This is a genomic window from Bacillus sp. FH (genome assembly GCF_052216825.1).
Taxonomy (GTDB): Bacteria; Bacillota; Bacilli; order Bacillales; family Bacillaceae_G; genus Bacillus_A; species Bacillus_A paranthracis.
Window position 1 is genome coordinate 1,210,403 of sequence record NZ_JBQOUU010000001.1, and the last position, 230,686, is coordinate 1,441,088.

A 230,686-nucleotide genomic window follows, 5' to 3' on the forward strand; every position below is an offset into this window, starting at 1 on the left:
CCAATATTCGTCTGCCCTCGGACTAGAATTAATTCAATTTTCTGATTTTTTGTTTTATACTATACTATGTTGGATAAATCATCTATGCAACAAAATTATATTTTTTTATTTAAATTTTTTTGTGCTGTTTTTTTTATGAATAGTACAAGCTATGCTAAAATAAAAGCAAAATAGGAGTTGGAGGAACAATCATGACACTACAAACATTCAAATCAACTGATTTTGAGGTCTTTACAGTTGATGGTCTCGAAGAACGAATGAGTGCAATTAAAACGAACATTCATCCTAAGCTAGAAGCTTTAGGGGAACAGTTTGCAGCGTATTTATCCAAACAAACTGATGAGAACTTTTTTTATCATGTAGCAAAACACGCACGTCGCAAAGTCAATCCACCAAAAGATACTTGGGTTGCTTTTTCAACAAATAAACGCGGATATAAAATGCTACCACATTTCCAAATTGGATTATGGGGTACTCATGCCTTCATATACTTTGGTTTAATCTATGAGTGTCCACAAAAAGTGGAGACGGCTCACGCCTTCTTAGAACATATAAATGATTTAAAAACAAATATTCCAAATGACTTCGTTTGGTCCATTGACCATACTAAACCAAGTGTAAAATTACATAAAACACTTGAAACAAATGATTTACAAAAGATGATTGAACGTCTAGCTACTGTAAAAAAAGCAGAATTATTAGTTGGTATTCATATATCACCAGAGGAGTTTTCAGCAATGACCAACGAACAATTCCTTGCTAAGATTGAATCTACGATGCAATCACTCCTTCCTTTATATGCACTTTGTAATCGATAGTAGAAAACGGACAATTTATATTGTCCGTTTTTAGTTGTTATCACATTATATCACTTCAGTTTTTATTTTTCAAAATATTTTTTACATTTTCACAAGCTTTTCTTCTTCAATTTCTTTAGCCTTCTGAATCGCACGGTATATAGAATATCCACTTACTTCTTGAAACTCTTTATCAATTTTCTTTTCTTCTGCTTTCGATGGAACAATCTCTTTAAAACGACGATATAAACCCATTAATTCTTCTCTTACAATTCCTTTTTCATATGCTTTCTCAATCGCTTCATAAAACTTCACAATTGTAACCATTTCCTCATTTGACCAATCATAATCTAACGGATATTGATATTCCATTTCGCACCTCATTTATCATTTCTTCTTATTTCAATACGCTATCTTAAAGTGATTTTTTCTACTTCACTATAGTCACTTTGCATTATACACTATTTATTCATTTTAATGGAATTGCCTTCCACTAGAATTTAGTAGGCAGCTACTATTTAACATACTCACCGTAAAAATATTTTTTGCTATACATCTATAATTATTGGTGATATAATGCTTTTGTTTTATAGGAAATAAAGTGAAGCTCCCATCTCAAAAAAGCTTTTGTGAATGGCAGAAAAACAAGTCTCATTCTAAAAAAGAACTTAACTTTTTTAGAACAAGATTATATAAAACAAACTCTAATAAATATAAAAAAAAGAAGGGGTGTATAGATTGTCCCAATACGAAACACCATTGTTTACCGCTTTAGTTGAGCACAGTAAGCGAAATCCAATTCAATTCCATATTCCAGGTCATAAAAAAGGGCAAGGCATGGATCCTGAATTTCGCGAATTTATTGGGCATAATGCATTAGCAATTGATTTAATTAACATTGCGCCGCTCGATGATTTACATCATCCAAAAGGTATGATTAAAGAAGCACAAGATTTAGCAGCCGCTGCATTTGGTGCGGATCATACTTTCTTTTCTATTCAAGGTACAAGTGGCGCAATAATGACAATGGTGATGAGCGTTTGCGGTCCTGGTGACAAAATACTAGTGCCACGAAACGTGCATAAATCAGTAATGTCAGCTATTATTTTCTCAGGTGCAAAACCTATTTTCATGCATCCTGAAATTGATCCAAAACTTGGTATTTCACATGGAATCACAATCCAATCTGTCAAAAAAGCACTTGAAGAGCACTCAGATGCGAAAGGCTTACTTGTTATTAATCCAACATACTTTGGCTTTGCTGCGGACTTAGAACAGATTGTACAATTAGCACATTCTTACGATATCCCTGTACTCGTTGATGAGGCTCATGGTGTTCATATTCATTTTCACGATGAACTGCCGATGTCAGCGATGCAAGCCGGTGCAGATATGGCAGCAACGAGTGTTCACAAATTAGGTGGATCTTTAACGCAAAGTTCTATTCTTAATGTAAAAGAAGGCCTTGTGAACGTAAAACATGTTCAATCTATTATTAGCATGCTTACGACTACATCAACGTCTTACATCTTGTTAGCCTCCCTAGATGTTGCTAGAAAACGTCTTGCTACAGAAGGAAAGGCGCTCATAGAACAAACAATACAATTAGCGGAACAAGTTCGTAATGCTATAAATGATATTGAACATCTTTACTGTCCAGGGAAAGAAATGCTAGGTACGGATGCTACTTTTAACTATGATCCTACAAAGATAATTGTATCTGTAAAAGATTTAGGTATTACAGGCCATCAGGCTGAAGTATGGCTTAGAGAGCAATATAACATTGAAGTAGAACTCTCAGATTTATACAACATACTATGTCTTGTCACTTTTGGGGATACAGAAAGTGAAACGAATACACTTATTGCGGCATTACAAGATTTATCAGCAACATTTAAAAATAAAGCTGATAAAGGTGTTCAAGTGCAAGTAGAAATTCCAGAAATACCTGTGTTAGCACTTTCTCCTCGAGATGCTTTTTATTCGGAAACAGAAGTCATCCCATTTGAAAATGCAGCAGGTCGTATTATAGCTGATTTCGTTATGGTTTATCCGCCAGGGATTCCAATCTTTACTCCGGGGGAAATTATTACACAAGACAACTTAGAGTATATTCGTAAAAACTTAGAAGCAGGTTTACCTGTACAAGGTCCTGAAGATATGACATTACAAACATTACGCGTGATCAAAGAGTACAAGCCTATCAGTTGATAGGCTTTTTTTCACCCTTTTTCCCTTTTCTCATACGATATTATGTAATGTAACGTATAGGTGGGGATACTACTATGATTGTAATAGGCCGTTCTATTGTACATCCTTATATCACAAATGAATATGAGCCATTTGCAAATGAGAAACAACAAATTTTATCTATAATGGCAGGAAATCAAGAAATCTATTCCTTTCGAACATCCGATGAACTCAGCTTTGATCTAAATTTGCGCGTTCATATTATTACTTCTGCATTAGAACTTTTTCAAAGTGGTTTTCAGTTTCGCACATTTCAACAATCTTTTTGCAACCCTCAATATTGGAAAAGAACGTCTCTTGGAGGATTCGAGCTCCTTCCAAACATACCCCCTTCCATTGCCATACAAGATATTTTCAAAAACGGAAAACTATATGGAACTGAATGTGCCACCGCTATGATCATTATTTTTTACAAAGCTTTACTAGCATTATATGAGGAAGAAACTTTCAACCGTCTCTTTGCAAACCTTTTACTTTATACGTGGGACTACGATCAAGATTTAAAGCTCATAACAAAGACAGGTGGCGATCTTGTCCCAGGTGATCTCGTTTACTTTAAAAATCCACAAGTGAATCCAGCTACAATCGAGTGGCAAGGAGAAAATACTATCTATCTAGGAAATTTCTTTTTTTATGGGCATGGCGTAGGTGTAAAAACAAAAGAAGAAATTATATACGCATTAAATGAGCGACGAGTCCCTTACGCTTTCATTTCCGCTTTCTTAACCGATACTATTACCCGTATTGATAGCCGTCTCATGAGCTACCATGCTTCTCCTAGCACACCACAGACATCCATAGGATTTATTCCGATTAGAGATGATGCAATTGTTGCAACAGTTGGCAACACAACTACAGTTTATTAAAAAAGCACCTACATATGTAGGCGCTTTTTTTATTTAAGCTTTTGAATGTTCTTTATGGTCACAGTCGCAATGAGATCCACATTTCCCGTATAGTACTGTTGATTTTTCATCTTCAAAATGTCCGATTGTTCCTTCACATACTTGGCATACGATTGTTCCCATTTTTCATTTCCCCCTGAGTTTTAATAGTAATCTATTTATTTATTTATCATTAAGCTTTCGCATTATCTCTACTAGCACAGTCACAATTTGTTCCGCATTTTCCGTAAAGCACTGTCGTTTTTTCATCTTCAAAATGTCCGATTGTTCCTTCACATACTTGGCATACGATTGTTCCCATTTTTCATTTCCCCCTAAGTTTATGGTCCTAAAAACTTTCAGCTGTCCATTTCCTATCAATTATTGGGCTTTTGTATGCTCTGTGTGATCACATCCGCAAGATCCACATTTCCCGTAAAGTACTGTTACTTTCTCATCCTCGAAGTGTGCAATTGTACCTTCACAATCTTGACATACGATTGTTCCCATTTTTCATTTCCCCCTAAGTTTATAATCCCAAAAACTTTTTTGTAACCGCTTAACTTTCTGTCTTTATTTTAATATGTTATACTTTTTACGTCAATAGGTTTTTAGTATAACACATTAAATATTTTAAATTTAAATTAGTATGCGATATTCAAATAAAAAAACAGCCATATTTATACGTACGACTGTTTTACATTATTTATTCTTCGTATTCCGCATGCAAAGATGTAGATGGAACTAGAAATGAGAAAAACTGAGATAACTCAGCTGCTTCCTCTTCTGAGCCTAATTTGAACACTTCCTGTAAATGTTGAACATTCTCTACATCATCTCGTCCAAGTAAAGTAGACCTTCCTGTTTGCATGCAAACAATAAGTGGCTTTCCAAAGAACATATTTGTATAAATAACACCAAAATCATAACGATTATCATGTGTCATAAACCCCAAAAATCGTACCTTCACACTTTCATGCTCATCATACAATTTTTCAAACATCGGTTTCCACCTTTCTACATCACCTTTCATTAGTATATTAAACAAAAAAAGGAATACTCCTTTTAATTGTCAAAAAATTCAGTAGGATGTAGAATGAGAGTATTCTACTAAGTTAGGGGGAACTTATATGCAACATGCCTTTATTACGCTTGTACCTAAATCCAATCAACAATCTGTTTCAATAGATGATATAAAACAACTTTTTCATTATTATAAAACAGTTACTTCCAAAACCGGTGTTCAAATTAATTACGCTTATACAAATACCGCTTTTCCGTATGAAATTTTAGATACATCAGCAACAACATTCAAACTACAATCTACTCACGATCGATATGACTCCATTTATGTTGGTGTCGGTATAGAAAAGGAACAAACTTATATTCAAGTTTCTTTACCACCTAATGCAACATTTGGTGATAAAGGAAAAGCAAATGAATTTTGCCGTTTTCTAGCGAAGAAATTAGAAGGAGAGTTAAAATTATTTAATGGAAGAACAATGTATTTCTATAAACGTTAATTTAAAAAATAGAAAATATAATTAAGAAAAGTATGCAATTTGAACACGTAAGGAATAATGCCTGCTTTCTAATTTGCAATACAAAATATGCGATCACATATGCTAAATAAAGAAATACAAAAAATAGAATAACTTTATAATGCAACTTATCACCATTTGACAATGATAATACAACGGAAAAACCACTCCATAATAAAAAATGATAAAATATAACATGTAATATTCTCATGGAACCTTCTCCTTTGACATGCTCTATTTTATTAATATATGGTATTAAGTTTGAATCAATTACATATTACACGAAAGCATATATATGGCTTTTGGATTTATATATGTTTTAACAATTCAATTAAATTATTATATATTCATTCGACAAGTACGTATAAAGACCTTGCAAGCCACTTTTATTATAAAATAAAAAATAGCCCATCTCTTTAAATAAGAGATGGGCTATTTTCATTACTTAAATTATTTTACAATGTGAATTGGCATTCCAAGAGCAACTTCAGCTGCTTCCATTGTGATTTCACCTAATGTTGGGTGAGCGTGGATTGTTTGAGCGATATCTTCTGCTGTCATTCCAGCTTCGATAGCTAAACCAATCTCAGAAATAATATCAGAAGCGCCTGCACCTGCAACTTGAGCACCTACAAGAAGACCATCTTCTTTACGTGTTACAAGTTGTAAGAAACCGTCAGTGCTGTTTAATGATAATGCACGACCGTTAGCAGCGAATGGGAACTTAGATACAGTTACAGTCATTCCAGCTTCTTCAGCTTGTTTCTTAGTGTAACCAACAGATGCTAATTCTGGATCAGTGAAGCATACTGCAGGAATTCCGATGTAATCGATAGCTGACGCATGGCCACTAATTGCTTCTACAGCTACTTTACCTTCGTAAGAAGCTTTGTGAGCTAATGGTGGTCCAGGAACGATATCACCGATTGCATAGATGTTTGGTACATTTGTACGACATTGCTCATCGATTTCGATGATGCCGCGGTCAGTCATTTTAACTCCAACTTGCTCAAGACCGATTTCTTGAGTGTTTGGACGACGACCTACAGTTACTAATACGTAATCTGCTTCTACAGTTTGGATTTCACCTTTAACTTCGAAGCTAACTTTTACGCCAGTTTCTGTTTCTTCAACGCCTTTAGCCATAGCTTTTGTATGGATTGTTACGTTACCTTTTTTCTGTAGAGCACGTTTAACAACAGAGCTCATAGCTTTTTCGAAACCAGCTAAGATTTCGTCGCCAGCTTCTACTACAGTAACTTCTGTACCGAAGTTAGCATATGCAGTACCTAATTCCATACCGATGTAACCGCCGCCGATTACAACAAGTTTTTTAGGAATTTCAGGTAAGCTTAAAGCACCTGTAGAGTTGATAACACGTTTAGAGTATTTGAATCCTGGAATTTCGATTGGTGTAGAACCAGTTGCAAGAACAGCATTTTTAAACGTATAAGTTTGAGCTGCATCTTCAGTCATTACGCGTAATGTGTTAGCATCTACGAAGTAAGCTTCACCGCGAATGATTTCAACTTTGTTACCTTTAAGAAGGCCTTCAACACCGCCAGTTAATTTCTTAACTACGCCGTTTTTCCATTCTTGAACTTTTGTAAAGTCAACTTTTACGTTCTCTGCAGTGATACCCATGTCATCAGAATGCATTGCATTCTCATAACGATGACCTGCATTGATTAACGCTTTTGAAGGAATACATCCAACGTTTAAGCATACGCCACCAAGGTTAGCTTTTTCAATAATCGCTACCTTTTGACCTAATTGTGCTGCACGAATTGCCGCAACGTATCCACCAGGACCTGCACCAACAACGACTGTATCTAATTCAATTGGGAAATCTCCTACTACCATTGTTATTACGCCTCCATTACTAATAATTGTGGGTCATTCAATAGACGTTTAATTTGGTTTAATGCTTTTTGAGCAGTTGCGCCGTCAATTAAACGATGGTCAAAGCTTAGAGATAATGCTAATACTGGAGCTGCAACGATCTCACCGTTTTTCACAACTGGTTTCTCAGCGATACGGCCGATACCAAGGATTGCTACTTCTGGGTGGTTGATAACTGGAGTGAACCATTGTCCACCTGCAGAACCAATGTTTGTAATTGTGCAAGAAGCGCCTTTCATTTCAGCAGGAGCTAAACGACCTTCACGTGCTTTACCAGCAAGATCATTGATCTCGTTAGAAATTGTGAAGATAGACTTGCGATCTGTATCTTTAACAACTGGTACTAATAGACCTTTGTCTGTATCAGCTGCGATACCGATGTTGAAGTAATGTTTATGAACTACTTCTTGAGAAGCATCATCTAAAGAAGTGTTTAACATTGGGTATTCACGTAATGCAGATGTTAAAGCTTTAACAACGTATGGAAGGTAAGTTAATTTAATACCTTTGTCAGCTGCCACAGCTTTGAACTTCTTACGATGAGCAACAAGTTCAGTTACATCTACTTCATCCATTAATGTTACGTGAGGAGCTGTATGTTTAGAGTTAACCATTGCTTTCGCAATTGCTTTACGGATACCACTCATTTTCTCACGAGTTTCTGGATATTCACCAGCTGGGATTGGTTGTGCTTTTGGTGCTTCTTCTTTCGCTGCTGCTGGAGTAGCTTCTACTGCTGCTGGAGCCTCAGTTGCTGCTACTGCTTGTCCACCATTTGCAAATGCATCGATGTCAGCTTTTACGATACGACCGTTCTTACCAGAACCAGCTACTTTATGAATGTCTACGCCGTTTTCACGAGCATATTTACGAACAGATGGCATAGCGATTACGCGCTCATTTACTACTTCTGCAGTTGCTGCTGGAGTAGCTTCAGCTTTAGGAGCTTCTTCTTTTGCTTCTTCAGCTTTAGGAGCTTCGTCATGATCGTCGCCTTTAAATTTAAGGTTTTCGTATCCAGGAGCATCAAATTTAATTAATGTATCTCCAACTACTGCAACCGTACCTTCTTCTACAAGTACTTCAAGTACTTTACCTTTAACAGGAGAAGGAATTTCTACTACTGCTTTATCATTTTGTACTTCAAGAAGTACGTCGTCTTCGTTTACTTCGTCGCCTGGTTTAATAAACCATTTTACGATTTCACCTTCGTGGATACCTTCACCGATATCTGGTAGTTTAAATTCAAATGCCACGGAATTCAGCCCCCTGATTCATTTCTTTATTATGGAATATGGCAAAAGAAATCAGCATGTGCTGATTTCTTTTGCACATGAATAAGTAAAAATTAGAAGTTCATTACTTTGTTAACAGCTTCAACAATATCTTTATGGTTTGGTAACCATACGCTCTCAGCTTGAGAGAATGGGAATACTGTATCAGCAGCTGCAACACGTACAACTGGAGCTTCTAAGTTTAAAATTGCACGGTCGTTAATTTCCGCTACAACGTTAGCTGCAATACCAGCTTGTTTTTGAGCTTCTTGAACTACAACTACGCGGCCTGTTTTTTCAACAGAAGCGATGATTGTTTCGATATCTAATGGTTGAACTGTACGTAAGTCAACAACTTCTAAAGAGATACCTTCTTTTTCAAGTTCTTCAGCAGCTTTTAATGCAGCGTGAACCATAGCACCGTAAGCGATAACAGATACATCTGTACCTTCACGTTTGATGTCAGCTTTGCCTAAATCAATTGTGTATTCACCTTCTGGTACATCTTGACGGAATGAACGGTACAATTTCATATGCTCTAAGTAGATAACTGGATCGTTGTCACGAATCGCAGAGATTAAAAGACCTTTTGCATCGTATGGAGTAGATGGAATAACAACTTTTAGACCAGGTTGTTGAGCCACTAAACCTTCTAAGCTATCAGCATGTAGTTCAGGAGTATGAACACCACCACCGAATGGAGAACGAACTGTTACTGGAGCAGTCCAACGTCCACCAGAACGGTAACGCATACGAGCTAATTGACCAGAAATTGAATCCATTACTTCATAAACGAAACCGAAGAATTGGATTTCTGGAACTGGACGGAATCCTTCAAGTGCAAGTCCAACTGCAAGTCCACCAATACCAGACTCTGCAAGTGGAGTATCCATTACACGGTCTTCACCGAATTCAGCTTGTAAACCTTCAGTAGCACGGAATACACCGCCGTTTACACCAACGTCTTCACCAAACACAAGTACGTTAGGGTCATTTTTCATTTCAACGCGTAAAGCATCAGTGATTGCTTGAATCATTGTCATTTGAGCCATGGCTTACTTCGACTCCTTTTCTTTGTAAATTTCATATTGTTCAGCTAAGTTGTAAGGCATTTTTTCGTACATGATTTCCATTAAATCAGTAACTTTTTGTTTTGGAGCTTGGTCAGCCTTAGCAATTGCTTGTTTGATATCTTCTTTTGCTTCTTCGATTACTTTCTCTTCAACTTCTTGAGACCATAGGCCTTTGTTTTCTAAGAATGCACGGAAGCGTACGATTGGATCTTTTTGTTCCCATTCGTTCTCGATATCTTTTGTACGGTAACGAGTTGGGTCATCACCAGCCATTGTATGTGGACCGTAACGGAATGTTAAAGTCTCGATTAAAGTAGGACCTTCACCATTTACTGCACGCTCACGAGCGAAAGCAGTTGCTGCGTATACAGCTAATGGATCCATACCGTCTACTTGAATTCCGTAAATACCTGCTGCTACTGCTTTTTGTGCTACAGTTTTAGCTGCAGATTGCTTTTCTACTGGAGTAGAGATTGCATAACGGTTGTTTTGTACAACGAAGATTGCTGGAGCTTTGAATGCACCCGCAAAGTTCATACCTTCGTAGAAGTCACCTTGTGAAGCACCACCGTCACCAGTGTAAGTAATTGCAACAGATTTTTTACCACGTAATTTCATACCTAACGCAACACCAGCAGTTTGGATGATTTGCGCACCGATGATGATTTGTGGAGCAAGTGCATTTACGTTCTCAGGCATTTGGTTACCCATGAAATGTCCACGAGAGAATAAGAATGCTTGGTATAATGGTAAACCGTGCCATACTAATTGTGGCACATCACGATATCCTGGTAAGATGAAATCTTCTGCTTCAAGTGCGAAATGACTTGCTAATTGAGAAGCCTCTTGTCCAGCTGTTGGTGCGTAGAAACCTAAACGTCCTTGACGGTTTAAAGAAATAGAACGTTGATCTAGTACGCGAGTATACACCATACGGCGCATTAATTCTTTTAATTGATCATCAGATAATTCAGGCATAGCTGCTTCATTCACAACTTCGCCTTTTTCATTTAAAATTTGTAATGTTTCAAATTGAGCTGCGATAGCTTTCATTTGCTCATCAACATTAAATAGGGTCTTTTTTGTTTTAGTACCCATTCCGTTCACCTCTTCCTCTCTTGAACCATATTCTGAAACGCTTTCACTATCTATTAGCTAGATGGAAACCGCAACAATGTAAACCAACAAATTTATTTGTCGGTTGAGAATAATTTTGTGTACCTAACAATCTGTACTAATGTTTTTTCAGAAACATATTAATACAATCTTGATCACGTTTTTTAGTTTACAACTATTCTAATTACGATGTCAATTACTTTGAATACGTTTTTTTATAAATAATCTGCAGGTTTCTCCTACACAAACGTGTTTTTATTTTTCACATCTGTATTAGTAAGCATTAACCTACTGTTATATTATTCCCTTTTTAACTTGTTTTTTCTCTTAGAATAATATGTAAACGATTTAATTCCCTTTAGTTTTTCTCTCTTCTTAGCAAAAATATACAAACTCTTCTTCCTTTTATAGGTAATTACCCATACATTTCTACTCTTCCCTCCATACATTATAGTAACCGCAGTATTAGCGGGAAATGATAAAGGAGGTCATCTCATGTACGGATATTCATATTGCTATCCAACTTGTTCATATCCTTCCTACGGTTATGGCGGTTCTTGTGGTGGGTCTGGACGCGGCTTCGCCTTAATCGTTGTGTTGTTTATTCTTTTAATTATCGTTGGTGCTGCTTGCATTCGCTAATGTAAAATGAAACAACTATGGAAAGAAAGAGACGGCTCTGCCGTCTCTTTCTTTTTATTCCTACATAACCGATCTATCTTCCCCTTACTTGCCGATGACTTTTTCCATCTCCTTTGGTAGACTAAAAAGGAAAGGAGAGATTACATATGCTTACAATGAAAGATGTAATTCGCGAAGGAGATCCTATTTTGCGAAACGTTGCAGAAGAGGTAGTACTACCAGCGAGCGAAGAAGATACAAATACTCTTAAGGAAATGATTGAATTTGTAATAAATAGCCAAGATCCTGAAATGGCTGAAAAATATAGTTTACGCCCTGGAATCGGATTAGCGGCTCCGCAAATCGGTATTTCAAAAAGAATGATTGCGGTTCATGTAACAGATACGGACGGTACGTTATATAGTCATGCATTATTTAATCCAAAAATCATTAGCCATTCTGTTGAACGTACATATTTACAAAGTGGTGAAGGCTGTCTATCAGTAGACCGTGAAGTACCTGGTTATGTCCCTCGTTATACAAGAATTACAGTGAAAGCAACTTCTATTAACGGCGAAGAAGTAAAGTTACGTTTAAAAGGGTTACCAGCAATTGTATTTCAACATGAAATTGACCATTTAAATGGTGTTATGTTCTATGATCACATTAATAAAGAAAATCCATTTGCCGCTCCTGACGATTCAAAACCTCTAGAGCGATAGTAAAAAAGGCGGAATATACTCTTCCGCCTTTTTACTATATGAAATAGATTCCATATTCACTTATAGCAATCCAGCCCATTTTAAACCATGATATATACCGTCTTCACTAACATCCTTTGTCACATGATTTGCAAGTTTTTTCAAGTCTTCATGACCATTCCCCATCACAATACCTGTCCCAACTGCTTCAATCATTTCTAAATCATTTAAGCCATCCCCAAATGCATACACTTGTTCACGGTTAAATCCTAATTTTTCAATGAATTTCTCAATCCCTTTTGCCTTAGAACCACCATTTGGAATAATATCCATTGAATACGCATGCCAGCGAATAAAATGAAAGTCTGGGTACTGATTTATAAACTTTTCTTCTTCATTTACTTCACAGAAAAGAAGTGTTTGATAAATATTACGCTTCTCATAAAAATCAGGTTCATATGCTGGATGCTCAAAATGTAAACTGCCAAACCCTTCTTTCACATAATCATGATATTCCACTGATGCTCTCATTTCTTGATGATCAAGATATACAAGTGGATATCCTTCTTGTTTTGCAAACTGAGTAAACTTATGTAGAGCAGCTGGATGTAATGGGTTATTAAATACTACCTCATCTTCAAATACAACGTACTGTCCATTAAAGCTAACATAATTGTGGATATTAAGTTCCTTACGAATATCTTCGAACATAAATGGCGCACGTCCTGTCGCAATTGCTACATGCACGCCTTTTTCTTGTAACTGCCTTACTGCGTCACGCGTAGGTTGCGGAATCTTCTTATCATGATCTAATAATGTTCCATCAATATCAAAAAAGACAATTTTATCATTCATTTGTCAAAATCCTTTCTGTTACTCTATATTCCTATTTTGATTATCGCTTTTCAAATGCTAAAAAAAAGTATAACATATTAAACATCTGTGAAGAAAGCGTTCACTTTCTGACCTTATTTATGAAACCTGCATATATATATTAGTAAAAAATGTGGATACTTGTTCGTATGAATTTTCTTTTCTATTCTTTCTCATACTATAGCTATAACTAACGGCTACTAATCGTTACTATAGAATAACTTTCTCTGTATGAGAAAAGACAAGATTCAACATTCACTTTTGTCCTCTTTCTTATATCAGAGACGGCGTTTTCACTAGTAATATGCATGTTTAAAATAAGGAAAGGAAGGAGTAATCATGCTGAAGAAGCTGAAGAAAAAGCTGAAGCGTTATTTAAAAGATCTAGTCCGTAAAAAGACGATCGCTTAAATTGTGCCCATTTCGGGCTTTTTCTTCATTCTCATTCGAAAAAACATGAAAATCGTGACTGTTTGCTTTATAATAAGTAACAGATAATGCAAAACATAGACAAGGAGAGGTTTTCCAAATGATTTTTAAAGTATTTTATCAAGAAAAAATGACTGAGGTTCCAGTACGTGAAAATACAAAAGTTTTATATTTAGAGGCTACGTCTGAGAAGGATGTTCGTACAAAATTAAATAAGTTCGCATATAATATCGAATTCGTTCAGTCTGTGACTGGCAATCATCTTGAATATGAAAAAGAAAACGCTGATTTAACATTAGCGGAAATCGTATAGTCATATGAAATTTCTAAAGAATGATCAAGCAGCCGTTTTTGCTTTAGGTGGCCTTGGTGAAATCGGTAAAAATACATATGCTGTTCAATTTCAAGATGAAATTATTATAATTGACGTCTGGAATTAAATTTCCAGAAGACGAACTCCTCGGAATCGATTATGTAATACCAGATTACACTTATTTTGTGCGAAACGAAGATAAAATTAAAGGATTATTCATTACACATGGTCACGAAGATCATATCGGTGGAATTCCTTACTTATTACGTCAAGTGAACATTCCGATTTATGGCGGAAAATTAGCAATTGCACTAATCAAAAACAAATTAGAAGAGCACGGATTACTTCGTAAAGCAAAACTTTATGAAATTCAAGAAGATGATGTTATTAAATTTAAAAAGACATCTGTTTCCTTCTTCCGTACAACTCACAGTATCCCAGATTCATACGGAGTTGTTGTGAAAACACCTCAAGGACAAGTGGTTCATACTGGAGATTTCAAATTTGACTTCACACCAGTTGGTGAACCAGCGGACTTAACAAAAATGGCTGAAATCGGAAAAGACGGTGTACTTTGTCTCTTATCTGACAGTACAAACAGTGAAGTTCCAAACTTTACAATGTCTGAGCGCCGTGTTGGTGATAGTATTCAAGATATTTTCCGCAAAGTAGAAGGTCGTATTATCTTCGCAACCTTTGCATCAAATATCCATCGCTTGCAACAAGTCGTTGAAGCGGCTGTTGAAAACAATCGTAAAGTGGCTGTATTTGGCCGAAGTATGGAGGCAGCGATTGAAATCGGACAAAACCTCGGTTATATTCGCTGTCCGAAAGATACATTCATAGATGCATCTCAATTAAATCGTCTACCGGCTAATAAAGTTGTTATTTTATGTACAGGTAGTCAAGGGGAGCCAATGGCAGCACTTTCACGTATTGCTAATGGTACCCATCGTCAAATTCAAATTATTCCTGGCGACACAGTTGTGTTCTCTTCTTCACCAATCCCTGGTAATACAATTAGTGTAAGCCGTACAATTAATATGTTGTACCGTGCTGGTGCTGATGTAATCCACGGAAAACTGTCAAACATTCATACGAGTGGACACGGTGGACAAGAAGAACAAAAACTAATGCTTCGTCTAATTAAACCGAAGTATTTCATGCCAATTCATGGTGAATATCGTATGCAACGTATGCATATGAAATTAGCAAATGATTGTGGTATTCCAGAAGAAAACTGTTTCATTATGGATAATGGTGATGTTCTTGCCTTACGTTCAGATGAAGCAAGTGTAGCTGGTAAAATACCATCTGGATCTGTTTATATTGACGGAAATGGTATTGGAGATATCGGTAATATCGTATTACGCGATCGTCGTATCCTTTCTGAAGAAGGACTTGTTATTGTCGTTGTAAGCATTGATATGAAAGAATTTAAAGTTGCAGCAGGGCCTGATATTATCTCACGTGGTTTCGTTTATATGCGCGAAAGTAGTGATTTAATTAATGATGCTCAAACATTAATTACAACTCATTTAGAAAAAGTAATGGAACGTAAAACAACGCAATGGTCTGAAATTAAAAATGAAATTACAGATACATTAGCACCATTCCTATATGAGAAAACGAAACGTCGCCCAATGATTTTACCAATCATTATGGAGATATAAGAAAAAGGACAATACCTTTATGGTATTGTCCTTTTCTCTTATCTTAAAAAGTGCTTGAAACGATCTACTTCATCGTCATGACCAATTACAATTAATATATCTCCCGCTTGAATGTTTTCCGTAGCTCGAGGAGATACAATAACTTCTTTACCACGTTTAATCGCTACAATATTCAATCCAAACTTCGCACGAATATCTAATTCGATTAAAGAATGACCATCGATTTTTTTATTTGCAATAATCTCTACAATGCTATGCTCATCTGAAAGCTCAAGATAGTCTAATACATTACTTGATGCAATATTATTAGCAATCCTTTTTCCCATATCACGCTCTGGGTGCACAATGTGATCTGCTCCTATTTTACTTAATACTTTTTCATGGTAATCATTTTGAGCTTTTACAGTAATATTTTTTACACCTAACTCTTTCAGAATTAACGTTGTTAAAATACTTGAATTCAAATTGTCCCCAATCGCAACGACTACATGATCAAAATTACGAATACCAAGACTTTTTAATACCATCTCATCTGTTGAATCTGCAATTACAGCATGTGAAGCTATATTTGCAAACTCATTAATTTTATCCTCATCTGAGTCAATTGCCATTACTTCCATACCTAATTGAGCAAGTTCTCGACAAATACTTCCACCAAAACGCCCAAGCCCAATGACAGCAAATTCTTTCTCTTTTTCACCCACAGGAATTCCTCCAATAACATCGAATACTATGTATTTTTATTGTAACATACTTTAGATTTGCTACAAAAACCTGTATATCATTCTTTATTTTTGTTTTTGCATATAAAAATACTGTTGTAAATAAAATGCGATACTGAAAATTAACATACCAAATACAAATATGTTTCCAAATGAACTAAACGTTTCAAAAACGAATAATAACGTTTCTTGTCCGAAGAAAGCAAATAATAGTTGTGTGAATGCGAATAGCAATGCCAATATATAATGGTGTTGATGAAATAAATAATGCGTTGCACCTAAAAAAGCGATAAACGAAAGAATGAAAATCCACCAATTTTCTAAAAACAGTTGCCAATTCGTAAATTGATACCCATTTACTAATATCGCAATAATTGCTATAACCGCCATCGTTGGCACACTCCATAACAATGCACGCCCTCTAAAGAAATGCGTACCTTTTACATCTCCCTTTTCATTTGCAATGTATGTTAGCACGACAGTACTTATATACAACACAGAGAGAATTGTTAAAACAATTATGAGCCAAAAATGCAACTGATAATATTCATGTTCTATATTCGTCACGATAGCAGCTAGCATACACGGTATTAGCATTCCCGTCCAACCATCTACTTTTCTCTCATTCCAAAATACCGTATTACCAATACGAATTCCTAATAGCATAAAAATAATGATACCTAGTACAAATAATGTAGTCTTATTTCCTACTAAGCTCGTTGAAAAAGCAATTAATCCAATAAATAAAAAAAGAACAAACCCATTCATAATTTCTAGTACAGGTGATAAATACCTTTTCACCCAGTTGTATGTCTCTTCATATTCATTATTATTCGCTAAACGGTAGGCATAAAAACTTATCCCAAAATAAACCGCCGCAATAATAACATATGTATATAAAACAAAACATAAAATCGCACTGCTAATCTGCACGTAATTCCCCACCCTTTTTTCTACGTTTCACCTTGATTTTACACACTTTCCACACGAATTGTAAACATATATAAGCTAGTTAACTAATCATCTTCTCAATAAGCGATAATGAATAATGAGCAGCGGCTCAAAACCACTGCTCATTATTTTATCCATTTGTATGCCGATGTGTATTCAAAACAAATATGAAAAATGTTTTCACCTTGGAACTAACGAATACCCACCAAGTTGGCGAGCAAATTTACTTTCTAGTTCCCTTCCATTTTACATATTGATCTAAAAATACGATAGCTTTCTCAATAGCCTCTTCATCTGGCTTTAATTTTGCATGATGTAAACCATATTCTGAATTTACCCCAAGCCAAAACATAAATCCAGGAATCTCTTGAAGCATATAACCAAAATCTTCACCTGTCATTGCCTCAGTACATGTAATTACTTTCATATCAGTTTGTTCACTTACAAATTGCATAAACTCTCTCGTTAATGCTTCATGATTGTATACTTGATGATACATCGCTCCGTAGTCAATAACGGCTTCACATTGGAAGGAAGCTTCTATACCTGCAACAATTGCCTCAATCCTACTTTTAACACGGCTCATCGATTCCACTGATAACGTTCGGATCGTTCCCTCTAATCGAGACTTTTCTGCTATGATATTTTGAACTGTACCGCCTGTTATTTTTCCGATTGTAATTACTGCACTATCAAGTGGGTTTACATTACGACTAATAACAGACTGAAGCTGTGTAACAAGGTGACTAGCTGCGACAATCATATCATTTGCAGTATGAGGATAAGCTGCATGTCCACCTTTCCCCTTTAAATCAACATATAACTCTGATGTATTTGCAAATAATAGCCCCTCTTTTGTAGCAATTGTCCCTACAGGGTATTCAGGTGCAATATGAAGGCCGAGAATAATATTTGGCTTCCATTCTTTTAACTCTTCACTCTCTAACATAGGAAGAGCCCCTCCAGGCCCTTCTTCAGCTGGTTGGAATAGAAATACAAGGTCATCATCTATTCTTTCTGTTACAGCTGCTGTTAGGAGGCCTAAACCGATTGTCGTATGTAAGTCATGTCCACATGCATGCATCATTCCTTCATGAACAGAAGCGAACTCATATCCAGTTTCCTCTGTAATTGGTAAACCGTCTATATCTGCGCGATAACCTATAACTTTTTCTGGATTCCTTCCCTTTACTTTAACAATAACACCTGTTCTCCACACTTTCACTTCCACATGTTCATTCGAAAGCGTTCCTATGTAATCTAAAATATACTGTTGTGTTTTCCACTCTTTAAATCCAATTTCCGGTATTTTATGTAAGTCTCTACGAATTTGAACGAATTTGCTTACTACCATTTTTGCACCTCTATCTATAAAAAGCGTAAGAGCCTGTTTATGCTCTTACGCTTTTTTGTTTTTATTTCTCTGGGTTTAATTGACGAAGTTCTTGTTTAATTTCAGTTTTTGCTTTTGTCTTCTCATCAATCTCTTTAATTACACGTGCTGGAGTACCTGCTACAACTGTATATGGAGGTACATCTTCTGTTACAACAGCTCCTGCTGCTACAACTGCACCTTTACCTACTGTAACTCCCTCTAACACAACTACGTTAGCACCAATAACAACATCGTCTTCAACGATAACTGGTTTTGCTGAAGGTGGCTCAATAACACCTGCAAGTACTGCGCCTGCACCTACGTGACAGTTCTTACCAACAGTTGCACGTCCACCAAGTACCGCGTTCATGTCGATCATAGACCCTTCACCAATTACAGCACCGATATTAATTGTTGCATTCATCATAATAACAGCGTTGTCGCCGATTTCAACGTGGTCACGAATAATCGCACCTGGCTCAATACGAGCTTTAATACCTTTTAAATCAAGCATTGGAATTGCAGAATTACGACGGTCATTTTCAACAACGTAATCAACAATGTACTTGCTATTTTCATCTAGAATTGTCTTAATTTCAGACCATTCTCCAAATAATACACCAGACTTTTTATTTACAAATGCTTGTACCGTTTCAGGGAATGTTACTTCTTTTAAATCCCCTTTTATGTATACCTTTACAGGAGTTTTCTTTTCACTTTTTTGAATAAACGAAATAATTTCGTTAGCGTCCATCATTTTCATTCTTGTTGCCTCCTAAATCCATTTATAATGTTACTCTACCAAACGATAGGGCGAGTAGCAAGATAATAATCCTATTTTTCCATTTGAATTTCTTCTATAATTTCTAAAAATGCTTGTACTTGCTTCAATTGTCTAGCTGATTCACTCGTCAATAACCATGTTTCTCTCGTTAATTGGACAGATGTTTTATACATATTTTCCTGTACTTCTTTTAGAACAGTAGAAGGTAAAAGAGCATAACCTATACCATTTAAAACGAGTTGTTTGCAAGTCTCAATTTGATCAACGACAATCGTTCTCTTAGGTGGATTAGAAAATAAACCATACCACCAATTTTGTATTTGTCCATAATAAGTCGAATCACTTTTAAATTGAATAAATGGTCTATTTGTTTCTTTTAACATCGAAATATCTTTTATTTCTTTATCCACTAAATAAAGTTCATCTTCAAATAATTGTTGCTTCTGGCCTTTATATTCTTGTGTTCCTCTCAATATAGCAACATGCACGTCTCCTTCATAAAATTGCTTTTGCACCTCACTACTCCAGCCAGTAAACAGCGATATTTTTACAGAAGGATATTTATGTACAAACTTCTTCAAAACAGGAGGAAGCCAATATTGACCAATAACTGATGCGACAGCTATTTTTAACGTCCCGTGAGTTTCTGTTCTAAAAACAGCTAGTTCACTTTTAATATCCTCTTCTCTTTGTAGCATTTCTTTTGCGTAATTTGCAACTTTTTCCCCTTCAGGTGTAATTGTCAATCCTTTTTGCGAGCGAATAAAAAACTTCATTCCCCATTGTTTCTCCATAGATTGTAATCGTTGACTAAGCGCAGGTTGTGAAACAAATAAACGTTCCGCCGCTTTTCTCATATTTGATTCCTGTGCTAACACAACCATCATTTGAAAATCATCAATTTGCAACTTTCTCCCTCTTTCCTTAGCTTCCATACACCTTATCTCAATAAGCTTTTCATCCGTAATTTAACTACATACGCTTATATTTTTTATCTTTTTAAATATAATACATACACAACTGATATGCACGAAAAAAAGTGACTTCTTCGGTTCTATGAAGTCACTTTTCTCACATTATCGATTATGTTGCCTTACTTTTTTATTCAACAATTTTAAAATCGCTCGACGTGTTAAAATCCCCTCAAAATACCCATCTTCATTGACAGCGCAAATAAATGGATGATCAATAGTCATTTCTAATGCTTTTGCAAACGAATCTTCTAACTTAAGAACCGGAATATCTTTCTTCATTACTTGCTCTACTTTCATCTCTTCAAGTCTTTCAAACTCAATGCGTTCTAGCCCTAACATACCGTCTAAAATCATAGCAGTACTAATTAACCCGTGCAATTTGTACATCGGGTCCAAAACAGGTATCGCCGAATATCCAGATTTCACAAGTACGAGTAAAGCATGCTCTAAACCATTCCCTATTTGAACGTGTGCTACTTTTTCTGATGAAATCATTAAATCTTTTACAAAAATTTGTTGAAACTCGTCTTTTGGAATACTAATCATATTACATCCCCCATTTTCCCTTTTTCCTGCTTATAATCACCGGCTCTATTCACATTTTATGACAGCGTTTTCATATTATTATTTTGTCCTTACATTCTTTCAGTAAAAAACAAAATTACACAGCTATTTTAGCATATAACACAAAAAAAAGACTACCATTCCGGTAGCGCTTAATACCCTTTATTTTTTAATCTGTAAAATAACCTTGTGATTTTTTTATATTGCATCACGTCTGTCTTTTTTAAACCATTCTCGATATCTGTAAGTTCCACAGCTAAAATTTCACTCGCATAATTTTGCTGAAATAAAATATCTAGTAACAAACTTTCCTCTTCTTCCGTTAAAACAAAATCCCTTTTCATATACCCCTCTCCTTATACTCACATCGTTACCATTATTATATAAAATTTTCAGCCTATTTAATAGATGTAATATTCAGTTTTTAGTGGAAGAAATATATAAATTGTTTTTATTTCGTATATCGATTCGCATAACTAAACGCCGCATAAGCATCTGGCTTAATTTTTGCAGTTAATCCCATCGCTTGAATTTTCGCTGTCATATCTAGAATAAATTCTTTTGTTAAACCATCATTTCCGATATCTAAGTGAATCTCCATTATAAAACCAGCCCCATCTTGAGCATATGGATGCAATAAATCCCATATTGTTTGTATATGATTTGGAGTAAATAGGCATGCGATTTCTTGACTAAACTGCGTCTCTAAATATATTTTCTCACGTAAAGTTGCTGGCTTATCTTTTACTGATTGATGGTGTAAACACCCCCAGGCTCCTTTTCCAACGCGATGAATATGAATTGCTGTAATAAACCTCGTATCCTTTTGATGTGCTTGTGAGTCTGTCCCAATGGATAAACGATATAAATTTCGCGGATCCTTTTCAATGAAGTTACAAATACGGGTAAAGACCATATCAAAATTTAAATGCCTCTCTGAAACATTATAAAATTTATGTTCACCGGCCACATAGTCACGTCCTTTCAATTAGACAGACTTTTCGTATTCTCATTGTATGGGACAAAAACAAAAATTATAACTCCCTACCCTTTATTCGTTTCAATATTCCGAATTACATAATGGCAAACTTGGCACGTATAAATTACGTTTTGATTCGATTGAGCCGTTAGTACATGAATAATCTCAGCAGAATTGTGACAATTAGGACAAATCACAACTGGTAAACGTTCCATATAACACACCTCCTCACTATTTTCATCCCGCTATTTACTATCCGTCCTCAATTGGTGATGGATAATAAGCTGTATAGGACGAAGAAACCCTACTAATTACACTTTCACTTTATTACCATTGTAGGAAAAATGAAAAATCCTTATACATATATACTAAAAGTAATAGAACTAAAAAAGGTGTTGCCCTATGGCAACACCTTTTTTATATGTATCAAGAAATGATATCGTAAATCTCAATTGCAACCATGTCGATATTATCGAATTGATACACTTGAGGTTTTTCACCTTGTTGATACACTTCTAACTCATACATTTCACTTTTATCGAAAAATTTCACGCTACATTTGCGCTCACCGTTCACTTCAAAATAGCGTTGTGCTACTTCACCGCTTTCAGCTTGTTCTTGTAGACTAACAAGTCGAGTTAAAATTCCTTGGAGTAGAGACATGAAATCTCTCCTTTCTCTAATCTTCCTACCAATAGGTTTTACAGCTATACTCATTCTATCCGTCATAACAGAAAAAATGTTCCACACTCTAGGATAAAGGTTATTGGCCAGAAACTCAACTAAAAATTTGTCGAAATACGAAGGAAAAAACAGAAAGAACATCTTTTCCCTTCTTTATTGCGATTTTTATACTGGAAGAATATAATAAAAAACAGTAAAAAGGAGGAATTGCAATGAAAAAAATTGAGGTTTACACACAACCTGATTGTCCGCCATGTGTTATTGTGAAAGAATTTTTAAAGCATAATAACGTTGTATACGAAGAGTTTGACGTAAAAAAAGACGCCGCTGCTCGCAATCGTCTTTTATATGACTATGATTCTTATTCAACTCCGACGGTTGTAATTGATGGAGAAGTTGTTGCTGGTTTTCAAATTGAAAAATTACAACAACTTCTTAATATAGAATAGGAATAGGTAAAGACCTATTCCTATTTTTATCCCGATATATTTTGGAAGTATGCATCTGATTGTGGCAAGTTCATATTAAACGGGATATGCCCCTGATTAAAGTTTCACTTTATAATTGTTGTAACCTTTTTATTTCAGTTAAAAGTTCTTGACTTTCATGATATCCAGCCAATTTCCACTTCCCTTGATCTCTTTGCAATGTTAAAATTTGATATTGTCCACTTTTCGCCCGCTCATAAACATATAAAATTTTATGCTCTTCATCATATGACATTTTCGTTTCTGAATTAAAAGAAAATGGCGCTTCTTTTGCTGGAAGTAAATATTCACCACTTTGTTTATCACTTCTACTATTTTCATCTGTAAATACTTGAAGGAAATTCTCTGTAAAATATGGTGATAACGTTTCTATCATCTTATTCATCGGCAAACGCTTCCCACGAATTGAAAATTGGCTTTCATAGCCTTTTTGTATCGTTACAAACACTTCTTTCCGATCGACTTTCACTTCCTCTTTTCCTAAAACAGTTGTAACACTATAACCAACTAGAAAGGCAACGCATACAAATAGAACTAACCATATTCCATATTTTCTCATTTTTTCACCTTCCTTTTAAGAAAACTTGTCTTTGTAGTATTCATTGTAACAATGATTATGCAAAGAAAGGGCTGGTTTCGTTCGTAAAATCTTTACAACGATAGACAGCATTTTCGGCACCATTTTCACTATTACCAATTTATGATAAAAACAAACAAAAAATGCACGAATCTCTTCGTGCATTAAAATAAAACATCTTCTTCATATAAATATTCATACGATAAATCTATAAATAAAAAGTTTTCATCATCAATCGGGAAAGAAAATGTTCGTACCATCTCACCGGTTTCAATATCAGCATATAAATCTGAAAGTCTTGCCTTATTCTCAAAACGCATTTTCATAATATTCTCTAGAAAATACGGGCGCCAACTCCAGTTCTTCATATAATACTCAGGCATCACAATCCATTCCCCATCTTTTTTCATAACGTTTCCTGATTGTTGGAAACCATCTTCGTTACAAATAAATATACGAAAACTACATTGTGATACACTTTGGCTAAATTGTAATAACCAATCATTTATATCTTCATTCTTTTTCTGTTTGGCTAAAACATCGCCAATTCGATCACGTAACATTTCTGTTAAATTATAAATCTTTTGTAGTTTTTTCTTCTCATGTTGAATAAATTGATGACACTCATTACCAAGTCGTTCTTTCAAAACGTTCGTTTCAATAAAATCAGGTAAGCATTCTTTCAAATAATTCCCTTGATAGTACCTACCACCGTTTTTCCATGCATATTGTAATTGATAAAAAGCATCTATTTCTTCATATAACAATGTCGCACCAATTCTTCTAGCAAGTAATGATAAAGAATATAAAATATCTTGATAAGATTGTAAAAGTGCAGTTTGCCTTAAATTTGTTAAATCTACTTTTAAAATATCAGGTGCTAACACGCTAATACGTTCTAAATTACTTGTACCTGTTCCGACTTTATTAATCGAAATTTGAATACCGTATGTACGATAATACATAAGCAAATGATTAAATTGCTCTATATCTTCTTTACATTCATGTTCTGTAATCTCTAAAACAATGTTTTTCAAATTTAAACCTTGTTTTTCATACATCAATAAAAGTTGAAGCAAACTTTCATCATCATCGTTCATTAATACGTTAGCATTCCGATGTATAAATAATAATAGTTTTTGATCACTTTCTAAATAACGATTTAAAGCTTTTTCTACTATAATGTTATCCGCTTCTAGTTGAAACTCACTTGGAATAGAGTCATCATGAAAGAAAGAAGCTAAACTTTGTATGCCCTCTTCTGTTTGAATACGCCCTACTACTTCATATCCAATTACAGTATGTTCATCAGCACTAAAAATTGCTTGATAATAAGGAAGGACTTTATCCAAGTTACTCATTACATCTAATGCATCTATCAACGTGCTTCCCTCCCTTTACTTTTCAAAAATTATAACATGATATTTACGGAAAAATAATAAAAAATCCCTTCAGTTTTCCTGAAGGGATTAGAGGGGTAAAATGCTAAGGGGAATTAGCAATTCTACTATGAAGAAAAAAGAGGTCTTAAATATAACGTATATATGACCTCTTGTAAACACTTTTCTTTCATATGTCACAATTCCGTCACATTTTTCTTATCCCTTTTAAAATGGATATTGATGTAAATGTTGTCCTCCATCCATTGTCATGCACGTTCCATTTATGTACGCAGCTTCATCTGAACATAAATAATAAGCTAGACCTGCAATTTCTTCTGGCGTACCCAGTCTTCCAAGCGGAACACTTTGTATCGTACGCTTAGCCATTTCTTCTGAAATCCATAATTTATCAGCACCGCCCGTACGTTCAATTGGTCCTGGCGCAATAGCGTTAACTCGGATTCCATATTTACGTCCCCACTCAACAGCGAGTGTTTTCGTCATTGCTAATACTCCAGCCTTCGCTGCAGCCGAATGAATAACTCCCGGACCTGCATCCCACGCATATGTTGCTACCATGTTAATGATATTTCCTTTTATACCTTTTTCAATCCAATATTTTCCGACAGCCTGGCTACAGTAAAATGTACCGTTTAACACAATATTAATAACCGAATTCCAGCCGTTCACGGATAAATCTTCTGCTGGACAAATAAAGTTTCCAGCTGCATTATTTATTAAAATATCAATTCGTCCAAACTTCTCATCAATCTGTTCAATCATTTTCTGAATATCATCCGTATTTCTTACATCCATTTGTACCGGTAATATTTGTCCTGGAAATTGTTCAATTTCCAATTTTGTTTCCTCTAGTTTTTCCTTTGTACGTCCTGTAATAACAACTCGTGCCCCTTCTTTTGCAAAACGAGTCGCCATTCCTTTTCCCATTCCACTCGATCCACCTGTTATAATAACTACTTTTTCTTTCATATATATCCCCTCCAAAAAATGAATACACATTCATTTTATCATTTTATTTAATAGAAATCTTTATATTTTTAAACTTTTCTGATATTTTAACGTAAAGAGATTTCTTTTCATTCGTTTTTTCGTAATCAATACTACTTTTTTATTATTTAAAATATATTTCAAATAAACTGAAAAGGAGGTTTGAGTAACCTGTAAATAGAGCGAACATATATGATATAAGTCAAATAGGTATACTCATATTTTTATGAAGAAAATTACAAGAAGAGATTTTTTAAAAACTGGAATGCGAACTTGTCTATATTCATTTATAACGACTAGCATCGGATACTATTACGCTAAATATATTGAGCCTCATCTACTCTCTTTTACAGAACATACACTGAAATCACAACTCATACCAAAAAGTTTTCATGGTATGAAGATTCTTCAATTCAGCGATTTACATCTCGGATACTATTTCTCTCTCCACCATTTATCTAAAATCGTTTCTAAAATTAATGCTGTAAAACCCGACATTGTTCTTTTTACTGGCGATCTCATTGATAATTATCAAACATATACTGACACTCCTTTCGTTGCATCCATTTTAAAAAATATACAAGCTCCCTTCGGTAAATTTTCTATTTATGGTAACCATGATCACGGCGGATATGGAACGGAGTACTACGAACACATCATGCGTGAATCTGGATTTGAACTATTACTAAATAGCGAAAAGAAAATCCGTCTGCTGGATAATAGTGAGATTTCCATTTTCGGTCTTGATGATATACTATTAGGCAAACCAAAAATAAAGGAGACACTACAGCGCGCTCGGAAAAACACTTATAACATTGTTCTTGTTCACGAACCAGATATTGCACCGCAAATCGCTAACTATCCAGTTAACTTACAGCTTTCTGGTCATAGTCATGGCGGACAAGTACAAATTCCTTTTTTGGGCGCTATTATTACCCCAGCACTTGCTAAAAACTATGTAGAAGGTTTCTATACGATCCAAGATTTAGCTCTCTATGTCAACCGAGGCCTTGGAAGAACTCGTGTCCCCTTCCGATTTATGTCAAAACCTGAAATTACGATTTTCACGCTCCAACATTCGTAATCATTCGCCTATTTTCTTACATATCCTTTCTTGTACGCGCTCATCCACGTTTCATTTACCATATGATAAAAGTGAGTCCAATAAAGGAGGTTTGTTCATGTATCCATATTATCAACCAATCCCAGTCCGTTCAGCACCTATTGGTCCAGTAGGCGACTCACGCTTCTTTCCATTTTTTGGAGTTCCATTTCTAGCTGGTATTGCTGGTGGACTGCTTGGCGGGGCATTAGCTTTCGGTCCTAGACCATATTACCCACCATATCCACCACCTTTTCCACCGCCAGCACCTTACCCTTGTTATGGTGGACCTTGTCAACAGCCATACTATTATTAATGTACCGCAACAATTCTACCAATGTTATTCCCTCTCTTAACCGATTCATAATCCATTAACATGCTTACAATAAAAACTATTCTCTCTACGCATGCTTCTATTTTGAGAACATACAATAAGTAGAGAACAAAGTAAAAACCTCTTTTTAAAAAGAGGTTTTTACTTTGTTCTCATTATTCGGCATCTGTGTTTTGATACGCCATCTTAAATAACTTCACTTGGCTATCAATCTCTTCTGCCCCATTATTAATAACATAATAATAGTCACCGTCTTTATTTTGTTCACGTGTTTTCACATTATCAGCTAAAGTAAGCTGTAAAATCGCCTTAATTCGTGCCTTCATTTCAATATCTAATATCGGGAAAGATATTTCTACACGTTTCTCCATATTTCTTGTCATCCAGTCAGCTGAAGATAAATATATTTTCTCTTCTCCATTATGATGGAAATAATAAATACGGCTATGTTCTAAATATCTCCCGACAACACTAACTACCCGAATATTTTCACTTACATTTGGAATACCAGGTCGTAGGCAGCATGTTCCTCGCACGATGAGCTCTACCTTTACTCCAGCTTGTGATGCTTCATACATTTTTTTAATGAGTGGTTTATCAGTTAACGAATTCATTTTAGCAATGATATATCCATTTCCATATTGCCTATGATAACGAATTTCTTCATCTATTAAATCGATAAATTGCTCTCTTATATCAAATGGCGCAACCGATAAATGATGAAAATGCGGTTTTGTTGTATAACCACTCAAATAATTAAAGAAATTTGTTGCATCGACCCCAAAGTCTTTTCGCGATGTAATATAGCCAAAATCGGTATATAGCTTTGCGGTTGCATCATTATAATTTCCAGTCCCAAGATGTACGAACCTTTCGATTTTTCCGTTTTTTCTTCTTACAACTAGTGTAATTTTACTATGTGTTTTCAAATGACTTACACCGTAAATAACATGACATCCCGCCTGTTCTAATTCTTTAGCCCAATGCACATTATTTTCTTCATCAAATCTTGCCTTTAATTCAACTAATACTGTCACTTGCTTCCCTTTTTCAGCCGCTACCTTTAGCGCCTGAATAATCGGCGAATCCCCACTTACTCGATATAATGTTTGTTTAATTGCAAGTACATTCGGATCGTCTGCCGCATCACGAACAAAATCAACTACTGGCTGAAACGATTCAAAGGGATGATGTAATAAAATATCATGCTCAATCGCTTTTTCAAATACATCTTCTGCATCCCCTAAGTCTTGAGGCCGTTGCGGAATAAGAGCCGGATATACTAGATGCTCATATAAAGGAGCTAGTTTTTTATATAAAGAAAATAGACATGTTAAATCTAACGGTCCATCCATTATATACACATCTTCATCCTTTACTTCCAACACCTCATATAATAATGCTAATACTCTTTCATCAATATGCTCTTTGCCAACTTCTAAACGTACAGCAGCTCCCCACTTACGCTTTTTTAATTCTTTTTCAATTACCTTTAATAAATCTCTCGCACCTTCTTCGTGAATTGTTAAATCCGCATTGCGTGTAATACGGAAACGAGTAACAGATGATACTTTATATCCTGTAAATAATTTATGAGTAAAACTACTAATTACGTCTTCTAATAAAATAAATTTATGCTTTTGTCCTTCACTCGGTAAAAATATGAAACGTTCCAGTAGTGAAGGAACTTGTACAATTCCTAACTTCGTGCGGTTTTCTTCTTCCACTTGTTTCTCATCATATAAAAGAGTAGCTAAATTTAAACTTTTATTTAATAACATCGGAAATGGACGATATGCATCGATAGCAACAGGTGTTAAGACTGGGAAAATTTGTTCATCAAAATACTCTTCTATAAATTCTCTCTGTTCTTTCGTCAAATCATGGAATGTTAAACGCTCAATCCCCTCTAACTCCAGCGCTGGCAACACATAATTTTTAAACGTACCATACTGTACGGTCATTAATTCATGTGCTTTTATCGCAATTTTATTTAGTTGCTTTTTTGGTGTTAAGCCGGCCTTATTTTCTGGTTGGTTAAAACCGGCACTCACTTGATCCTTCAATCCTGCCACGCGTACCATAAAGAATTCATCTAAATTTGAGCTAAAAATGCTAATAAACTTTAATCTTTCTAAGAGTGGATTCGTTTCATCTTGTGCTTCTTGTAGTACACGTTCATTAAATGCTAACCAACTTAACTCTCGATTGTTGTAATAAGCTGTATCATTTAAATTTACTATATTCCCCTTCGATAATTCCATTCTCTTCACACTTCCCCTTGAAACTTTTTTACTATAATTTAGTTACTTTCATTTTAGCAAATTACAATATTATAAAGTGTAAATTTTTTGTAAAGACATCCGTACAACTCAATGCTTTAATTTAAATAATAAGTTAATATTTGTTTTCAATACTCTTTCTAGCTGTTTCTTCTGCTTTTCAGCTTGCACTTTTTCCGCTAACGCCGATTGTTCACATACAATTTCAAATGTTAATCCTTCTTTACTTTCTGTTATAGATATTGATTCAACAAGCGATCTTTGTCTTATATTTAAAGCTGCTGAAAATTGTAAAACAGCCCCTAAAAGGCGAATTTTCTTTTGTTCATTTTTATCAAACCATCCTTCAAATGGTGACAAATGTTGTTTGAATAACATTTTTGATTTATAAGACGCAATAAGCGCTAATCTTACTCGCTCTTTGTGCATCATACCATCAATTGTTTTATTCGCTAATAAATAAAACGTATGTAAGCGGCTCGCTTCTTCGTCTATATATTTGCCTATATTAAATACTTTCGCTGCTTGATGGAATACTTCCCAGTCTTTTACTGACATAGAAATCAGCCCTGTTTGTTCAAGTTGTTGACAAATCAATCTTCCATGTTTAATAAGCTGCATTACAAATTCCATATCCATTTCATATTCATGTGATAATAAATACAAACTTTCTTCGACCACGTTCGGATAATATGAAATCCCCAAATCTTTTGTCAACTCTTCATAGAAAACACCTTCTCGTAATCCTTTTCTACTTAATACAAATGATGGCGCCTCTATAACATTAACAAGCGTATGAAATACTTCGACTGCTGGAACAATTGTATCTGCTCGATCTTTTGCCAATCCTTCCAATTTTTGAAGTTCTATGAACGACAATGCTTCTAATTCTTCTTTCACATTTTTAATATCTTCTTCTTTCATCTTATATAAATGTACCCCTGCTATAGGATAACAAATTAAATTTTGATGAATTTTCACTAAGTTCCTCGCACTACCACCAATTGCAATAAGAGGCAACTTCTTATCAATTAACCATGGTAATGTTCGAAATTGATATTCTAAGTACGTTCGAATCTTTTCCAACTCTTCTTCAGTAGGTATGTCCTCTTTAATAAACTGCTTTAAAGAAAGTGCTCCAAAAGGAAAGCTATGATACTCTAAAATCTCTCTATTTCGAAAGTATGTAACTTCCGTACTTCCTCCACCAATATCTACTGTAATTCCTTCAGAGAACGAAGTTGAATTCATAACTGCTAAATAGCCGTAACGTGCTTCTTCATATTCTGATAATACTCTAAGAGTAAAGTCTGTTTGTCCTTCAACAAGTTTTTTAATTTCCTCTTGATTCTCAGCCTGCCTAATTGTTGCTGTTGCAACACAAAGTACATGGCGCAACTGATGGAATCGTGTACTTTCTTGAAATTGAAATAATGTTTGTAACAATACCTCTATTCCTTCTTCAATCAACACACCATCGACTAAGTAATTCCTTAACCTTGCAACCACTTTCGTATTTTCAATCTCTTTATAAAAACCTCCGTTTTGCTTTTCATAAATAACTAAACGCATTGTATTAGATCCAATATCTATAATGGCATATTGCTGTTTTAATATTTCTTTCAAACTTCTCACTCTTTCATTATCAAATTTCTAAAACACATTCTATTACTATTATACAAAATAGTTGTTTTTTGTAACAATATTGCTTTAATATTGAAAATATATACAATCACTTTTTGCATATAATAAAAATCGCTTTTACTTATGGTATAATAATGAAAAATTGAAAGGAGATTTAATATGAAACCTTCACAACCACAATCTCAATTACAAAACCAACATTCTATTAATCGACTAGCTCAATCTATTTTCGTTGTGAATCGTCATGCTAAAGCTGCAACTAATCCGAAGTATTTATACTGGTTAAAAAAGACAGCTTTAGAACGCCTAATTACTGAAAAAAAAGCTATTAAAGAAGGATTACATTTCTCTAGAAATCCACGTTTTAGCCAACAACAATCTGATGTTCTTATACGTTTAGGTGATTACTTTTTCCATATTCCTCCTACAAAAGAAGATTTTCGAATCCTACCACATCTCGGTCATCTTGAATCCTCCTATCGAAATCCGAAAACAACCTTATCTTTAACAGTAGCAAAAAAAACACTTCAAGATTATATTGGTCCTGAAGCGCTAAAACAAGAAAAAAAATTAAGTGAACCTGTCCCATGGTATAGTCGTACCTATACAAAAAAATAAAACAGTTTGGCCAATTGTAGGCCAAACTGTTTTATTTTTTCTCTTCTTTAATTTTAATATTTGCTTGTTTATAAAAAGCAATTTTTTCTGTATTATAAGACTTCGTAAATTCATTAAACTTGTCTTTTTCTGATTCAATATCTTTATAAGACTGATTTACTACTTTTACTTTTTCACTAATATCTTTTAATTTCGTACCTTTATCTTGTAACATTGTATATAATTCTTTTTCTTGTTTTAACGATTTATTATAGCTATCATACATTTTGTTAAATGAATCATGTCGTTTCTCATATGTGCTTTTCACTTTATCCGCTTGATCTTTCAATTTCTTATCTTCAATTTTCTTCACATATTTATCTGCCGATTTCACTTCTTCTTGTGCCTTATTTAAAGATTCTTTTTCTTTTTTAAGCACTTTTTCTCGTTCATCTGTATTTTTCACTGCTTGGTTTAGTTTTTCCTTAACAGTTTGATTATTATCTTTTCCTTCTTGAACAATCTGGTTATATAATTCTTGTCCCTCTTTCTCTAAAGTTTCAAGTTTTTTTGCATCTTCAAACATTGTTTTTTCTTGCTTTGCAGCATTTTCAAATGCAACATATAATTCCTCTTCTGGTTTCGGTCCGAAACAACCCGCTAGTAAAGTCATTGATAATGCAGTTACAATTGCTAATTTACTATATTTCAACATCTTTTTCCTCCTACTTATATACGATCATCGTGTAAAAAGCTATGAAATTATATAACCTTCTATAAACTCCACACTCGCACCTTTTTCACGAAAATCATTCATATTGTTTATAATGCTTGTACAAATTGTATTACTTGAAATTACATTTTCCGTTTTTGAACTAAATAGTAGTTCCATATCCATCTTTTACTTGGCACTTTTTAAAACCTATTGATATTATGTATTACACAAAAGTACAACGGAATTCATCACAACCATAATAATTTGAAGAACAACAGTAATCATTCACCTGATAAAAGATGTTCGTTGTTCTCACACGTCTATCATTCTATCATTCCCTTTCCCGCTTTCTATCAAATAATCTCTTCGTTCATTTTACACAGTATAAATGCTATCTTGCAACAACTTACAATTATTCTTGCCATTCCCTAAAAAGGAAAAGTGTAGAGTATACTTTCCTCTACACTTTTAAAATGAAACACATTGTGCAAAATGCATTGACACATCCATCATAATTATATGCCTATTTCATATATTTTTAAAGACTTTTATTACAAAAAAAGTTCTTTTTGTAATAAAAGTCAAAAAAATGTTACAATAAAAACTTCTTCATATCATATTTCTTCAAATCAAAATTTCACTTATTTTTTTACAAATTTCTATGCTGGTACAATTGATTTTGTGCCTTTCTTAACAATTCTTCAAACGTTTTTCCTTCTATAGGATAACTAGCAGCCCCAAATAATAGAGTCATACTTACCAAACCATTTTCTATTTCACTTTCAATATTTTTCATTAATCGGTTTGTTATTGTCGACTTTTCATGTCCGTTATCAATCGCCACAATCACATACTTATTTTCATCCCACTTCGTAACGACATCACCTTTACGAATTGTCTTTACAATCGTGCTCTCCAATTTTTGTACTAACACCTCCAATTTTTTTTCTTGCACTGTTTCTTTTAGTCCTTTCCATTCTTTCACAGAAAGAATGTACACTGTAATATTATGAGAATCTCGTTCTGATAAAGCAGCTACTTTCTCAAAAAAATCAACTACAAAATCATTACTTGCCATTCCTCCTACTTCCGTATCCATACGCCCACTCGCTTTTTTATCATACCAATGTCCAAAATAATAGCTGAGTATCATTTGCAATATATAAATAATAAAGACGGTATAAAATGATCGCGAATCCAGTTTTGTAATTACATCCTGAAGCGCAATCCATTCTGTAACTGCCACTGTATTCCCAAGTAATAATCCACTAATTTTCCCTTTATGTTTCATACTTCACCTCCCTTCTATACCAATATATGTTTCTATAACAATTATGTTTTTCTACAAAATAAAAAATGTACATATTGAGTGTACATTTCCGCTTAAGCTTGTCTACCATTTCTATTCTATTTCATATATATGCCATGCATCATTTTAGAAATATGGTGACCTACATGCTACAAAAGAAAAATCTATCAGATATTATACGTTTACTATCGGGGTTTCTGTAGTCGCTAAAATTACTATTTAATTCTTTCGGAGTAAACTTCATTACATACAATCAAATCGACGCTATTGTAAATATGGATCGAACAAAAAAGGGAATCAAAAAGGGAATCAAAAAGGAACCTTTCATACAGGTTCCTTTTTATCATTGCCGTACAACAACTTCATTTGTTTGCAACGGACCATATGATACTCCGTTATATTGAAATGTATATGTAGCCTGAAATAGTGTGTTTTTGAGTTCTTTATCTTTATTTGCTTTTATTTTACAAATTAATTCTACCTTCTCATTTGGTAATAAATTATCAATTCTCCACCTTACAAGCTGGAACAGAAACTCGCTCATCCCCTTATCAACCTTTAATGAATTTGGAATATAGGCAAAATAATCTCGAATCATATGACTTACTACAACTCGTGAAATCATTTCCATTCCTTTATTTTCAACTTCAATTCGAATAATAAGTATGTCGTTTACATCATAGGTCAGTTCATATGAAAATTTTTCTTTATACATACTACGGATTTGTAATGTAACTGCTACGTTAGGACATTCATTTTCCTTTTTTGAGCCATCAATCCATAATACCGGTTGTAGCGGTATTGAACGCCTTCCTTGATCCGGAATTCGTTTCCATATTTTCATAATAATATTCACCCCATTTCAGATGCATCATATCCATACGACCTTATTCTGCCTCTCTACACAATATTAATAAAGCTCGTTACAAACGATATATAGTTATTACTCTTCCTTTTATCCTATTCGACAAAGTAAAGAAAAAACCATTTTTCATCTGTTAACAGCAGGTATTCTTACTGAAATATTTTTTTACAATTTCCTTCATTGACTTTTACCAATACTAAGTATTACTCACTCTTTCGCTGTCCATACAACAGAATATTTTGACGGAAGAAAAAGTTTGCCTTTTAGTCAAACTTGACTATAATATTCTTTATGGCTTTGTCAGTGCACTTGTGTAAATTGATTTTTAAAAATATATTTATAATTTTTATGCGCTGCACTCAAAACTTAATATAGTTTACTTATTATTAAAGGAGGGTTATCTTTGGAATCTCAATTATCAAAAAAAGACTCCAGCAAGACAAAATTTGTTGTTGCGGGTTTACTACTTGGTATTTTAATGGCGGCAATGGATAATACAATCGTTGCAACAGCAATGGCAACAATCGTTGGAGACCTAGGAGGATTTGACAAGTTCGTTTGGGTCACGTCTGCATATATGGTAGCAACAATGGCAGGAATGCCTATCTTCGGAAAACTTTCTGATATGTACGGACGGAAACGCTTTTATATTGGTGGCCTTATTCTTTTCTTGTTCGGTTCTGCACTTTGTGGAACAGCATCTAGTATTGAGCAATTAAGTATTTATAGAGCAATTCAAGGAATTGGTGGCGGAGCTCTTATGCCTATCGCCTTCACTATTATGTACGACATATTCCCACCAGAAAAGCGCGGAAAAATGACAGGGCTATTCGGTGCTGTTTTCGGAACATCTAGTGTATTCGGCCCTTTATTAGGTGCTTATATTACAGACTATATAAGTTGGCACTGGGTCTTCTATATTAATATTCCATTAGGACTTATCTCCTTCTTCTTCATTACGAAATATTATAGTGAATCTCTAGAATTTAGAAAACAAAAAATTGATTGGGCTGGCGCTATTACACTTGTTATTAGTATCGTTTGCTTAATGTTCGCATTAGAACTTGGTGGTAAAGAATACGCATGGGATTCCACTGTAATTATCGGCTTATTTACAACAGTTGTTATTATGCTTATTATTTTCTTCTTCGTAGAACGAAAAGCAACCGAGCCTATCATTTCTTTCCATCTATTTAAAAAACCTTTATTCGCAGCTAGCCAAGGTGTTGCCTTTTTCTATGGTGCCGCTTTTATCATCTGTACAGTTTATATCCCAATCTTCGTTCAAGGTGTTCTCGGTGGTTCAGCCTCAAATGCTGGATTAATTTTAACACCTATGATGATTGGCTCTGTAATTGGAAGTCAAACGGGTGGACAGTTAGCTTCTCGAACAAGTTATCGTAACATTATGATGGCATCTGGAGTTTTCTTCGTTCTTGGCATTTATTTACTAAGCACTTTAACAATGGACACACCTCGCCTACTCGTAACACTATTTATGGTTCTCGCTGGACTTGGTGTTGGTTTCTCATTCTCAGTTTTAAGTATGTCTTCGATTCACAAATTAGAAATGAGAGACCGTGGTTCTGCTACATCAACAAACTCATTTTTCCGTTCACTCGGTATGACTCTTGGTGTAACGATTTTCGGTACAATTCAAAATCATATTTTTACAGATAAACTAAACACTCTCTTCCCACCTGAACTAGCAAAATTAGCTCCAAAGGGTGGAGACACAAGTTTCTTATTATCACCAAGTGCTACCGATAAAATACCAACTGAAATATTAACTGGTATTAAAGAAGCTCTAGCTACATCTATTGCCAGTACATTCTTCTGGGCACTGATCCCGGCTGTACTAAGTATTATTTGCATTTTACTTATGGGAAATGAGCGTCTTTTTACAGGACCAAAAACGAAACAAAAACAAAAGCAGGTAAGTTAGTATAGAAAAAGAAACGGCATACCCTTTATGAAAAAGGGTATGCCGTTTATAATATATAAAGTAAATCTTTGATCAGTAAGGAACCATTCCTACTGGTTATTATCCCTCACCAATCGGGATCAAGTTTCTATATACAGGAGAAAGAAACAGTAAACAAAAACATAGACAAAAGTGTGCATATATAGCAAAAAAGTAATTATGAAACAATATAAACCAAAAGAATTTTCAGAAATGCTTAATGTCTCTGTTAAGACATTGCAAAGGTGGGACAATCAAGGTGTTTTAACTGCTTACCGAAACCCAAAAGGAAGATATTTTGTATCTGTACTTTGCGAATTGGAAGAAATGGCAACAAAGTTAGCACTCAATAAAATAGGTTTAGGGATTGATTTAGGAGTGAAGGATTTTGCTACACGTAGCGATGGTATCGTTCATGAAAACATCAACAAAACAATAAAAGTAAAAAAGATAGAAAAACGGTTAAAACGTGAACAACGCTCTTTAGCACGTAAATTTGAAAATCTAAAAAAAAGAGGTGAAAAATCTGTTACTAATAAAAGAGTGAATATAGATAAAAATGTTCTTAGAGTGCAAAAGTTGCATGCTCGATTAGCGAATATTCGAATAGAATATGTAAAGTCTATTGTAACGAATGTGGTGAAAACCAAACCAACGTTTATTACAGTGGAAGATTTGAATGTGAAAGGTATGATGAAGAATAAACATTTATCTAAAACAATTGCCAAGCAGTCTTTTTTTACTTTTAAAACGTGGCTTTTGACGAAATGTGAGGAATATGGAATTGAATTACGTCAAGTAGACCGGTTTTATCCATCGTCAAAGTTATGCTCATGTTGCAGTCAAAAGAAAGCGGATTTAAAGCTATCTGACCGAGTATATACATGTGAATGTGGCAATGTAATGGATAGAGATTTGAACGCAGCGATCAACCTTTTACAAGCAAAAGAATATACAATACTAACGTAAATAGTTTGTATATATGTACGGTGGGCTACATCGGAATTTACGCCTGTGGAGTGTCACAGCAAACTGTAGTAGCAAGTGATTAGCAAGGCAGGGCACGTAGAAGCAGGAATACTCTAAGAATATACATTTGTCTATATTTTTAGTAGCAGTTGAGACAGCATGAGCATGAAATTAGTCATTCTCGGCTTACTACTCGAAGGAGATAAACATCCATATGAAGTGCAGCACATCATGAAAGAACGACAAATGGACTGTTACATTAAATATGCAAAAGGATCACTTTACTATGCCTTTGAGCAATTAGAAAAACAAGGGGCAATTCGTGTTACAACTATTGTTCGAGATACAAATAGACCAGATAAAACAATTTTTCATATAACAGACGAAGGTAAGCGGTTATTTCACACATTACTATTAAAACAATTCGAGGCAAAAAATCAAATATATAAACCAATTTATTCGGCACTCTCTTTCGCTCATTTTGGTAATGATGAAGAGTTAGTTCCTATTTTAGAAAAAAAGAAAAATGACACCATTCAATATTTACATAATATGCAAACTATATATGATAGTAGCAAAGGACACATCCCACGTGCACAGCGATATATTTTGCAAAGCGTTATTGAACATATTACAGTCGAATTGCAATGGTTAAACACCCTTCTTGCAGATGCTGTTGCCGGGCGACTTTCAGAAATTGATATAGATACGGATTAAACTTTTAAAATAGAAACTGTAAAATGACAATATAGTTATTTTATTTCAAAGTCTAAAACAAGCATAACCCCATTCTAATTTAGGTTGGGGTTATGCTTGTTTAATTTTCTATATAAGATAAACCAATTATTTAATAACATAACTGGCATCTTATGTATGTATAGGTACCCATTTCTTTATAAATTTAATTGCACTTTATTTCAATACTCCTCATGTTTCTTCACTCTAAAAAATCAGAAAAATACAAATAATTAAAATAAAAAACTTTAGAATTTTCTTATTTCAAAACAGTAGACAAAATTCCAAAAATTGTGTTAGAATTTGTTTCAATATCATATCGCTTGTTAAATTCCTTTCAAAAGGAAAATGGGTACACGAACAGTTTGTTTCGTGTTTAAAAGGGAAGCTTGGTGAAACTCCAACACGGTCCCGCCACTGTAAATGCTGAGATTTCTTTTTAATGCCACTGTGAAAACGGGAAGGTGAAAGAAATCATATGAAGCATAAGTCAGGAGACCTGCCTGTTTTAACAACACTGATAGATTCACGGATGATGATGAGGTGTTAAAACAAAAAGGAAGGCTTATTTTCTATGCCTATATGCTTTTTGTTATAGTTATTTCCTAGTAAACGGAAATGCTTACTTTCAATTAGGGAGGAATTTGAAATGGCAATTCAAACAAGTAACTTAGGTTATCCACGTATCGGACTACAACGAGAGTGGAAAAAAACATTGGAAGCTTTTTGGTCTAATAAAATTGATGAAGAACAATTTTTAACAACAATGAAAGAAATTCGTCTTCAACACGTTAAAGCACAGCAAGAAAAAGGGATTGAACTTATTCCAATTGGCGACTTTACATATTACGATCACGTTTTGGATACTGCTTATATGCTAGGATTTATCCCATCACGTTTTTCTCAGTTTACATCTTACCTTGATGTATATTTCGCAATGGCGCGTGGCTCTAAAGATCACGTAGCTTCCGAAATGACAAAATGGTTTAACACAAACTATCATTATATCGTTCCAGAATATGAAGAGGGATTACAAATCTCTTTAAAAGATAATCGTCCACTTCGCTTATACGAAGAGGCAAAACAAGAATTAGGAGTAGATGGAAAACCTGTTATTTTAGGACCATATACTTTCTTGAAATTAGCTAAAGGCTATACACAAGAGCAATTTGCTACTATTTTAAAACAGTTAGTTGCACCTTACGTACAACTGCTTTCAGAACTACATGCAGCTGGTGCACAAATCATTCAAGTTGATGAACCGATTTTCGCTTCTTTAACGAAAGAAGAAGTTCAACAAGCAAAAGAAATTTATGAAGCTATTCGTAAAGAAGTTCCAAATGCGAATCTTCTTTTACAAACATATTTTGATAGTGTAGAAGAAAACTATGAAGAAATCATTACATTCCCAGTATCAAATATTGGATTAGATTTCATTCATGGTAAAGAAGGTAATCTACATGCTATTTCAAAATATGGATTCCCAGCTGATAAAACTTTAGCTGTTGGTTGTATAGATGGCCGTAACATTTGGAGAGCCGATCTTGATGAAGTTCTTACGTTATTTACAACGTTACAAAAACAAGTCCAAACGAAAAACTTCATCGTTCAGCCTTCTTGTAGCTTATTGCATACGCCAATCGATAAAACAGAAGAAACTCACTTATCGACTGAGCTATTTGACGCGTTGGCATTTGCAAATCAAAAATTAGAAGAGTTAGTTCTTATTCATTCCGCTCTAACTCAAGGTACAGAAAGCATTCGTAATGAGCTGGAAACATATCGAAATGTACATCATACAATTCGTTCATCTGCTGCACGTAACCGCGAAGATGTCAAAGTAGCACGAACAGCACTAAAAGAAGAAGATTTTTCACGACCTCTTCCATTTGAAAAACGATATGAATTGCAACAAGTTGCTTTGAAGTTACCGTTGTTACCAACAACAACTATCGGTAGCTTCCCGCAAACAACTGAAGTTCGCCAAACGCGAAAAGAATGGCGTAACGGTGTTATTTCAAATGAACAATATGAACAATTTATTGAAAAAGAGACAGAAAAATGGATTCGTTACCAAGAAGAAATTGGTCTTGATGTTCTTGTACATGGTGAGTTTGAAAGAACTGACATGGTCGAATATTTTGGTGAACGCCTTGCTGGTTTCTCATTCACTAAAAACGGTTGGGTGCAATCATACGGTTCCCGCTGCGTAAAACCACCTGTTATTTATGGTGATGTAGCCTTTATTAACGGAATGACTATTAAGGAAACTGTTTATGCACAAAGCTTAACAGAGAAAGTTGTAAAAGGCATGTTAACTGGACCTGTTACGATTTTAAATTGGTCCTTCGTTCGAAATGACATTCCAAGAAAAGAAGTTTCATATCAAATTGCATTAGCTCTTCGTCATGAAATTGAACTACTTGAATCTTCCGGAATTCGAGTAATTCAAGTCGATGAGCCAGCACTTCGTGAAGGAATGCCACTAAAAGAAAAAGATTGGGACGCTTATATTACATGGGCAGTACAATCCTTCCTTTTAGCCACTTCATCTGTAGCAAATGAAACACAAATTCATACTCATATGTGTTACAGTAACTTCGAAGATATCGTTGATGCGATTCGCGCATTAGATGCAGATGTGATTTCTATCGAAACATCAAGAAGTCACGGTGAATTTATTGATACATTAAAACATACAACATATGAAAAAGGCATCGGTCTAGGTGTATATGATATTCATAGCCCACGTGTACCAAGTAAAGATGAAATGTATAAAATCGTAGAACAATCTTTAAAAGTATGCGATCCTAAATATTTCTGGATTAATCCTGATTGTGGTTTAAAAACGAGAAGAACAGAAGAAGTTATTCCAGCTTTAGAGCACATGGTGCAAGCGGCAAAAGACGCTCGTTCCTTGCTAAAAACAAACGCATAATAAAAATGGGGTATCCTTTTTGAGGATACCCCATTCTTTATTCTTTACTTTCAAAAAAGAATTCATATTGTATTTTATATAATTCATCATCCGTTGGTTCTTCAAGGGGTGTTGCCTGTAATACAACCGTATACTCACCATTTGGAATAGGAATTTGAAATTTATTTGAAAGAATACTTGTTACAACGATACATTCATTTTCAACTGTAAAAGGAACTGTAACCGTTCTAATTACTTCTTCTTTCTCAATATGTTTCCCTGGGGTCACTTTTACTTCACAAGTATAATCAGAAAGTGCTTCAAAAATAACAGTTCCATCCGTCTTCGCATAACCTCTCTCAAAATCTTCATCCGTCCAGTCAACGTAAGGCTGATCACCGTCATAGTTCATCAACATTAATTGCGAATACGAAATTGTTAACTCCATCGTTTCCCTCCTCCTTCATTATGAAATATACAACTACTACTTTACGTCAAATTTTACACGCGTACCATCTGGGTATTTATCTAACTTATTTCCTACCCAAGAGCCTGCTCCGCGATTATCTGCTGGACTTATATATTCGATGTGCGCTCCTTTTCCGCCTTCTTTACACATCGCCATTGGCCATTCATCACGATCATACCCTTTTTTTGATGGGTATGGAGCTAACGATAATTTTCTTCTATCCGCAGCGCCACCACGGTCGATTGTACACACTTCTGAATGCCCTTCTTTTATAGCATCCGTAATATGTTTCCCTGTCTCTGGGTATCGATCTTTCGGAAATTCTAGAACTTGATCATACGCATTTGTTTTTTTAATACTTGTTTCCTCTGGAACAAGCACTTCATACACCGCTACTACAATAGAAAGAATTGCAATAATTGAAATGATAATACCTTTTAATTGCTTCATGTATACCTCCATGATTCTACCAGTTTCTTTTCCTCAGTTATTATAACAAACTTCTCCTGTATATGTTTTCAGACATTATTTTAGCTCTTCTTCGCCATTCCGCCAAAAACTCTCATTTTTCTTCATCTTTTCACTAATGCTGTAGAAAACTAATAACCTTCCGACATTCTTTTTCAAAGGAAGTCCTCATAAAAGATTGAAATGATATATACGATACTTTTTGGGGAGGAAATATTATGGAAGCTACCTATAAAACGAAAGATGTGACGAATAAAACAGGCATCCCAAAACATATAGTCCGCAAATATAGTCAACTGTTAGAAGAACATGGTTATATAATTTCCAAAACAGCTGATGCTCGTATTTATAAACTTGATGATTTAAAACTATTGAAATCTATACATGAAAGAGCTGCTACATTGCAGGAAGATATTTCAGAAACGATACCAATTATTTTAAAAGAAAAAGAGGCCCCACCTGTACCAGTTATACAAAATACGCAAGAAATACAACCGAAAGAAAAAGAAGATGGGCGCAACTTCGAGGAATTCATGTTAAAACTTGAAATGCTCGCTCAACTAAATGAAGCCATTATTCATCAAAATTCTACCCTTATTACCCAAAATCGTTTAAAAGATGAAAAGCTAGATGAGTTGATGCAACAAGTTTATGTAAAAGAAGGATCTCAGGAAAAAATGCTACAAGAGTTAGTGGATCATGCCGCTCAAACAGATGCTCTGCAAAAAGAAAAGATGGACTTATTAATGAATCATATGTATAAACGAGAATCTAAACAAGAAGAAAAAATGAATAAACTCGTAAATCAAATTTATAATAAAGATAGCAACCGTGATGCACAACTTATGCAAGTCATTCGCGAAATTCAAGAAACAAAAAGATTAGTTGCTGCTTCAAAAGAACAAAGTTTTTTCCAATCATTTAGAAGTTTATTTAGCCGAACAAAACAAGAAAAAACAACTGAATAGCATATATTTTTTCTAATATAAAATAAAAAGTTACCTTCTATCGGTAACTTTTATTCCTTATTTCTTACAGCTGGCAATATAATAATCGCTTCAGTTCCTTTCCCACTTTCACTTTTATATTCCAGCGTACCATTATGCGCTTGTAAAATACTAAATGTTACCATTAGTCCTAATCCTGTCCCTTTTTCTTTTAAAGAATAATACGGTTGTCCGAGCCTTGCTAATTGTTCTTTCGTCATCCCAACACCACTATCTTTAACTCTTATTACAATCGTTTCATCTTTTTGTATAGCCGTTACTTTTAAATATCCTTTATTTCCTTGAATTGCTTCAATACCATTTTTAACAACATTCATAATAGCTTGCTTCAATTTCGTTTTATCACCGATCGTATAAAGACTTTCAGAAATCTCAACTTGCAAATATACACCTTGCATCGCTGCAAATGATGACATAAGAGTTGTCATTTCTATTAATTGAGCTGATAAGCAAATATGTTCTTTTTTCTCAATTTGTGGCCTTGCTAAATTTAAATAATCTGAAATAATTTGTTCTGCCCGGTCCAATTCAGCTAATACGAGACGCATATAATCCTTGTTCTTCACATCTTCCGTACTTTCTAGCAATTGAATAAAACCACGAACAACAGTGAGCGGATTTCGAACCTCATGTGCAACACTTGCTGCTAACTCACTTACAATATTAAGTTTCTCTGACTTTTGCATCTCTGTACGTAGTATTGCATTTTCATTTAAATATTCTGTTAAGTACACCTGAAATACCATTGTCATAACCATAATAAGCGAAGCAAATATATATCCGCTATATAAGTGCGAAACATATGGTGTAAACCCCGTCTCTAACAGAACGTTAATCATACCAATCACTAAAGAAACAAGTACGTACAATGATGAAATCATAAATGCTAAAATTAGCTTCTTATCCCTTGAAAATAGAGACCATTTCTTTGATAAAAATAATGGAACTATCAATAGAAATATTACTTCTATGACTGGAAGAAGGTTTATGCCCTTTAGCGCCCATTCATAGACAACAAAAATAACGGCCGGGATTAAACCAACAATCCCACCATATAAAAAACCACTAACAATTGGGATTGGGTGAAAGTTATACCCGCAAACGTCCCCAAAACAAATAGAATATGTCATAGAGAGAACGAGTGTAATGCTAGATAAAAACATAATAAAGTAGCGGTTCGGCTTCGGAGGCATTTCTTGATAACGATTTAAACGAATCGCTTCGTATAAAAATAGTGGCAAAATAATGATGGCAATTTGGATCATTAAATCACGGATAAGCTCCATAGCCTCTCATCCCCTATATGTATTTTGATATGATTATATCATTTTACAGGTTTGTTTGTTTTAAAATTTTGATTTTTCTTAACATATTTGTTAATTCTTTGTTAACAACACATAATAATTGTTACAGATTTTCGAAATGAATGTAAACCCTGTACCAAATTTCTGCCCGACAGTATACAATGAATACGGATTACAAAGAAAATAAAAAATACTTCATAAGGCGGACAACTATAGCAAAATACAGCATATAATCCATACTATCTATGTTTACAAATAAGTGATCATTATTTTAGTAGGAGGAAGATAAATATGGCGGGTACTACGCTTGTTTTAAAAGAAGAAAATTTGGTCGTTCTAGAAAACGTTGAAAAATCAGTGTATGAAGAGTTACAGCATAAAACAGGAGAAGAAAATTGCACATGCGCTGTGAATGAATCAGTTGTTCACCTTGGCAAAGTATCCTCTGTACTTTGGAATGAAGATGAAATAGATTGGGAATACGGATATTAAAAAGTCGCTTACAGCGGCTTTTTTTCTATTATCCCTCTCTTTCTACATACCATATACGCAAGCGAAATGATAGAAAATATGTTAAAATGAACTTAATTTTCAAACGGAAGAAAGGGAGATACAATGGAACAATTCATTAACCCTAGAGTAAAGGACATCCAAATTTCTGGAATCCGTCAATTCTCTAACATGATTCAAAACTATGATAATCTTATCTCTTTAACAATTGGACAACCTGATTTTCCTACACCTTCTCTCGTAAAAGAAGCGGCAAAACGGGCTATTACAGAAAATTATACAAGCTATACACATAACGCTGGTTTACTAGAGTTACGCAAGGCAGCTCGTAACTTTGTAAAAGATAACTACGATTTACATTATTCACCTGAAAACGAAACCATCGTTACAATCGGTGCTAGTGAAGCAATTGATGTTGCATTTCGAACGATTTTAGAGCCAGGAACAGAAGTCATTTTACCTGCCCCTATTTATCCAGGGTACGAGCCGATTATTCGATTATGCGGTGCAACCCCTGTATTTATAGATGTTCGTGAAACTGGCTTCCGTTTAACAGCCGATGCACTAAAAAATGCCATTACAGAAAAAACAAGATGCGTCGTACTGCCGTATCCTTCTAATCCAACTGGTGTAACTTTATCAAAAGAAGAACTACAGGATATTGTAAATGTTTTAAAAGATAAAAATATTTTCGTCCTTTCTGATGAAATTTATAGCGAACTTGTATATGAACAAACACATACATCGATCGCTCATTTCCCAGAAATGCGCGAAAAGACTATCGTCATTAACGGTTTATCAAAATCGCATTCTATGACTGGCTGGCGTATCGGTCTATTATTCGCACCAAACTATTTAGCTGGGCATATATTAAAAGTTCATCAATACAACGTAACGTGCGCTACTTCAATCGCTCAATATGCTGCAATTGAAGCATTAACAGCTGCTAAAGATGCACCAAAAATGATGCGTCATCAATACAAAAAACGCCGTGATTACGTATATAATAGACTTATTCAAATGGGCTTAACAGTTGAAAAGCCAACAGGTGCATTTTACTTATTCCCATATGTTGGTCATTTAACATCTTCATCATTTGATTTTGCACTTGATCTTGTGAAAGAAGCTGGACTTGCCGTCGTTCCTGGAACAGCATTCTCTGAATATGGTGAAGGCTACCTTCGCTTATCCTATGCATATAGTATTGAAACTTTAAAAGAAGGCTGTGACCGTTTAGAAGCCTTTCTACAACAAAAAAGCTAAGAGTTAAACTCTTAGCTTTTTTTATGCATAATGATCGCAAGTTTGACGCTTCAGTAATTTATGCGGAATAATGATACACTTTGCAGTAGACTCCGCATTCTCTACTTTATCAACTAAAGCTTTTGCTGCCTCATATCCTAGCTGATATATATTCACGTCAACTGTTGAAAGCGGAGGACTCGCAATTTCTGATAATAAAGCATTATTAAAGCTTACAATTGAAACATCCTTCGGTACAACGAATCCTTTTTTAGAAAGTGCACTTAGCACACCAAGTCCAATCAAGTCATCCGTTGCCATAATTGCTGTCGGTGGTTGCTTTAGCCCCATTAATTCCTCCACGGCTTGTTGACCACTTTCTCTTGAAAAATCAAAATGTAAAATATACTCTTTCGGCAATACAATGTCTGCTAATTTTAAAGCATCACTCATACCAGCCAAACGATCTCTCGTCACAAGTAAATCTGATCCACCGCCGATGAACGCGATTTGTTTATGACCTAATGAAATCAAATATTCTGCTACTTCTCTTGCAGCTGTATAATTGTCATTATCTACATATGTAATTTCTTCTTTACGATCATATGGTTTCCCGATTAATACGAACGGGAAATTTTGTTTATGTAAATATTGAATAATCCGATCATTCTCTCTTGAATATAAAAGAATAATGCCACCAATTTGGCGCCCCTGCACCATCTTTACAACACCATTAAAAATTTCATCTTCCGTTTCACCTGTCGACATATAAAGCGCATACCCTTCCACATGTGCAAACGAACTAATCCCTCTTATAACTTCTGGGAAAAACGGATTTTGAAAAGCTTTACTTGCAGAACTTGGCATAACAAGGCCAAGTGTTTTTGTTGTTTGGTTAGCTAGGTTTCTTGCGTTTAAATTAGGATGATACCCTAGTTCACTCATTACTTTCCGAACACGACGCTTTGTTTTTTCACTTATACTTGGATTATCAGCAATTACACGAGAAACGGTAGATGGTGCTACATTCGCCTTCTTCGCCACATCTTTAATTGTAACTGTCATAAAAATCCCCCTCCTTTCACTTCTCTGCCATTTTATATATTTTCATCTTGCACCCGTTGCAAGTAATAGGGGAAGTCATAAACTTTCATTGATTCTATCTTGTAAAACCTATCATATTCTCCCTCTCCATGTATTGTAAGGGATAGAGCTCTTTTTTCCTATACTATAATATACTATTTATTTCACTTCTTTTCATATGGGATGTCAAATCTCTTTTCATCTCCCTATAAAATGTTTTATAGGAAGATGAAAAGAAAAATGGGACATAATGTCCCATTTTTCATCCTTTCGTACCTCCAGCAGTTAAACCAGAGATAAAGTATTTTTGTAGTGATAGGAATAAAATTGAAATTGGGATTGCAATCAATACGGAACCCGCTGCGAACGTTGTAAATTCATTCCCAAATTTCTTCGCCACCATTTCATATAATCCAACTGCTAACGTATAATTTTCTGGTGTGCGCAAAATAATACTCGCTAAAATAAAATCTGTAAATGGGCCGATGAAAGTAAATAACGCTACAACCGCTACGATTGGCTTTGCAAGTGGCATAATGATTTGCCAAAAAATACGAAAATGCCCTGCTCCATCCATACGAGCTGACTCATCCAATTCTTTCGGAATCGTATCAAAATACCCTTTCATAAGCCATGTGTTCATTGGAATTGCCCCGCCTACATAAATTAAAATTAATGCAAGGTGCGTATCAATTAATCCTGTTAACTGTGCTAATACGTATAAAGCGATTAACGCTGCAAAGTTTGGAATCATTTGCAAAATTAAAAATGTTAATAAACCATTTTTTCTTCCAACAAAACGGTATCTCGAAAATGCATAAGCAGTAAAACTAATTGCTAACACTGAAAAAATCATCGTTAAAACACTTACTTTTAATGTGTTTTTATACCATAGTAAATAATTACTATTCTCTAAATCTAATAACTTACGATAATGATCTAGTGTTGCATTTTGCGGAATAATACTTGATCCAGATAAACTATCACCCGGATTAAACGATGAGCCAATAATCCATAATAATGGATAGAAAATGATGGCACACATTACGAAAATAACGAGATAACTTAATGAGAGACGTAACATCTTTTGTCTTTTAATATTCATTTACATCATATCCTCTTCTTGGAATGATTTTGTTCTCTTAAATTGCCATAACGCAACTGTAATAACGATTAACGATAAGATCATTGTAAGAGCTGCTGCTTTTCCGTACTGCGCGGAAGTCATCGTTAACTTATAAATCCATGAAATTAAAATATCTGTTCCACCTGCGTCTTGTCCAGCTACAGCAGGACCTCCGCCGTTAAATAGATAGATGATACTAAAGTTATTAAAGTTAAACGTATATTGCGTAATTAATATTGGTGCTGTTGCATATAGAACAAGTGGCAATGTAATTTTACGAAACTGTTGCCAAGCTGTAGCTCCATCTACTGTAGCCGCTTCGTATAATTCTCCTGGAATCGATTGCAGTATACCTGTTGTCATTGCAAAGACGAACGGGAATCCAAGCCACGTTTGAATCATAATTAAAGCAATCTTCGCCCAAAATGGATCTGTCATCCAAGCAATCTTTTCAATTCCGAATAAAGCTAATACTTGATTGTTAATCGCTCCAAATGTTTCATTAAACATACCAGAGAAAACAAGAATAGATACGAATGCTGGGACCGCCCACGGTAAAATGAAGATTGTTCGAATAATCGCCTTCCCTTTAATACCAGGCTGATTTACGATAATCGCTAAGAAAATACCAAGTGCAACTTGTAATGTCGTTGCAACGAATGTCCAGATGACAGTCCAAGAAAATACACTTAAAAACGTTTCTCTCCACATCGGTAATGTAAAGATATCAATAAAGTTTTTAAATCCTACCCAATCTACTAATTTAGCTGGAGGAGAATGATATAAATCATAGTTCGTAAATCCAATTAAAATTACGAAAATGATTGGAAATACAACGACAAAGATAAGTAATAAAAACCCTGGTGAAACCATTAAATACGGAAAACCTTGGTCTAGTAAATTACGGTATTGCTCTTTTACAGAGTTTAACGGTGTTCCTATATCCCGTTTCTTTCCGTTTTGGTATGCATCATATAAATTAAATGCATATATTCCGAGTCCAAACACGATGACAATGAGTGCCAAGATTCCTTCTACTAATAGAAAGACAGAATGGTCACGTGGAACTTCTGTACCAAGCGTTACAATTCCCCATAATCCCATATTTAATAAATCAGCAAAGGCTACAATAAATGAACCTGTTAATACTAGAAAAATAAGACCTTTTACAAATTGTTTATTATACATTTGGCCCACGCCTGGAATGATTGATAACATGGTTGCCATTTTCCTATGTTTTGAACCGTTTAAGCCGTTTGCTGGTTCCATAGATGTTTGCATGTTCCTTCCCCCTTTTTCTTGGGAGAGAATTCGTGCCCCTCATATTAGAGGCACGAATTTCACCTTATTTTTTCTTACTATGATTTGCCTCAATATTACCTTTAATTTGCTTCACTGCATTATCAAGTGCTGCTTTTGGTGCCTCTTTATCCGTAACAACTAATTGAAGCGCATCTCCAGCTTGGTTTCCATACTTCTTGCATTTCTGGAATGTTTGGCATTGGAATTCCATTTTCAGATTGTGTTGCGACTGCTTTTGCAGCTTCGTTATCTTTAATAATTGGATCTTCCATTACTGCTTTTACTGGAGGAATTTCTTTCGTCTTCTCAAATCGAATTTTTGCGTTTTCTTCATTCGTTACCCATTCAGTGAACTTTGTAGCTAAATCATTTTGTTTAGAGAAACTTGTTACATGCCATCCTTTAACCCCAACAAACGTTTTCATTGGTTGACCATTTGGTAATTTCGGCATTGGAGCAACGCCATAATCAATTCCGTTCTTTTCCATTGCTTGGAACGCCCAAGGGCCGTTCATGATAGATGCTGCTTTTCCTTCATTAAATAGCCCATCAGCAGCAGGTCCACCAGATTCACCGATAATACCTTTCGGGAATAACTTTTCTTTGTACCATTTTTGAAGATACTCAGCACCTTGTACTGCTCCGCTATTATTTAATCCAACATCACTTGCATTTGGCTTTCCATCTTTTTCACCAAACACATAACCACCCATACCTGCCATGAATGCATTAGCAAAGTAGAAGTTATCTCCTAATGCTAAAAATCCGTACTTGCCATCTTTCGTAAATTCTTTTGAGAAGTTAAACAGCTCGTCCATCGTTTCTGGCGCTTTTGGCATTAGTTTTTTATTGTAAATAAAGACTGGTGTCTCAATTGCTTTTGGTAAACCATATAATTTTCCGTTATATGTCTGTGCTTCTATTGATGAATCAGTAAATTTACTCTTTACAGCATCATCAGCTTTCACTTCAGAAAGTAAACCTTCTGTTACTGCATTTCCGATTTGATCATGTGGCAATGTTACAACATCTGGTCCCGTCCCCGCTGGTCCATCAAGGCGTAACTTCTTCACTTGATCTGTCATTTGCATTTCAACAACTTTTACTTTTACTTTATATTTTTCCTCAAAGCTTTTCACTGCTGGTTCTAAACCAACACCTTTTTTATCATCTTCCCAAACGAGTAGATCGTAATCTTTCTTTGCTTTACTTTCTTCTTTTTTCCCTGAATCTTTCGGTCCACATGCAGATAACATACCAATTGATAATGCTGAAACCGTTAATAATGATAATGCTTTCTTCATCCCAAAAACCTCCCTGAATTGTATATGTACCTTACCAATTGAAAACGTTTGCATTGAATAGTTTAATAGAAGCGCAAACGATATCTCAATTTATGAAAACGTTTGCGCTATTTGTCTATCATTATACATTCTTTTATTCATTTTGCAAATATTAATTTTTAAAATATTATTACTACACTCTTTATAGATTGACTTTATATGAAATGAATACTACTCTTATAAGCAATATTAAAGCTATGCAAAAAGCAATCGTTTGCAACATATGCTTTATTATTATACTTAAGGGAACAATATGCATAGAGATAGTAAAGGGGGATTTTTTATATGCTTAAAGACGCCATCTATCATAGGCCAAAAGATAATTACGCATACGCTTACGATGAAAAAACGATTCATATCCGAATACGTACGAAAAGAGACGATGTTCAAAGCACCAATCTTATTTATGGTGATCCTTATGAATGGACAGACGGGAAGTGGATTTCTTCAAGTGCACCGATGAAAAAAACTGGTTCTACTGCATTATTTGATTATTGGTCCATTTCCATCGAGCCAAAATTTAAGCGCTTACGTTATGGATTTGAATTAAAAGCAGAGACAGAAACGCTTATTTATGCAGAACGCGGATTTTTTTCTAGCATTCCAAATGATGACGTTGGTAACTTTTTCTGTTTTCCATTTATTCATGCAAATGATGTATTCAAAGCACCTTCCTGGATTAAAGATACTGTTTGGTATCAAATTTTCCCAGAACGGTTCGCTAATGGAGATCATACGTTGAATCCAGAAAACACCCTTCCTTGGGGAAGCGCTGAACCAACTCCAACTAATTTTTTCGGCGGAGATTTTGCTGGTATTATGCAAAACCTCGATTACCTTGTTAAGCTTGGAATTTCGGGAATATATTTCACACCTATTTTCAAAGCACATTCAAACCATAAATATGACACAATTGACTACATGGAAATCGATCCGCAATTTGGCACAAAAGAAACATTCAAAGAACTCGTTGAGGCATGTCATACACACGGTATAAAAGTAATGCTCGATGCGGTATTCAATCACAGTGGATACTTTTTCGATAAATTTCAAGACGTACTAGAAAATGGTGAACAGTCAGCATATAAAGAATGGTTTCATATTCATGAGTTCCCAATTAGAACTGAGCCACTTCCGAATTATGATACTTTCGCGTTTACACCGTATATGCCGAAATTAAACACTGCACACCCGGATGTAAAAGAATACTTACTTGAAGTAGGGCGTTATTGGGTAAAAGAATTCAATATAGACGGTTGGCGCCTTGATGTAGCAAATGAAGTCGACCATAAATTTTGGAGAGAGTTCCGAAGTGAGATAAAAGCATTAAATTCTGAAGTATATATTTTAGGAGAAATTTGGCACGATGCACTTCCTTGGCTACAAGGAGATCAATTTGATGCTGTAATGAGCTACCCTGTTACAAACGCTCTACTGTCTTACTTTGCTAACAGTTCCATTAAGGCAAATGAATTTATGAAACAAATTATAGAATCTCTACATTCCTACTCTATGAATGTAAATGAAGCAGCATTTCATTTATTAGACAGCCATGATACACCAAGAATATTGACAACATGTAACGGAGATAAAAATAAGTTAAAGTTACTTTATGTATTCCACCTTTCTTTCATCGGCTCTCCTTGTATTTATTATGGAGACGAAATTGGTATGGATGGCGGTATGGACCCTGATTGCCGCAAATGTATGGTTTGGGATACGAAAGAACAAGATCATCTATTATTTACACATGTACAAACATTAATTTCGTTACGAAAGCAATATAAAGCATTTGGAGGACATGGTACTTTCCAATTCATTGAAGCAAATGATGAACATAATTATATTTCTTATACAAAAACATATGAAGATGAAACTATCTTTTTCGTTTTAAATCCGACTAATAGTGATATTACAGCTTCACTGCCTCTCCATGTTACTGGAAAGAAAATCATTAATATTTATACAAACGAAGAATTTTCAGCGGAAGCAAGTGTATTACAAGTTACACTTCCTCCATATGGATTCTCCATATTAAAATGGTAACCAAAAAAATCCTTATACCAAAGTGGTATAAGGATTTTTCTTATTTCAATTTGAACACGATTGCTTCATACGGACGTAATGTCATGTTATCTATCGGTCCATTCTCTACGTCGTAATTGTGTATAAATAACTCTGCTTCACTATAACTAATGTCCTCAGGCAATTCAAATACACATTCTTCCGCAGTAAAGTTTGCAATAACAAGAAGTTTTTCTTCTCCATACGTTCTTACATATGCAAAAATAGATGGATTATTCTCCAATATTAAATCATATGATCCATACACAACTATTTCGTTATTTTTGCGTAACTCAATTAGTTTTTTATAATAATAAAAAATTGAATCTTTATTTTGGATCGCTTGTTTCACATTGATTTCTTTATAGTTAGGGTTTACCGTAATCCAGGGCTCACCTGTTGTGAATCCAGCATGATCTTTATCATCCCACTGCATCGGTGTTCTAGCATTATCTCTGCCTTTTATATAAATAGACTGCATCACTTTATCTATATTTTCACCGCGCTCTATCACTTTTTCCTTATACATATTTAATGTTTCAATATCTCGATATTCATCAATCGATTCAAATCGAACATTTGTCATTCCGATTTCTTCGCCTTGATAAATATAAGGCGTTCCTTTCATCATATGAAGCACCGTCGCTAACATTTTCGCAGATTCAATGCGATACATTCCATCATTACCAAAACGAGATACAACACGAGGCTGATCATGGTTATTCCAATACAGACTATTCCAGCCTGTATGTTCTAATGCTTTTTGCCACTTCGTTAAATTCTCTTTTAAAGTAAGAAGTGAACATGGTTTTACATCCCATTTTCCGCCTTCTCCTGAGTCTAAATCCATATGTTCAAATTGGAATACCATCTGCAGTTCTTTTCGTTCTTCCCCGGTATACAATTTCGCTTCTTCTGTCGTTACACCAGGCATTTCACCAACCGTCATAATATCATAATGAGACAATACTTCTTCATTCATTTCATGTAAATATTTATGAATGTTTGGACCGTTCATAAAATACTTATGACCTGAAACATACCCCTCTTCTTCTGTTTCAACAGCTGGTAATCCCTCTTCTTTAGAAATAAAATTAATAACATCCATACGGAAGCCATCAATTCCTTTTTCTAACCAAAACTTCATCATTTCATAAACATCTTGTCTTACCTTTTCATTATCCCAATTTAAATCTGGCTGTTTTTTAGAAAACAGATGTAAATAATATTCATCTGTCATTTCATCATACTGCCATGCAGATCCGCTAAACGCTGCTCCCCAGTTATTCGGCTCTTTTCCTTCTTTTCCAGGGCGCCATATATAGTAATCTCTATATTTATTATCTTTTGATTTACGTGATTCAATAAACCAATTATGTTCATCAGAAGTATGATTAACAACTAAGTCCATCATAAGTTTCATATTACGTTCATGCATTTCATGTAATAGCTCATCCCAATCTTCCATTGTTCCGAACTCATTCATAATTTTACAATAATCACTTATATCATAACCATTATCATCATTTGGAGATTCATAGACTGGTGATAACCAAATTACATCAATCCCTAATTCTTTTAAGTAATCTAACTTTGAAATAATACCGCGAAGATCCCCGATGCCATCACCGTTGCTATCCATAAAGCTACGAGGATAAATTTGATATACTACACTTTCTTTCCACCACTGTTTTTCCATTATGCTACCCCATTTCATTCATAATTCGATTTTCTCTTTTTAAGGCGCAAACGTTTTCATTAATGAATGATAACAGATTCTATCTTAATTTAAAATAGCGCTTACAACTTTTATTCTTATTTTTCTAAGAAAACATATGAAAATCACTAATAACTATCCAATATATGAAAACGTTTTATTTTTTTGTTTATTTTTTGAATCTATTCGTTTATAATGAACTCAAAGAAAACGTTTGCATAATTATTTCTAGGGGGAAATACCATGGCAGAACTGAAATTAGAAAACATTTATAAAATATATGATAATAATGTAACAGCTGTAACAGACTTCAATTTACACATTCAAGATAAAGAATTTATCGTATTTGTCGGTCCTTCTGGATGCGGAAAATCTACAACATTACGAATGGTTGCTGGACTAGAAGATATTTCAAAAGGAGAGTTTTCAATTGATGGTAAGCTAATGAATGATGTCCCTCCAAAAGATCGCGATATCGCAATGGTCTTCCAAAACTATGCCCTATATCCACATATGAGTGTATATGATAATATGGCATTTGGATTAAAACTTAGAAAAATACCAAAAGATGAAATTGATCGTCGTGTAAAAGATGCAGCAAAAATTTTAGGACTGGAACAATATTTAGATAGAAAACCGAAAGCATTATCTGGTGGACAACGTCAACGTGTTGCGTTAGGGAGAGCAATCGTTCGAGACGCGAAAGTGTTCTTAATGGATGAGCCATTGTCTAACTTAGACGCTAAATTACGTGTTGCAATGCGCTCAGAAATTTCTAAGTTACACCACCGCCTTGGTACGACAACAATTTATGTAACGCATGATCAAACTGAAGCGATGACAATGGCTTCTCGTCTTGTTGTTATGAAAGACGGAAAAATTCAACAAATCGGTACTCCAAAAGAAGTATATGAAACACCTGAAAACATTTTTGTTGGTGGATTTATCGGCTCTCCAGCGATGAATTTCTTCCGTGGTAAATTAACTGAAACCGATTTCGTTATAGACAATGCTGCAAAAATTAAAGTAACTGAAGGAAAAATGAAGATATTACGTGAACAAGGCTATGTAAATAAAGACATTGTTTTAGGTATTCGTCCTGAGGACATTCATGATGAACTATTATTTTTAGAAGCTTCACAATCTACTGCCTTCACAACAAAAATTGAAGTTGCTGAGTTATTAGGTGCTGAATCTATTTTATATATGAAACTTGGAAATCAAGATTTTGCAGCACGTGTTGATGCAAGACATACATTTTCACCTGGTGACCAAATTAAACTAGCATTTGATATGAATAAAGCGCATTTCTTTGATAGTCAAAACGAACAACGCATTCGTTAAAAAATAATTTTCATACAAAAAAACCGTCCACATATATTGAGGGCGGTTTTCACTATTATACGAGGGCTTCTACTGTATGAAATGATTGTCCTTTCGTGCTAATAATACCGAAAATCGGTAAGTCACTTAGCACCACTTCTTCTTGCTGTTTCATAAAAGATGACGTTAATTGTTTTATCTCTATCCATACGTCATTAATACAAAGTACATTGGAATCGTTCTCTTGTTGGCGTGAAAATATAGAATCTATTTTATATAAACCAGCATTTTGAAAAAGCATATCAATGCGACTGAATGCATTCAAAGTAATGCTGATTACGCGTTGCCAATCTCCTTGTTTTTCCATATTATAGGATACAAAAAGTGCTTCTCCGCCTAGATTCGTAATTTCCTCCACTGTTGCTTGTCCACTTTCTTGATCAATGTCCGTCACAATTACTTTTGCGCCTTGTTTAGCCAACAAAAGAGCTGTATTACGTCCAATACCGATGCCACCGCCAGTTACGATAGCAACTTTTCCTGCAAGCTTCATTTTCATTACCCCTTCTATAAGTCTTACCGTCATTCAGTATACTCCTTTATGAGATTAGTCTGCAAGCAAGAAAAGTTGCTTATTCATTTGTAAACGGTTACTTTTTTACTCCTTCTTTTTTCTTACTATTACGCTGATCGAAAACTAAACCGATGAAAATTAAAATCCCCCAAAAGATTACGCTACCTCCAGTCACTTCAATTTCCCCCTTATTATATAAACATATTATTTTAATCATTATAACATTTTCTTAATTTTCAATCTATTAAATTCGAAAATGATATAGATTAACTTTTTCCCTATTATATATCCATTAAAATATATTTGTATAACAAAAAGAGACCTTTTTACATAAAAAGGTCTCTTTTTGTTATACAAGACTTATCACTTTCGTTTTTGTAATTAAGTCCTGAAAACCACAATTATCTTTGCGGAATAACATCATATATACGTTACATAATACCGGAATTCCAAGCAGTAATATGTTCGGTAATAACAATACAAAAAATCGAATCGTTAATGTTTGTAATGTTAACTTTTCACTCTTCAATGAAATTAATTTTATTCTCGTTACCTTTTTACCAAGTGTTACACCGTTCCAAATAAAGGGTAGCAAAATAAAATATATCGCCATTAATATAAAAACTACTGCAAGATCATATCTATAATCGCCAAAACTAATATTAAAGCGATTAAAAATAGCACTATAATTTCCAGTCATAACAGCTACTACTGCACCATACATAACCGAGATTAAAAACATGTCAATTAGGGAAGCACCTATGCGGTTCATTACAAGCGCTGGACGATGCATCTTTAACTTCATTTTTATGTCGACTCCTTCATATCCTTCTTTACCCGTCTCATCGTACCACTTCTAAAAAACATTGTAAACTAGCGTTTCTCTTACTTTTCTTGTACAATGTGTTACAACAGCATTGTAAAGGAGGTTCCCATATTGAAAAAATGGATAATCCTATTCGTCGCATTCCTATTAGCCGGTTGTGCTGGAAATACAAATCATATAACATATACGATTAACGATGAATACGAACTCATACGTACTTCTGGAAATGCATTTGAACTTTTCCCCACGCAAGATGCTGTATATGCCACACAATACATTCCTGCAAAAATTACAGACATAGCCTGGGATGATAAATACATTATTGCAAAACAAACTGAGGAAAAGTCAGATCCTAATAATCCTGACGCAGCAATTGCAAATAAAAAAAGCGAGCATTATTGGATTATTGACGTAAAGCATAATAAACGTTTTGGCCCCTATAATGAAAAACAATTTCATGAACAAAAAGATGCGTTTAAAATTAAGGTACCTTTTCAAAGTGTAGATTCATACATAGAAGAACAGAAAAAACAGTCAGCATAATAGTTTGAGCGCTGACTGTTTTTTCTTGCATATATTTAAAAACAACTTACTCAGAAAGTGAGATGTTAAAAGTTTGTGGCTCTTTTACAACATCTTGCGTTTCTGTATTTGCTGCGATTACATTATCTGTTGTAAATTTAATATCCTTTACCTTTTCTTTTCCATCATCAAGTATTAGGCCGATAATACCATCTCTTGTTTCACCAGGCTTATAGTCTTCCCTTGATACATTTTTTGTACCAACGAGCGTATCTTCATCATATAAAAAGTTTTGCGTTGCTACTTTAAAATGTTGTTTATCATTAATCGCAACATCATTCATAGAGAAAAATTGTATATTTTTATTCCCGCTATTTTCCACCTTATATGTAATTTCAACGTAACGAATCGTATCACTAATCTCTGTACCACTTAGCGATGCATATAACTCCGCATCTTCTTGACTGACTTTATCTCCTAATCTACGCTTTACTTCTTCAGGAGTTAATGCCGTATATACTTTTAATGTATTTTTTGCATCTTTACTCATCTGCGATAAAGAGATTACTTTCACATCTTGTACGTGAATTTTCATTGGTGCTACTTCAAATGTTTGATTCACAGAATGAATTTGTTCTAATTTAAAAGTACCCCATCCTGTTTCTTTCACTTTTTGTCCTACTTTTTTCAGCTCACGCCCACCATATTCTTTTGTTTCAGGAATAGATTCTTTCTTCTTCGGTTCAGCTTTCTTTTCTTCTTGATGGAAGCAACCACTTAACATAAGAAGAAAACTACATAAAACAAAAATACTTTTCCATGCTTTCATCATATAATTTCTCCTAACACTATCATTCATTAATATTAATTAGTCCTTTGCTTTGTAAACTATAGAAACAATGAGAAGTCCACAAAACGAACTTGTCAGTCCAGATACTATTATACCCCCTATTTGGAAAATATGAAAATAGGGATCTACGAACGCGTGCACGATAAATATAATAGCTGCCACAACAATTATCGAAATCCAATATTTTATTTTTTCCGAAGCTAAAATAAGGTCTTTACCCATTTCATTTCTACACTTCCATAAAACGTATACTAATAACAGAAAACCAATACATGTACTTCCATGTTGCATATATTTATAAACAGAGATACCGTACCATTCTCTTTGCAATAATGGTATTTTCATAACAAAATAGCCTGTCTTATGAGTGAATGCATCCCAAACAGCATGCGTTAACATACCGAATAATGCTGAATAACAAAATACAAAGAAATCTTTCCTTGTGTAAAGCCCCCACCTCTCATCTACTGCATATGTATAGTAGCCAGCAAATGGTTTAGGTAAATGTGTTATAAACGGCTTTTTTAAAATGTAGTGATATATGTATGCTAATAAAAATACGAGTGGTAAATTAAAATATAAGAATCCAAGCCACGTATGCCCAATTACACCATACGGTCTAAAGTGTAGGAAATATTCAAAGTCAGGCGCCATACTACCTAATATAAGAGCCGTTACTGAAATATGTTGAGAATACTTTTTTGCAAAAGGAAGAACTGCTGCTGGATGTGCAAATGTAAACGGCATGTTTTAACTCCTTTTTATAATTACAATAGATTACATACTATCATAACGACATGAATAATCTCCATGCAATATTTATTTTCACATTGGAATATGATAGTTTAAATGATATAATCCACATAAAATATTCAGAAAATAAGGAGGGATTCACGTGTCATTAACACTTGTCTTTTTTCTTGTTCTGTTTACCTTGTTTTTAAGTACATACATTGGCTTCTATCTATGGAAGCACTACAAAATTATAAAATATATACCTGCTCTCGTTGGTTTTATAAGCATTCGTTTTATTTTCATATGGAAGAGAATGACTTTCGGCTGGGAAGGTCTTGGCTTTGGCGCACTTCAATATACAATACTATTTGCAAGTTGTCTTACCCTTGTATTTGCTGCTTTTTTAGAATCAAAATCCGTTATGAATTGAGGTTTCTATATTGATTGACGTACCCTTTTTACAAAATGTCACATTAAAAAAAGAAAATATCCCTAGTTTCTCCGCATATCCTTACTGTTTACCCGCTATTCGAACATTACAATCACTAGCTTTCCATCCAAATGTAACATTCATTATTGGAGAAAACGGAACGGGGAAGTCAACATTACTCGAAGCGATTGCAATTGCTTTAGGATTTAATGCAGAAGGTGGAACGAAAAACTTCCGTTTTAGTACAAACGATTCACATTCATCTTTACATGAACATCTTCGAATTTCCAAAAGTTTCAATACACCAAACGATGGTTTCTTTCTTCGTGCTGAATCATTTTATAACGTTGCTTCTTATATTGATGAAATAGATGCTATAAAATCTTATGGCGGTGTTTCACTTCACGAGCAATCCCATGGTGAATCATTCTTCTCCTTATTTATGAATCGTTTTTCAGGACAAGGCTTATACATTTTAGATGAGCCCGAGGCCGCTCTATCACCAATGAGACAACTTTCTATGCTCATTCGAATGCATGAACTAGCGGAACAAGGTTCACAATTTGTTATCGCAACGCATTCTCCTATTTTAATGGCTTATCCCGAATCCACTATATATTCTTTAACACAAGAAGGGATTCATGAATCCACATTAGAAGAAACTGAGCATTACCAAACGACGAAACTTTTCTTTGAAAATCGTGATCGATTATTTCATCATTTATTTGAATCATAAAAAAAGAAGCAGCGATTGCTGCTTCTTTTTTTATAGTGCTTCTATAAATAATGCTACCCCAATACCGCCGCCGACGCATAGAGAGGCAATTCCTTTTTCTAATCCGCGTCTTTTCAATTCATGAATTAAGCTTACAGTGATACGAGCTCCTGTACAACCGATTGGATGTCCAAGTCCTACACCACTACCGTTTACATTCACCTTTTCACGATCTAAACCTAATTCTTTCTCTACAGCTAAGTATTGTGCAGCGAAAGCTTCGTTAATTTCCAGCAAATCTGCATCTTCTAATGACCAATCTACTTTTTCTAACCCTTTACGAATTGCTGGTGCTGGTCCAATACCCATAATTTTTGGATCTACTCCAGCTACTGAATATCCAACAATTCTAGCTAACGGTTGTAAGCCTTTTTCTTTCGCTTTTTCTTCGCTCATTAATACTAGAACCGCACTTCCGTCATTCAGGCCAGATGCATTCCCTGCCGTTACAGATCCGTCTTTACGGAAAGCTGGTTTTAATCCTGCTAATTTTTCTGCTGTAATGTCAGCACGTGGATGTTCATCCTTTGAAAATACTACTTCTTTTCTACGTTCTTTTATTGTAATAGGAACAATTTGATCGTCAAAGTATCCAGACTCGATTGCCTTCAATGCCAATGTATGACTACGAAGCGCAACTTCATCTTGTTCCTCTCTTGTAATTTCATATTGTTCAACTAAATTTTCCGCTGTTTCCCCCATCATAATATGATGAATTGGATCTTCTAATACTTCCCACACCGTATCACGAATTTCTCCGTGTTGTAGGCGTTGTCCCCAGCGGTGTTGTTTTAATGCATAAGGGCTTGAACTCATTGCTTCTACTCCACCTGCAACGACAACTTCACTTACACCTAATTGAATTTGCATTGCAGCCGACATAATTGCTTGCATACCTGAAGAACATTGGCGTTGGATTGTATAGCCCGTAACTGTGTCAGGAAATCCTGCCGCTAATGCAGCCGTTCTTGCCGTATTTGCTTCATCAGTTCTTTGAATACAATGACCTAAAATCACTTCATCAACTTCGTGTGGTTCTACCCCGCCTCGTTTTACAGCTTCCTGAAGTACAGGAACAGCTAATTCTACTGGCGTTACATTTTTTAGCGCTCCCCCAAAAGTTCCAATTGGCGAACGAACTGCAGCTGTAATAACAACATTATGCATTTTGCACTTGCCCCTCTCTTATGTACCCTAGTCAGTTTTTAGGTGAAATTCCATAAGATGTATGTCTACAACTATCATACTATAAACATACTAAAAAATCAAAATATTTAATATAATAAAAATAGAAGGAATTAACCTTCTATTCTGTTAATGCGTATAGGAATTTTTGTAAAATCTTCTCTGTTGTTTTATTCAAATTCGGTAACTTATCTACCGGAAAATATTGAAGCTGTAATCCTTCATAGTCAAGCCTTAATTCCCCGCTCACATGATGCCCCTGATACAGATGAATGACATTAAAAATTTCATCTCCATTTGGATATTGGAAGTACACTTCTTTTCCCGAAAGAACCCCGATAAATTGCATAATTTTCGCATTTAGTCCCGTCTCTTCAAATAGTTCTCTACGAGCAGTTTCTTCTGTCGTTTCTCCTAGCTCCATCGCTCCACCAGGTACACCCCAATCATATGTATCTGAACGATATTGAAGCAATACTTCTTGATTATCATTTAAGATAATAATTGCTGATCCTACTAGAATAAGCGGCCTTGTACCAACGACTTTGCGTAACTCTTCAATATACCCCAATATGTAAACTCTCCTTTCCTCACCCTCCCTTATCATAACAAAATTTTTCTCCTTTTGTTGATGTAATTTTAAAGAAAAAAAGGAAGCTTTCGCTCCCTTTTTTCACCTTTATTTCTTAAAACTTTCATATTTTACAGCTTCAAAAGCTTCTTCTATTTCATCATTACGATAATGGACATATGTAAAACGCCCTAATTCTACTAATCTTGCTATTTCTTGTAACGCTTTATGTTGCTCATATGTTTCCTCAAGCTTAATATGTACATAAAATTTCATTAAAGGATGTTCATATAAAGGTTCTCCCACCTCTACATATACATCTTCCACCCCTTGTACAACTCTTACATAACTTGCAAATTGATACAGTGCTTCTCTGTCTGAAACGATTTTTAATGTATACATATATTCTCCCCCTTTCCTTTACTATATCAAAAAGACAGCCAAACCATGTTATAGAACTATGAAATTTTTTCGACTTGTAATAAACAAGGCGTTTATCCATACATAGGATCTTTTCCCAACATATATTATAGAAAGAATTTTTTCAGTTGAGGTGTTCCTTATGGATCCATACGTCAATATATGTATTTGCATTACGCCAGGCGCCGATATTTCTGATGACCGTATTGCAAAAGATTTAGCAGTTGCAGAATCAATTTGGCACCCCATTACATTTCAAATTCAAGAAGTAATTGTTTTAAATGAACTTTTTCGTTTTTCTGACCGTGAAATTAGTTATAAAGATTCTATTCAAAGTCAGGAAAAATTAGCATCCTTTTTTCAAACTTGTGTAAATGAAGCTCCTGAATGCGACCTTTACATTTGTTATATTGGCAGTGATTATTTCAAAGAAACAGCAGTAATTGCCTGTGCCTACTCTTTAGCAAAACAACAGCAACTTACAGGGTATATCGTTTTAACAAACTCGGCTGCTCCTATGAAAAATATATATACGCTCGCTCATGAAATTGGTCATATTTTATTTACAAGACGTGTTCACGGAAAACTTACTCACGCAGATCCTCATTCCCCAACTGGCTCGGAGCACCATCCTTCTCCAACAAATCTTATGTATCCGATCGTCCCTCGCCCTGAAAATGTCCATATTCAGTCTCTATTAACGAACGAACAAAAAGCTCTCTCTTTACAAAGCTCTTTATTGCAAAGAAAAAAACAGTAACGCCCTTGTTACTGTTTAAAACAATAGATTCCAATCAATAAACCACATTCCGGCTGCAACGGATGCAAATATACAACTAAACATAAATACAATTACTCTAAAAATCTCTATATAATATTTCTTTGGAAATATTTTTTTGCATATCCAGAGCAGCCACTTTCCTATTAAACCGAAGAACAAAATATATCACAATATTATAATATAAAATACAAATATGATTATCCTTTGTATTTCTAGAGCTTCTTCTTAGAAATACACTCTTACTATTTGTTCAACCATAAATATCATAAAAATTGGGATTCCTAAAACAAGTAAACCAATCCAACCAAGAGACCGAACATTCACAATCGTTGTTATCAATAGCATAACTCCTCCAATTAAATATCTTCCTAATTGAGGGAGTTCATATAAAGGAAAACTGTACCAACCCTTTAAGAACATTATTAATATTGGTAAATAAGTGAGTATTACTGCTCCAAATAGCAGTAAGCCTTTTTTCAACATACTCCTTTGAAAACTAGCACCTCTTAAAAATAAAACCCCTCCCATAATCATTAACAGTAAGATAACCGGATATCCGATTAATCCTATTAAAGAAATGGTATAAGGTTCATTTAAATTTCGAAATAAAAGATCTGGAATAGTCCAATAGCATAATATACTCATAACAGCTGTAGCTAGCCATCCTAAATTCCGTTTATAATCAACTTGCATTTCTTTTACAAGTTGATTTGCATATTCCTTTGGTGAATCACCAAATATATCCTCTACATTCTTGCCTCTTTTTTCACCTTCAGTTAAATGCAATTCTGCATCTTCTAAAAAGGATTCAATATCTTTTTCACTTATCCCCTTTGCCGTTAAATAAGTACCTGTATTTGCAAGGAAATCTCGTGACTCTTGAGAAAGCATCGCATTCCCTCCTTCCAAATTACTAGTTTACACTTTTTCTCTCCTCATTTTTGAAAGACCATCGCATTAATACATATAAACTTCCATACAGAAGTAAAGATTCTAACATTCCCATGTATGGACTTTTTTCTCCCAATCCTTTAAATACAAACATAATGAATAGCGGGACAATAACAGTTAATATCCCAATCCAGCCAAGTATGTATGCTTCTCCAATTAACAGTACTAACAAGATAACTCCAGCTAGTATATAACTTTGTATAGTCGTTAATTGTAATACAGGTGTCCCATACCATTTATTCATAAACATTAATAATACTAGTAATAAAATCGGTAGCAATGCTGCTACATAAATAATGCTAAATTCTTTTATTTTACTCTTAAATGATGACATTTTAAAAGCAAATATAATTCCTACAATCGTAATCATTAAAACAATTGGGTATCCAATTAATTGTACATTCGTTAATGTAAATTCATGATTTGGGCTTTCAAATAAAATATTTGTAAGTAACCAATACCCGCCAATACCAATTATCATTCCTAAAATACTCTTTATACTCCCGCCTTTATCTTTCTCCATCTCTTTCGCTAATTCTTCCGCATACTCTTTTGGCGAATCACCAAATATATCACTTACCGTTTTCCCTTCTTTCTCACCTTCAATTAAATGAAGTTCTGCATCTTCTAAAAAAGCGTCAACATCTTCTTCTTTCATTCCTTTCGTTATTAAATACACTTTCGTATCAATTAAAAATTTTTCTCCTTCTTTAGAAATCTGCATGATAATCCCTCCCTTATTTAATCGCTTCTCTTCTATTCGTCTTCATCATAATTTCAAGGAAAATTAAAATAAACAAACTTCCGTATAAACATATAATTTGAAATAACATTGGAACAAGGTCTTCTGATGTAAATGTTTTAAACACTAACATAATAGAAAGCGGGATGATTAAATATAAGTTTTTAAACCATCCATTAAAATATATATTTATTGCTACTGTAATGATGAAAATACTACCAGCTAATATATAACTTTGCATTTGGGTGAATATAAACATTTTTGTAGGATAAATCACATCTAATATCGTTACAGCCCCTATTAGAAACATTGGTGCGATTATGACTAACGACCACATAGCAAACCATGTTTTTGTAAAACTTGTTACGAAAGTCATTTTGCGAAGTAGAAAATTAGGACCTATCACAACTAAAATTAATGACAAACTATATCCAACGCACTGAATAAGTGACATCTGTAATAGTCCGTTATTTACTATTAGAACAGAAGCAATAATCCAAAACGATACGATATTCATTACTGTAAAACCAATTTGCTTCCACGTTTCCTGTCTATCTCTTTCCATCACTTTTACAAGTTCATTTGCGTATTCTTTCGGTGAGCTTCCGAAAATTTCTTCTACGCTTTTTCCATTACTCTCACCTTCTATTAAATGAAGTTCTGCGTCTTCAATAAAGCTTTCAATATCGCTTTCTTTCACACTCTTTGCAGTCAAAAACAACCTCATATCTAATAAAAACTTTCGTGCTTCATTTGATAGCATTATTTTCTTCTCCCCTTCCCTTCAAGTAGACGTTCCACACTACTTTGCATCGCTTCCCAGCGATCCATAAATTCATCCAGTGCATCTTCGCCATCTTCTGTTAACGTGTAATACTTCCGTTTTGGACCAGATGGGGATTCCTTCATTACACTTTTTATGAATCCTTCTTTTTGCATTCGTATTAATAACGGATAAATACTTCCCTCACTCGCCATTGTAAAGCCATACTTTGCTAGCTTCTCACTCATTTCATAACCGTATATTTCACCTTCAGAAATAATAGCAAGTAAGCATCCTTCTAAAATCCCTTTCAGCATTTGACTTGTCGACATAATTCAAATCCTCCTACTATCTTGTTTTACAAGATAGATAAGCGTAAGTATCTTGCTTTACAAAATAGTATAGCAGAGACTATTTTGCAAAACAAGATAGCTAACAATATTTTTCCAAATCTTTGCAGGATTTTTCTTATCCACTCTCTAAATAGAGCAATATGAGAACTTTATTACGAAGGGATGTTTTTCATCATGGTTACAAATCGAGTTGTTTTTTTAACAGGTGCTGCAAGTGGTATTGGATATGAAATGGGAAACGCTTTTGCAAAAGAAGGGGCAAAAGTTGTTATTACCGATCGTCTTGAAGAACGTGCAAAAGAAGCTGCTGAACAACTACAAAAAGAGGGCTTTCAAGCTATCGGCTTAAAATGTGATGTTACATCCGAAGAAGAAATAGAAGCATCCATTTCTCAAACTGTTACTCATTTCGGTTCATTAGACATATTAATTAATAATGCAGGCATGCAACACGTTTCACCAATTGAAGATTTTCCAACCGAAAAATTCGAGCTACTAATTAAAATTATGCAAATCGCTCCTTTTATCGCCGTTAAGCATGCCTTTCCCATTATGAAAAAGCAAAAATATGGCCGAATTATTAATGTAGCTTCCATTAATGGCCTCGTTGGATTCGCTGGAAAAGCTGCTTATAATAGCGCAAAACATGGTGTAATTGGATTAACAAAAGTTGCCGCTTTAGAAGGGGCTACTCACGGAATTACTGTTAATGCGCTTTGTCCCGGTTATGTCGATACCCCTCTCGTACGGAATCAATTACAAGACTTGGCCACTACACGAAATGTACCACTTGAAAATGTTCTAGAGGATGTCATTTATCCACTTGTCCCACAAAAACGCTTATTACAAGTACAAGAGATTGCTGATTATGCGATGTTTTTAGCGAGCGAAAAAGCTAAAGGTATAACTGGACAAGCTGTCGTTATCGATGGTGGTTATACTGCTCAATAAAAAATAAAGTTTGCTCACGAAGAGCAAACTTTATTTTTTATCGCGAGGATCATCATACTGTAGTAATTGCCGTGGCAACTTCTCTATTGCAACAATTACCCCATCTAATTTACTTTCAATTCGATGAAGTAAATATAATGTTACAACAATTGGAAACCCTACATTACCTATCATCTTGATCCACTCTTCCATCTTTTTCTCCTCCTTTCATTATATAAATAAGAAAAAAGAACACATTTAGGCATAGAAAAACAAGCTATTATGTATTAGCTTGTTTTTTCAAACAATGATGCAATTTCTCGCTTATAATCTCCACGTATAATACCTTGCTCAGTAATAATACCTGTAATTAATTCATTCGGTGTTACATCAAATGCAGGATTATAAACAGTAGTTCCAACTGGCGTTACCTGTTTCCCAAAAATTTTCGTAACTTCTGTTTCATCTCTTTCTTCAATAACAATTTCTGCACCTGTTTGTTTCGTAATATCAAATGTAGATAGTGGAGCTGCAACGTAGAACGGGATATCGAAATACTTTGCTAATATAGCTAAATTCATCGTTCCGATTTTATTTGCTGTATCCCCATTTGCGACAATTCGGTCCGCTCCTACAATAATTGCGTTGATTTCTTTCGTTTGAATAGCATGAGCTGCCGTATTATCTGTAATAAGTGTTACATCAATACCTGCCTGTTTTAATTCCCAAGTCGTTAAGCGACCGCCTTGTAAAACCGGTCTCGTTTCACATGCATATGCATGTAAATGTACACCTTTTTCTTTCCCAATATAAAACGGTGCTAATGCAGTACCATATTTAGCAGTTGCAATACTGCCAGCGTTACAAATTGTTAAAATGTTATCACCGTCTTTAAAGCATGTTAATGCATGTTCTCCAATACTTCGGCATACCGCTTCATCTTCTTGCTGAATACGAAGCGCTTCTTCTTCTAATATTTTTTGCGCTTCTTTTATTGTAGTAATTTCTTGAATAGATTCTCTCATACGATCGATTGCCCAAAATAAATTGACTGCTGTCGGGCGTGACGTCCCTAAATAATTACAATCTCTATTAAACTTCTTTTGAAATTCTTCAATATGTAAAGTAGTATATTTTTTTGATGCAAGCGCCAAGCCAAATGCAGCTACAATTCCAATTGCAGGTGCTCCTCGTACTTCTAGCATGACAATACTTTTCCATACCTCTTCAATCGTCGTTAATGTTTTGTATTCTGTGCTATGCGGCAACTTTGTTTGATTTAATACTGCAATGGCATCACCTTTCCAACTGACAGACCTCGGAATCGTAACAACTGTACTCATGCTTTTACCCCTCCAGAAACTGTCTGTTGGAATAATGCTCGGAACAGTTGAATATCAGCGTTTTTAGATTCATATTTTATTAGTTCTCTACCTAAGGATAACGCTTGTTTCTTAGCTTGAATTCTCGTTTCTTTATTTGCTATTTCATCTAAATCAGCTACATGTGCTAAGCCAATTGTTCTTCGGATAAGCTCACATCCAGCAAATCCGACCACATCCGTAAAAATATTTTGCAAAATAATCGGCAACCATTGTTTCTCTTTCGTATATGCTTCTACACCTTCTCCAATCCATAACTTCGTAAAAGTGTCTACGAAATAGCTCCATGTTTTCTCAATATGGAAAAATAGCACACTTCTCTGTTCTTCCTCTCTAGATAGAGCATTTAATAATAGATTTGCAATAAATTGCCCGATGTCAAATCCAAATGGACCGTACGTTGCAAATTCTGGGTCAATCACTTTCGTTTCAGAAGGTGATGAAAAAATACTTCCAGTATGTAAATCTCCATGAATGAGTGCCTCTTTTCTCGTTAAAAATTTATATTTATATTGCGCTACTTTTAGTTTTAAAGTTTTATCACTCCATAGTTCATCTACAGCCAATTGTAACTCCGACTCATAATCATTCGTATCGTAATGCCCAAACGGATCTGTAAACACTAAATCTTCTGTAATTTTGCAAAGGTCTGGATTTACAAATGTACCTTCTAGTACCCTTTTCTCTTCTGACTGTAAACCAAAATCTGAAGTATAAAATAAAACATTCGCTAGAAAACGACCGATATGCTGGGATAGAAGTGGATACTCTTCTCCATCTATTAATCCTTTTCTTGTAATAGTTAATTTTGATAAGTCTTCTATGATTGTTACCGCTAATTCTTCATCATGACTATACACTACCGGCACATATTCCGGCACATACTTTGCAAAAATTTGCAGCGCCTTACTTTCAATCGTTGCTCTTTTTATAGACAACGGCCAGCTCTCACCAACTACTTTCGCATATGGTAGTGCTTGTTTTATTATAATAGACTTCTCTCCATCATCTAATTTGAACACGTAATTTAAATTTCCATCTCCAATTTCATGACAAACTACATTTGCTTTCTTTTCAAAATAGCCATGTTCTTTCGCATATTGTACAGCGGTTACTTCTGTTAATGAATAATATCCCATCGTCTTCTCCCCCTTTTTTTAATTCAGAGGTTTTTCTAACACAGAAAAACCTCTTTCCACTAAGAAAGAGGTTTGAAGTTTATCTTCTCCCCTCTTATCTGCCAGAAAGTTTTACTTTCTGCTGGAATTAGCACCGTGCCTTTTGGCGTCATAAACGCCCCATTTCACAATGGTATTACGGTCGGTTGCTGGGCTTCATCGGGCCAAATCCCTCCACCTGCTCTTGATAAGAGTTGTATAATTTTTTAGAATTTTTAACTTTATGTTGAAGACTATACCAAGAATAAAAATCACTTGTCAACATTTTATTTGTATAATTCTGGACGTCGATCCGCAAAAACTGGAATTCCTTTGCGTACTTCTTTAATTTTCTCGAATGTAAGCTCTCCAAATAGAATTGATTCTTCTTCATTTGCTTCTACAACAACTTCGCCCCAAGGATCGACAATTAAAGAATGGCCAGCAAACTCATTATTTGGATCCTTCCCTGCCCTATTACATGCTACAACATAACACTGATTTTCAACTGCTCTTGCTTGTAATAGTAAACGCCAATGCGCTAAACGAACTAATGGCCATTCAGCTACAACAAATAAAACTTTTGCACCTTTAGCAGTATGAACGCGCATCCACTCCGGAAAACGAATATCATAGCAAATGGTGCCGGCGCACTCTACATCATCTAACTTAAATTCACCAGTACGATTTCCAGCGATTAAATATTTATGTTCATCCATAAGCTGAAATAAATGCACTTTACTATATTCATTGACTAGTTCTCCTTTATTCGTTACAACATACATTGTATTTGTAACACCTTGTTCCGTTTGCCTTGCTATAGAACCACCAACAATATGTACACCATATTGTTTCGACCATTCTATCAACTTTTCTTTCGTTTCCAATCCATCCCTATCTGCAATTTCAGAGAGTCTCGTTAAATCATAACCTGTTGTCCATAGTTCTGGTAAAACAATAACATCTGGTCTTTCTTTCATCGCTTCACTTATTTTATTTTTAGCATTCTCAATATTTTTTTCTACATCTCCAAAGACAATATCCATTTGAATACATGCGACTTTCATTTTTTCAGCCCCATTCTTATTTTTTTCTTTACAAAATACTGGAAAGATTATATCATTTGTCACTAGAATTGTAACAACTTTCAAAAGAGGTGGAAAGTATGAAATCATTTCAACCTTCTGAGATAGTAACATCATTGCCAACACAATTTTTCGCTTCACTTGTTGCAAAAGTTAACAAAGTTGTAGCAGCTGGTCACGATGTTATTAATCTAGGTCAAGGTAATCCAGATCAACCAACACCGCAGCATATCGTAAAAGCTTTGCAAGATGCTGCAGAAAAGACCATTCATCATAAATATCCGCCATTTCGCGGACATGAAAGCTTAAAAGAAGCCGTGGCAACATTCTATCAACGTGAATATGATGTAGTAGTAAATCCGAAAACTGAAGTTGCTATATTGTTTGGTGGAAAGGCTGGATTAGTAGAATTACCAGTTTGCTTTACAAACCCTGGTGATACAATTCTCGTTCCCGATCCAGGCTATCCAGATTATTTATCAGGAGTTGCTTTAGCGAAAGCACAATTTGAAACAATGCCGCTTATTGCAGAAAATAAGTTTTTACCAGATTATACAAAAATTGACAACTCTATTGCCGAGCGTGCAAAATTAATGTTTTTAAACTATCCAAATAATCCGACCGGTGCTACTGCATCAAAAGATTTCTTTGATGAAACCATTCATTTTGCTAATAAACATAATATATTAGTCGTTCATGATTTTGCTTACGGTGCGATTGGATTCGATGGTCAAAAACCTGTTAGTTTCTTACAAGTAGATGGTGCCAAAGATACAGGAATCGAAATTTACACATTATCGAAAACTTTCAATATGGCTGGCTGGCGCATCGCTTTTGCGGTAGGGAATGAAAGTGTCATTGAAACAATTAACTTATTACAAGATCATATGTATGTTAGTATTTTTGGTGCCATTCAAGATGCTGCCCGCGAAGCACTATTAAGTTCACAGTCTTGCGTCATAGACCTTGTAAATAGTTACGAATCTCGAAGAAACGCTCTTATTTCAGCTTGTCACTCAATTGGTTGGAATGTAGACATTCCAACAGGGTCATTTTTTGCATGGCTTCCTGTTCCAAAAGGATATACTTCTGAGCAATTTTCTAATATTTTACTAGAAAAAGCACATGTCGCAGTTGCTCCTGGTGTTGGATTTGGTGAGCATGGTGAAGGGTACGTCCGCGTTGGTCTCTTGCATACAGAAGATAGATTACGAGAAGCCATTAATCGAATCGATAAATTAAATTTTTTCAAAAAGTAATTGACAACATGAAAAATATCTGACAAAATTCAGTTATCTTAAAAATTTAAACATTTCTAAATACTTCTTATCAAGAGCAGGTGGAGGGACGAGCCCGACGAAACCCGGCAACCGATCTACAATTGTAGACACGGTGCTAATTCTCGCAGCATTACGCTGACAGATAAGGAGCTGGTTGTAAAAAAACCTCTCCTTAGCTGAGAGGTTTTTTTATTTAACTAGGAGGTTATAACAATGAGCGGAATTATAGCGACATATTTAATCCATGATGATTCACATAACTTAGAAAAAAAAGCTGAACAAATTGCACTCGGTTTAACAATTGGCTCTTGGACTCATTTGCCGCATTTATTGCAAGAACAATTAAAACAACATAAAGGCAACGTCATTCATGTTGAGGAATTAGCTGAACATGAACATACCAATTCGTATTTACGTAAAAAAGTAACACGCGGGATTATTAAAATTGAATATCCGTTATTAAATTTCAGTCCAGATTTACCAGCTATTTTAACAACTACATTCGGAAAGCTATCCCTTGATGGCGAAGTAAAATTAATTGACTTAACTTTTTCAGACGAGTTAAAAAAACATTTTCCTGGTCCAAAATTCGGGATAGATGGTATTCGAAATCTTTTACAAGTACATGATCGTCCCCTTTTAATGAGTATTTTTAAAGGAATGATTGGACGAAATATTGGGTATTTAAAAACGCAATTACGCGATCAAGCAATTGGTGGTGTAGATATCGTAAAAGATGATGAAATATTATTTGAAAATGCATTAACACCACTTACGAAACGCATCATATCTGGAAAAGAAGTTTTACAATCCGTATATGAAACGTACGGACATAAAACGTTATATGCCGTAAATTTAACAGGACGAACTTTTGATTTAAAAGAAAATGCGAAACGTGCAGTGCAAGCTGGAGCCGATATTCTATTATTTAACGTATTCTCTTACGGACTAGATGTACTACAATCACTTGCAGAAGATGATGAAATCCCAGTTCCTATTATGGCACATCCTGCTGTAAGTGGTGCTTATTCAGCATCCAAGTTATATGGAGTTTCATCACCATTATTACTTGGAAAGCTACTACGTTATGCTGGGGCTGACTTTTCATTATTCCCATCTCCATACGGAAGTGTTGCGCTAGAAAAAGAGGAGGCTCTTGCTATCTCAAAATATTTAACTGAAGACGATGTATTTTTCAAGAAGAGCTTTTCTGTTCCGTCTGCTGGTATTCATCCTGGTTTCGTTCCCTTTATTGTACGAGATTTCGGTAAAGATGTTGTTATTAATGCTGGTGGCGGAATACATGGACATCCAAATGGGGCGCAGGGCGGCGGTAAAGCTTTCCGTGCTGCAATTGATGCTACTTTGCAAAATAAACCACTCCATGAAGTAGATGACATAAATTTGCATAGCGCACTACAAATATGGGGAAATCCCTCTCATGAGGTGAAATTATGAGTATTCAAGTATTTTGTGATTTCGATGGCACGATTACAAATAATGATAACATTATGTCCATTATGGAAAAATTCGCACCACCAGAAGCTGAAGAAGTAAAGAATAAAATTTTATCACAAGAGCTATCTATTCAAGAAGGTGTTTCTCAATTATTTCAATTCATACCTACTAATCTGCACGATGAAATTATTCAATTTTTAATAGAGACTGCTGAAATTCGTAACGGTTTTCATGAATTTATACAATTTGTAAATGAAAACAATATTTCCTTTTATGTTATATCAGGTGGAATGGATTTCTTCGTCTATCCACTCTTACAAGGACTCATTCCAAAAGAGCAAATTTACTGTAATGAAACAGATTTTTCAAATGAATACATTACGGTGAATTGGCCTCATCCTTGTGATCGTCTTTGTCAAAATCATTGCGGATTATGTAAATCATCACTCATCCGTAAATTGAGTGATACGAATGACTTCCATATTGTAATTGGAGATTCAATTACCGATTTACAAGCTGCGAAACAAGCGGATAAAGTGTTCGCTCGTGATTTCCTTATTACAAAATGCGAAGAAAATCATATTTCTTATACAGCATTTGAAACGTTTCACGATGTTCAAACTGAATTAAAACATTTGTTGGAGGTGAAATTATGAAACAACTTTTTCGTCAATGGTATGACTTAAGCGAGATAAAAAAAGAATTAACAACACGAAATTGGTTTCCAGCAACGAGTGGTAATATTTCTATAAAGGTTAGTCATGAACCACTCACTTTTCTCATTACAGCAAGCGGTAAAGATAAAACAAAAACGACTCCAGATGACTTTCTACTAGTAGATCATCTAGGGGTTCCCGTATTAGAGACTGAATTACGCCCTTCAGCAGAAACAATCTTGCATACACATATTTATAACAATACGAATGCTGGGTGTGTCCTTCATGTTCATACAACTGATAACAATGTTATCACAAATTTATATAGTGATGCAGTCACACTTCAAAATCAAGAAATTATTAAAGCTCTCGATATTTGGGAAGAAGATGCAACAATTCACATTCCTATTATCGAAAACCATGCTCATATCCCAACGCTTGGAGAAAACTTCCGCAAGCATATACAGGGAGATTCGGGGGCAGTATTAATCCGTAACCATGGTATTACCGTATGGGGCCGAGATAGCTTTGATGCAAAGAAAAGATTAGAAGCTTATGAGTTTTTATTCCAATTTCATATAAAACTATTATCAATTCAAGGAGGCGTTTCTAATGGCGCAAATTCGTATTCATGAAGTAAATACTCGCATTGAAAATGAAGTGGAAGTATCTAAATTTCTACAAGAGGAAGGCGTTTTATATGAGAAATGGAATATTTCCAAACTTCCTACTCATTTAAAAGAAAATTACTCATTAACAGATGAAAACAAAGCTGAAATATTAGCTGTGTTTTCAAAAGAAATTGCTGATGTTTCAGCACGCCGAGGTTATAAAGCACATGATGTAATTTCACTTTCAAATAGCACACCTAACCTTGACGAATTATTAATTAATTTTCAAAAAGAACACCATCATACTGATGATGAAGTTCGCTTTATTGTTAGTGGTCATGGCATCTTTGCCATTGAAGGAAAAGATGGGACATTCTTTGACGTTGAACTTGAGCCAGGCGATCTCATATCTGTTCCTGAAAATGCAAGACATTATTTTACCTTGCAAGATGATCGTCAAGTTGTAGCTATTCGTATTTTTGTTACAACTGAAGGTTGGGTTCCAATCTATTAAGGTAGTTAGTTGAATAAAAGGTCTTGGACCCCCTTTTCCAACCTTTTATTCACTCTACATATATACATCCTCCTATGGAACAGGCTTATTTCATTTTGAAATAAGCCTGATTTTTTATGGTTCTAACCGTATTATTCCTTCTTTTCAGTACAATCTCTCCCTTCAATTTTTCAAGTATATTTATTAATACTTTTTGAACATTTATTGAACTTTTTTTGAATTTTTTCTGAAAATTCTGTTTTATATATGATATACTACAATTAACTAAGAAGGAAAAAATATCGCAAACAGAGGGGGATAATCATGAGTTTACTTATCGCACTTATACTAGGGGTTACGTGTGGAGCACTTCCTATTATTCTAGGAGCTATTATGGAAGAATTAGAAGTTGGTGTTTTAGGTTTTGTTGCATCTTGTGTAAGCGCTTTATTTTTCGGGTTGTTCGGTGCTATTCCTGTTTCAATTCTGTGTGCATTTTATATAATACGCCATGCTCGTACAAAACAATTTGGTCCTAATCACATCGCGCAAGTTATTCCATTCCCAATGGAACGATGCCGCCGGGCTTCTAGCTTATAATTACAAAATTAAAAATAAAAGTCCTCAAATGAGGACTTTTATTTTTTTTCTTCTAGAAATTGAAACAATTCTTGTAGGTGCAAAGCGTCTTCACTATAGCTAACAGATACATGATATATGCCATCAATCTCCGCTTCCATGTAAAGGTCAACTCCATCTCGATCATATTTCAATGCCAAATAAAATTCCATTTCTTCTAGCATCTTTTTTGAAGTTCGAATAACGTAATGCCCTTTCTCATCTCTTCCATATTCGAAATTCGGTTCAAAATCATATTTTTGTTTAAAAGCTTCTTTTTGTTTTTCATTAATTTGTATACATGTTGCTCTTTGTACAGTATCAATCATCTCATCAAATTTTTGAAGATCCATCTCATTTACCCCCTTACATATTTTTTGTATAACACTTGTGTTCCGCTATTTTCTTCCCCATCTTTTATTAGCTCTTCATACAATTCCTTCGCCAAACTTAAACCTGGTACTGGTAATTGTAATCTTTCAGCCTCATCTAACGCGATCTTCATATCTTTCATAAAATGCTTTACATAAAAACCTGGTTCAAAATCTCCCTTTAACATTCGAGGAGCTAAATTACTTAATGACCAGCTACCTGCTGCTCCCGTTGAAATACTCTCCAATACTTTATCAGGATCTAATCCAGCCTTTTTTGCATAAGCAACAGCTTCACATACTCCAATCATATTAGAAGCAATCGCAATTTGATTGCACATTTTTGTATGTTGTCCACTTCCAGCAGGCCCTTGCAACTGAATATTTGTTCCTAGTTTTTCAAATAACGGTAAACATCTATCATATATTTCTTTCTCTCCACCGACCATAATTGCGAGTCTTGCTTCTTTCGCACCAACGTCTCCTCCAGATACAGGTGCATCTAACGTATATACATTCTTACTTTTACCGGCTTCATTAATACGTTTTGCCAATGTTGGTGTAGATGTCGTGAAATCAATTGCGATCGTACCTTCATTTGCATTCTCCAAAATTCCATCTATCCCAAAGTACACTTCTTCTACATCATGTGGATACCCAACCATAGTCATTACAACATCAACTTGCTTTACTAACTCTTTCGGTGTATCACACCAATTTGCACCATCTTGTACTAAAGAGTCTGTTTTCGATTTTGTTCTATTATATACATATACTGTATGACCGTCTTGCATGAAATGACGCACCATACTTTTTCCCATTACACCAATACCAATGAAACCAATTGATACATTTTTATGTTTCATTTTCTCATCCCCTTTGTTCTAATAAATCACTTACCATCTTTCGGAAATCTTTATTGAAGTCATCATCCATACTATTTTTCACATTTGAAAATAAAATAACAAAAGTCCCTTTTTCTTTATTAAAATTATTGAAAGTGTTCCAACCAGATAGTACACCATGATTATGAAAATAATCCGGATATATGTAAAAACTAAATGCATATTTTCGTTCTGGTGAAGGTGAAAACATCGCTTGTATACTTTGTTCAGAAAGAAGTTTTCCATTTATAATTGCTTCGTCTAATTTCTTCATATCTCCAACTGTCGTATACATCTCACCACAACCATATAGCCAATCCATGCCTACCTTCTGCGCCGGTACAAGCTCTTGATTTTTTTTCACATAACCCTTTGTAAAATTTTTATCTCCAGGTACCATATTTCCCATACCAGATTCATACATATCTGCTTTTGTAAATATATTTTCTTTTATATAATCTCCTAAAGGTTTTTTCGATATATGTTCTATTATATAGGCAAGCACCATATAATTATAATCTGTATATCTCCAACCTGTTCCTGCAGGAAATTCTAAATTTTGACGTCCAATCCAATTAATTAACTGTAAACGGGAAGCAGCATTAACATTGCCTTTTGCGTGTTCAGGTAAACCAGAGGTATGCGTTAATAAATGATATAACGTAATATTTTTATTCTCCGGAAATGAAGGAATATATTTATTTACATTATCTTGAATATTTAGCTTACCTTGATCCTGCAGTTGTAAAATAGATGTAGCCACAACTGTTTTCGTAATAGAACCGATACGATATTTTGTGTGAGGCGTATTTTCTATTTTATTTTGAACATCAGCATACCCATATCCTTTATTCAATATAACATGCTCTTTATCTGTTACCAAAACTGTTCCATTGAATTGCTTTCCGGCTAAATATTGATCTAATTTTTGAGATATGCTAGCGTAATCAATTTGCTTTTCTTTTTCTTCTTCTATATTCTCTTGTACTTCTGATTCAACAGCAGGATTCACCTTAGTTGTTAATTCTTTATTTTCCTTTATATTAGAATTATAGAGAAAATAGTATACTCCTCCACAAACTAAAGCACATATTGAAACTATCATCATTATTTTTTTTTTTATCATTTTGTTCCTCCATAATTCCTTCGTTCAAAATCCCCCCTACACTCTATTATCAAGTAATAAAAAAAAATCGCAACAATTTGTTGCGAAAAATCACTTTTTTTCTTTTCTATATACACACACTTGATTTTTCCCATTTTTTTTCGCTTCATATAATGCAATATCCGCTCGTTGCATTAATTCTTCTCTTGTAATCCCTTTTTCATATAATGCAACTCCAAAGCTCGCTGTTAATTTCGAAATTCCTGAGAATTGCTTTGTTTCAATGAAAAATCGTAATGATTCCGCAACTTGAAATGCTTCTTTTTCTACTGTATTCGTTACTAAAATAATAAATTCTTCTCCTCCCCACCTAGCAAATACATGTTGCTGCTCCACTTTAGATTTCATGAGCTCTGCAAGCTCAATTAATGCTAAGTCACCAAAATCATGGCCATACGTGTCATTTACTGCTTTAAAATTATCTATATCAAATAAAATAAGTGCTATGTTTTCATTATTACGCATCGCATTATCCCATTCTGCCTCGAGTATTTGTTGGAATTTCAAACGATTATAAATCTCTGTTAACGAATCTATCATAGCAAGTCTTTCTTGTTCTTGATAGATTTCATCTAATTCGGTAATCTCTGTACACTTCACAATAAATCTTGATAAATCTTCTGGCAATGGTGTCGCACGCAATAAAAAAGTTGACACTTCCCCTTCATAGTTGGACATCTTAATTCTTCTATCGTATGATAATGTATCATCTAACCATGTTATATCATGAGTTGTTGAATAGTATCCATTTTCTCTAATAAGATGTTCAGCAAATACTAAATGTTGCTCACGATAAGCAAACAAATTTTCATATCCGAAAAACTCTAAAAAATTTGTATTACAATCAACAATCTCATCGTCTTCTACTATAAATAATAGATCATTTCGAAAATCAAACATCGTTTGAAGTAGTTCTTGTTGCAAACTTACTTGCCGCACTAAAGAAAGCTGATATAAACTTTTATTTACTTCCTCTAACACCATTTGCGGAGTCACAGGGGCTATCACAATATTACGTATTCCTAACGTAAGCACCTCTGCAAACTCGCTTGTTATTTGTTGATCCCAAATGACAATAAATGTACTCTGTGGATTATACATATTCTTTATATATTTTATTTGAGAAAAATCTGTTACATACATAATTACAATATGTGGTTTAGTCCTCTGAAATAATACTTCTCCTTCTTCAAAACTATTTGCTATAAACATACATTTTGGATGGATATTTTCTATCGTTTGTTGATGTGTGCATCCATTTTCTATATAAAGGACATTTAACTGAAGATCTTGTAATACATTTTGGAAAACCGTATTCTCTAATAAAAAATGTAGTATGTTCATCACTAGTCTTCACTCACTTCATATATCTTGTTCTACAGAATTCCTCACAAACATTTTATAAAAAACTGTTCTCTAAAAACTTTAATGAGTGAGGGATACATGTTAACAAGCTAATTGAGAATGTTATCTTTGCTTTTTCACTCTATAAATTCCTTTTTTAGTGTATGATTATAGGAATTGTATCGTTTGTATGAATGCCCTAGCTTCCGCTTGAAAACTTGACAATTAAAATAAAGATATTATATTCTTAAATTCGATAACTTACAAAATGTAAGTAGAATATATTACATGTATTTTTTTCATAATTTGATATGTAATTTGGAGGATATATAATGACAAACGAAAACTTTTTTAATGTTTTATATGAACGCACATCTACACGTGCATTCAACCCAGAGAAAGAAATTTCATCTACAGAGTTACACGAGATTTTAAAGGGAGCTGCTCAAGCACCTTCCGCTTGGAATTTACAGCATTGGAAATTCCTTGTATTCCAAGGTGAAGATGTACAGAAACGATTACATCCAATTGCTTATAACCAACAACAAATTCTTGATGCTTCTGCTGTAGTCGCTATTTTAGGTGATTTAGAAGCTTATAAAAACGTTGAACCCGTTTATGGTCCAATTGTAGAACAAGGATTTATGAAAGAAGAAGCAAAAGAACGCTTAGCTAAAAATATTGAGTCTGCATATGCCCGTGAGCAATTCCCAAGAGATGCAGCCTTTTCAAATGCATCTTTAGCAGCAATGCAACTTATGCTTGCAGCTAAAGCAACTGGCTGGGATACTTGTGCGATTGGTGGTTTCAACCCACAAGCACTTACAGAAGAATTCAATGTTTCATCTCGCTACGTACCAATTATGCTTATTACAATTGGGGAATCAACTTTAAAAGGCCATCCTGCACCACGAATGAGCGTAGAACAAGTGAGTGAATGGGCAAAATAATAAAGCGAAACTTGAATCAGTGTGAGGGTCTTACTGCCCTTTCATACGAATAAAAAAGAAACGAAGGTAATTTCATTACCTTCGTTTCTTTTTTATTCTGTCACACATCCGTAATACTAAAATGTATGATTCGACATCCACACATAAAAAACAGTAAATTTCATGCTATTCACATACATATAAATGACGTTTCGTGTCGAATTTTGTTAAAGCATCGAAATATAACCGTGTGTTTTTGTTACAATTATGATACAATGATAACAAATAGATAACAAGAGAGGGATTTTCATTGAGTTCATACGGAAGCTTTATTGCACTTTTATGTTACATAGTAACTGTACTGCTTCTATATTTTATTGGCGATGCTGCAAATATTTCAGTTTTACAATTTCCAAAAGAAGAAGCATTCCAATTAGAATCAGAAAAACATACTGCACGATCCATTGTACCGCTACTGTTAGCTCTTCCTGTATATATCATCGTTTTATATAAAAGCAAAAAAGTGTAAAGGCTACCTATTTCATTCATTTCGGTGGTCTTTACACTTTTTTGTGATATCTATCCTATTTTAAACATCATTCCGTAATAAACACCCAGCTAGTCTTTTAAAATGAGAAATTCCCCTAGAAAAAATTCCACTCTCTGTCCAGTCACTCACTACCGAACTTACATAGATTATAAGTGTGAAGGGGGTGATGAGGATTATGTTTGGATCATTTGGATGCTGTGATAACTTTAGAGACTGTCATCATCATGAAAGAGAGTGCAGACATCATGAGAAAGAGAAAGAGAAAGAAGTAGTTAGACCACAACAACCAGCTGTATGTAACGTACTTGCTAGCATTTCAGTTGGAACAGAGCTTTCTCTATTAAGCGTTAAAGGTGTTGGATCTTTCAACAATGTAATTTTTGAAGGTTTCTGTAACGGTGTTGCTCTTTTCTCTGCTTTAGCTCGTAATAACAATGACAAAGATAACAAAGATAACAATAAAGACGATAAGCACAATCAAAACCGAAATACTTTTACTGGTATTTTACGTGTATGCCCAGCTGATATCGTTGCTATCGCTATCTAATTTTGTTCCTTATCTTCAAAAGTAAGAAAATAAGTTTTACTTTTCTCATAGAAAAAACCTGAGACCGATTTCAAATCGACTCAGGTTTTTTTATTGATTATATACTTTTAACTAGTTCAACAACTTCTTCAGCAGTTGACATCATTAATGCTTTTTCTGCTAATGTTTCCATTTCTGCTTTTGACAACTTGCTTAGTTGTGTTCTTGCAGGAAGAATAGATGTTGCACTCATACTGAACTCATCTAAACCTAATCCTAATAATAATGGGATCGCAAGTGAATCTCCCGCCATCTCACCACACATACCAGCCCATTTGCCTTCTTTATGAGCAGCATCGATAACCATTTTTACAAGACGTAAAATAGATGGGTTATATGGTTGGTATAAGTAAGATACTTGTTCGTTCATACGGTCTGCAGCCATTGTGTATTGAATTAAGTCGTTTGTTCCGATAGAGAAGAAATCAACTTCTTTTGCAAATTGATCTGCTAATACTGCTGAAGCTGGGATTTCAACCATCATACCAACTTCAATAGAATCAGAAACAGTTGTACCCGCTTCTACAAGTTTTGCTTTCTCTTCTAATAAGATCGCTTTCGCTTGACGGAACTCATCAAGAGTTGCAATCATTGGGAACATAATTTTTAAGTTACCGTATACGCTAGCACGAAGTAATGCACGAAGTTGTGTACGGAACACATCTTGCTCATCAAGACATAAGCGAATTGCACGGTATCCTAAGAATGGGTTCATTTCTTTTGGTAAATGTAAGTATGGAAGCTCTTTATCTCCACCGATGTCAAGTGTACGAACAACAACAGGTTGACCTTCTTTTACACCTTCAAGAACTGCTTTATACGCTTCGAACTGCTCTTCTTCTGTTGGAAGATTGTCACGGCCCATGTATAAGAATTCTGTACGGTATAAACCAACGCCTTCTCCGCCATTATCGATAATACCTTGTACATCATTTGGTGTTCCGATATTTGCAACAAGCTCAACGTGATGTCCATCACTTGTTACAGTAGCTTGATCTTTTAATTTTGCCCATTCAGCTTTTTGCTCTTCAAATTTCGCTTTCTTTTCTTCAAACGAGCGAAGAGTTTCTTCTGATGGATTAACAATTACTTCTCCATCTAAACCATCGATGATTACGATATCGCCGTTTTGGATTTTCTCCATAACAACTTTCGTACCAACAACAGCTGGAATTTCCATAGAGCGAGCCATAATTGCAGAGTGAGATGTACGTCCACCGATATCAGTTGTAAAACCTTTTGCATACTTACGGTTTAACTGAGCTGTATCAGATGGTGTTAAATCTTCAGCAATAATGATTACTTCTTCAGAAATTGTACCAGGATTTGAGAAGTTAATGCCTAGTAAATGTGCAAGAACACGTTTTGTTACGTCACGAATGTCCGCAGCACGTTCTTTCATATATTCGTTATCCATGTTTTCAAACATAGAAATAAACATTGATGCAACTTCATCCATTGCAAATTCAGCATTTACTTTTTCACTATTTACTTTATCTTTTACTGGGTTTACTAGTTCTGGATCATTTAACACTAATAAATGTGCTTCAAAGATCGCAGCTTTGTCAGCACCTAGCTCAGCAAAAGCGTGGTCTTTAATAGCTTCTAATTCAGTTTTTGCTTTCTCAAGCGCAGCTTCTAAGCGTGCAATTTCTGCAGCTTCGTTTGTAATTGATTTCTTTTCGATGTTAAATTCAGGATTTTCAAGTCTGAAAGCCTTTGCAATAGCAATCCCACTTGATGCAGCGATCCCTTGAATGTTAAGAGTCATTATTCTCCTAATCCTTCGTTTTTCATAGTTTCTTCGATAGCTGCTAGTGCTTGAGCTGCATCATCACCATTTGCAGTGATTTTAATTTCCGCGCCTTGTTGAATACCTAAAGACATAACGCCCATGATTGATTTTAAGTTAACGTTCTTTCCGTTATACTCTAAGTTAATGTCAGAACCAAATTTGCTTGCAGTGTTTACAAGTAGAGTTGCTGGACGAGCATGAATTCCTGAGTCGCTAGTTACTTTAAAGATTTTTTCCATGATAATTTATCTCCTTTAAATTACAGTATTTTTTTAGTTGTATAGACGTGAGTACTACATCATCTATTGTATATAATAGGCGATGTTCGGTCAACCACATCACCTATTATAATTATAAACATTTTGCGTCAAATTCCTACTGAATGTCAATAATAGCGTTTTCGCCCTTCTTAACATTTCCATCTTTTTTCAATTCGACTTGCTGCCCTTGCTGTAAATTCGTAAATACAATTGGTGTAATGATAGATGGTGCATTTTCTTTTACAAATGCAAGATCTACTTTTAATAATGGTTGTCCTTGTTTCACTTTGTCACCTTGCGCTACAAGTGCTTCAAAACCTTCACCATTTAATTTTACAGTATCAATACCGAAGTGGATTAAAATTTCTTTTCCACCTTCAGATTGAATACCAATTGCATGCTTTGTAGGGAATACGTTGACAATTTCACCATTAACTGGAGAAACTACTGTTCCTTCTGTTGGCTCAATTGCAAATCCATCTCCCATCATTTTTCCTGAGAATACTTGATCCGGCACTTCTGTAATAGGTAGGATTTTCCCTTCAATTGGTGAAACGATTGTTTCGTTTTCATCAACTTTTTGAGGAGCTTCTTCTACTTTTACAGGCTCTGCTTTTTCAACATGAGGTGTACGACCTGACATAATATCATGAATTTGTGATTTTAATGTGTCAGATTTCGGTCCAAAAATAGCTTGAATGTTATTTCCAACTTCAAGTACACCAGCTGCTCCAAGTTCTTTCAAGCGATCTTTATTTACATTCTTTTGTTCGTTAACTTGAACACGTAAACGAGTAATACAAGCGTCTAAAGAAGCAATGTTTTCTTTACCACCAAGTGCTACTAATACTTCACGAGGAAGTTCACCAGCTTCTGCTTTTCCTGTACCTTCATTCCCATTTGCAACTTCACGGCCAGGTGTTTTTAAATCCCATTTACGGATTGCAAATCGGAATCCGAAGTAGTAAATAACCGCTAGTACAAGACCAACAATAATTACCCACCACCATGCCGTACGGCCTGGTAGTACACCGAATAATAGGAAGTCGATTAAACCACCAGAGAATGTCATACCAATTTTAACACCTAAAATTTGCATTGTCATAAATGATAGACCAGCGAATACAGCGTGAATTCCGAATAATACTGGTGCTACGAATAAGAATGAAAATTCAAGTGGCTCTGTAATACCTGTTAAGAAAGATGTTAATGCAGCAGAACCTAAAATACCAGCTGCTAATTTTTTATTTTCTGGACGTGCTTCATGGTACATTGCTAAAGCTGCCGCTGGAAGACCGAACATCATGAACGGATACTTACCAGTTGTAAATGTACCTGCTGTTAATTCTACACCGTCTTTTAACTGTGCCATAAAGATTTTTTGGTCACCACGAATTAATTCGCCAGCCGCATTTGTATACTGACCGAATTCGAACCAGAACGGTGAATAGAAAATGTGATGTAATCCAAATGGAATTAGTGAACGTTCAATTAAACCGAAAATAAATGCTGCTAACGTTCTATTTGCATCAATCATTTGATGTGAGAACGTGTTTAAGCCACCTTGAATGTATGGCCAAACGAAGCACATGATAATACCTACTATTAAAGAGAATGTTGCAGTTGCGATCGGTACGAAACGCTTACCTGCAAAGAAACCTAAGTATGATGGTAATTCAATGTTGAAGTATTTATTATAGCAATATGCCGCTACTATCCCGACGATAATACCACCAAACACTCCAGTTTGTAGCGTTGGAATTCCTAATACGTTTGCATACGCTGGATCTGCAAATCCAACTTTTACTGGGTCTGCTCCAGAACTTGTTACTTTCACTAGCTTATCTACTTCTAAGAACACACTCATCGTTTTGTTCATAATTAAGTAGCCAACGAATGCTGCTAAACCAGCTACTCCGTCTCCACCAGCTAAGCCAATTGCTACCCCAACTGCGAATAGTAATGCAAGGTTAGCGAAAATAATATCACCAGATTGTTCCATAATTTTTGCTACCATTACGAACCAATCTGCTTTTAAAGCAGGAATAACATTTGTTAACTGTGGATTTTGAAATGCATTACCAAATCCAAGTAAAATACCTGCTGCCGGTAAAATCGCTACTGGAAGCATAAGCGCTTTTCCGACTTTTTGAAGAACACCAAAGATCTTCTTAAACATGGAAACCCTTCCTCTCTTATCTATATTGATACCTTCCGACAAACGCCAAAAAGGCATGAGGAAAAAAAGATAGAACGATAGCTATACAAAGGGTAGTATATCCCTTTCTCTAGCTTACATTCCTTACTTTTCTCCACTCATGCCTGATCGAATCAGTAACACGTGTCAAAAATAGGTTTACGTATAAGTTCACTATAATTAAGGCAAACGTTTTCGTTTTATACCTTAATGTGTTTGTCGAAATTTGTATAACTTTGCAATAGTTATTATACATAACTATTGTAAGCGATTCAATGATTTTTTTTAACGTTTTCATTTTCGACAAAAATATATGTCATTTTACACATGCTCTGCCTTCACTAAGCGCTGCAGGTGCATCGTTAAATATATACTCTCTGCTTCATAAACAGGAAGTTGCAATTCTTTTTGCATAACCTTAACTAGCTTCCAAGCTAAATTATAACAGACAGGATATTCCGCCTTTAATAAATCAGCAAAACTTTGCGATTCCTCTACTTTTTCTCCTTTTTCACCCTCTCAATAGCATATTGAAGATGACGAATAAGGCGTAAATAGTGAATACTTTCTTGGTCTAATGTAATTTGTAAGTTCGTCTCAATTAAAGATACAAGCTGTGCGATGAGACGGGAGTTTTGATTAACTGAAGATAAATCTGAATTTGTAAGTGAACTGTAAATATGCAGTGCAATAAACCCGATTTCTCCTTCTGGCAATGTAATTTGCAAACGAGAATTTAAAAGGTTTACAACACCTTCAGCAATTTTATATTCCTCTGGATAGAGCATTTTCGTTTCAACTAAAAAAGGATTATCAATTGTAAACCCTTGTTTTAAACGCTTAATTGCAAAAGAAATATGATCTGTTAAAGCGATATGAATATGTTCATTCAATGGGGATTTTGCTTTTTCTTGAATATAGAACATAATATCATTCATTAATTCAATTAATTTTTCACTCACATGCGGAACTAGCAGTTTGTATTGTTCACGATCACGTTCATTTTTTAGAACAAACATTTTTTCAATTTGTTCTTGCTCCAATACATCTTTCGCTTTTTTCCCAAATCCAATTCCTTTACCAATCACTACTACTTCCTCATGTTCAGGATGGCTAGCAATGATGACATTATTATTTAAAACTTTTTTAATTTCTAGATAATTACTCATATAACACCACCCTCGTACTTAAATAGCCTGCTTTTATGTTACAGAATATTCTTCTTTGTCGTCAATGTAAAACATCTACCATTTCATAAAAATTCATTTTTTAGACATGTTTATATATGATGCGTATAATGTAAGAGCAACTGTACATAGAAAGGAGATAACAACATGATTAAAATGTTTGTAAGTGATATCGACGGTACAATGATGCAACACGGAGGTTTAATTGACGAACAGGATATTGTAGCACTTCGTAGTCTTGCTGAACAAAATGTGATTCTTTGTTTCGCTTCTGGCCGACTTGATAATGAAATTGCAGACTTAATGAAAGCTGTAAATACAAATTTCCACCGCATTAGTGTTAATGGTGTTTTTGTATATACAAATGAAAATAAGCAGCTATTATCTGCAACTTTTGATTCCAGCATTCTTCCTGAATTGTTACACATGACGAATGAAGATCCTTATTTCCGTTATGTTAGTGATGAACATAATTACTACATTGAAGAAAAAACACCGTTTATTCACGAACTTGAGCAACAAGTAACGATGACTTCTGTCGAAGAACCAAATTTATTACAGAAAATAGATGATACAATTTTCCCGAATAAAATTTCTGTCGGTGGCACAAAGGAGAGCTTACAACTCCTTCAGAAAAAAATTGATGAAAAATTTCATGGAAAAGTTAGTACGTTCATTTCAGCAGAACAATGCTTAGATGTAATGCCACCTAATATTAGTAAAGGTTCTGCTATTTCTGTTTTATTAAAAGAGTTTCAATTACAACCAGAGGAAGTTGCTTGCATAGGGGATTCTTATAATGATATTCCAATGTTTGCTCTAACTCCTCACAGTTTTGCTATGGCTCAAGCAGATGACGCAGTAAAAGAACACGCTCACTATGTAGTAAATACAGTTAAAGATGCTGTTAACCACGTAATTGCTCATAATAAAAATACGACTCACTCCTTGTAAGGATGAGTCGTATTTTTTCTTTACATGTTAAACAATTTGACATTTACTGTACTTCACAAACTGAAATATATTATTTGTTACGTGCGATGTTTGTAATAAACTTATAACGATCTCCACGATAAATACATTTCACATACTCTAACGGTACTTCACCTTCTGAATATGACCATTGACGCATGACAAGCACTGGCGCCTTTTTAGGAATATGCAGATGTTCCGCTTCATTATCCGTTGCAATTGAAGCTTCAATTGATTGAGTAGCGCTAACAAGTTTGAAGCCCAGTTTTTTCTCTAAATGTTCATATAAAGATTGTTGCAATATTTCTTCGTTAATATCTTTTACAAGAGCTGGCGACAAATATGTCGTCTCAAAAGCAATCGGTTCATCGTCAGCTAAGCGAATACGCCTCACTTCATAAACCGACTCTCCCTCCTGTATTCTCAGCCGGTCTGCTATTTTCACAGTAGCTGGAACTAGGCGGAAACTTAATAATTGACTACTTGGGTTCATCCCACGAGAAATCATATCTTCCGTGAATCCTGTCATTCCTTGCAGTTTTTGTTCCACTTTCGGAAGTTGGACAAACGTACCGATTCCACGTTTCCGATATAAATAACCTTGTTCCACTAAATTATTAATCGCCTGTCTGATTGTCATACGACTCACTTCGAACTTATCGCAAAGTTCATTCTCAGATGGGATTTTATCTCCCGGCTTCCATTCGCCGTCCTCAATTAGCTGTTTCACCCACTCTTGAATCTGATAATAGATCGGAAATGGTGAATACTTGTCGATGTTCATCAGCAATCGCCTCACTGCATAAAGATAGAGCTTCTTGATCAGCGATTACGGTTACATTCGGATGACGTTGTAAAACTGTAGCAGGACACGCTTCACTATATGCACCTTGCAATAATTCTTTAACAGCTTCTGCCTTTTTAGAACCCATAGCAACAAGTAGAATTTGTTTCGCTTTCATAATGCTTCCAATTCCCATTGTAATTGCATGAGTTGGCACATCTTCTTCTTTTTCGAAGAAGCGAAGGTTTGCTTGGCGTGTAGATTCTGTTAATTCAACAATGTTTGTTGGAGAATTAAACGGTGTTCCTGGTTCGTTAAATCCGATGTGACCGTTTTCACCGATTCCAAGAATCTGTAGGTCAACTGGGTTAGCAGCTAGAATGCCCTCGTAACGTTTGCACTCTTCCTCTAAATCACTTGCCATCCCGTTTGGTACATAAGTTTGTTTAAATGGAAGATGATCAAACAACTGTTCTTGCATGAAATAGTGATAGCTGTTTTTATCTTCATGTGGTAAATTTACGTACTCATCTAAGTTTACAGTGGTTACACGGCTTGTATCAAGTTTATTTTTTCGCATTTCTGCATAAATACCTAATGGAGAGCTTCCTGTAGCCATTCCTAATGTTGGATTTTCTTTTGTTTTTACAACTTCTTCAATTAATTTATAACCTGCTTCTGCTAGTTCTTCTGGAGTTTTTACAACAAGAATATTCATTTCATTACTTCCCTTCCTTCATATGAATTCCTAAACGAACCGTATCATATACATGTAAATCTTCATTCATCACAACAAAGTCTGCATCTTTTCCTACCGCTAATGCACCTTTATTATTTAATCCAAACTCTTCTGCTTGGTTCACTGATGTCATTAGTACTGCATCTTCGATTGAACAACCTGTAAATTCAATTACATTTCGGAAAGCTTGATCCATTTTTAGAATACTACCAGCTAACGTTCCATCTTCTAATCGAGCACTACCCTCTTTTACATGTACTGGCTGTCCGCCAAGCTCATATAATCCATCTTCAAGACCTTTTGCACGCATTGCGTCAGTAATAACACTTACTTTTTTCGGTCCTTTTAATTTATATGCTAATTTCACCATATCTGGGTGAATGTGAATACCATCTGTAATTACTTCAACCATTACATCTGGATTTAATAACACATGACCAACAACTCCTGGTTCACGGTGATGTAATCCACGCATTTGATTATATAAATGCGTTGCATGTGTAATGTTTCTATTTTTTAGTTGCGCATCAATTGCATCTGTATGCCCCATTGTGCCGACAACACCAGTTTCAGCAAGATACTGCTCAAACTCTAACGCTCCTTCTTCTTCAGGTGCGTATGTTACTAATTTAATTAAATTTCCGCTTGCTTCCTGCCATTGTTTAAATTGTTCAATATTCGCAGGAACAATATGTTCAAGTGGTTGTGCACCTGCACGTTTTTTTGAAACATACGGTCCTTCTAAGTGAATATATTCGAAATGCGCTCCTTTTTCTTTCGCTTCCTTCGCAGCATGTAGTGCTGCTTCAATTGCTTCTGGAGCTTGTGTCATTGTTGTTGGGAAGTAAGTTGTAACTCCTTCTTTTAACATTTCTTTCCCTAGAGTTACTAACCCATCGCTATTTGCATCCATCGCATCAATATCGTATCCACCATGAATATGAACATCAATCATACCTGGAATCACAATTTTCCCTGCCGCATCTAAAACAGTTTCATTTTCTTGTGATACATATTGAGCCATCAAACCAATTTCTTTAATTGTTTCTGCGTAACGAATAAATCCGTTTTCTACTACTTCTTGACCTGTATAAATTTTGGCATTGATGACAACTTGCGTTTTCATTTTCATCGATCCTTTCCCATGAAATACCTACTTGTTATTATTACCTTATTCGCCTAATTCCATCTTAATATATGCACGAGTAGTTGTCTATACATTCTAATGAAATTTCCTCTTTGCTTAACAAAAAGGAAGCTTAGTACGTCTCTCGCAATTATAATATATGTTATTCATTTTTTCCAAAAAGGAACTATATCATCTAACGTATGAATCACTTAAGTAATGGCATTAATCCGCTAGACCCTATTGTAATATGTTCGCCGTCTGTTTCTATTTCTACCGTACGTCTATTTGTTCCATACATCATTATACCACGCCGTTTTAATCGTCTCACTACACTTTGATGCGGATGCCCATACGGATTTTTGCTACCATAAGAAAGAATCGCGAACTGTGGTTCTACCTTCTTTATAAACCTTTCACTTGTTGAAGTATATGAGCCATGATGTCCCACCTTTAGCACATCTGCATGTACATCAAATTGCTTTAATATTTCAGTTTCCGTCCGCACATCAGCATCACCCATTAGTAAAAAATCTGCCTTACCATACCGAACCTTTAATACAATTGAAGATTCATTATTTTCATCTTTGGACTTCCCATTGTTTAATACTTGTATGGAAACATGCGGATCTAGCGGTATGTATTGGCCCTCTTTTACTGAAATGAAAGGGATTCCCCTTTTCTTTATATGATTTCGATACGTATGATAAGTGAGAGAACTATATGTTTTTCCACTATCTAATATAAGTGATACCGGCATTTGCTCTACAATCGGAATGAGCCCTCCAATATGATCCATATCAGGATGAGTACTGACGATAGCATCTAAATGGTTAATTCCTTTTTCAATTAGCTTTTGGATGATAACCTCACCAGCTTCATAAGGTCCTCCATCAATTAACATCGTTTGTCCATTTGGCAATATAATAAGTGTTGCATCACCTTGCCCAACTTTTAAGAAACTCACTTTCATTTTACCAAAATGTTGCCGCTGCATATGTAAAGGAGACGCGGTATGAATAGACATCATATACCTTTTTGCCGATGCACTATTTAAAGAAAAGCATAACAAAACAGAAACTAATAATAAAATACTTCGTATACCTCTCATAACTCGTCTCCTTTTTTCAATTAGTATGGCACGGTATATAATTGATATACAAAAAAAGCTTAGCAAAATGCTAAGCTTTTATTTCGATATCTCTTGTAAAGAACCAAAGAATAAATCCGCTTCATTCATTTGTTCGTTTTCTTCAGAAAGCGGAGGTAAATCATCTAATGTTTTTAATCCAAATGTGTCTAAAAATTCTTTCGTCGTTCCATATAAAATCGGACGCCCAGGTCCTTCTGCTCTTCCCATTTCTTTTATAAGTAAGTGTGATACTAACGTTTGTAACGCCTTATCGGTTTTTACTCCTCTAATCTCTTCCATTTCTGTTCTTGTAATGGGTTGACGATATGCAACAATTGCTAACGTTTCTAGCGCAGCCTGAGAGAGTGAAGCAGCTGTTGGGATATCTATTAGTTTTTGATAGTACGACGCATGTTCTTTCTTTGTAGCAAAACGATATACTTTTGCATACTGTACAATTTGCAAACCTCGGTGTGCACCTTCACATTCTTTTTGCATTTCTTCTAAAATATCGATTACTTCGTTTCCTTCAATTTCAAGGACTTTTGCTATTTGTTCAGGAGAAATCCCTTCATCACCAGAAACAAATAAAAGCCCTTCAATGATTGATTTCTGTTCTGTTCTATCCATCTTACGAGCTCCTTCCTCCTATTTTCTCCATAAAAATACACATCAAAAAACCGAATCACAATCAATGCGTTCGGTTCAATATTTTTCTCTTGTTCCAAACGATACATTCAAACCTAGCATGAGATATACTATTTCTATCCCATTTTCCATACTAACTCTATGCAGATTTAGTATAGCTTGATACGAAAATTTCATCAAAATTATGTTCTTGTTCAATTACGATTTGTTGATTTTTCATAAGCTCAAGAACCGCTAAAAATGTTACAACCATTATTTCCCGTTCATCATCAACAAACAAATCATAAAAACTTTGACGACCACCTTGTATTTCTAACAGCTTTAAAATATCCGTCATACGCTGTTCAATTGGTATTTCTTGACGAGTAATACGTGTTGTCACAGGTTTCTTTGCTTTTTTACGGCGCATTAATTTTTGAAATGCCGCTAGCATATCATATAACGTAACATCAAGAGGCAAGCTTGTCTCCTCTTCTTGTTGCAACGATGTAAAATCAATTGGCGGACGTGTATATAGCTGTGCTCTTTCTTGTTCTCTTTCTTTTAGTTCAGTAGCAACTTGCTTATATTTCTTATATTCAATTAACCTCTCCATCAATTCTTGACGAGGATCATCTATAAAGTCATCACCGTTATCAAGTACATCTTCTTCATGTTTCGGCAACAACATTTTACTTTTAATTTGTAATAACGTTGCAGCCATTACTAAATACTCACTTGCAACATCTAATTGTAGTTCTTTCATCGTATGAACATAAGATAAATATTGCTCTGTAATTTCCGCTACAGGAATATTATATATATCAATTTCATAACGATGTATTAAATGTAACAATAAATCTAAAGGCCCTTCAAAAGCCTCTACTTTAAAATTATACTGCACAAAGCATCCCACCACATTTTTTCTATAACAACATAAGTATAGAGCATACTCATGTTCTATCCAACCTTTTTAAGAAATTTAATTAAAAATAGACCTATGCCTATGGCATCATGCCCACCACTTCATATGATAACAGTGTAGTAAGAACAATGTAGGAGGTCAAAAAACTATGGGTCACGTTGATTGTGGTTTTAGCGGTGGGTTCGCATTACTTGTTGTATTGTTTATTTTACTCATTATTGTAGGGGCAGCTTGCTTCTGCTAATATGAACAATAACGACTAGGGAGAAATTCCCTAGTCGTTTATTGTTCATATTTCTATGATAAACTTATACTTATAACCGTTAGATAGGGGCGAAGAAAATGTATCCTACGGAATACATACAGTTTTTAATTCATTTTCACGGAGATTATGATTATTTTGAATGCCACGAAATACTGGAAGAATATTGGAAAACAAAACCGAGAGGAAACCGGGATCATTATTTAGTCGGCCTCATTCAAATTGCAGTTTCTTTATACCATCACAGACGCTCTAACTGGAATGGCGCAGAGAAGATGATGAAAAGCGCCATAACGATTTTAGAAAAAAACAGTGCACATTTACTTCGTTTAGGAATAAATGAGGCACAACTTCTGTTCTTACTCAAAGATAAATTGCAATCTATCCAGAAAAAAGAAAGTTTTACACCGTTATTTTTACCATTGTCGGATACAACATTAGAAAAGTACTGCATAGAATTATGTCAGAAACAAAACCTTCCTTGGAAAGACGTGAATGCTACTTCTAATGAATTTATAATACATAAGCATACATTACGTGATCGAACAGAAGTCATCGCTGAACGAAACGAACAATTACAAAAAAGAAAGCAGAGATAATAAACTACTTATCTCTGCTTTCACGAATGTATATTTTGTTCAAGCCCTTTACACTTTTTGCAAAAACTTGCTGTTTGCTCATTTCCGCAAATTGTAAATTCAAGAAATTTACTCTTTAACTCTTGAACCATCTTCGTCCCAATACCCATATGACGGTGAGATGGATTCACACTCAAATGCTGAATTTCCAAAACTTGATTCTCTTTTTTTACAATCCCCATTATCCCAACAAAATCTTCGTTTTGTTTCCACAAATACAATTGCCAATCATCCTTTGCTTCATAATCTTTCATAGTCAATTGTAATGTTTTCACATCTTTTTCAGTTGGCATAAATGAAAGAAGCCCCATTGCAATCTTTTCATAACTTTTTTTAAAACGAATTAACATAACCCTTATCCCTTCTTACAAAAGTTACAAACTATTAAATCCCCTCAATCACTCTTTTCATATCACATTCATTTTACAATATTTTCAACAGAGTGAGAAGAGCTTAAAACAACTTGATAATCATACAAAGCGAAAAGAAGAAAGTCAAATATACATTTCATTACTATTTTTGTTAAGTAGATAAAAGAAGAAACACTGTTATATGAAAGTGAAAAGAAATATCCACCGCTCATTATCACTTCACTATTCATCACCTTAGAGCAGATGAATTCTAGCAAAATGAATGTAATAAACAACTTTTATTGAAATGTGTAATCTAATGTATTCTATGTAATTTGTTAATATTTTGTTCTCATAAGCGACTTATTTTCACTACAATCACATTACTACTTGTATCATGTACCGTAAACGAAATACCCATTCCTATTAAAAAAAGAGAGCAATAGCTCTCTTTTCTCATTCACTTATTCTTCCCAAACTTTAACTTCTTTCATTACATCACCTTGACGCATGTTTAATACTGTTTCAATACCGCTTGTTACTTTACCGAATACAGTATGTACACCATCTAAGTGTGGCTGTGGCTCATGAACGATAAAGAATTGGCTACCGCCTGTGTTACGGCCAGCATGAGCCATAGAAAGTGATCCTACAAGGTGTCTATGAGGATTTCCATCAGTTTCACATGGGATAGAGTAACCTGGGCCACCCGCACCTGTTCCTGTTGGGTCTCCACCTTGGCTTACGAAGCCAGGAATAACGCGGTGGAATGTCACACCATCATAAAATCCTTGCTCTGCTAGTTTTTTAAAGTTTTCTACTGTTTTTGGTGCCTCTTCTGGGAAAAATTCCAAATCGATTTTTTCACCATTTTCCATTACTATGTATCCTAAAGTTTTCATACGTATATGTCTCCTTTCAACTATCTCAGCACTATATTACCACATTCATGACTAGAAACAAAAAGAATCCGACAATCTACATACTTCTTTTTTGAAATGTGGAAAAAGCTAGGTGACAAATAAGAAATATATACTATAATAACTGTGTTGCCCGAAAATTTTAGAAAGAGAAAGGGAGCGATTTTTCGTGAAAACGAAATTACTAGCTCTGCTATTAGCTGTAGCAGTATTTATTATGCCAACAGCTTCGTTTGCAGACATCATCGAAGGAGAATCAATTGTTACACTAGGAGAAAACTTGTCTGAACAACAAAAACAAGATCTGTTAAAAGAAATGAAAGCACCAAAAGATGCTACAATTATTACTGTGTCTAATGCGGAAGAACATAAATTTCTAGAAGGGATTGTTCCAAAAGCGCAAATTGGTACGAGAGCAATTTCCTCTTCTATGATCACATACACAAAGCCAGGTTCTGGTCTCATTGTACGTTCAAAAAACATTAATTCAATAACAGATGCAATGTACACAAACGCACTTATTACAGCAGGTGTGAAAGATGCAGAAATTCAAATTACTGCACCATTTAAAGTTTCTGGAACTGCTGCTTTAACTGGTTTAATGAAAGCCTATGAGACAACATCAAACAAAGCAATTCCTGAGGAAGTAAAAAAAGTAGCCAATGAAGAAATGGTGCAAACATCCCAGCTCGGCGATAAAATTGGTGAAGAAAAAGCAGTTCAACTTGTTGCGAAAATTAAAGAAGAAATTGCGAAAGAGCAGCCAAAAACGACTGAAGATTTACGTTCATTAATTAAAAAAATTGCGGATCAACTTGGTATTACATTAACGGATGAACAGTTAGATAACTTAGTTGCTCTATTTGATAAAATGAAAAATCTTAACATTGATTGGAATCAAGTTGGCAGTCAGTTAAATAAAGCAAAAGAACACGTTTCTGCCTTTTTAGGATCTGAAGACGGGCAAAGTTTCCTAGATAAAGTGAAAGATTTCTTCTCAAGTATCATTGATTTTGTTAAATCGTTATTCAAGTAAAAAGAAGCTCGCTAGTAGCGAGCTTCTTTTTTATACAAGTAACGGCAATTTCATAATAGCTTCTTCAACCGAACGAACAATATGATTCGCTTTCTCCTTCACATATGGATGAGCATGGTGCAGAGTAAATGAATGCGGGGTTACTTCAAACATAGAAATATCATTGAAAGAATCTCCAATGCATGCAACTTCATTTGCTTCAATTTGCAAATGTTCCATTAGTCGTCTTAAAGCACTCCCTTTACTTACTCCCCTTGGCATAATGTCAACATAGCGTTTACCAGACATAAAAACTTCCGCTTCATTCTGAAATGTATCTCGTAATTCTTGATCTAATGCTTCAATTGTCTCTTCTTCCCCAAAAACAAACAATTTCGCAGGATGTACAGTTTTACCAAATTCCTCTTCTAACGCTTCAATTTCAGCGATATGCACGCCCATATACGCTTCAAAATTATGGTGATGTTCATTCTTCCTTTTTGTATATCGCTGCTCATTTGCACAAACAATATCCGCTAGTCCTTTTTTATGTATATATCGATATATTTCCTGGGCAACCGTATTTTCAAAACTCGATTCATAAAACAAATTCCCATCCGGAAGTAACATTGTCGCTCCATTTAAGCCAGTTGTGTAATATGGGAATTCAAACCTATTTACGACTTCATCAATTCGATAAGTAAAGCGGCCTGAGGCAAAACAAATATTTGTCCCTTTTTCAGCTAACCAACAAATTGCACGTTCATCTTCTTTTTGCATATGATTTACATCGTAAACGAGCGTGTCGTCTAAATCACTTACAAATAATTTAATCATGTCCTCTTCCCCTTCCATACACAATATCTACTCTAAGTGTACACAAAAAATGTTTGATTTTTGTTAAAAAACAATAAATTTTTGCTAAAAAAATAAACGGGTGTATAATCCCGTTTATTTTTGTCTTTTTACATTTTGAGGTCTTACAATACTTGGTCGTACTTTTAAACTAGACATCGTCGGACGGAGTAGAATTTTTGTTAATGCGCCCCAATCAAATGGTAAAAACGGCCATAAATAAGGGGTTTGCAAACTTTTTATAGACGTTAAAAATAAAATCAATATCGTCATACCAATTACAAAGCCCATCTCATGGAAGAGACCTGTTAAAATAATAACAAATAATTTTCCAACCTTATTCCCTAGCCCTAATTCATAGCTCGGTGTTGCATAAGCACCGATCATAGAAACTGCTACATACAAAATAACTTCTGGTACAAACAAACCTACATCGATTGCTATTTGACCAATTAATATGGCAGAAATTAATCCTGCTGCTGACGATAACGGCGTTGGAGTATGAATGGCTGCCATCCTTAAAAATTCAAGTCCTACTTCTGCCATTATCACCTGTAATAAAATTGGTAAATGTGTCATCTTAGTCGGTCCAATAAAAGCAAGATTTTCTGGTAAAAGAGTTGGATCAAATACAAATACTAACCAAAACGGTAGTAAAAACAAGGAGAATAAAACACCTAAAAAGCGTACCCAACGTAAAAATGTTCCGACAGCTGGATTTTGTCTAAACTCTTCTGCATGCTGTAAATGATGAAAATATGTTGTTGGCGTAATCATAGCACTCGGTGATGTATCAACTAGTACTAGAACATGTCCTTCTAATAAATGATTTGCTGCTACATCCGGTCTTTCTGTATATCGAATAAGCGGGAATGGATTATAGCTTTGCTTTACAACAAATTCTTCCACTGTTTTATCCGCCATCGTAATGCCATCGACATCGATGTTATTTAATTCTTGTTTTATAATCTTTACTAAATCTGGATTTGCAACATCTTGTACATATGTAATACAAATATCCGTTTGCGATCGATCCCCTACTCGAATAATTTCATTTCGAAGACGTGGATCTCGAATTCTTCTACGAATTAACGCTGTATTTACAACGATATTTTCAACAAATCCATCCCTCGCACCGCGTACTACTTTTTCAGTATCTGGCTCTGTCGGTGTTCGTCCTGGATAGCTACGAACATCTATCACGAACGCTTCTGTTTCGCCTTCCACAAATATAACAATAAGCCCTGATAACGCTTGAAGCATTACTTCATCCATCGTTTTCACTTTACTTACTTGCTGATGAATTAAACGATTCTCTAAAAGCTTTACAGTATCTTCTTCAACATCCCTTATTTCATTCGTATCCACAGCTTCTTCTAAAATAGGAATAATATAATTTGTATCACAAAGTCCATTTACGAATAACACTGCAATTTCTTTATTCAAAATTTGAAATTTACGAATACCAACATCAAATGTGACGCCTAATCCAGCCGTTTGTTTTAAATAATTTTCATTGTCACTTATGAAAGTTGAAATCGGAATATCTATTTTTTTAGGCTTCGTCATAAAATCCACTCCTTTCCAAAATTAACTGAATTGCTTTTTTCGTAATTGGTGAGCCTCTCTCCCATTCATCGTTTCCACACATCTTACCAATATCACCCACACCAACAATGACGGGAACATTCAAATCATCTAAACAATAAATTGTATCTCCGCTAATTCTGCCAATTTCACCATCTGGAAGTCCAAATTTATCAACACCATATTCCGTTAAATTCCCGTTCCGATCTACACTTACATCTACACGTGCCCATTCCCAATGGTGTGTATTAGACGCTACTGCCAAAATCCCAAGTACATCAATTTGTTTATGCGTGGCTACATATTTTAAAGCTTTTTCACCAGATCCTTCTCCAATAAATCCACTGTCATCAAACATGACAAATACAGGGTCATATGGCGTTTGCATAATAAGCTCAACAACTTTCTTCCCTGTCAATTTGGTTGGATTACTTTGTGATGCTGAAATACACCTTCCCCCAAATTCCTTCGTTAAAAGCTCAATTGTTCGCTTTGCATATTCATCTCCATCTGTGACCAAAACAACCCTTCGTCTCATTTGATTTATCCTTTCGGTTTACATATAAGTGCTACAAAAAATGAAAATAATATTGCTGCTGAAATACCTGCAGACGTTAAACTAAACATACCCATACCAATCCCTATATATCCGTGTTTCTCTGCAGCATGCATTGCCCCGTGTAATAGGGAATGTCCAAAACTTGTAATAGGAACTGTCGCCCCAGCACCAGCAAACTTTATAAGCTTATCGTACAATCCGAATCCATCTAAAACTGCTCCTATCACTACAAAGGTAGCCATTAAATGGGCTGGTGTTAACTTTGCGAAATCTAACAATACTTGCCCAACTACACAAATAGCGCCTCCTACAAGAAATGCATATATATAATCCACAATTCACTCTCCCTTCACTCTCTCAAATACGACACCATGTGCAATTGTTGGAATTGTTTCTTTTTGCTGCATCATCATCGGGCTTAATAACGCACCAGTAGCAACGACAAAAATTCGTTGTAAATTCCCTTTTTGCATCTCGCTTAATAAATGACCATATGTGACAACAGCTGAACAAGCACAACCACTACCACCAGCAAATACTTCTTCTTGACCGGGATCATAAATCATTAATCCGCAATCGTTATATATATGCCCAATATCATAACCTTCTTCCAGTAACAGTTGTTTCGCAATTGGTGTCCCAATAGCTGATAAATCACCGGTAACAATCAAATCGTAATCGGCTGCACTTCTCTTCAAATCCTCAAAATGTTGCTGAATTGTATGAGCTGCAGCAGGTGCCATCGCCGATCCCATATCTAAAGGGTTCGCAATTCCTAAATCTTGCACTTTTCCAATCGTAGCCGCCTTGATTTTAATGGCACTTTTTTCTTTACTAATTAATATGGATCCCGCACCTGTAACAGTGGAATTTGCTGTTCCTGGTTTTTGTCCCCCATACTCTGTTGGATAACGAAACTGTCTTTCAGCTGTTGCATTATGACTACTTACCGTCGCTAAAACACGATTTGCGAATCCGCCATCTATAAAGGCTGATCCGACCGCTAAAGTCTCCATCGAGGTCGCACAAGCACTAAACATGCCTAAAAAGGGAATTCCCCACTTACGCGCAACGTAATTTGCTGTTACTGTTTGATTTAATAAGTCACCCGCTAAAAAGAAATCAATTTGTGATGTTTCTACATTTGCTTTTTGCATGACTTGTTGAATAGAATCTGACATTAATCTTCGTTCCGCAAGCTCCCAGTTTTCCTCTCCGCAATGTAAATCATCATATGAAATATCAAATTCCTTTCCAAGAGGGCCTTCAGCTTCTTTTGGACCGACGGCAGTACCGGTTGCATTCACATAAATATCATTTTGAAATACCCACGTTTGTTTTCCTGTCAACCTCATACTAGCCCCTCCTTTAAGACATAAAAATTTTAAAAGTATATCTTATTAACCCAATAATGTACGCACCGACAACACCAAAAACGATTACACTTCCCGCTAGCTTAAACATGTTTGTAGCAACCCCAAGTACAATTCCTTCACTCTTATGCTCTAGCGCAGCACTTGCCATAGAATTCGCAAATCCCGTAACAGGTACGGCCGAACCTGCTCCAGCAAATTGACCGATTTTATCATATACACCACAACCTGTTAAAATCGCCGATAATAGTACAAGAGTTGCGACTGTTGGATTCCCTGCCTCTTGTTCACTAAAATGAAAATAATGTATATAAAATTTCATCAATACTTCTCCGATTGTACAAATGAATCCACCTACAAAAAATGCCTTAACACAATTTATAAAATAATTTGGCTTCGGATGGTATTCCTTCACTTTATTTACGTAATCGTCCTTTAGTTTTCGCCCTGTCATTTATATATTGCCTCCTACTTTACGAAATAAATCCAGTGAAACAACGAGCCTATTACTTTTCCAAGTACAAGAGCAACGAGTAAAACAACAATCTTCCCCTCTACCCCTACTCGTTTCGCTAAAATAGGTAGAACATTTAACACTTCCGTTAATGCGGCAGCGAGCATTCCAATGAATGTACCACAAAATATTCCTAATATAACAAGCCAATATTGCGATGTTTGAAATGTAATGTTTTTCAAACTACACCAAGCTCCTGTTAATGTACCTGCAATAACTGCCCACTCAAAATATTGAATGTGCTTTCCACTTCTCGTTAATTGAGCTAGACGAGGGATTATACCAAGTACAGCTAAAAACGCAACATATCCGCTACCTACAGCAATTCCTCCTGCTAAAGCAATTAAAATAACGAATCCAGACTCAATCATCGGTAAGTTGTTTCATATTATCCTTGTTTTCATGAACAATTACATATTGATCAAGTGATTGCTGGTATTGGAACATCTCCACTTCTAACGGACTCGGCTCTTCATTAATACGCTTTTGAAATACATGATTAAAAAATAAAACCATGCCTAGCCCAAGACCTAATGAATAAGGAATTTGAAATAAAAGTGGTTGCGCCTTAAATTCTCCCGTAATCATGTAATATAACCGTTGGTGCACTTGTTGCATGCTTACATCTTCATGAAAATATATGATGGCAAGAGCTGCTCCAATGAAAAGTAACAACCATACAAGTCCGAAAAAAATCGGATGTACTTTCTTTTTTTCATATATAATTTCAACAAGAGTTTGTCCAGAACCGAGTAAATTAATTTGTATATGAGCGGTTTTTCGCCTAATAATCTCAATTATTTTCATAACATCAATTACAACATGCGTTTTATCACGCGCTGTAATTTTATAAATTACCTCATCCTGTAACGACTGAACTACTGCAGCATCTCCGGCAAGTTGAGCAACATCTCCCAGCTTTACTTCATACGTAGGAGAAACTTTTAATCGATTACGCATTTTAATATAAATTGTTTGTTCCAATTTCCATTCACCTCTTCACTCTTCCTCGTAGTTGTAGTATGGTTATTCAATTTTTTTCTAATACAATTTTTTCATAAAAAAACATCTGTACCATTTCGGTACAGATGTTTTTTAGTTTATGCTTTTTTCTTAAATAAATTTGCAATGCTTAATGCGAGCCCTCCCCAAATGACTACTATTCCAATAACCATCATCATAATCGCTGATCCACTCATTATGAAACACCTCGATCTTTCCATTCTTTTTCAAGCTTAGCAGAATCTGAATGTATTTGTGCATTCCATTTCTTTAAACTAATGATTAGCGCAATGATAAGGAACGCTGCTGCAATTGACCAACCATATGTTACGACAAACTCCGTTGGGTAACCTCCATAGTTCTTTTTAATATTTTGGATTGTACCATCAATTAACATGTACCCTAACATAAGCGGAGTAATAACGAGTAAACTCACTCTCCAAAACGTCCCTAACTTAATATCAGATACGAAGTTTGCGTGATTTTGATAAACTGGTAAACGACGTAAAATGAGTCCTATCGTAACTACTTCCGCTAGAGCAATTGTAATTAATCCGAAGTTATTAGCGAAGTAATCCACAACATCTAGGAACATAAGCCCGCCACGTGTCGCAAAAACGAGAGAAACGAGTACGAGAAGCGTCCCCATAATTCCAATTGTTTTTTGGCGACTTAAGCTGAACTTTTCAGATACAGCAGCAAAACATACTTCCGCAAGCGAGATGAGAGATGTAATTCCGGCAACCGTTAATGATAAGAAAAATAATACGCCAAATAAAGGTGACATCGGTAATTCATTAATAATTTGCGGGAATACTACGAACGCAAGCCCTACACCAGCACTTGCCACTTTATCAACTGGTACTCCCATATTATTTGCCATAAATCCAAGAGCCGCAAAGACCCCAATCCCTGCTAATAATTCAAATCCTGAGTTTGCAAATCCAGTAATAAAGGCATTATTTGTTGTATCTGAGTTTTTCGGTAAATAACTAGAATACGTAATCATAATTCCAAATGCTAAAGATAAGCTAAAGAAGATTTGACCGTAAGCAGCAAGCCATACTTTTCCGTCAAAAATACGACTCCAATCTGGTTTAAAGAATGCATCTAATCCTTGCATTGCGCCTTCCATCGTCACTGCACGAACTACGATAATAAGGAACATAACAACTAGTAAAGGGATGAAAATACGGTTCACAACTTCGATTCCTTTTTTAACTCCTTTAAAAGCAACACCAAGCACAATAATCCAAACGAGAGCTAGTGGAATTAATACTTCCGGTACGAGCCCTCCAAACTGTCCCGGTTTATCTGCAACATGTAAATACTCTTTAAATAAAAATGATTCCGTATCTTTCCCCCATGCGCCAGTAATTGCAAAATACGTATATGAAATAGACCAAGCAATAATTACTGCATAATATGTTGAAACGATAAATGTTACACACATTTGCCACCAACCGATAAATTCAGCACGCGGATGAATACGGAAGAACGTAAGTGGTGCTGAACCACGGTGACGGTGCCCAAGAGCAAATTCAAACGCCAATAATGAAATACCAGTCGTTAATAATGCGAATAAGTACGGTAAAAAGAATGCGCCTCCCCCATTTTCATACGCCGTATAAGGAAAACGCCATATGTTTCCTAATCCAACGGCAGAGCCGACCGCTGCAAAAATGAATCCAGCCCTCGTTCCCCATTGTTGCCTCGTTTCCATATTTCCTTCCCCCTTTGTGACAAGTTCATAATTGGATTATATTTTAAATTTACTAAATTATCAATAAATTCTGTTAATTTTTAAGAAAGTTTACAATCTCCTCCTATTAAAGTCATAAAAAAAGATCGAATAGATAACTATTCATCTATTCGATCTTTCATCTGTTTTAATATTTTCTTTTCAAGTCTTGAAACTTGCACTTGCGAAATACCTATTCGCTCTGCTACTTCTGATTGAGTTTGGTCTTTATAATAGCGTAAATATACAATTAAACGCTCTCTCTCATCTAATTCTCTAATTGCTTCTTTTAAAGCAATTTTATCAAACCATTTCGTTTCAGATTGATCTGCAATTTGATCTAAAATAGTAATTGGATCTCCGTCATTTTCATACACCGTTTCATGTATGGATGAAGGGGCACGACTTGCTTCTTGCGCCAGAACCACTTCCTCTGGCGTTAGTTCTAACGCTTCAGCTACTTCATTAATCGTTGGAGCCCTTCCGAATTCTTTCGAAAGCTCATCTCTCATCTTTCGAATTTTGTTTCCTGTTTCTTTTAAAGACCTACTTACTTTCACTGATCCATCATCACGTAAAAATCGTTGTATTTCGCCAATAATCATGGGAACTGCATATGTTGAAAATTTCACGTCGAAAGATAAATCAAATTTATCTACCGATTTTAAGAGTCCAATACATCCAATTTGAAACAAATCGTCTGGTTCGTATCCGCGATTAAGAAAACGTTGCACAACCGACCATACGAGACGCATATTACTTTGAACAATTGTATCTCTTGCTTGTTGATCTCCATCTTGACTTTTTTGAATTAACGCTTTTAGCTCGTGGTCCTTTAACTGAGGTTTCTTCTTCTCATTTTTGACCTCTATGTCCATAGGCTATTCTCCTTAATTGCATAGAGCGTTACTATTTGATAAGTATTTTGTCAAATGGATTGTTGTCCCGAAAGATTCGTTTGAAATAACTTCTACTTCATCCATAAAATTTTCCATGATAGTAAATCCCATTCCGGAACGCTCTAATTCAGGTTTAGTTGTAAAAAGGGGTTGTCTCGCTTCATCTAAATTAAAGATGCCAATCCCTTCATCTCGAATCGTGAGTTTCACCATTGCTTCTTCCAAAATTACAGAAATATAAACAACACCTTCTGCATTTCCTTCGTAGCCATGAATAATTGCATTCGTAACCGCTTCTGACACAACTGTTTTAATCTCTGTAAGTTCTTCCATCGTAGGATCTAGTTGTGCAATGAAAGCAGCTACTGTAACGCGAGCGAACGATTCATTTTGACTTAACGCTGAAAATTGAAGGTTCATTTCATTTCTCATTTATGCCACCCCCAACGTCGCGAGCGCATGCGCTTCACTTTCTTCTAAGCGAACAATTTTAAATAAGCCCGACATTTCAAATAAACGTTTAACAGGCGGTGAAATTGCACAAACAACCATTTCTCCACCTAATCCCTTTACATGCTTATATCGGCCTAATATAACACCTAAACCAGAACTATCCATAAACGATAAGTTCTCTAGGCTCAAAACAATATGATGAACACCATGTGTCTCAATCATATCTGTTACTTTCGTTCGCAACTCTTCAGCAGTATGATGATCTAATTCACCCGCTAGCCTCACACATAGGACGTCACGTTTTACTTCTAATTGCATGGAAAGACTCACACGATTTCCTCCTTATGCTCAAACTTTACTCATTTACATACATAAAGATTTTCGTGATACAACATAAGAATCCTTCCTACTGACAAAAGAAGAACTATTTCGCCATAAAGTGAAACCATTCAGCAATTATTTACTTACATACGAATAGAAAAGCGGCAAAATATTTGCCGCTATTTTGATGTTGAAAACATCCCAAAACTTCTTTTAAATAACTCCCACCAGCTCGCTGCAGCAACATCTTCTTTTGCTACAATTGTTTGTTTTAATAAAACATCTTGATCTTTTTTTATAACAAGTGTACCAAGCGCATCGCCCTTTTTAATCGGCGCTTTCACTTTCTTTTCAGCAATTACTTCTTGCTTTACCTTGTCCATATTTTCGCCCTTCTTCATAAGAAGAGATACATTATCTGATGCAACTAAATCTACTTTTTCTTTTTTCCCTTTTCCTACTTGGACAGTCTTAATTTTTTCGCCTCGTGTATACAATTTCTTTGTCATATATTGACCAAATGCGTAGTCAAGAAGCTTCGTTACTTGATTGTTCCGTTCTTTCGATGTAGGTGCTCCCATAACAACTGAAATAACACGCATCCCATTCTTTTCAGCCGATGCTGTTAAACAATATTTTGCTTCTGTCGTAAAGCCCGTTTTTACACCATCTACTCCAGGATAAAAACGCACTAACTTATTCGTATTAACGAGCCAAAACTTCTTATCCGTATCTTCACGTAAATAGTCTTCATATTTTCCTGTGTATTTGCGAATAAGTGGGTACTTCATCAATTCTTTCGCCATTATAGCCATATCATTTGCTGTGGAATAATGATCTTTAGCCGGAAGACCTGTCGGATTTTGAAAATGAGTATTTTTCAGTCCTAAATCTTTCGCTTTTTTGTTCATCATATTTACAAAACCTTCTTCTGAACCAGCGATATGCTCTGCTACTGCAACAGACGCATCATTTCCAGATGCAATTGCAATACCCTTTAGCATTTCATTTACGGTCATCTCTTCTCCAGGCTCTAAAAAGATTTGTGATCCACCCATTGAAGCTGCATGCTCACTTGCTCTCACTTTATCGGTCAGTTTTAGTTTTCCTTTTTCAACTTGTTCCATAATTAATAGCATTGTCATAATCTTCGTCATACTAGCAGGCGGTAATTTCTCATTTGGATTTTTATCAAACAAAACTTTACCTGTATCTTGTTCAATTACGATTGCTGACGACGCTTGTTCTGCTAACTTCGGCGTTGTTTCTTCTGTTTTATCCTGCTTCGTCTTCTCAGATTGTGCGAAACTAACTGAAGTACCAGAAAGCAATAACATGAAACAAACAAGTATTCCAAAAACTCGCTTCATGACTAACCCTCCATTCTATATCAAACCTATTTTTTCCAATTCACTGTTTTTTAATACCATATTTTTCTAACATTTTCAGTTGACAAACACATTTATCACCTTTATTGTATTAAGTGTATTACATGAAGTAGTACACTTAATACATGTCAGAAAGGAGACATTGCTCTTGCATATTCAACTTGATCCAAGAAGCAACACTCCGATATGGGAACAAATTGTTCAAAATATAAAAGAACTCGTATTGAAAAACATGTTAGCTCCAAGGGATAAACTTCCTTCTGTACGCGAACTCGCTTCTTTACTCGTTATCAATCCAAATACAGTGAGTAAAGCGTATCAAGAGTTAGAGCGACAAGGGATTATTGAAACATTACGAGGAAAAGGAACATTTGTATCCCAATCGATTACTCCAACATTAGACGAAAGGAAAATCGCTATGGTTGAAAAGCAATTTCATCAATTACTATTAGAAGCCTCTTATCTTGGTGTTACGAAAGATAAAATTCATGATTGGATAGATTCATACTATAAAGAGATTGGAGGAAATGCGGATGCTGAAAGTGACAAGCCTGAAGAAAATAATTGATAATCAAACAATTTTAGACGATGTTTCTTTCACATTACATAGAGGAAGTATCATCGGATTACTCGGAAGAAACGGCGCGGGGAAAACAACTTTATTACGAACGATGGTCGGCATTTTAGACCCTGATGCAGGGACTGTTACATATGAAGATACAAACATTCATCAATGTCCTGAAATAAAGCAAAAAATCGTATATGTTCCGGATTCTACTAACATATTGAACGGATATACAATAAAAGAAATTGTAAAGTTTTATAAAGCAGTTTATACCGCATTTGATGAAGCATATTTCTATGAACTGTTAGAACGTTTTAACTTACCAAACAAAAGAATTCGTAGTTACTCAAAAGGAATGAAAGCACTGCTCGCCATCATTTTAGCTGTTTCTACAAAAGCAGAATATATCATTTTAGATGAACCGACAAATGGACTTGATCCTATCGTGAAAAGGCAGATTTTACAGTTTCTCGTTGGAGAAGTTGCAGAAAAAGAAATTACCATTTTCATCTCCACTCACCATTTAGATGAAGTGGAACAAATTACAGATACAATCATTATATTAAAAGGCCATACTATTTCGTCTATTACATCACTAGACGATGCCAAATCACGATTTGCTAAAATCCAAGTAGCTTATGAACGTTCACTACCTCAAAAACTAGAAAACTTAAGCAATATTAAAATATTAAATCAAACAGGAAAAGTATATACAATCTTAATTGAAGGAAATGTGGCTACAACACTGGAAAAGTTTTATAAAGAACAACCACTGCTCATTGAAGAATTAACAATGTCACTTGAAGATGTCTTCGTTACGACACTGGAGGAGGATGGGTATGTTTCATAAAGCGTTATGGATGTGGAATTGGAAGCGCGGAAAATATGCTGTGTTACTATTCTTCTTTAGTTCGTTTTACTTGTTACCTTTTGGCTACTATAGAAGTGCTCAGCAACAACTTGATGCGTATTATGAATTACAAGAAAAGGGGAAACAGTATTATTATTTTTATATTTTTTCTTCAGGAGAAAGTAATAGTTTTTGGTTAACTATTCTTATTATCGCTTTAGCCTGCTTATTGATAGGATGGGAACGCAGCTACCAATCTAATACACTACTTATGACATTGCCATTTAAAAGAAAAGATGTTTTCTTATCAAAATGGGCTTTCGGTTCATTTTGTATTGTGGGCTCATTACTTATCAATTGGGTTCTTATGTATGTTATTTATAGAACAACGATTCATTTTGATTATCAATCTTTTAGTCCGTTTCATCGATACTTTCTTTATGCGATAGTTTCTTATGTTGCAGTCTATACAGCTTCCTTATGTATCGGTACTTTTACTGGAAGCATCGTTTCGCAGATTATTTTTTGTGTTCCATGGTTACTAGCAGGGGTTACATTTATTACATTACTATACACTTTTACAACTAACCATTTATACGCTGCAAATATTAAAAATGAAAACTTATATCGACAACTTTATGAAATCAATCAAAAAACAAATACAGCTGCACCAATTAGTCATTTTTCTATCAATTATTACTATGATCCGGAATCCCGTAAGATCGAGAACAATCCAACTGCTTTAAGAGATCCAGCATCTCATATATATTATTCAGCAAAATCAATGTTAGTTCCGATTTTTTATACATTAGTTTACTTACTACTTGGAACATATTTATATACAAGATCACCAAATGAAAACACTCAGAAGATATTTATGTTCCAAAAGAGTTTACCGATATGGATATGGGGCTCAACCATTTACTTTGCATTACTAGGCGGCTATAAAATAAACCATTTTAATTTCCTACCTAGTTACTATATCGGTTTGTTTCTAACCGGAATCATTACTTATGTTATATTATCACGCCTAACAAATTATAAAGTTTTTTAAAGGAGAGATCCTATGTTTCAAAAAGCACTGTGGCTAAGAACGTATCAACAAAGTAAATATGTTGTATGGTTATTTTGGCTCGTCAGCTTCTATACTTTGTCATATCAATACTATATGACTTCTATTCAAGAGCAACAATTTCTAAATGACAATAAAAAGTGGAACTATGTATATCATTACCATTTTGATTTAACACTTCTAGATTCTGTTCTGCTGTTAGGTAGTGTACTTATCGTTCTAGCTTGTACGTTAATTGGATGGGAAAGACAAAATAACGCTAGCGACTTGTTATGGTCTATGCCCTTTAAACGTTCGCACCTTTATATAACAAAGTGGTTATTTGGAATCTGTAATATCGTCGCAGTTGTCATTTTAAACTGGGGGCTATTTGCTATTATGAAAAAGTTAACTTTTCATAATAAATATCAAGTATTCTCTCCCTTTCATAGTTATTTTATATACATGTTAATTGTATTAATCGCTATTTATACAATTACCTTATGTGTAGGTACAATTACAGGGAATATTATATCGCAAGGATTTCTCACTACAACTATATTAATCTTTCCAGCTTTACTTCCATCACTTATCTCCGGAGTCATTGCTGTTCACTCAAACACTGAATTTCATGAAGACAACAGCCTTATACATGATGTGATGGAAAACATACGTATCTCTAGCCCAGCAGAAGATTTTCGTATTTACTTTAATTATGATCCACAGAGCGCTTATACTGATCAAAATGGAGTACGTCATAACGAACCAAACTTTACAAAGATTCCACCGGCAAAAACATTGATTGGACCTATTGCACATATTATTCTTTTATTACCACTCGGTATATATTTATATGCCCGTTCAATCAATGAGCGAAATGGTAACTATCTATTATATCCAAAGTTACAAAAGTTAGTAATGGCATGCGCTATTCTCTTTGGTGGGATTGTTGGAGGTTTAATACTAAGTCGAGCGCACTCATTGTCCAGCTTTTACATCGGATTTTTAGTAACTAGTTTCATTACGTATTTCTTCCTACCTAAAATATTAAAATGGAAAGTCTCTTGGAATTTTAAATAAAATAGCCTCCTCTCGATGAGGAGGTTATTTCACATTTTCTCTTCTTTTCCCATACTCTTTTTCTTGTTTCGTTCCAAACCCGTCACCATTTGCGACAATTTGATCTGTTGGAGCAACTATACTTTCAGCAATTCTCCATTCTCCACCTTGTTGAATAAACACTTGCATAAAATAATTCATTCCATTTAATTGATACGAATTTTCTTTTTTTACTTCATAACGCGCTGCAACATAATACACTTGCACATTCTCAGCCTCAAACTTAGAAATATATTGTGATAATCTCGGGATGTACTGTGATGCTTTCTGAAGTGGAAGTTGTTTTACTTTTACAAGAGAAGATTTCGTTACATTGCTTATCGTATCTTCATGCCGAATGTTATCACTGTGATGAAATAAAATAGCATTCTGCATAGAGCGAATCCATAGTTTTGAATATAAAACAGGTTGCTTATTTGAAATATGTTGTAATTCTTTTTGAACGACTTGAAGAGGTGTTGCGGCATCCGCGAATTGATGAAAGCAGAAAAAACTTCCAATCATAATGAAAAGCGTACAAATACGTTTCATTATTTTTCACTCCGATTCTTTTTAATTAAAGTATTGGAGTTTCAAAATGTTTTTATTCAAAAGAAAAAGGATAGGAAAGCTGTCGCTCCCTATCCTCATTTATTATAATACGCGGCCAAATAGCTCTAACACCATTTCTATTTCTTGGTCGCTCCAACCTTTAAATCTCTCTTTATAATATTCTTTTCGTACAGCTTCTAGTTTTTCAGTTACTTCTCTTCCGTGTTCTGTAATTTCTAAGTACACGATACGACGATCTGAATTAGAACGTTTTCTTTCTACTAATCCTTTTCGTACAAGACGATCTGTAACAGCAGTAATATGACTGGAGGTTACGTTTACTTCACTCGCAATTTGCGAAGCCATCTGTGGACTGTTTAAAAATAACGCGCGTAATACAGAAAATTCATTATATGGCATATGTTCTGCAAAACGTGTATTAATATCATTTTGTAATAAACGTATCATCTTTCGAAATGATCCGGATAACTCTAAAATCAGTGTTTCTCTTTTTTCGTTCACTAGCCTCGTCCCTTTTTTATCATATTTACACATATTATAATCTATAAATACCCTCGTTGTATATGCTTTCTTTCTTTAACATTCCCATTTATGTAACTTTTTCATACAAATTTCTTTTTTGTTCACACATATACATATAAAAAGGATGGTGATGGAAGATGCAAGGTGGAATGAATCCTTATTTACACAATGTACGCACAGCTAATACTGGTAAAGAAGCGACTATTACTGTACAAGGTGAGGGTGTTGTCAAAGCGAAACCAAATGTTGTTATACTAACACTTGGCATTCGAACTGATAGTAAAAATGTGAAACAAGCGCAAGAAGAAAATGCAGTACAATCAAAACAATTGCTGGATGCACTTAAACAGCTTGGTATCGCTGATAAAGATATAGAAACGATTTCTTATACGATCACTCCTCAATACGAGTATGTAAATGATAAAGCATTACTACAAGGATATCGGGTGGAACATTTGTATGAAATTACCGTTTTAAATGTACAAAAAGCAGGGGAAGTATATGATATAGCCGTTTCAAATGGAGCAAACGTAGCAAAAGGTTTACGGTTTCGAATATCTCACCCAAATAAATATTATGAGCAAGCTCTCATTCAAGCTCTGCAACAAGCTGTAGAAAAAGCTCGTGCTATTGCGAGTACATACAATTTAAACATTAATCCTGTTCCACTCTCATTCGTTGAAGAATCTGCTCAATTACCAAGGGAAGTCGCGTCCTATGCTACTTTACATGCACAAGCGTCTCCTCCCATTCAATCGGGAGAATTAGAAATCATTTCTACAATACGGGCGATTTTTACGTATTTATAAATAATTTCATTTATAAGTAAACGTTATCATTTTCCTTGTTGTAAAAACATGATGTTCTGATATAATAAAGGACGGTGAGCTCTTACGAAAGAGATATCACGGGTGGGAGAGGGATATGAAAAAGAAGGTTTAACATGAAAGGAATACTTGAAAGAACATTTAAATTAGGTTTACACGAAACATCACCAAAACAAGAAGTTTTAGCTGGAGTTACGTCATTTTTTACGATCGTATATATTATGATTGTAAATGCATCCATTTTATCCGATGCTGGCATTCCTCTTGAAGCTGGAATTTTAGCAACTGTTTTCAGTTCATTTGTCGGATGTCTGCTCATGGCATTTTGGGCAAATGCACCTGCTATTCTTGTCCCTGGTATGGGTGTAAATGCATTCTTCACGTACACTGCTGTCCATACGCTCGGATTAGCTTGGCAGGAAGCATTAGCAGCTGTCTTCATCTCTGGTATTATTTTTGCAATTGCTGCGTTTACACCAATCGCTCGCGTGCTTTCAGTATCGATTCCAAAGTCACTAAAGGAAGCTATCACTGTCGGCATCGGATTATTTTTAGCATTTATCGGATTGCAAAAAGGTGGTTTAGTCGTTTCGAATCCAAATACTGCTGTTGCAATGGGTAAATTAAGTAGCCCTGTCGTTCTTGCGACCGTGCTTACTCTTATCGTTGCACTCGTATTATTTATTCGTAACGTACGTGGAAACTTTTTATGGACGATTGCAATAGGAACTGGTATTGCATGGCTGTTTGGCCTTGTTGATACAAGTCAAATCGGAAATAGTTCATTCTCATTCGCTAATTACGGCGATGTGTTTGGGGCTATGTCATTTGGCAAACTTTCTTCCTTACCATTTTGGATTGCAACATTCTCCTTAAGCATGGTGCTTATTTTTGAGAACATGGGACTTCTGCACGGTTTATTAGAAGATGACCGTAAATTCCCACGTGCTTACCAAGCCAATGCAATTTCAGCAATGACATGTGGTCTATTTGGCACAAGCCCTACCGTATCAACAGTAGAGAGTGCCGCAGGTATTACTGCAGGCGGAAAGACAGGTCTGACGTCTATCGTTACAGGGTTGTTATTCTTTGCATCACTGTTTGCACTTCCGTTTGTCAAACTAATTCCTGATAGTGCCATTGCACCAATCTTAATTATTATTGGCGGCCTGATGATTACAAGCATTCAACAAATTCCTCTGAACGATTTTTCAGAAGGATTTCCAGCATTCTTAATTATCGTCATGATCCCGCTCACATATAGTATCGCTGATGGCATTGCGTTCGGATTTATTGCTTATCCTATCTTAAAAGTTGCTCTTGGAAAGCGTAAAGAAGTCGCACCGTCTATGTATATCATTACATGCTTATTCTTAGCCATGTTCGTATTACATGCTATTGGTTAAGTAAAAACACCGAGGAATTTTCCCTCGGTGTTTTTTACTTAAACCATCCTTTTTTATAAAACCAAGCCATCATGCCGCCACCAATTAGTGCCATAATAAGTAAACAAATAAAATAACTATATTGTCCACCGAGCTCTGGCATATGCGTAAAGTTCATTCCATATACTCCCGCAATAAATGTTAATGGCATGAAAATAGTCGAGAATACAGTTAATGTTTTCATAATGTTATTCATATGATGCGAGTTTAATGAAAAATAGCTATCTCGAATATCTGCTGTTAACTCCCGGCTTGCTTCAATCATTTCGGTCAATTTAAGCAAATGATCATGTATATCTTTAAAATAAATTTCATGATCACTTATACCGTAAAAACGAGTCGAATTTAAAATACGATACAATAAATCACGCATCGGAATAATTGTACGTCTTAACTTCGATAAATCTGCACGTATATCAAATACTTCTTCTAGTACACTTCCTGCCGTTTCACCCGTTAAATTATCATCAATTGCATTTAAATGATCCTCAATGTAATATACAGGCGCAAAATAGTCATCTACAATTTGATCGATAATTGTATGCGCTACGTGCAGGGGACTATTTTTAATACGCTTCTTTTCTCCAAGCGTTTTCCATACTCTTTCAATTGCATTGTTATGAGAAAAGTGGAAAGAAACAATATAACGATCACTAATAAATAAATCAATCTCGTGAGGTTCTAATCCATCCTCACCAAATGCATGAAGAACTAAAAAGTTATATCCATCATAAAAATCAACTTTTGGCCTCTGTACATATTCTATGCAGTCTTCAATTGCAAGGGGATGGAACTTAAAATAATCTTGCAAAATGTATGTATACTCTTCTTTCGTTGGCTTATATAAATCTAGCCAATACCATACAATATGGTCTTTCTTTGTTTCCTCTAGCGAAACATCATATAATACTTCATCTGTTTTTGTTATTGCACAAATTCTAATCATATTTTCACCCATTATTATTATAAACAAAAAATAGTAAAAAAAGCCAAGGAGAAACACTCCCTGGCCCTTCTTTATTATTCAGTAACGATGCCGTGCACTAATGTTGGTGCATCTACATGCTCTTTAGAGATCTTCATGTTCTCATAAATTTTTGCTTTTACGTCTTCTACATTTTCACGGTTTGCGTAAATGGTAACAAGGGATTCACCTTTTTTCACGCTGTCCCCTACTTTTTTACGAAGCATTAAGCCAACTGCTAAATCAATTTCAGATTCCTTCGTCGCACGTCCTGCTCCTAAAAGCATTGCTGCTGTTCCGATTTCATCTGCAACGATTTCTGATACATAACCGTCTTCCTTCGCTTCCACTTCAATTTTAAATTGTGCTTGTGGTAATTTAGAAGGATCATCAACAACAGATGCATCGCCACCTTGCGCTGATAAGAACGTTTTAAATGATTCTAGCGCCTTACCGTTGTTCATTACTTCAATTAATTTCTCACGTGCATCTTCTAGAGATGAAGCTTGTCCAGCAAGGTATACCATTTGACTTCCAAGCGTTAAACATAACTCTTCTAAATCTTTCGGTCCTTTACCTTGTAATGTATCAATTGCTTCTTGTACTTCAAGTGCGTTACCAATAGCCTCACCAAGTGGTTGACTCATATCAGAAATAACAGCCATCGTATTACGACCAACGTTATTACCAATGCGCACCATTGCTTCTGCTAAACGTTTTGCATCTTCATCTGTTTTCATAAATGCACCTGCTCCAGTTTTTACATCAAGAACAATTGCATCTGCACCAGCAGCAATTTTTTTACTCATAATTGAGCTTGCAATAAGCGGAATTGAGTTTACTGTTGCCGTTACATCACGAAGTGCATACAATTTTTTATCCGCAGGTGTTAAGTTTCCACTTTGACCAATAACTGCGATTTTATTTTCATTTACAAGACGCATGAATTCATCATTTTCGATTTCAACATGGAATCCTGGAACTGCTTCTAATTTATCAATTGTACCACCAGTATGTCCTAGACCACGTCCAGACATTTTTGCAACCGGTACACCTAAAGCGGCTACTAATGGACCTAATACAAGTGTTGTTGTATCACCAACGCCACCTGTCGAGTGCTTATCTACTTTTACTCCTTCAATAGCTGATAAGTCGATTGTATCACCGCTATTTACCATTGCCATCGTTAAATCTGCACGTTCTTGATCGTTCATATCTTGGAAGAAAATTGCCATTGCAAGTGAACTTACTTGATAATCAGGAATATCACCATTTGTATATCCTTCAACAATAAAGTTAATTTCTTCTGTCGTTAATGCATGTCCGTCACGTTTTTTTGCAATTAGGTCCACCATTCTCATTGTGAGGTCACCCCTTCATTTGTTTTACGATTGCTTTTACTAATGCTAAGAAGTTAGCTTTAACACGTTCTGTCGTTTCGATTACTTCATCGTGGTGAAGTGGCTGATCTAAAATACCAGCTGCCATATTTGAAATACAAGAAATACCAAGTACTTTCATACCAGCGTGACGCGCTACAATTACTTCAGGTACTGTTGACATACCAACTGCATCTCCACCAAGTGTGCGAAGCATACGAATTTCAGCAGGTGTTTCATATACAGGACCTGTCATTCCAACGTATACACCTTCTTGTACTTTAATATTTAAGTCTGCTGCAACTTGTTTCGCCATTTCGCGAAGCTCTACTGTATATGATGTAGACATATCAGGGAAACGTACACCCATTTCAGAATCATTTGGTCCGATTAATGGATTTGTACCCATGAAGTTAATGTGATCTGAAATTAACATAAGATCGCCTGGTTCGAATGATGTATTTACACCACCAGCTGCATTTGTTACAACAACTGTTTCTACTCCTAGTTCTTTCATAACACGAACTGGGAATGTTACTTTTTGCATATCATATCCTTCATAGAAGTGGAAACGTCCTTGCATTGCTACTACTGTTACACCTTGAAGTGTACCGAATACTAGTTGACCTGCATGGCCTTCTACAGTGGAAACTGGGAATTCAGGGATTTCACTGTAAGGTACTGTTACTGCATTCTCGATTTCATCTGCTAATACACCTAGTCCAGATCCAAGGATTAGTCCTACTTGTGGTGTCTCTTGAAATTTCTCTTTTAAATATGAAGCTGATTTTGTAATAAGTTCACGATTCATTTGTTTATCCCCCTATTTCTTTAGCTCGTTTAAGAAGCTTGTTCCGTATTCTGGCATTTTCACACCGAAGTTTTCTGCTACAGTTGCACCAATATCAGCAAATGTTTGACGAAGTGGTAACTCTTTTCCGCCTTCTTTCATGCTTGGGCTATATGCTAATAACGGTACATATTCACGTGTATGATCAGTACCATGATGCACTGGGTCATTACCGTGGTCTGCTGTAATTAATAATAGATCATCTTCTTTTAGTTTTTCGAATACTTCTGGAAGACGTGCATCATATTCTTGCAGAGCTTCTCCGTATCCTTGTGGATCACGACGGTGACCGAATAATGCATCAAAGTCAACTAAGTTTAAGAAGCTAAGACCTGTAAAGTCCATATTTAATGTATCTACAAGCTTATCCATTCCATCCATGTTAGACTTCGTACGAAGTGATTCAGTTACCCCTTCACCATCATAGATGTCAGAGATTTTACCGATAGCAATCACATCATAATCACTATCTTTTAATTCATTCATTACTGTACGGCCGAATGGTTTTAATGCATAGTCATGACGGTTCGGTGTACGTGTAAAGTTTCCAGGCTCACCAACGAATGGACGAGCAATAACACGGCCTACCATGTACTTCTCATCTAACGTTAATTCACGTGCAATTTTACAAATTTTATATAACTCATCAAGCGGCACTACCTCTTCGTGTGCTGCGATTTGTAGTACACTATCAGCAGAAGTGTAAACAATTAAAGAGCCTGTTTCCATTTGTTCTTGACCAAGTTCATCAAGAATTTCAGTTCCAGAAGCTGGTTTATTACCGATGATTTTACGGCCTGTTTTTTCTTCTAATTCATCAAGTAATTCTTTTGGGAATCCTTCTGGGAACACTTGGAATGGTGTATCAATGTAAAGACCCATGATTTCCCAGTGGCCTGTCATTGTATCTTTACCAGTAGATTTTTCTTGCATTTTTGTATAATATCCAAGTGGTTTTTCTACTTTAGAGATGCCTTTCATTTCACGAATGTTACCAAGACCTAATTTCACCATGTTAGGCATTTGTAACCCATTCATATGTTCAGCAATGTGACCAATTGTGTCAGATCCTAAATCACCAAATTGTTCAGCATCTGGTGCTTCACCGATTCCAACAGAGTCCATTACGACTAGGAATATACGTTTATATTTATTCATAACTGCGACCTCCTATAAGTTCAGTTCTACTTCTTGTAGTATGTTCAAAACGCTATAAAGTGAAACTGTTCTCCATAAGAATTATCTTTCGTTCTCATTATCAAACAGTACTTCTTTAAATCATTCTCTAACCTATTTCGTTTACCTTGAAACGACTCAAAAACATTTCTAGTTTTTTCTAAGTCAGATGTCAGACATCTGATACTGATATCATAACATGTTTACGCTTTCTTTTTAATACATTTTCGTAGAATTTCTCATTTTCTTCACACTTCTATTGTAATCCATTATGCACAGAAGTGCTAATCATTTTATGATTTATTTCTTCATATAAAGTGAAATTTTAATCAGTGGCGGTTTTGTTCTTTCCCACTAATCATTTTCAGAATAAAAATAAAAAAAGCAGCTCTAAAGAGCTACCTTTTTATTTTACTTCTACTGTTTCTTCTTTATGTTCATGCAATTCGCCTTTTTTAACATGAACTTTCACTTTGTAAGAACCCTTTTCTTTGAAAGTATGTTTCGTTTCATACTCCCCTTTATTTCCTTCTTTTGCTGGAATGAATTCGTGTTTTTCCACACCATCTTTCCAAATCTCAAGTTGTACTTCAGCACCAGTTAAAGCTTCTTCTTTTTGTTTTAAATGAACTTTCATTGTTGATTCAGCATTTGCTTTTATGTCACCAGCCATAAGGTGAATCATTGTATCGCTTTTATGATCACCATGTCCTGCACCATGATCACTATTTTCTTTTTTCGCATCTTCTACTTTCGCATTTCCTACAGCCACTTTTACTTCTGGCATAACATGCATTTCACGCGCATTTGTGTGAGCGATAATATGGTATACGCCATCCGTCTCGAACGTTTTCTCTACAGCATAAACACCTTTTCCTTTATGCTTACCTTCTAGCATCTCGTGCTTTTCGTCGCCAGCTTTCCAAATTTCAAACTTTACATCATCAGCATCTGTTACCTTTTCTTTTCCTTGTGTAACAAGTGCTTGTACTTCTGTTTTTTCACCAGGTTTAATTTCTTTCGGATTTGTTTGAACTGCTACTTTTACAGCTTCTAGTTTCTGTTCTTTTTTCGGTTCTTCTTTGTTTGTATTACAGCCAGCCAATGCTAGCATCGCGATAAATAAAGTCATAATAAGTTTTTTCATCATCATTTCCTCCTTCATACTTTATTTAGTATAGAGGAAATACATTGTAATATTCTAGTCTTCTGCTGAAAACAATGTACGAAATGTTTGTGAAGTTTCTGTGAAGTGCTATAGCCTTTTGAATCTATGAAAAAAGAGCATAGTACCTATGCTCTCGGATGAAACTGTTTATATACATCTTTTAATCTAGTTTTTGAAACATGCGTATAAATTTGTGTCGTTGAAATATCTGCATGTCCAAGCATTTCTTGCACAGCACGTAAGTCTGCTCCATTTTCTAATAAATGCGTAGCAAAAGAATGACGCAATGTATGAGGTGTAAGCTCTTTTTCAATATTTGCTTCTTTCGCTAATCGTTTTAAAATTTTCCAAAATCCTTGTCTTGATAATCGATTGCCATGATGGTTTAAAAAGAGTGCATCTACTACTTTTTTCCCCATCAATTCTCTTCTTCCCTTTTCAATATACTTTTGAATCGCTTCCGTCGCTAAACTTCCTAGTGGAATAATTCTTTCTTTATTCCCTTTCCCTATGCATCGAACAAATCCCATCGTTAAATGTACATCTTCTAAATTTAATGCAATTAATTCTGAAACACGAAGTCCTGTTGCATACAATAACTCTAGCATCGCTTTATCACGAACCCCAAAAGCGCTCGTCATTTTTGGTGTCTGCAGTAATGCCTCTACTTCATCAACTGACAATACTTTCGGTAATTTCCGTTCTCCTTGCGGCGTTTCAATATGTACGGATGGATCGTGCTCTACCGCTCGTTCCCGAAGTAAAAATTGGTGAAACGAACGAATCGATGCAATATGACGTGCTAATGTTTTCGAAGATTTTCCGTTTTCTTTTAAGTGCTGCAGAAAGTTAACAATGTGCAAGCGTGTCACTTCGTGAAAGCTTTTCGCTTGTTCTACATTTTGCAAATACTTTACATAACTTTTTAAATCACGTTCATAAGATACTACTGTATTTTTCGCTAGTCCTTTTTCAACAACCATATAATGAATAAAATCTTTTAATTGATCTTCCAATCTACACTACTCCCCATTTTCATAGAAAAACATCATTCTATTTACGAAAGCATCCTTTGCCGGCTCTTCATTCCCTGATACTTTTTCTACAGTCTCTTCTTTTGGCTTTTCATAACGATGATAGCTTTCATATTCTTCATTTATCCATAGTATAGCGAAATAAAACAAAATCGTACAACTTGTAAATAATAAAAATACTTTTATCCCATCAAAAGTTAATTTTAAAGCTCGGCGCATTGTAAATTCCTCCAAAATATAAGTTATTACAACATATGCCAAGCTTTCACCAATTTATACCTTATTCAAATAAAAAACCTCTTCCTAGTTAAATAGGAAAAGGTTATTTTTCATCCGTTTCATTTTCTTGACAATTTTTACAAATCCCATGGAATGTTAAACGATGATCCTTCACCTTAAAGCTCCAGTCATGTTCTACTTTCCTTTCCACTTCACCAAGTAAATCTTCTTGTATTTCTTGTACAGCACCACATTGTGTACAAATCAAATGATGGTGGAAACGCTGCGCACCTTCTTGGCGTAAGTCATAGCGTGAAACACCGTCTCCGAAGTTAATCTTATCGACAACTTTTAACTCAGATAATAGTTCTAAAGTTCGATAGACGGTTGCTAATCCGATCTCTGGCGACTTTTCTTTTACAAGGAGGTAAACATCTTCTGCGCTTAAATGATCTTCTTCATTTTCTAGCAGCACACGAACTGTTGCTTCACGTTGCGGTGTTAATTTGTAGCTCGCTGCATGTAATTGCTTCTTAATTCGTTCAATTCTTTCTTCCATTCGGTACTACTCCCTCCTCGCCACTCTTACACCATTATATCAGAAGAAGGGCTTCTGTCAAAAGAAAAACAATAAAAACAAATTGATAATTATTCTCATAAAGTATTTATTGTTTATTAATAGCCTCAACGACTTCTTTCATTAAAACTGGTGATGCATAAGCCTCTACACTAGAAGCAAGAGCTAACACCGCTCCAATTACAAGAAAGAAGCATGTATAACGGATCAATAATGGTAATAGCGGCTCAGTTATTTTTCGGATAAATTGATGCCTAATCATGCGTAAGGAAAAACTTGCGGCAATTGTTGTCATAACGAGAAATACTGGGATGATAATGAGATTTTGTGGCAATACAGAAACGAATGCTAATAATAATCCATTCCATCCATGCTGACTTACTAAGAAACCTACTGTAAATCCGACAACTACTCCTTTTGCAAATAATAAAATAAAAATGAGTGGTAATCCAATAATTGAAATCCCTAAAATCCAAATAAATCCAATGTATTTTAATTGTGAAAAGTAACTTTCTCGAAACATTTCGCCTGCAATAGCAAATTCTCCTTTAGAAACTTGTCCAAAAAAACGTTGCAAATAAAATGATAAATCTTGTTTTTGATTTAATTGTAAACTATTTACAAGAATTGCTCCAAATATTACTCCCATCAATAACAAAACAGCGTTAAATATATATAATGAAGAGTTTTCCTGTATGTGAGACATTACACGGTCTTGCCAAGTTTTTCTCCACATTTTTCTTCCCTCCGTTCACACTCTTACTAAAAATGTATGAAAGAAAGAAAAAAGTATGACGAATTAACATTGAAATTCCGCTCTACTTTGCTAAACTAAAAAGTAGAGAATAGGAGGGATTTCTCTTGAAACCATTATTATTAGATTTTCCAACATTATTTCAAACTGAACGCTTACAGGTTCGTAAGCCATTTCCAGGTGATGGTGCAGAAGTGTATGAAGCAATACAAGCTTCTCTAGAAGACTTAGTACCGTGGATGCCAATTAACGCTGAAACAGAAGAAAGTGCTGAAGAAATCGTTCGTAACGCTCACGGACAGTTTTTACTTCGTGAAACACTTGATTTTCACTTATACGATAAAGTATCTGGTACATTCATCGGAGCTATAACGCTCAAGCCTGAAAACTGGGATATTCCAAAGTTTTCACTTCACTTCTGGCTACATAGCGCTTATACAAAACAAGGCTATATGACCGAAGCTGTGAAAGGTGCCATTCAATTTGCCTTTGATAAGCTAAGCGCTCGAAGAATTGAAATTCGTATTGATGCAACAAATACAAATGCATGTAACTTAGCAGAACGTTTAGAATTTATTCTAGAAGGTACAATGGAAAATGATTTCATAGCACCAGATGGTAGCTTACGTGATGCACGCGTATATGCAAAAATTAATTAAAAACACTCGCCTTTGGCGAGTGTTTATTTTTGTAGTTGTAAATATTGTACTGCAAACATCGTCTTCGCATCGTGAATACGAAGATCTTTCATAAGAGTAGTTGCTTCTTCTAATGATACTTCCATTAATTCCACAAACTCGTCTTCATCTAACGCAGCTTTATTTTCTTTTTTCGTCAAACCTGTCGCTTTATATACATATAAAATTTCATCTGCAAATCCTGGAGATGTATAGAAAGAAGTAATAAGCTCCATATTTTCACATACATAACCTGTTTCCTCTTCTAATTCACGAACTGCTGTCACCTCAGGTTTTTCACCTGGTTCTAACTTGCCAGCCGGAATTTCTATAATCGCCTTTTCAAGCGCTTTACGATACTGCTCAACAAGCACAATTTTCCCCTCATCAGTAATAGCAATAATAGCAACTGCACCAGGGTGATTTACAATTTCACGTTTACTCATTGCTCCATTTGGTAATACTACATCATCAACACGAACTTTTATAACTCTACCATCAAAAATCGGCTCAGTTTTTACTGTTCTCTCTGCAAGATTACTCATACTACTTCATCTCCCTGTTCTATTTCCTATTCTTTCCTCATACATTTTACCACATTGAAAGGAGCGTGATAGAAATGAAAGTTTATATTTTACCAAATCGCGTCACTTTAGTCGGAAAAGCATGGCAAATTCGCCATAAGCTAAAACAATATGGCAAAGAGTATACAACTGTACAAGAGTGGATTACAGCAACTAAAAAGTAAACGTTTGTCAACCTCTTTTCCCTTGCGTACAATAAGGAGAAGGAGGTTGAACTATGAAAAAACGTCAATTAGGAAACTCAGATTTATTTGTGACAGAAATGGGACTTGGCTGTATGTCCCTCGGTACATCTGAAACAGAAGCCCTGCGTATTATCGATGAAGCAATCGATTTAGGAATCAATTTTTTTGATACAGCGGATTTATATGATTATGGATTAAACGAAGAATTTGTTGGAAAAGCCTTAAAAGGAAAACGAGACCAAATTATCCTTACAACGAAGGTTGGGAATCGATGGACAGAAGAAAAAAACGGCTGGTCTTGGGATCCTTCTAAAAATTACATAAAGGCTGAAGTGAAAGAAAGTTTACGTAGACTTCAAACTGATTATATTGATCTTTATCAACTTCACGGCGGGACGATTGAAGATCCTATAGATGAAGTAATTGAAGCCTTTGAAGAATTGAAAAAAGAAGGTATCATTCGCCATTACGGTATTTCTTCTATACGTCCAAATGTCATCCGTGAATATGCACAGCGTTCAAATATCGTTAGTGTTCTAATGGAATATAGCCTTTTGAATCGTCGCCCTGAAGAATGGTTCCAGCTTCTTAATGAACATCAAATTAGCGTCATTGCTCGCGGACCACTTGCAAAAGGAATATTAACTGATAACAATACAAGAAAGATAGAAAGAGTAAAAGAAAAAGATTACCTTTCTTATTCTTACGATGAATTATATGCGACGCTTGCGAATGTAAAAGAAATAATTGGAGAAAACTCCTTAACTGGAACAGCTATTCAATATTGCTTACATAACGAAACTGTTGCAGCTGTTATACCTGGTGCAAGCTCTATTGGGCAATTACGAGAAAATGTACAAGCTAGTAAACAAACAAAGTTAACAACAGCAGAATATACACAGCTTCAGCAAATTGTGAAATGTGATACGTACGCATTACACCGATAAAAAGACGCTACCATACTGGTAGCGTCTTTTTATAACGTATCATATTTATCAGGATTCGTTCCTACATGTAAATTACGATTTAACGTATTAATTTGAGTCATCTCTTCTTCTGTTAATGAAAAGTCAAAGATAGAAAAATTCTCCTGAATGCGAGATGGTGTAACAGACTTAGGAATCGTCACAATCCCGCTTTGAATATCCCACCTTAATATAACTTGCGCAGGTGTTTTTTCATATTTAGTAGCAATGGCCTGAATAATCGGGTGCTGAAATACTTCTCCGCCCCTCATTAATGGACTCCATGCTTCCATTTGAATTTGCTCACCTTGACAGAAATTACGCAATTCAAATTGTGTTAACATCGGATGAAGTTCCACTTGGTTTACCATCGGCTTTATTTTGCAATTTGGTAATAGCAGTTCTAAATGATGTTTATGGAAGTTAGAAACACCAATCGCGCGCACTTTACCTTCTTCATACAGTTTTTCTAATGCTCGGTACGTATCAACATACTTCCCTCTTATTGGCCAATGTATTAAATATAAATCTACATAGTCCATTTGTAATTTTTTTAAGCTTTTCTCAAACGCCTCAAGTGTTTCCTCGTATCCTTGATCATCGTTCCAAACTTTTGTTGTAATAAAGATGTCTTCTCTCGGAATTCCTGATTCACGAACCGCTTCTCCGACACCGCTTTCATTTTCATATACAGTTGCTGTATCAATCGAACGGTATCCAACTTCTAGCGCTGTTTTTACTGCTTGTTTTACTTCGTCGCCTTCTTTCGCTTTATAAACGCCTAAACCAATCATCGGCATTTTTACGCCATTATGAAGTGTAGTTGTTGGAATGTGCACAGTCGTCTCCCTTTCATCATTACATTTTTTTATAAGCCACCACTTTATTTGAACAAGATTCAACCAAAAAGTCAAAACATATGTACAGTTTACATAATAAACTTATATACTTTCTAAAATAATGCGAACTCATTCATTAACATTATTTTCCATCCATTTCTTCGCTTTTTCATCAACATTACGTACAAACTCAGTTTTCCCTTCCGAATATAACGCACCATCATATGTATACTTTTCAGCTAATTCTTTCTTTAAAGTTGCATATGCCTCAGCTTCTTCACAATGAGCCATCATATAATCACGAAATGCTAAATGCCTTACTATCTCAGGGTTTCCTTTTTCAAACACGTGTAAGTGATACGAGCGTTTTTCCTCCGTTCCATGAATAAAATAACGCCGTCTTGAAATACCATTCTCCCCTTTTACGATATAGCCAAGCTCTTCAAAACGTTCATTCCACCTATCTACTCTGTCGATACTCTCTACTTCCATAATCATATCTATAATTGGTTTCGCTGCCAGTCCTGGCACCGACGTACTTCCAATATGATGGACCTTCACCTTTTCTGGCATCGCCGCTTTTAATCTTTCAGCCTCCATTTGAAATTTTTCACCCCAATGATTTTCATGCGGAACAACTACAATTTTTCTCATTCTAACTCCCCTTTTCTTACAAGCTCGTCAAAAAAATGATCAGCGTTATTCACTGATCATTTTCGTTATTATTTAAAGTCTTTCCAAGTAAGGTTACTTTCACTTAACAGTTCTTCAAATGATTTATTCTTTTCACGTTCTTTTTGTTCTTGGCGCTTTCTTTCCTGTTCAGCTGCCACTTTTTCCTCTTCTCTCACTTGCAACTCTTTCTTCTTATTCTTTAATTGCTGCATGAGTGAATCATTTAATTGATCACCTAATGTAAGCGACTCTTTCTTTTGTTGATTCACTTGCGCTTGTCTTTGCATTTGTCTTTGTTTCTTTTTCTTCATACTACTCACCTTTTACTTTTTTCTCCATTATAGTAGATACACAATGAACTCGACAATAAAAAAGGTCCTTTACTCTATTATTCACTTTTTGTAAATATGTTAATTTTTCGAAAAAACTATTTTTTTGTATAGATATAATCCTATGAATCTATTAAAATTATGTCGTATGATGTCAGATTATAAAAAAGGAGAATTAGATTATGTGGAAAAAAATCATTCCTGCTGTTGCCGTTTTAAGCACCATTACTTTTTCAACCGTATTTGCTGCTCCCCCATCCCAGACTCCAGCTGAACAAAACCGCTACATAGACGTACAAATGCTTGGTATTAATGATTTCCATGGACAACTAGATACTGTTAAAAAAATTAATAACAAAGAAGCTGGTGGCGCTGATTACTTAGCTACTTATTTAAAAGAACGTAAAAAGCAAAACCCGAATACACTTCTCGTACACGCTGGCGATATTGTCGGAGCTAGTCCACCAGTTTCAGCATTGTTACAAGATGAACCAACGATTGAATTTTTAAATGACTTAAAATTTGATGTTGGTACAATCGGTAACCACGAATTTGATGAAGGTATTGATGAAATGAAACGTCTCATTTACGGTGGCTATCACGAAAAAACAGGGAATTTCAAAGGTGCAAATTTCCCTTATGTCGCTGCAAACTTCTATAATAAATCCACTGGCCGCTTATTTTTACCGCCATTTACTGTAAAAATGGTAAATGGTGTGCCTGTAGGATTCATTGGCGTAGTTACAACTGATACACCAAATGTCGTGATGCCTACTATGCTTAAAAATGTAGAAATCACTGACGAAGTAGAAGCAATTAATAAATCAACGCAGCAATTAAAGCGTCTTGGCGTTAAATCCATTGTCGTCCTTGCTCATGTCGGTGGAACAACAGATGAGTCTGGTGTGACAAATGGAGACCTTACTCGAATTGCAAATGAAACAGATCCGGAAGTTGATGTTATTTTTGGTGGGCATAGTCACACGTATGTAAATGGTACTGTAAATAATAAACTAATCGTCCAAGCGAACTCTTACGGAATGGCTTTCTCAGATGTAGATGTAACAATTGATCGTAAAACAAAAGATATTGTAAAGAAAAAAGCTGAAGTTGTTACAACATACCATGAAGGTGTAGAACCTGATAAACAAGTAAAGAAAAAACTAGATCAATATAAAGAAAAAATTGCACCGCTTGTAAATGAAGTTGTCGGAAAATCTACAGCACCTATCGACCGTAAACAAAATGATGCTGGTGAGTCCACTCTTGGAAATTTAGTTGCCGATGCCCAGCGCCAAACGATGCAAACTCAAATCGCACTTATGAATCCAGGCGGCATTCGTAATGACTTAGATGCTGGCGATATTACATGGGGCGAATTATACGGCATTCAGCCTTTTGGAAACCAATTAATTAAAGTAGATTTAACAGGTCAAGATATTCGCGACATTTTAAATCAACAATGGCAAAAAGGAACGACGAGAATGCTTCAAATTTCAGGTATTCAATATACGTGGGATGCAAATAAACCAAACGGTGAAAAAGTTACAAATATACGTTTAACAAACGGTGAAGAATTATCTCCATCTAAAACGTATAGCGTAGTGGCAAATGCCTTTTTAGCTTCTGGCGGTGATGGATTTGTATCATTTAAAAATGGTAAAAATGCAGAGACTGGTCCAAACGACTTTGAAGCGCTAGTCGATTACGTAAAACAATTAAAAGAACCTATTCAGCCAATTATCGATGGTAGAATTCAAAAAACAAATTAAGTACACTCATAATAAACAATCTTAATTTTTCATCGTAAAAGATACACATAAACCTTTTATCCGTCATATATGTGAAACCTAAAAAGGATACTCGTTCTTACAATGAACATAGTATCCTTTTCTTTATTTATCAATATGTGATGTGTTGTTAAAATCATATTGTTGTAAAAATTGTTGTAACGCCTCTTCTACAAGTTTAGATTTTTGAATTCCTTTCGATTCTGATATAACGTCTAGTTTTGCTAATATTTCTTTATTAATAGAAAAGGTACGTTTCTTTTTTTCTGTACTTATATTCATCATGGGGGCAATTACTTCTTCTTTCTTTCTTAATAACTCATAAATACTTTGTAATTGTTCATAAATTAATAGTTGATAATCCGTTTTCGCATATTGAAGGGCTGTCGCTTCTTGGAGTTGTAAGTGACGCGGTTCTTCTCCATCTCCTACAAAAATACGCTTTTTCTGTTCTCCATCATATTCGTATCCAATCAATCTTAATTTCTTCGATAATGTATACGGGCTTATTTCAAGACGTTTTGCTATAATAGCGATGGATTCACGCCTATTTAAACAATCGATAATTTCTCCAATCGTCACAATTTCCCTCCTCCCATATTGAAATGACACTAGTATGGTATGTTACAATGATTTTCTAACAGTATATGCAAAACGAATAGCCTGTGCGATTCATACGATTTTAGAAAAGGAGGTTTTCAATATGCTTTTTCGTAGCAATACCCCGCAGTTCTATAATGAAAATAAAAAACTCATTCCCAATAGTATCGCTACGATGGAAAGCGTTATGATTAACAACCGAAAACAAACTCTCCTTATGCGCGGGCAAAACGTAGAGCAGCCTATTTTATTATGCTGTCACGGTGGACCAGGCATGGCACAAATCGGATTTATTCGTCATTTTCAAAAAGAATTGGAGAAACACTTCATCGTAATTAATTGGGATCAGCGCGGGGCAGGTAAATCCTTTTCAATGAAAGATTTCGGAGCAAATTTTACAATCGAACAATTCATTTCCGATGCAAAAGAAGTGATTCAATATGTACTTAAAAAGTTCAATAAACAGAAACTATTTCTCGCTGGTCATTCTTGGGGAAGTATTATCGGGCTTAACATAGCACACTATTATCCACAATATATCGAGGCTTATATCGGTATTGGGCAAATTGTACATATGAAACAAAACGAGGAATTACTATATCAGCATTTAATTCGTTCTGCAAAAAAATATAATCATAAAAAAGCATTAGCGTCCCTTTTAAAATTAGGAAAACCGCCATTTTTAGATACGAGACGCCTTATTATTCAAAGAAAATGGCTTGGCACATTCGGAGGTGCAATCCAAAACGGATCTTCCTTTTCTTTCATACGAAAAGGCTTCTTTTCTCCCGAATATACACTATTAGATTGGTTCAAGTTTCTCGCAGGAAATTTAAAATCTGGCGTTTTATGGGAAGAAATGTTGACAATCGATTTCTTTTCTTCTATTACGAGTTTATCTATTCCAGTTTATTTTTGTTCTGGTCGCTATGATTATCAAACTCCTTATGCACTCGTTCAGGAATATTGTGATGTAATAGAAGCACCGATAAAAAAGATGATTTGGTTCCCAAATTCAGCACATTCTCCCGATTTAGAAGAGCCAGAATTATTCGCTCGTTCTTTACAATCCATTAAACAAGAGCTAGCTTTTCACCATTAGTAACAAAAGGCTCTTTTACATTTCATAAGAAACAATTTATAATAATATGTCGCAACTATGTATAAATCTAGCAAGGTGATTCATATTTCCTTGCCTTAACACAATAAAATTTTGGGGAGATTACATTTATTATGAATGCTGTACTCATTGCAGTAGCAGTTATGCTATTGCTTAGTTTGTTACGTGTCCAGGTCATTGTCGCCATCATTGTTGGAGCTTTAACAGGCGGACTTATCGGTGGACTCGGTATTTCAGAAACGATTAACACTTTTACAACTGGTCTTGGAAACAGTGCTCCAATCGCTTTAAGTTATGCAATGCTTGGTGGTTTCGCTATTTCTCTTTCCAAAACCGGACTTCCAGATGCTATGATTCAAACTGCATTAAAGTGGATTGGCAATGAACAAGACACGAAAAAACAAGTTTACTCTAAAATACTTATTCTATTTATCATTTTAACGATGGCTTGTTTCTCACAAAATGTGATTCCTGTTCACATCGCTTTCATCCCCATCTTAATTCCAGCACTTTTAAAAGTATTAAATGAGCTGAAAGTGGATCGCAGACTTGTTACATGTATTATTACATTCGGATTGATTACTCCTTATATGTGGATTCCAGCAGGATTCGGAAAAATTTATCATGATGTATTACAAACAAATGCTGCGCAAAGCGGTCTTACATTTGATGTCGCACTTATTCCAAAAGCAATGACCATTCCAGCAATCGGTATGATTATCGGATTATGTGTGGCAGTATTTATTACGTACCGAAAACCTCGTACGTATGAAACAGAACAAATTCATACTACTGAAAATGAAATCGTTCCCTATACAAAACGAAGCATTACTTTCGGGCTAGTATCTATCTTAGCTACATTAACTGTTCAATTAGCAACAGAATCAATGATTTTCGGCGCTCTAGCGGGGATTATCGTTTTATCAGTTAGTGGTAGTCTACCTCTTAAAGAAGCTGATGCAATTTTAACAAGCGGAATGCGTATGATGTCCTTTATCGGATTTGTTATGATTTCTGCCGCTGGGTTCGGAGCTGTTCTTCGAAAAACAGGACATGTTGAATCTCTTGTACAAACGAGTGCACATATAATTGGGAATAACAAACCACTCGCTGCATTTCTTATGCTTGTAATTGGACTGCTCGTTACGATGGGGATTGGATCATCTTTTTCAACCATCCCTATTTTAACAACAATTTTTGTACCTCTTTGTATTCAGCTTGGATTTAGTCCAATGGCCACCATTGCAATTATCGGTACAGCCGGAGCGCTAGGAGACGCAGGATCTCCAGCATCAGATAGTACACTTGGACCAACATCCGGTTTAAATGCTGATGGTCAACACCATCATATATGGGATACGTGTGTACCAACTTTTTTACATTACAATATACCGTTACTTATATTCGGCTTTATTGCCGCAATTACATTATAAAAGGTGCGTTTTATACGCACCTTTTACTTTTTTATTTTTCCCTTTAATTGTTGCAATGCTATTTTCCCATTTTCTTCGATACAACTTTCCATTTGCATAAATGACGGACCTGCCCACTCACTGTCTATACTCCCGTTCAGTCCAATAATTTTCAATTTATCCGGTATACGGATATTTAATTTTTTTGCTGCTCGAATTAACTCAAAGGTAATCTTATCACTTGAAGTTACAATTCCATCTATATACGGATAAGTTTGCAATAATGTAACAAACTGTTTATTCGTATACCCTTGTACACATTCTTCTCGATAAGAGATTCCTTCCTCCCAAACAGCGTCTAAAAATCCTGATATGTACTCTTCCATTTCTTCACTATCTTCGCCCTCACCGAAATAAGCAAGAAAGTGACAACCTTTTTCTTTTAATAAAGAGACCGCTCTTTGGCCACTTTCATAATAATTTGCATGAGATTTTTTTCATCAATCACAACAAACGGAAGTGGGATTTCTCCTATACTTTTAAAAACGGACCTTGTTAAAATAACACCTGCAACGTTATTTTCCTTCAACATATGTATGTATCTATCTTTATTCTCTATATTACAAACAATAATTTGATATCCTTCTTTATACGCTATTTCCTCAATACAATGTAGCAAAGTGATGTTTGATGGGTCATATAGATTATCTACAAGTAATGCAATTATCGTTGAATTCTCTTTAAATAGTGGCTTTGCTGCACTATTTGGCCTATAACGTAATTCCTCAATTGCTTCCTTTACTTGTTTTACTGTGTCCTCATGAACGTATCCTTTTTCATTTATAACTCGTGAAACGGTTGCGACTGAAACACCTGCCAATTTTGCAACATCACGTATAGTTGCCACATCGTCACCCCTTAATATGGTAATAGATTACAATTTTACGGTAACCTAAATTACAATATTCGTCAAGGTTAATAATTTATATTTCTGAAAATTGTTACATCATTACACTAAACTATATTCTAATTGAATTTCATGTAAAATCGGGATATTATCATACCCGATGCGCGGAATTTCTTTCTTTATTTTTCGTGCCTCTTCCACCGCATTTACATATAAATTCGTCATCAAAAAATTACGTTTTTGGTAAAAACGTAACGCATTCATATTATCATTTGTTGTTATAAGCCAAACCTTCCTGCACCGTTCTTCTTCTGCAACTCGTAATACACAATCCACAAGTTTTGTCCCTATTCCTTTTCTTTCTTCAAAGCTATCTAACGATACAATTTCGCACATATTTCCGATCAATTCATACGTTACAATTCCGATTATTCTGTCTTCTGAGAGCGCAACAAATCCTGGCAACTCTTCTAATTGATGTCCCTTACCACGTGAAACCATCAATGAACTCCCCCAGTTCTCACACATGAACATTCGGATTGTTTCTTTCATCGCTGGCGTAATTTTTTGTATATGCACCATTTCCTATTTCTCCCCTTTTCTATCCTTGTGATACAATATAAGTGTATCACATGTAACGGTATTTGGAGGATGAGGTAAAGTATGAAACGTTTTTTTGCAGCATTGTTTACTATACTAGGTGCGATAACTGCCCTTGGGATTTTCTTTACAAATAAGGTGATGTACTTAAAGAAAAAAACAGAGGAAGAAATACTCGAAAGAGAAACGAAAAAACATTTTCGTATAGAGGATTTTGAAGCTCTTCATAAAGAAGAAATTCATATTCCTTCGCAATTCGGATATGATCTTCACGGATATTACATTCCTGCTGGTCATTCCAATAAATTTATGATTTTCTGTCACGGCGTAACTGTAAATAAAATGAACTCTGTAAAATATGCAAGGTTATTTTTAAACAGAGGATATAATGTCGTTATTTATGATCATCGTCGTCATGGTAAAACTGGCGGAAAAACAACAAGCTATGGATACTATGAAAAGCATGATTTAAAATCTGTAGTTGACTGGCTAAAAAGTCGTTTTGGAACAAATATAACACTCGGTATTCATGGTGAATCGATGGGAGCTGCAACACTTCTTCAGTACGCAGGACTTGTAGAAGATGGTGCTGATTTCTATATTGCAGATTGTCCTTTTTCTGATTTCTACGGACAATTACAACATCGTTTAAAGGTTGAATTCCATTTACCGAAATGGCCTTTATTACCTTTAGCAAATGCTTTCTTAAAAGTGCGTGACGGTTATACGATTCGTGAAGTTTCACCAATCGATTGTATAAAAAACATTAACAATCCCGTCCTCTTTATTCATAGTAAAGATGATGATTATATTTTAGCTGATATGACGAAAGCGCTCTATGAAGCGAAGGAAAACAATAAACAACTTTATATTGCAGAACACGGCGCACACGCTTGCTCTTATAACGAAAATAAAGAAGAGTATGAAGCAGCCGTTGATCAATTTTTAAACTCATATGTAAAAGAAACAAAAAACAGGCTTGCATAAGCCTGTTTTTTTATTGCGCTAAAACGTCTGTAACTTGTTCCATATTTTCAGAAATCCACTTTATTGCATCATCTAGCGTTGGAAATTCTGTCGTTTGAAATGTTACCTCATCTTGCAGTAACCAAACATCCTTTGACTCTTGTCCTACACCAGCAATGGACCAGTGTAACAAACTATATGGATGATTATCATTCAAAAATGAAGCCCACGTGCGCTCATTTGCAATATTTCGTAATGTACGTAATTGTTTATCCATCTTTCGTCACCTTACTCTAGTCAGTTATAAAAAATATTATAACACTCTCTTCTCTTCCAAAGAAAGTGCTCTTTTCATATTGTCAAGTACTTCTCTTGATTATATGATGAAATTAAGCGTTTGGGAAGGAGGGATAGCGTTGGCTAAAGTACAAATTAAAGTAAATGATAATGGCTCTTTTCGCGTTACAGGGGACGTGGAATTAGTTGATTCACAAGGGAATGTATTCCCAGCAAAACCGGCATTTTCTTTATGCCGTTGTGGTTTATCAAAAAATATGCCTTATTGCGATGCTTCGCATAAAGGTAAATTCGAATCTGTTGTTAGAGCACCAGAGGCAGAATAATTTTACATGTGACATGCACATTTTTTTGTGCATGTTTTTTCTTTTTAGCAACTCCGTTATATCCCTTCTCCTTACAACATTTCTAATACTTTTGCCTCCATCTCAGCCTACATATATTTTCACACAATTCTTCACATTCGAATACTTTTTACTAGCCTTTTATTTTTTTTGTGCTATAATTTGAGCAAACAGCATCCTTCGGGGTCGGGTGAAATTCCCAACCGGCGGTGATGAAGTGCAAACTTCTAAGTCCGTGACCCGTTTTCAACTCGAAAACGGTGGATCTAGTGAAACTCTAGGGCCGACAGTATAGTCTGGATGGGAGAAGGATATGTTTTCTAGTAATTTTATATAGCGAATACACTTTTATTTCAGTATGCATATTTTTATAGATTCAATTCAAATCTATATATATGTTTTATTTTGTATACTTATCTTTCTATGCTGAAATAAAAAGATACGACTAGCGTTTGAAAAATTTGATATTTTTGCTAGGTTTCTTCCTTATGCCAAAATATCAATCATCGTTAGGTTTCTTTCCTATACTTTCGTATTCGAACTATATTTCTAGAAATCACGTCTCCCAAACCCCAAGGATATTAAAATCCTTGGGGTTTTTTGATTTTTTTAGGAGAGGTGAAGAAAATGACAGATCAAGAATATATGAGGATTGCTCTGCAATTAGCAGAAGGAACATCTGGGCAAACAAGTCCAAATCCTATGGTTGGTGCTGTTGTTGTAAAAGACGGAAACATCGTCGGTATGGGAGCTCATTTACGTGCTGGTGAAGAACACGCAGAAGTTCATGCTCTTCATATGGCTGGTGACAAAGCAAAAGGAGCCACCGTGTATGTAACACTTGAACCGTGTAGCCATTTTGGAAAAACACCACCTTGCTGTGAATTGCTCATCAAAAAAGAAGTCAAACGGGTTGTAATTGCTACTCTTGATTGCAATCCTCTCGTTTCTGGTAATGGAAAAAAAAGATTAGAGGAAGCTGGCATCGAAGTAACTACCGGTGTTCTGGAAGCAGAAGCAGTTTTATTAAATCGCTACTTTTTTCACTACATGAAAACGAAACATCCATTTGTAACAATAAAAACAGCGATGAGCTTAGACGGAAAAACAGCAACCGTAACCGGTGAAAGTAAGTGGATTACAAGTGAAGATGCACGAGCTGATGTTCATCAATATCGTCATACACACGATGCAATTCTTGTTGGAGTGAATACAGTTATAGCTGATAATCCGCATTTAACAACAAGAATTCCTAACGGAGGGCAAAATCCTATACGCGTTATTTTAGATACCCATTTACGAACGCCACCATCTTCTCATGTCATAACAGATGGTTTAGCACCGACATGGATTATAGTTGGTAAGGATGTAAATCCAGAGAAAATAGCTTCTTATGAATCTGAAAATATAGCTATATTCCAAATGAAAACGAAACAGATTGAAATACAGGATGTTTTACACCTACTCGGCGAAAAACAAATTCTTTCTCTTTTCGTCGAAGGTGGTCAAACCGTTCATGCAAGTTTCTTACAAACAAAGTATTTCAATGAAATTGTAACTTATATAAGTCCAAAATTAATTGGTGGAAAAAATGCCCCTACTTTATTTGGCGGCAATGGTTTTTCAACATTACAAGATGCACTTTCCTTGGAAATTCAAGAGATGAAACAAGTTGGCGATGATATAAAAATTGTTGCGCATGCCCGAAGTGAGGTGATGGAATGTTTACAGGAATTGTAGAAGAATTAGGAACGATTGCAAACATGCAACAAAGCGGCGAAGCGATGAAGTTAACGATTCATGCCAATAAAATTTTATCAGATGTTCACTTAGGTGATAGCATCGCGGTTAACGGTATTTGCTTGACTGTAACGAGTTTCACAACAACTTCATTCACAGTAGACGCAATGCCTGAAACGATGCAATCAACATCACTTCGCATGCTTAAACCGCAATGCAAAGTAAATTTAGAACGTGCAATGGCTGCAAACGGACGATTCGGTGGACATTTCGTTTCAGGACATATCGATGGCATCGGAACGATATTAAACAAAAAACAACACTATAATGCCGTCTATTACAAAATAGCTATTTCTGATGAATTGCTACGCTATTGTTTGCATAAAGGGTCCATTGCTGTTGATGGAACGAGTTTAACAATATTTGATATAGACGAATCTTCCATTACAATTTCACTCATCCCGCACACAGTAAGTGAATCTGTTATCGGAGAAAAGAATGCCGGTGACATCGTAAACATTGAGTGTGACATGATTGGTAAATATATCGAACGCTTTATTTCTAAACCAGTAAAACGAACAGGTTCAATGACCGAAAGCTTTTTACAAGAAAACGGATTTCTATAAGGGGGAAGCATTATGTTTCATCGTATTGAAGAAGCTCTAGAAGATTTAAAACAAGGAAAAGTCGTGATCGTATGTGATGATGAAAACCGTGAAAATGAAGGCGATTTTATCGCTTTAGCAGAGTATATTACGCCAGAAACAATTAACTTTATGATTACACATGGACGTGGTCTCGTTTGTGTACCAATTACAGAAGGGTACGCAGAACGTCTACAATTAGAACCAATGGTAGCTCATAATACAGATTCGCATCATACTGCATTTACAGTGAGCATTGATCATGTTTCTACAACAACTGGGATTAGTGCTCACGAACGTGCAACTACGATACGAGAAATGTTAAATCCTGCATCAAAAGGTGCTGATTTCAATCGTCCCGGACATATCTTTCCATTAATTGCGAAAGAAGGTGGTGTCTTGCGCCGGGCTGGTCATACAGAAGCTGCTGTCGATTTAGCACAGCTCTGCGGAGCAGAACCAGCTGGCGTCATTTGTGAAATTATTAATGAGGACGGTACGATGGCACGGGTACCTGATTTACTACAGTGCGCAAAACAATTTGATATAAAAATGATTACAATAGAAGATTTAATTGCTTATCGCCGCCACCATGAAACATTAGTGACGCGAGAAGTGGAAATTACATTACCTACAGATTTCGGTACTTTCCATGCAATTGGCTATTCTAATTCCTTAGATTCGAAAGAGCATATCGCACTCGTAAAAGGTGATATTTCAACAGGAGATCCTGTACTTGTACGCGTTCATTCAGAGTGCTTAACAGGAGATGTATTTGGCTCGTGCCGATGTGATTGCGGACCACAACTCCATGCTGCACTTGCTCAAATTGAGCGTGAAGGAAAGGGCGTTCTTCTTTATATGAGACAAGAAGGACGAGGCATTGGGCTTCTGAATAAGCTTCGCGCTTATAAGTTACAAGAAGAAGGATTCGATACTGTAGAAGCAAATGAAAAGCTTGGCTTCCCTGCTGATTTGCGGGATTACGGTATTGGCGCTCAAATATTAAAAGATTTAGGTTTACAACATTTACGATTATTAACGAATAACCCAAGAAAAATTGCTGGCTTACAAGGTTACGATTTAGAAGTAATCGAGCGTGTACCGTTACAAATGCCAGCAAAAGAAGAGAATAAAACGTATTTACAAACGAAAGTAAACAAATTAGGACATTTACTAAACTTATAATTAAAGGAGAGATTTATTATGGTATTCGAAGGTCATTTAGTTGGTACAGGATTAAAAGTTGGGGTTGTTGTTGGACGTTTTAATGAATTTATTACAAGTAAATTACTTGGCGGCGCTTTAGACGGATTAAAGCGTCACGGTGTAGAAGAAGCTGATATCGATGTTGCTTGGGTTCCTGGTGCATTTGAAATTCCTTTAATCGCTAAAAAGATGGCGAATAGCGGGAAATATGATGCTGTTATTACGTTAGGCACTGTCATTCGTGGTGCTACAACACATTACGATTACGTTTGTAATGAAGTAGCAAAAGGTGTTGCATCTTTATCACTACAAACAGACATCCCCGTTATTTTCGGTGTATTGACGACTGAAACGATCGAGCAAGCGATTGAACGCGCGGGCACGAAAGCTGGTAATAAAGGCTATGAATCCGCCGTCGCTGCAATTGAAATGGCTCACTTATCAAAACAATGGGCATAAAAAAGAGGCTGTGGCCTCTTTTTTTATTTCTTCAGCTTTTCTCCGTACATCTTTTATTAATTCATCCATTGTCTTTCCTTCTGTTTGTATACGAAGCGTCTGTGCTGTTTTCCATACATTCTCTCTTTTCTTCGCTTCTTCTATAATAGTAATTTCTTTTCGTACTTCCTTTAAATCTTTCCCTTCTGTTTTCAATCCAAAATGTTCAGCTTTCGTTCGAAAATGTTGTTCAATTCGTTGTTGCATCTCTTTTTGTTCAGGATTTTCGGCGGCCTTAACTGGATCAGCACTTATTGCTTTTAGTAAAATGAGACAAGTCATAATCGCTAATATATATTTGTGCATGTAAAATCCTCCAACCCAATATAAATTACATATTTACTATGTACAATTGGGGCTTGGAAAATTCGTCCACCAAAATTCTTTTTTTCGCTCAAAACCCACTAGTATCAAGCATTCACAACTATTTATTACATTTTATTTACAAAAAAAGCAAACTCTTTTACAAGTTTGCTTTTTTCTATCTTATAATGCACATTCTTCAATCTCAAATCCTAAATCTTCAATCATACCCCAGTCTGCAGTCGGTTCTTGTCCAGCTGTCGTTAAGTAGTCTCCAACAAAAATAGAGTTTGCTGCAAATAAACCGATTGGCTGTACAGAACGTAAATTGATTTCACGCCCTCCTGAAATACGAATTTCTTTCGTTGGGTTTACAAAGCGCATCATCGCCAGCACTTTTAAACATTCTACTGGTGTTAACTCTTTTTGTCCTTCAAGCGGCGTACCCTTTACAGCAACAAGGAAATTACATGGAATTGAATCTGCATCTATACGTTGTAATTCGAATGCAATTTCAGCTCGCTCTTCTATTGTCTCTCCCATTCCAAAGATCGCCCCAGAACATGGTGAAATACCGGCTTGTTTCGCTTTTTGAACTGTATCAACACGATCGTCATACGTATGAGTAGAGCAAATGCTTTCGTAATTATTCGCATGTGTATTTAAGTTGTGGTTATAACGGTGTACACCCGCTTCCGCTAAACGTCCTGCTTGATCTTCGTTTAAGAAACCTAAACAACAACAAATCTTTAAATCTGTCGTTTCACGAATCTCTTTAACTGCTCCAATTACGTGATTTACCTCTTTATCAGTCGGACGACGACCAGATGCTACAATACAATATGTACCCGCTTTACGACGAATTGCTTCATGTGCCCCTTCTACAATCTTTTCCTGCGTTAGCCAAGCATATTTATCAATCGGCGCCTCTGAAATAATAGACTGTGAACAATATCCGCAATCTTCAGGGCATAATCCAGACTTCGTATTAATAATCATATTTAATTTTACTTTCTTACCAAAGTGATGGTGGCGAATGATATACGCAGCATTCATAATTTCTAAAATCTCTGTATCGTCAGCCTCTAATATCGCTATTGCATCTTCTTTCGTAATCACTTTCTCTTCTACTACGTCGTATGCAAGTTTTTTCCAATCCCTTTTTGTTTGTACTTGTTTCATTTCATCTCTTCCCCTCTTTTGTTATATGCACAAATAAAGCATGATACGTTGCCATTATCCCTTCATTTCCCGTGAAGTCTCTTTCGTATATGCGAAGCATCGCACGAAAGAGTGAGGGACTTTGACAATATGATTCTTCATTACTATTGGTCGCTCCTACTTTACGAATAGAATGTAGAAACTCCCTAACTTCTGTAAATCTCTCTATGTAACACGTTTCAGAAACATGTACATCCCCTGTTTCTATCTCACATATATGGCGCAACTGATTTTTCGAATAAAAACGTTGCCCAATCGATGTTTCATTTTGTATATTTTTTTCTTCTTTCGCCCGCTGGAACGAAGCATGCAATTCTTGAAATGTTTCCTGTCCAAATGTTGAAAAGAGTAATATCCCCTCTATAGATAAATGACGAAATAAATTTCTTATCACTTGTTTTAAATCATTTAGCCATTGAAATGTGGCATTTGAAATAATGACATCATACGTTTCTTCTAGTCGTAATCTTTCGATATCCTCACAATAAAATGTTACATTGTTTATATTTTGTCTAGTTCTCGCAACTGCAATCATACTTTCAGCAAAATCAATAGCTGTAATTTGTGCTTTCGGAAATAAGTTTGATAATTGCTCTGTAACATATCCTGTCCCGCATCCAAGTTCTAAAATACGTATCGATGAATTTGCACTATATCGCCGATTCAATGTAGAAAGTAATGAATGCGCCATCTTTTTTTGTACATTTGCATATTGATCGTAGGATACAGCTGCCACGTTAAATCGTTTTTGTAGTAACGTTTTGTTAATCATGTCGTATCCCCTCTACAAATTGAATGATTTCATTTGCGCAATATTCGAAATTCGTTACGCATAATGCATGTCCAGCCTCACTTACTACCTTGAGTGTGGCAGTTTCATTCTCAGCCATACTACATGCTGCAGACAATGGGCATATTACATCCCTCTCTCCGTGAATAAGTAGTATAGGGACGTTAATTTCTTTCAATGCTGCTCTCATATCTGTTTCTATTAAATAATCCAAACCGAATTGTAAAGACTGCATAGAATCACCTTTAAAATGTTTTACGATGTCTTCAAAACTTTTATTCTCTTTCAACTCATCTTTCGTAAACATATTTTCATAGAACCGCTTGAGCGTATCTTCTTTCCTTCTCTCCAAATTTCTTTTCAGCCGTTCTACATGCAAAGTATTCCATCCACTACTATAGTCACTTGTATTTGTAAATTTAGCAGTACCACCAATTAGCACGATACCCTTTGCCTTAATTTTTTTATAAGCTTGAATTGCCGCTAATGCTCCTAGTGACCATCCAACTAAAATTACATTTTCATCCTGTGCTACATCTATAATCCTGTTCGCAAACTCACTTTGTTCTTTCACGTTACGCCAATTAATGCATTGAACAGGATATCCTTTAAAATGGGGCAGTACTAAATCCCAAATATTTTCTTCCATTCCCCATCCAGGGATAAAAATAATCTTCAGCTCTTTCATACGAAAAGCTCCTCTTCTTTCGCAATGTGAGTAATTCGGTCAATAGCCCATTTTAAATCAGCTATTGTATGTTGCGATGTAACTGCAAAGCGAATTCGAGAACTATTAATCGGTACAGTTGGCGGACGAATTGCAATAGCTGCAATACCTACCTCTTGTAACCTTTTGCTAAACCGTAAAGCATTTTCATTTGAACCGACTACAATCGGTATAATATGAGTTGAACTATTCCCTATATCAAATCCAGCTTCTCGTAATTTGCTCCTGAAGTATTCTCCATTTGCTATAAGATTCTCTCTTCTCTTATGATCTTCTTGTACAATTTCAATTGCTTTTTGTACCGCTCCTAACGTTCCAGGCGGTAATGCAGTAGTAAAAATAAAACTTCTCATCATATTGTGTAAATACTCTATATAAATTGCATCGCCTGTCAAATACGCACCATAACACCCTAAAGCCTTGCTAAACGTCCCCATATGTATATCAATTTTTTGAGAAAGATCTTTTTCTATATGAGACAACCCTGCTCCATCAATTCCATATATTCCACTCGCATGCGCTTCATCCACTAAAATAATTGCCCCGTATTTCTCTTTCAGCTCTACTAACTCCATCAAATACGCAGTATCACCATCCATACTAAAAACAGTATCTGTTACGATTAATTTCCGCTTTTCAGGTGACGCTGTTTTCAATAACTTCTCTAAATGATCCAAATCATTATGACGATACCTTTTATGCTCTGCCCCACTTAATATAATTCCATCAACAATGCTTGCGTGATTTAATTTGTCACTAAACACAATATCGTGACGACTCACTAATGAAGAGATCACTCCAATATTTGCGGTATATCCACTATTCACAACTAAGGCTTTTTCAGTGCCTTTCCAATCGCATATACTTCTCTCAACCTCTTCATACAGTGAATAGTTTCCTACCACGAGCCTTGATGCTGTCGCCCCAGTTCCATATTTTCTTGTACATGCGATAGCAGCTTCTTTTAACCTTTCATCTCCAGCTAACCCTAAATAATTATTTGACGCTAAATTTAGCATCCTTTTCTCATCTCGAATAAGCCATGTCTCTTCTGCTTGTTCTGTTACATGCAAATTACGATACTGCTCTCGCTCATGTAATTGTTGCAATTTAGATTGAAGATGTGTGCGCCACGTTTGATTCATTTCGGATAAGCTCCTCTAATTTTGAAATCATTATATATTCTTTAGCAGATTCCAAGACTTCTTCTCTTGTAAACTCACCTGCAAAGAATGGTAATAAACCTAAAACCGGTACCCCACTTAGCTCTTCAATCATTTCTTTATTTTCTTGCACTCTTTCCATTTCGCATTCTTTGCAGCCAGATAAAATGACACCTGCTACTGTTAAACCATATGCCTTTGCGTAAGCGATCGTTAAAACTGTATGATTTACTGTTCCTAATGTAGGGCGTGCTACTACAATAAGTGGAAGTTGTAATTCTTTTGCGAAATCAATTACTAAAGCATCCTCTGTATATGGAACAGCTAATCCACCTGCTCCTTCTACAAGTAGACTATTAAAATCTTTCAATCGTTCATTATAGTGATGAATAATGTCTTTTAACGTTACTGTCCTTCCAGCTCTTTTCATGGCAAGTCTCGGGGCAAGCGGCTCTTCAATAGAGTAAGGGCAAATTTCATCTTCTTTTGTCGGTACACCTGATAATGCCTTTAGCCTTGCTGCATCTCCTTCTGGATTTGATGCAACATGTCCACTTTGTAACGGTTTATATACCCCGATGTTATATCCCAGTTCTCTAAATACACCTGCTAATGCACCGGCGACTACAGTTTTCCCCACTTCAGTATCCGTTGCTGTTATAAAAAAGCCACTCATTATTCTCCCTCCGTAACATCCGAGATTGCTTTATACAAAATACGTAACATATCATCAATCTCATCAATTGTAGAAGCAAGAGGGGGCATAAACACAATCGTATTACCGAGCGGGCGCAAAATCATACCTAGTTCTCTTGAGCGTTTACATACTTGAACACCGACTCTCTCTGTCCATTCAAACGCTTCTTTCGTTTCCTTATTCTTCACAAGTTCAATTCCAACCATTAACCCGCATTGACGAATGTCCCCTACATGTTTATATGCAAAGAGGTCTTCTAATTGCGTCGCCACATATTCTGTTTTACGTGCCACCTCTTCTATTAAATTTGTTTTCTCGCATAGTTCTAGATTTGCAATTGCTACCGCACACCCTAACGGATTCCCTGTATAACTATGTCCGTGGAAAAATGTTTTTTGTTCTTCATAGCCTCCTAAAAAGGCATTATAAATTTCATCTGTCGTTACAGTAATTGCAACTGGTAAATATCCGCCTGTTAAACCTTTTCCGGCTGTCAAAATATCCGGTGTTACATTTTCATGTTCACATGCAAACATTTTTCCAGTACGCCCAAATCCAGTCGCTACCTCGTCTGTAATAAATAGAACATTATATTTTGTACATAAATTACGTAGCCCTTTTAAGTATCCTTTTGGCATTGTAATCATACCGCCAGCACCTTGCATTAAAGGTTCTACAATAATCGCCGCAATCTCTTCATGTTTATCTTTCAGCAGCTCTTCCATTTCTTCTAAATGTTTTTTTACAATTTCCTCCTTATTATTTCCATAAGGAGAACGATATGTATATGGATAAGGCATTTTAATTGCTTCAAATAAAAGCGAACTATACACTTGGTGAAACAAGTCTATTGCTCCCACTGAAACAGCTCCAATTGTGTCACCATGATACGCTTCTTTTAATGTAACAAATCTTTGTTTCTTCGTTTTTCCTTTATGCTGCCAATATTGAAAGGCCATCTTAATTGCAATTTCAACAGCGCTAGAACCGGAGTCTGAATAAAACACTTTCTTCAAACCTTCTGGTACAACTTCAATTATTTTTTCGGCTAATAAAATAGATGGAACGTTAGCAAGCCCTAACATAGTAGAATGGGAAATTTTATTTAATTGCTCACGAATTGCCTCATCTAGTTCTGGCACTTGATGTCCATGAACATTTAACCAAATAGACGAAACACCGTCCCAATATTCATTTCCATTTACATCGTATAGCTTTCTTCCCTCTCCCCGTTCAATAATGACAGGATCTTCTTCTAAATAATCCTTCATTTGTGTAAATGGATGCCATACATAGGCTTTATTTTTCTCCGATAACTCTTCATATGTATATGATGGTTTGTCAGTCGTACTCTTACTAAAAGTCACAATTGTCACCCCTAATGTTAACTAGTTTATAAATATAGTTAACATTAAATCTAAATGACTGTCAATTATTTTTAAATCAAGTAGTTCTTAAAAAAGAACAACTTATCATAAGATAAGTTGTTCTACTTTCCATGTTGTATCTTTCCGATTTCTAAAATAATCTCTTCGTCTTTTTTTCCTTCTGTTTCAATTCCAAGTTGTTTTGCATGTTCAATCAATAGATCATGGCGCTTCTCAAATCTTGCGGTATTTACTTCTTTCGCAACCTCTTCTTTTGTTTTTCCTTCCGTAGAAACCCCTAGTTTATCAGCTGCTTTTTCCATCGACTTCTTCTCTTCAGCTTCTTTCGCTTTCTTCACTTCTAACTGCTGTATTTGCTTTTGCTTCGCCTGCTCTGATTCAGCTGCAAAAGCTGTGTAAATGCCAGCACTTCCGCCAATGACTAGTAAAGTGGTAAAAAGAATTATTTTTTTCTTCACTCTTTCCTCCCCTTTCAAATTCATTATAACGCACATTTTCATAGGATTAAAATCGTTCTCCTTTATTTCCCTAAAAAATTATTGAATATTTTTATTGACATGTGAGACGAATATATGATAAAAATTTAACTAACATCATATGAATCGGCATTGATAGGATTTAGTAGTATTTCGATTTCTGCTTTCAGAGAGCTGGTGGTCGGTGCGAACCAGTACAGAGCGAATTATGAATTACCCCCTGGAGCTTCTTTTGCGAAACGTAAGGAGTAGTGAAAGACGGTTATAGACCGTTATATCTAAAGAGTGGTGAAACGACACTGTTTCACAATTTAGGGTGGTACCGCGAACTTTTCGTCCCTGCATATATTGCAGGGGCGTTTTTATTTTATTAGCGCATATCATACGACCCTTTATTTTGTGATACATTCATTTCACAAGCTAGGGTGGTACCGCGATTTCTTCGTCCCTGCATAATTATATGCAGGGACGTTTTTTTATCCATTCATTTCCGTATCATATTAAAGAAACAACAATTACCGGTAATTTGTCACAAAATTCTAAAATTTAGAAGGAAATAAACAATATTGGCGAATTTTATATAAAAAAGAGCTATTTTAGATTACTTAGGAGGGGAAAACAATGGTTTCAAAAATTGAATCTGTTCTTTTAACAGTATTTATCTTTTTCTGCATTGGCTTTAGTGTTATTCAATTAGAAGTTTCACCACACATCCCAATTTTATTTGGTATCGTTTTTTTATTAGCATTTGGATTTATGAAAAAAATTGATTGGTCTACGATGGAAAAAGGAATGATAAGTAGTATTTCAGCTGGTATTCCATCTATTTTTATATTCTTACTTGTAGGCGTATTAATTAGTGTTTGGATCGCTGCTGGAACAATTCCAACTTTAATGGTATACGGCTTCCAGCTTGTATCCCCAAAAATTTTCATTCCAACTGTTTTTGTTGTTTGTGCAATTGTTGGAACAAGTATCGGTAGTGCCTTTACAACTGCCGCAACTGTAGGACTTGCCTTTATGGGCATGGGTAGTGCTCTCGGATACGATCCTGCTCTAATCGCTGGTGCAATTATTTCTGGTGCATTCTTTGGAGATAAAATGTCTCCTTTATCTGATACAACAAATTTAGCGCCAGCTGTAACGGGTGTAGATTTATTTGAGCATATTCGTAACATGCTTTGGACAACAGTTCCAGCTTTCATTATTGCTTTTATCGCATTTTTCATTTTAGGAAGCGGTACTAGTGGAGACGTTGACTTCACAAACTTCATTAGCACATTAGAGAAAAATGCAACGATTTCTATCTTTACACTTATTCCAATTTTATTACTGTTCCTATTCGCATTTAAAAAAGTTCCAGCAGTTCCAACATTACTTGCTGGAATTATAGTAGGGATCATTATCCTATTTATATTTAAACCTAGTACTTCTTTAACTGATTTAATGAAAATTATGCAAGACGGTTACGTTTCTAAAACGGGTATGAAAGATATTGATAGCTTATTATCTCGCGGTGGCCTGCAAAGTATGATGATGTCAATCGCTCTTATTTTCCTAGCTCTTTGTATGGGAGGATTATTACAAGGAATGGGTATTATTACGCAGCTAATGAATATCATCTCTAGCTTCGTAAAAACTAGCACACGTTTAATTATTTCTACTGCTTCAACTGCAATCGGTGTGAACTTCTTACTTGGTGAGCAGTACTTATCTATCGTTTTAACAGGACAAGCATTCGCTAATAAATATGATGAAGTCGGTTTAGAACGTCGTAATTTATCACGTGTATTAGAAGATGCAGGTACAGTTATTAACCCGCTCGTACCATGGGGAGTAAGTGGCGTATTCTTATCGAACGTCCTTGGCGTTCCAACTTTTGATTACGTTCCATTCGCAATCTTCTGCTTAGCTTGTCCAGTTGTAACAATTATCGTCGGCTTTACTGGATTTGGCCTTTCATGGAAGAAGGAAAAAGCTGTAACACTTTCATAATATATCAAAAAGGATTACCTGAATCGGTAATCCTTTTTATATTTCTCCACTATCTATTTGCTTTCTTTCTTCTAAATAACAGAAGGAATCCTGCTCCAACAAACGCCAAACCTGCTCCAATTGTAGAAACAACACTTGTACCTGTTTTCGGTAAATCACGTTCTTCTTTCTTTTCACTTACAGTTGTTGTTTCTTTTACGTTTTGATTATCCGTTGTAGTTTGTCCAGATCCTGTATTATTACCTTCATCTGTTGGTGGTGTCGTTGGATTTTCTCCATTATTTCCTTCACCTGTTGGTGGTGTCGTTGGATTTTCTCCATTATTTCCTTCACTTGTTGGTGGTGTCGTTGGATTTTCTCCATTATTTCCTTCACCTGTTGGCGGTGTTGTTGGATTCTCTCCACCAGTTTCTTTATCATCATCGTTCTTCTTCGTTATATCAATTGCATATTTAGCAAATTCATTTTCAGATGGTCCAACATATGATATTTTTCCATCTTTCTTTATATACTTTTGTGCATTTGGTGAAGAATCGAATGTTGTATGTAATTTATCGGCAACAATCGGTTTAAACGTCCAATTTTTATCTGCTGCTGGATCAATAACTGGCGTTTCTTGCATATACTTCACAATGATTTGACGCGTTTCATCTTGTGATTGGTATACAACCTCCCCTTTGCTTACACCCGGGAACGTTTGGCTACTTCCACGATAGTTATTTGTAGCGACGATAAACTCTTGATTGTCAGCTACTGGCTTACCTCCATATGTCATATTTATAATACGATTCGTATTAGCATTTATAACTTTTCCATCTTTATCGTATTTCGCTGGTTGTGTTACATCAATTTCGTATTTTAAGCCATCTAAAATATCAAAGTTATATGTAGGGTATCCGATATTTACTAATGGCTGTTCTTCTGTTTTCTTTGGATCAATTTGATTAAACTGACCTGCAGACATTTCAAGCCATTCTTTTACTTGTGCCCCATTTACTTTTACAGCATATAACGTATTTGGATATACATATAAATCTGCAACGTTTTTAATCGCTAACGTTCCAGCTGGAATATCCGTATAATATGTAGCACCGTTTCGGCCACCCGCTTTAAATGGTGCTCCTGCAGATAAAACTGGAATTCCTTTATATTTGCTGTACTGTCCATTTTCAGCAAATAACTTTTCTACATACCATTTTTGTGCATTTGTCACAAGTTGTACAGAAGGATCATCTTGTACTAATGAGAAATAACTATTAATTGGCGCTGTCGTTTTTCCTACAGCAGTATTCACATAATCAATTGTCGCTTGGTGATCATCTTTAATTTCATTAACTAAATTTTGATCAGATTGTACGAGTGGGTTTCCTTTACTATCAGCAATCGGACGAAGTTGCGGCTTCGATTGCTCTTTTTGTACTTCCCATTTTCCATTTACTTTTTTCAATTGCATATCTATAATACCTAAGTTACTTCCAAAGACACCAGGCATTACAACTGGAACACCATTAAATACGTCCTTCACTTCAGTATGTGAATGTCCCATTAATACCGCATCTACACCAGGAACTTCTGTTAAATAATACGATGCGTTTTCCATGCCAACATTGTAACCACTCTTATCAACACCTGAATGCGCTAGTGCAACGATAACATCGGCACCTTCTGCTTTCATTTTTGGCACCATTTTTTTCGCTGTTTCAACTATATCTTTTGCTTTCACTTTTCCTTCTAGATTTGCTTTATCCCAGTTCATAACTTGAGGTGGAACAAATCCCATTACGCCAATTTTCACTTTTTGTTTTTGACCTGATTCATCTTCTACTTCATTTTCAAAAACATGATATGGTTTAAAGTAATTTTGATCATTCTCTTCATTATTATCTTTATCATCTTTATAGACGTTCGAGTTAATAACCGGGAATTCTGTTTTACTAATTACTTTGTTTAAATAATCTAAACCGTAGTTAAATTCATGATTCCCAAGAGAGATGACGTCATACTTCATTAAATTCATTAAACGATATAATGGGTGCGTATAACTAGGATCCACAGGCTTCTTCGGATCATTTATTTTATTCGCTACATAATCTCCAAGCGGTGTCCCTTGTAATGCATCCCCATCATCAAACAGGACAGAATTCTTCGCTTCTTCACGCGCTTTATTCACAAGTGTTGCAGTTTGCACGAGACCTACTTTATTATCGGTTTTCGTTTGATAATAATCGTAATTCATTAAGTTAACGTGAATATCTGATGTTTCTAGAATTCGTAAGTTAACCGTACTCTCCCCAGTTTGCTCATCCGCATGAGCTGTTGCTGGCAATACTTGCGGCGCTATAACACCAATAGCAAGAGTTGCTCCAGCTAGCATTTTTTTTGACTTTTTCACAAAAAATCCCCCTTATACAATTACCAAAGAATAATGAAATGAATTTCTAGCATTCTCTAACCACATACCTTTTTTCTTCTAGTAGATACACGATTTTCATTTCACCCTACGCTAACGAGTAGTCTCCTTAAACGATCCATTGATGGAGACTAGCAATTAACGGGAGATAAAGCTCCCACTATGTAGAATTTCACCTTATCTGACATTATCATATATAATGTACTTTCATATCGTCAATATTTTTTGACATACTTCTACAAATTTTCTGTAAAGTTATTGTAAACTTTTCATAAACATATAATATGCCCTTACATTGTTAATACTGCTGAATATGATACAATTACCAATTACAAGGAGGATGAATTATGAAAAAAGTCATCTTAACAATTGTTTGTCTCCTCCTTCTAATCATTTCTTATTCTTATTTTGAAAAGAACGATGAGACAAAACAAAATGAACCCGAAGAAAAAACAGAAAAAACATCTACTCCAAGTTGGATTGATAAGCAAACAAACGATTCCTTTTATCATCTCGTACTAGGTGATTCGCTCGCCAAAGGATATGGATCGACACAAGGTGGATTTGCTGAATTAGCCTCTAAACAAATAGAAGCACAAATTCATAAACCAATTACTGTAGAAAACCTTGGGATAAACGGTCTTACAACAGATCGTCTCGCTAAAAAGGTTGAATCAGAAGATGTAAAGCAAAAAATTAGAGCAGCCAATATTATTACAATTAACATTGGGGGAAATAATTTATTTCGCTTAAATCGTGATGTCGGTGTTATAGACGGTATTAAAATGTTAAATAAAGAAAAAGCTCATTTTGAAGCGGATGTAAAAAATATTGTAAAGACAGTCCGAGATCAAAATCCGGATGCTTTACTCATTCTTTCTGAACTCTATAACCCGTTACAACTCGATGACTCCATCGCAAGTTATGCAGATATGTTTTTAGACGGATGGAATGAATCCGTTTATTCCATTGCAAAAGCAAATCAACCATCTATCGTTTTACCAATTCGCAAATTAATATCGAATGATAAGAAAGATTTACTCTTTGACCAAGTACACCCAAATGATAAAGGCTATTCGATTATTGCCGATTCCTTTACAAAAAAAGTGTTGGCCTACAAATATTAAAATTCGCATGAAACAATTCTATTTTTATAACATGTCTTTTTTGTTACAATGAGAGTGGAAGGGGGCCTTTATATGGAATCACGCGAGTGGGAACGTATTGTTGATCATCTTCTTTCGCTAGTGCCTCTTTTTTATCGCAAATTTATGCTTCCTGGAGAATTTTCTTCTCAAAGACATATGCCGCCATCACATACACAAGTATTACTGCTTCTGCATGAAAATGGCACATTAGCAGTTTCCGAAATCGGCAAGCGGCTAGCGATTTCACGGCCTAACATGACACCTCTATTAAACAAACTGATCCAAGAAGAACTAATAGAGCGTCATTATAGCGAAAAAGATCGACGGGTCATTTTAATTTCCCTGACAGCTGAAGGGAAATTGTTAGTAAATCAGTATCAACAATTCATTTTAGACAAATTAAAAGAAAATTTCCAAACGTTATCTGAGGAAGAACGTGAAAAACTCATTCACTCTCTTCAAACCATTCAAAATTTAATTTTGAAAACAAACGTATAAAGCTGCTTCTAAATAGAAGCAGCTTTATGATTCGTAATAATTGCCATAGTATACATTTGAATATGGCCATGTCGTTAAATATGGTTTTTGATCTTGCGTAGGTTGTTGCGATGGTATTTGCGGTAGTTGTTGTTGTCGATATAATTCATATTGCCTACTCGTATCATAAACCGGATAATAATTTACATATGGATATACTTGCGGTACGTAATAATAATACATTCATTCTCTCCTCCTTTTTCTTAAACATATTCAAAGGAGAAAATGAGTGTGACACTCTTTATATTTGCATGAGTGGTTCTCTCACTCTTTTCTTTCTGTTCTTCAAACGTAACTTACGGTTCTTTTCATATAAATAATGCACAACGAAATATGAAACTACACCAAACACAACCCCTAAAATCGTCATTCCAATTAATACATACACTTCACTCTGTAATAAGCTCTTTAATATCGTAAAAATGTGACTTGAAAACAAGTCCGATATTGTAAAGGGTTCATGATGTATTTTTTGCACATGAAATGGATAAATCATTTTCCCTAGCGCATACGCAAGCGGAAATAAAACTACTGGGAGAAACGATATTTTTCCAATAATATTGCCAATCACCGCGGCAGGAAAAGATCCCTTTGCTAACCTGACGATTGGATAAAATATTAAATAGACGAGCGATGCTGTATATATAACCAACATCTCTAAACCAAAACCAATCGCAAAACCTAACGATACTTTCTTCGCTCCTTCTGGTGATCGAAGCAACTTATAATATTGAAACTTTAATATTCTCCACATCCGCTGAAAAAACGAATATGTTTTCTTAGTTGTTTTCACTCTCATCATCTCTTTAACTATATTTTTATACCTAGTATGCCCTTACACACCCCGAAAAACAAATTTCATTTCCTCTTTTATTATAGATGATATCGAAATAGTTAACTAAATATACATATGACATTTCAATAAAAAAAATACACCTCCAATTGTTATTTGTGTCTCACAACTGGAGGTGTACATCATTTAGGAAAGCGCTTCTACATTTTTAAATAAACTTACTAATAATGCTTTTTGCGCATGCAATCGATTACCGGCTTGCTCAAATACGATAGATTTTGGCCCATCTATAATTTCGCCTGTTACTTCTTCTTCACGATGGGCAGGTAAACAGTGTAAGAAGCGATATGTTTGCTTCGCATGCTTAACAAGTTCATTATTGATTTGGTATGGTTGAAACAACGTATATTTCTCTTCTTCGCCCTCTTGCCCCATGCTCATCCAAACGTCAGTATAAATGAAATCTGCTTCATTCACCGCTAATTCAGGGTTATGCAAAATTTCAATTTCAGCTCCTGTTTCCTTGGCAATCGCTAACGCTTTTTTTACAATCTCTTCATTCGGTTCATACCCTATAGGCGTTGCAACAGTCATATGCATTCCAACTTTTGCACTCGCTAACAACAATGAATGACATACATTATTTCCATCACCTACGTAAGCCAATTTTATTCCTTTAAATGTATTTGTTTCTTCGTATATTGTCATTAAGTCTGCCAATGCTTGACAAGGATGATGGTCATCCGTTAATCCATTAATAACAGGTATGCTCGATTCTTTTGCAAGCTCTTCTACATCCGCATGTGAGAATGTACGTATCATAATCCCGTCAATATACTGCGATAATACTTTCGCAGTATCTGAAACAGTTTCTCCTCTTCCCATTTGCATCTCTTTTCCACTTAAAAACATACCATGTCCCCCAAGCTGTACCATTCCTGCTTCAAAAGATACACGAGTACGAGTTGAATGTTTATCAAAGATAAGACCTAATATTTTGCCTTGCAGTAAAGGCTCTTGCTTATTCTTTTTTAAATATATTGCGAACTCAATTAAAGAAATAATTTCTTCTTGCGTTAGTTCTTCTAATGTTAAAAGGTCTTTCGTATTTAATTTCGGTACTTGTACAGTTGACATGAAAATTCCCCCTTATATGATTGATACGTTTTTTGTACAAACTACTTTTTTTATCATATATACTGCCTGTTCTAGTTCTTCATTCGTTACAATAAGTGGCGGTAATAGTCTTATAACATTAGGTCCTGCTTGTAATACGAGAAGTCCTTCTTCTTCTAGTTGTTCTATAAAACTTGCAACTTCATGCGTACATTCAATTCCAACCATAAGCCCCTTACCACGTATATTTTGAATACATTCGACATGTCGTAATTCCTCTTGCAACTTCTGTAATACGTACTCGCCCTTTTCCTTTACTTCTTTTAAAAACGATGGTCTTTTAATTATTTGCAATACTTCTTTCGCCGCAGCCATTGCAACATAATTTCCACCAAACGTTGAACCATGTGACCCTGCAGGAAACGATATTCCAAGTTCTTTCCGGCCAATCATTGCTCCAACTGGAATGCCATTTCCAAGCGCCTTAGCAGTAGTAACGATATGAGGTGTTATTCTCATTTGTTCGTAAGCAAATAATGTCCCTGTTCTTCCGATTCCTGTTTGGACTTCGTCTATAATAAATAAGGACCCGAACTTCTTACATAATGCTTCAATCGCTTTCAAAAAAGATAGATCAGCAGGTATGACTCCTCCCTCTCCTTGAACAACTTCGATCATTACTGCCGCAACTTCTTCATTCATTACTTCCTCTAATGCCTTTATATCGTTAAATGGTGTATGTAAAAAAGATGGAAGGAGCGGACCAAATCCTTCTTTCACTTTATTTTGTCCCGTCGCACTCATCGTTCCGAATGTTCTACCGTGAAAAGATTGCTCGCATGTTACGACGAGAGATTTTTCAGTATGCTTACGGGCTAGCTTCAAAGCAGCTTCATTCGCCTCTGCCCCGCTATTACAGAAGAACACATAATCTAATGCTATGTTTTCTGTTAATAATGACGCGACTTCTTCTTGTAAGCTGTTTGTAAACAGGTTAGATATATGCCATATTTCATGCAGTTGCTCTTGTACAGCTTTCATAACAGTAGAATGACAATGTCCTAAATTACATACACCGATTCCTGATGTGAAATCTAAATATTGCTTACTGTTATTATCAATGACTTTCGTTCCTTTTCCCTTTACAAACTCAATCTTTCTTCTCCCATACGTTTGAAAAAGATGACTTGTCATGCAATACTCACACCCCTCGTTACCGTCGTTCCGATACACTCACCTGTAACCTCGGTAAAATCCTTCATCCCATTTACGATACTAATCTTTTGCACTCCCATTTTTAATGATGCTAGTGCTGCCTGTACTTTCGGAATCATCCCACCGGTAATAACACCGTTTTCTATAAAATTAACAATCTCAAATTCGTCGGTTTTCTTTACTAACTTTCCTTCATGCAATACCCCATCTACATCTGTAATAAAAATGAGTTCTTTTGCAGATAATGCGGCCGCAATCCCAGCTGCAGCGGTATCCGCATTTATGTTATAAATCTCATTATCATTTATGCCGACCGGAGCAATAACAGGAATATAATTCATATTTATTAATCCTTTTAGTAAGGCCGTTTCGACATACCTTACTTCTCCCACATATCCTATCTCCTCACTGACAGGTTGAACTTGAAGTAGATTGCCGTCACATCCTGAACAACCTACCGCTCGTAAATTATGCTTTTGTAAATTCATTACGAGTTTTTTATTCGTACTTCCACATAACACCATTTGAACAACATCCATAACTTCTTTTGGTGTTACCCGTAATCCATCTCTTTTTTCTACGTTGATGTTACAATCTTTTAATTGGGCATCAATTTCTGGGCCACCACCATGAACAATCACTACTTTATACTTCTGTTGTAATTTCTTTATGCAATCAAAAAACACATCATTTAATTGATCCAACATACTACCGCCGCATTTCACTACAATATAATCGCTCATCTTCCCTCTCCTTATGTACGATAACAAGCGTTTATTTTCACATATTCATAACTTAAGTCACAGCCCCAAGCTGATCCGGTCTCTTCACCTAAATGTAAATACACATCAATGACTATTTCATCTTCTTGTAATCTCTCTTTCATTTCCTCTTCAGAAAACATTTGAGGTTCACTATTTTTCAGCACAACGATAGATTGAAGAGTAATATCAATTGTATTTGGATTAATCGCTACTTCACTTTGTCCAATGCTGCTAATAATTCGCCCCCAGTTTGGGTCTTCACCATGTATTGCTGTTTTCACAAGACTCGAACCGACTATTTGTTTTGCGATTTTCTTTGCCTCTTCATTCGTTTGAGCTCCTAGCACATTTACTTCTATTAACTTCGTAGCGCCTTCACCATCTTGTGCAATTTTTTTTGCTAAATCTTCACATACCTTCTGTAAGGCAAATATGAAAGTTTCCCAATCTGCATGTTCCATATCGATTGGTTTCGTTTCTGATAATCCACTTGCCATAGCGATGACCATATCATTCGTAGAAGTATCGCCATCCACCGTAATTTGATTAAATGTATGATTCGTTATTTGTGATAATGCGGTTTGCAATACGTCATGCTCTATATGAGCGTCTGTCGTAATAAAACTTAGCATCGTTGCCATATTTGGATGAATCATCCCTGAACCTTTCGCAACACCAGCAATCATCACTTTCTTTCCATCAATCATCATCTCATAGCAAGTTTCTTTCGTTATAAGATCCGTCGTTAAGATTGCTTCAGAAAAAGAATGAGCTTCATTTTCTTCCTTCGCCGGGATAAGAGTTGCAATTCCCTTTCGGATTATATCCATCGGCAACGGAACACCAATTACACCTGTTGAAGCTACTGCAACATAATTTTCTTTCACTCCAAAATGTTCCGCCCCTAATGCACGCATCTCGTATGCATCTTGTAATCCTTTCATCCCTGTACAAGCATTTGCATTTCCACTATTGACGATAATAGCTTGTAATTTCCCCTCAGTCGTTATACTATCCTTCGTTACTTGCAAGGGGGCTGCTTGTATTTGATTTGTTGTATAAACAGCAGCACATGATGCTGGTGTATCACAAACGATTGCCCCTAAATCCTTTTTCTCCTTTTTCAAACCAATTGCATTGCCAATGGCCGAGAAACCTTTTGGAGTTACAATCGAACCATTTTCTACTTTTGTAATAGACGCTACTTTAATCATCATGTCCCCCCTTATAGATAAAGCGGCATATGTTGTAAACCTGTTGTTTCTTCTAGTCCCGCTATTATGTTTGCATTTTGAATTGCTTGCCCAGCCGCACCTTTCATCATATTGTCTATAACAGAAACGACTGTCACTCTTCCTGTTCTTTCATCGTAAGCTATCCCCATATCACAATAATTTGAGCCCCTCACTTCTTTCGGACTTGGAAACTCTCCTTGCAGACGAATTCGAATGAAAGGCGATTGTTCATACGTTTCTTCATATAATTTTTGAAGTTGTTCTATTTCCATTTCTCGTTTTACTTTCGCATAAAGTGTAACCATAATCCCCCGTGATATCGGTATTAAATGTGTACTAAACGTGATTGGCTTCGTTTCCCTATTCCACTCCGCAAGCATTTGCTCAATCTCAGGAACGTGTTGATGCTCATTTACTTTATAAATACGCAAGTTATCGTATAACTCAGGAAAGTGAGTCATCGTTGTTGGCGTTTTTCCTGCTCCAGATACTCCTGATTTCGCATCAATAATAATCGAATCTTCTTCAATTATGCCGCTACGAACTAATGGCAATGTCGCTAATAATGCAGCTGTAGCAAAACATCCTGGGTTTGCAATTAAATTTGCATTTTGAACCTCGGACCTTTTCCATTCACTTAGCCCATATACAGCTTTACTAAGAATTTCTCCTTTTGCAGCTGCCCTTTTGTACCACTGTTCATATATGAAAGGATCTTTCATACGAAAGTCTCCAGATAGGTCAATTACTTTTAAACCTACTGCTAATAATTTTGGAGTTAGCTCTGCTGATACTCCTGCCGGGGTTGCCAAAAATACAATTTCTGCTTCTTTCACTATTTCCTCCGCATCAATTTCTTGTAACGTATGAACAAGAACATTTTGAAAATGCGGATATACATTTGTTATACACTCGCCAACTTGTGAAAAAGAATGGAGAGATGCTATCGAAAAATATGGATGTTGCTCTAATAACCGAATTAATTCAATACCTCCATACCCAGTTGCTCCAATAATCGCGACCTTCATATGCTCCTCCTCATATCGATTCTTTAAATTAAGTATGATTATAATATTGTATATTTATAGAGTCAATTAAATATTTATAAATTTTACAAACTTAAAAAACTTAATTTTACTAGAAAAATAATATGCACAACCGAATTTTTATACAAAAATAGTGCATAGTAGTTTTTTTATTTCACTTCAAGTACAATAAAACAATACATACGTACATACAGGCGGGGAAAACATGAATGAAAAATTAATTGAGAAAATGATTATAAAAAGTTTTCAGCAATATCAATGTAGTCCTATGTCAAATGAGGATCAGGAAATGCTTGTTAAACATATTCAAGCAATAATTCATTCAAATACTAAAATTGATGTATACGAGGCAGTTGAGGATATCGTTTACGATTATGTGACTGGAAAATAAAAAATAGGAGATTTCCATATGGAAATCTCCTATTTTTTACTTAATGATTTACCTGCAACACGCTCAAATAAACCTGGGAATAAAGCATACAGTTTCGGACCAATGCCCATCCATTTCGGTAAATTTACTTCACGCTTTTTCGTTTGCATCGATTTTACAATTTGCTCTGCTACATATGTTGGTTTTAACATGTATCGTCCCATATTTTTCACATATGTACCGGATTGATCAGCTATTTCAAAAAAGTTTGTATCTATCGGACCTGGATTAATCGCTGTTACGAAAACATTCGTACTAGACAACTCCATGCGTAAACTATTCGTAAATCCTAGTACTGCATGTTTCGTTGCTGCATACGCACTCGATTTCGGCGTTGCAATTTTCCCAGCAAGTGAAGCAATATTAATAATATGCCCTTCGTTTCTTTTCACCATATAAGGTAGTACCGCTTTCGTGCAAGCTACTAATCCAAATACATTTACTTGGAACATATCTTTCACTTCATCCATTGACGCATCTTCAAACGTTTTAAAAATACCAAATCCCGCATTGTTTACTAATATATCAATACGTCCTACCTCTTGTAATACTTTTGAAAAAACAGATTGTACTTCTGTCTCTTCACTTACATCTAATACATAATAATAGCAAGGCGTATTATAAGTTTCTTTAATTTTGTCTGCTAGCGCTTTTAATTTCTCTTCTGTTCTAGCCATTAATACTGGAGTCGCCCCCTGCTCTGCAACTTGCATTGCAACTTGCTCTCCAATTCCACTAGAAGCACCTGTAATGACGATTACTTTATTTTGTAAACGTCCCGTCATTGCTGTCACCTACTTTGCATAATAAATCAATTGTTGCGAAGATTCATCAATCATCACTTGTTGATTATATGCTAAAAAGTCTAATTGTCCAACCGTTTCTGAAATAGTAAGTGGCAATTGTTCCTTATACAATACCGGAAATAGTTTTACACATACTTCAAATGCTGTCATTGGTTTTTCCTTTAATAACTCAAGCACTTTAAATGCACGTGTTTCTTGCTTTTGTAATCTCGTTTCAATAAGTTGTTTCACATGGAGAACATCTTCTCCATGTCCTGATAAAATGCGTGAAATATTCATTTCACTTAAACGCTTTAACGTTTGATTATATTGTAATAACGGGCGCGCCCTTTCTGTTTGTCCTTCATATGGTGGTTCTAATATTGGATTCGAAGAAATATGACTAATGAGAGCATCCCCTCCAATTAGTATTCCATCAGATTCTCTATATAATGAAATATGAGTGGAAGCATGACCCGGTGTTTCAATTACTGTAAAACCAGGCATTGAATCAATACGATCTCCCTCTCTCACAGTATGCGTTAACGATCTATTACAAGAATATTTCAATGTCCTTGTCGTCAATAACGCCTCGTCTTTCAAAAACGCTGCTGGAACACCAAATTGCAAGGCTGTCTCTCTAAAAAACTCATGATACCGCTTTAAAAACTCTGGATTTTGCGTAATCCACGGCTCGTTCCAAGGATGTCCAATAATGTTCGTTTTCTCAGAAAATATATTTAAAAGCCCACAATGATCCGCATGATGATGCGTAATGACTACTGTTTCAATATCTTCTAGCGCATATCCTAATGCACCTAATTGACTCTCTAACGCACTTCTTGCCTCCTCTGTATTCGTCCCTGTATCAATTAATGTTAATGTCTCCCCCTCAACTAAAAACACATTTACAGTTTCAACTGCAAATGGCACAGGAATCTCCATTCGGTGAATCGCCGTCATGCTTAGCCCCCCTGTCTCTTTCCGATTCAAAAATGAATACTTCTTCAGTTTACAACTTCTATATATATTTGTCATTATTTTCAGATAAAAAGAGGTGTTTCCTATTTAAAAACGAATGTATGTACATTTATAAGAATTTCTAACCAAATTTAAAGGAGGAACATCATGTCTATTCAAAACATTTCCTTTCTCGGTGCAGGCTCTATTGCTGAAGCGATTATTGGTGGCTTATTACATGCAAACGTTGTGAAAGGCGAACAAATTACCGTAAGTAATCGTTCTAACGAGACAAGGTTGCAGGAGCTACATAAAAAATATGGCGTCAAAGGAACACATAATAAAAAAGAACTACTTACTGATACAAATATTCTTTTTCTAGCCATGAAACCAAAAGATGTTGCAGAAGCGCTTACCCCTTTTAAAGAAGACATACATAATAACCTGCTTATTATTTCGTTATTAGCAGGTGTTTCTACTCATTCAATTAGAAATCTACTTCAAAAAGACGTTCCGATTATTCGTGCCATGCCAAATACATCTGCAGCTATTTTAAAATCAGCTACTGCTATCTCGCCTTCTAAACATGCAACAAAGGAACATATTCAAACTGCCATAGCTTTATTTGAAACGATCGGTCTCGTCTCTGTTGTAGAGGAAGAAGATATGCATGCTGTCACTGCATTATCTGGAAGTGGGCCTGCTTATATTTATTACGTAGTAGAAGCGATGGAAGAAGCCGCAAAAGAAATCGGTTTAAAAGAAGATGTTGCAAAGTCACTTATTCTTCAAACAATGATTGGTGCTGCTGAAATGCTAAAAGCAAGTGAAAAACATCCTTCTATTTTGCGAAAGGAAATTACTTCTCCTGGTGGAACGACCGAAGCAGGCATTGAAGTATTACAAGAACATAAATTTCAACAAGCACTTATTTCCTGTATTACACAGGCAGCGCAACGATCACATAACCTTGGGGAAACGTTAGAACAATTAACAAAAGAAAAATAAAAAATGGAGCTCAATCTTACTTGAGCTCCATTTTTTTATAAACATATATTGTTTAGTTATTCGTCTTCCCAAAAATCTCTTCTTGCAGACGACGACCAGTCGGTGTTGCTGCAAGTCCACCTTCAGCTGTTTCACGAAGTGCTACTGGCATCGTTTGTCCAATTCTAAACATCGCCTCAATTACTTCATCACATGGAATCGTACTCGTTACACCAGCTAATGCTAAATCAGCTGAAATCATCGCATTTGCAGCTCCTGCTGCATTACGTTTTACGCAAGGTACTTCTACAAGTCCTGCAACAGGATCGCATACTAAACCAAGCATGTTCTTTAATGAAATTGCCATCGCTGTAGCTGCTTGGTCTTGTGTTCCACCAGCCATTTCAACTGCAGCTGCAGCTGCCATTCCACTTGCTGAACCAACTTCAGCTTGGCATCCTCCCGCTGCACCAGAAATACAAGCGTTATTCGCAACAACCATACCGAAAGCTCCCGCTGTAAATAAGAATTCAATCATTTCTTCACGTGTAGGCTGCAATTTTTCTCTTAGTGCAAATAGTACACCTGGCACTGTTCCAGCAGACCCTGCTGTTGGTGTTGCACAAATAATTCCCATCGCTGCGTTTACTTCATTTGTTGCAACAGCTTTACTCACTGCGTCCAAAATCGTATCTCCAGATAAGCCTTTTCCACTCTTCATATACGCCTGAACTTTTACAGCATCTCCACCAGTTAAACCAGTTGATGATTTCACTCCGCGAATACCACGTTCTACCGCTTGCTCCATCACGACTAAGTTCTTTTCCATACCAGCAATTACTTCTTCACGTGAAATACTTCTTGTTTCCATTTCACATTGAATCATAATTTCTGCGATTTTTACATTTTGTTCTTTAGCTTGCGCCACTAGTTCCGCTGCGTTCCGAAACATGGTGTGTCCCCCCTGCAATTATTCCATAATAGTTACTTGACAAATATTTTGTTGCGCTTTTATTTCTTCAATCACTTCATCTGCCAATATTTCATCTGTTTCGATGACCATAAGCGCTCTTCTTCCTTTTTCCTTACGAGAAACACTCATTGTACTAATGTTAATCTCGTGTTTCGCAAGGATTGAAGCTACTGCTGCAATAGCACCGAAGCGATCGTTATTTACAATAAGTAGTGCTGGACTCGTGCCTGATAATTGAAGATCGAATCCGTTTAATTCTACAACTTCAATTTTACCGCCACCAATTGAGCAAGCAACAACTTCAATTTCTTCTTCACCTTTATACAAACGAATTCTCGCTGTATTTGGGTGAGGTGCATTGGCATCCTCTTCAATAAATTCCACTTCAATTTCGCGCTCTTTTGCTATCTCTAGCGCCTCTGGAATACGTAAGTCATCTGTTTCAAACCCTAATATCCCACCTATTAGCGCTACATCTGTACCATGCCCACGATACGTTTTTGCAAATGATCCATATAATGAAATGCTTACTCTTTCTGGTTCATGACGAAACAGCTGGCGAGCAACTTGCCCCATTCTTGCTGCGCCTGCTGTATGTGAACTTGATGGACCAATCATAACTGGACCGATAATATCAAATACTGAGCGATACTTCATCATAACTCCCCCTAAACCTCTATGAAAAAATTTTTTACTATTCTATTAAGCTACCAAATCGGTTGCTTTTCCAGTTGTACTACGAATTTGTTCCGCTATACGAATTGGATCGTTTTTGAATAACAGTGAAGCGATATATCCTGAAATAATACCAGTTATAATATGAAATAAGAAACTTAGCATTACCTTCATTTACACATAATATAAGATAATCTACAGTAAAGTCTTGTAGCAATCCAAAGTTTAACACAGAACCCCTTACAAGCATAGCATAAACAAGTGAAACGCCCATTGCTTTCATACCTTTTGATGCCTTAAAGCTAAAAAGTGAAAAAGGCTTCATACAAATAATAGTAATGTCCTTCCTATTATAATTTCCATGTTGCCCTCTCACAATTTATTCAACTTCACTTGTTATGATAAACGTCTCAAACACATGTAGCCTACAGTAAATTATAATCTGTCCTCATTATAGCTTGTTTTTAATAAAACGCTTACTTTTAATGAATTTTAAAAGTTCTGAATAACAATCCATTTTTGCTATTTGTACTACTTGTATGTCGTCCGACTTATATAACAGTTTTTCTAAACAATCGATACTATGTTGTTTCATCTTATATCTTTACATCATTAAAACTTTCTGTTTCATCCTATATAAGCGTAAAATGATAACAGTTTTATTTTTATTTTTTTTTAGAAATAAAAAAATGGCAACCTTTCGTCACCATTTTTTCACAACATTATTATCTGTCCACTGGAAATGATTTTAAATCTGTAGCTATTTCTGTATTAGAAAATAGCTCTCTTGCCTCTTTCAATAATTCCTTATATGTATCCCCTTGATAACGAGAACTAATATGAGTTAATATTAATCGTTTTGCATTTGCCTGAAGTGCAATACTTGCAGCTTGCTTAGATGTGGAATGGAAATAATCATAAGCTTGTTGTTCATCTTCTGCTGCAAAAGTTGCTTCATGAACAAGTACGTCAGCGTCTTGTGCTAGCTCTCTACTCGCTTCACAATATCTCGTATCACCTAAAATGGTAATAATTCTTCCCTTTTGAGGTGGGCCGATAAAATCTTTTCCGTTTAGTATCGTACCATTTTCCAATTCAACCACTTCTCCATCTTTTAAACGTTTAAAGAGTGGACCTGGTTTCACGCCCATCTCCAGCAATTTATCGACTAAAAGGGCGCCTTGTATATCTTTCTCTATAATACGATACCCAAAACATTCAATACCGTGTGACAATCTTTTCGTTTCCACATGAAATTCATTATCTTCAAACACAGTACCTTCTTCTGTTATCTCAACAATTTCAAGCGGGTATTTTACATGTGTCGTACTTACTGATAATGCGACTTCAATAAATTGTTTAATTCCTTTTGGTCCATACACTGTTAGAGGTGTAGTCCCTCCTTGGAACGAACGGCTTCCTAATAAACCAGGCAATCCAAAAATATGATCACCATGTAAATGCGTAATAAATATTTTTTCAATGCGGCGTGGGCGTACTGATGTATGTAATATTTGATGTTGCGTCGCCTCGCCACAATCAAATAACCAAGTCTGTCCTCGTTCTTCTAACAATTGCAAAGCAATTGCTGAAACGTTCCTTCCTTTCGAAGGAACACCTGCACCAGTTCCTAAAAATACAAATTCCACTTTCTTTCCTCCAGCTCTTTATATAATCTACCTTTCATCTTACGGAATGTTATTTCAAATGGCAAATCGAATTTACATAACCAATCATCTAGACAACTATATATCACGAACGTTATACTCAAAAAACTTAGCAATCGTTCGTGTTTTATGTTAAAATGATTATACTACATTTTAAGGGAGCGTTTTATTATGAAAGAAGCATTTCGTTTACAAACTGATTTTTCATCTTCATTTGATCGCTGGGTAAGTTCTTTCGTGTCTGATCACCCAGCACAATTAGAATGGACGACTTTGAAAGAATTAATCCATGAATATACAACAACACATACAAATGACTCGTTACCAACATATATTTCTTCAGCTTTAACATATTATGCACAACGTGTTTCAACAACAAATCGTTCAGAAATTGTTATTTTTGAAAATGCTACAATCTCATAATCTATAAAAAAAGCACTGTAATCAGTGCTTTTTTTATGTTTATTACGGTATTTATTTTCCAAACTTATTTCCAAAAACCCCCTCTTATTTCCTACTATATAGCCAAGATGAATCTATTTGAGTTTTCAAAAAAATATATTGACACTACAAAATTTCAGTGCTAACATTCAACGTGTAATTGAATATGGTCTCTGTTAGGTGAGGCTCCTGTATAGAGAAACGCTGCTGCCCAAAAATGTCGAGAGACGCCAATGGGTCAACAGGAAAGGTCGGAATGAAGGCCTTTTTTAACGTAGCTGGTTTCAGTACCTATGCTATACAGTGCTAAAACTCAACGAGGGAGAGGTGCGTATATTTTGTCATACACAAAACTGTTTTAATCTATATTTACTAACAGTCTTTGTCGTGGACTCTTTTAACTACGAATTCAGACCTTTACTCGTTTTGAGTAAAGGTCTTTTTACGTATATATGCACCTTACTATGAAACAAACATAGCATATTCAGAAACTACTAAATTGTACGGAGGTGAGGAACAGTTGGCAATTGATGATTCGGCCCAGATACTCATATGTTTTACGTTAATATTTCATCATGTAGGTAGGAAAGAAACTGTTCCTCCTAATTTTAAATAGTCGAGTAACAGCTTGTTTCCTCCTTCATGAAAAAGGAGGAACTACCGATGTTAAATTTACAAAAACAAGAAACGAAACATTCATACGATCAAGATTGTATGAAAACAAATCACAAATTATTAGTGGAAGTCGCAACTCAGGATGCAAACAAAGCGTTACGACTTTTAGAAACAACAGAAAATGGACTCTCTAAAGAAGAAGCGTCTCGTAGACTTTCTTTATATGGCCTTAATGAAATAGCTCATAATAAAACATCACCGTGGTACATTCAATTTCTGCTGGCATTTAAAAATCCATTTATTTTTGTTTTATTAGCTCTCGGCGCACTTTCTTTTTTCACAGATGACATACAAGGAACGATTGTCGTATCTGTAATGGTAATGCTAAGTGCAACGATTCGCTTTTTACAAGAATTTCGTTCTCAAAAAGCTGCAGATCAGTTAAAGGCTATGGTTCGAACAACGGCGAGTGTCTTTAGAATAGATGGATTTGTACACGAAACAAAAAATGTAAAAAATTTAAAGCAAACTGATACAACGGAAATTCCAATTGAGGAACTTGTACCTGGCGATATTATTTCACTTTCAGCCGGAGACATTGTTCCAGCTGATGTGCGTATTTTATCGGCTAAAGATTTATTTGTGAACCAATCTTCTTTAACAGGAGAAGCACTTCCTGTAGAAAAATACGAAAACTGCTACCATACAGAAAATAAACATCTATTACCGAAAAGCACGAAAAAAAATTACAATCCACTCGATATGGAAAATCTTTGCTTCATGGGGACAAATATTGTAAGTGGTAGCGCAAGAGCAGTTGTCATCTCCACAAGTACCGATACGTATTTTGGCTCTTTAGCAAATAAAGTAATCGGTAAGCGCGTAGAAACAAGCTTTGATAAAGGTGTAAACAAAGTAAGCTGGCTTTTAATTACATTCATGCTTATTATGGCACCTATCGTTCTTCTCATTAACGGATTCACAAAAGGGGCTTGGCAAGAAGCTTTCTTCTTCGCTATTGCAATCGCAGTTGGTCTAACACCTGAAATGTTACCAATGATTGTGACTGCTAATTTAGCTAAAGGTGCCGTTAACATGTCTAAACAGAAAGTAATTGTAAAACAGCTGAATTCTATTCAAAACTTAGGTGCTATGAACATTCTTTGTACCGATAAAACAGGAACTTTAACAGAAGATAAAGTTGTACTTGTTCGCCACTTAGATCCTAATGGTAATACATGTAATCGTGTATTACACTTTGCCTATTTAAATAGCTTCTATCAAACAGGATTGAAAAATTTAATAGATAAAGCCGTTATAAAACATACAGAAGAAAATCAAAAATTTGATCCATCTGTTTTTCAAAAGCTAGATGAAATTCCATTTGACTTTGCTCGTCGGCGTATGTCCGTCATTATAAAAAACAATTCAGGTGAACATACAATGGTCTGTAAAGGGGCTGTAGAAGAAATTTTATCTATTTGCAACTACACTGAAATAGATGGCAAAATTGCTTCTCTTACCGATGACATGCGCTTGCATGTAAAGCAACTAAGTGAAACTTTGAATAGTGAAGGTATGCGCGTTATTGCTGTAGCTTATAAAAAAAATAGACCAACAAATAATAAAGAGTACGCCGTACAAGATGAAAATGATATGATTCTCGCTGGATATATTGGCTTTTTAGATCCACCGAAACCATCTGCCGCTACTGCCATTCAAGCATTACAAAAACATGGTGTACAAGTAAAAATTTTAACTGGTGATAACGAAATCGTGACAAAAAAGGTATGTAAAGAAGTTGGATTAAATATTGGCGAGCCTATCCTTGGTTACGAAATCGATGCTTTACCTGATAAAGCATTAGCAAAGCTAGCCGAAGAAACAACTGTTTTTGCTAAACTAAATCCAATGCAAAAATCTCGCATTATACGAGTATTACAAGGAAATGGACACACTGTAGGTTATATGGGAGATGGCATTAACGACGCCGTAGCGTTACGGGAAGCTGACGTTGGCATATGTGTTGATACTGCAACTGATATTGCAAAAGAGTCTTCCGATATTATTCTACTTGAAAAAAGTTTAATGATATTAGAAGCAGGTATTTTAGAAGGACGCACTACATTCGGTAATATTTTGAAATACATTAAAATGACAGCGAGCTCTAACTTCGGAAATGTATTTAGTGTGTTAGTAGCAAGTGCCTTCATTCCTTTCTTGCCGATGCTTGCCATTCACCTTTTAATTCAAAACTTACTTTATGATATTTCACAACTGTCTATCCCATGGGACAAAATGGATAAAGAGTTTTTAGAAAAACCAAGAAAATGGGATACTGCAAATTTACGGAACTTCATTATTTGCATCGGTCCCATTAGTTCCATATTTGATATCATCACCTATGTGGTCATGTGGAACGTCTTCGGTGCAAATACAGCTAGCGAACAATCATTATTCCAATCTGGTTGGTTTGTCGTTGGATTGCTAACACAAACTTTAATTGTTCACATGATAAGAACACAGAAGATTCCGTTTATTCAAAGCGCTGCATCAGTACCGGTTCTTTTATTAACCGCTTGTATTATGGTAATCGGAATTTATATTCCATTCTCGCCACTTGGAGCAGCCGTTGGATTACAAGCATTACCACTTAGCTATTTCCCTTGGTTAGTAGGGATACTATTAGGCTATGCTTTCTTAACACAATTCCTGAAAAATCTTTATATTAAAAAGTTTCATAGCTGGTTATAAAAATGAGAATGAGCGGGTGCTTCCCGCTCATTCTCAAAAACATAACTTGGACTTATATGTATGGAGGTGACCATGATGGTATGGTATGACATTGTACTAAGATTATTTATTGCAATTATTGTAGGTGCTTGCATCGGAATGGAACGACAATGGAGACATAGGATGGCTGGGCTACGGACAAATGCTCTCGTATCACTTGGTGCCTGTATATTTGTTTTATTATCCGTCATGATTGATCACGATGCTAGCCCTTCACGTATTGCCTCTCAAGTCGTCAGTGGGATTGGTTTTTTAGGAGGCGGCGTTATTATCCGCGATGGTTTTAGTATTAGGGGGCTTAATACTGCGGCTACCCTATGGTGCGCAGCTGCTGTTGGTACTCTTACAGGCGCTGGTTTCCTCATTGCAGCTATATTAGGTGCAGCTGGTGTTTTACTAGCAAACATACTACTTCGCCCAATCGCTCTCTTTATGAATCAGAAATCAAAAGAAGAATCACCTGAACAAACGAACTACTTACTTTCTCTCACTTGTTCAGAAGAACATGAAGCCCATATTCGTTTTTTACTTATGCATATGGTAAGTTCTGAAGGCATTGGTTTAAAAGAATTGTATAGTGAAGACGTAGATTCTAATCAAAAAGTATGTATACAAGCGACATTACACTGCAACACAAATACAGCAGTCTTAATTGAAAAAATAGTGAGCAGAATGCTATTAGAATCTGGCGTTACTGCAGCTGATTGGAAAACTTTATTAGATTTAGAAGCAAGTTGAACATAAAAGGTGTCATGATATTTACAGCTTCATGACACCTTCTACATAAACTTATTTTCTAATTTTTGCTGAAAAGACTTTTCTTGCTTACGTAATAATTGACTACCTCGTTGTAAAAGCGGCATTCCATACTTATCATTAATTTGATCAATGACAGCAAGTAGCGGCTCTTCTTTCGCATCTTCTTCAAATGAAAACAAATCTAATTGCTTCACCGATTCAGTCTTCCACTCTATTTCAGTAGCTGTAACACCTAATAAACGAACGGAATCGCCATCCCAATGTTGCTTCCATAAACGAGAGGCCGCTTGAAAAATATCTCGTTCTTCCCAAATGGCATTTTTCAATTGCTTACTCCTCGTTACTGTCCGCCTATCATGATATTTAATCATAATTTGAATATTATAACTGACAAGAGTTCGCTTTTGTAATCTTTTACTCACTGATTTTGATAGCCTTTCTAACATATCAAGTAATTCTTTTTCTTCATCCATATCCTTTGAAAAAGTCATCGAATTACCAACGCTTTTATGTTGTCCCATTTGACTCGGATCAACTTCTCTATCATCCACACCTTTTGCCCTTCTTTGTAAATCAACACCATGCTTTCCAATTTTAGCGCGAATGATATGTTCATTTCCTTTTGCTAACTGTTCAATTGTTTGTATATGAATATCTTTTAATTTCTCAGCTGTTTTTTCTCCAATTCCATGCATCGCTCCAACCGGAAGTGGCCAAATCATTTCTGGAATATCTCGTTTTCGGAGCACGGTAATACCGAGAGGCTTTTTCATATCAGAAGCTGTTTTTGCTAAGAAAAGGTTCGGAGCAATCCCGATGCTACACGGAAGCTGCAATTCTGTTAATAACGCCTGCTGAATCATCTTTGCTATTTCAAGAGGTGAACCGAGTGCGTAACAGTCTGTAATATCTAAATACCCCTCATCTATTGAGACTGGTTGTATTTTTTCCGTAAAACGGGAAAGAATTTGAAACATTTGAAATGAAGCTTCGCGATATAATGTAAAATTAGGGCGCCTTACAATTAATTGCGGACATAACCTTTTCGCTTCCCAAAGTGGCATCGTTGTACGTATTCCATATTCTCTCGCCTCATAACTACATGTTATGATAATTCCTTTTCTTTCTTTTTCATTTCCAGCAACCGCTAACGGCTTCCCTTGTAACGATGAGTCATGAGCAATTTCAACAGATGCGAAAAAACAATTCATATCTACATGTAAAATAACACGACCTTTTTTTGGATACATTTCTCGCATAGTACTCACCCCCTAATCAGAACGTTCGTTCTTTTATTATAGCAAATTTTGCACAATAATTATAATTATTACTTGTTCTTTTCCATCATATTTATTGCTATAATTTAAATGAAGTGGATATTTTTGTAATTAGGGGTGATTATTATGAAATCAACTGATAAACTCAATTATACGTTTCTCATAATTATACTAATCGTCGCAATCAATTATTTACTTCTTCCTATATTTGATATAAACATAGCTGGTTTCTTTCCTCGTCTAGTCCATGTAGTAACAACTTACATACTGCCATGGATTTTCTTGTATTGGCTTATCCGCCTTGTAAAAGCAATCGAATCAAAGTAAAAAGCGTGTAAATCACAATTGATTTACACGCTTTTTTGTTATATTATTTCGCTACTTCCTCTATGATTGCAACAACTAATTCTGCTGTTTTCGCTAATTCTTCAACAGGAATCTTTTCGTTTGTTGTATGAATTTCTTCATAACCAACTGCTAAGTTAACTGTTGGAATTCCGTGTCCAGCAATTATGTTTGCATCACTTCCGCCACCACTTTGGTGAAGAGAAGGTGTACGACCAATTTTTTCAGCTGCGCGTTTTGCAACTTCTACAACATGATCGCCATCAGCAAATTTAAATCCTGGATACATAACCTTTACTTCAACATCTGCTTGGCCGCCCATTTCTTTTGCAGTTGTTTCAAATGCTTCTTTCATTTTCGCAACTTGTACTTCCATTTTTTCATTGATTAAAGAACGCGCTTCTGCAAAGATTTGTACATGATCGCAAACGATATTCGTTTGTGTACCACCTTCAAAACGTCCAATATTTGCAGTTGTTTCAGAATCAATACGACCAAGTGGCATTTTCGCAATTGCTTTCGCTGCGATAGTAATTGCAGATACACCTTTTTCTGGTGCTACACCAGCATGAGCTGTTTTCCCGCGAATAATCGCATTCACTTTCGCTTGTGTTGGAGCTGCAACAACGATTTCGCCAACTTTCCCATCGCTATCTAACGCGTAACCATATTTCGCTGTAATGCGCTCACGATCTAATGCTTTTGCACCAACAAGACCAGATTCTTCTCCAACTGTAATAATAAATTCAATTGTACCATGAGGGATATTTTTTTCTTTTAAAACACGGATTGCTTCGAACATGGATGCTAATCCCGCTTTATCATCCGCCCCTAAAATCGTAGTACCATCTGATACGATATATCCATCTTTAATAGAAGGCTTAATTCCATTACCAGGAACTACTGTATCCATATGAGAAGTAAAGTAAATTGTATCAACACCATCTTTTGTTGCTGGTAATGTACAAATTAAGTTACCTGCACCATGCCCAGTAACAGCCATTGTATCATCTTCAAATACTTCTACACCTAAATCTGTAAATTTCTTTGTTAATACTTTGCAAATTTCTGCTTCAAATTTCGTTTCAGAATCTACTTGTACTAACTCCATAAATTCATTTACTAAACGTTCTTGATTAATCATAAGACTGCGCCTCCTGCACTACCATTATGTATGTAACACTATTAATTATAACAGAATTTCGCAAAAGTTTCGAAATACAAGACAAAAAACAGACGGTTTATATGTCTAGATAACCATCTGCTTTCTATTACTCATTTAACAATACCCAGCGCATATGATCTTCCCACACTCCATTAACCATTAACATCTTCCTAGACACGCCCTCATACTGAAAACCTATCTTCGTTACAACTTGTATAGATGCTAAATTTCGTGGCATAATCGGTGCTTCTATACGATGTAATTGAAATTCCTCAAAAGCAACTTGAATCGCTTTTCTAAGCGCTTCTGTCGTATAACCTTTGTTTAACTCTTCCTTATCTAATTTATAGCCGAGTACACAAGATTGGTAAATTCCACGAACAATTAAATTAAATGAAATACATCCAATTATTTTCGTATCATCACCTTTTTTAAAAATCCAAAGTCTGATGATTTTACCTTCTGCGATCTCTTTTCTATCCTTTTGTAACTTTTTCTTTTGATAATCTAACGTAAAAAAATCATCCGGTCTATACTCTTCCCAGGCTTTTAAAAATTCACGATTTCTGTCGTAATATTGAAGAACTTTTTCAGCATACGACTCATCAATTTCCCTTAAATGTAAACGATTTGTTTCATATATTTTCATCATCGTATCTCCATTCTTCAGCTTGCATAACAAAAAACTTATACCCTATCATTCTTATATATTCTCTACGTACATACAAATTTCCTGTTATACTTTACACACACTTCTCGAATTTTGTCATTTCTCTCCCCCTTGTCCACAATATCATTTCTCGTTACAATGATATTGTACTGATTTGCAAGGAGGTTTAACGATGCATAAAAAAGCTCAAAAAGTTATGATTTATGTAATGCTAATTTCTATGCTTGTAACAACATTACTTGCTGGCGCAAGTATGTTTTGGTAAAAAGGACGATCTGTTCGTCCTTTTTTTACTTTTTACACATAATAAAATAAACCATCTCGAAATCGAGATGGTTTATTTTATGTAAAGCACAATCGCTACAATACTAAAGAAAAATGACATTACAAGTGCTATCACAAAACTTGTATATTGTTTCTGCTGAAATGCCCCAATAACAAAAGTAAGATTAAGTAATGCCATACATACAATCGCTACAAGATAAGAACATATATTAAAAGTTGCCAATATGAATGTAATAATAAATAGAAATCCCATAAAAAACTGCATATACGAAAGTTTTGGATTCAAGTACATATGAGCAACCCCTTTATCTCATTTTATCTTTCTATACTCTCATTAACGCATGGTTATGTACACATGTCAAGACAACTTATTACAATAGAAAAAGCCAACTTTTCCGTTGACTTTTTCATATGCAATGGCTCCTTTTTCTTTTGCCAATTGCTGAAATGACTTTTTCGATTTTACAATCCATACTTTCGTTCCAATTGGAATGCGATCAAATAAATATTCCACATCATTTTTCTTCATTCTTATACATCCTTGTGAAATATACTTTCCAATTGAACTCGGTTGGTTTGTTCCATGTATTCCATATTTACTCCCATCAGTTCCTCTTGCATTAAATCCCATCCACCTAGATCCAAGTGGATTTTTCGGTGATCCCCCAGGAATATTCTTCGCAATATAATATGGGTCCTTTGCTTTCATTACAATATCAAAAGTTCCCTCTGGGGTTAATTCATTTGTTTTTCCTGTCGCGACTGGAAAAACCTTTTGAATCTTTCCATCGTCAATATAAGCTAGTTTATTCGTCGCTTTATTTACAATAATGAAAGGATCACCGGCACGCGGATTATCACCAAGAGGCCAAATAGGCGATAAAGAAAGACATAATAGGAAAGAGAGAAGATACGGCATAGATAATTCCTACCTTCTATATAAGTTCTTTTATATTATCCTTTCCTTTAAAGCGACTTTTAATGAGTAAATATTGTTCCATTTCGTATACAAGTTGAACAAGTTTCGCACGTATCTCAAATTCTTCACGGGTAGCCGGCAATGGCATATCTCTAAATAATTCTCGCATTTCTTGAAGCTGCCTTAAAGAAATAACCCCGGTACTCTGAGGGCTAATAGCATTTCCAATGTTTTCAACCACATCCGCAATCATGTCCGCTTGTTCATATGTCCATGATAAAGAAGCTGCTAACGGAATCATTCGCTCTAAAATTTCGAATTGTTGCATACGCATATTGAAATAGCGATAGTAATAGTCATCTTCTCGCATAAATGCATTCTCAAGTTTCTTAAACGATAAATCTCTAGCTTCATTTAGCATCTGTTCAGTTTCAATAAGTTCTGCCCCGCTCCAACTACTTTCTCGGTTTCGTAAATATACAACCATTTCAAACAAAATCGTTTTAAAATTATTTTCTATTTTACCTTGATACTCTTTTAGCTTATTTTCACTACTTGGCATATACATATTTACTAATAGAGCCACGCTAATCCCTATCGTTAATATCGCAATTTCATTCCCAACAATAAGCCATGTAATTTGTTTCAATGAATATAGATGCATCACAATAACTGAACTCGTAACAATACCTTCTTGAATTTTAAACATGACTGCAGTCGGAATAAATGTAAGTAATAGTACGCTAATTGCTAGTGGTGTATATCCAATTGTTTCAAAAATACAAAACGCGAACACCATTGATAATACACAGGCTAAAAAACGGTGTAACGACACTTGAAGTGATTTACGTTTCGTATTTTGTACGCATAATATAACTAAAATACCCGCTGAACTATAAAATTCCAACCCTAATAACTGTGCAATAAAAACGGCTGCGCCTGTCCCTATTGCTGTTTTTACTGTACGGTATCCAATTTTGAACATAGCATTGCTCCTATATGTATAAACGTATTTACAGTTAGTATAAAAAAAGGATGACACAATGTCATCCTTTTCTACTTATTATTCACGTAACCTTTACATATTACAATATCTTTTGTAAAAATTGTTGCGCACGCTCACTTTTCGGTGCTGCAAAAAATTCTGCTGGCGCACTATCTTCTACAAGCTTTCCACCATCTAAAAAGAGAACACGATCTGCTACTTCTTTTGCAAATCCCATTTCATGTGTAACAATCGCCATTGTCATTCCTGTCGTAACTAATGATTTCATAACTTCTAACACTTCTTTTACCATCTCTGGATCTAGTGCTGATGTCGGTTCATCAAATAACATTACTTCTGGTTCCATTGCTAACGCTCTTGCAATTGCTACACGTTGCTTTTGTCCTCCCGAAAGACGATTTGGATACGTATCTTTTTTATCTAATAAGCCGACCTTTTCTAACAGTTTTTCGGCTTTCTTTTCAGCTTCTTGTTTCGTTACTCCTTTTACATTGATAGGAGCATACGTAATATTTTCTAATACAGTCATATGAGGAAATAGGTGAAAATGCTGAAATACCATTCCGACATTTTCACGAACGTGCATAATATTCGTTTTTGGATTCGTTACTTCTTCCGTTCCAATCCAAATGTGACCATTTGTCGGTGCTTCTAACACATTCATACAACGTAAAAATGTTGATTTCCCTGATCCAGACGGTCCAATAATTGCTACTACTTCCCCTTTTTCAATCGTTGTTGTAATCCCTTTTAATACTTCGTTTTTTCCAAATGATTTATGAAGGTTTTCAATTTTAATCACTTTTCTTCATTCTCCCTTCAATTGCCTTCCCGACTAATGTAAGAATAATGACTAGCATATAATAAATGAGTCCAACAAAAAGTAATGGTTCAAGGTATTTAAAAGTCTCCCCGCCTACGATATAAGCACGACGCATTAAATCCGTTGCTCCTATTACTGTTACTACAGCCGATTCTTTCGTAAGTGTCGCAAACTCGTTTACAAGTGCCGGTAATATATTTTTTAAAGCTTGAGGAAAAATGATATTTCGCATCATTTTTCCGTATGGAATTCCTAAAGCCATCGCCGCTTCTGTTTGTCCTTTATCAACCGCTTGAATGCCGGCACGGATTACTTCTGACATATATGCACCTGAATTTAAGCTAAATGCAAGTACAGCTGCTAAGAATGCCGGTATTTCATAACCAATTATTTGCGGGACACCGAAATAAATAATCATTAATTGCAATACAAGTGGTGTACCACGGAAAATTGATGTATAAAGATCTGCCGCTATATTTAATGCTCGTATTCTAGCAATTTTGCAAAGTGCTAATAACGTCCCTAAAAGAAACCCTGCTAAAGCTGATACTGCTACAATTTTCAAAGTAACTTCTAGACCTTTTAATATATATGGTATCGAAGGCGTAATCGCCGAAAAATCTAAGTTCATTCTTTTCATTCCCCTCACAGAAAAGTGAAAGGCAGCTTATTTTTCGCTGCCAAACCATTTCTTCACTAATTTATCCATTTCTCCATTTTCTTGCATTTTTTTAATTACTTTATTAAATTCAGCTGTTTTATCACTGTTTTTCGGAAGGGCAATTGCTGCTCCAACTTCTTCTGGAGCTTCTTTAATTTCAATTCCTTGTAAATCTTTCATTTTCTCTAAATAATTTTTAGCAACTGTGTCTTCTATAATTGCAGCATCAAAACGACCAGCTTTAATTTCTTGTACGATTTCTGGTATACGGTCACGTCCCTCAACTTTGAAATCTACTTGCTTTTTAAATTCTGCTGCTTTCTCTTCTTGAATAGATCCTGTTTGTACCCCTACTTTTTTCCCTTTTAAATCCTCTATAGATTTAATGTTAGAGTCTTTTTTAGAAACGACCATGTTTTTCGCAACAAAGTAAATATCTGTGAAATCAACATTATTTTTACGCTCTGCAGTTGGCGTCATACCTGCCATTACGAAATCAACTTTTCCTGAGCTAAGAGATGCTAATAAACCACCAAAATCCATATCTTTCACTTTCACTTCATAACCAAGTTCTTTTCCGATATATTTAGCAACATCAACATCAAAGCCGATAATTTCATCACTCTTTGAAGCTTCTACGTATTCATATGGTTTATAATCTGCTGAAGTCCCCATAACGAGTACTTTTTTATTTTTTCCAGTAGCCTTTTCTTCCCCATTACTACAAGCACTGAACATACTTACAATTAAAATAAGTGCAAACGATATTGATAATAACTTCTTCATCTTTCTTCCCCCTAATAATGTATATTTAAAAGTTTAATAGAATATTTATTCGATGTTTGTATTGTATCAGCACTTTTATTTTTATGCAATATATAAAATAAAAATAAAAATAAAACGAGTTAAAATACAGTTATCCGTGTATAAAAAGATGCATAAAATAACAAAACTATGCATATCCCAAAAATTTTAATACGAAATAAAAAAAGGCGGTACATCCACTTGAGTATGGACGTACCGCCTTTTCATTTATTTTTATAAGGACTTATAATCAGTTGGGATGAACCACCTCCACTGATTATAGTTCTTCGCAATTCTCTTCGAAATACGATTGTAGTTTTGCAATAACTTGCATCGGTTCATGACCTTCAATTTCATGACGCTCTACCATCGTTACAATTTTTCCATCTTTTAATAAAGCAAATGATGGAGAAGATGGTGGATACCCTTCGAAATATTCACGAGCTCTTGCTGTCGCTTCTTTATCTTGACCTGCAAACACCGTTACAAGGTGGTTAGGACGTTTATCATAATGTACAGAATGCGCAGCAGCAGGACGAGCAATACCGCCTGCACAACCACATACAGAGTTTACCATTACAAGTGTTGTTCCATTTCTTTTAAACGCTTCGTCTACTGCTTCTGGCGTCGTCAATTCTGTATATCCAGCAGAGACAATCTCTTCACGCGCTTGGCGGACAACATCATTCATAAAAAAGTTAAAATTAATCAATCTTTTCCCTCCTCTAAAACTACCTATTTGTATCTTACCAGTTAATGTTTATGAAATACAAGTAAGTTTACTTGTATTTCAGCATAGAAAAGGTGTTAGAGCTCTTGCTCTAACACCTTTTCTCAATGACCACGATGTTTTTGCTTTGCTTTTTGTACTTTGATTAAACGTCTTCTTTGTTTTTCAGCCTCTCGCTTCTCCTTAGATTGCACTTTCTTTTCTTGTTTATGCAGTTCATAAGATAAGCTAATTGCCTCTTGCGCCTTAGTAAAGCGGTTTACATTTACTTCTTTTGCAGCTTGTCGTATGATTCGCTTTATATTTTTGGGACGCTGTTTTTCTTTCACTTCCACGCCACATTTTGCAAAGTGCTGAAAATACGCTAACATTGAACCGTTCACAAATATAAGCACTTCTTCGTCTGAAGGTTCCGTTCCAAAAATATATCTCGCTCCATACAACTTCCCTTTTTCTTTACATGTAATGATTCCAACAAAAAATTGGCCATCGTGATATACTGTCAAATCCATTGACAGCCCCCCCTAAAAAAATTAGAAATACGGGACATCCCGGAGGGGAAGGTTACTGACATGAAATCATGCGTCTGGACTACCAACCAGAACTGTGTTTTTGTATTTCTTTCACTATTATTATATCTTTTTTTCCATAATCTTCATATATTCACTAATCATTTTTTTATGCGACCCAACAATATAGTCAGGTAGTTCTGTTAGTGGGAAGAATTTAAGCTGAACCGCTTCTTCTTTGTTCATAACAAAATCTCCATCGTATTCGTCCGTATAATAAGCGGTCGTTACAGATTGAAATTCATCACCGTTTGCTAATTTTGTAAAATAGTTCGCTCCAGAAAACACATTGATTAATCGTAGGTTCTTCACCTTTATTCCTGTTTCTTCGTATACCTCACGAAAAGCAGTTTCTTCTGGTGATTCACTAAGCTCCATTAATCCACCAGGCAGCCCCCATCTTCCGTAAGGCTCTGTTCTTTGTTGTAATAATACATATCTATTTTCATTTATAACGAGTACAACAGCACCAACTAAAATTAAAGGGCGATGACCAACTATTTTCCGTAATTCTTCTACATATCCCATCGTATCCCTCCTTTTTCGTTGTCCACACTATTGTATCATATGTATGAAACGACAAAATGCGTATATTTTTCATTTTTTTAACAAAATATTTATTTTATGTGTTTCATCTACTGTAGCTAACAAAATGGATTCAACTTCTGCGTTTTTCTCTAGAAATTCTCTCGCCCATTCTTCTGTTTTCCCTAATAATGCAAGAACATCTTGCTGAATGCTCCCATCCTTTACTAATACAAAAGAAACTGGAGATTTTTTTCCCGCCACTTTTAGATCAAGTCGGGAAACTGCCTCATATTCTGGATACCGAAATATAGAAACGACACCGTTCGCTTCCCATAATGCTAATTTGATTGTTTGAATATCGCTCACATTTCGCATACGAAGTTCTGAAAATAAATATTCCACGGTAATTCTCGCTTTTTTCAAATTGCTAAAATCAATGGAGCCGTTGTGTATAAGAATGATAGGTGCTGGCTCTAAAAAGCGTCTCCATCTATCCCACTTCAACATTAAAACTGAACTTATAATATGAAGTACAACGAGTATAAACGTTGTAATCATCGAGCCCATTAATCCTACTTTTTCATCAGACAATGCGTTAGAAATATTCCCGCCAAGCAATAACACCAATACAACATCTAAAAAGCGAAGTTGTGCGATGGACCTTTGCCCCATCGCTTTCGCAACTAATATTAAAAATATGTATGCTATAATAGCCCGAATAACCCATTCACTATTAGAAAGATGCCGTGCTCCCTCAAAAATATGCATATGCATCACTTTGCACTCCTTACATCCTAAACTGCTAGTCTGTTTTAGTTTGCAACGTTTATGAGTATATATGTAAAAAGCTGGTTCGTTTAAAAACGAACCAGCTTTTTACTTAACGGAAAACATATACTTTTTATACGTTTTTCGTACCGATAATATGAGACCCATCATAATCATATTCGAGAACAAGGAACTTCCCCCATACGATAAGAAAGGTAATGCAATCCCTTTTACAGGCATTAATCCAACAATCATACCGATATTTTGGAATATTTGAACCGTTAATATCCCAATTGACCCAGCACATAATAATGTACCGAATAAATTATCAGCAGAATAACCGATAATAATTGTTCTATATAGTAGTAATAAGAACAAGAATACAACTAACGCTGCTACGATAAATCCACCTTCTTCGGCAATTGTAGCGAAAATAAAGTCTGTATGCTTCTCAGGGATATAAACATTCCCTTCGCCAAACCCTTTCCCTTCCATACCGCCACTACCTACAGCTAAAATTGATTGCTGTGTTTGATAACCTTGATCTGTATGTTCAAATGGATCTAACCAACCTAAAATACGTGATTGTTGGTGCGGTTTTAGTAGCGTAACTAACTTATTAAAGAAGAAATCCTCATACCTTACGTAAATAAATATTAACGTGGATAGTATGGTGACTGGAATAACTGTACATAACGCTATCAATTTCTTCTGAATACCTGACATAAATAAAATACATGCAATGGCAGCAGCGTATAAGAACACCATCCCCGTATCCGGTTGGCTATATACAACAGCCATAGGCGGGAGGGATACTAGCATAATTTTACCTACTAATTTTAAGTCCGTTTGAAATGTCCTTGCCATATACTGCGCATTATGTTTCACTGCTATACTTGCTACTACGAGAAGCAATGAAATTTTGAAAAACTCAGATGGCTGAATTTGTCCAACTAACGGAAATACAAACCATCTTTTTGCACCTAATTTTTCAGGTGTGAAATTGGAAACCGGTAGTATTTTCAAAAGAATAAGTGAAGCAAATCCAACGATATAAAGTGGCCAAGACAATTTTTGTAATTGATCTAAGTCGATGCTTGCAACAAGCAATAACAATACAACCCCAATTATGTAGTTCAAACCTTGTTTCATCGCAAAGTTTGCCTCTCCATATTGGCCAGTTTGCTGACTGCTATATATAGCAGCTATACTTGTAACACATAATGCTAACAAAATTAAAATTAATTTTACATCTAAACTTTTTAGAAACTCGGTACTTCTTTTCATGACATCCTCCTGAAACATTGTTACAGCAAAATAAAAAACCAGGAGTCAACATTCTTCATGTTTTGACGACTGATTACACATTATCTATAAAACACTTATATAGAATAACTCTCTTTTTCATACAATACAATATATTATACTACAGTTTCGTCAGTAAGATTTGCCAAAAAAATTATTCTTTTCTTATTTTATATCCATATACCATATATCAGCAATGTATTTTCATAAATTCCTAATACATAATGGTTCATTGTAAGATTACTGGGAAAGGTATTATACATATAGTAGGATGTAGATGAAGAAATAAGATGATAAAAAGCTCGCATAAGCGAGCTTTTTATTTAATATACAGATGTATTATTTTCTGACGTATTTTCTAAAATTTCTTTTACACGTCCTAAGAACTTACCACAAATTAAACCATCTAGTACACGATGATCAAGTGATAAACATAAGTTAACCATGTCGCGAGCACCGAACATACCATTTTCCATAATTACTGGGCGTTTTACAATTGATTCAACTTGTAAAATAGCCGCTTGTGGGTAATTAATAATACCCATAGATTGAACAGAACCGAATGATCCTGTGTTATTAATTGTAAATGTTCCGCCTTGCATTTCGTCCGCTTTTAACGATTTCGTACGTACTTTTCCCGCAAGTTCTGTAATTTCACGAGCGATACCTTTAATTGTCTTCTCGTCCGCGTGTTTAATTACTGGTACAAATAGTTCGTCCTCTGTCGCAACAGCGATAGAAAGGTTAATATCTTTCTTCTGAACGATTTTATCGCCAGCCCACATTGAATTAATTTGAGGATACTCTTTTAACGCTTGTGCTACTGCTTTTACGAAGAAAGCAAAGAACGTTAAGTTAAAGCCTTCGCGTTTTTTGAAATCACCTTTAATTGAATTACGGTATGACACAAGGTTTGTCACATCTACTTCAATCATCATCCAAGCGTGTGGCGCTTCGTGTTTACTACGTAACATGTTCGCTGCGATTGCTTTACGTACACCTGTTACTGGAATTTCGATATCGCCAGGCATTGTTGGTACAGAAACTGGTTTCGCAGCTTCTACTTTTTGTGCTACTGGCGCTGCTTTTGGTGCTTCCGGACGCGCTTCTACTACTGCCGCTACCGCTTCCTCTTTCTTCGCCGCACCTGCTTGCGGAATATTTCCTGATTCCACTAGCTTTAAAATATCTTTACGAGTGATACGGCCGTTTGCTCCCGTACCTTCTACTAGATCTAAATCAACGTTATGTTCACCTGCAAGTTTTAACACAGCTGGTGAAAAACGAGGTTTTCCATCAGTTGGTTGTTTTGCTTTCGGTGCTTTTTCAGGCGTAGCTACTTCTGCCTTTGGTTCTTCTTTTGTTTTTTCCTCAACAGCTGTTGCTGCTACTTCATCTGCGCCTTCTACTTGAATCACACAAACTACTTCACCTACAGCTAACGTATCACCTTCACCAGCGATCAACTCTTTCACAATACCAGTGAAAGAAGATGGTACTTCAGCATTTACTTTATCAGTCATTACTTCTGCAAGCGGATCATATTTGTTTACGTGATCGCCAACATTAACGAGCCATTTACTAATTGTACCCTCTGTAACGCTCTCCCCGAGCTGAGGCATTGTAATATTTTCTACAGCCATGTATAGTCCCCCCGATTAAAATTCCGCAAGTTCACGCATTGCTTTTTCAACTTTATCTGGATTTACCATAAAGAATTTTTCCATTGTTGGTGCATATGGCATTGCTGGAACGTCTGGACCTGCAAGACGCGCAATTGGTGCATCTAAATCAAATAGACAGTTTTCAGCGATAATTGCTGCCACTTCACTCATAATACTTCCTTCTTTATTGTCTTCTGTTACAAGAAGAACTTTACCTGTTTTAGAAGCTGCTTCAATGATTGCTTCTTTATCTAATGGATATACAGTACGTAAATCAAGAATATGTGCAGAGATGCCATCTTGCGCTAACTTTTCAGCTGCTTGAAGAGCAAAATGAACACATAATCCGTATGTGATAACAGTAATATCATCACCTTCACGTTTTACATCTGCTTTTCCGATTGGTAATACGTAATCATCTTCTGGCACTTCACCTTTAATTAAGCGATATGCACGTTTATGCTCAAAGAATAATACTGGATCTTCATCACGAATTGCAGCTTTTAGTAAGCCTTTTGCATCATATGGTGTAGAAGGGATAACGATTTTTAAACCAGGTTGGTTTGCAAACATCGCTTCTACAGATTGCGAATGATACAATGCACCGTGAACACCGCCGCCAAATGGCGCACGAACTGTGATTGGACAAGTCCAATCATTATTAGAACGGTAACGAATTTTTGCTGCCTCAGAAACAATTTGGTTTACTGCTGGCATGATGAAATCCGCAAACTGCATTTCAGCGATTGGACGCATTCCATACATTGCTGCACCAATTGCAACCCCAGCGATTGCAGATTCTGCAAGTGGTGTATCTAGCGCACGATCTTCACCAAATTGATCATATAATCCGTGTGTCGCTTTAAATACGCCACCTTTTTTACCAACATCTTCACCTAAAACGAATACTTTCTCATCGCGTTCCATTTCCTCGCGCATTGCTAATGTAATAGCATCAATATAAGACATTACAGCCATGAAACGTTCCCCCCTATTCTGCGTATACGTGCTTCAATGCATCTTCAGGTGCTGCATACGGAGCATTTTCTGCATATTCTGTTGCTTCGTTTACGATATGCATAATTTCGTCTAACATTTGTTTTTCTGATTCCTCAGTTAACACGCCAACCTCTTTTAAATAAGCAGCAAATGTTACAATTGAATCATTTTTCTTCGCTTCTTCTACTTCTTCTTTATCACGATAAACGCGATCATCATCGTCACTTGAATGTGCTGTTAAACGATATGATACTGTTTCAATTAAAGTTGGACCTTCACCACGGCGGCCACGGTCTGCTGCTTCTTTTACAGCTTTATATACTGCAAGCGGATCGTTTCCGTCTACTGTATATCCAGGCATACCGTATCCAATTGCACGGTCTGATACATTTTTACATGCTAATTGTTTTTCAACTGGAATAGAGATTGCGTATTTATTATTTTCACACATAAAAATAACAGGTAACTTGTGTACGCCAGCAAAGTTTGCACCTTCATGGAAATCACCTTGGTTGGAAGAACCTTCACCGAATGTAACAAACGTTACTAAATCTTTCTTTTCCATTTTTCCAGCTAATGCAATACCAACTGCATGTGGTACTTGCGTTGTTACTGGAGATGAACCTGTCACAATACGATTTTTCTTTTGACCGAAGTGACCAGGCATTTGACGACCACCAGAGTTTGGATCTCCAGCTTTCGCGAAACCAGATAGCATCAGTTCTTTCGCTGTCATACCAAACGCTAGTACAACACCCATATCACGGTAGTATGGTAATGCATAATCTTTCTCTCTATCAAGAGCAAATGCTGCTCCAACTTGTGCTGCCTCTTGTCCTTGACAAGAAATTACGAATGGAATTTTACCAGCACGGTTTAATAACCACATACGTTCGTCGATTTTACGTGCAAGTAACATCGTACGGAACATTTCTAATACTTGCTCATCACTTAAGCCAAGCTCTTCATGGCGCTTTTCTTTTACTTCTGCCATTTTTCATAACCTCCTAAATCCACATTTTTATGCGTGTAACGCTTTTCCATCTACAGCTAATGCTGCTTCACCAATCGCCTCAGATAATGATGGATGCGGATGAATTGTATGTGCTACTTCCCAAGGTGTTGCATCAAGTACTCTTGCAAGACCCGCTTCAGAAATCATATCTGTTACATGCGGTCCAATCATATGAACACCGAGAATATCATTTGTTTCTTCATCAACTACAAGTTTTACGAAACCATCTGATTCGCCGTATACAAGCGCTTTTCCGATTGCACGGAATGAGAACTTACCTACTTTTAGCTTATAGCCTTTTTCTTTCGCTTCTTGTTCTGTTAAACCGACAGAAGCAACTTCCGGACTGCTATATACGCATTTTGATACCATAGAATAATCAATTGGTGTAACTTCTTTACCAGCAATATGTTCTACTGCAACAATTCCTTCATGAGAAGCAACGTGAGCAAGCTGTAAGCCACCAATTACATCACCGATTGCGTAAATATGAGATTCTTTCGTTTGATAAAACTCATTTGTTTGAATGTATCCTTTTTCCACAACGATATCCGTATTCTCTAAACCAATATTTTGCGTATTGGCTTGTCGTCCTACAGATACAAGCATTTTTTCTGCTTTAAATTCTTTATTCTCACCGTTATGTTCAGCTTGAATTGTTACTCCATTATCTTTTACCAATGTTTCTGGTAATACTTTTGCACCAGTTACCACTTTAATACCTTTTTTCTTGAATAGACGTTGCATTTCTTTTGAAACGTCTTGGTCTTCTAGTGGTAGTATCGTTTTCGCATACTCTAATACTGTAACTTCTACACCGAAGTCAGCAAGCATAGATGCCCACTCAATACCAATTACACCGCCACCAACGATAATAATCGAGCTAGGAAGCGTTTCCATTTTTAGGGCATGATCGGAAGACATTACATACTCTCCGTCTAATTCTAAACCTGGTAATGAATTCGGACGAGAACCTGTTGCAATAAGTACATTTTTTGGAATTAACATTTCATTCTCTTCTCCACTTGCAAGTTCAACTGAAATTGTCCCTGGCATCGGAGAGAAAATAGATGGGCCAAGAATACGGCCAATACCTTCAAACACATCAATTTTACCTTGTTTCATTAAGTGCTGAACACCTTTATGAAGTTGCGTTACAATCTTCTCTTTACGCTCTTGTACTTTCGCAAAGTTTAGTTCTACATTACTTGCAATAACTCCGAACTCTTCGCTTTTTTTAGCAGTTGCGTATACTTCCGCACTACGTAAAAGGGCTTTACTAGGAATACATCCTTTGTGTAAACAAGTACCACCAAGATTTTCTTTTTCAACAAGTGCAGTTTTTAACCCTAGTTGTGATGCACGAATTGCAGCAACATATCCACCAGTACCGCCGCCAACGATGACTAAATCATATTCTTTTGCCATTATCTCAACCCCTAGCTACCGTTTCTTTTTCACGTACAATATATTCTTTTGGAGCTTCTTCTTCACGTAGTACACGAAGTGCCCCTTCTGCTAATGCTTGTAATTCATCTTCTCCTGGATGTACGATAACATCTGCAATCCAGTCTACTCGTTCTTTTATTTCATCAACAAGGATTTTACTGTAAGCAAGTCCACCAGTTAATACGATTGCATCGATTTTCCCGTGAAGTACAGCGCTAGCTCCGCCAATCTCTTTTGCAACTTGATATGCCATAGCTTTATAAATAAGAGTTGCTTCAGGATCACCTTTTTCAACCATTTGTTCTACTTTAATCGCATCATTTGTACCGATAAGACTTACAAGTCCACCTTGTCCGACAAGTTTTTTTATCATTTCATCTCGGTAATACTCACCAGAGAAACACATTTCTACTAGTTGCCCTACTGGTACTGTACCAGCGCGCTCTGGACTAAATGGGCCTTCTCCGTTTAAACCGTTATTTACATCGATTACTCTTCCTTTTTTATGAGCACCAACTGTAATACCTCCGCCCATATGTGTAACTAATAAATTTAAATCCTCATATTTGTGATTTAACTGTTCAGCTACTTTACGAGCAACTGCTTTTTGATTTAATGCATGGAAAATACTTTTGCGTTCCATACCAGCAATACCACTTATACGAGCAATAGGCTCCATTTCATCTACAACGACAGGGTCTACAATGAATGCCGGAATATTTAATCCAGAAGCTATTTCATATGCTAAAATGCCCCCAAGGTTTGAAGCGTGATGACCGCTAAAACCATTTTTTAAATCTTCTAACATCGCATCGTTTACTGTGTATGTTCCGCCTTCGATTGGACGAAGTAATCCCCCACGGCCACAAACTGCGTTTAATTTTGAAATGTTAATACCGTGAGAATGTAGAACTTCTAAGATCGTTTCTTTACGAAACTCATATTGGTCGATAATTCGCTTATATTTTCCAATCTGTTCTTCGTCATGACGAATAGTTTCTTCTAAAACGGGTCTTTCATTATCAAAAACACCAATTTTTGTGGATGTACTACCCGGATTAATAACAAGAATTCGATTTACAGACACTGTTGCTACCTCCACTAATAAATTCAAAAGGAAGTGGAAACCTCATAAGAGGTAACCACACCTTTTGTAAAAGTAATATATGAATGATTAGCGACGGCTAATAATGTCGTGACCGTTGCGTAAGTATGTGCTACGAGAGTTTTTCAAGCTTGCAATGCGCTCTTCAGCTAGACGATCAGCTGCTACATAAGTTGCAATGCCATCGCGTTTTGAAATTTCGATTACTTTTGCAATTGTGTCATAAATTGATTCTACGCGTTTTAATGCGCGTTCTCTATTGTATCCATATAACTCGTCTGCTACGTTAATTACGCCACCTGCATTAATTACATAGTCTGGTGCGTATACAATACCCATTTCATGAATGATGTCGCCGTGACGATCTTCTTTTAATTGGTTATTTGCAGAACCTGCAATTACTTTTGCTTTAAGTTGTGGAATAGTTTCGTCATTAACTGTTGCGCCTAATGCACATGGTGCGTAAATATCACATTCAACACCGTAAATTTCATTTGGCTCAACTGCTGTTGCACCGAATTCTTCTACTGCACGTTGTACAGCTTCTTTATTAATATCTGTAACGATTAGTTTTGCGCCTTCAGCGTGTAAATGTTTGCATAGGTGATATGCTACGTTACCAACACCTTGAACAGCAATTACTTTTCCTTCTAAATTATCAGTACCGAAAGCCTCTTTCGCAGCAGCTTTCATACCACGATAAACACCGTATGCAGTTACTGGAGATGGGTTACCAGAAGAACCGAATGATGGTGAAATACCTGTTACAAAGTCAGTTTCTTCGTGGATAATATCCATATCATCTACTGTTGTACCAACATCTTCAGCTGTAATGTAACGTCCGTTTAGTCCTTGAATATAACGACCTAATGCACGGAACATTGCTTCGCTCTTATCTTTACGTGGATCACCGATAATTACTGTTTTCGCACCACCTAAGTTTAAACCAGCTGCTGCGTTTTTGTATGTCATCCCTTTTGCAAGACGCAATGCATCTTCAATCGCCGCTTCTTCAGAATCATATGTCCACATTCTTGTTCCACCAAGAGCAGGTCCAAGTGTTGTATCATGAATTGCAATGATTGCTTTTAAACCTGATTCTTTATCTTGACAAAATACTACTTGCTCATAATCATATTTTTCTAAGTATTCGAAGATTTCTAATGCCATTGTCGTTTCCCCCTAATGTTTTACCCTATTTGGTTTATTTTGAAGCAGTGGCAACTGCCAATGCTAATGAATATACTTTTGTTTCTGCTGAATCAGCACGAGATGTTAAAACAATCGGTGCTTTTGCGCCAGCAATCATTGCTCCTACTTTTGCATCCGCAAAGTATACGAGTGATTTATATAGTACATTTCCAGCTTCAATTGTTGGGACGAGTAAAATGTCTGCCTTACCTGCTACATCACTTACTATGCCTTTATGTTCTGCTGCAATTTGTGATACTGCATTATCTAAAGCAAGTGGTCCATCAACGACACAATTTTTAATTTGTCCGCGGCGATTCATTTGAGTTAACATCGCTGCATCAATTGTCGCTTGCATCGCAGGATTCACAACCTCTACCGCTGCAATTGGTGCTACCTTCGGCAAATCAATTCCTATTGCCCGGGCAACTTCTACAGTATTTTGTATAATAGCAGCTTTTTGTGTTACATCAGGTGCAATGTTCATCGCTGCATCTGTAACAAAAATGAGACGATTGTAGTTTGGAACTTCAAATGCTGCAACGTGTGAAAGTACGCTACCTTTACGAAGTCCCCACTCTTTATTTAATACAGCCTTCAAAATATTTGCTGTTGGGATGTTCCCCTTCATAAGCACATCTGCTTCGCCATTTCTTACAACTTTAACAGAAAGTTCTGCAGCCTCAGCACTTGACTGTGTTGCAATCACTTCAATATGTTCTGAAGTTTGTAAACTATGTTCTTGTAGCATCCCCATTATTTTTTCTTGATTTCCATATAGACGAAATTGAGCTAGCTGTAATGTAATTGCTTTCGCTACAGCTTCAATTACTTCATGATCTTCAGCTACTGCTACAGCCACAGTTTTTTTAGGCTGGCCTGCCGCTTGATCAATTAAGTGTTCTAACTTCATATTTTGTAATCAACCCTTTCCGTCGTCCCTCGTCTTTTTATTAAGCAAATACCGTGCCAACTTTCAAAAGTGGTCTTACCAATAATGAAAACGCATTCAAAACACAGTAAAATCAATACTTTGGAAAATAACAAAAGATTCTGTCTTATTTTGTCGCTTTTTGTATACCATGCAATAAATTGCACGGTACGCAATTTATTGCATGCTATTTTTTGCACACTCATACTTTTCTAGCTTGTAATATAAATTTCGAACCGAAATTCCTAACGCTCTTGCTGTTTGTGTTTTATTTCCACCAAATCTCTCTAAATATTCATGAATGATATTCCCTTCAAACTCCGTCACTAAATGCTCAAGTGGCTTTTCTTCTAACTCAGGCAATAAATGAGCTTGTTTTGACTCCACTTGCTCTTCGTTATGTAATGGCGGTAAATGTTGTACATCAATATAGGTCTCGTTATAATTCATAAAGATAATAGCTCTCCCCAAAATATTTTCAAGTTCCCTCACATTCCCTGGCCATTCATATGATTGTAAATATGAAATAGCAGAATTAGTGAGCCCCTCTATATTTCGGCCATAATCTTGGTTGATTTTTTGAATTAATCTGTCTGCGATTGCCGGTATATCCCCTTTACGCTGACGAAGAGATGGGATTTGAATTGGAATTTTATTTAATCGATAATATAAATCCTCCCTAAACTTCCCTTCTAGAATGGCTTTTTCTAAATTCACGTGCGTCGCTGCAATTACTCTGACATTGATAGGGATCGCTTTCGTTCCACCAACTTTTACAATTTCTTTCTCTTGCAAAACGCGAAGGAGTTTCGCTTGCGTATTTGCAGATAGTTCCCCTATTTCATCTAAAAAGATGCTGCCGTTATTCGCTTCCTCAAAGAATCCACGTTTTCCCCCTCTTTTCGCGCCAGAAAACGCCCCTTCCTCATAACCAAACAATTCACTTTCTAACAACGTCTCCGAAATAGCTGCACAATTTACACGAACAAACTTATTATATTTCCGATTACTTCCATTATGGATAGCATGCGCAAACAATTCTTTACCTGTCCCTGACTCCCCGCGTAACAACACTGTTGCTGGTGTATTCGCCCCCAGTTTCGCCTGTTCAATAGCAGCCGTTGTTTCATCTGAATTTCCGACAATGTCATCAAATGAATATTTCGCTTCTAACGTTCGAATGATTTGCCTTGCTCTATTCAGTTCATTTGTTAATTTTTGAATTTCTGATACGTCGCGAATTACACCGACGCTCCCTTTCAATATTCCATCCACAATAACTGGTGCTACGTTTACAATTACATCTCGCTTTTTTTGTCCGATTTTCATATGTATGCCTCGTACCGCCCTACGCGTTCGAAGTACTTTCATATGCATACTTTCACCTTCTACAATATCAGTTGTAGCCGGCTTTCCAATAATGTCCTCTTCTGTTAAACCTGTTAATTTCGTATATGCAGGGTTAATTACTAACCCTCGACCTTTTTCATCCACGACCGAAATGGCTTCCTCAGACGAGTTAATAATCGCCTCAAGTAACGTTTGAATCTCCTTTAAATCTGTAACTTCTTCCGCAAGATCTACAACCTCTGTTATATCTTTAAAAATCGCAAATGCCCCTTGCACTTCTCCTCCCTCTTTTAATATTGGAATACGGGTTGTAATAATTTTCTTTCCATTCTCAAGCGTCAGTTCATAATTTACTTCTATTTGTTTCGTACGTATAATACGAAGCAACTTACTAGTCGGAATAACTTCTAAAATATATTTCCCTACCGCATCTTCTTTTTTATATCCGATAATACGTTCTGCACTTTTATTGAATAGGCGAACTTGTCCTTCTTGATCAATCACTATCATACCGTCATGCGTAGAGTTTAAAATTAAATCACCTTGCTGCGTTTGCTCTTCTAACTTTCCAATTAAATTTTCCTTCTCATGTGCTAATCTCGTAACAATTTTTGCAATATCACCTGGTATAAGAAGAGTATCTTTATGCTTTTTCTTTAATAAATCTTTATGTAAATCATCGTCACCTGTCATATCAAACATTACATCAATGTGCATAGAAAGAAACGGAGTCACACTCTCTCCAATTGCAATCCCGTATTCCTTTGCCATCTGTAACCCTTTTGCTATCGGATTTATATCAATAATCCCTATAATTTGAAATATATTCGAACTCTGTAACAGACGCAGCAGTGTACTACCACCTTCACCTGCACCAACAATTAAAACTTTTTGTTTCATATATTACACTTCCTCTCGGAGTATCTCTGCAAAATTTTTCACACCCTTATCTTACTCGTTCAGCCCCCTCTTGACAAACCCCCTTTTCATATAACATCATTAAAATAAACAAAATAATCTGAAAAGGAGCGTTTATATGCAGCGTTACCTTGCTCTATTATTAGCACTCATCCCTATTTCATTAGCTGTGTTTGGCATTAAGTTAATGAGAGATACCGTATTCGGGATTTTATTTCCTCCACTCTCTATACTATGGTTACAATTTTTAATCGGGGCTCTCTGCTTCGCGCTCGGATTTTATATCTTTGGTGGTTTCGTCTTACACCGAGATCGTAAACGAAATAAAGTACAAGCTCGCTTTCGAAGATAGGAAAGCCCTACTATTTACAAATAAAAAAATGAGACCGTTACAAGCGGTCTCATTTTTTTATTGGCAATAATGCTCTTGCCGTTTCAGGATAATCCGTAATAATCGCCGAAATATTCATATCAAAATATTTACGCATAAGTGTTTCTTCATTAATTGTATAGGGCCGAACCTCTACATCACTTTCCATCGTTAGTTCGGCAACAGCATCTTGAAGATAACGATAATTAGGATGCACTGCTGTAGCCCCCATTTTTTTTGCATATGCCCACGGACTATGCAAACCTTCGCGATATAAAATCGCTGTTTGAATATCTGGAGCCATCATATGACACCTTTTCATACTGTAATGATTAAATGAAGAAAATATAACACGATCTTCTAGATTAAATTTCCGTACAAGCGTTATAACTTCTTCTTCTAAACCTCTGTATGGAATTTTATTATTTTTAAGTTCAATATTAAGTAACAACTCTGTTTTTTCAATCCATTTTAACACCTCTTCTAAAAGAGGTATTTTACAAAATCCTACTTTATCACCAAATTTATAACTCGCATCTAATTTACATAAATCCTCATATACATAATTTCGAACCGCACCTTTTCCATTCGTTGTCCGATTCACTGTTTCATCATGAATGACGACAACCTTTCCGTCTTTCGTTAATTGAACATCCAGCTCAATTCCATCTGTCTTAAAAGATTCAGCTGCTTCAAATGAAATCATCGTATTTTCTGGGTATGTTCCCGCTGCACCACGATGCGCAAATATAAGAGTCATCCTCACTCCCCCAATCTTATGCTATACTATACGAAAAAGGAGGTACTTCTATGAGACCATTACAAATTTCTCCAGACACTGCAGTCCGCCTATCAAAAGCACTAGGTGTTCCACTTGAACAACTTATGCATATGCCGCAGCACATTTTAATTCAAAAGTTAGTTGAATTAGAAAAACAAAATAAAGACGAAGAATAATACAGTCCTGTTTCGCAGGACTTTTTATTATTTTCTATTATATCATGGATGGCTTCCTTGCTAAAATCCCTCATTGGATATACCATGATTCAATTTAACCTTCACTTCGAACATGTACAATAAAAAGACCAACGAATTCTAACATTCATTGGTCATTAATTAAAAAGTTCATTGGTTTTAAATTTACTATCGAGTATACATTTCAAGAATTATTAAGCTTTATTAAAACTTAAATCCCTTACTTCTTCTATTCTCAGCTAGCCTTATGTTCAAGTCTCAACTTATCCGCAACCATTGCGATGAACTCAGAGTTCGTAGGTTTTGCTTTTGACATAGATACTGTATAACCGAATAAGGACGAAATAGAATCGATATTCCCACGACTCCATGCTACTTCAATTGCGTGACGGATTGCACGCTCGACACGGCTTGCTGTTGTATTATATTTCTTCGCGATATCTGGATACAATACTTTCGTAATAGATCCCAGTAATTCGATGTCATTGTACACCATAGAAATTGCTTCCCTTAAGTACATGTACCCTTTAATATGAGCAGGCACACCAATTTCATGAATGATACTCGTAATGCTTGCATCTAAGTTTTTCGGTTTTCCATCTACTGTTGTTGCTGATCGGAAAGATGGCAGTGGACGTTTAATAGTAGCGTTCGCTTTACCGCTCACTTGACGAATATGACTCGTTAAATTCTCCATATCAAATGGTTTTAATATGAAATATGACGCACCTAAGTCAACTGCTTTTTTCGTCACATCTTCTTGTCCAAACGCTGTCAACATAATTACGCTAGGCTGTCTTAACCTTTCAATATGGCGCATTTTCTCTAGTACAGCTAACCCATCTAAATGTGGCATAATAATATCTAATACAAGTACATCCGGCTGCTTATCTTTTAATAAATTTAAACACTCTTGACCATTATAAGCAGTACCAATTACTTCCATATCCTCTTGAGCAGCTACATAACTCTCTAGCATTGATACTAATTCTTTATTATCATCCACAAGACATACTTTAATTTTCTCCACAGCTTTTCCTCCCTTACCGAATCGATTCTCCGACATGTGTATCCTTCTAGGCTACATGAATTGTTCGACAATTGTGTGAAAATTCCCTTTTAAAGTTTGTTACTTTCCGATAAAATCACAAAAAAATATGTTTATCGTTTAATTATTCCTTTTCGCAACACATTCCATCATAGAAAAACAACGAAACGTTCAACCCTTTCCTTTTATTTTACAACAAAAAACACCTCTTGCGGAGCTTTTACAAAATTTCAACGAATTTTTCAATAGAAAAACGAGCTAATTATTAATTAGCTCGCTTTTCTTTCTTGATCATAAATGTTAATTCCAGCCTCATGTAACATCCATTCAATATGAACACCATACCCGGATGTTGGATCATTTACAAATACATGTGTAACAGCACCAATTACTTTCCCGTTTTGTACAATAGGACTTCCGCTCATCCCTTGTACGATACCACCCGTTTTTGCTAATAAACGTTTGTCTGTCACTTTTATTACCATGCCTTTTGTTGCCGGAAACTTTTGCGGTACTGTACTCACAACTTCAATATCAAACGCTTCCACTTTATCTTGATCAATAACCGTTAATATTTTTGCCGGTCCTTCTTTTACTTGATGAGATAGTGCAATAGGCATCGCTTTATCCATTACGCCATTTGTCATATTTGTATTCAATTTGCCAAAAATACCAAATGGACTATTTATTGTAATATTGCCAATCACTTCACGATCAGGTGAGAACCTCGCTAATTTCTCCCCTGGATTCCCATGACTACCTCTTTCAATTGATGTAACTGTCGAACGCATAATTTGTCCATCTTCGACTTGAATCGGCTTTTTCGTATCATTATCAGAAATAACATGACCAAGTGCCCCATATTTCATAGAATCAGGATGAACAAATGTCATTGTTCCGATTCCAGCTGCCGAATCACGAATATATAAACCAATGCGATAAGACGATTCTCCACTGTCTTTTTGTGGTGTTAGTTTAGTGCGGATATGCTTTCCATCCCTTAGCAAAACGAGATTAAGCGGTTCGCCTGTTTCCCCACTATTATGAATAAATGGTGCTACATCACTCATTCTTTCAATTGTTTTACCATTAATTTCAGTAATCATATCTCCAATTTGCACACCAGCTGTTTCACCAGGAGATACTTTCCCTTTTTCAGTTTGAATTAAATGATGGCCTACAACAAGTACCCCTTTTGTGTTTAACTTTACACCAATTGATTGTCCACCTGGAATAACTTTGAAATCTTTTAATACTCTCACATTTACTTTTTTCACTGGAAAACCAGCAAGCTGAAACACCATATCTGCTTCACCATTTTGATGAGAATTTACCATAAGTCCTTGTTTTTGTTCATTTGAACTTACTGTAAACACATGACGATCTGTAGATGAAGCTTTAAATACTGGTAATGAAGCTATTTCTGATTGTTGTCCTTCAAAAACAACAAGTTGCTTCGGAGATGAAATAAACGTCCGAAGCGGTTTAAAACACCCAATAAAAACTAAAGAAACAAGGAGAAAAATACCTATTATTTTGCGAAATCTTTCTAATTTCAATTTGTTCACTCTCCTCGCTCCTACCCCACATTCAGCCTTTTGGCTTCACTTTTTAATCTCTCCTTGCAATGCTTTATTTATAACCGGAAGAATTAAGAAATCATCATTTGAGAAAAAAAGCTATCCATTACTGGATAGCCTCTGCTGTCTGTTTAAAATGATGCGCTTGCGTAAGTAATTCTTTCGCATGTTCTGTCGTTAAATCTGTAATTTCCACACCAGAAATCATTCGAGCTATTTCTGTTACTTTATCCTCCATAGTTAAAACGGTAACTGATGTAATTGTTCGATCATTTGCTACTTGTTTTCGAATAAATAAATGCGAATCCGCCATTGAAGCTACTTGAGGTAAGTGCGTAATACAAAGTACTTGTGAGTTTACTGATACTCGATAAATCTTTTCCGCAATAGCCTGTGCGACCCGGCCACTTACACCAGTATCCACTTCATCAAAAATAACAGATGCAACACCTTGATGCTTAGAAAAAATGCTTTTTAAAGCTAAAATAATACGGGATAACTCTCCGCCAGAAGCAACCTTTGAAAGTGGTTTTAGCGGCTCACCCGGATTTGTTGAAATATAAAATTCCACATGATCGTAACCATCCGCTGTAAGTCTTACCGGTGCTCCCTCCACGAGAGGCTCTTCTGCATTTCCTTCTCGCTTCATAATTCTCACTTCAAATTTTGTTTTTTCCATATATAATTCTTTTAATTCCTGATGAATGGCATTTGTAAGATGCTCTGCAAGTTCATGACGCATATTACTTAACAACGTTGCTTCTTTCAGAATAACACTTTCTAATTCCTTCAACTGTTTCTTCGTCGTTTCAATATGAACGTCTTTATTTTCAATCGTAAAAATTTCTTGTTCAATTTTATCAGCATACGCTAAAATCTCTTCTACAGTATTTCCATATTTTCTCTTTAGCATACGAATTTCATTTAAACGCGTTTCAATTTCATCTAAGCGATTCGGATCATATTCCATCATATCGAGCTTTTCTCTTAGTTGATAGGCAACTTCTTCTAATAAATAATAACTATTGGCAATGGAATCATGATTTTCTTGATACACTTCATCTAAATGTGTAATACTCTCCATTTGTCCCATTGCGCTTCGTACATTATCTAACCCTTGTCCGTCAGCACTTAACGAGCGATACGCATCCCCTAATGCTTTGTAAATTTTTTCGAAATTAGAAATTTGCAATCGTTCTTCAGTTAAGTCATTTTCTTCATCTATCTTTAAATCCGCTTTACGGATTTCTTCATGCTGAAATTGAATTAAATCTAAACGATGTGCCATTTGTTGTTCATTTTCACTTAACGATTTCAACTGTTTTTTTAATTTCTCATAGTCAGCATATACGTTTTGGTATATATCTAATTGTTTAACGATACGCTCTCCATCAAAATGATCGAGCATAAATAGATGACGTTCTTCATTCATTAAGTCTTGCGTTTCGTGTTGTCCATGAATATCAACAAGTGTTTTTCCAATTTCTTTTAATACACTAAGGGTAACTAGTTTTCCATTTACACGACATACACTTTTTCCGTTTGCAGCGATATCACGCTTCAAAATAATCATGCCGTCTTCTATTTCTATATCCAACTCTTCTGCTTTTTCAATACATGGATGCTTATCATCTTCCACATAAAATAGCCCCTCTATCTCAGCTTTTTCTGTTCCGTATCGAACAAATTCTGCTGAACCACGGCCACCTACAAGTAAACTAATCGCATCAATAATAATCGATTTTCCGGCCCCTGTTTCACCACTTAAAACCGTTAATCCTTTTTGAAAAGAAATATTTAATGCCTCAATAATAGCAAAGTTTCTAATCGATAATTCCGATAACAATGCCCCATTCACCTCGTTATAAACTAATCCCCTATGAAGGGCTTTTCTCAGTTCTTTATTCAAATAGTCATACTATATGTTTGTATGTATAAATTACTTTTCTAACCGCTCCATTGTACCAAACATTTGTTTTACGGGTCAATCCACCTATTTCCTAATTTTATTCAAAGAAAATATTATATTACAATTAAGAATTCACGTTTTTAACCAATAAAAATATCCTGTTCACTTTCCACTTTACAGAGGAAAGCAAACAAGATTTTTTATTACAGCATATTTAAGAAACGATCAGAGACAACACCTGTATCTTCAGGTGTACGGCAAATAATTAAGCAAGTGTCATCACCACAAATGGTTCCGATGATCTCATCCCACTCTAAATGATCAATAAGTGCTCCAAGTGAATGAGCGTTACCAGGCAATGTTTTTAGCACAAGCATATGTCCTGCCGTGTCTAATTTTACAAATGAATCCACTAGATTACGTTTTAATTTTTGTAACGGGTTAAATCGTTGATCTGCTGGCAAACTATATTTATAGCGACCATCATGTAATGGCACTTTCACTAAGTGCAATTCTTTAATATCGCGCGATACTGTTGCTTGCGTTACATTAAATCCCTCATTACGTAAAATATCAACTAATTCATCTTGTGTTTCAATTTCTTTGTTCGCAATAATTTCCCTGATTTTAATATGGCGCTGACCTTTATTCATACATTTGCACCTCACACTATCTCTTACCATAGTTTAAACATTGGTATACTTCACTTATTTATGTTAACTTATAATTCGTTACTTGTACACAATTGTTTTTACAATCATTATACAATTACAACAAAAAGAGGAACAACATATGTTATTCCCCTTTCCCTTTTTGTTTTAGGACATCATGTGCCTCTGTAACTACTTGCTCAACAGAAACTGGAGAATGATTTTCGCCATTCTCACGTTCACCATGCCATTTCAGATGAATTAAAAATTCAATATTACCATCCCCGCCCGTAATTGGTGAGAATGTTAAGCCTTCTACGTCGTATCCTTCTTTTATAGCAAAGTCGACAATCATTTCTACGACAGCCTCATGTACTTTTCGATCGCGAACGATACCCTTTTTACCAACTTGCTCTCTTCCAGCTTCAAACTGCGGTTTAATTAACGCTGCTACATCCCCATTCGGCATAAGCATTGTTTTTAAAACTGGCAATATAAGTTTTAATGATATAAACGAAACATCGATACTAGCAAATTGCGGTAAACCACGTTCTAAGTCTGCTGGTGTTACGTAACGGAAGTTCGTTCGTTCCATTACGACAACGCGCTCATCTTGACGCAATTTCCACGCAAGTTGATTGTACCCTACATCTAATGCATAAGATAATTTCGCTCCATTTTGAAGCGCGCAATCGGTAAAGCCACCAGTTGATGAACCAATATCTATCATAACTTTATCTTGTAAATCAAGATGAAATGTCTCTAATGCCTTTTCAAGTTTATAACCACCACGGCTTACATACGGCATAACTTGCCCCTTCACCGTAATCTCTGTATCTTGTGGGATTTTCTCCCCTGGCTTATCCAATCTCATCTCATTCGCATATACAAGGCCGGCCATAATGGCGCGTTTTGCTTTCTCACGTGTTTCTATAAGCCCTCGCTCTACTAATAGTACATCTACTCTTTCTTTTTTCGCACTCATTTGTTACGCCCTTTTTTGTTTTGATGGAATCATTGTATGAATTCGGTCTACAACAGCATCTGTCGTTAAACCGATTTCTTCTAATAATTTTGTTACACTACCGTGTTCTATGAAACGATCTGGAATACCCATTCGTTCAACTAACGCACTATGGTACCCGTTCTCAGACGCAAATTCAACTACTCCTGTTCCAAAACCACCAATTAAGCAAGCTTCTTCAATCGTTAAAATTGGTATATTTTTTCCTAAGAGATCATGTAAATATGCTTCATCCATTGGTTTAATGAAGCGAGCGTTCACTACTTTCACTGAAATACCAGCCTTTTCAAGACGCTCAGCCGCTTCCATTGCCATTGGTATTGTCGTACCAAATGTTAAAATAGCTGCTTGTGTACCTTCTTTTAACGTTTCCCATGAACCGATTGGAATCGCCTTTAATTCTTCATCCATATGAACGCCAAGTCCATTACCTCGCGCATAACGTAATGCGATTGGTCCATCTTCATATTGCATCGCCGTGTACACTAAATGTTGCCCTTCATTTTCATCTTTTGGCATCATAAGTACCATATTCGGCAAGTGGCGTAAGAATGAGATGTCAAATACACCTTGATGCGTTTCACCATCTGCTCCTACTAAACCAGAGCGATCAATTCCGATGAAAACATTTAAATTTTGGCGGCATATATCATGAACAACTTGGTCATAAGCTCTTTGTAAAAATGTTGAATAAATAGCTAAGAATGGTTTCATACCTTGCGTTGCCATACCCGCTGCCATTGTTGTAGCATGCTGTTCTGCAATACCTACATCAATCATACGATCTGGGAATTCTTTTTGGAATTTCTCAAGTTTCGATCCAACAGGCATTGCAGGTGTAATTGCAACGATACGCTCATCCGTTCTCGCTAACTTAAGTACTGTTTCACTAACAACAGCACTCCATGCTGGTGCAACTTCTTTCGGTTTAACGAAGTCACCTGATTCAATTTTATAAGGTCCTGTTCCATGCCAAGTGCCAATAACATCACTCTCAGCTGGTTTGTAACCTTTTCCTTTTTTCGTAATAACATGAACAAGCACTGGGCCTTTTGTTTTCTTTGCATATTGCAACGTTTCGAATAACTTTTCATAATCATGTCCATCGACTGGACCTAAATATGTAAAGCCTAACTCTTCGAAAAAGACACCAGATACTAGTAAATATTTAAGACTATCTTTTATTTTCTCTGCTGTCGCAGCAACTTTCCCACCGACAGCTGGGATTTTCTTCAAAATATACTCTAGCTCATCTTTTACCCAATGGTATTTTCCTGCGGTACGTAGACGTCCAAGCACATTATGAAGCGCACCAACGTTTGGCGCAATTGACATTTCATTATCATTCAAAATAACAATCATGTCTGTTTTTTCATGTCCAATATGGTTCAATGCCTCTAAAGCCATTCCGCCCGTTAAAGCGCCATCACCAATGATTGGTATAACATATTCTTTCGTTTTCTTTAAATCACGTGCTAGAGCCATTCCCATTGCAGCAGATAATGATGTCGAGCTATGGCCAGTTTCCCATACATCGTGCTCACTCTCACAACGTTTTGGGAAACCACATAGACCTTGATATTGCCTTAATGTGCCGAATTCTTTTGCACGTCCAGTTAAAATTTTATGTACATAGGATTGATGTCCTACATCCCATAAAAATTTATCTTTCGGACTATCAAATAATTTATGCAGAGCAATTGTGAGTTCTACTACACCTAAATTAGGCGCAATATGTCCACCTGTTTGAGAGAGCTCTTCAATTAAAAACTTACGAATATCCTCACTCAATCCCTCTAGTTCACTGATAGACATCTCTTTCAAAAAACTAGGGTTTTGAATTTGCGTTAGATCCACATGGATCACTCACTTTCATTTCATAATCTGTCAACATGTCAAATATTATAAAAAACATTTACACAAAACAAGAAATTCTCTTTTTTTATTTTTCACCTTGTCCTGCTATTAACCAGTCTATTGCGCCCTAATCTTATTATAAACCATATTTCTTTAGGCGATGAAAAAAATAGCCGCTAACACGAAGTGATAACGGCAATGTAATCTACATATATTTTTGCCAATAACAAGAAAAGAAAAACCTTTTCCTACATTTATATCATAAAATGATGAATGACTCAACAAATGAAAACGCTGTTATATTAGTTATTACGTTTTGCAATCAAATCGCAAATAGATAGTAAATATTCATCTTGTAATTGCAAGGAACTAATAGCATCTTTTGCTTTTGCAATCGTTTCTTCTAAAATATCCTTTGCTCTATCTACAGTAAATAACGTCGTATATGTGCTCTTTTCGTTAGAAACATCACTACCAATCGGTTTTCCAATCTCTTCTTCGGTTCCTTCCACATCTAAAATATCATCTCGGATTTGGAAAGCTAGGCCGATATATTTCGCAAACTCAAGTAATTTTTCTTCCTGTTCTTCTGTCGCATCAGACAGTATCGACCCTGCAAGTACAGCGAATTCAAGTAGTTTTCCAGTCTTATGCTTATGAATATACTCTAGCTCATCGATTGTAAGCTGTTTCCCTTCCGCTTCCATATCTGCCACTTGTCCGCCAACCATTCCTTCTGGCCCTGCCGCTTTTGCAAGCTCAAGTACAAGTCTTACTTTTTTCTCAGCAGAGATTTCCTTTTGTTCATATGCCATAATAACTTGAAAAGCATATGTCAACAAACCATCTCCTGCTAAAACTGCCATCGCTTCACCAAATACTTTATGATTTGTGGGCTTCCCTCTTCTTAAATCATCATCATCCATACAAGGTAAATCATCATGAACTAACGAGTATGTATGTATCATTTCAAGAGCACAAGCTGCACCTACACCAAGATTTTTTTCTTTACCAAACGCTTGTAATGTTGCAAATAAAAGTAACGGGCGGAGACGCTTTCCACCCGCTTCCAAAGAATATGCCATCGCTTCACGAAGTACATTTGGACATTGTAATTCATTTGCATAGCTTACAAGCTTCTCTTCTACGAAAGTTTTACTTTCTTTCAAAAAAGTATCAAAAGCAATTGTCACTATGCTTCATCTCCTAAAGCAGTAAACGGTTCAAGCTCTCCATCTTCCCCAAGAATAACTGCCATTTGTTCTTGTACGTTCTTCAACTTCTCATCACACAGCTTAGATAATTCCATACCCTCTTTAAAATAAGAAATTGCTTCTTCTAAAGGTACGTCACCTTGCTCTAATTTAGAAACGAGGTGCTCAAGTTGCGAAATTGCCTCTTCAAAGCTTAATTTATTTTCCATTATTCAATTCACGCTCCTCTATTCCTGATACGCTACAATCTAATATTCCATCTTGTAATTGAACTGAAACAGCATCTCCAAGGCTAACATCTTTCACACTTTTTAACACTTGCTTCTCTTCATCATATACAAGCCCGTACCCTCTCATCATTACTTTAAGCGGACTTAGCGCTTCAAGTTTTTGAGCAGCTCTTACAAAGGCAAATTCTTTCGTTTGGAGTAACGTTTGCATTTCACGTTGCAATTGCTTTTGCAATGTTTCAACTGCTACCTTTGTTTGCATAATTTTTTGAGATGGGTGGTGCTTCTCTAAATAAAATGAAAGCTGTTTTAACTGATTTACCTTTTTATCAATATAGCGCTCTTTCGCTAACACAAGCTGTTCTAACGCTCTATCCAATTGCTCTTCTTTTTGCTCATATACTTGTCTTGGATAACGGAACGCATAAGATTTTTGCAATACTTGTAGTTTTTCTTCTTTTTTATGTACTAACTCTCTCATTGCTCTTTGCAACCTTAGAGTTCTTTGTAATACCTTTTCTTGTAACTCGATAATATTAGGCGCTGCCAGCTCAGCCGCTGCAGTTGGTGTTGGTGCTCTTAAATCGGCAACAAAATCCGCAATTGTAAAGTCTGTTTCATGGCCTACTGCTGAAATAATAGGAATCTCACTCTTGAAAATAGCTCTTGCAACCATTTCTTCGTTAAACGCCCACAATTCCTCAATAGAACCTCCACCGCGCCCAACGATTAGGACATCTATCCCTTCCATTTCATTCGCTGTACGGATCGCTTGTACAATTGAGGGAGCTGCTGACTCCCCCTGTACAAGTACTGGAAACACAATAACATTTCCAATTGGATAACGACGTTTAATCGTTGTTATAATATCACGAATCGCTGCTCCTGTTGGTGACGTAATCACACCTATTGTTTTCGCATAAGGAGGGATTGTTTTTTTATAAACTTGAGAAAACAATCCTTCTTCCTCTAAACGAACCTTTAATTGTTCGTAAGCTAAATGCAGGTTTCCGACTCCGTCAGGCTGCATGTCTTGAATATAAATTTGATAAGAACCACTCGCCTCGTAAACAGAGATTTTCCCTTTCACGAGTACCTTCATCCCATTTTCAGGTCTGAATTTAATATTACGATTATGACCCGCAAACATAACCGCTGCGATTCTTGCATTTTCATCTTTCAATGTAAAATACATGTGGCCACGGCTATGATTTTTAAAGTTGGAAATTTCACCTTTTAACCAAACAGACTGTAAATGCGGATCATATTCTATTTTTGTTTTTATATAGCGTGTTAACGCTGTAACGGTTAAATATTGTTTCTCCATTTCTCTCTCCTCATAGCCGACTCAAATTATTTACAAACGACACCTGCACGCTTAGCCGATTCAACAGTATTATGAAGAAGCATTGTGATCGTCATTGGACCAACACCCTTTGGCACAGGTGTAATGTAACCTGCAACATCTAGCACGTTGTCAAAGTCAACATCACCACAAAGTTTCCCTGTTTCTAAACGGTTTACACCAACGTCGATTACAACTGCTCCTTCTTTTATATAATCAGCTGTTACCATTTTAGGTCGTCCTACTGCTACGATTAAAATATCAGCTAATTTCGTTAACTCTTTCATATTTTGCGTCTTAGAATGACAGTATGTGACAGTTGCATTTTCATTTAAGAACAATTGTCCCACTGGCTTGCCGACAATATTACTTCTTCCAATTACTACAACATGTTTTCCTGAGATATCAAGATTTGTTTCTTTTACTAACTCTACAATACCATGCGGTGTACATGGAAGGAATGTATCTTGTCCCGTCATCATACGTCCTACGCTGATTGGGTGAAATCCATCTACATCTTTTTCTGGTGAAATTCTTTCAATGATAGCTTTTTCTTCAATATGTTTTGGTAAAGGTAATTGCACTAATATGCCATTAATGCGGTCATCGCCATTTAAGCGATCGATTTCAGCAAGCAAACGCTCCTCCGTAATTGTTTCAGGAAATTCAATTAGCTCTGAATAAATTCCTACTTGTTCACAGCCCTTTTCTTTTCCTTTTACATAAGAACGAGATGCTGGATCTTCTCCAACTAAAATAACTGCTAATCCTGGTACAATCCCTTGCTCTTTCAACTTCACAACTTCTTCTGTTAATTGTGCTCGTTTTTTCTCCGCAACTTCATTTCCTTTGATGATTACTGCTACCATTTTAAGATTCCCCCTTAAAGAAATTACAGTGTATCTTTTATATTAGATAAAACGCCGTTAATAAAACGACGAGATTCCTCATCCCCAAATGTTTTAGCAATTTCAATTGCCTCGTTAATTGTTACGTTGTGTGGAATTTCTTCCATGTATTTCATTTCATACACAGCTACACGTAAAATACTGCGATCAACAATACTAATACGCTCAAGCTTCCACTTTTTTAAATTTTGACGAATCGCTTCATCAATTACTTCTTTATTTTCTACAAAACCTACAACAAGTGATTCTAGAAACTCATTTGTTTCTTCACCTTCATCTAGCGTGTTTTCCACTGCTACTTTCGGTTCTAATTCACCTGTAATATCCATTTGATATAATGCTTGCATAGCTCTTTCTCTAGCCGTCCTACGTTTCATTGTAACTCTCCTTTATGCTTCAAGTCTTTCCTTATGCTTTGTTATATTATTATAATTTATAAGCCGTCAATTCACTTACTCTTACAGTTTTCATTGATTTTCCAACCTTATAATACAATGATAATAACACAATTTATCGTTTCACACACGGGTTACAAGGCTGAAAAATAATAAAAAGATTAACTTCAAGTTCCATATCTTATCACAATGTACGTTTTTTGGTAAAACGAAACATTTTCTTTTTTATTTCTCATTTTTTGAAATAGTATAATAATTAGAGGGTTGTAATTTGTGAAGAAATGAAACGATAAAAAAGATGCCTATGTTACTAGGCACCTTTTTCATTCTTACACTGGTTCGATTTCTGTTTTTTGTGTTTCGAATGTTACGCCAACGATGTGAACATTCACTTCTTTTGGCTCAAGCCCTGTCATTGTAAAGAGTGCTTGGCGAATGTTGTCTTGAATCTTTTGTGCAACAACTGGAATTGCTACGCCAAAATACATTACAACATAAAGGTCAACGATAATATCTTCGTTTGCTAATTCAACCTTTACACCTTTACCATGATTTTTCTTACCTAACTTCTCAACAACATCTGTAGCAAAATTACCACGCATTGCCGCTACGCCTTCTACCTCAGCAGCTGCAATACCTGCGATTACTTCAATTACTTCTGGTGCAATTTCTACTTTACCAAGAGTTGTATCTTGACCCATATCTAACATATGTTCAGCCATGAAAAAAACCTCCTTTAATGTATCACTGCGTCACAAGTTCATGCTCTTCCAAAAATTTCGTATTAAACTCACCTTTTACAAAATCAGGATGATCTAACAATTGCAAATGGAACGGGATTGTTGTATGTACGCCTTCAACGACAAACTCACTGAGTGCACGCTTCATTTTTGCAATTGCCTCTTCACGTGTTTTTCCGTGAACAATTAATTTAGCAACCATCGAATCATAGAAAGGTGGGATTGAATATCCCGGATATACAGCTGAATCGACGCGAATACCAAATCCGCCTGGTGGCAAGTACATTTCTACTTTACCTGGAGATGGCATAAATTTTTTGGCAGGGTTTTCCGCATTAATTCGGCATTCAATTGCCCAACCATTAAATTGTACTTCTTCTTGCTGTAACGATAACTTTTCTCCAGAAGCAACAAGAATTTGTTCTTTAATTAAGTCTACCCCTGTTACCATTTCAGTAACTGGATGCTCAACTTGGATTCTCGTGTTCATCTCCATGAAATAAAAGCTTTTCGTTTTATATTCATAAATAAACTCAACCGTACCAGCACCTGTATAATCAACCGCTACCGCCGCTTTAACTGCCGCCTCACCCATCTGCTTACGCACATTTTCATCAAGTGCTGGTGATGGACTTTCTTCTAGTAGTTTTTGCAAGCGGCGCTGAATCGTACAATCACGCTCTCCTAAATGAATGGCATTTCCGTGTGTATCTGCCATTATTTGAATCTCAACATGGCGGAAATCTTCAACGTACTTTTCTAAGTATACACCAGGGTTCCCAAAAGCGGTACTAGCTTCTTGCTGTGTAATTTGAATTCCTTTTACAAGCTCCTCTTCATGGCGCGCAACACGAATACCTTTTCCTCCGCCACCTGCAGTTGCTTTAATAATAACAGGATATCCAATTTGATTCGCAAGTTTGATCGCTTCTTCGGTATTTTTAATAATTCCTTGTGAACCTGGTACAATCGGAACCCCTGCTTCTTTCATTGTATCACGAGCAACGTCTTTTGTGCCCATCTTTGAAATAGCTTCTGGACTTGGACCGATAAAAATTAAGTTACATTCACGGCATAACTCTGCAAAATCTGCATTCTCTGCTAAAAATCCGTATCCTGGATGAATTGCATCGCAGCCTGTTAACTTCGCAACACTAATAATGTTCGTCAAATTTAAATAGCTTTCTTTCGAAATCGTTGGTCCTACACAATACGCCTCATCAGCAATTTGTACGTGAAGTGACTCTTTATCCGCTTCTGAATAAATTGCGACTGTTTCAATATCCATTTCTTTACAAGCACGAATAATTCGTACAGCGATTTCCCCACGATTGGCTATTAATACTTTTTTTATCATCACAAAGACTCCCTTATTACGCTTTTACAAGAAATAGCGGTTGTCCATACTCAACAAGCTGTCCGTTATTAACAAGAATCTCAACAATTTCTCCATCTATATCTGCATCGATTTCGTTAAATAACTTCATAGCCTCGACAATACATACGATAGAATCTTTCGATACTCTATCCCCAACACTTACATATGGAGGCGTATCAGGAGAAGAAGAAGAATAGAATGTACCTACCATTGGTGATGTAATTTTATGTAGGTTTTCATTCTGAACAGCTTTTTTCTCTTCTTGTTTTGGCACTTCCACTTGTGCTGCCGCTACTGTCGTTTCAACTTCAACAGGTGCTACTGGTTGCACGGCTTGTTTTGCTACAGGCGCTTGCACCGCAACAACTTCATTGCCACGCTTTTTCATTTTGATTGTCGTACCATCTTTTTTGTATTCAAATTCATCAATATTAGAGCTATCAATTAATTTAATTAATTCACGAACTTCTTGAATTTTAAACATGTAAAATCCACTCCCATACTCTTGTTTGTCCCGTTTTTACAGATTTCTCTTCACTAAAACTAGATTGACTGTAAAAATACGATGTACTCTATTAGAAAATGTATTTCATTTACTAATAGAAATAGTTACTATTTCCATCTTACGATAAATTTTTTAAACATTCCAATTTATATTTCTTTATAATAAATCGAAACTCCTGTAAAAATATTATTCCAATAAAAATTTATTACCTAGTAATAATACCAAGTTTCACACAAAATTGGCAAGACCACTTCCGAAAAAACATTCCTTACTTTTCAAAATACTATAAAGTAAACCTACCATTACCGCTTTACTCGTCACCTCATCTATAGTCAATAACGTATTTTTACCAAATATTATTTTTTTATTTACACGTCGTTCATCATTCCTTCATATAAGAATAGTATGTTCAAAGTGTAGAAAATATATCGTATCGAGGTGTGGACATATGATATGGCTCATTCTCTTCTTACCTGCCGTAATGGTCTGGGCATTCGTTCTCTTCATCCACGTCAAATCCGGAAAAAGTAATCATCACTACCATGAACCGCTAATCTTTTACTCACAACGTATTTCTCCGTTCCGAGTTGAACATAGTAAAAACAAAGACGAAACAGAAAAAAGCTATCGAAAATGATAGCTTTTTTCTATTATTATTTTTATCTAACTATTTTCAAACAATCCGATTACTAAAAACGAATAATCCGCGGAGGAATTCCCCGCGGATTATTCGTTTTATTTTGTTGGTGGATCAAATTTTACACCTACATCTTTTGATCCGCCTTCACTTCTTACAAGTTGTATAATTTTATTCGCTTCTTTTTGTGAATGTTTTGCTGCTTTTACAGTTACTTTAATGTCAGTTCCATCAGCTCTTACAAGGGCATCTTTATATCCACCTTGAGATTTAATTACTGTCTCAAGTAATTCTTGCTTCGTTTCCATTGTAGTGATTGCATCAAAATTTTCTTTCGCTTTATTCTTTTCTGTTGCTGAAGCTTTTGTTGAACTCATCACTTCTTGTAATTTTGCTTTTTGTTCACTTCGCTGATCTTCCATTTGCATACGTAATGCTGTGAAATTTTCATCACTTGATTGAACTGTTACGTTAGCTTCTTTTTTGCTTGTTTCTTTTGTAGCACTCTCTTTTTTATCTGTTTCTTTGTTTGTTTCTTTATTTGATGTTTCCTTGTTTGTATTTTCTTTTTTAGGCGTTTCTTTAGGTGCTTCGTTTGTTACTGCTTTATCAGTACCTTGTTTTTCTTGTCCAATCTTTTCACCTGTTGCCGGCGATGCTGTATTCATTTTGTCTGGAGTTGTTACGTAATACACAGATAGTACAACAACTAAACTTAACATCGTTAATAGCCAAACCGTTTGTTTTTTTAACACTTTATTTCCTCCCTATCAATTTTTCGGTGAAACTGAAACGCGATGGGCTGGTACATCTAGTAGCCGTATGACAGCTTCTTTTACCATCGCTTTAACTTGTATATTATCCACTCCCTTTGCTACGACAAGAACACCTCGCACTTTCGGTTTCTCTGTTCTTAAAACAACGGGAGTTTCTTTATCCCCTTCACGTATAATGACTGTCTTTTCATCAAGAGACTCATCTTCTACTTCCCTCTTGCCGCCTGTTTTATCTGTTTCACCTGTTGTTTGTGAACGTTTCACTGTATTTTTTTCTAATATTTTTTCCTCTGATGAGTCTAAATTTACATTAATCGTTACATCTTTTACTCCTGCTATTTCTTCTAAGGCTGCTTTTAATTCTTGTTCATACGCTTTTTCATATTTTTCTACATTTGACATATTATCATTATTTTTTTGTCCAAAAGTTGGTACGTCTTTTTCTTGGTTTTGAGTTTTTTGTTCTTTAAATACAGGTACTTCTTCTTTTTTACTTGAAAAGAAACTACTAGAAAACATAAGCAACATTCCAAGTATGAGTAGGACAAGTAAGAACTTAGGTGTTACCTTTTTTCCCTTCTCATTACTTTCTTTTTCATCTCCATTCAATAAGTTTCGAAAAAATGAGAACTTCGAATTTTTATCTTTATTGTCCATTTACTCTACCTGTCCTCCCTTCCATTTGAACTTGGATTTGTTTATTCTCTAGTTGCCACCTGCTTGAAAAGAAGTCTTTCATTTCTCCATTCGTTTCCTCTACTTTTTTCGGTGGTTCTTTCGTATTAATTTCAACTGGTTTTACTGTTTCGATTGCATCATTTTTACTACGTTCTTTTTCTTTCAACGTCACAACAACAGATTGAATATCTTTCGCTGACTTTACTTCCGCTGTGCTTTCCGCTGCGACTATTTGTATTTCAGAGACTGACATACCATACTGTTTCTCAAACTCTTTTCCTACTTCTTTTTTCATTTTGGTAGCCATCTCTTCTAAACTATATGCACGTGTTAGAGCTTGTATTTCTTTTTTCTTCGAATCTATTGAATTTTTTACAGATCCTTCTGCTACGTACTTCTCTTCATTAAAATTTGCGATTACTTCATTTACATCTGTTTGCAATAGTTTAAAAAGGGGCGTTAAAATTAAAACAACTAATAATAGACTTACAACGAATTTAACGTACTTTTGCAAATTGGAATTTGGAAGAATAAGATGAAGCATTGTCGCTAAGAGTAAAAAAACGATAATATTTCTAATCCACTCTGTAACAAATTGCATACCCTTCACCTCCTACCGCATCATAAGTGTAATGTTCCCCGCAGCAATAATAATTGTGATACTTAAAAAGAACATAAACGATACGATAGCTAAGCAAGCAAATACATAAATGATGCTCCGTCCAATGATATCTAAACATTGAATGATTGCTCCGCCGCCAACTGGTTGCAATACTGCTGCTGCGAACTTATAAATAAATGCGATGCAAAAAATTTGAATCGCTGGAAAAGCGACAATTAAACATAGAATGACGAGTCCGATAATTCCGACTGTGTTTTTTAATAATCCCGACGCACTAATAACTGTATCCGCCGCCTCTGTAAACATTCTTCCTACTACGGGAATAAAGTTTCCTGTTACAAATTTAGCTGTTTTCACAGCGATTCCATCCGCAACAGCTGTCGCTGTTCCTTGTACAGATAATACGCCTAAAAAAATCGTTAAAAAAATACCGATAATCCCGACGCTAACGTTTTGCAGAAGCTTGGACAATTTCGTAACTTTATATTGATCACTCATCGTACTTACAATACTTAATATCGTTGCAAGTAATAAAAGTGGTAGAACGATATAATTCATCAAAAGCCCACTCGTATTCATTAAGAAGATGATAATCGGATGAAAAAACGATACGGATACAACACCACCACCTGTCGCTATGAGTGCAAGCAAGATGGGCAATAACGCTAATATGAAATCTACCATTGTTTGTATCGTTTCTCTTGCATATGTCATAACGACATAAAAGCTATTTAAAGCGAAAATAATTAGTACCATATATACAACTGCATCGGCTATTTTGCTTACGCTACTCTTTGAAAATGCAGATTGCAGTGATTGCAACAATGCACTAAAAATTGTGAGCATAATGAGCGTTCCGAGTAGTTTCCCATTTGCAACAAGTTCGTGAAATAAGTACTTTAATAAACCTAGCATCCACTCTTTTATAGAGATTTCTTTTTCTCCCTTTACAAACTCCATAAAGCTACCTTTTTGACTCTCTGGTAAGTAACCTCCATATTTTGTAACAAGCCCGTCCCAAAATTGCTTCACATCTTCAATTCCGAGCTTATCCAATTGTTGATCAACGACGTTTGTCTCTACAGGAGAAGCTTGTACAACAACTGGTAAAGAAAAGAAAAGGAAGCAAGCAAATAGCAGCTTAGCTCCAAACCCCCTCAACATTCACTCCCCCTTATCCCGTCGGTAAAAATCCGAGAATAGTTTCAATTACAACCGTCAAAATAGGGATCGCCATAACGAGAATTAAAATCTTTCCAGCTAATTCAATTTTCGAAGCGATTGCCCCCTGTCCTGCATCCTTTGTAATTTGCGCTCCAAACTCAGCGATATAAGCAATCCCAATAATTTTTAGCAACGTTTCTACATATACGTTGCTAACTTTCGCTTCACTCGCTACTCTCTCAATCATTTGTAAAATAGCGTGAATTTGATCGATTAAAAGAAGGAACATTACGCTACCTACGAACACAATAAATAATGACGTAATGCTAGATTTATGCTGATTCAATACAGCCGCTAAAAACGTAGCAACGAGGCCTAATCCGACAATTTGTATAATTTCGATTCGAACCGCCCCCTTTACTGGAAGAGAAAGACACTTTTAATCTTGTCGAATAGTGTATTAATTAAAAATGCGACATGAAATAAAATAACGACAAAACCGACGAGGATAACCCAATTTGCAATATCCTCACGCTTTAATTCTTTTAGTACAGTATGAATGAAAGCTAAAACAATGCCGATTCCGGCGATTTGAAATATTAATCCAACATCAATGGACATCGCCTTTCTCCCCCCTATAGCAGTAAAATTACAATAAGTAGCCCCGCTAGTACTCCTAAGCTCTTAATCATCTTTTCATATTGCAGCTGTAATGCTTTCGCTTCTTCTTCTTCTCTCTCTAAATGTGTAATACATAACCGAATATGTTTTTGTTGTGATTCACGATCATGTTGTCCGAGCGTTTCACCAAATTGCTGCAAAATCTCATACTCAGTTTGTTGAAATGCTGTTAGCTTCCAATTTTCTTTCAAACTATCTATCCAAGCTTCTCTAACTGTTTGTTCTCCACTTTCTAGCCTGCTAGCGAAACTTTGAAATATCCAATTTAACGGCTTCGGCATTTGTTTCACTAATCGCTCAGCGGCTTCAGACAATGGTGTATGCCCGTACATAATTTCTGCCTCTAATGATTGCAGTGCCGCTTTTAATAATCTAAGTTGCCTCGGTCTCTCACTGTATCTTTTGGCGTATGAAAACCCGAAAAAGGTGCTGACCGCAACGATTAACACTGCACCAAATATTTTCACCATACGCCCTCAGCCTTTCTATGAGGTAATACCGGTTTTCCATATTTATCTTTCACTTGCATAACTGTTCCTGGCCCTCTTGCTTTTGACAATTCCACAAACCTATCAAAAATGCCGAGCTCTAGCACTGCCTTTAATGATGGGCGTTTCACAACATCATCATAGGAAAATCCATGTGCACTTATAAAAAGCTGAACCCCTGCATGTACAGCCTCCATAATTGCTTCACTATCTTCTTTACGACCAATTTCATCCACAATTAATATATCTGGGCTCATAGAACGGATCATCATCATCATTCCTTCAGCTTTTGGACATGCGTCTAACACATCTACTCGTGTGCCAAAATCATACTGCGGAATTCCTTTCACACAGCCAGCAATTTCTGACCGTTCATCAACAATCCCTACTTTACACGAAGGTATTTTCGAAGCACTTACACCTTGACTCATGCAACGTGCTACATCTCTTAAAAGTGTTGTTTTCCCCGTTTGCGGCGGGCCAATTACCATCGTGTTTAACCATCGTGATTCATACAAATAGGGCAAAAGCGGTTCAGCAATCCCTATTTTTTGACGAGCAATACGAATATTAAAGGAAGAGACATCTCGAATCATTTTCACTGTGCTTTTTTCTGTAATAACTTTTCCTGCTAAGCCGATTCTGTGACCTCCTCGGAGTGTCACATACCCACGCTTTAATTCTTCTTCCATTGTATAAATTGAGAAGTGACTTAACTTATTCAATAAGTAAATAGCATCCTCTGCTGTAACGATATAGTCATAAAAAAACACTTCACCTTGAGCAATACACTCTAGCGGTCTTCCAATTCGAACACGGATTTCCTCTAGAGCATCGTACTGCTTACAATTTTCCACTAACTGCTTCATCGTTTTTGGTAAAACTTCTAATACTTCTTTCATCAGCTTCGCCCCACTATACTCGACTTACTTATTTCAACAACGCGATAAAAATGCAGCCAATTCCAAGCGCTAGAAAAAAGAGTTTCAAGAAAGAGATCTCACTTGCCACACTCGCTATGCCTATTGTCATTGTTAAAATTAATACGGTCGGTCCAACAAACGCCAACATACCATTTATAAACAATGCTTTCTTCGCATCATTCACATAAAGCATAAGCAAAGCGGCGAATATTTCCGCGCTACCTGAAAACAACCGAAGCAGCCCCATTACAAGCACAGATGTTTCCATTGCCGCTAGCCACTGTTTCATTCTCCCACCTTCTCCCATAACGGTTACTAGTGCGTGTGCTAAAAAAGAATATATTTGTACAACCATATGCAGAGGTTGTCTATTTCAGAATTAAAAACATAATTTTTATCTACCGTCTATAATAATTTGAATATTCTTAATAATGATGGTATTTTATGGTATATTTATTGAAAAGGAGGGAAAATGATGCAGCGAGTTACTTTATTACCACTCGATTTCCGTTATGCAAATGCGATTTTCAAGCTATCAAGTGATCCACATGTAAAAAACGCATTAGGAATAAAAGTAGAAACAATCGAAGACACGAAAGCATTCCTTCTTTTCGCCATAGAAGAAGAACGCCAAAAGAAGTCTTTATCGAGAGTGATTGTAAATGCAGAGAATGAAATAATTGGTCTCACCACACTTAAACATATTAATTACGAGAAGAAACAATCTCACATTGGCAGCTGGCTCGGCTATCCATACTGGGGAAAAGGATATAATGAGGCTGTAAAAAAAGAAATTTTTAAGATTGCTTTTTTAGACTTACAACTTTCCTATGTATTTGCTGGTGCTAAAACGAATAATATTCGCTCTTTAAAAGCACAAGAAAAACTACCTTATATTTCATTACATGTGGAAAACAAGTTTCCATACGAACACGCTGCACTAGAGAAAGAAGTAAGGTCATCTTGCTCTCTGCACGTCGTGTCACGTGAAAAATTTTTAAACTGGTTGGAATTACAAAATGAGGAGGAAAAATATGAAGGCATTGAAAATTAATTTAACCGTTGTAGTAGAATTAGCTCTTATTTATCTTTTTTCATCATTGGTCGGCTGGTCATTCATGGAAGCCTTTTTCCTTGGTAGTTTAGCAATATTTGCAATTACATGGCTAATTATTATGAGTAATCATAGAAACAACATTACGGATCACGCAATCAGTAAAACACTGACTGGCATTGAAACTGGTGAAATAAAACCATTTCAAATTATTTTAACTCCATATATTATGGGTACCCTTTCACTTGTCTTCGTTAGTTTTGTTATAACAGCGATTTATTATTTGCCCTATTTTCTATAAAAAAGCACTCGTGATAATCACGAGTGCTTTTCTACTATGCACGAGAAACGTATTTACCTTCACCAGTGTTGATGATAAGTGTTTCGCCTTCGTTAATGAAGATTGGTACTTGTACAACAAGGCCAGTTTCTAATGTAGCTGGTTTTGTTACGTTAGAAGCAGTATCACCTTTAATACCTGGCTCTGTTTCTGTAACTTGTAATTCAACTGTGTTTGGAAGTTCAACACCAAGTACTTCGCCTTGGTAAGTCATAATAGATACTTCCATGTTTTCTTTTAGGAATTTAAGCTCGCGCTCGATTTGTTTTTCACCAAGTTCGATTTGCTCATAAGTTCCGTTATCCATAAATACGTGAGACTCACCGCTTGCGTATAAGTATTGCATACGACGGTTTTCGATGTGTGCTTTTTCTACTTTCTCACCAGCACGGAATGTTTTCTCTTGAACAGAACCTGTGCGAAGGTTACGTAGTTTAGAACGAACGAATGCAGCACCTTTACCTGGCTTTACGTGTTGGAAATCAAGTACTTGCCAAAGGCCATTATCCACTGCAATTGTTAAACCTGTACGAAAATCGTTTACTGAAATCATGTAAAAAAATCCTCCTGTGTATTACAAAATAATAAGTTCTTTTGGTGATTTCGTAATTACTTCATTACCTTCACTTGTCACAATGATATCATCTTCAATACGTACGCCGCCAATACCTGGAATATAAATACCTGGCTCTACTGTTACAGCCATACCTGGTTCAAGTACTGTATCAGAACGGAATGCTAAACCTGGTGCTTCATGGATTTCAAGACCGATTCCATGACCAGTAGAATGTCCGAAGTATTCACTGTATCCTTTTTCCGTTATGTAATCACGCGTTAACGCATCCGCTTCACGGCCAGTTAAACCAGCTTTAATACCGTTCACACCACGTAATTGTGCTTCTAAAACGATATTATAAATTTCTTTCAATTTATCAGATGGTTCACCAACTGCAATCGTACGAGTAATATCAGAGCAATATCCTTTGTAATAAGCGCCGAAGTCTAATGTAACGAAATCTCCTGTTTCTATCACTTTTTCAGATGCCACGCCGTGCGGTAATGCCGAACGAAGACCTGAAGCAACGATAATATCAAACGAAGAAGATGTTGCTCCTTGTTTTCTCATGAAAAATTCAAGTTCATTTGACACTTCAATTTCAGATACTCCCGGGCGAATGAATGATAGAATATGTTCAAAGGCAGCATCTGCAATCTGTGCAGCTTCCTTTAATATCTTAATCTCTGAATCAGTCTTTATCAAGCGTAACTTTTCTACAAGCCCAGAAGTTGGGATAAATTCAGCATCGATCGCTTCTTTATGAGCTGAATAAGAACTATATGTAAGAGTATCTTGCTCAAAGCCAAGCTTTTGAATTCCTAATTCTTTCACTTGCTTTGCAACTTCATCGATAATTAATCCCGCATGCTGTACAATCTCGTATCCAACCGCTTGTTTAGTAGCTTGCTCTACGTAACGGAAATCTGTAATAAATTGAGCGCGGTTTTTCGAAATGAGTACAACACCAGCTGTTCCTGTGAAGTTAGCCATATATCTACGACTATGTTCATTTGTTAATAAAATACCGTCAATACCAGCCTCATCAAATGCACTTCTTAATCTTTCGATTTTCTCCATTACTTTATGCCTCCCTCAATTTCTCCATTAATGCAAATAACGCTAACTTATAGCCATAAAAACCAAATCCAACAATTTGTCCCGCACAAACAGCTGCCGTCACAGATTCGTGACGGAACGACTCACGCTGATGAATGTTAGAAATATGTACTTCAATAACAGGAATCGAAATGCTTGCAATTGCATCTCGAATCGCATAGCTATAATGCGTAAATGCTCCAGGATTTAAAATGATCCCTTCATATATATCTTCCGCCTCATGAATACGATCGATAATCGCACCTTCATGATTCGATTGGAAACATTCTAACTCCACTCCCATTGTTTCTGCTTCTTGCTTCATATCTGCTTCAAGTGTCGCTAGCGTGCCCTTTCCATATACATTTACCTCTCTGACACCGAGGCGATTTAGGTTAGGACCGTTTACGAGGAGTACCTTTTTCATATGCTTAAAACTCCTTAATATTAAATGTCTATATAACATTTTAACATAGGAGTTACTTGTTTGAATAGTTTGTCTTCTCTTCCCCTTCTCGCTCGGCCTTATTGGTATTTACTGCGTAAGAAACAGAGTATGCTATAAATACACCATACAATATAAAAATGCATATCGTCGTCACAATTGTTTCTTTCGGTAAATGGAGTGCACTTTTAATAGCAGGCGCTATTAACCCCACTCCGAAAAATAGTAACGCCCACCAAAATAGACCATAAATAATCCCTGGCAGAATTCCTTCAAACTTTGCCAAAAACGCTTTATACAAAAAGGCAATTAAAATCGAAAGTAGTCCCATACAAACAATTCCTGACACATTTCCCCATACCCCTTCTTTCCAACTTCCAAAGGCAAATGGTAGAAGTAAATAGTTCGGTCCCGCTTCTGTAAATGAAAATATATGAAGAAAATACCATATTCCTCCCCAAAAGAGTCCACCAAATAAACCAATTTGCACAAAATTTCTTGTTCCTATATGTTCTTGACTCACATCAACACCTCCGCTCAATAGTATGCCCGAAACTATTTTGAACCATGTTTAAATACTGCGAAATTTGTCTATAAAAAGAATAAGAAATGTCCGACTCTCGTAACATTTTTCCTTGTCATCTACTTGTATTTGTCGATAAAATAAAGGAAACTCGGTGATTGTCTTATTTCAAAACGACAGAACCCAGTATGACAATTGCCTCTTTTTCTACATAAGAGAGAAACAAATACAGGTTGGTGTTAACATGGCAGAAGAGTCAAAACAAATATATGGCGGGCAAGCAGTCATAGAAGGAGTTATGTTTGGCGGTAGAGAATATACTGTTACAGCGGTTCGTCGTAAAGATAAATCGATTGAATTTTATCGATTACCACGCGTTCGTAATAAAGCATTATCTATCCTGAAAAAAATTCCATTTTTACGAGGGATTGCCGCTATTGTGGATGCAAGCGCGAACGGGGCAAAACATTTAAACTTTGCTTCAGAACGATTTGATGTTCACCCAGAAGAAGATGAACAAATTGCAAATAAAAAAGAAGAACAATCGAAGTTAACGATGGTATTAGGAGTTGCAGCAGTTGGGGTTTTATCTTTCATATTCGGTAAAGTCATTTTCACAGCAGTTCCTGCATTACTAGCTGAATTAACGAGACCGATTTTCCCATCTCATACAGGGCAAATCATTGTCGAAAGTGTCATTAAGCTCCTGTTATTATTGAGCTATATATACTTTATTTCTTTAACGCCACTCATTAAGCGGGTATTTCAGTACCATGGTGCGGAGCATAAAGTAATTAATGCCTATGAGAATAATCTTTCATTGACTGTAGAAAATGTTCAAAAACAAACTCGCCTTCATTATCGTTGTGGTAGTAGCTTCATTATATTTACAGTCATTATTGGAATGTTTGTTTATTTCCTTGTCCCTACAGATCCACTTTGGGCCAGAGTGTTAAACCGAATTTTATTAATTCCAGTCGTTCTCGGTATTTCTTTTGAAGTGTTACAATTTACGAATCGATTACGCGATATTCCAGTATTACGCATACTTGGATATCCCGGATTATGGCTACAACTATTAACAACGAAAGAACCAACAGATGATCAAGTGGAAGTAGCCATTGCATCGTTTGAAGAATTATTACGTTTAGAAAACAAACAATAATTATTTAAAAATGGTGTTCAACTCCTTTCCTCATCGTTAATATACTAATTTTAATATATGTTTTTAGGAGGTGTTCCTTATGAACGGTCGTTCGTTTACTTTCGCTATATTTGTGCTTATTATCGGATTAGCAATATTCGGCCTTGTTTCATCTGTCATTACAGATCCAATGGGAGTGTTAAGAAATATTGGTATCATGTTGGCTGTCGTTGGTATCTTTTATTTACTCTACAAAATGTTTACAAACTCTAGCGGTTCAGCAAATTCGCAAAGCTCATATAAGCGCGCTGCAAAACAATCGAGCCGCAAGCATGGGAAACAAAATGTAGCACCCCTAAGCAATTCTTTCTTTAAATCAAACGCTTCTAATGACAAAGGGAAAAAAGGGAATCTTTCTTCTTTAAAGCGAAAAAGAAAACAATCTCATTTAACTGTCATTGAAGGTAAAAAAAACAAAAAGAAAGACCGTGCTTCCTTTTAGGAAATACGGTCTTTCTTTATATTTTGCAGTACTTCTTTCAAGCTTTTATCTTTCATACTTTCAATTCGAAGATGATGATTTGCAAATGGTAAATTACGTGTCACATCATTAGGTACAACGACGTACGTTCCCCTTAATTACTTTTCTCTTCATTTGCTTTTTGAACGCCACGAAGTGTTTCCACTCGAACCTCATCTTGTTCAAAGTATTGCACTAAATCACCAATGCGATCAATTGCTTCCCAGCTTAAATGATGTTCAATTCCTTCTACATCATTGTAAATCTTACTTTCATCCACACCGATAATACGCATAAATTGCTCTAACAATTCATGACGATATACGAGACGTTCTCCAATTTTTTTACCTTTTGATGTTAATACAAGCCCTCTATATTTTTCATAAATTAGATATTCATCTTTGTCTAATTTTTGCACCATTTTTGTTACAGAGGATGGATGTACACTAAGCGCTTCAGCAATATCAGATACGCGGGCATAACCCTTTTCATCAATCAACAAATAAATTTGTTCAATATAATCTTCCATACTAGGGGTAGGCATCGGTTTCCTCCATCCAATTTCATTTTGCTCATTCCGTACGAAGCAATCAATAAAATGATACACCAGAAAGAATAACGTGACAAGTTGAAAACAAGCCTAAATATATAAAACAAAAAAGAATCTGTATTTGCATACAGATTTCTCTTAAGTAAAGTATTGTATTTCTGCATCAGGGAAAAACTTATATATATAACCTCTTATCGTTTCTTCCAATACTTCCGCATCATCTTTTTTATATACGTATTTCCCAATGCCGTACCGTCCCCATTTATATTTACGCTTCTCTTCATCCATTTCAAGCTTCGTACTCGGATAACGCTCTTGAATGACCTTTTTTGCTGGTTTTGTAAAGCGATGTTGAATTAATTCAAATGTTAAATTCGGTATGGACAAATCTTTTAGTGCATTGTACAGTCGTTCAAATAATTCACGGTATCCTTCTTCCCATCCTTCATGCATATAAAGTGGCGCAACTATAAAGCCAAGTGGATAACCAGCACCTGCTACTTTACGTGCTGCTTCAATACGCTCTTCAAAGGGTGACGTCCCCGGCTCAAAATTTTTAATTACATACCGTGAATTAATACTAAACCTAAAACGAGTTTTCCCATTATGTTTTGCATCTAACAAATGATCAACGTGCGAATATTTCGTAACGAAACGTAAACGCCCATGCTCACTTTCTCCAATAAATTCGATCGCCCGCTTTAATGCATGTGTTAAATGATCAATCCCAACGATATCTGATGTACAAGCAGCTTCAAACCTTGTTATTTCAGGTGCTCTTTCATCCATATATTGCTGTGCCTTCTCAAATATTTCATCAAGATTCACATACACGCGAACGTAAGGCTTACTCCCAAGTGTCGTTTGCAAATAGCAATAATGACAATGTCCCATACACCCTGTTGCAAGCGGAATTGCATATTCAGCTGACGGTTTTGACGTATCAAATTTTAATGTCTTCCTCACTCCAACGACAAGTGTCGCCTTTGCATTGCGATACTTTTGCAAATCATTTTCACCCGGCAAATTTCTAATTTGATTATGGGATGTCGTTTCACGAATCTCTAGTCCCATCTTCGTAAACTTCTCATACAGCTCTTTTCCAAGTGGATATTCAAGTGCCTTCGGTTCAAAGTAAACGAGTTTTGGCATAAACGGTTTCATATACTTCCCTCCTCTCGTTAGTATGGGGAACGTGGAAAAATTAAAACGCATTAAAGTTTTCCACGTTTTAACAGCCTTTCAAAAGGCTGTTTTTCTTCTGTCTAATTTTACAAATTGAAAAATTTCATAAAGAAAATAAGAAAAATGCAAAATAATTAAAGTTAATTGTTGACGTGATGCTTTTATTATCGGTATCATAAATCTTCGTGAGCAATTATTTTTCGTTATACGATTTTTTTATTATTACTGAATTTTTGAGAGGAGAAATTAGATGTCAGTTAAGAAGAAAACGCAAGTACGCACCGGCAAAATGGTACGTGAACTAATGTTAGCAGACGAAGATGTAAATGCTTCGCTAATTATGGTATATAGTGAAAACGGTGTAAACGCAGAAATTAAAATCGAGGGCTTAACGCCGAAATGTAACGAAGAATTATTTTTGAGCGGAAACGTGGATTGGAACAAGAGTGTTATTTATAAAATTGTTGATTTCACTGGAAACGCTGAAGTTGGTAAAGTTACATTAACAGCGATGAACAAAAATAATGTTTCTCTAGAAATAGAACGCGTTATGTGGAGTAAAGAAAATAAAGAGGCTGCTGAACAAGAAGAAACAGTTGTAGAAACTACTCCGAAAAAAGAAGTAGTTGTAGAAGCTCCAAAAGCAGTTACACCTGCTCCAAAGCCTGTTACACGTGTAGAAACACCTGCTACAGCACCAACACCGAAGCCTACTCCGGCACCGAAGCCAGTAAGTGTAGAAGCAGCTGTGGAATTATCTACTCCAGCACCTGTGAAACGAGAAGTGCCAACTCCGGTTACAAAGCAAGAGACAGCACCGGTCGCGCCTGCAAAACCGAAGCAACCTGCTTTGACTGAAACAAATTCAAAACTACAAGAAAATTATGTGAAACTCGTGAAAAAGACAATTGAAGTTTGTCAAGATTACGAGCTTGGCATCGACATAGATGATTCTATTGAAGGCTTAAAAGAAGAACTACAAAGCCAAGGTATTAGCGTTACATTTGACAAAGAAATTATGGACGTTGTCAATCGCCTTCGTTCTTTACAAGATAAAGGAATCAAAGTAGAAAAAGTACTTAATTTACTATAAAAAAATAAGAGGCGGCAATTGCCACCTCTTATTTTTTATAATTCCATTCTTTACTTTCATACTTTTCTTTTGCTAACGTTTGCACTTCATGTAATTGTTCTTCTGTTAATTCATACGGAACAAGCTCTACATCTAATCCTTTTTCAAACCCAACCTCAAACGCTTTAATTAACTGCTCGATTGTAAACGTACGGTCTGTTAATTCATTAATTGCTACCGCTTTAGATGAGAACATACTCTTCATACGTTCTTTCACACGTTCATTCGGGAATAAAAACAGATCATATAACTCATCTAAATCTATTTCTAATGGAATCGACCCGTGCTGTAAAATAACGCCTTTTTGACGTGTTTGCGCACTACCTGCGATTTTTCTTCCTTCTACTACAATTTCATACCAAGACGGCGCATCAAAACATACGCCTGAACGTGGATTTTTTAAATTTTCACGATCTGCTTCTGTTTTTGGAACTGCATAATACGCTTCTAACCCTAATGCTTTAAAACCATCTAATAAACCTTGCGAAATAACACGATACGCTTCTGTAACTGTTTTTGGCATATTTGGATGATCTTCAGACACAATAACACTGTACGTTAATTCTTTATCATGTAGTACACCCCTGCCGCCTGTTTGACGACGAACGAATCCATATTTCTTTTCGTTAACTACATCCATATTAATATCTTTTTCAACACGCTGGAAATATCCGACTGTTAATGTTGGTACTTCCCATTCATAAAAGCGAATAGTTGGTGGCATTTTCTTTTCACTTTGCCAATTTAATAGACATTCATCTAACGCCATATTAAATGCCGGTGAACATTGACCAGAGTTAATATAACACCATTTTTCTTTTCCCATCCTGCACCTCATATAACCAATTATTTTTCACATTCTCTAGTCTACCAAATTCGACAAAATTTGTGAAAGAATACGAAATTTCTTCTTATATACAAATGAATCTGTTGCATAAATACATACGGGCATTATAATATTGAAAGTAGGATAAGAAAAAAGGGAGCGATAGAATCGTGTCAACAACTTGGATTATTTTATTAGCCGTAATCGTAGCGTTCATCGGTTACACTGTATGGATGTATTTCTATCAGAAGAAATTAATTACAACACTTTCAGAAGAAGAGTTTCGCGCTGGCTACCGTAAAGCACAGCTTATCGATATTCGCGAAGCAGACGAATATACTGCAGGGCATATTTTAGGCGCACGTAACATTCCGTTATCACAAATTCGCCTTCGTCATAAAGAACTTCGTAAAGATCAACCAGTTTACTTATACTGTCAAAGTGGATTCCGTACCGGTCGTGCGGCTCAATACTTAAAGAAACAAGGCTACAAAGATTTCTACCAATTACAAGGTGGATTTAAAACGTGGACTGGAAAAATTAAAAAGAAATAATAACATACAAAAACTAGCTGAATAATTCAGCTAGTTTTTTCATTTGAAAACTTTCCACGTTATTCTCACACATTTTGACAAAAATTCTTTTATAGACGCAAGAAAGACCCCTATCATTCTCACGCCCAAATAAAAAGGTTACGCGAATAACAGAAGTCATATTTATAACATAGTTTGTGAAAAGCTTTTCAGGTCAAGATTTTTTTCATTCTTATTATTTTCCCTTTATAATAAGAGGAAGAGGTGATACATATGGCCAATATAAAACAAATTGCAAAAACCGCTGGTGTATCCATATCAACTGTTTCTCGCGTCCTGAATAATCACCCTTACGTAAAAGAAGAAAAACGTAAGCGTGTTCTAGATGCTGTTGAAGAATTGAACTATGCCAAAAATATAAATGCTATTCATTTAATAAAAGGAAAAACATATACGATCGGTGTTATGCTCCCTTTCATTAACCTTCCATACTTCAGTACCATTATTGAAGGAATCGGTAACGAAGCGTTAGCAGCTGGATATCACATTAATTTATGTCAAACGAATTACGATAGTATCGAAGAAATTCGTGTTCTGGAAATGATGAAAATGAAACAATTCGACGGGATGATTATTTGCTCTCGAACGAGTTCATGGGAACAAATTGAAACTTTCGCAAAATTCGCTCCTATTATTTCATGCGAAAAAATGCACCACCCCCTCATTTCATCTGTCTACGTAGATCATTATGAAGGCTTCCGTCTCGGCACCGCCTATTTACTCAATAAAGGTCATGAAAAAATCGGGATTTGTTTAGCAAGAAAAACAAGTGTAAATTCTATGGAACGTGAAAAAGCGTTTGCTGATACACTTCGTAACGAAGGCAAAACGTTACATCCCGAATGGATTTTTCACCAATGCTATACAATGCAAGACGGTGCACAAATACTCCATCGTATTGTAAACATGAAAAATCGTCCAACCGCTATTTTTACAGCGAACGATCAAGTTGCAGCTGGTTTATTAACAGAGGCTCGAAAGCAAGGTCTTCGAGTACCCGAAGATCTTGCTATCCTCGGATTTGATAATCATGAAATTTCAAAGGCGTTAGAAATTTCAACAATTGAACATCCCGGTCTCGAAATGGGCTCACATGCGTTTTCTTTATTCCATAAACAAATCCAAAGCGAGCAAATTATCGGGAACGCAAAAGAGCTTTCATTCCATTTAATCGAACGAGATACTGTCTAATAAGAGCGTTACCTATAGCGCTCTTTTTCAGCTCTTCACCTATTGACTTTATATTTTTACTCGCATATAATAAACCTAACGAACGGTAGGTAGGGGATGAAAATGACAGCAAACCGCATTAAAGCTGTAGCACTTTCTCATTTCGCACGCTACGGCTACGAAGGAACTTCATTAGCAAATATTGCTCAAGAAGTCGGGATTAAAAAACCATCAATTTACGCACACTTTAAAGGAAAAGAAGAGCTATATTTTATATGCTTAGAATCCGCTCTTCAAAAAGATTTACAGAGCTTCACAGGCGATATCGAAAAGTTTTCAAATTCGTCTACTGAAGAATTGCTCTTACAATTACTAAAGGGCTATGCAAAACGATTTGGTGAAAGTGAAGAATCAATGTTTTGGTTACGAACTTCTTATTTTCCGCCTGATGCATTTCGCGAACAAATTATTAATAAAGCAAATGTACACATTGAAAACGTCGGAAAACTTTTATTCCCTGTATTTAAAAGAGCAAGCGAACAAGATGAGTTGCATAACATTGAAGTAAAAGACGCCTTAGAGGCTTTTCTATGCTTACTTGACGGTCTTATGGTTGAACTACTATACGCAGGTTTAAATCGTTTTGAGACACGTTTAGACGCTTCTTGGAAAGTATTTTGGCGTGGACTTTCAAACTGACGGATTGCTCCTTTGCAATGCGTCGTTTTTAAGCCCTTTACCTAACGACTGGTAGGAAGGAGAAATGACATATGGCATGGATTTATGTAATCTTAGCTGGTATTATTGAAATCTTTTGGGTAATTGGATTAAAACACGCGGAGGCTCCACTTGAATGGGCTGGTGTTGCGTTATTAATTACAATTAGTTTCGTCTTATTATTTAGAGCTTATAAAGATTTACCTGTTGGTACTGTATACGCAGTCTTCACTGGAATTGGAGCTGGTGGAATCGTTCTTACAGAAATTTTCGTTTTCGGAGAGCCATTCTCTATCGTAAAAGTATTATTAATTGGTTTAATCTTCTTTGGCGTAATTGGTTTAAAACGAGTAACAGAAGAAAAAGAAGCGAAGGAGGCCGCATAAAATGGCTTGGGTATTTTTAATTCTAGCTGGTATTTGTGAAATTATTGGTGTACTCTTTATGAAAGTAGCCACTGAAAAGAAAGGCTGGGCACCAAAAGTTATTTTAATCGCTAACTTCGGCGTAAGCTTCTTCTTCTTATCCCTTGCGATGAACACATTACCGATGGGAACTGCTTACGCGATTTGGACTGGAATCGGAACTGCCGGAAGTGCACTTCTAGGCATCCTTATTTTCCGCGAATCAGCGGATTGGCGTCGTCTTGCTTTCTTAAGCTGCATTCTATGCGGCGCTGTTGGCTTAAAACTATTAAGCTAACGTGAGGTGAATGTCATGTGGAAAGAAAAAGGGAAGCAAGTGTTAGCATGGATCACACTTGGTATCGTCATTCTATTACAAATAAGTTTTCACATAATAGAATGGTTGTTTCATAAAGTAGTATCCATTCTCACATTCCTTCCTAACATGACACTTGAAATGATATCAATCGTTTGGTCCATTATTGCCTCCATTGCAATCGTCATTATATGGAGTATCGCCAAGCTATGGAATAAGTTATTTAAAAAGGACAGTTCTTCTGAAAAAGAGTAACTGTCCTTTTTTATATTCATTCAGACTTTCTATAAAAGTTTGATGTGATAAGACAAAACAGACCGACTATGGTAATACTTATACCAACCCCTTTATGCAAACTTGGAAATAGCGGTGGTATATTAGAATAAAAATTTGCTAATATGAGACCAATTGAAACGAAAAATATCCCTATTCTATATAACCATTTTCTTTTGCTCATCATTCTCCCCTCCTAAAATTTTTCATACACTCCTTTCTTTTGGACATACTACCTAAAAAAGGAGTGGATAATATGCAAAATTCCGTACATAAGCAGATCCTATTTTTATTTTTCCTCTTTCTTATTCTCGTTATCGTTTTCAGCTTTATATTACATACTCCAAAAGATGTTGTACCGAATAGCCTCTCTGTTTATAAAGTGAAACTTTAATCAGTGAGGGTTTTGTTCATCCCCCACTGATTATTAGTTGAACCAATCGGACTTTTACGGACAGTTGATCCCCTACCTAACTTCTTTGCTTCCACTGAATTTTGAGGTGGGGGTCTTACTGCCCGTTAAAGCGGGATAAACTTTTACTTTCCTATTGTCGCTATTGAAGAAGGTGCCTTACATAAGGCACCTTTTAAAATTCTCTCTTCTCATACAATTTCACTGAAACGAAGATAGATATTATAAACATGCATATTGAACTAATGAATAACACGCTGTTATATAGTTGAATTTGTTCCATGCTGATTTCAAAGAACATGGTACCAATTGCTGTCGGTGCTATTAGTATGAAAAACGTAATAAAAGTAGCTTTTTTGTAGCTAACCCAAAACAACATCGGTAAGACAAAACTTAAATATATAAAAACAAAACCAGAAATCGTAATTACTGTTGTCGTTATAAATTCAACAGTTCCATCTTCAAACCGATTAATTACTACAGGACTAGACACTATCATACTTATAATAAAAATAATAAGTGCCATTATGTATTTAGCTAACACAATTTGCGTTCTTGCTAGTGGTAAACTATTTACTATTACTTCACTATTATATTTTTTATCGTCATTAAATGTTCTTAAAATTGCTATAACTGGAATTATAGCTGACATAATTATGTAAAAACTTTTCATGTCTATTAATGTCATATACATGAAAAGAGGATATATTAAGTGCCATATTAAATACTTCCATTGCACGATAAAGTCTTTTATTATAAGTTGCTTCACAATCGCTCCCTCCTTATAAATCACGCTCATTGTATAAGTTAATTGAGAGTAACATGGACATAACATACAAAATAAGAAGCCCTGCTATAAAACAAATATTTACCACTAGACTCGTGTTCCAAGCATTTTCTACATCTAACCAAACGTTACTTACAATCAATCCACTCAAATATCCCAATGCAAGTCCGGCGAACGGAGCAATTTGTTTGGCACTGCTATATCCTACTGAGAATTCAATCGGAAGTACAATTATGCTACAAACAAACCCACCTGTTATACCTCCGAGAATTTCTCCCCATAGCATAAATCCAGTCATATGCTCATTTTGCAACTGTATTAAACCAATCACTAGTGAGAAACATCCACCTAGAGCAACTAAAGTACTTACAAATATGTATTTCCCTATGACAAGATCTTTACGGTCAAACGGTAAACTATTTACTATCAGTTCACTTTTATTTTTCCCCTCATAACTCATTGACAGTATCATGCCAAGAGCAGGTACAAACATACTAAATGTCATCAAAAAACTATCACTACTAAAATCAACAATGAGCAGAAACAAAAAACATATAAGATAAACAAACCCTAACTTTCTTTGCATCATCATATCTTTTAAAACTAATTGCTTGATCATGTATTGCACCTCCTAATATGAAAATGTCCCTTCTATAACTCTGCCTGCTGAAACATTTTCATTGAGAGGAACATTGATATGAATATACTCACTAATACTCCAATACCAAGAACACTCATTGCTTGTGTAGCCTCTTGAGAGTGAAGTACTTTTAACATAATTGTTTTATCACCAAAAATATTGCACATAAGACCAATCATACCCATTAAAGGAAACAGCATAATCAAATTCAAGACTGTAATAACTTTATATCCCCCAATGTAATTAGTCGGTATCGTTACTACACAATAAATCAAAGTTGCTACTATTGCTGAAAACACTGCATATCCAGGAATAACTATATCCCTGCCCAATAAAATATTTCCTAATATTACGACTATAAAAGTTACACTCAAACCAACCATAATAAATAATGTGCTTGAAATATATTTAGCTATAACTATCTCTTTTCTCGTTATAGGCAAACTCACTAATACTTTTTCTGTTTTACTTTTCTCCTCATGATAAAAAGAAATATAAATAATTGTACTACATGTTATAAATAATCCTATTGCAATCCCCATCGGGTCGACGGAATTCTTAAAAATAGATAAAATGGGTATTAAAAAATAGAAAGGAAACATCTTCTTCTGTAAGAAAAACTCCTTCAAAATCAACTGTTGCATATGAATTCTCCTCTCTATAAATCACGTGTTTCATAAATTTTAATTGTAAGGAACATAGAAACGATATAAATACTAACTAATGTAATAAATCCAGCTATAAATACAGCAACATGCATAGGATTCATAATCCATTCAATGAATGAAAGCGCTGTTTCATTTAGCCCATCACTAATAAATATCCAAAGTATCCCTCCCACTCCTATTGAGGCTGCTGATACTATACTTCTTACTACCTTCGATTTTGTACCATAATAACTAGGAAAGAATGTTACAACAAAAAATATGGCGTAAACAGCTCCATTTATTACTTCATACCACGGAATTTCAATGTATAAATTAGGATGATATACACCGATATCACCAATAACCGCGATGCCCCTTATAAGAAAAACAACTAACATCGTAGAGAGCATGCCACCAATAATAAATATTGCACAGGAAATATATCTAGCAATTATGATATCCTTTCGACTTACCGGCAAACTATTTATAATAATGTCACTTTTATTCCTTTCATCCATAAAGGTTAACGTCATAACGGAAGAAAGGGTTATAAATAGACAACTCATCGAAAATAACAATTCAACACTTGGGTCTAACATAAATAATACAAACGGCATAATTAAATACACTAACCACATCACCCGAAAAAAGAACAAATCTTTATAAATGAGCTGACGCATAGGCACCTCTCCCTTTCGCAGTGTAAACGATAATATCATCTAATGTAGGCTTTTCTAGTACAACCTCATTTCCAAACCAGTCGATAATTGTTTGTTTATCCTTCGCTAAACCTTCAAAACCAAATTTATTTTTTCGTAATCCAACAAATAGTACTTTTCCTTCTCGATCTAATAAATCATTACTTCCTTTTACGATTACGTAGTTCTCCATCAAGTCTTCTTTTTCACCAGTAAATATAATTTCTCCATCGTTGATAAACGTAATATAATCTGCAATGCGCTCTAAATCTGTTGTAATGTGCGTTGAGAATAATACCGATACTTCATCTTCCATTACAATTTCTTGCAACATATCAAGTAATTCACTTCGAACAACTGGATCTAATCCTGCTGTTGGTTCATCCATGATGATAAATTCTGCGTGGTGCGAGAGCGCAATGGCAATCGCAAATTTCATTTTCATTCCTTTTGATAATTCTTTAATTTTTTTATACTTCGGAACTTGCAATCTATGCATATACGATTGATACTGCTCTTCATCCCACTTTTTATATAACGGTGCAATAATACGCTTCATTTGCTCACACGTTAAATCTTCGTAATAATGATTTTCATCATATACAAAGCCGATATTT

261 protein-coding genes, 7 pseudogenes, 5 riboswitches and 1 other annotated feature (1 of these 274 only partly in view) are annotated in these 230,686 nt (G+C 35.7%); of the genes and pseudogenes, 82 read left to right on the forward strand and 186 right to left on the reverse strand.

What is annotated here, in order from left to right; genetic code table 11:
- Window positions 1–191: 191 nt before the first annotated feature.
- On the forward strand, window positions 192–818 hold the full coding sequence (locus ACTT1L_RS06315; RefSeq protein ID WP_442821831.1) for a YktB family protein: 627 nt from the start codon (window positions 192–194) through the stop codon (window positions 816–818).
- A gap of 81 nt (window positions 819–899) precedes the next feature.
- Here the strand turns inward: ACTT1L_RS06315 and ACTT1L_RS06320 are convergent, their stop codons facing one another.
- Entirely contained in the window at window positions 900–1,169 is a 270-nt protein-coding gene (locus tag ACTT1L_RS06320; RefSeq protein WP_000456556.1) for a UPF0223 family protein, read from the reverse strand.
- 366 nt (window positions 1,170–1,535) lie between these two features.
- Between ACTT1L_RS06320 and speA the strand changes: the two genes are divergently transcribed.
- Both speA and ACTT1L_RS06330 read left to right on the forward strand, forming a co-directional pair.
- Window positions 1,536–3,008 (forward strand): arginine decarboxylase, encoded by a 1,473-nt coding sequence (speA, locus tag ACTT1L_RS06325; protein WP_000084882.1) that lies wholly within the window; start codon window positions 1,536–1,538, stop codon window positions 3,006–3,008.
- 74 nt (window positions 3,009–3,082) lie between these two features.
- Window positions 3,083–3,913, forward strand: coding sequence for a protein-glutamine gamma-glutamyltransferase (locus ACTT1L_RS06330; protein ID WP_074543979.1), 831 nt, complete (start codon window positions 3,083–3,085; stop codon window positions 3,911–3,913).
- 33 nt (window positions 3,914–3,946) lie between these two features.
- Here the strand turns inward: ACTT1L_RS06330 and ACTT1L_RS06335 are convergent, their stop codons facing one another.
- The 4 genes from ACTT1L_RS06335 to ACTT1L_RS06350 form a co-directional block, all read right to left on the reverse strand.
- Complete coding sequence (locus ACTT1L_RS06335; protein WP_000536793.1) at window positions 3,947–4,075, reverse strand: GapA-binding peptide SR1P; 129 nt, start codon at window positions 4,073–4,075, stop codon at window positions 3,947–3,949.
- Between the two features lie 49 nt (window positions 4,076–4,124).
- Window positions 4,125–4,253, reverse strand: coding sequence for a GapA-binding peptide SR1P (locus ACTT1L_RS06340; RefSeq protein ID WP_000536805.1), 129 nt, complete (start codon window positions 4,251–4,253; stop codon window positions 4,125–4,127).
- Between the two features lie 59 nt (window positions 4,254–4,312).
- Window positions 4,313–4,441, reverse strand: coding sequence for a GapA-binding peptide SR1P (locus tag ACTT1L_RS06345; protein WP_000536778.1), 129 nt, complete (start codon window positions 4,439–4,441; stop codon window positions 4,313–4,315).
- Window positions 4,442–4,637: 196 nt separating this feature from the next.
- Complete coding sequence (locus ACTT1L_RS06350) at window positions 4,638–4,934, reverse strand: DUF3055 domain-containing protein (RefSeq protein ID WP_001993838.1); 297 nt, start codon at window positions 4,932–4,934, stop codon at window positions 4,638–4,640.
- 127 nt (window positions 4,935–5,061) lie between these two features.
- On the opposite strand from ACTT1L_RS06350, the gene ACTT1L_RS06355 reads away from it, so the two are divergent.
- On the forward strand, window positions 5,062–5,454 hold the full coding sequence (locus tag ACTT1L_RS06355) for a DUF1885 family protein (protein WP_001163309.1): 393 nt from the start codon (window positions 5,062–5,064) through the stop codon (window positions 5,452–5,454).
- A 1-nt stretch (window position 5,455) separates the two neighbouring features.
- Here the strand turns inward: ACTT1L_RS06355 and ACTT1L_RS06360 are convergent, their stop codons facing one another.
- From ACTT1L_RS06360 to pdhA, 5 genes are all read right to left on the reverse strand, one after another.
- Window positions 5,456–5,683, reverse strand: a complete 228-nt coding sequence (locus tag ACTT1L_RS06360) for a hypothetical protein (protein WP_001221351.1) — start codon at window positions 5,681–5,683, stop codon at window positions 5,456–5,458.
- 239 nt (window positions 5,684–5,922) lie between these two features.
- Complete coding sequence (gene lpdA, locus ACTT1L_RS06365; protein ID WP_000260111.1) at window positions 5,923–7,335, reverse strand: dihydrolipoyl dehydrogenase; 1,413 nt, start codon at window positions 7,333–7,335, stop codon at window positions 5,923–5,925.
- 5 nt (window positions 7,336–7,340) lie between these two features.
- Entirely contained in the window at window positions 7,341–8,630 is a 1,290-nt protein-coding gene (gene pdhC, locus ACTT1L_RS06370) for a pyruvate dehydrogenase complex dihydrolipoyllysine-residue acetyltransferase (RefSeq protein ID WP_000863427.1), read from the reverse strand.
- A 92-nt stretch (window positions 8,631–8,722) separates the two neighbouring features.
- On the reverse strand, window positions 8,723–9,700 hold the full coding sequence (gene pdhB / locus ACTT1L_RS06375) for a pyruvate dehydrogenase complex E1 component subunit beta (protein WP_000068166.1): 978 nt from the start codon (window positions 9,698–9,700) through the stop codon (window positions 8,723–8,725).
- A gap of 3 nt (window positions 9,701–9,703) precedes the next feature.
- Window positions 9,704–10,819 carry a pyruvate dehydrogenase E1 component subunit alpha gene (gene pdhA / locus ACTT1L_RS06380; RefSeq protein ID WP_000536893.1) on the reverse strand — a complete coding sequence of 372 codons (1,116 nt, stop codon included), beginning with the start codon at window positions 10,817–10,819 and terminating at the stop codon, window positions 9,704–9,706.
- Window positions 10,820–11,332: 513 nt separating this feature from the next.
- Between pdhA and ACTT1L_RS06385 the strand changes: the two genes are divergently transcribed.
- Window positions 11,333–11,479 carry a YjcZ family sporulation protein gene (locus ACTT1L_RS06385; protein WP_000274562.1) on the forward strand — a complete coding sequence of 49 codons (147 nt, stop codon included), beginning with the start codon at window positions 11,333–11,335 and terminating at the stop codon, window positions 11,477–11,479.
- Window positions 11,480–11,625: 146 nt separating this feature from the next.
- Window positions 11,626–12,180 carry a peptide deformylase gene (gene def / locus ACTT1L_RS06390; protein WP_000957059.1) on the forward strand — a complete coding sequence of 185 codons (555 nt, stop codon included), beginning with the start codon at window positions 11,626–11,628 and terminating at the stop codon, window positions 12,178–12,180.
- Between the two features lie 60 nt (window positions 12,181–12,240).
- On the opposite strand, the gene ACTT1L_RS06395 is transcribed toward def, so the two are convergent.
- On the reverse strand, window positions 12,241–13,014 hold the full coding sequence (locus ACTT1L_RS06395; RefSeq protein WP_442821832.1) for a Cof-type HAD-IIB family hydrolase: 774 nt from the start codon (window positions 13,012–13,014) through the stop codon (window positions 12,241–12,243).
- Window positions 13,015–13,561: 547 nt separating this feature from the next.
- Between ACTT1L_RS06395 and ACTT1L_RS06400 the strand changes: the two genes are divergently transcribed.
- The gene (locus tag ACTT1L_RS06400; RefSeq protein ID WP_000576444.1) at window positions 13,562–13,774 is read left to right on the forward strand and encodes a DNA-dependent RNA polymerase subunit epsilon; all 213 of its coding nucleotides are present in this window, start codon (window positions 13,562–13,564) and stop codon (window positions 13,772–13,774) included.
- Window positions 13,775–13,778: 4 nt separating this feature from the next.
- Window positions 13,779–15,447 (forward strand): annotated as a pseudogene (rnjA, locus tag ACTT1L_RS06405) (ribonuclease J1).
- Between the two features lie 38 nt (window positions 15,448–15,485).
- Here the strand turns inward: rnjA and ACTT1L_RS06410 are convergent.
- The 10 genes from ACTT1L_RS06410 to ACTT1L_RS06455 all read right to left on the reverse strand — a co-directional run bounded on the left by ACTT1L_RS06410 (window position 15,486) and on the right by ACTT1L_RS06455 (window position 22,459).
- Window positions 15,486–16,151, reverse strand: coding sequence for a potassium channel family protein (locus tag ACTT1L_RS06410; protein ID WP_000504032.1), 666 nt, complete (start codon window positions 16,149–16,151; stop codon window positions 15,486–15,488).
- Between the two features lie 84 nt (window positions 16,152–16,235).
- Window positions 16,236–17,102, reverse strand: coding sequence for a hypothetical protein (locus ACTT1L_RS06415; RefSeq protein WP_001167329.1), 867 nt, complete (start codon window positions 17,100–17,102; stop codon window positions 16,236–16,238).
- 241 nt (window positions 17,103–17,343) lie between these two features.
- Window positions 17,344–18,474: an N-acetyldiaminopimelate deacetylase gene (locus ACTT1L_RS06420; protein WP_000261645.1), complete on the reverse strand. Its 1,131-nt coding sequence runs from the start codon at window positions 18,472–18,474 to the stop codon at window positions 17,344–17,346.
- Window positions 18,475–18,535: 61 nt separating this feature from the next.
- Complete coding sequence (dapD, locus tag ACTT1L_RS06425; RefSeq protein ID WP_000783248.1) at window positions 18,536–19,258, reverse strand: 2,3,4,5-tetrahydropyridine-2,6-dicarboxylate N-acetyltransferase; 723 nt, start codon at window positions 19,256–19,258, stop codon at window positions 18,536–18,538.
- 71 nt (window positions 19,259–19,329) lie between these two features.
- Entirely contained in the window at window positions 19,330–20,214 is an 885-nt protein-coding gene (locus ACTT1L_RS06430) for a LysR family transcriptional regulator (RefSeq protein ID WP_086707946.1), read from the reverse strand.
- Between the two features lie 141 nt (window positions 20,215–20,355).
- Window positions 20,356–20,799: a cyclic-di-AMP-binding protein CbpB gene (cbpB, locus tag ACTT1L_RS06435; RefSeq protein WP_000623568.1), complete on the reverse strand. Its 444-nt coding sequence runs from the start codon at window positions 20,797–20,799 to the stop codon at window positions 20,356–20,358.
- A 170-nt stretch (window positions 20,800–20,969) separates the two neighbouring features.
- Complete coding sequence (gene abbA, locus ACTT1L_RS06440; protein WP_000817428.1) at window positions 20,970–21,161, reverse strand: antirepressor AbbA; 192 nt, start codon at window positions 21,159–21,161, stop codon at window positions 20,970–20,972.
- A gap of 107 nt (window positions 21,162–21,268) precedes the next feature.
- Window positions 21,269–21,787 (reverse strand): ribonuclease H-like YkuK family protein, encoded by a 519-nt coding sequence (locus ACTT1L_RS06445; protein WP_000896650.1) that lies wholly within the window; start codon window positions 21,785–21,787, stop codon window positions 21,269–21,271.
- A 74-nt stretch (window positions 21,788–21,861) separates the two neighbouring features.
- On the reverse strand, window positions 21,862–22,011 hold the full coding sequence (locus tag ACTT1L_RS06450) for a hypothetical protein (RefSeq protein ID WP_000440537.1): 150 nt from the start codon (window positions 22,009–22,011) through the stop codon (window positions 21,862–21,864).
- A gap of 211 nt (window positions 22,012–22,222) precedes the next feature.
- Window positions 22,223–22,459 carry a YkuJ family protein gene (locus ACTT1L_RS06455; RefSeq protein WP_000055151.1) on the reverse strand — a complete coding sequence of 79 codons (237 nt, stop codon included), beginning with the start codon at window positions 22,457–22,459 and terminating at the stop codon, window positions 22,223–22,225.
- A gap of 233 nt (window positions 22,460–22,692) precedes the next feature.
- Here ACTT1L_RS06455 and ACTT1L_RS06460 point away from each other — a divergent pair, with 233 nt between their 5' ends.
- Window positions 22,693–22,929 (forward strand): glutaredoxin family protein, encoded by a 237-nt coding sequence (locus ACTT1L_RS06460; RefSeq protein ID WP_000717880.1) that lies wholly within the window; start codon window positions 22,693–22,695, stop codon window positions 22,927–22,929.
- Between the two features lie 109 nt (window positions 22,930–23,038).
- On the opposite strand, the gene ACTT1L_RS06465 is transcribed toward ACTT1L_RS06460, so the two are convergent.
- The 3 genes from ACTT1L_RS06465 to fadH all read right to left on the reverse strand — a co-directional run bounded on the left by ACTT1L_RS06465 (window position 23,039) and on the right by fadH (window position 25,917).
- A complete protein-coding gene (locus tag ACTT1L_RS06465; protein ID WP_076875544.1) occupies window positions 23,039–23,527 on the reverse strand; it encodes a DUF3993 domain-containing protein in 489 nt (162 codons plus the stop codon).
- 182 nt (window positions 23,528–23,709) lie between these two features.
- Entirely contained in the window at window positions 23,710–24,927 is a 1,218-nt protein-coding gene (locus ACTT1L_RS06470; protein WP_000564304.1) for an EAL domain-containing protein, read from the reverse strand.
- 225 nt (window positions 24,928–25,152) lie between these two features.
- A complete protein-coding gene (gene fadH / locus ACTT1L_RS06475) occupies window positions 25,153–25,917 on the reverse strand; it encodes a 2,4-dienoyl-CoA reductase (RefSeq protein ID WP_000660909.1) in 765 nt (254 codons plus the stop codon).
- A 244-nt stretch (window positions 25,918–26,161) separates the two neighbouring features.
- Between fadH and ACTT1L_RS06480 the strand changes: the two genes are divergently transcribed.
- Both ACTT1L_RS06480 and ACTT1L_RS06485 read left to right on the forward strand, forming a co-directional pair.
- On the forward strand, window positions 26,162–27,019 hold the full coding sequence (locus tag ACTT1L_RS06480) for a metallophosphoesterase (RefSeq protein WP_000724508.1): 858 nt from the start codon (window positions 26,162–26,164) through the stop codon (window positions 27,017–27,019).
- 97 nt (window positions 27,020–27,116) lie between these two features.
- A complete protein-coding gene (locus tag ACTT1L_RS06485; protein ID WP_000283743.1) occupies window positions 27,117–27,353 on the forward strand; it encodes a hypothetical protein in 237 nt (78 codons plus the stop codon).
- A 173-nt stretch (window positions 27,354–27,526) separates the two neighbouring features.
- Here ACTT1L_RS06485 and ACTT1L_RS06490 read toward each other — a convergent pair whose 3' ends face one another.
- Entirely contained in the window at window positions 27,527–29,635 is a 2,109-nt protein-coding gene (locus ACTT1L_RS06490) for a polyphosphate kinase (RefSeq protein WP_000423563.1), read from the reverse strand.
- A gap of 108 nt (window positions 29,636–29,743) precedes the next feature.
- A complete protein-coding gene (ppx, locus tag ACTT1L_RS06495) occupies window positions 29,744–31,279 on the reverse strand; it encodes an exopolyphosphatase (protein ID WP_000658867.1) in 1,536 nt (511 codons plus the stop codon).
- 177 nt (window positions 31,280–31,456) lie between these two features.
- On the opposite strand from ppx, the gene ACTT1L_RS06500 reads away from it, so the two are divergent.
- Window positions 31,457–31,915 (forward strand): YkyB family protein, encoded by a 459-nt coding sequence (locus ACTT1L_RS06500; RefSeq protein ID WP_000804868.1) that lies wholly within the window; start codon window positions 31,457–31,459, stop codon window positions 31,913–31,915.
- A 31-nt stretch (window positions 31,916–31,946) separates the two neighbouring features.
- Here ACTT1L_RS06500 and ACTT1L_RS06505 read toward each other — a convergent pair whose 3' ends face one another.
- Both ACTT1L_RS06505 and ACTT1L_RS06510 read right to left on the reverse strand, forming a co-directional pair.
- A complete protein-coding gene (locus ACTT1L_RS06505; protein ID WP_000922491.1) occupies window positions 31,947–32,609 on the reverse strand; it encodes a YkyA family protein in 663 nt (220 codons plus the stop codon).
- Window positions 32,610–33,258: 649 nt separating this feature from the next.
- The gene (locus ACTT1L_RS06510) at window positions 33,259–33,900 is read right to left on the reverse strand and encodes a diguanylate cyclase domain-containing protein (protein WP_000680837.1); all 642 of its coding nucleotides are present in this window, start codon (window positions 33,898–33,900) and stop codon (window positions 33,259–33,261) included.
- A 164-nt stretch (window positions 33,901–34,064) separates the two neighbouring features.
- Here ACTT1L_RS06510 and ACTT1L_RS06515 point away from each other — a divergent pair.
- Window positions 34,065–34,322 (forward strand): annotated as a pseudogene (locus ACTT1L_RS06515) (hypothetical protein).
- Here ACTT1L_RS06515 and ACTT1L_RS06520 read toward each other — a convergent pair.
- The gene (locus tag ACTT1L_RS06520) at window positions 34,262–34,762 is read right to left on the reverse strand and encodes a hypothetical protein (RefSeq protein WP_000708168.1); all 501 of its coding nucleotides are present in this window, start codon (window positions 34,760–34,762) and stop codon (window positions 34,262–34,264) included. The pseudogene ACTT1L_RS06515 and the gene ACTT1L_RS06520 overlap by 61 nt on opposite strands.
- 424 nt (window positions 34,763–35,186) lie before the next feature.
- Here ACTT1L_RS06520 and ACTT1L_RS06525 point away from each other — a divergent pair, with 424 nt between their 5' ends.
- The 4 genes from ACTT1L_RS06525 (at window position 35,187) to metE (ending at window position 41,388) form a co-directional block, all read left to right on the forward strand.
- The gene (locus ACTT1L_RS06525; protein WP_048557615.1) at window positions 35,187–36,728 is read left to right on the forward strand and encodes an MDR family MFS transporter; all 1,542 of its coding nucleotides are present in this window, start codon (window positions 35,187–35,189) and stop codon (window positions 36,726–36,728) included.
- Between the two features lie 198 nt (window positions 36,729–36,926).
- Window positions 36,927–37,715 (forward strand): RNA-guided endonuclease TnpB family protein, encoded by a 789-nt coding sequence (locus ACTT1L_RS06530; protein ID WP_074543989.1) that lies wholly within the window; start codon window positions 36,927–36,929, stop codon window positions 37,713–37,715.
- Window positions 37,716–37,874: 159 nt separating this feature from the next.
- Window positions 37,875–38,432: a PadR family transcriptional regulator gene (locus tag ACTT1L_RS06535; protein WP_002163528.1), complete on the forward strand. Its 558-nt coding sequence runs from the start codon at window positions 37,875–37,877 to the stop codon at window positions 38,430–38,432.
- 351 nt (window positions 38,433–38,783) lie between these two features.
- Window positions 38,784–38,971: riboswitch (cobalamin riboswitch) on the forward strand.
- Between the two features lie 128 nt (window positions 38,972–39,099).
- Window positions 39,100–41,388 carry a 5-methyltetrahydropteroyltriglutamate--homocysteine S-methyltransferase gene (gene metE / locus ACTT1L_RS06540; protein ID WP_076875542.1) on the forward strand — a complete coding sequence of 763 codons (2,289 nt, stop codon included), beginning with the start codon at window positions 39,100–39,102 and terminating at the stop codon, window positions 41,386–41,388.
- A 37-nt stretch (window positions 41,389–41,425) separates the two neighbouring features.
- Here metE and comJ read toward each other — a convergent pair whose 3' ends face one another.
- Together comJ and nucA are read right to left on the reverse strand one after the other, a co-directional pair.
- Window positions 41,426–41,815, reverse strand: coding sequence for a competence protein ComJ (gene comJ / locus ACTT1L_RS06545; RefSeq protein ID WP_000424017.1), 390 nt, complete (start codon window positions 41,813–41,815; stop codon window positions 41,426–41,428).
- A gap of 36 nt (window positions 41,816–41,851) precedes the next feature.
- Window positions 41,852–42,286 carry a DNA-entry nuclease gene (gene nucA, locus ACTT1L_RS06550; protein ID WP_000811499.1) on the reverse strand — a complete coding sequence of 145 codons (435 nt, stop codon included), beginning with the start codon at window positions 42,284–42,286 and terminating at the stop codon, window positions 41,852–41,854.
- 236 nt (window positions 42,287–42,522) lie between these two features.
- Between nucA and ACTT1L_RS06555 the strand changes: the two genes are divergently transcribed.
- Window positions 42,523–43,272 carry a DUF3967 domain-containing protein gene (locus ACTT1L_RS06555; RefSeq protein ID WP_000388462.1) on the forward strand — a complete coding sequence of 250 codons (750 nt, stop codon included), beginning with the start codon at window positions 42,523–42,525 and terminating at the stop codon, window positions 43,270–43,272.
- A gap of 50 nt (window positions 43,273–43,322) precedes the next feature.
- Here the strand turns inward: ACTT1L_RS06555 and kinB are convergent, their stop codons facing one another.
- Window positions 43,323–44,597, reverse strand: a complete 1,275-nt coding sequence (kinB, locus tag ACTT1L_RS06560) for a sporulation sensor histidine kinase KinB (protein ID WP_000420386.1) — start codon at window positions 44,595–44,597, stop codon at window positions 43,323–43,325.
- Window positions 44,598–44,906: 309 nt separating this feature from the next.
- Between kinB and ACTT1L_RS06565 the strand changes: the two genes are divergently transcribed.
- The gene (locus ACTT1L_RS06565) at window positions 44,907–45,107 is read left to right on the forward strand and encodes a hypothetical protein (RefSeq protein WP_000929285.1); all 201 of its coding nucleotides are present in this window, start codon (window positions 44,907–44,909) and stop codon (window positions 45,105–45,107) included.
- Window positions 45,108–45,230: 123 nt separating this feature from the next.
- A complete protein-coding gene (locus tag ACTT1L_RS06570) occupies window positions 45,231–46,388 on the forward strand; it encodes an aminotransferase A (RefSeq protein ID WP_442821833.1) in 1,158 nt (385 codons plus the stop codon).
- Window positions 46,389–46,409: 21 nt separating this feature from the next.
- Here the strand turns inward: ACTT1L_RS06570 and malR are convergent, their stop codons facing one another.
- The 4 genes and pseudogenes from malR to ACTT1L_RS06590 form a co-directional block, all read right to left on the reverse strand.
- Window positions 46,410–47,432 (reverse strand): maltose operon transcriptional repressor MalR, encoded by a 1,023-nt coding sequence (gene malR / locus ACTT1L_RS06575; protein WP_000219043.1) that lies wholly within the window; start codon window positions 47,430–47,432, stop codon window positions 46,410–46,412.
- Window positions 47,433–47,712: 280 nt separating this feature from the next.
- Window positions 47,713–48,555, reverse strand: coding sequence for a maltosaccharide ABC transporter permease MalD (malD, locus tag ACTT1L_RS06580; protein WP_001022608.1), 843 nt, complete (start codon window positions 48,553–48,555; stop codon window positions 47,713–47,715).
- A complete protein-coding gene (malC, locus tag ACTT1L_RS06585; RefSeq protein ID WP_001194989.1) occupies window positions 48,556–49,857 on the reverse strand; it encodes a maltosaccharide ABC transporter permease MalC in 1,302 nt (433 codons plus the stop codon). It lies immediately after the preceding gene.
- Window positions 49,858–49,921: 64 nt separating this feature from the next.
- A pseudogene (locus tag ACTT1L_RS06590) lies at window positions 49,922–51,182 on the reverse strand (extracellular solute-binding protein).
- A 324-nt stretch (window positions 51,183–51,506) separates the two neighbouring features.
- Between ACTT1L_RS06590 and ACTT1L_RS06595 the strand changes: the two are divergent.
- Complete coding sequence (locus ACTT1L_RS06595; protein WP_076875440.1) at window positions 51,507–53,267, forward strand: alpha-glycosidase; 1,761 nt, start codon at window positions 51,507–51,509, stop codon at window positions 53,265–53,267.
- Between the two features lie 40 nt (window positions 53,268–53,307).
- On the opposite strand, the gene malL is transcribed toward ACTT1L_RS06595, so the two are convergent.
- Window positions 53,308–54,984: an oligo-1,6-glucosidase gene (gene malL / locus ACTT1L_RS06600; protein ID WP_000415194.1), complete on the reverse strand. Its 1,677-nt coding sequence runs from the start codon at window positions 54,982–54,984 to the stop codon at window positions 53,308–53,310.
- Between the two features lie 261 nt (window positions 54,985–55,245).
- Between malL and ACTT1L_RS06605 the strand changes: the two genes are divergently transcribed.
- On the forward strand, window positions 55,246–56,346 hold the full coding sequence (locus ACTT1L_RS06605; protein WP_000818923.1) for an ABC transporter ATP-binding protein: 1,101 nt from the start codon (window positions 55,246–55,248) through the stop codon (window positions 56,344–56,346).
- A gap of 55 nt (window positions 56,347–56,401) precedes the next feature.
- On the opposite strand, the gene ACTT1L_RS06610 is transcribed toward ACTT1L_RS06605, so the two are convergent.
- The 3 genes from ACTT1L_RS06610 to ACTT1L_RS06620 form a co-directional block, all read right to left on the reverse strand.
- Window positions 56,402–56,911: an SDR family NAD(P)-dependent oxidoreductase gene (locus ACTT1L_RS06610; protein ID WP_000218426.1), complete on the reverse strand. Its 510-nt coding sequence runs from the start codon at window positions 56,909–56,911 to the stop codon at window positions 56,402–56,404.
- 64 nt (window positions 56,912–56,975) lie between these two features.
- Window positions 56,976–57,074, reverse strand: coding sequence for a hypothetical protein (locus ACTT1L_RS06615; RefSeq protein WP_000145657.1), 99 nt, complete (start codon window positions 57,072–57,074; stop codon window positions 56,976–56,978).
- Between the two features lie 174 nt (window positions 57,075–57,248).
- Entirely contained in the window at window positions 57,249–57,704 is a 456-nt protein-coding gene (locus tag ACTT1L_RS06620) for an RDD family protein (protein ID WP_048550602.1), read from the reverse strand.
- Between the two features lie 132 nt (window positions 57,705–57,836).
- On the opposite strand from ACTT1L_RS06620, the gene ACTT1L_RS06625 reads away from it, so the two are divergent.
- Window positions 57,837–58,268 carry a DUF3997 domain-containing protein gene (locus ACTT1L_RS06625; protein ID WP_000758783.1) on the forward strand — a complete coding sequence of 144 codons (432 nt, stop codon included), beginning with the start codon at window positions 57,837–57,839 and terminating at the stop codon, window positions 58,266–58,268.
- 46 nt (window positions 58,269–58,314) lie between these two features.
- Here ACTT1L_RS06625 and ACTT1L_RS06630 read toward each other — a convergent pair whose 3' ends face one another.
- Both ACTT1L_RS06630 and ACTT1L_RS06635 read right to left on the reverse strand, forming a co-directional pair.
- Complete coding sequence (locus ACTT1L_RS06630; RefSeq protein WP_000973892.1) at window positions 58,315–59,079, reverse strand: hypothetical protein; 765 nt, start codon at window positions 59,077–59,079, stop codon at window positions 58,315–58,317.
- A 36-nt stretch (window positions 59,080–59,115) separates the two neighbouring features.
- Complete coding sequence (locus ACTT1L_RS06635) at window positions 59,116–59,844, reverse strand: DUF4184 family protein (RefSeq protein WP_086707940.1); 729 nt, start codon at window positions 59,842–59,844, stop codon at window positions 59,116–59,118.
- A gap of 148 nt (window positions 59,845–59,992) precedes the next feature.
- Between ACTT1L_RS06635 and ACTT1L_RS06640 the strand changes: the two genes are divergently transcribed.
- Both ACTT1L_RS06640 and ACTT1L_RS06645 read left to right on the forward strand, forming a co-directional pair.
- Window positions 59,993–60,262, forward strand: a complete 270-nt coding sequence (locus ACTT1L_RS06640) for a hypothetical protein (RefSeq protein ID WP_076875766.1) — start codon at window positions 59,993–59,995, stop codon at window positions 60,260–60,262.
- A 10-nt stretch (window positions 60,263–60,272) separates the two neighbouring features.
- Window positions 60,273–60,998: an AAA family ATPase gene (locus ACTT1L_RS06645; protein ID WP_061132246.1), complete on the forward strand. Its 726-nt coding sequence runs from the start codon at window positions 60,273–60,275 to the stop codon at window positions 60,996–60,998.
- 30 nt (window positions 60,999–61,028) lie between these two features.
- On the opposite strand, the gene ACTT1L_RS06650 is transcribed toward ACTT1L_RS06645, so the two are convergent.
- The 3 genes from ACTT1L_RS06650 to ACTT1L_RS06660 form a co-directional block, all read right to left on the reverse strand.
- Window positions 61,029–62,204: an acetyl-CoA C-acetyltransferase gene (locus tag ACTT1L_RS06650; RefSeq protein WP_000552083.1), complete on the reverse strand. Its 1,176-nt coding sequence runs from the start codon at window positions 62,202–62,204 to the stop codon at window positions 61,029–61,031.
- Window positions 62,205–62,343: 139 nt separating this feature from the next.
- The gene (locus tag ACTT1L_RS06655) at window positions 62,344–62,793 is read right to left on the reverse strand and encodes an NUDIX hydrolase (protein WP_071741819.1); all 450 of its coding nucleotides are present in this window, start codon (window positions 62,791–62,793) and stop codon (window positions 62,344–62,346) included.
- Window positions 62,794–62,901: 108 nt separating this feature from the next.
- Window positions 62,902–63,195, reverse strand: coding sequence for a DUF3928 family protein (locus tag ACTT1L_RS06660; protein WP_000288327.1), 294 nt, complete (start codon window positions 63,193–63,195; stop codon window positions 62,902–62,904).
- A 160-nt stretch (window positions 63,196–63,355) separates the two neighbouring features.
- Between ACTT1L_RS06660 and ACTT1L_RS06665 the strand changes: the two genes are divergently transcribed.
- On the forward strand, window positions 63,356–63,973 hold the full coding sequence (locus ACTT1L_RS06665) for an ImmA/IrrE family metallo-endopeptidase (protein ID WP_000371612.1): 618 nt from the start codon (window positions 63,356–63,358) through the stop codon (window positions 63,971–63,973).
- Between the two features lie 15 nt (window positions 63,974–63,988).
- Here the strand turns inward: ACTT1L_RS06665 and ACTT1L_RS06670 are convergent.
- From ACTT1L_RS06670 to ACTT1L_RS06690, 5 genes and pseudogenes are all read right to left on the reverse strand, one after another.
- Window positions 63,989–64,159 (reverse strand): annotated as a pseudogene (locus tag ACTT1L_RS06670) (DNA-binding protein); the annotation flags it as partial.
- 60 nt (window positions 64,160–64,219) lie between these two features.
- Window positions 64,220–64,885 (reverse strand): DUF1129 domain-containing protein, encoded by a 666-nt coding sequence (locus ACTT1L_RS06675; RefSeq protein WP_000951074.1) that lies wholly within the window; start codon window positions 64,883–64,885, stop codon window positions 64,220–64,222.
- Window positions 64,886–64,907: 22 nt separating this feature from the next.
- Window positions 64,908–65,669 carry a DUF1129 domain-containing protein gene (locus ACTT1L_RS06680; protein WP_061132244.1) on the reverse strand — a complete coding sequence of 254 codons (762 nt, stop codon included), beginning with the start codon at window positions 65,667–65,669 and terminating at the stop codon, window positions 64,908–64,910.
- 13 nt (window positions 65,670–65,682) lie between these two features.
- On the reverse strand, window positions 65,683–66,450 hold the full coding sequence (locus ACTT1L_RS06685) for a DUF1129 domain-containing protein (protein WP_000950449.1): 768 nt from the start codon (window positions 66,448–66,450) through the stop codon (window positions 65,683–65,685).
- Entirely contained in the window at window positions 66,450–66,782 is a 333-nt protein-coding gene (locus tag ACTT1L_RS06690; RefSeq protein WP_000107963.1) for a PadR family transcriptional regulator, read from the reverse strand. The genes ACTT1L_RS06685 and ACTT1L_RS06690 overlap by 1 nt, the downstream gene beginning before the upstream one ends.
- 195 nt (window positions 66,783–66,977) lie before the next feature.
- Here ACTT1L_RS06690 and ACTT1L_RS06695 point away from each other — a divergent pair, with 195 nt between their 5' ends.
- Window positions 66,978–67,754: a 3-hydroxybutyrate dehydrogenase gene (locus ACTT1L_RS06695; protein WP_000258438.1), complete on the forward strand. Its 777-nt coding sequence runs from the start codon at window positions 66,978–66,980 to the stop codon at window positions 67,752–67,754.
- 30 nt (window positions 67,755–67,784) lie between these two features.
- Here the strand turns inward: ACTT1L_RS06695 and ACTT1L_RS06700 are convergent, their stop codons facing one another.
- The 4 genes from ACTT1L_RS06700 to ACTT1L_RS06715 all read right to left on the reverse strand — a co-directional run bounded on the left by ACTT1L_RS06700 (window position 67,785) and on the right by ACTT1L_RS06715 (window position 71,423).
- Complete coding sequence (locus ACTT1L_RS06700) at window positions 67,785–67,946, reverse strand: YvrJ family protein (protein WP_000393331.1); 162 nt, start codon at window positions 67,944–67,946, stop codon at window positions 67,785–67,787.
- A 74-nt stretch (window positions 67,947–68,020) separates the two neighbouring features.
- Window positions 68,021–69,076, reverse strand: a complete 1,056-nt coding sequence (gene mtnA, locus ACTT1L_RS06705; protein WP_000109054.1) for an S-methyl-5-thioribose-1-phosphate isomerase — start codon at window positions 69,074–69,076, stop codon at window positions 68,021–68,023.
- The gene (gene mtnK / locus ACTT1L_RS06710) at window positions 69,073–70,254 is read right to left on the reverse strand and encodes an S-methyl-5-thioribose kinase (protein ID WP_000542705.1); all 1,182 of its coding nucleotides are present in this window, start codon (window positions 70,252–70,254) and stop codon (window positions 69,073–69,075) included. The genes mtnA and mtnK overlap by 4 nt, the downstream gene beginning before the upstream one ends.
- 91 nt (window positions 70,255–70,345) lie before the next feature.
- Window positions 70,346–70,487: riboswitch (SAM riboswitch) on the reverse strand.
- 72 nt (window positions 70,488–70,559) lie between these two features.
- On the reverse strand, window positions 70,560–71,423 hold the full coding sequence (locus ACTT1L_RS06715; RefSeq protein ID WP_163072837.1) for a carbon-nitrogen family hydrolase: 864 nt from the start codon (window positions 71,421–71,423) through the stop codon (window positions 70,560–70,562).
- Window positions 71,424–71,437: 14 nt separating this feature from the next.
- Here ACTT1L_RS06715 and ACTT1L_RS06720 point away from each other — a divergent pair, with 14 nt between their 5' ends.
- The 6 genes from ACTT1L_RS06720 to ACTT1L_RS06745 all read left to right on the forward strand — a co-directional run bounded on the left by ACTT1L_RS06720 (window position 71,438) and on the right by ACTT1L_RS06745 (window position 76,455).
- The gene (locus tag ACTT1L_RS06720; protein WP_442821834.1) at window positions 71,438–72,616 is read left to right on the forward strand and encodes a pyridoxal phosphate-dependent aminotransferase; all 1,179 of its coding nucleotides are present in this window, start codon (window positions 71,438–71,440) and stop codon (window positions 72,614–72,616) included.
- Window positions 72,617–72,680: 64 nt separating this feature from the next.
- Window positions 72,681–72,786: riboswitch (SAM riboswitch) on the forward strand.
- A gap of 64 nt (window positions 72,787–72,850) precedes the next feature.
- Window positions 72,851–74,095: a 2,3-diketo-5-methylthiopentyl-1-phosphate enolase gene (gene mtnW, locus ACTT1L_RS06725; RefSeq protein WP_000014190.1), complete on the forward strand. Its 1,245-nt coding sequence runs from the start codon at window positions 72,851–72,853 to the stop codon at window positions 74,093–74,095.
- Window positions 74,092–74,751, forward strand: a complete 660-nt coding sequence (mtnX, locus tag ACTT1L_RS06730; protein ID WP_000027458.1) for a 2-hydroxy-3-keto-5-methylthiopentenyl-1-phosphate phosphatase — start codon at window positions 74,092–74,094, stop codon at window positions 74,749–74,751. The genes mtnW and mtnX overlap by 4 nt, the downstream gene beginning before the upstream one ends.
- Window positions 74,748–75,386 (forward strand): methylthioribulose 1-phosphate dehydratase, encoded by a 639-nt coding sequence (locus ACTT1L_RS06735; protein WP_000811326.1) that lies wholly within the window; start codon window positions 74,748–74,750, stop codon window positions 75,384–75,386. The genes mtnX and ACTT1L_RS06735 overlap by 4 nt, the downstream gene beginning before the upstream one ends.
- Window positions 75,364–75,876, forward strand: coding sequence for a 1,2-dihydroxy-3-keto-5-methylthiopentene dioxygenase (locus ACTT1L_RS06740; protein WP_000057311.1), 513 nt, complete (start codon window positions 75,364–75,366; stop codon window positions 75,874–75,876). The genes ACTT1L_RS06735 and ACTT1L_RS06740 overlap by 23 nt, the downstream gene beginning before the upstream one ends.
- A 303-nt stretch (window positions 75,877–76,179) precedes the next feature.
- Complete coding sequence (locus ACTT1L_RS06745) at window positions 76,180–76,455, forward strand: hypothetical protein (RefSeq protein WP_000054669.1); 276 nt, start codon at window positions 76,180–76,182, stop codon at window positions 76,453–76,455.
- A 38-nt stretch (window positions 76,456–76,493) separates the two neighbouring features.
- On the opposite strand, the gene ACTT1L_RS06750 is transcribed toward ACTT1L_RS06745, so the two are convergent.
- From ACTT1L_RS06750 to ACTT1L_RS06765, 4 genes are all read right to left on the reverse strand, one after another.
- The gene (locus ACTT1L_RS06750) at window positions 76,494–76,826 is read right to left on the reverse strand and encodes a DUF3909 family protein (protein WP_000365613.1); all 333 of its coding nucleotides are present in this window, start codon (window positions 76,824–76,826) and stop codon (window positions 76,494–76,496) included.
- A 5-nt stretch (window positions 76,827–76,831) separates the two neighbouring features.
- Window positions 76,832–77,710 (reverse strand): NAD(P)-dependent oxidoreductase, encoded by an 879-nt coding sequence (locus ACTT1L_RS06755; RefSeq protein WP_000681095.1) that lies wholly within the window; start codon window positions 77,708–77,710, stop codon window positions 76,832–76,834.
- A gap of 4 nt (window positions 77,711–77,714) precedes the next feature.
- Window positions 77,715–78,851: a serine hydrolase gene (locus ACTT1L_RS06760; RefSeq protein ID WP_442821962.1), complete on the reverse strand. Its 1,137-nt coding sequence runs from the start codon at window positions 78,849–78,851 to the stop codon at window positions 77,715–77,717.
- A 93-nt stretch (window positions 78,852–78,944) separates the two neighbouring features.
- On the reverse strand, window positions 78,945–80,237 hold the full coding sequence (locus ACTT1L_RS06765; protein ID WP_001023204.1) for a GGDEF domain-containing protein: 1,293 nt from the start codon (window positions 80,235–80,237) through the stop codon (window positions 78,945–78,947).
- A 332-nt stretch (window positions 80,238–80,569) separates the two neighbouring features.
- Between ACTT1L_RS06765 and ACTT1L_RS06770 the strand changes: the two genes are divergently transcribed.
- The 3 genes from ACTT1L_RS06770 (at window position 80,570) to ACTT1L_RS06780 (ending at window position 82,263) form a co-directional block, all read left to right on the forward strand.
- Window positions 80,570–81,187, forward strand: coding sequence for a nitroreductase family protein (locus ACTT1L_RS06770; protein WP_000180604.1), 618 nt, complete (start codon window positions 80,570–80,572; stop codon window positions 81,185–81,187).
- 289 nt (window positions 81,188–81,476) lie between these two features.
- Window positions 81,477–81,695, forward strand: coding sequence for a hypothetical protein (locus ACTT1L_RS06775; protein WP_000100487.1), 219 nt, complete (start codon window positions 81,477–81,479; stop codon window positions 81,693–81,695).
- Window positions 81,696–81,891: 196 nt separating this feature from the next.
- On the forward strand, window positions 81,892–82,263 hold the full coding sequence (locus ACTT1L_RS06780; RefSeq protein ID WP_000468014.1) for a DUF3915 family protein: 372 nt from the start codon (window positions 81,892–81,894) through the stop codon (window positions 82,261–82,263).
- Window positions 82,264–82,360: 97 nt separating this feature from the next.
- Here the strand turns inward: ACTT1L_RS06780 and ptsP are convergent, their stop codons facing one another.
- The 4 genes and pseudogenes from ptsP to glcT all read right to left on the reverse strand — a co-directional run bounded on the left by ptsP (window position 82,361) and on the right by glcT (window position 87,723).
- Window positions 82,361–84,073: a phosphoenolpyruvate--protein phosphotransferase gene (gene ptsP, locus ACTT1L_RS06785; RefSeq protein WP_000174221.1), complete on the reverse strand. Its 1,713-nt coding sequence runs from the start codon at window positions 84,071–84,073 to the stop codon at window positions 82,361–82,363.
- On the reverse strand, window positions 84,073–84,336 hold the full coding sequence (ptsH, locus tag ACTT1L_RS06790; protein ID WP_000411079.1) for a phosphocarrier protein HPr: 264 nt from the start codon (window positions 84,334–84,336) through the stop codon (window positions 84,073–84,075). Before ptsH ends, ptsP begins: the two co-directional genes overlap by 1 nt.
- A 136-nt stretch (window positions 84,337–84,472) precedes the next feature.
- Window positions 84,473–86,536, reverse strand: a complete 2,064-nt coding sequence (gene ptsG, locus ACTT1L_RS06795; RefSeq protein ID WP_048557607.1) for a PTS glucose transporter subunit IIABC — start codon at window positions 86,534–86,536, stop codon at window positions 84,473–84,475.
- Window positions 86,537–86,875: 339 nt separating this feature from the next.
- Window positions 86,876–87,723, reverse strand: a pseudogene (gene glcT / locus ACTT1L_RS06800) (glucose PTS transporter transcription antiterminator GlcT).
- A gap of 165 nt (window positions 87,724–87,888) precedes the next feature.
- On the opposite strand from glcT, the gene ACTT1L_RS06805 reads away from it, so the two are divergent.
- The gene (locus ACTT1L_RS06805; protein ID WP_000594235.1) at window positions 87,889–88,695 is read left to right on the forward strand and encodes a Cof-type HAD-IIB family hydrolase; all 807 of its coding nucleotides are present in this window, start codon (window positions 87,889–87,891) and stop codon (window positions 88,693–88,695) included.
- 70 nt (window positions 88,696–88,765) lie between these two features.
- Here the strand turns inward: ACTT1L_RS06805 and ACTT1L_RS06810 are convergent, their stop codons facing one another.
- From ACTT1L_RS06810 to scpA, 6 genes are all read right to left on the reverse strand, one after another.
- A complete protein-coding gene (locus tag ACTT1L_RS06810) occupies window positions 88,766–89,497 on the reverse strand; it encodes a GntR family transcriptional regulator (RefSeq protein ID WP_012644586.1) in 732 nt (243 codons plus the stop codon).
- Entirely contained in the window at window positions 89,427–90,215 is a 789-nt protein-coding gene (gene nagB, locus ACTT1L_RS06815; RefSeq protein WP_001024206.1) for a glucosamine-6-phosphate deaminase, read from the reverse strand. The genes ACTT1L_RS06810 and nagB overlap by 71 nt, the downstream gene beginning before the upstream one ends.
- A gap of 4 nt (window positions 90,216–90,219) precedes the next feature.
- Complete coding sequence (gene nagA / locus ACTT1L_RS06820) at window positions 90,220–91,362, reverse strand: N-acetylglucosamine-6-phosphate deacetylase (RefSeq protein WP_442821963.1); 1,143 nt, start codon at window positions 91,360–91,362, stop codon at window positions 90,220–90,222.
- A gap of 208 nt (window positions 91,363–91,570) precedes the next feature.
- Entirely contained in the window at window positions 91,571–92,473 is a 903-nt protein-coding gene (locus ACTT1L_RS06825; RefSeq protein WP_061132239.1) for a ComEC/Rec2 family competence protein, read from the reverse strand.
- A 78-nt stretch (window positions 92,474–92,551) separates the two neighbouring features.
- Window positions 92,552–93,124, reverse strand: coding sequence for a segregation/condensation protein ScpB (gene scpB, locus ACTT1L_RS06830; RefSeq protein WP_000376222.1), 573 nt, complete (start codon window positions 93,122–93,124; stop codon window positions 92,552–92,554).
- Between the two features lie 157 nt (window positions 93,125–93,281).
- Window positions 93,282–94,025, reverse strand: a complete 744-nt coding sequence (gene scpA, locus ACTT1L_RS06835; RefSeq protein ID WP_001199760.1) for a segregation/condensation protein A — start codon at window positions 94,023–94,025, stop codon at window positions 93,282–93,284.
- Between the two features lie 169 nt (window positions 94,026–94,194).
- On the opposite strand from scpA, the gene ACTT1L_RS06840 reads away from it, so the two are divergent.
- Together ACTT1L_RS06840 and ACTT1L_RS06845 are read left to right on the forward strand one after the other, a co-directional pair.
- Window positions 94,195–94,290 (forward strand): YjcZ family sporulation protein, encoded by a 96-nt coding sequence (locus ACTT1L_RS06840; RefSeq protein ID WP_000510194.1) that lies wholly within the window; start codon window positions 94,195–94,197, stop codon window positions 94,288–94,290.
- 98 nt (window positions 94,291–94,388) lie between these two features.
- Window positions 94,389–94,907, forward strand: a complete 519-nt coding sequence (locus ACTT1L_RS06845; protein WP_000283586.1) for a DUF309 domain-containing protein — start codon at window positions 94,389–94,391, stop codon at window positions 94,905–94,907.
- 20 nt (window positions 94,908–94,927) lie between these two features.
- Here ACTT1L_RS06845 and ribT read toward each other — a convergent pair whose 3' ends face one another.
- The 3 genes from ribT to ACTT1L_RS06860 all read right to left on the reverse strand — a co-directional run bounded on the left by ribT (window position 94,928) and on the right by ACTT1L_RS06860 (window position 96,198).
- On the reverse strand, window positions 94,928–95,296 hold the full coding sequence (gene ribT, locus ACTT1L_RS06850; protein WP_000908397.1) for a GNAT family N-acetyltransferase RibT: 369 nt from the start codon (window positions 95,294–95,296) through the stop codon (window positions 94,928–94,930).
- 68 nt (window positions 95,297–95,364) lie between these two features.
- A complete protein-coding gene (locus ACTT1L_RS06855) occupies window positions 95,365–95,547 on the reverse strand; it encodes a hypothetical protein (RefSeq protein WP_442821835.1) in 183 nt (60 codons plus the stop codon).
- A 213-nt stretch (window positions 95,548–95,760) separates the two neighbouring features.
- Entirely contained in the window at window positions 95,761–96,198 is a 438-nt protein-coding gene (locus tag ACTT1L_RS06860; RefSeq protein WP_000853792.1) for a peptidylprolyl isomerase, read from the reverse strand.
- A gap of 187 nt (window positions 96,199–96,385) precedes the next feature.
- On the opposite strand from ACTT1L_RS06860, the gene ACTT1L_RS06865 reads away from it, so the two are divergent.
- Complete coding sequence (locus tag ACTT1L_RS06865; protein ID WP_442821836.1) at window positions 96,386–97,252, forward strand: DUF1002 domain-containing protein; 867 nt, start codon at window positions 96,386–96,388, stop codon at window positions 97,250–97,252.
- Window positions 97,253–97,282: 30 nt separating this feature from the next.
- Here the strand turns inward: ACTT1L_RS06865 and ACTT1L_RS06870 are convergent, their stop codons facing one another.
- The 14 genes from ACTT1L_RS06870 to dacF all read right to left on the reverse strand — a co-directional run bounded on the left by ACTT1L_RS06870 (window position 97,283) and on the right by dacF (window position 107,905).
- Window positions 97,283–98,086 (reverse strand): HAD family hydrolase, encoded by an 804-nt coding sequence (locus tag ACTT1L_RS06870; protein WP_442821837.1) that lies wholly within the window; start codon window positions 98,084–98,086, stop codon window positions 97,283–97,285.
- A gap of 96 nt (window positions 98,087–98,182) precedes the next feature.
- Window positions 98,183–99,655: a spore germination protein SpoVAF gene (spoVAF, locus tag ACTT1L_RS06875; RefSeq protein WP_000165582.1), complete on the reverse strand. Its 1,473-nt coding sequence runs from the start codon at window positions 99,653–99,655 to the stop codon at window positions 98,183–98,185.
- Window positions 99,642–100,211, reverse strand: coding sequence for a stage V sporulation protein AE (locus ACTT1L_RS06880; protein WP_001254415.1), 570 nt, complete (start codon window positions 100,209–100,211; stop codon window positions 99,642–99,644). The genes spoVAF and ACTT1L_RS06880 overlap by 14 nt, the downstream gene beginning before the upstream one ends.
- 5 nt (window positions 100,212–100,216) lie before the next feature.
- The gene (gene spoVAE, locus ACTT1L_RS06885) at window positions 100,217–100,567 is read right to left on the reverse strand and encodes a stage V sporulation protein AE (RefSeq protein ID WP_000384637.1); all 351 of its coding nucleotides are present in this window, start codon (window positions 100,565–100,567) and stop codon (window positions 100,217–100,219) included.
- A gap of 3 nt (window positions 100,568–100,570) precedes the next feature.
- Window positions 100,571–101,587: a stage V sporulation protein AD gene (gene spoVAD, locus ACTT1L_RS06890; RefSeq protein ID WP_001241148.1), complete on the reverse strand. Its 1,017-nt coding sequence runs from the start codon at window positions 101,585–101,587 to the stop codon at window positions 100,571–100,573.
- Between the two features lie 13 nt (window positions 101,588–101,600).
- Window positions 101,601–102,059, reverse strand: a complete 459-nt coding sequence (gene spoVAC, locus ACTT1L_RS06895; protein WP_000147735.1) for a stage V sporulation protein AC — start codon at window positions 102,057–102,059, stop codon at window positions 101,601–101,603.
- A 14-nt stretch (window positions 102,060–102,073) separates the two neighbouring features.
- Window positions 102,074–102,490, reverse strand: coding sequence for a stage V sporulation protein SpoVAB (spoVAB, locus tag ACTT1L_RS06900; protein WP_000572932.1), 417 nt, complete (start codon window positions 102,488–102,490; stop codon window positions 102,074–102,076).
- Window positions 102,483–103,103, reverse strand: a complete 621-nt coding sequence (spoVAA, locus tag ACTT1L_RS06905) for a stage V sporulation protein SpoVAA (RefSeq protein ID WP_000438355.1) — start codon at window positions 103,101–103,103, stop codon at window positions 102,483–102,485. Before spoVAA ends, spoVAB begins: the two co-directional genes overlap by 8 nt.
- A gap of 116 nt (window positions 103,104–103,219) precedes the next feature.
- Complete coding sequence (locus tag ACTT1L_RS06910; protein WP_000016826.1) at window positions 103,220–103,318, reverse strand: methionine/alanine import family NSS transporter small subunit; 99 nt, start codon at window positions 103,316–103,318, stop codon at window positions 103,220–103,222.
- Window positions 103,318–104,844, reverse strand: coding sequence for a sodium-dependent transporter (locus tag ACTT1L_RS06915; protein ID WP_000450064.1), 1,527 nt, complete (start codon window positions 104,842–104,844; stop codon window positions 103,318–103,320). The genes ACTT1L_RS06910 and ACTT1L_RS06915 overlap by 1 nt, the downstream gene beginning before the upstream one ends.
- A gap of 137 nt (window positions 104,845–104,981) precedes the next feature.
- A complete protein-coding gene (gene sigF / locus ACTT1L_RS06920; protein ID WP_000350729.1) occupies window positions 104,982–105,740 on the reverse strand; it encodes an RNA polymerase sporulation sigma factor SigF in 759 nt (252 codons plus the stop codon).
- A gap of 12 nt (window positions 105,741–105,752) precedes the next feature.
- Window positions 105,753–106,193 (reverse strand): anti-sigma F factor, encoded by a 441-nt coding sequence (gene spoIIAB, locus ACTT1L_RS06925; RefSeq protein ID WP_001243400.1) that lies wholly within the window; start codon window positions 106,191–106,193, stop codon window positions 105,753–105,755.
- The gene (gene spoIIAA / locus ACTT1L_RS06930; RefSeq protein ID WP_000059133.1) at window positions 106,194–106,544 is read right to left on the reverse strand and encodes an anti-sigma F factor antagonist; all 351 of its coding nucleotides are present in this window, start codon (window positions 106,542–106,544) and stop codon (window positions 106,194–106,196) included. It abuts the gene before it with no gap.
- Window positions 106,545–106,714: 170 nt separating this feature from the next.
- The gene (dacF, locus tag ACTT1L_RS06935) at window positions 106,715–107,905 is read right to left on the reverse strand and encodes a serine-type D-Ala-D-Ala carboxypeptidase DacF (RefSeq protein WP_000831986.1); all 1,191 of its coding nucleotides are present in this window, start codon (window positions 107,903–107,905) and stop codon (window positions 106,715–106,717) included.
- 166 nt (window positions 107,906–108,071) lie between these two features.
- Between dacF and ACTT1L_RS06940 the strand changes: the two genes are divergently transcribed.
- Genes ACTT1L_RS06940 through ACTT1L_RS06955 form a run of 4 tightly spaced genes read left to right on the forward strand, consistent with a single transcriptional unit; the run spans window position 108,072 to window position 111,469 of the window.
- A complete protein-coding gene (locus ACTT1L_RS06940) occupies window positions 108,072–108,491 on the forward strand; it encodes a GntR family transcriptional regulator (protein WP_074539908.1) in 420 nt (139 codons plus the stop codon).
- Window positions 108,457–109,338, forward strand: coding sequence for an ABC transporter ATP-binding protein (locus ACTT1L_RS06945; protein ID WP_442821838.1), 882 nt, complete (start codon window positions 108,457–108,459; stop codon window positions 109,336–109,338). The genes ACTT1L_RS06940 and ACTT1L_RS06945 overlap by 35 nt, the downstream gene beginning before the upstream one ends.
- On the forward strand, window positions 109,328–110,392 hold the full coding sequence (locus ACTT1L_RS06950) for an ABC transporter permease subunit (protein WP_074539910.1): 1,065 nt from the start codon (window positions 109,328–109,330) through the stop codon (window positions 110,390–110,392). Before ACTT1L_RS06945 ends, ACTT1L_RS06950 begins: the two co-directional genes overlap by 11 nt.
- 12 nt (window positions 110,393–110,404) lie before the next feature.
- On the forward strand, window positions 110,405–111,469 hold the full coding sequence (locus tag ACTT1L_RS06955; protein WP_442821839.1) for an ABC transporter permease subunit: 1,065 nt from the start codon (window positions 110,405–110,407) through the stop codon (window positions 111,467–111,469).
- 24 nt (window positions 111,470–111,493) lie between these two features.
- Here ACTT1L_RS06955 and ACTT1L_RS06960 read toward each other — a convergent pair whose 3' ends face one another.
- Both ACTT1L_RS06960 and ACTT1L_RS06965 read right to left on the reverse strand, forming a co-directional pair.
- Window positions 111,494–112,039, reverse strand: coding sequence for a hypothetical protein (locus ACTT1L_RS06960; RefSeq protein ID WP_442821840.1), 546 nt, complete (start codon window positions 112,037–112,039; stop codon window positions 111,494–111,496).
- Between the two features lie 102 nt (window positions 112,040–112,141).
- Window positions 112,142–112,561, reverse strand: a complete 420-nt coding sequence (locus ACTT1L_RS06965) for a MarR family winged helix-turn-helix transcriptional regulator (RefSeq protein WP_001003315.1) — start codon at window positions 112,559–112,561, stop codon at window positions 112,142–112,144.
- A 158-nt stretch (window positions 112,562–112,719) separates the two neighbouring features.
- Between ACTT1L_RS06965 and ACTT1L_RS06970 the strand changes: the two genes are divergently transcribed.
- Window positions 112,720–113,391 carry an SIMPL domain-containing protein gene (locus ACTT1L_RS06970; protein ID WP_001161455.1) on the forward strand — a complete coding sequence of 224 codons (672 nt, stop codon included), beginning with the start codon at window positions 112,720–112,722 and terminating at the stop codon, window positions 113,389–113,391.
- 134 nt (window positions 113,392–113,525) lie between these two features.
- Window positions 113,526–114,815: an NCS2 family permease gene (locus tag ACTT1L_RS06975; RefSeq protein ID WP_071741827.1), complete on the forward strand. Its 1,290-nt coding sequence runs from the start codon at window positions 113,526–113,528 to the stop codon at window positions 114,813–114,815.
- Window positions 114,816–114,849: 34 nt separating this feature from the next.
- Here the strand turns inward: ACTT1L_RS06975 and corA are convergent, their stop codons facing one another.
- The 9 genes from corA to spoIIM all read right to left on the reverse strand — a co-directional run bounded on the left by corA (window position 114,850) and on the right by spoIIM (window position 122,927).
- Complete coding sequence (gene corA, locus ACTT1L_RS06980; RefSeq protein ID WP_033674161.1) at window positions 114,850–115,812, reverse strand: magnesium/cobalt transporter CorA; 963 nt, start codon at window positions 115,810–115,812, stop codon at window positions 114,850–114,852.
- A gap of 62 nt (window positions 115,813–115,874) precedes the next feature.
- Window positions 115,875–117,179, reverse strand: a complete 1,305-nt coding sequence (locus ACTT1L_RS06985; protein ID WP_001243079.1) for a pyrimidine-nucleoside phosphorylase — start codon at window positions 117,177–117,179, stop codon at window positions 115,875–115,877.
- A gap of 7 nt (window positions 117,180–117,186) precedes the next feature.
- Window positions 117,187–118,008, reverse strand: a complete 822-nt coding sequence (locus ACTT1L_RS06990; RefSeq protein WP_001078446.1) for a purine-nucleoside phosphorylase — start codon at window positions 118,006–118,008, stop codon at window positions 117,187–117,189.
- Between the two features lie 12 nt (window positions 118,009–118,020).
- Window positions 118,021–119,205: a phosphopentomutase gene (deoB, locus tag ACTT1L_RS06995; RefSeq protein ID WP_001046082.1), complete on the reverse strand. Its 1,185-nt coding sequence runs from the start codon at window positions 119,203–119,205 to the stop codon at window positions 118,021–118,023.
- A 424-nt stretch (window positions 119,206–119,629) separates the two neighbouring features.
- Entirely contained in the window at window positions 119,630–120,373 is a 744-nt protein-coding gene (locus ACTT1L_RS07000) for a FixH family protein (protein ID WP_001993299.1), read from the reverse strand.
- A gap of 143 nt (window positions 120,374–120,516) precedes the next feature.
- Window positions 120,517–121,407, reverse strand: coding sequence for a site-specific tyrosine recombinase XerD (xerD, locus tag ACTT1L_RS07005; protein WP_000390084.1), 891 nt, complete (start codon window positions 121,405–121,407; stop codon window positions 120,517–120,519).
- Between the two features lie 6 nt (window positions 121,408–121,413).
- Window positions 121,414–121,644, reverse strand: a complete 231-nt coding sequence (locus tag ACTT1L_RS07010; protein ID WP_001250432.1) for a YqzK family protein — start codon at window positions 121,642–121,644, stop codon at window positions 121,414–121,416.
- Between the two features lie 103 nt (window positions 121,645–121,747).
- Window positions 121,748–122,203, reverse strand: coding sequence for a ferric iron uptake transcriptional regulator (fur, locus tag ACTT1L_RS07015; protein ID WP_000392655.1), 456 nt, complete (start codon window positions 122,201–122,203; stop codon window positions 121,748–121,750).
- Between the two features lie 106 nt (window positions 122,204–122,309).
- Entirely contained in the window at window positions 122,310–122,927 is a 618-nt protein-coding gene (gene spoIIM, locus ACTT1L_RS07020) for a stage II sporulation protein M (RefSeq protein ID WP_223290733.1), read from the reverse strand.
- Window positions 122,928–123,082: 155 nt separating this feature from the next.
- Between spoIIM and ACTT1L_RS07025 the strand changes: the two genes are divergently transcribed.
- Window positions 123,083–123,634 (forward strand): GNAT family N-acetyltransferase, encoded by a 552-nt coding sequence (locus tag ACTT1L_RS07025; protein ID WP_000803491.1) that lies wholly within the window; start codon window positions 123,083–123,085, stop codon window positions 123,632–123,634.
- Window positions 123,635–123,657: 23 nt separating this feature from the next.
- On the opposite strand, the gene ACTT1L_RS07030 is transcribed toward ACTT1L_RS07025, so the two are convergent.
- Window positions 123,658–124,197 (reverse strand): NUDIX hydrolase, encoded by a 540-nt coding sequence (locus tag ACTT1L_RS07030; protein ID WP_000067038.1) that lies wholly within the window; start codon window positions 124,195–124,197, stop codon window positions 123,658–123,660.
- Window positions 124,198–124,271: 74 nt separating this feature from the next.
- Here ACTT1L_RS07030 and mciZ point away from each other — a divergent pair, with 74 nt between their 5' ends.
- Complete coding sequence (gene mciZ / locus ACTT1L_RS07035) at window positions 124,272–124,400, forward strand: Z-ring formation inhibitor MciZ (protein WP_000870299.1); 129 nt, start codon at window positions 124,272–124,274, stop codon at window positions 124,398–124,400.
- Window positions 124,401–124,453: 53 nt separating this feature from the next.
- Window positions 124,454–125,368: an aldo/keto reductase gene (lolS, locus tag ACTT1L_RS07040; protein ID WP_000747198.1), complete on the forward strand. Its 915-nt coding sequence runs from the start codon at window positions 124,454–124,456 to the stop codon at window positions 125,366–125,368.
- A gap of 29 nt (window positions 125,369–125,397) precedes the next feature.
- Here the strand turns inward: lolS and ACTT1L_RS07045 are convergent, their stop codons facing one another.
- The 3 genes from ACTT1L_RS07045 to ACTT1L_RS07055 form a co-directional block, all read right to left on the reverse strand.
- Window positions 125,398–126,225, reverse strand: coding sequence for an aldo/keto reductase (locus tag ACTT1L_RS07045; protein ID WP_000547999.1), 828 nt, complete (start codon window positions 126,223–126,225; stop codon window positions 125,398–125,400).
- Window positions 126,226–126,354: 129 nt separating this feature from the next.
- Window positions 126,355–126,879, reverse strand: a complete 525-nt coding sequence (locus ACTT1L_RS07050) for a GrpB family protein (RefSeq protein ID WP_001227171.1) — start codon at window positions 126,877–126,879, stop codon at window positions 126,355–126,357.
- Between the two features lie 68 nt (window positions 126,880–126,947).
- Window positions 126,948–127,211: a YqkE family protein gene (locus ACTT1L_RS07055; RefSeq protein ID WP_000727549.1), complete on the reverse strand. Its 264-nt coding sequence runs from the start codon at window positions 127,209–127,211 to the stop codon at window positions 126,948–126,950.
- Between the two features lie 200 nt (window positions 127,212–127,411).
- Here ACTT1L_RS07055 and ACTT1L_RS07060 point away from each other — a divergent pair, with 200 nt between their 5' ends.
- A complete protein-coding gene (locus ACTT1L_RS07060; RefSeq protein ID WP_074531973.1) occupies window positions 127,412–129,001 on the forward strand; it encodes a bifunctional metallophosphatase/5'-nucleotidase in 1,590 nt (529 codons plus the stop codon).
- Between the two features lie 123 nt (window positions 129,002–129,124).
- Here ACTT1L_RS07060 and ACTT1L_RS07065 read toward each other — a convergent pair whose 3' ends face one another.
- Window positions 129,125–129,601: a ribbon-helix-helix domain-containing protein gene (locus ACTT1L_RS07065; protein ID WP_000151910.1), complete on the reverse strand. Its 477-nt coding sequence runs from the start codon at window positions 129,599–129,601 to the stop codon at window positions 129,125–129,127.
- A gap of 121 nt (window positions 129,602–129,722) precedes the next feature.
- Between ACTT1L_RS07065 and ACTT1L_RS07070 the strand changes: the two genes are divergently transcribed.
- Both ACTT1L_RS07070 and ACTT1L_RS07075 read left to right on the forward strand, forming a co-directional pair.
- Window positions 129,723–130,721 carry an alpha/beta fold hydrolase gene (locus ACTT1L_RS07070; RefSeq protein ID WP_000898953.1) on the forward strand — a complete coding sequence of 333 codons (999 nt, stop codon included), beginning with the start codon at window positions 129,723–129,725 and terminating at the stop codon, window positions 130,719–130,721.
- Window positions 130,722–130,852: 131 nt separating this feature from the next.
- On the forward strand, window positions 130,853–132,172 hold the full coding sequence (locus ACTT1L_RS07075) for a Na+/H+ antiporter family protein (protein WP_000994774.1): 1,320 nt from the start codon (window positions 130,853–130,855) through the stop codon (window positions 132,170–132,172).
- Between the two features lie 23 nt (window positions 132,173–132,195).
- Here the strand turns inward: ACTT1L_RS07075 and ACTT1L_RS07080 are convergent.
- Both ACTT1L_RS07080 and ACTT1L_RS07085 read right to left on the reverse strand, forming a co-directional pair.
- A pseudogene (locus ACTT1L_RS07080) lies at window positions 132,196–133,058 on the reverse strand (LacI family DNA-binding transcriptional regulator).
- A gap of 102 nt (window positions 133,059–133,160) precedes the next feature.
- The gene (locus ACTT1L_RS07085; protein WP_000233414.1) at window positions 133,161–133,640 is read right to left on the reverse strand and encodes a GNAT family N-acetyltransferase; all 480 of its coding nucleotides are present in this window, start codon (window positions 133,638–133,640) and stop codon (window positions 133,161–133,163) included.
- Between the two features lie 81 nt (window positions 133,641–133,721).
- Here ACTT1L_RS07085 and ACTT1L_RS07090 point away from each other — a divergent pair, with 81 nt between their 5' ends.
- Window positions 133,722–134,645, forward strand: a complete 924-nt coding sequence (locus ACTT1L_RS07090) for an alpha/beta hydrolase (protein ID WP_000819219.1) — start codon at window positions 133,722–133,724, stop codon at window positions 134,643–134,645.
- A 10-nt stretch (window positions 134,646–134,655) separates the two neighbouring features.
- On the opposite strand, the gene ACTT1L_RS07095 is transcribed toward ACTT1L_RS07090, so the two are convergent.
- Entirely contained in the window at window positions 134,656–134,901 is a 246-nt protein-coding gene (locus ACTT1L_RS07095; protein WP_000360809.1) for a YqkC family protein, read from the reverse strand.
- 139 nt (window positions 134,902–135,040) lie between these two features.
- On the opposite strand from ACTT1L_RS07095, the gene ACTT1L_RS07100 reads away from it, so the two are divergent.
- The 5 genes from ACTT1L_RS07100 (at window position 135,041) to ribH (ending at window position 139,317) form a co-directional block, all read left to right on the forward strand.
- The gene (locus ACTT1L_RS07100; protein ID WP_001151582.1) at window positions 135,041–135,247 is read left to right on the forward strand and encodes a CDGSH iron-sulfur domain-containing protein; all 207 of its coding nucleotides are present in this window, start codon (window positions 135,041–135,043) and stop codon (window positions 135,245–135,247) included.
- Window positions 135,248–135,437: 190 nt separating this feature from the next.
- A riboswitch (FMN riboswitch) is annotated at window positions 135,438–135,581 on the forward strand.
- A 311-nt stretch (window positions 135,582–135,892) separates the two neighbouring features.
- On the forward strand, window positions 135,893–137,005 hold the full coding sequence (ribD, locus tag ACTT1L_RS07105) for a bifunctional diaminohydroxyphosphoribosylaminopyrimidine deaminase/5-amino-6-(5-phosphoribosylamino)uracil reductase RibD (protein WP_074540529.1): 1,113 nt from the start codon (window positions 135,893–135,895) through the stop codon (window positions 137,003–137,005).
- Complete coding sequence (gene ribE, locus ACTT1L_RS07110; RefSeq protein WP_000493917.1) at window positions 136,987–137,631, forward strand: riboflavin synthase subunit alpha; 645 nt, start codon at window positions 136,987–136,989, stop codon at window positions 137,629–137,631. Before ribD ends, ribE begins: the two co-directional genes overlap by 19 nt.
- A 12-nt stretch (window positions 137,632–137,643) precedes the next feature.
- A complete protein-coding gene (ribBA, locus tag ACTT1L_RS07115; RefSeq protein ID WP_000468997.1) occupies window positions 137,644–138,837 on the forward strand; it encodes a bifunctional 3,4-dihydroxy-2-butanone 4-phosphate synthase/GTP cyclohydrolase II in 1,194 nt (397 codons plus the stop codon).
- 18 nt (window positions 138,838–138,855) lie between these two features.
- Window positions 138,856–139,317 (forward strand): 6,7-dimethyl-8-ribityllumazine synthase, encoded by a 462-nt coding sequence (gene ribH / locus ACTT1L_RS07120; protein WP_000230889.1) that lies wholly within the window; start codon window positions 138,856–138,858, stop codon window positions 139,315–139,317.
- Here ribH and ACTT1L_RS07125 read toward each other — a convergent pair.
- From ACTT1L_RS07125 to ACTT1L_RS07160, 8 genes are all read right to left on the reverse strand, one after another.
- Window positions 139,300–139,662: a hypothetical protein gene (locus ACTT1L_RS07125; protein WP_442821841.1), complete on the reverse strand. Its 363-nt coding sequence runs from the start codon at window positions 139,660–139,662 to the stop codon at window positions 139,300–139,302. The two genes, ribH and ACTT1L_RS07125, sit on opposite strands and share 18 nt — an antisense overlap.
- 180 nt (window positions 139,663–139,842) lie before the next feature.
- Complete coding sequence (bioB, locus tag ACTT1L_RS07130) at window positions 139,843–140,841, reverse strand: biotin synthase (RefSeq protein WP_000815866.1); 999 nt, start codon at window positions 140,839–140,841, stop codon at window positions 139,843–139,845.
- 1 nt (window position 140,842) lies between these two features.
- On the reverse strand, window positions 140,843–141,652 hold the full coding sequence (bioC, locus tag ACTT1L_RS07135; RefSeq protein ID WP_000608932.1) for a malonyl-ACP O-methyltransferase BioC: 810 nt from the start codon (window positions 141,650–141,652) through the stop codon (window positions 140,843–140,845).
- Window positions 141,645–142,358 (reverse strand): alpha/beta fold hydrolase, encoded by a 714-nt coding sequence (locus ACTT1L_RS07140; RefSeq protein WP_000661275.1) that lies wholly within the window; start codon window positions 142,356–142,358, stop codon window positions 141,645–141,647. The genes bioC and ACTT1L_RS07140 overlap by 8 nt, the downstream gene beginning before the upstream one ends.
- Window positions 142,355–143,542: an 8-amino-7-oxononanoate synthase gene (gene bioF / locus ACTT1L_RS07145; RefSeq protein WP_250669858.1), complete on the reverse strand. Its 1,188-nt coding sequence runs from the start codon at window positions 143,540–143,542 to the stop codon at window positions 142,355–142,357. The genes ACTT1L_RS07140 and bioF overlap by 4 nt, the downstream gene beginning before the upstream one ends.
- A complete protein-coding gene (bioD, locus tag ACTT1L_RS07150; protein ID WP_000012488.1) occupies window positions 143,508–144,236 on the reverse strand; it encodes an ATP-dependent dethiobiotin synthetase BioD in 729 nt (242 codons plus the stop codon). Before bioD ends, bioF begins: the two co-directional genes overlap by 35 nt.
- Complete coding sequence (gene bioA, locus ACTT1L_RS07155; RefSeq protein ID WP_442821842.1) at window positions 144,236–145,624, reverse strand: adenosylmethionine--8-amino-7-oxononanoate transaminase; 1,389 nt, start codon at window positions 145,622–145,624, stop codon at window positions 144,236–144,238. Before bioA ends, bioD begins: the two co-directional genes overlap by 1 nt.
- A 122-nt stretch (window positions 145,625–145,746) precedes the next feature.
- Entirely contained in the window at window positions 145,747–146,103 is a 357-nt protein-coding gene (locus ACTT1L_RS07160) for a hypothetical protein (RefSeq protein WP_000726889.1), read from the reverse strand.
- Between the two features lie 141 nt (window positions 146,104–146,244).
- Window positions 146,245–146,465, forward strand: a binding site (T-box leader).
- Window positions 146,466–146,742: 277 nt separating this feature from the next.
- Here ACTT1L_RS07160 and nhaC point away from each other — a divergent pair.
- Window positions 146,743–148,116, forward strand: a complete 1,374-nt coding sequence (nhaC, locus tag ACTT1L_RS07165) for a Na+/H+ antiporter NhaC (protein ID WP_000253748.1) — start codon at window positions 146,743–146,745, stop codon at window positions 148,114–148,116.
- 49 nt (window positions 148,117–148,165) lie between these two features.
- On the opposite strand, the gene cpdB is transcribed toward nhaC, so the two are convergent.
- On the reverse strand, window positions 148,166–150,508 hold the full coding sequence (gene cpdB / locus ACTT1L_RS07170) for a bifunctional 2',3'-cyclic-nucleotide 2'-phosphodiesterase/3'-nucleotidase (RefSeq protein WP_442821843.1): 2,343 nt from the start codon (window positions 150,506–150,508) through the stop codon (window positions 148,166–148,168).
- A 365-nt stretch (window positions 150,509–150,873) separates the two neighbouring features.
- On the opposite strand from cpdB, the gene ACTT1L_RS07175 reads away from it, so the two are divergent.
- Together ACTT1L_RS07175 and ACTT1L_RS07180 are read left to right on the forward strand one after the other, a co-directional pair.
- Complete coding sequence (locus tag ACTT1L_RS07175) at window positions 150,874–151,653, forward strand: GDSL-type esterase/lipase family protein (protein ID WP_000755836.1); 780 nt, start codon at window positions 150,874–150,876, stop codon at window positions 151,651–151,653.
- Window positions 151,654–151,725: 72 nt separating this feature from the next.
- The gene (locus tag ACTT1L_RS07180; protein ID WP_000445819.1) at window positions 151,726–152,172 is read left to right on the forward strand and encodes a MarR family winged helix-turn-helix transcriptional regulator; all 447 of its coding nucleotides are present in this window, start codon (window positions 151,726–151,728) and stop codon (window positions 152,170–152,172) included.
- Window positions 152,173–152,196: 24 nt separating this feature from the next.
- On the opposite strand, the gene ACTT1L_RS07185 is transcribed toward ACTT1L_RS07180, so the two are convergent.
- The 7 genes from ACTT1L_RS07185 to argC all read right to left on the reverse strand — a co-directional run bounded on the left by ACTT1L_RS07185 (window position 152,197) and on the right by argC (window position 158,362).
- A complete protein-coding gene (locus ACTT1L_RS07185) occupies window positions 152,197–152,394 on the reverse strand; it encodes a hypothetical protein (protein ID WP_000291952.1) in 198 nt (65 codons plus the stop codon).
- A gap of 58 nt (window positions 152,395–152,452) precedes the next feature.
- Window positions 152,453–153,013, reverse strand: coding sequence for a DUF2062 domain-containing protein (locus ACTT1L_RS07190; RefSeq protein WP_002028428.1), 561 nt, complete (start codon window positions 153,011–153,013; stop codon window positions 152,453–152,455).
- Window positions 153,014–153,190: 177 nt separating this feature from the next.
- The gene (gene argF / locus ACTT1L_RS07195; protein ID WP_442821844.1) at window positions 153,191–154,141 is read right to left on the reverse strand and encodes an ornithine carbamoyltransferase; all 951 of its coding nucleotides are present in this window, start codon (window positions 154,139–154,141) and stop codon (window positions 153,191–153,193) included.
- Window positions 154,142–154,153: 12 nt separating this feature from the next.
- Entirely contained in the window at window positions 154,154–155,314 is a 1,161-nt protein-coding gene (gene argD, locus ACTT1L_RS07200) for an acetylornithine transaminase (protein WP_442821845.1), read from the reverse strand.
- Complete coding sequence (argB, locus tag ACTT1L_RS07205) at window positions 155,311–156,078, reverse strand: acetylglutamate kinase (RefSeq protein ID WP_001286784.1); 768 nt, start codon at window positions 156,076–156,078, stop codon at window positions 155,311–155,313. Before argB ends, argD begins: the two co-directional genes overlap by 4 nt.
- Window positions 156,079–156,089: 11 nt before the next feature.
- Window positions 156,090–157,313 (reverse strand): bifunctional glutamate N-acetyltransferase/amino-acid acetyltransferase ArgJ, encoded by a 1,224-nt coding sequence (gene argJ, locus ACTT1L_RS07210; protein WP_061132221.1) that lies wholly within the window; start codon window positions 157,311–157,313, stop codon window positions 156,090–156,092.
- An 11-nt stretch (window positions 157,314–157,324) separates the two neighbouring features.
- Entirely contained in the window at window positions 157,325–158,362 is a 1,038-nt protein-coding gene (gene argC, locus ACTT1L_RS07215) for an N-acetyl-gamma-glutamyl-phosphate reductase (protein ID WP_074543075.1), read from the reverse strand.
- 223 nt (window positions 158,363–158,585) lie between these two features.
- On the opposite strand from argC, the gene ACTT1L_RS07220 reads away from it, so the two are divergent.
- Window positions 158,586–158,771: a YqzH family protein gene (locus ACTT1L_RS07220; protein WP_001003229.1), complete on the forward strand. Its 186-nt coding sequence runs from the start codon at window positions 158,586–158,588 to the stop codon at window positions 158,769–158,771.
- A gap of 29 nt (window positions 158,772–158,800) precedes the next feature.
- Here ACTT1L_RS07220 and ACTT1L_RS07225 read toward each other — a convergent pair whose 3' ends face one another.
- On the reverse strand, window positions 158,801–159,595 hold the full coding sequence (locus ACTT1L_RS07225) for an SDR family oxidoreductase (RefSeq protein WP_000147804.1): 795 nt from the start codon (window positions 159,593–159,595) through the stop codon (window positions 158,801–158,803).
- 9 nt (window positions 159,596–159,604) lie between these two features.
- Window positions 159,605–160,558 carry an MBL fold metallo-hydrolase gene (locus ACTT1L_RS07230; RefSeq protein WP_061132220.1) on the reverse strand — a complete coding sequence of 318 codons (954 nt, stop codon included), beginning with the start codon at window positions 160,556–160,558 and terminating at the stop codon, window positions 159,605–159,607.
- A 165-nt stretch (window positions 160,559–160,723) separates the two neighbouring features.
- On the opposite strand from ACTT1L_RS07230, the gene proI reads away from it, so the two are divergent.
- The gene (gene proI / locus ACTT1L_RS07235; RefSeq protein WP_000027256.1) at window positions 160,724–161,563 is read left to right on the forward strand and encodes a pyrroline-5-carboxylate reductase ProI; all 840 of its coding nucleotides are present in this window, start codon (window positions 160,724–160,726) and stop codon (window positions 161,561–161,563) included.
- A gap of 52 nt (window positions 161,564–161,615) precedes the next feature.
- Here the strand turns inward: proI and sdaAA are convergent, their stop codons facing one another.
- The 4 genes from sdaAA to rnz all read right to left on the reverse strand — a co-directional run bounded on the left by sdaAA (window position 161,616) and on the right by rnz (window position 164,839).
- Window positions 161,616–162,494 carry an L-serine ammonia-lyase, iron-sulfur-dependent, subunit alpha gene (sdaAA, locus tag ACTT1L_RS07240; RefSeq protein WP_442821846.1) on the reverse strand — a complete coding sequence of 293 codons (879 nt, stop codon included), beginning with the start codon at window positions 162,492–162,494 and terminating at the stop codon, window positions 161,616–161,618.
- Between the two features lie 18 nt (window positions 162,495–162,512).
- A complete protein-coding gene (sdaAB, locus tag ACTT1L_RS07245) occupies window positions 162,513–163,172 on the reverse strand; it encodes an L-serine ammonia-lyase, iron-sulfur-dependent subunit beta (protein WP_000877446.1) in 660 nt (219 codons plus the stop codon).
- A gap of 45 nt (window positions 163,173–163,217) precedes the next feature.
- Window positions 163,218–163,364, reverse strand: coding sequence for a hypothetical protein (locus tag ACTT1L_RS07250; RefSeq protein WP_001998205.1), 147 nt, complete (start codon window positions 163,362–163,364; stop codon window positions 163,218–163,220).
- A 551-nt stretch (window positions 163,365–163,915) separates the two neighbouring features.
- Window positions 163,916–164,839, reverse strand: coding sequence for a ribonuclease Z (gene rnz / locus ACTT1L_RS07255; protein ID WP_000397443.1), 924 nt, complete (start codon window positions 164,837–164,839; stop codon window positions 163,916–163,918).
- Between the two features lie 189 nt (window positions 164,840–165,028).
- Between rnz and ACTT1L_RS07260 the strand changes: the two genes are divergently transcribed.
- From ACTT1L_RS07260 to ACTT1L_RS07270, 3 genes are all read left to right on the forward strand, one after another.
- Entirely contained in the window at window positions 165,029–165,280 is a 252-nt protein-coding gene (locus tag ACTT1L_RS07260) for a DUF3932 family protein (RefSeq protein ID WP_000656493.1), read from the forward strand.
- A 183-nt stretch (window positions 165,281–165,463) separates the two neighbouring features.
- A riboswitch (M-box (ykoK) riboswitch) is annotated at window positions 165,464–165,631 on the forward strand.
- A 330-nt stretch (window positions 165,632–165,961) separates the two neighbouring features.
- Window positions 165,962–168,667, forward strand: coding sequence for a magnesium-translocating P-type ATPase (gene mgtA, locus ACTT1L_RS07265; protein ID WP_442821847.1), 2,706 nt, complete (start codon window positions 165,962–165,964; stop codon window positions 168,665–168,667).
- 75 nt (window positions 168,668–168,742) lie between these two features.
- A complete protein-coding gene (locus ACTT1L_RS07270; RefSeq protein ID WP_442821848.1) occupies window positions 168,743–169,444 on the forward strand; it encodes an MgtC/SapB family protein in 702 nt (233 codons plus the stop codon).
- 41 nt (window positions 169,445–169,485) lie between these two features.
- On the opposite strand, the gene ACTT1L_RS07275 is transcribed toward ACTT1L_RS07270, so the two are convergent.
- Window positions 169,486–170,724, reverse strand: a complete 1,239-nt coding sequence (locus tag ACTT1L_RS07275; RefSeq protein ID WP_001208839.1) for a DNA polymerase IV — start codon at window positions 170,722–170,724, stop codon at window positions 169,486–169,488.
- A 144-nt stretch (window positions 170,725–170,868) separates the two neighbouring features.
- Between ACTT1L_RS07275 and ACTT1L_RS07280 the strand changes: the two genes are divergently transcribed.
- The gene (locus tag ACTT1L_RS07280) at window positions 170,869–171,069 is read left to right on the forward strand and encodes a hypothetical protein (protein ID WP_000842869.1); all 201 of its coding nucleotides are present in this window, start codon (window positions 170,869–170,871) and stop codon (window positions 171,067–171,069) included.
- 43 nt (window positions 171,070–171,112) lie between these two features.
- On the opposite strand, the gene ACTT1L_RS07285 is transcribed toward ACTT1L_RS07280, so the two are convergent.
- A complete protein-coding gene (locus ACTT1L_RS07285; protein WP_442821849.1) occupies window positions 171,113–172,231 on the reverse strand; it encodes a tripeptidase T in 1,119 nt (372 codons plus the stop codon).
- Between the two features lie 127 nt (window positions 172,232–172,358).
- Entirely contained in the window at window positions 172,359–172,904 is a 546-nt protein-coding gene (locus tag ACTT1L_RS07290; protein ID WP_001993297.1) for a GNAT family N-acetyltransferase, read from the reverse strand.
- Window positions 172,905–173,094: 190 nt separating this feature from the next.
- On the opposite strand from ACTT1L_RS07290, the gene prli42 reads away from it, so the two are divergent.
- Window positions 173,095–173,187, forward strand: a complete 93-nt coding sequence (gene prli42, locus ACTT1L_RS07295; RefSeq protein ID WP_000549038.1) for a stressosome-associated protein Prli42 — start codon at window positions 173,095–173,097, stop codon at window positions 173,185–173,187.
- 72 nt (window positions 173,188–173,259) lie between these two features.
- Here the strand turns inward: prli42 and ACTT1L_RS07300 are convergent, their stop codons facing one another.
- From ACTT1L_RS07300 to ACTT1L_RS07390, 19 genes are all read right to left on the reverse strand, one after another.
- Entirely contained in the window at window positions 173,260–173,499 is a 240-nt protein-coding gene (locus tag ACTT1L_RS07300; RefSeq protein ID WP_000281163.1) for a DUF3894 domain-containing protein, read from the reverse strand.
- 66 nt (window positions 173,500–173,565) lie between these two features.
- A complete protein-coding gene (locus ACTT1L_RS07305; RefSeq protein ID WP_001146559.1) occupies window positions 173,566–174,126 on the reverse strand; it encodes a L,D-transpeptidase in 561 nt (186 codons plus the stop codon).
- A gap of 16 nt (window positions 174,127–174,142) precedes the next feature.
- A complete protein-coding gene (locus ACTT1L_RS07310) occupies window positions 174,143–175,111 on the reverse strand; it encodes an aromatic acid exporter family protein (RefSeq protein WP_000472680.1) in 969 nt (322 codons plus the stop codon).
- A gap of 100 nt (window positions 175,112–175,211) precedes the next feature.
- Entirely contained in the window at window positions 175,212–175,934 is a 723-nt protein-coding gene (locus ACTT1L_RS07315; protein WP_000590218.1) for an amino acid ABC transporter ATP-binding protein, read from the reverse strand.
- On the reverse strand, window positions 175,927–176,586 hold the full coding sequence (locus ACTT1L_RS07320) for an amino acid ABC transporter permease (protein ID WP_001046921.1): 660 nt from the start codon (window positions 176,584–176,586) through the stop codon (window positions 175,927–175,929). Before ACTT1L_RS07320 ends, ACTT1L_RS07315 begins: the two co-directional genes overlap by 8 nt.
- A 36-nt stretch (window positions 176,587–176,622) precedes the next feature.
- Window positions 176,623–177,402 carry a transporter substrate-binding domain-containing protein gene (locus ACTT1L_RS07325; protein ID WP_000735471.1) on the reverse strand — a complete coding sequence of 260 codons (780 nt, stop codon included), beginning with the start codon at window positions 177,400–177,402 and terminating at the stop codon, window positions 176,623–176,625.
- Window positions 177,403–177,697: 295 nt separating this feature from the next.
- Entirely contained in the window at window positions 177,698–178,111 is a 414-nt protein-coding gene (locus ACTT1L_RS07330) for a BrxA/BrxB family bacilliredoxin (protein WP_001998211.1), read from the reverse strand.
- Window positions 178,112–178,254: 143 nt separating this feature from the next.
- On the reverse strand, window positions 178,255–178,662 hold the full coding sequence (locus ACTT1L_RS07335; protein ID WP_000366594.1) for a YjdF family protein: 408 nt from the start codon (window positions 178,660–178,662) through the stop codon (window positions 178,255–178,257).
- Between the two features lie 120 nt (window positions 178,663–178,782).
- Window positions 178,783–179,247, reverse strand: a complete 465-nt coding sequence (locus ACTT1L_RS07340) for an NUDIX hydrolase (protein ID WP_442821850.1) — start codon at window positions 179,245–179,247, stop codon at window positions 178,783–178,785.
- 69 nt (window positions 179,248–179,316) lie between these two features.
- Window positions 179,317–180,021 carry a DUF421 domain-containing protein gene (locus tag ACTT1L_RS07345; RefSeq protein ID WP_000550968.1) on the reverse strand — a complete coding sequence of 235 codons (705 nt, stop codon included), beginning with the start codon at window positions 180,019–180,021 and terminating at the stop codon, window positions 179,317–179,319.
- 102 nt (window positions 180,022–180,123) lie between these two features.
- Window positions 180,124–181,302 carry an FtsW/RodA/SpoVE family cell cycle protein gene (locus tag ACTT1L_RS07350; protein ID WP_000831200.1) on the reverse strand — a complete coding sequence of 393 codons (1,179 nt, stop codon included), beginning with the start codon at window positions 181,300–181,302 and terminating at the stop codon, window positions 180,124–180,126.
- A 341-nt stretch (window positions 181,303–181,643) separates the two neighbouring features.
- The gene (locus ACTT1L_RS07355; RefSeq protein ID WP_000257652.1) at window positions 181,644–182,963 is read right to left on the reverse strand and encodes a dihydrolipoamide acetyltransferase family protein; all 1,320 of its coding nucleotides are present in this window, start codon (window positions 182,961–182,963) and stop codon (window positions 181,644–181,646) included.
- Between the two features lie 15 nt (window positions 182,964–182,978).
- Window positions 182,979–183,962, reverse strand: coding sequence for a 3-methyl-2-oxobutanoate dehydrogenase subunit beta (bfmBAB, locus tag ACTT1L_RS07360; RefSeq protein ID WP_000290076.1), 984 nt, complete (start codon window positions 183,960–183,962; stop codon window positions 182,979–182,981).
- A 13-nt stretch (window positions 183,963–183,975) separates the two neighbouring features.
- Window positions 183,976–184,977 carry a 3-methyl-2-oxobutanoate dehydrogenase subunit alpha gene (gene bfmBAA / locus ACTT1L_RS07365; protein WP_000852555.1) on the reverse strand — a complete coding sequence of 334 codons (1,002 nt, stop codon included), beginning with the start codon at window positions 184,975–184,977 and terminating at the stop codon, window positions 183,976–183,978.
- A 27-nt stretch (window positions 184,978–185,004) separates the two neighbouring features.
- On the reverse strand, window positions 185,005–186,426 hold the full coding sequence (lpdA, locus tag ACTT1L_RS07370; RefSeq protein ID WP_001051291.1) for a dihydrolipoyl dehydrogenase: 1,422 nt from the start codon (window positions 186,424–186,426) through the stop codon (window positions 185,005–185,007).
- 4 nt (window positions 186,427–186,430) lie between these two features.
- Entirely contained in the window at window positions 186,431–187,534 is a 1,104-nt protein-coding gene (gene buk, locus ACTT1L_RS07375) for a butyrate kinase (RefSeq protein WP_000115774.1), read from the reverse strand.
- A gap of 87 nt (window positions 187,535–187,621) precedes the next feature.
- On the reverse strand, window positions 187,622–188,722 hold the full coding sequence (locus ACTT1L_RS07380) for a leucine dehydrogenase (RefSeq protein ID WP_001162675.1): 1,101 nt from the start codon (window positions 188,720–188,722) through the stop codon (window positions 187,622–187,624).
- Window positions 188,723–188,756: 34 nt separating this feature from the next.
- Window positions 188,757–189,656 (reverse strand): phosphate butyryltransferase, encoded by a 900-nt coding sequence (gene yqiS / locus ACTT1L_RS07385; RefSeq protein WP_442821851.1) that lies wholly within the window; start codon window positions 189,654–189,656, stop codon window positions 188,757–188,759.
- A gap of 195 nt (window positions 189,657–189,851) precedes the next feature.
- Entirely contained in the window at window positions 189,852–191,924 is a 2,073-nt protein-coding gene (locus ACTT1L_RS07390; protein WP_000811008.1) for a sigma-54 interaction domain-containing protein, read from the reverse strand.
- Window positions 191,925–192,060: 136 nt separating this feature from the next.
- On the opposite strand from ACTT1L_RS07390, the gene ACTT1L_RS07395 reads away from it, so the two are divergent.
- Entirely contained in the window at window positions 192,061–192,294 is a 234-nt protein-coding gene (locus tag ACTT1L_RS07395) for a DUF2627 domain-containing protein (protein WP_001190187.1), read from the forward strand.
- Between the two features lie 49 nt (window positions 192,295–192,343).
- Here the strand turns inward: ACTT1L_RS07395 and ACTT1L_RS07400 are convergent, their stop codons facing one another.
- Window positions 192,344–193,072, reverse strand: a complete 729-nt coding sequence (locus ACTT1L_RS07400) for a glycerophosphodiester phosphodiesterase (protein ID WP_000172565.1) — start codon at window positions 193,070–193,072, stop codon at window positions 192,344–192,346.
- A gap of 50 nt (window positions 193,073–193,122) precedes the next feature.
- Here ACTT1L_RS07400 and ACTT1L_RS07405 point away from each other — a divergent pair, with 50 nt between their 5' ends.
- The gene (locus tag ACTT1L_RS07405; protein ID WP_001247671.1) at window positions 193,123–193,269 is read left to right on the forward strand and encodes a YycC family protein; all 147 of its coding nucleotides are present in this window, start codon (window positions 193,123–193,125) and stop codon (window positions 193,267–193,269) included.
- Window positions 193,270–193,522: 253 nt separating this feature from the next.
- Here the strand turns inward: ACTT1L_RS07405 and spo0A are convergent, their stop codons facing one another.
- The 14 genes from spo0A to accB all read right to left on the reverse strand — a co-directional run bounded on the left by spo0A (window position 193,523) and on the right by accB (window position 208,049).
- Window positions 193,523–194,317 carry a sporulation transcription factor Spo0A gene (gene spo0A / locus ACTT1L_RS07410; protein WP_014297988.1) on the reverse strand — a complete coding sequence of 265 codons (795 nt, stop codon included), beginning with the start codon at window positions 194,315–194,317 and terminating at the stop codon, window positions 193,523–193,525.
- A 287-nt stretch (window positions 194,318–194,604) separates the two neighbouring features.
- On the reverse strand, window positions 194,605–195,903 hold the full coding sequence (gene spoIVB / locus ACTT1L_RS07415; RefSeq protein WP_002028467.1) for a SpoIVB peptidase: 1,299 nt from the start codon (window positions 195,901–195,903) through the stop codon (window positions 194,605–194,607).
- Window positions 195,904–196,021: 118 nt separating this feature from the next.
- Entirely contained in the window at window positions 196,022–197,761 is a 1,740-nt protein-coding gene (gene recN, locus ACTT1L_RS07420; protein ID WP_000947749.1) for a DNA repair protein RecN, read from the reverse strand.
- 266 nt (window positions 197,762–198,027) lie between these two features.
- Window positions 198,028–198,477 carry an arginine repressor ArgR gene (argR, locus tag ACTT1L_RS07425; protein ID WP_001032581.1) on the reverse strand — a complete coding sequence of 150 codons (450 nt, stop codon included), beginning with the start codon at window positions 198,475–198,477 and terminating at the stop codon, window positions 198,028–198,030.
- Between the two features lie 142 nt (window positions 198,478–198,619).
- Complete coding sequence (locus ACTT1L_RS07430) at window positions 198,620–199,459, reverse strand: TlyA family rRNA (cytidine-2'-O)-methyltransferase (RefSeq protein WP_001274742.1); 840 nt, start codon at window positions 199,457–199,459, stop codon at window positions 198,620–198,622.
- A 3-nt stretch (window positions 199,460–199,462) separates the two neighbouring features.
- The gene (gene dxs / locus ACTT1L_RS07435; RefSeq protein WP_000366458.1) at window positions 199,463–201,355 is read right to left on the reverse strand and encodes a 1-deoxy-D-xylulose-5-phosphate synthase; all 1,893 of its coding nucleotides are present in this window, start codon (window positions 201,353–201,355) and stop codon (window positions 199,463–199,465) included.
- Window positions 201,356–201,657: 302 nt separating this feature from the next.
- Window positions 201,658–202,548 (reverse strand): (2E,6E)-farnesyl diphosphate synthase, encoded by an 891-nt coding sequence (gene ispA, locus ACTT1L_RS07440; RefSeq protein ID WP_000150360.1) that lies wholly within the window; start codon window positions 202,546–202,548, stop codon window positions 201,658–201,660.
- Entirely contained in the window at window positions 202,548–202,778 is a 231-nt protein-coding gene (gene xseB / locus ACTT1L_RS07445) for an exodeoxyribonuclease VII small subunit (protein WP_000428423.1), read from the reverse strand. The genes ispA and xseB overlap by 1 nt, the downstream gene beginning before the upstream one ends.
- Window positions 202,768–204,126: an exodeoxyribonuclease VII large subunit gene (gene xseA / locus ACTT1L_RS07450; RefSeq protein ID WP_000415266.1), complete on the reverse strand. Its 1,359-nt coding sequence runs from the start codon at window positions 204,124–204,126 to the stop codon at window positions 202,768–202,770. The genes xseB and xseA overlap by 11 nt, the downstream gene beginning before the upstream one ends.
- A gap of 26 nt (window positions 204,127–204,152) precedes the next feature.
- A complete protein-coding gene (gene folD, locus ACTT1L_RS07455; RefSeq protein ID WP_000226726.1) occupies window positions 204,153–205,013 on the reverse strand; it encodes a bifunctional methylenetetrahydrofolate dehydrogenase/methenyltetrahydrofolate cyclohydrolase FolD in 861 nt (286 codons plus the stop codon).
- 23 nt (window positions 205,014–205,036) lie between these two features.
- The gene (gene nusB, locus ACTT1L_RS07460; RefSeq protein WP_000830249.1) at window positions 205,037–205,429 is read right to left on the reverse strand and encodes a N utilization substance protein NusB; all 393 of its coding nucleotides are present in this window, start codon (window positions 205,427–205,429) and stop codon (window positions 205,037–205,039) included.
- 347 nt (window positions 205,430–205,776) lie between these two features.
- Window positions 205,777–206,169 (reverse strand): Asp23/Gls24 family envelope stress response protein, encoded by a 393-nt coding sequence (locus tag ACTT1L_RS07465; protein WP_000807630.1) that lies wholly within the window; start codon window positions 206,167–206,169, stop codon window positions 205,777–205,779.
- 22 nt (window positions 206,170–206,191) lie between these two features.
- Window positions 206,192–207,544: an acetyl-CoA carboxylase biotin carboxylase subunit gene (gene accC, locus ACTT1L_RS07470; protein ID WP_086707921.1), complete on the reverse strand. Its 1,353-nt coding sequence runs from the start codon at window positions 207,542–207,544 to the stop codon at window positions 206,192–206,194.
- Window positions 207,545–207,560: 16 nt separating this feature from the next.
- Window positions 207,561–208,049 (reverse strand): acetyl-CoA carboxylase biotin carboxyl carrier protein, encoded by a 489-nt coding sequence (gene accB, locus ACTT1L_RS07475; protein WP_061132213.1) that lies wholly within the window; start codon window positions 208,047–208,049, stop codon window positions 207,561–207,563.
- A gap of 469 nt (window positions 208,050–208,518) precedes the next feature.
- Between accB and ACTT1L_RS07480 the strand changes: the two genes are divergently transcribed.
- Entirely contained in the window at window positions 208,519–208,707 is a 189-nt protein-coding gene (locus ACTT1L_RS07480; RefSeq protein WP_002081027.1) for a hypothetical protein, read from the forward strand.
- Between the two features lie 98 nt (window positions 208,708–208,805).
- On the opposite strand, the gene ACTT1L_RS07485 is transcribed toward ACTT1L_RS07480, so the two are convergent.
- Genes ACTT1L_RS07485 through ACTT1L_RS07525 form a run of 9 tightly spaced genes read right to left on the reverse strand, consistent with a single transcriptional unit; the run spans window position 208,806 to window position 214,328 of the window.
- On the reverse strand, window positions 208,806–209,462 hold the full coding sequence (locus ACTT1L_RS07485) for a SpoIIIAH-like family protein (protein ID WP_000914701.1): 657 nt from the start codon (window positions 209,460–209,462) through the stop codon (window positions 208,806–208,808).
- Window positions 209,463–209,477: 15 nt separating this feature from the next.
- Window positions 209,478–210,140 carry a stage III sporulation protein AG gene (spoIIIAG, locus tag ACTT1L_RS07490; protein ID WP_000368876.1) on the reverse strand — a complete coding sequence of 221 codons (663 nt, stop codon included), beginning with the start codon at window positions 210,138–210,140 and terminating at the stop codon, window positions 209,478–209,480.
- Entirely contained in the window at window positions 210,130–210,762 is a 633-nt protein-coding gene (gene spoIIIAF, locus ACTT1L_RS07495) for a stage III sporulation protein AF (protein WP_001161050.1), read from the reverse strand. The genes spoIIIAG and spoIIIAF overlap by 11 nt, the downstream gene beginning before the upstream one ends.
- A 12-nt stretch (window positions 210,763–210,774) precedes the next feature.
- Window positions 210,775–211,947, reverse strand: coding sequence for a stage III sporulation protein AE (spoIIIAE, locus tag ACTT1L_RS07500; RefSeq protein WP_000943695.1), 1,173 nt, complete (start codon window positions 211,945–211,947; stop codon window positions 210,775–210,777).
- A 10-nt stretch (window positions 211,948–211,957) separates the two neighbouring features.
- Entirely contained in the window at window positions 211,958–212,341 is a 384-nt protein-coding gene (spoIIIAD, locus tag ACTT1L_RS07505; protein WP_077317075.1) for a stage III sporulation protein AD, read from the reverse strand.
- Between the two features lie 23 nt (window positions 212,342–212,364).
- Window positions 212,365–212,568, reverse strand: a complete 204-nt coding sequence (gene spoIIIAC, locus ACTT1L_RS07510) for a stage III sporulation protein AC (RefSeq protein ID WP_000020914.1) — start codon at window positions 212,566–212,568, stop codon at window positions 212,365–212,367.
- A gap of 14 nt (window positions 212,569–212,582) precedes the next feature.
- Entirely contained in the window at window positions 212,583–213,098 is a 516-nt protein-coding gene (spoIIIAB, locus tag ACTT1L_RS07515) for a stage III sporulation protein SpoIIIAB (protein ID WP_000238697.1), read from the reverse strand.
- Window positions 213,092–214,018, reverse strand: coding sequence for a stage III sporulation protein AA (gene spoIIIAA, locus ACTT1L_RS07520; protein WP_000665885.1), 927 nt, complete (start codon window positions 214,016–214,018; stop codon window positions 213,092–213,094). The genes spoIIIAB and spoIIIAA overlap by 7 nt, the downstream gene beginning before the upstream one ends.
- Window positions 214,019–214,046: 28 nt before the next feature.
- Window positions 214,047–214,328 (reverse strand): YqhV family protein, encoded by a 282-nt coding sequence (locus ACTT1L_RS07525; protein ID WP_000816054.1) that lies wholly within the window; start codon window positions 214,326–214,328, stop codon window positions 214,047–214,049.
- A gap of 186 nt (window positions 214,329–214,514) precedes the next feature.
- On the opposite strand from ACTT1L_RS07525, the gene ACTT1L_RS07530 reads away from it, so the two are divergent.
- Both ACTT1L_RS07530 and ACTT1L_RS07535 read left to right on the forward strand, forming a co-directional pair.
- Entirely contained in the window at window positions 214,515–215,093 is a 579-nt protein-coding gene (locus ACTT1L_RS07530) for a GNAT family N-acetyltransferase (protein ID WP_001190073.1), read from the forward strand.
- A complete protein-coding gene (locus ACTT1L_RS07535) occupies window positions 215,074–215,394 on the forward strand; it encodes a hypothetical protein (RefSeq protein WP_000645558.1) in 321 nt (106 codons plus the stop codon). Before ACTT1L_RS07530 ends, ACTT1L_RS07535 begins: the two co-directional genes overlap by 20 nt.
- Window positions 215,395–215,428: 34 nt before the next feature.
- Here ACTT1L_RS07535 and efp read toward each other — a convergent pair whose 3' ends face one another.
- Genes efp through ACTT1L_RS07555 form a run of 4 tightly spaced genes read right to left on the reverse strand, consistent with a single transcriptional unit; the run spans window position 215,429 to window position 218,055 of the window.
- On the reverse strand, window positions 215,429–215,986 hold the full coding sequence (gene efp / locus ACTT1L_RS07540) for an elongation factor P (RefSeq protein ID WP_000626512.1): 558 nt from the start codon (window positions 215,984–215,986) through the stop codon (window positions 215,429–215,431).
- A gap of 21 nt (window positions 215,987–216,007) precedes the next feature.
- Window positions 216,008–217,069: a Xaa-Pro dipeptidase gene (gene pepQ / locus ACTT1L_RS07545; RefSeq protein WP_442821852.1), complete on the reverse strand. Its 1,062-nt coding sequence runs from the start codon at window positions 217,067–217,069 to the stop codon at window positions 216,008–216,010.
- Between the two features lie 4 nt (window positions 217,070–217,073).
- Complete coding sequence (gene aroQ, locus ACTT1L_RS07550; RefSeq protein ID WP_000757087.1) at window positions 217,074–217,514, reverse strand: type II 3-dehydroquinate dehydratase; 441 nt, start codon at window positions 217,512–217,514, stop codon at window positions 217,074–217,076.
- 52 nt (window positions 217,515–217,566) lie between these two features.
- A complete protein-coding gene (locus ACTT1L_RS07555) occupies window positions 217,567–218,055 on the reverse strand; it encodes a YqhR family membrane protein (protein WP_000076575.1) in 489 nt (162 codons plus the stop codon).
- A 244-nt stretch (window positions 218,056–218,299) separates the two neighbouring features.
- Here ACTT1L_RS07555 and ACTT1L_RS07560 point away from each other — a divergent pair, with 244 nt between their 5' ends.
- Window positions 218,300–219,220: a DUF1385 domain-containing protein gene (locus ACTT1L_RS07560; RefSeq protein WP_000797106.1), complete on the forward strand. Its 921-nt coding sequence runs from the start codon at window positions 218,300–218,302 to the stop codon at window positions 219,218–219,220.
- 79 nt (window positions 219,221–219,299) lie between these two features.
- Window positions 219,300–219,701: an SA1362 family protein gene (locus tag ACTT1L_RS07565; RefSeq protein ID WP_001014446.1), complete on the forward strand. Its 402-nt coding sequence runs from the start codon at window positions 219,300–219,302 to the stop codon at window positions 219,699–219,701.
- Here the strand turns inward: ACTT1L_RS07565 and ACTT1L_RS07570 are convergent.
- From ACTT1L_RS07570 to splB, 3 genes and pseudogenes are all read right to left on the reverse strand, one after another.
- Window positions 219,698–219,829: pseudogene (locus tag ACTT1L_RS07570) on the reverse strand (HAD family hydrolase); the annotation flags it as partial. The gene ACTT1L_RS07565 and the pseudogene ACTT1L_RS07570 overlap by 4 nt on opposite strands.
- Before the next feature lie 5 nt (window positions 219,830–219,834).
- A complete protein-coding gene (gene mntR, locus ACTT1L_RS07575; RefSeq protein ID WP_001143076.1) occupies window positions 219,835–220,263 on the reverse strand; it encodes a transcriptional regulator MntR in 429 nt (142 codons plus the stop codon).
- A 144-nt stretch (window positions 220,264–220,407) separates the two neighbouring features.
- Window positions 220,408–221,433 (reverse strand): spore photoproduct lyase, encoded by a 1,026-nt coding sequence (splB, locus tag ACTT1L_RS07580; RefSeq protein WP_000802120.1) that lies wholly within the window; start codon window positions 221,431–221,433, stop codon window positions 220,408–220,410.
- A 271-nt stretch (window positions 221,434–221,704) separates the two neighbouring features.
- Here splB and ACTT1L_RS07585 point away from each other — a divergent pair, with 271 nt between their 5' ends.
- Window positions 221,705–222,547 carry a hypothetical protein gene (locus ACTT1L_RS07585; protein WP_061132211.1) on the forward strand — a complete coding sequence of 281 codons (843 nt, stop codon included), beginning with the start codon at window positions 221,705–221,707 and terminating at the stop codon, window positions 222,545–222,547.
- Between the two features lie 28 nt (window positions 222,548–222,575).
- On the opposite strand, the gene ACTT1L_RS07590 is transcribed toward ACTT1L_RS07585, so the two are convergent.
- A complete protein-coding gene (locus tag ACTT1L_RS07590; RefSeq protein WP_000514079.1) occupies window positions 222,576–223,412 on the reverse strand; it encodes a lipoate--protein ligase family protein in 837 nt (278 codons plus the stop codon).
- 170 nt (window positions 223,413–223,582) lie between these two features.
- On the opposite strand from ACTT1L_RS07590, the gene ACTT1L_RS07595 reads away from it, so the two are divergent.
- The 6 genes from ACTT1L_RS07595 to ACTT1L_RS07620 all read left to right on the forward strand — a co-directional run bounded on the left by ACTT1L_RS07595 (window position 223,583) and on the right by ACTT1L_RS07620 (window position 226,867).
- Window positions 223,583–223,966, forward strand: coding sequence for a rhodanese-like domain-containing protein (locus ACTT1L_RS07595; RefSeq protein ID WP_000108655.1), 384 nt, complete (start codon window positions 223,583–223,585; stop codon window positions 223,964–223,966).
- 252 nt (window positions 223,967–224,218) lie between these two features.
- Window positions 224,219–225,196 (forward strand): LacI family DNA-binding transcriptional regulator, encoded by a 978-nt coding sequence (locus ACTT1L_RS07600; RefSeq protein WP_061132210.1) that lies wholly within the window; start codon window positions 224,219–224,221, stop codon window positions 225,194–225,196.
- 96 nt (window positions 225,197–225,292) lie between these two features.
- Complete coding sequence (locus tag ACTT1L_RS07605; protein WP_003267456.1) at window positions 225,293–225,874, forward strand: TetR/AcrR family transcriptional regulator; 582 nt, start codon at window positions 225,293–225,295, stop codon at window positions 225,872–225,874.
- Window positions 225,875–225,945: 71 nt separating this feature from the next.
- Window positions 225,946–226,278, forward strand: a complete 333-nt coding sequence (locus tag ACTT1L_RS07610; RefSeq protein WP_000312349.1) for a DMT family transporter — start codon at window positions 225,946–225,948, stop codon at window positions 226,276–226,278.
- A gap of 1 nt (window position 226,279) precedes the next feature.
- Complete coding sequence (locus tag ACTT1L_RS07615; protein WP_000312623.1) at window positions 226,280–226,594, forward strand: DMT family transporter; 315 nt, start codon at window positions 226,280–226,282, stop codon at window positions 226,592–226,594.
- Window positions 226,595–226,609: 15 nt separating this feature from the next.
- Entirely contained in the window at window positions 226,610–226,867 is a 258-nt protein-coding gene (locus tag ACTT1L_RS07620; protein WP_442821853.1) for a DUF3975 family protein, read from the forward strand.
- A 16-nt stretch (window positions 226,868–226,883) separates the two neighbouring features.
- Here ACTT1L_RS07620 and ACTT1L_RS07625 read toward each other — a convergent pair whose 3' ends face one another.
- The 6 genes from ACTT1L_RS07625 to ACTT1L_RS07650 form a co-directional block, all read right to left on the reverse strand.
- A complete protein-coding gene (locus tag ACTT1L_RS07625) occupies window positions 226,884–227,072 on the reverse strand; it encodes a hypothetical protein (RefSeq protein ID WP_442821854.1) in 189 nt (62 codons plus the stop codon).
- A gap of 400 nt (window positions 227,073–227,472) precedes the next feature.
- On the reverse strand, window positions 227,473–228,066 hold the full coding sequence (locus tag ACTT1L_RS07630) for an ABC-2 transporter permease (protein ID WP_000811438.1): 594 nt from the start codon (window positions 228,064–228,066) through the stop codon (window positions 227,473–227,475).
- A gap of 13 nt (window positions 228,067–228,079) precedes the next feature.
- A complete protein-coding gene (locus ACTT1L_RS07635) occupies window positions 228,080–228,703 on the reverse strand; it encodes an ABC-2 transporter permease (protein ID WP_442821855.1) in 624 nt (207 codons plus the stop codon).
- A 32-nt stretch (window positions 228,704–228,735) separates the two neighbouring features.
- Window positions 228,736–229,368 (reverse strand): ABC-2 transporter permease, encoded by a 633-nt coding sequence (locus tag ACTT1L_RS07640; protein ID WP_086707914.1) that lies wholly within the window; start codon window positions 229,366–229,368, stop codon window positions 228,736–228,738.
- Window positions 229,369–229,382: 14 nt separating this feature from the next.
- The gene (locus ACTT1L_RS07645; RefSeq protein WP_001249430.1) at window positions 229,383–230,051 is read right to left on the reverse strand and encodes an ABC-2 transporter permease; all 669 of its coding nucleotides are present in this window, start codon (window positions 230,049–230,051) and stop codon (window positions 229,383–229,385) included.
- A protein-coding gene (locus ACTT1L_RS07650; RefSeq protein ID WP_442821856.1) for an ABC transporter ATP-binding protein crosses the window boundary here: on the reverse strand, window positions 230,032–230,686 show its 3' portion. 218 nt of this gene lie beyond the right edge of the window; 655 of the gene's 873 nt are visible here — the last part of the coding sequence; the start codon falls outside the window, past its right edge — the gene reads right to left on this strand; its stop codon occupies window positions 230,032–230,034. The genes ACTT1L_RS07645 and ACTT1L_RS07650 overlap by 20 nt, the downstream gene beginning before the upstream one ends.

Coding starts and splice junctions, on each gene's coding strand:
- ACTT1L_RS06315 (WP_442821831.1), top strand. CDS start 192: ATGACACTACAAACATTCAAATCAACTGATTTTGAGGTCTTTACAGTT.
- ACTT1L_RS06320 (WP_000456556.1), bottom strand. CDS start 1,169: ATGGAATATCAATATCCGTTAGATTATGATTGGTCAAATGAGGAAATG.
- ACTT1L_RS06330 (WP_074543979.1), top strand. CDS start 3,083: ATGATTGTAATAGGCCGTTCTATTGTACATCCTTATATCACAAATGAA.
- ACTT1L_RS06335 (WP_000536793.1), bottom strand. CDS start 4,075: ATGGGAACAATCGTATGCCAAGTATGTGAAGGAACAATCGGACATTTT.
- ACTT1L_RS06340 (WP_000536805.1), bottom strand. CDS start 4,253: ATGGGAACAATCGTATGCCAAGTATGTGAAGGAACAATCGGACATTTT.
- ACTT1L_RS06345 (WP_000536778.1), bottom strand. CDS start 4,441: ATGGGAACAATCGTATGTCAAGATTGTGAAGGTACAATTGCACACTTC.
- ACTT1L_RS06350 (WP_001993838.1), bottom strand. CDS start 4,934: ATGTTTGAAAAATTGTATGATGAGCATGAAAGTGTGAAGGTACGATTT.
- ACTT1L_RS06355 (WP_001163309.1), top strand. CDS start 5,062: ATGCAACATGCCTTTATTACGCTTGTACCTAAATCCAATCAACAATCT.
- ACTT1L_RS06360 (WP_001221351.1), bottom strand. CDS start 5,683: ATGAGAATATTACATGTTATATTTTATCATTTTTTATTATGGAGTGGT.
- lpdA (WP_000260111.1), bottom strand. CDS start 7,335: ATGGTAGTAGGAGATTTCCCAATTGAATTAGATACAGTCGTTGTTGGT.
- pdhB (WP_000068166.1), bottom strand. CDS start 9,700: ATGGCTCAAATGACAATGATTCAAGCAATCACTGATGCTTTACGCGTT.
- pdhA (WP_000536893.1), bottom strand. CDS start 10,819: ATGGGTACTAAAACAAAAAAGACCCTATTTAATGTTGATGAGCAAATG.
- ACTT1L_RS06385 (WP_000274562.1), top strand. CDS start 11,333: ATGTACGGATATTCATATTGCTATCCAACTTGTTCATATCCTTCCTAC.
- def (WP_000957059.1), top strand. CDS start 11,626: ATGCTTACAATGAAAGATGTAATTCGCGAAGGAGATCCTATTTTGCGA.
- ACTT1L_RS06395 (WP_442821832.1), bottom strand. CDS start 13,014: ATGAATGATAAAATTGTCTTTTTTGATATTGATGGAACATTATTAGAT.
- ACTT1L_RS06400 (WP_000576444.1), top strand. CDS start 13,562: ATGATTTTTAAAGTATTTTATCAAGAAAAAATGACTGAGGTTCCAGTA.
- ACTT1L_RS06420 (WP_000261645.1), bottom strand. CDS start 18,474: ATGGTAGTAAGCAAATTCGTTCAAATTCGTAGAGACTTACATAAAATA.
- dapD (WP_000783248.1), bottom strand. CDS start 19,258: ATGAAAATGATGGACGCTAACGAAATTATTTCGTTTATTCAAAAAAGT.
- ACTT1L_RS06430 (WP_086707946.1), bottom strand. CDS start 20,214: ATGGAAGCTAAGGAAAGAGGGAGAAAGTTGCAAATTGATGATTTTCAA.
- cbpB (WP_000623568.1), bottom strand. CDS start 20,799: ATGATTAGTATTCCAAAAGACGAGTTTCAACAAATTTTTGTAAAAGAT.
- abbA (WP_000817428.1), bottom strand. CDS start 21,161: ATGAAAAGGGATTTTGTTTTAACGGAAGAAGAGGAAAGTTTGTTACTA.
- ACTT1L_RS06450 (WP_000440537.1), bottom strand. CDS start 22,011: ATGGAACGTTTACCAGTTGTGATTTGTCCTAATTGTCACAATTCTGCT.
- ACTT1L_RS06455 (WP_000055151.1), bottom strand. CDS start 22,459: ATGTCTCTACTCCAAGGAATTTTAACTCGACTTGTTAGTCTACAAGAA.
- ACTT1L_RS06460 (WP_000717880.1), top strand. CDS start 22,693: ATGAAAAAAATTGAGGTTTACACACAACCTGATTGTCCGCCATGTGTT.
- ACTT1L_RS06465 (WP_076875544.1), bottom strand. CDS start 23,527: ATGAGAAAATATGGAATATGGTTAGTTCTATTTGTATGCGTTGCCTTT.
- fadH (WP_000660909.1), bottom strand. CDS start 25,917: ATGAAAGAAAAAGTAGTTATTATAACAGGTGGATCGAGTGGAATGGGA.
- ACTT1L_RS06480 (WP_000724508.1), top strand. CDS start 26,162: ATGAAGAAAATTACAAGAAGAGATTTTTTAAAAACTGGAATGCGAACT.
- ACTT1L_RS06485 (WP_000283743.1), top strand. CDS start 27,117: ATGTATCCATATTATCAACCAATCCCAGTCCGTTCAGCACCTATTGGT.
- ACTT1L_RS06490 (WP_000423563.1), bottom strand. CDS start 29,635: ATGGAATTATCGAAGGGGAATATAGTAAATTTAAATGATACAGCTTAT.
- ACTT1L_RS06500 (WP_000804868.1), top strand. CDS start 31,457: ATGAAACCTTCACAACCACAATCTCAATTACAAAACCAACATTCTATT.
- ACTT1L_RS06505 (WP_000922491.1), bottom strand. CDS start 32,609: ATGTTGAAATATAGTAAATTAGCAATTGTAACTGCATTATCAATGACT.
- ACTT1L_RS06510 (WP_000680837.1), bottom strand. CDS start 33,900: ATGAAACATAAAGGGAAAATTAGTGGATTATTACTTGGGAATACAGTG.
- ACTT1L_RS06520 (WP_000708168.1), bottom strand. CDS start 34,762: ATGAAAATATGGAAACGAATTCCGGATCAAGGAAGGCGTTCAATACCG.
- ACTT1L_RS06530 (WP_074543989.1), top strand. CDS start 36,927: ATGAAACAATATAAACCAAAAGAATTTTCAGAAATGCTTAATGTCTCT.
- ACTT1L_RS06535 (WP_002163528.1), top strand. CDS start 37,875: ATGAGCATGAAATTAGTCATTCTCGGCTTACTACTCGAAGGAGATAAA.
- metE (WP_076875542.1), top strand. CDS start 39,100: ATGGCAATTCAAACAAGTAACTTAGGTTATCCACGTATCGGACTACAA.
- comJ (WP_000424017.1), bottom strand. CDS start 41,815: ATGGAGTTAACAATTTCGTATTCGCAATTAATGTTGATGAACTATGAC.
- nucA (WP_000811499.1), bottom strand. CDS start 42,286: ATGAAGCAATTAAAAGGTATTATCATTTCAATTATTGCAATTCTTTCT.
- ACTT1L_RS06555 (WP_000388462.1), top strand. CDS start 42,523: ATGGAAGCTACCTATAAAACGAAAGATGTGACGAATAAAACAGGCATC.
- kinB (WP_000420386.1), bottom strand. CDS start 44,597: ATGGAGCTTATCCGTGATTTAATGATCCAAATTGCCATCATTATTTTG.
- ACTT1L_RS06565 (WP_000929285.1), top strand. CDS start 44,907: ATGGCGGGTACTACGCTTGTTTTAAAAGAAGAAAATTTGGTCGTTCTA.
- ACTT1L_RS06570 (WP_442821833.1), top strand. CDS start 45,231: ATGGAACAATTCATTAACCCTAGAGTAAAGGACATCCAAATTTCTGGA.
- malR (WP_000219043.1), bottom strand. CDS start 47,432: ATGACAGTTACAATTAAAGATGTGGCGAAGAAGGCGAATGTAGCACCA.
- malD (WP_001022608.1), bottom strand. CDS start 48,555: ATGAATATTAAAAGACAAAAGATGTTACGTCTCTCATTAAGTTATCTC.
- malC (WP_001194989.1), bottom strand. CDS start 49,857: ATGCAAACATCTATGGAACCAGCAAACGGCTTAAACGGTTCAAAACAT.
- ACTT1L_RS06595 (WP_076875440.1), top strand. CDS start 51,507: ATGCTTAAAGACGCCATCTATCATAGGCCAAAAGATAATTACGCATAC.
- malL (WP_000415194.1), bottom strand. CDS start 54,984: ATGGAAAAACAGTGGTGGAAAGAAAGTGTAGTATATCAAATTTATCCT.
- ACTT1L_RS06605 (WP_000818923.1), top strand. CDS start 55,246: ATGGCAGAACTGAAATTAGAAAACATTTATAAAATATATGATAATAAT.
- ACTT1L_RS06610 (WP_000218426.1), bottom strand. CDS start 56,911: ATGACGGTAAGACTTATAGAAGGGGTAATGAAAATGAAGCTTGCAGGA.
- ACTT1L_RS06620 (WP_048550602.1), bottom strand. CDS start 57,704: ATGAAGTTAAAGATGCATCGTCCAGCGCTTGTAATGAACCGCATAGGT.
- ACTT1L_RS06630 (WP_000973892.1), bottom strand. CDS start 59,079: ATGATGAAAGCATGGAAAAGTATTTTTGTTTTATGTAGTTTTCTTCTT.
- ACTT1L_RS06635 (WP_086707940.1), bottom strand. CDS start 59,844: ATGCCGTTTACATTTGCACATCCAGCAGCAGTTCTTCCTTTTGCAAAA.
- ACTT1L_RS06650 (WP_000552083.1), bottom strand. CDS start 62,204: ATGCATAATGTTGTTATTACAGCTGCAGTTCGTTCGCCAATTGGAACT.
- ACTT1L_RS06660 (WP_000288327.1), bottom strand. CDS start 63,195: ATGTATACATTAAAAATCGTTTCAGACAGAGAAGCACTGTATCAATTT.
- ACTT1L_RS06665 (WP_000371612.1), top strand. CDS start 63,356: ATGGATCCATACGTCAATATATGTATTTGCATTACGCCAGGCGCCGAT.
- ACTT1L_RS06675 (WP_000951074.1), bottom strand. CDS start 64,885: ATGCTTTCTCAAGAGTCACGAGATTTCCTTGCAAATACAGGTACTTAT.
- ACTT1L_RS06680 (WP_061132244.1), bottom strand. CDS start 65,669: ATGCAGATTTCTAAAGAAGGAGAAAAATTTTTAATTGATACGAAAGTG.
- ACTT1L_RS06685 (WP_000950449.1), bottom strand. CDS start 66,450: ATGCTATCAAATGAAGCACGAAAGTTTTTATTAGATATGAGGTTGTTT.
- ACTT1L_RS06690 (WP_000107963.1), bottom strand. CDS start 66,782: ATGTCGACAAGTCAAATGCTGAAAGGGATTTTAGAAGGATGCTTACTT.
- ACTT1L_RS06695 (WP_000258438.1), top strand. CDS start 66,978: ATGGTTACAAATCGAGTTGTTTTTTTAACAGGTGCTGCAAGTGGTATT.
- ACTT1L_RS06700 (WP_000393331.1), bottom strand. CDS start 67,946: ATGGAAGAGTGGATCAAGATGATAGGTAATGTAGGGTTTCCAATTGTT.
- mtnA (WP_000109054.1), bottom strand. CDS start 69,076: ATGAGTACAGTTGTTACGATTCCGAGGTCTGTCAGTTGGAAAGGTGAT.
- mtnK (WP_000542705.1), bottom strand. CDS start 70,254: ATGGGATATTATTCATTAACAGAAGTAACCGCTGTACAATATGCGAAA.
- ACTT1L_RS06720 (WP_442821834.1), top strand. CDS start 71,438: ATGAAATCATTTCAACCTTCTGAGATAGTAACATCATTGCCAACACAA.
- mtnW (WP_000014190.1), top strand. CDS start 72,851: ATGAGCGGAATTATAGCGACATATTTAATCCATGATGATTCACATAAC.
- mtnX (WP_000027458.1), top strand. CDS start 74,092: ATGAGTATTCAAGTATTTTGTGATTTCGATGGCACGATTACAAATAAT.
- ACTT1L_RS06735 (WP_000811326.1), top strand. CDS start 74,748: ATGAAACAACTTTTTCGTCAATGGTATGACTTAAGCGAGATAAAAAAA.
- ACTT1L_RS06740 (WP_000057311.1), top strand. CDS start 75,364: ATGGCGCAAATTCGTATTCATGAAGTAAATACTCGCATTGAAAATGAA.
- ACTT1L_RS06745 (WP_000054669.1), top strand. CDS start 76,180: ATGAGTTTACTTATCGCACTTATACTAGGGGTTACGTGTGGAGCACTT.
- ACTT1L_RS06750 (WP_000365613.1), bottom strand. CDS start 76,826: ATGGATCTTCAAAAATTTGATGAGATGATTGATACTGTACAAAGAGCA.
- ACTT1L_RS06755 (WP_000681095.1), bottom strand. CDS start 77,710: ATGAAACATAAAAATGTATCAATTGGTTTCATTGGTATTGGTGTAATG.
- ACTT1L_RS06765 (WP_001023204.1), bottom strand. CDS start 80,237: ATGAACATACTACATTTTTTATTAGAGAATACGGTTTTCCAAAATGTA.
- ACTT1L_RS06770 (WP_000180604.1), top strand. CDS start 80,570: ATGACAAACGAAAACTTTTTTAATGTTTTATATGAACGCACATCTACA.
- ACTT1L_RS06780 (WP_000468014.1), top strand. CDS start 81,892: ATGTTTGGATCATTTGGATGCTGTGATAACTTTAGAGACTGTCATCAT.
- ptsP (WP_000174221.1), bottom strand. CDS start 84,073: ATGACTCTTAACATTCAAGGGATCGCTGCATCAAGTGGGATTGCTATT.
- ptsH (WP_000411079.1), bottom strand. CDS start 84,336: ATGGAAAAAATCTTTAAAGTAACTAGCGACTCAGGAATTCATGCTCGT.
- ptsG (WP_048557607.1), bottom strand. CDS start 86,536: ATGTTTAAGAAGATCTTTGGTGTTCTTCAAAAAGTCGGAAAAGCGCTT.
- ACTT1L_RS06805 (WP_000594235.1), top strand. CDS start 87,889: ATGATTAAAATGTTTGTAAGTGATATCGACGGTACAATGATGCAACAC.
- ACTT1L_RS06810 (WP_012644586.1), bottom strand. CDS start 89,497: ATGAACATCGACAAGTATTCACCATTTCCGATCTATTATCAGATTCAA.
- nagB (WP_001024206.1), bottom strand. CDS start 90,215: ATGAATATTCTTGTTGTAAAAACTCCAGAAGAACTAGCAGAAGCAGGT.
- nagA (WP_442821963.1), bottom strand. CDS start 91,362: ATGAAAACGCAAGTTGTCATCAATGCCAAAATTTATACAGGTCAAGAA.
- ACTT1L_RS06825 (WP_061132239.1), bottom strand. CDS start 92,473: ATGAGAGGTATACGAAGTATTTTATTATTAGTTTCTGTTTTGTTATGC.
- scpB (WP_000376222.1), bottom strand. CDS start 93,124: ATGGATAGAACAGAACAGAAATCAATCATTGAAGGGCTTTTATTTGTT.
- ACTT1L_RS06840 (WP_000510194.1), top strand. CDS start 94,195: ATGGGTCACGTTGATTGTGGTTTTAGCGGTGGGTTCGCATTACTTGTT.
- ACTT1L_RS06845 (WP_000283586.1), top strand. CDS start 94,389: ATGTATCCTACGGAATACATACAGTTTTTAATTCATTTTCACGGAGAT.
- ribT (WP_000908397.1), bottom strand. CDS start 95,296: ATGTTAATTCGTTTTAAAAAAAGTTATGAAAAGATTGCAATGGGGCTT.
- ACTT1L_RS06855 (WP_442821835.1), bottom strand. CDS start 95,547: ATGAATAGTGAAGTGATAATGAGCGGTGGATATTTCTTTTCACTTTCA.
- ACTT1L_RS06860 (WP_000853792.1), bottom strand. CDS start 96,198: ATGAAAACTTTAGGATACATAGTAATGGAAAATGGTGAAAAAATCGAT.
- ACTT1L_RS06870 (WP_442821837.1), bottom strand. CDS start 98,086: ATGGAAGGGGAAGAGGACATGATTAAATTATTTGTAAGTGATTTAGAC.
- spoVAF (WP_000165582.1), bottom strand. CDS start 99,655: ATGACGAAGCCTAAAAAAATAGATATTCCGATTTCAACTTTCATAAGT.
- ACTT1L_RS06880 (WP_001254415.1), bottom strand. CDS start 100,211: ATGAGACGAAGGGTTGTTTTGGTCACAGATGGAGATGAATATGCAAAG.
- spoVAD (WP_001241148.1), bottom strand. CDS start 101,587: ATGAGGTTGACAGGAAAACAAACGTGGGTATTTCAAAATGATATTTAT.
- spoVAC (WP_000147735.1), bottom strand. CDS start 102,059: ATGACAGGGCGAAAACTAAAGGACGATTACGTAAATAAAGTGAAGGAA.
- spoVAB (WP_000572932.1), bottom strand. CDS start 102,490: ATGATTGAGTCTGGATTCGTTATTTTAATTGCTTTAGCAGGAGGAATT.
- ACTT1L_RS06910 (WP_000016826.1), bottom strand. CDS start 103,318: ATGAGTGGATCAGCGATTATGATGATGGTTATTGGAATAGTAGTCATT.
- ACTT1L_RS06915 (WP_000450064.1), bottom strand. CDS start 104,844: ATGGAAACGAGGCAACAATGGGGAACGAGGGCTGGATTCATTTTTGCA.
- sigF (WP_000350729.1), bottom strand. CDS start 105,740: ATGGACATAGAGGTCAAAAATGAGAAGAAGAAACCTCAGTTAAAGGAC.
- spoIIAB (WP_001243400.1), bottom strand. CDS start 106,193: ATGAGAAATGAAATGAACCTTCAATTTTCAGCGTTAAGTCAAAATGAA.
- dacF (WP_000831986.1), bottom strand. CDS start 107,905: ATGAAGCGAGTTTTTGGAATACTTGTTTGTTTCATGTTATTGCTTTCT.
- ACTT1L_RS06945 (WP_442821838.1), top strand. CDS start 108,457: ATGCTGAAAGTGACAAGCCTGAAGAAAATAATTGATAATCAAACAATT.
- ACTT1L_RS06950 (WP_074539910.1), top strand. CDS start 109,328: ATGTTTCATAAAGCGTTATGGATGTGGAATTGGAAGCGCGGAAAATAT.
- ACTT1L_RS06955 (WP_442821839.1), top strand. CDS start 110,405: ATGTTTCAAAAAGCACTGTGGCTAAGAACGTATCAACAAAGTAAATAT.
- ACTT1L_RS06960 (WP_442821840.1), bottom strand. CDS start 112,039: ATGAAACGTATTTGTACGCTTTTCATTATGATTGGAAGTTTTTTCTGC.
- ACTT1L_RS06970 (WP_001161455.1), top strand. CDS start 112,720: ATGCAAGGTGGAATGAATCCTTATTTACACAATGTACGCACAGCTAAT.
- ACTT1L_RS06975 (WP_071741827.1), top strand. CDS start 113,526: ATGAAAGGAATACTTGAAAGAACATTTAAATTAGGTTTACACGAAACA.
- corA (WP_033674161.1), bottom strand. CDS start 115,812: ATGGGTGAAAATATGATTAGAATTTGTGCAATAACAAAAACAGATGAA.
- ACTT1L_RS06985 (WP_001243079.1), bottom strand. CDS start 117,179: ATGAGAATGGTGGACCTAATTGCAAAAAAACGTGACGGACATGCATTA.
- ACTT1L_RS06990 (WP_001078446.1), bottom strand. CDS start 118,008: ATGAATCGTGAACTTATTACAAAATCAGCTTCATATTTAAAAGAGAAA.
- deoB (WP_001046082.1), bottom strand. CDS start 119,205: ATGAATAAATATAAACGTATATTCCTAGTCGTAATGGACTCTGTTGGA.
- ACTT1L_RS07000 (WP_001993299.1), bottom strand. CDS start 120,373: ATGATGAAAAAACTTATTATGACTTTATTTATCGCGATGCTAGCATTG.
- ACTT1L_RS07010 (WP_001250432.1), bottom strand. CDS start 121,644: ATGCGCCGAGCTTTAAAATTAACTTTTGATGGGATAAAAGTATTTTTA.
- fur (WP_000392655.1), bottom strand. CDS start 122,203: ATGGAAGAAAGAATTGAACGAATTAAGAAGCAATTACATGCAGCGAGC.
- spoIIM (WP_223290733.1), bottom strand. CDS start 122,927: ATGTCTCACATACAGGAAAACTCTTCATTATATATATTTAACGCTGTT.
- ACTT1L_RS07030 (WP_000067038.1), bottom strand. CDS start 124,197: ATGAGTAATCTTGCAGAGAGAACAGTAAAAACTGAGCCGATTTTTGAT.
- mciZ (WP_000870299.1), top strand. CDS start 124,272: ATGAAAGTTTATATTTTACCAAATCGCGTCACTTTAGTCGGAAAAGCA.
- lolS (WP_000747198.1), top strand. CDS start 124,454: ATGAAAAAACGTCAATTAGGAAACTCAGATTTATTTGTGACAGAAATG.
- ACTT1L_RS07050 (WP_001227171.1), bottom strand. CDS start 126,879: ATGAGAAAAATTGTAGTTGTTCCGCATGAAAATCATTGGGGTGAAAAA.
- ACTT1L_RS07055 (WP_000727549.1), bottom strand. CDS start 127,211: ATGAAGAAAAAGAAACAAAGACAAATGCAAAGACAAGCGCAAGTGAAT.
- ACTT1L_RS07060 (WP_074531973.1), top strand. CDS start 127,412: ATGTGGAAAAAAATCATTCCTGCTGTTGCCGTTTTAAGCACCATTACT.
- ACTT1L_RS07070 (WP_000898953.1), top strand. CDS start 129,723: ATGCTTTTTCGTAGCAATACCCCGCAGTTCTATAATGAAAATAAAAAA.
- ACTT1L_RS07075 (WP_000994774.1), top strand. CDS start 130,853: ATGAATGCTGTACTCATTGCAGTAGCAGTTATGCTATTGCTTAGTTTG.
- ACTT1L_RS07085 (WP_000233414.1), bottom strand. CDS start 133,640: ATGGTGCATATACAAAAAATTACGCCAGCGATGAAAGAAACAATCCGA.
- ACTT1L_RS07090 (WP_000819219.1), top strand. CDS start 133,722: ATGAAACGTTTTTTTGCAGCATTGTTTACTATACTAGGTGCGATAACT.
- ACTT1L_RS07095 (WP_000360809.1), bottom strand. CDS start 134,901: ATGGATAAACAATTACGTACATTACGAAATATTGCAAATGAGCGCACG.
- ribD (WP_074540529.1), top strand. CDS start 135,893: ATGACAGATCAAGAATATATGAGGATTGCTCTGCAATTAGCAGAAGGA.
- ribE (WP_000493917.1), top strand. CDS start 136,987: ATGTTTACAGGAATTGTAGAAGAATTAGGAACGATTGCAAACATGCAA.
- ribBA (WP_000468997.1), top strand. CDS start 137,644: ATGTTTCATCGTATTGAAGAAGCTCTAGAAGATTTAAAACAAGGAAAA.
- ribH (WP_000230889.1), top strand. CDS start 138,856: ATGGTATTCGAAGGTCATTTAGTTGGTACAGGATTAAAAGTTGGGGTT.
- ACTT1L_RS07125 (WP_442821841.1), bottom strand. CDS start 139,662: ATGCACAAATATATATTAGCGATTATGACTTGTCTCATTTTACTAAAA.
- bioB (WP_000815866.1), bottom strand. CDS start 140,841: ATGAAACAAGTACAAACAAAAAGGGATTGGAAAAAACTTGCATACGAC.
- bioC (WP_000608932.1), bottom strand. CDS start 141,652: ATGATTAACAAAACGTTACTACAAAAACGATTTAACGTGGCAGCTGTA.
- ACTT1L_RS07140 (WP_000661275.1), bottom strand. CDS start 142,358: ATGAAAGAGCTGAAGATTATTTTTATCCCTGGATGGGGAATGGAAGAA.
- bioF (WP_250669858.1), bottom strand. CDS start 143,542: ATGAATCAAACGTGGCGCACACATCTTCAATCTAAATTGCAACAATTA.
- bioD (WP_000012488.1), bottom strand. CDS start 144,236: ATGAGTGGCTTTTTTATAACAGCAACGGATACTGAAGTGGGGAAAACT.
- nhaC (WP_000253748.1), top strand. CDS start 146,743: ATGGTTTCAAAAATTGAATCTGTTCTTTTAACAGTATTTATCTTTTTC.
- ACTT1L_RS07175 (WP_000755836.1), top strand. CDS start 150,874: ATGAAAAAAGTCATCTTAACAATTGTTTGTCTCCTCCTTCTAATCATT.
- ACTT1L_RS07180 (WP_000445819.1), top strand. CDS start 151,726: ATGGAATCACGCGAGTGGGAACGTATTGTTGATCATCTTCTTTCGCTA.
- ACTT1L_RS07185 (WP_000291952.1), bottom strand. CDS start 152,394: ATGTATTATTATTACGTACCGCAAGTATATCCATATGTAAATTATTAT.
- ACTT1L_RS07190 (WP_002028428.1), bottom strand. CDS start 153,013: ATGATGAGAGTGAAAACAACTAAGAAAACATATTCGTTTTTTCAGCGG.
- argF (WP_442821844.1), bottom strand. CDS start 154,141: ATGTCAACTGTACAAGTACCGAAATTAAATACGAAAGACCTTTTAACA.
- argD (WP_442821845.1), bottom strand. CDS start 155,314: ATGACAAGTCATCTTTTTCAAACGTATGGGAGAAGAAAGATTGAGTTT.
- argB (WP_001286784.1), bottom strand. CDS start 156,078: ATGAGCGATTATATTGTAGTGAAATGCGGCGGTAGTATGTTGGATCAA.
- argJ (WP_061132221.1), bottom strand. CDS start 157,313: ATGATTAAAGTAGCGTCTATTACAAAAGTAGAAAATGGTTCGATTGTA.
- argC (WP_074543075.1), bottom strand. CDS start 158,362: ATGAAGGTCGCGATTATTGGAGCAACTGGGTATGGAGGTATTGAATTA.
- ACTT1L_RS07220 (WP_001003229.1), top strand. CDS start 158,586: ATGAATGAAAAATTAATTGAGAAAATGATTATAAAAAGTTTTCAGCAA.
- ACTT1L_RS07225 (WP_000147804.1), bottom strand. CDS start 159,595: ATGACGGGACGTTTACAAAATAAAGTAATCGTCATTACAGGTGCTTCT.
- ACTT1L_RS07230 (WP_061132220.1), bottom strand. CDS start 160,558: ATGACGGCGATTCACCGAATGGAGATTCCTGTGCCATTTGCAGTTGAA.
- proI (WP_000027256.1), top strand. CDS start 160,724: ATGTCTATTCAAAACATTTCCTTTCTCGGTGCAGGCTCTATTGCTGAA.
- sdaAA (WP_442821846.1), bottom strand. CDS start 162,494: ATGTTTCGGAACGCAGCGGAACTAGTGGCGCAAGCTAAAGAACAAAAT.
- sdaAB (WP_000877446.1), bottom strand. CDS start 163,172: ATGAAGTATCGCTCAGTATTTGATATTATCGGTCCAGTTATGATTGGT.
- ACTT1L_RS07250 (WP_001998205.1), bottom strand. CDS start 163,364: ATGAAGGTAATGCTAAGTTTCTTATTTCATATTATAACTGGTATTATT.
- ACTT1L_RS07260 (WP_000656493.1), top strand. CDS start 165,029: ATGAAAGAAGCATTTCGTTTACAAACTGATTTTTCATCTTCATTTGAT.
- mgtA (WP_442821847.1), top strand. CDS start 165,962: ATGTTAAATTTACAAAAACAAGAAACGAAACATTCATACGATCAAGAT.
- ACTT1L_RS07270 (WP_442821848.1), top strand. CDS start 168,743: ATGGTATGGTATGACATTGTACTAAGATTATTTATTGCAATTATTGTA.
- ACTT1L_RS07275 (WP_001208839.1), bottom strand. CDS start 170,724: ATGCGAGAAATGTATCCAAAAAAAGGTCGTGTTATTTTACATGTAGAT.
- ACTT1L_RS07280 (WP_000842869.1), top strand. CDS start 170,869: ATGAAATCAACTGATAAACTCAATTATACGTTTCTCATAATTATACTA.
- ACTT1L_RS07285 (WP_442821849.1), bottom strand. CDS start 172,231: ATGATTAATCAAGAACGTTTAGTAAATGAATTTATGGAGTTAGTACAA.
- ACTT1L_RS07290 (WP_001993297.1), bottom strand. CDS start 172,904: ATGATGAAAATATATGAAACAAATCGTTTACATTTAAGGGAAATTGAT.
- prli42 (WP_000549038.1), top strand. CDS start 173,095: ATGCATAAAAAAGCTCAAAAAGTTATGATTTATGTAATGCTAATTTCT.
- ACTT1L_RS07300 (WP_000281163.1), bottom strand. CDS start 173,499: ATGTACTTGAATCCAAAACTTTCGTATATGCAGTTTTTTATGGGATTT.
- ACTT1L_RS07305 (WP_001146559.1), bottom strand. CDS start 174,126: ATGCCGTATCTTCTCTCTTTCCTATTATGTCTTTCTTTATCGCCTATT.
- ACTT1L_RS07310 (WP_000472680.1), bottom strand. CDS start 175,111: ATGTTCAAAATTGGATACCGTACAGTAAAAACAGCAATAGGGACAGGC.
- ACTT1L_RS07320 (WP_001046921.1), bottom strand. CDS start 176,586: ATGAACTTAGATTTTTCGGCGATTACGCCTTCGATACCATATATATTA.
- ACTT1L_RS07325 (WP_000735471.1), bottom strand. CDS start 177,402: ATGAAGAAGTTATTATCAATATCGTTTGCACTTATTTTAATTGTAAGT.
- ACTT1L_RS07330 (WP_001998211.1), bottom strand. CDS start 178,111: ATGAATGATGTTGTCCGCCAAGCGCGTGAAGAGATTGTCTCTGCTGGA.
- ACTT1L_RS07335 (WP_000366594.1), bottom strand. CDS start 178,662: ATGGATTTGACAGTATATCACGATGGCCAATTTTTTGTTGGAATCATT.
- ACTT1L_RS07340 (WP_442821850.1), bottom strand. CDS start 179,247: ATGGGATATGTAGAAGAATTACGGAAAATAGTTGGTCATCGCCCTTTA.
- ACTT1L_RS07345 (WP_000550968.1), bottom strand. CDS start 180,021: ATGCATATGCATATTTTTGAGGGAGCACGGCATCTTTCTAATAGTGAA.
- ACTT1L_RS07350 (WP_000831200.1), bottom strand. CDS start 181,302: ATGAAAAGAAGTACCGAGTTTCTAAAAAGTTTAGATGTAAAATTAATT.
- ACTT1L_RS07355 (WP_000257652.1), bottom strand. CDS start 182,963: ATGGCTGTAGAAAATATTACAATGCCTCAGCTCGGGGAGAGCGTTACA.
- bfmBAB (WP_000290076.1), bottom strand. CDS start 183,962: ATGGCTGTAATGTCTTATATTGATGCTATTACATTAGCAATGCGCGAG.
- bfmBAA (WP_000852555.1), bottom strand. CDS start 184,977: ATGGCAGAAGTAAAAGAAAAGCGCCATGAAGAGCTTGGCTTAAGTGAT.
- lpdA (WP_001051291.1), bottom strand. CDS start 186,426: ATGGCAAAAGAATATGATTTAGTCATCGTTGGCGGCGGTACTGGTGGA.
- ACTT1L_RS07380 (WP_001162675.1), bottom strand. CDS start 188,722: ATGGCATTAGAAATCTTCGAATACTTAGAAAAATATGATTATGAGCAA.
- yqiS (WP_442821851.1), bottom strand. CDS start 189,656: ATGAAGTTAGAACACTTAATTGATCAAGCGGCAGGCCAGCCTAAAAAA.
- ACTT1L_RS07390 (WP_000811008.1), bottom strand. CDS start 191,924: ATGAAACAAAAAGTTTTAATTGTTGGTGCAGGTGAAGGTGGTAGTACA.
- ACTT1L_RS07395 (WP_001190187.1), top strand. CDS start 192,061: ATGCAGCGTTACCTTGCTCTATTATTAGCACTCATCCCTATTTCATTA.
- ACTT1L_RS07400 (WP_000172565.1), bottom strand. CDS start 193,072: ATGACTCTTATATTTGCGCATCGTGGTGCAGCGGGAACATACCCAGAA.
- ACTT1L_RS07405 (WP_001247671.1), top strand. CDS start 193,123: ATGAGACCATTACAAATTTCTCCAGACACTGCAGTCCGCCTATCAAAA.
- argR (WP_001032581.1), bottom strand. CDS start 198,477: ATGAATAAAGGTCAGCGCCATATTAAAATCAGGGAAATTATTGCGAAC.
- ACTT1L_RS07430 (WP_001274742.1), bottom strand. CDS start 199,459: ATGAGTGCGAAAAAAGAAAGAGTAGATGTACTATTAGTAGAGCGAGGG.
- xseB (WP_000428423.1), bottom strand. CDS start 202,778: ATGGAAAATAAATTAAGCTTTGAAGAGGCAATTTCGCAACTTGAGCAC.
- xseA (WP_000415266.1), bottom strand. CDS start 204,126: ATGGAGAAACAATATTTAACCGTTACAGCGTTAACACGCTATATAAAA.
- folD (WP_000226726.1), bottom strand. CDS start 205,013: ATGGTAGCAGTAATCATCAAAGGAAATGAAGTTGCGGAGAAAAAACGA.
- nusB (WP_000830249.1), bottom strand. CDS start 205,429: ATGAAACGTAGGACGGCTAGAGAAAGAGCTATGCAAGCATTATATCAA.
- ACTT1L_RS07465 (WP_000807630.1), bottom strand. CDS start 206,169: ATGGCTGAACATATGTTAGATATGGGTCAAGATACAACTCTTGGTAAA.
- accC (WP_086707921.1), bottom strand. CDS start 207,544: ATGATAAAAAAAGTATTAATAGCCAATCGTGGGGAAATCGCTGTACGA.
- accB (WP_061132213.1), bottom strand. CDS start 208,049: ATGTTTAAAATTCAAGAAGTTCGTGAATTAATTAAATTAATTGATAGC.
- ACTT1L_RS07480 (WP_002081027.1), top strand. CDS start 208,519: ATGATATGGCTCATTCTCTTCTTACCTGCCGTAATGGTCTGGGCATTC.
- spoIIIAG (WP_000368876.1), bottom strand. CDS start 210,140: ATGGACAATAAAGATAAAAATTCGAAGTTCTCATTTTTTCGAAACTTA.
- spoIIIAF (WP_001161050.1), bottom strand. CDS start 210,762: ATGCAATTTGTTACAGAGTGGATTAGAAATATTATCGTTTTTTTACTC.
- spoIIIAE (WP_000943695.1), bottom strand. CDS start 211,947: ATGTTGAGGGGGTTTGGAGCTAAGCTGCTATTTGCTTGCTTCCTTTTC.
- spoIIIAC (WP_000020914.1), bottom strand. CDS start 212,568: ATGTCCATTGATGTTGGATTAATATTTCAAATCGCCGGAATCGGCATT.
- spoIIIAB (WP_000238697.1), bottom strand. CDS start 213,098: ATGGTGAAAATATTTGGTGCAGTGTTAATCGTTGCGGTCAGCACCTTT.
- spoIIIAA (WP_000665885.1), bottom strand. CDS start 214,018: ATGAAAGAAGTATTAGAAGTTTTACCAAAAACGATGAAGCAGTTAGTG.
- ACTT1L_RS07525 (WP_000816054.1), bottom strand. CDS start 214,328: ATGAAACAGTGGCTAGCGGCAATGGAAACATCTGTGCTTGTAATGGGG.
- ACTT1L_RS07530 (WP_001190073.1), top strand. CDS start 214,515: ATGCAGCGAGTTACTTTATTACCACTCGATTTCCGTTATGCAAATGCG.
- ACTT1L_RS07535 (WP_000645558.1), top strand. CDS start 215,074: ATGAAGGCATTGAAAATTAATTTAACCGTTGTAGTAGAATTAGCTCTT.
- efp (WP_000626512.1), bottom strand. CDS start 215,986: ATGATTTCAGTAAACGATTTTCGTACAGGTTTAACAATTGCAGTGGAT.
- pepQ (WP_442821852.1), bottom strand. CDS start 217,069: ATGGAGAAAATCGAAAGATTAAGAAGTGCATTTGATGAGGCTGGTATT.
- aroQ (WP_000757087.1), bottom strand. CDS start 217,514: ATGAAAAAGGTACTCCTCGTAAACGGTCCTAACCTAAATCGCCTCGGT.
- ACTT1L_RS07560 (WP_000797106.1), top strand. CDS start 218,300: ATGGCAGAAGAGTCAAAACAAATATATGGCGGGCAAGCAGTCATAGAA.
- ACTT1L_RS07565 (WP_001014446.1), top strand. CDS start 219,300: ATGAACGGTCGTTCGTTTACTTTCGCTATATTTGTGCTTATTATCGGA.
- mntR (WP_001143076.1), bottom strand. CDS start 220,263: ATGCCTACCCCTAGTATGGAAGATTATATTGAACAAATTTATTTGTTG.
- splB (WP_000802120.1), bottom strand. CDS start 221,433: ATGAAACCGTTTATGCCAAAACTCGTTTACTTTGAACCGAAGGCACTT.
- ACTT1L_RS07585 (WP_061132211.1), top strand. CDS start 221,705: ATGTCAGTTAAGAAGAAAACGCAAGTACGCACCGGCAAAATGGTACGT.
- ACTT1L_RS07590 (WP_000514079.1), bottom strand. CDS start 223,412: ATGGGAAAAGAAAAATGGTGTTATATTAACTCTGGTCAATGTTCACCG.
- ACTT1L_RS07600 (WP_061132210.1), top strand. CDS start 224,219: ATGGCCAATATAAAACAAATTGCAAAAACCGCTGGTGTATCCATATCA.
- ACTT1L_RS07605 (WP_003267456.1), top strand. CDS start 225,293: ATGAAAATGACAGCAAACCGCATTAAAGCTGTAGCACTTTCTCATTTC.
- ACTT1L_RS07610 (WP_000312349.1), top strand. CDS start 225,946: ATGGCATGGATTTATGTAATCTTAGCTGGTATTATTGAAATCTTTTGG.
- ACTT1L_RS07615 (WP_000312623.1), top strand. CDS start 226,280: ATGGCTTGGGTATTTTTAATTCTAGCTGGTATTTGTGAAATTATTGGT.
- ACTT1L_RS07620 (WP_442821853.1), top strand. CDS start 226,610: ATGTGGAAAGAAAAAGGGAAGCAAGTGTTAGCATGGATCACACTTGGT.
- ACTT1L_RS07625 (WP_442821854.1), bottom strand. CDS start 227,072: ATGATGAGCAAAAGAAAATGGTTATATAGAATAGGGATATTTTTCGTT.
- ACTT1L_RS07635 (WP_442821855.1), bottom strand. CDS start 228,703: ATGATCAAGCAATTAGTTTTAAAAGATATGATGATGCAAAGAAAGTTA.
- ACTT1L_RS07640 (WP_086707914.1), bottom strand. CDS start 229,368: ATGCAACAGTTGATTTTGAAGGAGTTTTTCTTACAGAAGAAGATGTTT.
- ACTT1L_RS07645 (WP_001249430.1), bottom strand. CDS start 230,051: ATGCGTCAGCTCATTTATAAAGATTTGTTCTTTTTTCGGGTGATGTGG.